Source organism: Ensifer sp. M14 (assembly GCF_003355565.1).
Lineage (GTDB): Bacteria > Pseudomonadota > Alphaproteobacteria > Rhizobiales > Rhizobiaceae > Ensifer.
Genome location: NZ_QJNR01000004.1, coordinates 2,609,705 through 2,835,360, shown reverse-complemented (window position 1 = coordinate 2,835,360; position 225,656 = coordinate 2,609,705). Strand labels below are relative to the sequence as shown.

Sequence of the window (225,656 nt, the reverse complement as noted above, 5' to 3'; positions counted from 1 at the left end):
CGGCGAGAAGGCAATAGACCCGCCAGAGGCGCTGAAGTGTGCTCTTCGCACGCCCAGAGAATTCGACGTCAAATCCGGTCCTGCGGCGCGCGCGCGGGGCCTTTTCTACAGTTGACGAGCAAATTGTATCAATTGCACTCATTGTACGTTCCAATGCATCGATTGACATCATTGCATTGGTGATAATTGACATAATTCGCGGTGTAATCTAGATAATTGTCACTATGACAAATTGGCTCCCGGACATTCAGCAGGGTCATGGTCCGCTTTATGCGCGGATTGCAGACCAGATCGAACAGGCAATTGGCGAAGGTGCCCTGCCCGTTGGCGCAAAATTGCCGCCGCAGCGCAACCTCGCCTATGACATTGGTGTCACCATTGGCACCATCGGACGCGCCTACAATATGGTGCGCGAACGTGGGCTCGTCAGCGGTGAGGTCGGGCGCGGAACCTATGTGCTCGATCACCAGGAGAGCCGCCCGCCGGAGCAAGCCGACCCACTGACCACGTCCTTGGCCGGTACCCGGCCGCTGATTGCGCCCGCCGGCAAGTTGCGCTTCGACAGCACCGCAGCGCCGGATATCGGCCAGGGCTTTGTCCTCAGCGAACTCCTGAGTGAAATCAGCCGCGATCATCACGCCGACATTGCCAGCTACGCCCGCAATTTCCCGGATCACTGGTTCGAGGCCGGATGCCAATGGTTGGCCCGCGGCGGCTTTCGCCCCTCGCCGGAAACGATTGTGCCGACATTGGGCGCGCATGCCGCGGTCATTGCCGTGATTGCGGCAGTCACGTCGCCCGGTGACCGCATTGCCTTCGAGACCTTGACTTACTCCCAGGTCAGCCGCAGCGCCGGTCTGATCGGGCGCCGCACGACGCTGATGGAATCGGACGAATTCGGCCTCATCCCCGAGGATTTCGAGCGGGTCTGCGCACAGCAGCACCCCAAGCTCGCCTTCCTGATGCCGAGCGCCCAGAACCCGACGGTGGCCGTCATGCCGCTTGCCCGGCGTCAGGCGATTGCCGATATTGCTCGAAAGTATGGCGTCTGGCTGGTCGAAGACGATCTTTACGGAGCCATGACCGGCGATCCGACGCCGCCTCTGGCAGAACTCGCGCCGGAGCGGACGTTCCTTGTCGGGGGTCTCTCAAAGTCGGTTGCGGCCGGCGTGCGCGGCGGCTGGGTTGCCTGCCCGCCGCATTTCAGCCAGCGCATCCGCATCGCCCACAAGATGGTCAGTGGCGGACTGCCGTTCATCCTGGCGGAGCTTTGCGCCCGTCTTGTCCTTTCCGGCTCGGCCAACATTCTGCGGGCCAAGGGCATCGAGGAGATACGCGCCCGCGAGGCGATCGCCCGCGAGGTTTTCGATGGTATCGACTTCAGCTCGCACCCAAGCGTCCCCTTCCTCTGGATGAAGCTGCCGGAACCGTGGCTCTCCGGCACGTTCAAGCAGGCGGCCCTGCAGGAAGGCGTGCTCGTTGACGACGAGGACGAGTTCAAGGCCGGTCGCGCCGACCGCGTCTTTCACCGCATCCGTATCGGCTTCTCCTCACCGGCCGATCGCGCCGAAGTTCGCCGCGGCTTCCAGACACTGAGGCGCCTGCTCGACAGCGGGCGGGCCGGATACGATAGTTTCGAGTGATGACCCGGATGTTCGGGGTGACATTTGCGCAAGGCTCAGGTCCGAAGCTCGGGTGTGCCGCCTGCTGTTTCGCGCATACGCAGCGGCCGGCGTCAGATTCGATGGGCATGAAGCCTGTCGGCGATGGTGGTGCATGCCTCCCTTGCCGACCTCGACGGTGGTCCAAACGAAGGCTTGACCCGCGTCGGCCTCGTGCTCGGCCACAAGTTCTGACAGCTGTGCCCAAGCAAGGTGCCAGCGCGCCGCGAAAAAGTGCCGCAACCGCTGTTGATCGCCCGTATTTTTCTGTCGCGCCGCGCCGCAGCATACGCTAAAGAAGCCGCAAAGCGCCCCCTGTGTCTGTTGCGGTTCGCACGCGCCATATCCCGTGGAAGGATTGCGCGCCGCCCGAAGGATTTGACGGTCGACGATGACGATTTCCAACACCCGCCCCATCACCCCGGAACTCATCGCCTCGCACGGGCTCAAGCCCGATGAATACGAGCGCATTCTCGGCCTGATCGGACGCGAGCCGACCTTTACCGAGCTCGGCATCTTCTCAGCGATGTGGAACGAGCATTGCTCCTACAAGTCTTCGAAGAAGTGGCTTCGCACGCTGCCGACCAAGGGGCCGCGCGTCATTCAGGGTCCGGGCGAAAATGCCGGCGTCGTCGACATCGATGACGGCGACTGCGTCGTCTTCAAGATGGAGAGCCACAACCACCCGTCCTACATCGAGCCCTACCAGGGCGCGGCGACCGGCGTCGGCGGCATCCTGCGCGACGTCTTCACCATGGGCGCCCGTCCGGTTGCGGCGATGAATGCGCTGCGCTTCGGCGCACCGGATCATCCGAAGACCCGCCACCTCGTTTCCGGTGTCGTCGCCGGCGTCGGCGGCTACGGCAATTCCTTCGGTGTGCCGACTGTTGGCGGCGAAGTCGAGTTCGATGCGCGCTACAACGGCAACATCCTCGTCAACGCCTTTGCGGCCGGCCTCGCCAAGAGCGATGCGATCTTCTACTCCAAGGCCGAAGGTGTCGGCCTGCCCGTCGTCTATCTCGGCGCCAAGACCGGCCGTGACGGTGTCGGCGGCGCGACCATGGCGTCTGCCGAATTCGACGAATCGATCGAGGAAAAGCGCCCGACCGTGCAGGTCGGCGACCCCTTCACCGAAAAGTGCCTGCTCGAAGCCTGCCTCGAGCTGATGCAGACCGGCGCCGTCATCGCCATCCAGGACATGGGTGCCGCCGGCCTCACCTGCTCGGCGGTCGAAATGGGCGCCAAGGGCGACCTCGGCATCGAGCTCAACCTCGATACCGTTCCGGTGCGCGAAGAGCACATGACGGCTTACGAAATGATGCTCTCGGAAAGCCAGGAGCGCATGCTCATGGTGCTGGAGCCCGCCAAGGAAGAAGTCGCCAAGGCGATCTTCGTCAAGTGGGGCCTCGATTTCGCCATCGTCGGCAAGACCACCGACGACCTGCGCTTCCGCATCCTGCACCAGGGCGAGGAAGTCGCGAACCTGCCGATCAAGGAACTGGGCGACGAAGCGCCGGAATATGACCGCCCCTGGACCCCGGCCAAGGTTCCGACAGCACTTGCGACCAACGACATCCCGCAGACGGATGTCGCCGATGCTCTGGTGCAACTGGTCGGTTCGGCCAACAACTCGTCGCGTCGCTGGGTCTACGAACAATACGACACGCTGATCCAGGGCAACTCGCTACAGCTGCCGGGTGGTGATGCTGGTGTGGTGCGCGTCGAGGGCCACCAGACGAAGGCACTGGCCTTCTCCTCCGACGTGACGCCGCGTTATGTCGAGGCGGACCCGTTCGAAGGCGGCAAGCAGGCGGTCGCCGAATGCTGGCGCAACCTGACGGCAACCGGCGCGTTGCCGCTGGCCGCGACCGACAACCTCAATTTCGGCAACCCGGAACGCCCTGAAATCATGAGCCAGCTGGTTCATGCCATCAAGGGCATCGGCGAAGCCTGCACGGCGCTCGATTTCCCGATCGTTTCCGGCAACGTGTCGCTCTACAACGAGACCAACGGCCAAGGCATCCTGCCGACCCCGACCATCGGTGGCGTCGGCCTGATCAAGGATTGGTCGAAGATGGCGCGCGTCCGTTTTGCCGCTGCCGGCGAAACGATCCTGCTCGCCGGTGCGCCTGAGGGCCTCGGTTCGCACATCGCCCAGTCGGTCTATATGCGCGATGTTCATGGCCGCACCGACGGTCCGGCACCCCATGTGGATCTCGCGCATGAGCGCAAGGTCGGCGACTTCGTCCGCAGCCTGATCGTCGACGGTCTGGTGACAGCGGTTCACGACTGCTCGTCCGGCGGCCTGGCGCTCGCCGTTGCCGAAATGGCGATGGCGTCTGATATCGGGGCGACGGTCGATGCGGTCGAAGGTCATGATCCGATTGCTGTTTTCTACGGCGAAGATCAGGGGCGCTACGTGCTGACGGTTACAGCCGGCAACGTCGCTGCCGTTCGGGCCCGTGCGGAAAAGCAGGGCGTTGCTCTGCCGGAAATCGGCAGGACTGGTGGCGATGCCGTCAAGCTCGGCGCTGCCCGTCCGGTCGCAATTCAGCAATTGCGCTCGGCCCATGAATCGTGGTTCCCTGACTTCATGGACGGCTCCAGCAACGCTGCTGCCGCCGCAGAATAAGAAAGGGAGTAGGCGTATCATGCCCATGGCACCAGGCGACATCGAAGACATGATCAAGGCAGGAATCCCCGGCGCCAAGGTCACGATCCGCGATCTGGCCGGTGACGGCGACCACTATGCCGCCGAAGTCGTGGCCGAAGCGTTTCGCGGCAAGACCCGCGTGCAGCAGCACCAGATGGTCTACAACGCACTGAAGGGCAACATGGGCGGCGTTCTGCACGCGCTTGCCCTTCAGACCAGCGCGCCGGAGTAAGCCTGCAGTGGCCGACCTGATCAAGGAACTGGTCAGCGGCGTTGTCGACAGCGCGCTGAAGGAAATCCTGAGGAAGACCGGCGTCAAGCGGACCGCGACGAAGCGGACCAAGCGTCGGACGCGCAAGGCAGCAACTGGCGGCATTCTGGGCGATATCCTGGAAGCCGCCATTGGCAAGCCGGCCAAGAAGCAGGTGAGCCGGCGGCGAACCGCCGGCGCCCGCAGCAAGGTGCGTCGCCGCTCGGCCTGATAAGTTGTATTAAAACCACATCTTGAGGCCCATCAATATTTGTTGCACTTGGGTGGTGAAAATCACCGATATGCATGCTATCTAAGGCACAATCGATATCCGGCCCTTGAAGCCGGCGCAGGAAGGATGAAAAGATGAGCGGAATTCACGAATTCATCGCGAACGAAGTCAAGACCAACGACGTGGTGCTCTTCATGAAGGGTACGCCGCAGTTCCCGCAATGTGGTTTTTCCGGCCAGGTGGTTCAGATTCTCGATTACATCGGCGTCGACTACAAGGGCGTCAACGTTCTTGCCGACGCGGACCTGCGCCAGGGCATCAAGGACTATTCGAACTGGCCGACCATTCCCCAGCTTTATGTGAAGGGCGAATTCGTCGGCGGTTGCGACATTGTCCGTGAAATGTTCCAGGCTGGCGAACTCCAGTCGCACCTGCAGGAACAGGGAATTTCGGTCAAGGGTGCCGCTGCCTAAGTCAGGCCGCCGACTCCGATCAGGTCGGAAAAGGCGGGTGACCGCCTTTTTTGATTCCGGAAATAAATCCGGATTATCTAATTTTCGTTGTTCTTTTATAGGCGGAACACACTCTCGTTCTGTCATGAAGCGGTCGCGATAAATCGGCATAAGCAGCCTGAATGGGCGTTCACCCGTCCCCACGCTCCGGCTTGGCCCGGCTGCCCATCGCCGAAAGTCCCTTTCGCTTCACATCGGATGCCGCTTGCACCGCATTGCCGGACCAAGCCCGTCCCCTCAAACGACACTCGACATGCCGACCGGCATTCTGCCAGCCGACGTCGCCTCTTTCCGGAACAAACTCCGGTCTTGACCTATTTCGGTTGCGCCCGGCGCGCCGCAAGGATTTTGCCCATGACGAGCACGACAGACGAAGCGGCCGCTCCCGGCCTCAGCAAATTTCAGTTCATCGCCCTGATGGCGATGCTGATGGCCGTCAATGCGATCTCGATCGATATCATGCTGCCGGGCCTGCAGGAGATCGGCGCGAGCCTCGGCGTGACCGACGAAAACCATCGGCAGTATGTCATCACCGCCTATCTCATCGGCATGGGCGTGGCGCAGCTGTTCTTCGGCCCGTTGTCGGATCGTTTCGGGCGCAAGGCACCGCTGCTTGCGGGCCTTGGCATCTATGGTCTCTGCGCCGTCGCCATCGCCATCGTGCCGACCTTCAGCGCCCTGCTTGCACTTCGCTTCGTCCAGGGCATCGGTGCAGCCGCCACCCGCGTGATCACCGTGTCGATCGTTCGCGACGTCTACGGTGGTCGTCGCATGGCCGAAGTGATGTCGCTGATCATGATGGTGTTCATGATCGTACCGGTCGTTGCGCCGAGCATCGGGCAGCTGATCATGATCTTTGCCGAGTGGCACATGATCTTCGTCGTCATCGCGGTCTTTGCCTTTACGATGGCAACGCTCGTCGTGTTCCGGCTTCAGGAAACGCTAAACCCGGATCATCGCCGCGCGTTCACACCGTCGGTCATCCTCAGCGGCTTCAAGATCGTTCTGACCAACCGGTTGTCGCTGTTCTATACGCTGGCGACATCGGTCATCCTCGGCGCGCTTTTCGGCTTCATCAATTCCGCCCAGCAGATCCTCGTCGGCGTCTACGGCCTGGGCCTTTGGTTCCCGGTAGTGTTTGCCGCATTTGCGGGGATGATGGCGGTGGCGTCCTTCACCAACTCGCAGCTCGTTCGCCGCTTCGGCATGCGGGCGCTGTCACACGCCGCATTGCTTGGCTTTGCCTTTGCGAGTTTCCTGTGGATGCTGGCATCGCTCTATGGACCGGTGCCCTTCCCGCTCTTCGTGGTGCTCTACGGCGCGGCGATGTTCCAGTTCGGGTTGATCGCGTCGAACTTCAACGCCATGGCGATGGAGCCGCTTGGCCACGTCGCCGGCACGGCCTCCTCGGTGCTCGGTTTTACCCAGACCATCGGCGGCGGCGTCATCGGTGCCTTCATCGGCCAGGCGTTCGACGGAACGGCGACGCCGCTTGCGATCGGCTATTTCACGGTTGCTGCGATCGGCATCGTCTTCGTTCTGATCGCCGAACGCGGAAAGCTGTTCAAGGCACACAATCCGGCGGGCTGATCACAGTCTGCCGAAACAGACTTCTCCTCTCAGATCTGCTCCTTACGGGTACGCACAATGACCACGATCACCACACAATCCGACCATGTCGACGGGGTTTCGGGCGCCGCCCGCCTGAACATGGGCCTCCTCGAATTCATCATCACCATCGCCGTCATGACAGCGAGCGTGGCGATCGCCATCGACAGCATGCTGCCGGCATTGCCGAGCATCGGCCAGTCGCTTGATGTCGCCAACTCCAACGACACCCAGCTCGTCATCGGTGTCTTCTTCCTCGGCTTCGGCCTTTCGCAGATTTTCTTCGGCAGCCTGTCCGACACGTTCGGACGGCGCGCCGTGCTGCTCGGCGGCCTTGCCTTCTTCACCGTGTCGATGTTTGCAGCCGCCCTCACCCAGAGCTTCGAAATGCTGCTCGTTCTGCGCTTCGTCCAGGGCATCGGCGCCGCCGCCGTGCGCATCACCACCATGGCGATCGTGCGCGACTGCTTCGGTGGCCGCGAGATGGCGCGGGTGATGTCCTACGTCATGATCGTTTTCATGGTCGTTCCGATCGTCGCACCGTCCATCGGCCAGCTGGTCATCCTCTATGCAAACTGGCACTGGATCTTCATCCTGATCGGTATCATCGGCGCCATCCTCTTCGTCTGGGCACTCGCCCGCATGAAGGAATCGCTGCCGAAGGAAGAGCGCCTGCCGCTGTCGGTCAAGTCGGTCGCATCCGGCTTCAAGACGGTGCTGACCAACCGCATCACCTGCGGTTACATGATCGGCATGACGATGTTCACCGCCGTGATCTGCGCCTACATCGTCACCGTTCAGCAGATCTTCGGTGAGGTCTATGGCCTCGGCGACTGGTTGCCGATTGCCTTTGCCGGTACCGCCGGCGGCATCGCCGTTGCCAATTTCGCCAACGGCTTTTTCGTACGCAGCTTCGGCATGCGCCGCATCTCGCACGTGTCGATGATCCTGTTCACGCTGATCTCGGTCATCGGCTTTGCCATGGCGCTGTCGGGTACGCCGGCTTTCGTCGTCAGCTACCTGATGTTCTCGGTGCTGCTGATGTTCTTCGCGGTCATCGCCACCAACTTCACCGCGATCAGCCTGGAGCCGATGGGACACCTCGCCGGCACCGCAACAGCAATCACCGGCTTCGTCTCGACGACGGGCGGCGCGCTCATCGGCGGCGTCGTCGGCCAGCTCTTCAACGGCACGCTGCAGCCGCTGCTCGGGGGCTTTGCGCTCTTCGGTATCGTGACGATCCTGGCGACGCTTTGGGCCGAGAAGGGCAAGCTCTTCACCCATCCCGGTGACAAGGACGTCTCGCTCGACCACGGCGGCGGCCATATGTGACGATCGATAAGATCAACAAAAAGCCCGCCTGGAGCGATCCAGGCGGGCTTTTCTGTTTCCAGGGCAATGGCCCTAAACGGTGAAGACTTCGCGGCGCAGCGTTTCCCAGCTGTCCTTGTCGGTGGCCAGCAGCAGGCCGCCATTGAGATGGGCCGGCAGATAGGGTGAACCGTCGAAGCGGGCGGCATAGGCGCCTGCCTCCTGCGCGATCAGCGTGCCGGCAAGATGATCCCAGGGCATCAGCTTCTGGTACATCAGGAAGTGAATGTAGCCGCCGGCAAGGATGCGGTATTCGTGTGCGGCACAACGGTAGCTGGTCGCAATCCGGACCTTGGCCATGTTGGCCATGACCTCGCGCCGCGCTTCCTGCTTATAGAAGCCCGTCGAGGCGCCGCCGACCATGGCTTCGAGCGGAACGCCTGCGGTCACCGCCATGCGCTCCTGCGACCCGTCAGGACGGCACATCCAGGCGCCCGAGCCCTTCTCTGCAATCACCCAGTCGTTGCCAAGGGGGTCGTAGATGATGCCGGCAACCGTCTCGCCCTTGGACACGACGCTCGCCATTACGCCGAACAGCGGCAGGCCGGCTGCGAAGTTGAAAGTGCCGTCGATCGGATCGACGACGACGGCGAGATCGGTGTCCGCCAGCTTGTCGAGCAAGGCTGGATCGGCCGCGACCGATTCTTCGCCGATGAACACCGCACCCGGCGCAATCTCGTCCATGCGCGCCTTGATCAGGCGTTCGGCCGCCTCGTCGCCTTCGGTGACGAGATCGATTGCTTCCGACTTCATCCGGACATCGCCCGCACCGAGATTGCGGAACCGCGGCAGGATTTCTTTGACCGCGGCCTCCTGCAGCAGGTTGGCAAGGGCGGCGATGTCGACGGAATGGCTCATTCTTTGGGCTCCGGTGTGAGGGACTGGAAGTCGAATAGCTTGGGGTCGAGCAGGTGCGACGGGTTCACATGGCCAAGCGCCCGCAACATCGTATCCTTGCGGCCCGGCATGCGCCGTTCGAGATCGGCGAGCATCGCCTTCATCGCGTTGCGCTCGAGGCCATCCTGCGAGCCGCAGAGGTCGCAGGGAATGATAGGGAACTCCATGGCGCTGGCGAATTTCGCCAGGTCGTCTTCGGCGGCATAGGCGAGCGGCCGCAACAGCATCAGATCGCCTTCGTCGTTCAAGAGCTTCGCCGGCATCGAGGCGAGCCTGCCGCCGTGGAAGAAGTTCATGAAGAAGGTTTCAAGAATGTCTTCCCGGTGGTGCCCGAGAACCAGCGCATCGCAGCCTTCTTCACGCGCAATGCGGTAGAGGTTGCCGCGGCGCAGCCGCGAACAGAGCGAGCAATAGGTAGCGCCCGTCGGCACCTTTTCCTTCACGATGGAATAGGTGTCGCGGTACTCGATGCGGTGCTTGACGCCGATCGAAGCCAGGTATTCCGGCAGGATATGTTTTGGAAAGTTCGGCTGCCCCTGATCGAGGTTGCAGGCGATCAGCTCGACCGGCAGAAGACCACGCCATTGTAGATCCATCAGCAGTGCCAGCAAGCTGTAGCTGTCCTTGCCGCCGGAGATCCCGACCAGCCAGCGCTTGGCGCCTTTCAGCATGCCGAAATCGTCGAGCGCCTGCCGCGTCTGCCGCAACAGCCGCTTGCGCAGCTTGTTGAAAGACACCGACGACGGCATGCGTTCGAAGATCGGGTGGAGGCCGGTCTCGATGTCACCGTCTTCAACGGCATTGTCGATTGCGTCAGGCGAAAGGGCTGGCGAATGATCCATGGCAACGATCCTGGAATGGCGGGCGCAGGGAAAGGAGCGCGCGGCGCGTCACGGCCAGCACTTGCCCCGTTCCATCTGCAAGATCAAGGGAAAACGGCCCTTCGGCGTAAATCAGGAGCCAAACACCGACCAGCCGGTGCGTGCGGCCAACATCTCGAGTGCCAGCGATCCGAGCAGCGAGTTGCCATTCTGGTTCAGGCCCGGCGACCAGACGGCGACTGAGGCCTTGCCGGGCGCGACCGCGAGGATGCCGCCGCCGACGCCGCTCTTGCCCGGCAGGCCGACACGATAGGCGAAATCGCCAGAGCCGTCATAGTGGCCGCAGGTCAGCATCAGCGCATTGATGCGCCGGGCGCGCTGGCGCGACACGACCGAGTGTCCGGTCAGCGGGTTGGTGCCGCCGGCCGCCAGAAACAGGCCGGCCTTGGCAAGCTGGCTGCAGGTCATCGCCAGCGCGCAGTGGTGGAAATAGACGCCGAGCACATGCTCGACCGGGTGATCGAGCCGCCCGAAGGAACGCATGAAGTTGGCAAGCGCGAAGTTGCGGAAGCCCGTTGCTGTTTCGGAGCGAGCGACCTCGGGGTCGATCACGATGGCATCGTCGTCTGCGAGATAGCGGACGAACTGGACGATCTCGCCGATCAGCTCGCGCGGCGTGTGGCCGGCAAGGATCAGATCGCTGACGGTGATGGCGCCGGCATTGATGAAGGGATTGCGCGGCTTGCCGCCTTCCTGCTCGAGCTGGACGATCGAGTTGAAGGCCGAGCCTGAGGGTTCGCGGCCGACGCGGTGCCAGATGTTCTCGCCGTGTTTGCCGAGCGCCAGCGTCAGCGTGAACACCTTGGAGACGCTCTGTATCGAGAACGGCACCTCGGCGTCGCCGACCCGGTGCACCTGACCGTCGGTGGTGACGATCGCCATGCCGAAGTGCTGGGGATTAACGCGCGCGAGCTGCGGGATGTAATCCGCGACCTTGCCCTCGCCGAGCCGTGGTGTCAGCTCGCGGTGGATATCCTCGATGATCGCCTGCAGATCCTGCGGCGTCTTCTGCTCCGGCATGCGATTTCCCCTTCCGCCGTGCAAGCCAGCGCTTTGTCCGTGACAAAGGCGGTGCGCGACGGATCAAAACGCCACGATATCTGAAGAGACAAAAAAACCGCCCGTTTCCGGGCGGTTTTCGAAACGTTCACAAGGCCAAGGCCCCGGATTAACGCGAGTAGAATTCGACGACGAGGTGCGGTTCCATGACGACGGCGTAAGGCACGTCGGAGAGAACCGGAACGCGGACGAAGGTTGCAACCATCTTGTTGTGGTCGACTTCGATGTAGTCGGGAACGTCACGCTCAGCGAGCTGAACCGCTTCGAGAACGGTCACGAGCTGCTTGGACTTTTCCTTGACTTCGATGACGTCGCCCGGCTTGCAACGGTAGGAACCGATGTTGACGCGAACGCCGTTAACCTTGACGTGGCCATGGTTGACGAACTGGCGTGCAGCGAAAACGGTCGGAACGAACTTTGCGCGGTAGACGATCGCGTCGAGGCGCGATTCGAGCAGGCCGATCAGGTTCTCCGGGGTGTCACCCTTGCGGCGATCAGCTTCGGCGAAGATCGCACGGAACTGCTTTTCGCGGATGTCGCCGTAGTAGCCCTTCAGCTTCTGCTTGGCGCGCAACTGCACACCGAAGTCCGAAAGCTTGGACTTGCGGCGCTGGCCGTGCTGGCCCGGGCCGTATTCGCGGCGGTTAACCGGCGACTTCGGGCGGCCCCAGATGTTTTCGCCCATACGGCGGTCAATTTTGTACTTGGACGATTCGCGCTTGCTCATCGCATTTCCTTTCAGTCGGTTACACCGGTCTGTTGCCAAACCGGATTAAGGAAACACGCCCTCCTCTGAACCCATTTTGAGAGTTCTGACAGGATTCTCACGATCACGCTGCCGGAGAAACCACGGGACATGTCAAATAAAACACCGGACATTTCTGCCCGGCGTTGGGGCGGCTTTAGTGCGTCCGGCCGGCATTGTCAAACAAAATCGCCGTATCAGGCACCATTTCAGGCGGGGTCGCAGGCCTGCTGGTTTTCCAGGGAGACAAGCAGCTTCTTCAGAAGCTCTGCCAGTGCGGCGCGTTCCTCTGGCCCCAGACCTTCGAGATAGCGCGCCTCGCTCGCCATGTCAGCCCGAAAAGCGGCTTCGGCGAGCGCTACGCCCTTCTCCGTCAACCCAACCACGCTGCTGCGCCCATCCGATGCCGAACGCTCGCGCAGGATCAGCCCCGCCTTCTGCAAGCGATCAAGCCGATGTGTCAGTCCGCCCGACGAAATCATCAGCAATGTATAAAGGTCGGTCGGCGTCAGGCGATACGGAGGGCCAGAGCGCCTGAGCGTCGAGATCACGTCGAATTCGCCGCGGTCGATGCCGAAGGAGGCAAAAGTCTCTTCGATCGACGGACGCACCAGATTCGAAAGCCGGTAGGCGCGCCCCAGGATGGTCATTGGTTCCGTATCGAGATCCGGCAATTCGAGATCCCATTGCGCCCGCAACCGGTCGACGTGGTCCCTCGCCTTTTGCTCATTCTGCATAGTCAACTCCGCGGCCTCCAGCAATATATCTTGACGAGAAGATATTTTGATATAATATCTTCTCGTCAAGATAACTCATTCGAACCAGCAAACCAACCCGATGGAGATCAACATGTTTCATGTCATTCCGCGCGCAGAGCAGAATCAGAGCCCCAACCGGACGATCCTCTTTGAAGGCGGGCAATACGGCACGCCGGTTTCACTCTTTCTGATGGATGCGGAGCCTGGCCAAGGTCCGGCCCTTCACATCCATCCCTATCCGGAGACCTGGCTCATTCATTCCGGCGAAGCGCAGTTCACGGTCGGCGAGAAAACGCTCATCGGCAAGGCCGGCGACATCATCGTCGTCGATCCCGGCACGCCGCACCGTTTCGTCAACAGCGGCAACGCCCGGCTGGAGATGACCTGCATCCATGCGTCCGACCACGTGATTCAGGAGTGGCTTTGATGCCCCGCACACGACAGACGGCGTCGCGCATCGTTGCCGTCTCGTCATTAAGAAATCGGAGCTGAAGCCTCGAACGGAGGCCGCGCCTATTCAGCCGCAGCGGCGGACGGATCCATTGCATCCGGCCCGTTGGCGTCGCCCGGAGCGGTTTCGCAGCCGAGGTCGGGAAAGGCCACGATTCGCTTGCCGGTGAAATCGGCATGAACGACGATCAGCCCATTCTCCTCGAAATAGCCGAGCAACCGCCGAGCGCGACGGGCGGAATGGGTGCCGTAGGCCCGTGCGATCATCGCGTCCGACGGGCATGCGAGGCCGCGCACGGCGGCCTGCGCCATCATCAGGAACACGCCCTGCAGATCCTCTGTAACGCGATCGGCTAGCCGGAGCGCCGACGCCCAGGCGTCTGTCGCAGCAGTCTCGGCATCGACGCCCGAGCGGGCAATTGCCATCTTGCGCCGGAATGCGCTCAGCGACAGGGCAGCACCCGGCACGCGGCGAATGCGGCAGCGCACGAGAAAGTCCTGGAACAGCTCGGCATCCGGGCGGAAGGCGGCATCGGGATTGGCGAGAATCTCGGCAAGCAGGCTGTCGAGCAGCGCGCCACGCTCTTCCGGCGACATTTCTGGCTGAGCAGGTTTTACCTCGATCGGCGCCATCGGCTCCGGTCGCGGGCGCGACAGCTCGGCGAGAATATCGGTGGCCGGGCGTGGCGGTGGCGCCGCGCGGCGCATGATCGGCCGTGTCAGTTCGTCGGCGTCGGGGGTGAAGATCAGGTCTTCTACATCCTGCGGCGCTTCGGGCAGCGGCATCAGTTTGGGGCTCGTCGAGCGCGCCGAGGTCTCGACCGCACCAATCGTCACCTTCAGCGGACGGCGTGACAGCGCCGGGCCAAGAGCAACGAAGGAGCCGCGCTTCAGATCGCGGAACATTTCAGCGGTACGGCGATCCATGCCGAGCAGGTCGGCAGCGCGCAGCATGTCGATATCGAGGAAGGTGCGGCCCATCAGGAAGTTGGAGGCTTCGGCCGCCACGTTCTTGGCAAGCTTTGCCAGGCGCTGCGTGGCGATGACGCCGGCAAGCCCGCGCTTACGCCCACGGCACATGAGGTTGGTCATGGCGCCGAGCGAGATCTTGCGGACTTCCTCGGTAACGTCACCGGCGACCGCGGGCGCAAACATCTGCGCTTCGTCGACCACCACGAGCACCGGGTACCAGTATTCGCGATCGGCATCGAACATGGCGTTGAGGAACACCCCGGCGCTACGCATCTGCTGGTCGATGTCGAGACCTTCTAGCGACAGGACGCAAGAAACCCGGTGCTGGCGGATGCGCGTGGCAATACCGATCAGTTCGGCGTCCGTGCGTTCGCCCTCGACGACCACATGGCCGAACTTGTCGGCCAGCGTGACGAAATCGCCCTCGGGGTCGATGATGCATTGCTGTACCCAGGGCGCAGACTGCTCGAGCAATCTTCTGAGAAGATGCGATTTGCCGGAGCCGGAATTGCCCTGTACCAGCAGGCGGGTCGCCAGAAGCTCCTCGATATCGAGAGAGGCCGAAGTCCCTTCGGACGTCGCTCCCATGTCGATGCCGACTTTCATCTGTACCTCATCCTGCCTTTACGGCGTTCGTCGTTTGGGCTGAGCAGCAGATGCGCTCTACCTCTGTTTTACGCATTTCCTGACGGAAAACCGCGTCGCATTTTCCTGGACATGCTCTGGCTGATGTCGGGCGCGCGCCCGCAAGCTCCGAGGTCTAGCACCCTTCCCCGCAGTTTTCCCGGTTCAAAGCGCGAAACCCACAGATAAGAAGACCTTGTTACCGCACAGTCAGTCCGAATCCCTGCATCAGGCGTCGCGTTGAAAAATCCGGCTTTCCCGAGGTGAAGATTGCCGGATCCTCGCCGTACAACGGCTCAAAGCCATTGGGCAGCGGCACCAGCGAACGGGCGCGCCGGGCAATAGCTTCGGCCGGATCCAGCCAGTCGACCGGCCATGGTGCCAGTTTGCGGAACAAATTGGCCATGAAAGGATAATGCGTGCAGGCGAGAACGACGATGTCGGTCTTGCGGCCGTCCATCTCGATGAAGCACGGCGCGATTTCGGCGAGTACCTCCACATCATCGAGCTTTTCGCCGCGGATATAGGCCTCGGCCATCTTGGCGAGGTTTTCGGAGCCGACCAGGCGAACATGACATTGGCTGGCGAAGGACTGGATGAGGTCGCGGGTATAGGCGCGCTTGACCGTGCCCGGTGTCGCCAGCACGGAAACGAGTCCGGAGCGCGTCCGCTCGGCCGCCGGCTTGATCGCCGGCACGGTGCCAACGAAGGTCATCTGAGGAAAGGCGGCGCGCAGATCGGCACCGACCAGCGTGAAGGCGGTGTTGCAGGCAATCACGCAGATTTCCGGATCGTGCTCGGCCAGCAGTCGGCCAAAGAGCGCGATGACATGCGCGCGCAGAGCCTCCTCTTCCCAGCCGCCATAGGGAAAGCCGGCATCGTCGGCGACATAGATGAAATGCCGCTCCGGCATCAGCACCCTCGCCTCGCGGAGCACCGTGAGCCCGCCGATGCCGCTGTCGAAGACGAGAATGGGTTTCAGGTCAGTCGCTGTCACCGCTGTCTGATACTTTCTTGTTGGGCTCGGCCCTTGTGCTATCGGCAGGAGCGCCGGAACCCCGGGGATGTTCGCGCGAAAACCGATCGAGCGACGAGATCACGCCGCGCAGCACCCGGATTTCCGTTTCGGTAAAGGATGGTCTGGTCAGAACGGTGCGCAGATTTTCGACCAATTTCGGCTTTTTGTCGGCAGAGCGGAAATAGTTGCGCGCTTCCAGCGCATCTTCGAGATGATCGAACAACCCCTGCAGGTCGTCCTTCTTCGCCGGGCGCTGTTCCAGCGCCTGGAAGGATGTCTGGTCTTCGCTTTCCATGCCGGTCTTCAGCCACTCATAGGACATGAGCAGCACGGCCTGAGCAAGGTTGAGCGAAGCGAAAGCCGGGTTGACCGGGAAGGTCACGATCTCGTCGGCAAGCGCCACTTCCTCGTTGGTGAGGCCGGTGCGCTCGCGGCCGAAGATGATGCCGGTTGCCTCGCCCGCGACGAAGCGCTGCCTCAGGGTGCGCGCCGCCACGATCGGCGAGCGCACCGGCTTGTAGCCGTAACGATCGCGCGCCGTCGTCGCGTAGACAAAATTGAGGTCGGCGATTGCCTCTTCCAGCGTGTCGTAGAGCTTGGCGCCCTCGATGACGTGGTCGGCACGGCTGGCGGCAGACTGCGCCTTTTCGTTCGGCCAGCCGTCGCGCGGGTTGACGAGGCGCAGTTCCGACAGGCCGAAATTGGCCATGGCGCGGGCGACCATGCCGATGTTCTCGCCGAGCTGCGGATAGGCGAGAATGATCGCCGGTCCTTCGGTCAGGAGTTCTCGTTCGCTGTTGGTGCCTGCCATGTCTTTCGCCTTCGTCTTCTGTTCGGCGCTTCCCTCGCACAAAAGCCCGGATAATTAAAGTCCGGCCGACATTGCAGCGATTGCGGGCTTCACGGTTTTTCTGGATGCAGGCGATTGAGGGAGATACCGATCATCTCCAGCCCCAGCTCCGCATCGTCCTTCGATATCGGCAGATGTCGGCGGACTGGCCCGGCGACACGGCCACCGTCATAGAAGTAACCGGCCCCCTTCTCCGCGATCGAGCGAACCAATGTCAGATTTTCGTCGACATCGCTGCGGAACGTCGTGCCGATGGCATCGGCTTCGTCGGCAACCCGACGGGCAAAGACGCGCGCCCAATAGGTGCATCCCATGAAGATCGCCAGAGTCTGCCTGATATGGCCGGGGCGTGTGACGAGCTGCCAGGAAACGCCAAGGGGCTTCGCCGCCGCGGCAAGTTCGCGGTAGGCGCGGTCGAGTGCCTGGGAGCGCGCAATCAGCGCCATGCCTGAGCTGCCGTCCTTAGCCGCTTGCAGCACCCCTTCCAGCTCGCCGCACCAGGCCTTGATCGCGAGATCGAGCGATGTCCGCGTTCGGGTCGGGAAGACCATGAAGGCAACGGCAGCACCGGCGATCGAGCCGATCAGCGTTTCCTCCAGCCGCAGTTGCAGCAGCTCCGGCGTCAGCACGCCCATGAGGCTGTAGAGCAGCGACAGCACGATCGAGACGAAGAAGGTCATCGACGCATAGGAAACCGCAAGGAAATAGAAGCCGAGAAAAACACAGAGCGCGCTGAGCGGCAGCACCAGGTAGATGTTGCCGGCAACCAGCGTGCCGGCGACGATGCCGACGACGATCCCGAACAGGGTACCGGCCGAGCGCTGCAGCGCCTTGATCGCAGTATCGCCGCGCGAGCGGGTGTTGGTGAAGACGAGAAAGGCTGCCAGCACCGCCCAGAACCAACGGTCGCGCGACAGCATCAGCCCGAACACCATGGCGATGCCGGAAGCGAGCGTGATCTGAATGGCCGCCTTGAGCGCCGGATTGGACACCGTCAGCTTTGGACGAGCGGGCGCCGGGCCAAGCGCCGGTTCGGCCGGATCATCGAGATCGCGCGGGTCGAGTTTTTCGAGGCTCTGGGCAAGCCGCTTGCGAACATTGCGCAGCCACGAGAGCGCCTTGACGGTCTCGTCAAGCCGCTCGTTCGTGCGGTCGATGCGTGCTGTCTCCGCTTCGATCTCGGCGGCGTTGCGCGTGAGCATAGCTTCGATCAATGCTACGGGTGGCATAGCCTGCAGGCTCAGAACGATGACGCTTTCCGCCGCCAGATGCAGGTCGAAGAGGTTGATCACCACATCCGAAGAGGCAAGGCCGGGCTCTGGTTCCGGGCGCCGGTTTTCTGTCGGAATGAAGCTTTCCGCCATCAGCACAGCCTCCTTGAGGCGCTCCTCCCTTCGGTGCAGCCGGGTACGATCCGTTTCCGACAGCATCGGCTTGCGGGCGACATCGACCAGTTCCTCCAGCATCTGGTCGACGCGCTGCTGGACACTGGCTGCGGCGCGCATGAGATCGCGGTAGCGGTTGTCGGGCAGAAGCACGGTACGGACCAGGTGAGCGACCGTCGCCGAAACCGCAGCGCCGAAGAACAGCGCGGGCAACTGGTCGATCGTCGGTCGAAGATAGGCGCCGATAAAATAGGACATGAAGGCGAACATGCCGACAGCAAACCATCGGGGCCCGAGCGGCCGGAAATAGACGGCCAGGAAAATGATCGTCAAAAAGACGCCATCGGAGACGTAGCGATGGCTTTCCAGCACCGATGCCAGAGCAACCATGGAGACGCCGACGACGACGGCAATCACACGGGTCACCAACTGATCGCCATGTGTGCGATCGCGCACCGCAAGGCCGCCTTCGATCGAGAGGGAAACCGCAAGGCCGTAAGCCGCCGGCGGCAGTGGCGCGACGAGATAATGGAAGGCCATCAGCAGGCACACCGACGAAACGATCGTTGCGGTGATGCGCGTCGCCTGGCGCAACCGGGAAAAGGCGGGGTCGTTGGCGAGAAGCCAGTCGCGCACGCGGGAACGAGTTTCCATCGGATGCCTTTGCCTGTTGCGGCGATCATCGGCGGGTGCTGCTTCACCGCTCCCTTTTGATTAACGCCGCCTCCAATCTTTTCAAGGCGCAGGCCGGATTAAAACCTGTCAAAAATGCCTTCCGGGCCCCTGCCCGTCGGTTGCTCGAGTCTCCACCCAAAGTTTCAGCCAAGCATGCTTTGCCTTGCCGTTTCATGATGCTATAGGGCTCTGGATTTTTCTAAAGAGGAAGGGACATCGCTCCCGTTGTCCCGCTAAGCTACGAGGCATTTTCATGGCAAAGATCAAGGTCGCCAATCCGGTCGTCGAACTCGACGGCGACGAGATGACCCGCATCATCTGGCAGTTCATCAAGGACAAGCTGATCCATCCCTACCTCGACATCGACCTCGAGTATTATGACCTCGGCATGGAAAACCGCGACGCCACCGACGACCAGGTGACGATCGATGCAGCCAACGCCATCAAGAAGCACGGCGTCGGCGTCAAGTGCGCCACGATCACCCCGGACGAAGCCCGCGTCGAAGAATTCAAGCTCAAGAAGATGTGGAAGTCGCCGAACGGCACCATCCGCAACATCCTCGGCGGCGTCATCTTCCGCGAGCCGATCATCTGCAAGAACGTTCCGCGCCTGGTTCCGGGCTGGACAAAGCCGATCATCGTCGGCCGTCACGCCTTCGGCGACCAGTACCGCGCCACCGACTTCAAGTTCCCCGGCAAGGGCAAGCTGACGATGAAGTTCGTCGGCGAAGACGGCAAGGAAATCGAATACGACGTCTTCGACGCCCCGTCGGCCGGCGTTGCCATGGGCATGTACAACCTCGACGATTCGATCACCGAATTCGCCCGCGCTTCGCTCAACTACGGCATTCAGCGCAAGGTTCCGGTTTACCTGTCGACCAAGAACACCATTCTCAAGGTCTATGACGGCCGCTTCAAGGATATCTTCCAGAAGGTGTTCGATGAAGAATTCGCCGACAAGTTCAAGGAACTGAAGATCTGGTACGAACACCGCCTGATCGACGACATGGTCGCTTCGGCGCTCAAGTGGTCCGGTGGCTACGTCTGGGCGTGCAAGAACTATGACGGCGACGTTCAGTCGGACATCGTTGCCCAGGGATTCGGCTCGCTCGGCCTGATGACCTCGGTTCTGATGACGCCGGATGGCAAGACGGTCGAAGCAGAAGCCGCCCACGGCACCGTGACCCGCCACTACCGCCAGCACCAGAAGGGCGAGGAAACCTCGACCAACTCGATCGCCTCGATCTTCGCCTGGACCCGTGGCCTTGCCCACCGCGCCAAGCTGGACGACAACGCCGAGCTCGCCCGCTTCTCCGAAACCCTGGAAAAGGTCTGCGTCGACACTGTCGAATCAGGCTTCATGACCAAGGACCTGGCGCTTCTGATTGGCCCCGACCAGCCGTGGCTCTCGACCACCGGCTTCCTCGACAAGATCGACGAGAACCTGAAGAAGGCGATGGCGGCCTGATCGGCACCTGTCATCAACTGAAATGCGAAACCCGGCCTTGTGCCGGGTTTCTTTTTTGCCCTTTTGCGCGCTTGGTGCCGCAGGCCTGTTACTTCAGCGGCAGATAAATCTCGCTCAGCAGTTCGGTCGGCGGCACGTCGCGCGGGTTGTTGAGATATTTCTCGAACATCAGGCTGTCACGAACCTCGCGGCCCGATTGCGGCAGCCAGGTGCCGTAGAGCCATTGGTAGGCGAGCGGCATGTCCGCATAAGGTCCCTTGTGCCGGAGCACGGCATAGCGACCGCCGTCAAGCGTCTGCGGCGTCAACGGCGCATCGGCAGGCAGGGCTTGCCTTGCCGTGACACAGGCAAAGGAGCGGAGCTTGTCTGTCGCAACCAGTTCCGGGTCATCCAGATAAATACCGACCATTTCCATGTCAGGGCGAAAAAGATTGCGCGAAAACAGCGTGCCGTACAGCGTCTCGAACGCCTTGCCAATGCCCATATAGGAGCCGGTGTGGGCGACGCCGACGAGGTCGAAGCTGTCTATTTCCTTGAGGGTGACTTCATACATGTCCGCAATTCCTTCCGATGAAGCGGTTTCGAAGGTTTTGTGGCTGCCCTCCTTGCGATACCGCGCCGGCGGCAGCCCATAGGCCGCTTTGAAGGTGCGATTGAAGGATTGGATGTTGGGGTAACCAGAGCGCTGCGCGATCGCTTCGACAGGAAGATCGGATTGTACGAGATCGGCAGCGGTCTTTTGCAGCCGCAGCCGCTTGACCGTTGCCGCCAGCGTTTCGCCATGAACGGCACGATAGATCCGGTGCCAGTGGTGCGGCGACAGGCAGGCGATTTCAGCGAGGCGATCGAGATCGAGCTCCTCGTTGAGATGGCCGTAAATATAATCGCTCACCCTGTGCAGACGTCTCTCATAGGTCGCCCAGCTTACCTGCTCGTCCATGCCGAACCTTTCGCGTTTTGCTCACGGATCGGTAGACCATAGACGAGTTTGACAAATCCTGCGGAGTTTTGCGGCGAACGAATGCGCAGGTGAACAGACGGCCGGCCGCTTGCCGCTACGAAAAAAGGCGCCCGAAACGGACGCCCTTTTCAATTTCATGTGTCTCTACCTGGGCTTAGCCGGGCCAACGCCACGGCAACAGCCTCGATCGCTTCAGCTGCCTTCTCGCCGTCGGGGCCGCCAGCCTGGGCCATGTCGGCGCGACCACCGCCCCCCTTGCCGCCGAGAGCGGCCGAGGCGATGCGCACCAGATCCACGGCGCTGACCTTGGAGGTCAGGTCGTCGGTCACGGCGACGACAGCACTTGCCTTGCCATCGCCGGAAACGCCGACGAAAGCGACGACGCCGGAGCCGAGGCTCTTCTTGCCGTCGTCGGCGAGACTCTTCAGATCCTTGGGCTCGACGCCGGAAACCACCTTGCCGAGGAAGCGCATGCCGGCGATGTCGCGGGCAGCATCGCTCGATCCGGCCTGACCGCCACCACCGAGCGCCAGCTTCTTCTTGGCTTCGGTCAGTTCGCGCTCCAGCTTGCGGCGCTCGTCGAGAAGCGCCTCGACACGGCCAAGCACGTCGCCCGGCTGAACCTTGAGTGTGTTGGCGAGCGTCTTTACCCGCTCGTCCTGCTCGTTGAGGTAGGCACGCGCTGCCTCGCCGGTCAGCGCCTCGACGCGGCGCACGCCGGCGCCAACTGCACTTTCGGAAACGACGCGCACGAGACCGATATCACCGGTCGCCGAAACGTGGGTGCCGCCGCAGAGTTCAACGGAATAGGGACGGTTGGCCTTGGAGCCGTGGATGCCCTGGCCCATGGACACGACACGCACTTCGTCGCCGTATTTTTCGCCGAACAACGCCATCGCACCTTCGGCAATGGCATCGTCGACGCTCATCAGGCGGGTGGTGACCGGCGTGTTCTGAACGATGATCTCGTTTGCCATCTCCTCGACGATCTTCAGCTCCTCGGCCGACATCGGCTTCGGGTGCGAAACGTCGAAGCGCAGGCGCTCAGGTGCCACCAGCGAACCCTTCTGTGCGACATGGGTGCCGAGGACTTCGCGAAGCGCTTCATGCAACAGATGGGTTGCCGAATGGTTGGCGCGAAGGCGCGAACGGCGGGCGTGATCGACTTCGAGCTGAGCCGCATCGCCGGTCTTGATCGTGCCTTCGGCAACGACGCCGAAATGAACGAACAGCCCCTCGCCGCGCTTCTGCGTGTCGGTTACCGTCACCTTGCCGCCGTCGGTGGTGATCGTTCCGGTATCGCCCATCTGGCCACCCGATTCGCCGTAGAACGGCGTCTGGTTGAGGACGATCTGGACGGTCTCACCTTTGGCAGCCGACGGAGCGACAGCGCCATCGCGCACGATTGCCTGGATCACGCCTTCAGCGACTTCCGTGTCGTAGCCGAGGAATTCGGTCGAACCATGCTTTTCGCGCAGCTCGAACCAGATGGTTTCGGTTGCCGCTTCGCCGGAACCGGACCAGCTTGCCCGTGCCTCGGCCTTCTGGCGCTGCATGGCCGTGGTGAAGGCGTCGGTGTCGACGGAGATGCCCTTGGCGCGAAGCGCATCCTGGGTCAGGTCGAGCGGGAAGCCGTAGGTGTCGTAGAGCTTGAAGGCGGTCTCGCCGTTGAACTGGTCGCCTTCGGAAAGGTCGGCAGAAGCTTCGGAGAGCAGGTTCAGGCCGCGCTCCAGCGTCTTGCGGAAACGGGTTTCTTCGAGCTTCAGCGTTTCGGAGATCAACGCTTCGGCGCGCATCAGTTCCGGATAGGCGCGACCCATCTGGCCGACGAGCGCCGGCAGCAGCTTCCACATCAGGGGATCGCGGGCGCCGAGCAACTGGGCGTGGCGCATGGCGCGGCGCATGATGCGGCGAAGCACATAGCCGCGGCCTTCGTTCGACGGCAGCACGCCGTCAGCAATGAGGAAGGCGGACGAACGCAGATGGTCGGCAATGACGCGATGGCTGGCGCGCTGGTCGCCCTCGGCCTTGACGCCGGTCGCTTCTTCGGACGCGGCGATCAAGGCACGGAAGAGATCTATGTCGTAGTTGTCATGCTGGCCCTGCAGCACGGCCGCCAGGCGCTCCAGGCCCATGCCGGTGTCGATCGACGGACGCGGAAGGTTGACGCGCTCTTCCTTGGTGATCTGCTCGTACTGCATGAAGACGAGGTTCCAGATCTCGATGAAGCGGTCGCCGTCTTCATCGGCGGAACCCGGAGGTCCACCCCAGATCTTGTCGCCGTGGTCGTAGAAGATTTCCGAGCACGGGCCGCAAGGGCCGGTATCGCCCATGGCCCAGAAATTGTCGCTGGTGGGAATGCGGATGATGCGGTCGTCGGAGAGGCCGGCAATCTTCTTCCACAGTCCGAATGCTTCGTCATCGGTGTGATAGACCGTCACCAGCATGCGCTTGGCGTCGAGGCCGTATTCCTTGGTGATCAGGTTCCAGGCAAGCTCGATGGCGTTCTCCTTGAAGTAATCGCCAAAGGAGAAGTTGCCGAGCATTTCGAAGAAGGTGTGGTGGCGTGCGGTGTAGCCGACATTGTCGAGGTCGTTGTGCTTGCCGCCGGCGCGCACGCATTTCTGCGCGGTCACAGCCGTCGAGTAGGGACGCTGCTCGAGCCCGGTGAAGACGTTCTTGAACTGCACCATGCCGGCATTGGTGAACATCAGTGTCGGGTCGTTGCGCGGCACCAACGGGCTCGACGACACCACTTCGTGACCATTCCTGCGGAAATAGTCGAGAAACGTCGACCGGATTTCATTCACGCCGCTCATCTTGCGTCCTATCTGTGCACCAATTCAGGCCCAAGCCCCGGCATTTGCCGCGCCCCTCGCCGTCGTCCTTCAACCCCGCAGCCATCCCTGACGGCTGCGCCCTCCAACGCCCTCGGTCGCCGGAACCACAGGCTTTTATCGTTCGCGTATCATGCTGTCCAGACGCCAGCAAAAAACCGGCCTCCAATGATGGCGACCGGTTTTGAAAGCTCAAAGGCTGGCTCGAAGCTTATGCTTCGGCAGCGTCGTCGCCGTCGTCCGGCTCCGGACCGCCATTCTCCAGGAAACGGTCGGCAATCAGGCCGGCGTTCTGCCGCAGAGCTGTCTCGATCTCGCGCGAAAGATCCGGATTGTCCCTGAGGAACGACTTGGCGTTCTCGCGGCCCTGTCCGAGACGCTGGCTGTTATAGGAGAACCAGGCGCCGGACTTCTCGACGATGCCGGCCTTGACGCCGAGGTCGACGAGTTCGCCGGTCTTGGACACGCCTTCGCCATACATGATGTCAAATTCGACCTGCTTGAAGGGAGGCGCCATCTTGTTCTTGACGACCTTGACGCGCGTCTGGTTGCCGACGACCTCTTCGCGCTCCTTGACGGAGCCGATGCGGCGAATGTCGAGGCGAACCGAGGCATAGAACTTCAGCGCGTTACCGCCCGTCGTCGTTTCCGGCGAACCGAACATGACGCCGATCTTCATGCGGATCTGGTTGATGAAGACCACCATGCAGTTCGACTTCGAGATCGAGGCGGTCAGCTTGCGCAGCGCCTGGCTCATCAGGCGGGCCTGCATGCCCGGCAGGCTGTCGCCCATTTCACCTTCGATTTCGGCGCGCGGCACGAGCGCTGCGACGGAGTCGATGACGAGAACGTCGATCGCCCCGGAGCGAACCAGCGTGTCGGTGATCTCAAGTGCCTGTTCGCCGGTATCGGGCTGCGAGATCAAGAGGTTTTCCAGATCGACGCCCAGCTTGCGCGCATAAACCGGGTCGAGTGCATGTTCGGCGTCGACGAAGGCGCAGATGCCGCCCTTCTTCTGTGCTTCAGCGATGGTCTGCAGCGCGAGCGTCGTCTTGCCCGAGCTTTCCGGGCCGTAAATTTCGATGATGCGGCCCTTCGGCAGGCCGCCGATGCCGAGTGCAATGTCCAGGCTGAGAGAGCCGGTCGAAACCGTCTCGATCTCGATGATGCTGTCCTTCCCACCGAGCTTCATGATCGATCCCTTGCCGAACGACCGTTCGATCTGGGAAAGTGCCGCTTCAAGTGCCTTGCTTTTATCCACCGATTTGTCCTCTACGAGCCGCAAAGAGTTTTGTGCCATTTGGTCCACCTTTAGGTTATTGAAGCTACCGAGGCAATGAAGCCGCCGCACGACTTTTTGTACATGTTTTGTTCCCGTTTTGCAAGAGAGGAGCAAGTCATTGAAAAATAGGAATTATTCGGATTGTGTTCGATTCATGTTCACGCTTAGCGGCGTAAGTTTTTCGGCAGCGCCCGGTGCGCGTCGAGACGATGAACGGCCACGATCCGATTCGGCTTCTGAGACAGCAGAGGAACATTCATGACGGAAGGCGAGATCGCCGTCTTTGGCGGCGCCCATATCGATCGGCGTGGCCGCATCACCGGCACGACCGCACCCGGTTCGAGCAACCCCGGCACCTGGTTCGAAGAGGCCGGTGGCGGTGGTTTCAACGCCGCGCGCAATCTGGCGCGGCTCGGTCATAGCGTTCGGATGATCAGCACGCGTGGCGGTGATGCGGCCGGGGAGATGGTGACTGCTGCCGCTGCGGCTGCCGGCGTCATCGACAATCCCCTCACCTTTCTCGACCGCCAGACGCCGAGCTACACCGCGATCATCGAAAATGACGGCAATCTGGTGATCGCGCTCGCCGATATGGATCTTTACCGACTGTTCTCGCCGCGCCAGTTGCAGCGACGCGCGTTGCGCGATGCCATCGCCGACAGCCGGCTGGTGCTGACCGATGCGAACCTGCCGGAAGAGACCATTGCCGCTCTCGTCGAGGCAGCTTCAACCGAGGGCCGTATCGTCGCCGGTATCGCGGTTTCGCCGGCAAAGGTGGTCAGGTTTCAGCCGAGCCTCGCCGGGCTCAGCTTCCTGTTCATGAATGAAGCCGAGGCGCGTGCGCTTACCGGCAAGGATTCCGACGATGCCGAGGGCTGGCCACCGTTGTTGCGCGCCGCCGGTCTCAATGGCGGCATTGTCACGCGTGGAGGCAGAGCTGTCGTCGCCTTCGATCGCGAAACTGTCTGCGTCGCAACGCCGCCGGCTCTGCCGGAACTCGCCGATGTTACCGGCGCCGGCGATGCCATGGCATCCGGGTTTCTGGCTGCCCGGCTTGCGGATCGTGATCTCGCCGAATGCCTCAGGCACGGAATTGCCGCTGCCGGCATAACGCTTCGCTCCCCCCTGGCCGCCTCGGAACAAATGTCGCAGGCCATTCTCGAACAGGCGCTCGCCCTTGTGCCGGCACCTCAAATGCTGGCATGAACACCGCCAGCCGAACTCCCAAGGAAAACCCATGACCAAACCTGCTTCCCCCTTCCTGCCGATGGAATATTCCGACGAGGTTGCAGCCGCCAAGGCGCGTGGCGCGCCGATCGTGGCGCTGGAATCGACCATCATCACCCATGGCATGCCCTATCCGGGCAATCTCAACATGGCCCGCAGCGTCGAAGCGATCATCCGCGATCAGGGTGCTGTCCCGGCGACGATCGCCGTCATCCATGGCGTTCTGCATATCGGCCTTGATGATGCCAAGCTTGAAGAACTGGCGAAGACGGAAGGCGCGATGAAGGTCTCGCGAGCCGATCTGGCCTTTGCGATCGCTGAGCGCCGCACCGGTGCAACGACCGTTGCCGCCACCATGATCGCCGCTGCCCGCGCCGGCATCCGTGTCTTTGCGACCGGCGGCATCGGCGGCGTGCACCGTGGCGCCGAGCTGACCTTCGACATTTCCGCCGACCTCGAAGAGCTGGCCCGCACGGCCGTCATCGTCGTTTGCGCCGGCGCCAAGGCCATTCTCGACATTCCGAAGACGCTCGAAGTGCTGGAAACCCGCGGTGTGCCCGTCGTCACCTACGACAGCGACGTATTCCCGGCCTTCTGGTCGCGCGATTCCGGCCTCAAGAGCCCGCTGATGCTCAACAGCCCCGCGGCGATCGCCAACTTCCAGAACATGCGCGAGCAGCTCGGCGTCGATGGCGGCATGCTGATTGCCAACCCGGTTCCGGCTGAAAGCGAGATCCCGCGCGAGGAAATGGAAATCTACATCGCCCGTGCGATCGACAACGCCGAGCGCGACGACGTCACCGGCAAGGCGGTCACGCCCTACCTGCTCGACAACCTTTTCCACCTGACCGAAGGCCGCAGCCTCGAAACCAACATTGCGCTGGTCGAGAACAATGCCCGCCTCGCCGGCGAAATCGCTGTGGCGCTCACCGCGAAGTAAACCGCTCACACTTTTCCCGGAAATGCTCCAGACGACAAAAGGAAAGCCCGACGCGCAAACGTCGGGCTTTTTGCTGGGATGTATAGGTCGGCAACTGCCTCAGGAATCGAGCATCTCGCGCACGGCTACCGCCAGTTGCTTCAGCGAAAAAGGCTTCGGCAGGAAGCCGAACTTCGCATCCGCCGGCAGATTGCGGGCGAAGGCGTCTTCCGCGTAGCCCGAAACGAAGATGAACTTCAGGTCCGGGTACTTCTTGCGCAGTTCCGTCAGGAGCGTCGGCCCGTCCATTTCAGGCATGACCACATCCGAAACGACGATATCGACCGCGCCATCGAGCTCGTCCATGATATCGAGCGCTTCGACGCCAGAGCCTGCCTCATGGACGGTATAGCCGCGTGTCTCGAGCATGCGCTTGCCGCCGCGGCGGACGGCCTCTTCATCCTCGACGAGCAGGACAACGGCCGAATCGCCGGTGAGATCGGTCGGTTCCTCGGTCTTGGCGATCGGCTTTACCACCGTTTCGACCGGCGGCGCGACCGTGCCGACGGAACCACCCTGAGCCTGCTCGCCCGCGACTTCGGGAATGTCGATGTGGCGCGGCAGCAGGATGCGGAAAGTGGTTCCCTTGCCGACTTCGGATTCCGGATAGATGTAGCCGCCCGATTGCTTGACGATGCCGTAGACCATCGAAAGGCCAAGGCCGGTACCCTTGCCGACTTCCTTGGTGGTGAAGAACGGCTCGAAGATCTTGTCGAGAATTTCTGGCGGAATGCCGGTTCCCTGGTCGGAAACCTCCACCATGACGAAATCCTCCTCCGGCAGCTCGCGCCGGCCGAGACCTGCAATCTCCGTCGACGGCAGATTGCGGGTGCGCAGCGTGATGATGCCGCCCGTGGGCATGGCGTCACGGGCGTTGACGGCAAGGTTGAGAAGCACCTGCTCGAACTGGCCGAGATCCGTGCGCACCGGCCAGAGATCGCGCGCATAATCGACTTCGACCTTGACGTTGGTTCCGGTCATGCGATCGACGAGCATGCGCAGATCGCCGATGACATCGGTCATGCTCAGCACCGTCGGCCGCATCGTCTGCTTGCGCGAGAACGCGAGCAACTGCCGGACGAGCACGGCCGCCCGGTTGGCGTTGCGCTTGATCTCCATCAGGTCGGCAAAACTTGCATCCGCCGGACGCGCCGACAACAACAGATGGTCGGAGGAAAGCAGGATTGCCGTCAGCACGTTGTTGAAGTCGTGCGCGATGCCGCCGGCAAGCGTGCCGACCGCATTCATCTTCTGCGTCTGCGCCATCTGGTTTTCGAGCGCCTTCTGCTCGGTGATCTCAAGCGCATAGATGATCGCCGCTTCTTCCGGAGCCTGATCGCTCTGGTCGATGACGGCATTGATATAGAAGCGGAAGTGGCGCTCGCCATCGGCCGGGTGCAAGGCGTCGATCGGTGCGATGTCACCCTGGCGGTCCTTGGCGGCCGCAAGCGCCTCGTGCAGGCGCCCTTTCTCCGTCGGGTGTACGACCGTTTCGATCAGCGCGCCGCGCTCGACGTCGTCCTGGGAGACGAGGCCCGAGAACAGCTTGAGGAACGGTGCATTGGTGCGCAGGATGCGACCGTTGCCGTCGACAGACGCGATGGCCATCGGCGTGTTGTTGAAGAAGCGGGTGAAGCGCATCGCAGCACTCGACGCCGACTGGTCCTCGTCCTCGCCGCCGTCGCGCGACATGACGATCGTCCGGCTTTCGCCCGGTGCGCCGTCGCGTGCCGAGGACACCCGGTGCACCATGCGCACCGGCAGGCTTTGGCCGTTGGACTTGCGCAGATCGAGGTCCAGCACCTTGGTCTTCTTCAGGCCAGGCTCGGCCTGCACCGACTGCACCAGCGTCAGCCCCTCGCCGGCAACGAGGTCGCCGATGCTCATCGAGCCCGGCTGGAATTTCGTCAGGTCGATGCCGAGCCAATCCGCAAGCGTGGCGTTGATGTAGAAAATCTCGCCCTTGCGGCCTGCGGAGAAGAAACCCGCCGGTGCATGGTCGAGATAGTCGATGGCGTTCTGCAATTCCTTGAAGAACCGCTCCTGATCGTCGCGTTCGGTGGTGATGTCGGCGATCTGCCAGAGATAGAGCGGGTTGCGGTCGCTGTCTTCGAGCGGTAGCACGCGGGCCTTCAGGCGGAACCAGTGGGCACCGGAGCCGCTGGTGGCGGCGCCCGTGGCCAGCGGCTTCAGCAAGCGAAATTCTTCGTGTCCCTGCTTGCCTTCGTGCAGGCCGTTGGTGAGGCGGTAGATCGCTTCGGTCGCCTCGCGGTTTCGCGACAGGATCGTTTCAAGCGACTGGATGCCGGCGGCGTTCTTCGCGCCGGTCAGTGCGCCGTAGGCGGCGTTGGCATAGATGATACGGCCCTTGCGGTCCGTGACGATCGTGCCGTCCTCATGGCCGTCGAGAAAGGCGCGCGCCAACTCATCCGGCCGCGATTGCGGCATCACCTCGATGAAGCCGATGACCGAGGAGACGAGGAAGAAGATCCCGACCATGGCGAGAACGCCGAGGATTCCCAGCACGATCTCGTTGTCGAGCTCGTTCTTGAAGATCACGAAGGCGATCGCAGAGACGGTCAGAACGATCGCAAGCAGGACGATCCGCATGACGGTTCCTGGCCTGACACCACGGTCAACAACCGGCATCTGGTAGTCACCTGACTGCCGCAATTTCGTCATCGGGTCCTCATCTGCCGCCAATACCGCCCGGCGCAAAGCCGGTCCGGTCCGGCGCTCCGGCCGGCATCCGCGCAATCCGCCAGGCAAAATCGGCCAGTGCCGACACGCCCTTGATCATTCGGATAGGAATCATCTTTAACGATCAGAGATAACAGCAAAAAGCACCTGTGCGGAAGCGCAGCGGTCAATTCACAGGGAATGTCGGCGAAGTGCTTGTCCAAGCCCGAAAAAAGCCGTCAAATACTGCCACTCGAAAGGCTAAAGGAGTTCAGCCTATGATGGAAACGATCGTCGGAGACAACGGTAGCCGATTTATTATCGCTGCTGGCGCCGTTGCGCTCGGGCTTTTGTGCCTTGTGGCGGTGCTCTGGATCATGCGCAACAGGCCGTCGTCGCCCTTCATTCGCGGCGGCAAGAACAGACAACCCCGCCTCGCCGTGCTCGATGCCGCGGCGGTCGACACGCGCCGTCGCCTGGTGCTCGTGCGTCGGGATGACGTCGAGCATCTGATCATGATCGGTGGGCCGACGGATATCGTCATCGAAAGCCGGATTGCCCCGATCGACGAGAGCGCTTCCGCGAATGACGGCCCGGCTGTCATCGAACGCAAGCCGATCGAACCGGTGCTTGCCAACGGCAACGGAACGGAGACGAAGGCCGCAGCGCCGGCGCAGTTGCGCCCTGCCGTCGCCCAGCCGGAAGCGGCCGTGGCAACGCCGGTCCGCCCGGTGGCTGTGCCTCAGGAACAGCCTGCTGCGCGCATTGAGCCTGCCCCGGCAGTTCGTGCTGTCGTCGAACAGCGCCCAGCTCCGGCGATGGCCGTCGAGCCACGTCCGATCGCAAGGGCCACGCCACCGGCGCCAGAAATCGTTCCCCAGTTGAACACGAATGGGATGCAGCCAAACACGGCCGATAAGGTCGAAGGCATCTACGACGCCGCGCGCAGCCGGGTGCTGCAGCCTCAACCGCCGGTCCAGGAACGGCGTCCCACACCGGTCGCGCAGCCACAGCCCGTTGCTCAAAGTGCGCTTTCAGACTTTGAACGCATCCTCGATGCGGAAATCAGCGGAGACCTGCAACGCCTGACGCCGTCTTCCGCGGCAGCGCGTCCGGAAAGCCGCGCCACGGTGGCCGCCACTGCCCGGCAGGAACCGCTGCTCGGCGCACCGCTCGACGACGCCCGCAAGGAGCCGACGATCGAGGAAGAGATGAACCGCATGCTGGCCGACATCTCTGCCGGGCGTAAGCCCTGACGCAGGTTGCGGCGTCGCTCGGTTCGAGCAGAAGCACAAAAGAAGAAGGCGCGGTCAAACCGCGCCTTCTTCTTTTTCTGATGACTGATCCAGAAACCGGACCTTATTCGTCCCTGTAGACCTTTTCCCGACGCTCGTGGCGCTCCTGCGCCTCGATCGAGAGAGTTGCAATCGGGCGGGCGTCTAGACGCTTCAAGCCGATCGGTTCTCCCGTTTCTTCGCAATAGCCGTAGGTCCCTTCATCTAGCCGCTGCAATGCCGCATCGATTTTCGAGATCAACTTCCGCTGACGGTCGCGGGCTCTCAGTTCAATTGCCCGGTCTGTTTCGGAAGAGGCTCTGTCGGCGAGATCGGGATGATTGGCGCTCTCCTCGGCCAAGTGATCCAGTGTCTCGCGTGCCTCGCGAAGGATGTCGTTTCTCCAAGCGTTTAGCTTGGCCCGGAAATAGGCCCGGTGGGTGGCATTCATGAATTCCTCGTCCTCGGAGAGAACAAAGGTACTAAGATCGATCTTCTCACTCAACGCGATTCTCCTGAAGAACATCTCATTGCGGCGGTGTATAGCCCCATGGAAGCCGCGATTCAAGCCTCGGATTAAACACTCAACCGTATTTTAACGATGCTTGCAATTCAGGCTAACTGGCGAATATTTCATCAAAATTGCAGATGAGATCTTAATCGGAGAGATAATCACCTACCCGCCCTCAAGAAGACCGGTTGTAACCTGGATGTCCCGCCGCCGTCGCGACGCCGTCCGCGATCCGGTTTTGCCGCTCCGTGCGGCAAGAGGGCAATCCCCTGAAAAAAGCGCCTCGCAGCTTGATCTTTGCATCATCGACGGGAAAAGGTGGTGATCCGCCGGCAGACGCGCAAGACCTGTTCCGGCAGTACACGATCCGGTCGCGCCCCGCGACCGGCAGCGACCGGAACTCATGTATGCAAGACAGTGCCGCCAGGCCCTTCCGTCTCTTCCTTCTGCGTCATGCCCGCTCGGGTTGGGCCCTGCCGGGACAACGCGATTTCGATCGCGCGCTGGACGACGTCGGATTTGCCGAGGCAGAGTTGATAGCGGAGATGGCCGCCGATCGCGGCATCCGGCCGGAGTTGATCCTGTGCTCGACGGCGGTGCGGTGTCGCCAGACCGCGGAACCCTTCTTCCGCGCCGTCAGCGAAGACATCGACATCCGATATGTGGATGAACTCTATAGCGGCCCGGCAAGTATCTACACCGACATCATCGACGCCAACAGGCATCTGAGTTCGCTGATGATCGTCGGACACAATCCGATGATCGACGAACTGTTCCACTGGTTTGCTGGAGACGAGGCTTCGACCGATGTGCTTCCGCATGGTTATCCGCCCGCAGCCCTTGCGATCCTGGACGTACAGGCAGGGTCTGGCAGCGCTGCTACCGCGACGCTGGTATCGCTGATGCTGCCGACCAGGGAAGCGAAATGACATGCCATTGTTGCGGTGCGGGAAATATTTCCTATATCGCCAAGGCAACAAGGGCCCGTCACACGTCTCGGCTCCAGACATTCGCATGAACGAAAGCGGCAAGGTCCGCGAGGGATAGCACGACTTGGCGCCAAATCTGACCAGCTTCAAAGACGACGCCCTGATTGCATTCGACAATCTCACCGATCGTGCATCGGGCCTCGTCAATCCCTCCATCCGGCTGGGCGTCACCGGCCTTTCGAGGGCCGGAAAGACCGTCTTCATCTCGTCGCTGGTGCATAATCTCCTGAACGGAGGACGGCTGCCGGTGTTCGAAGCCGTGCGCTCCGGCCGCGTTTCGAAGATCAGGCTTGAGCCACAGCCCGATGATGCCGTGCCACGCTTTCAATACGAGGATCACATCGCCGCCCTGGTGCGCGATCGTATCTGGCCGGATTCGACGCGTGCGATCTCCCAGCTTCGCATCACCCTCGACTTCGAGAGTGCCAGCGGTTGGAACAGGCTGTTTTCGGCTGGGCGTCTGTCGCTCGATATCGTCGACTACCCCGGCGAATGGTTGCTGGACCTGCCGCTGCTCGCACAGAATTTCAAGGAGTTCAGCGACAATTCGGTGGCCCGCGCCCGTACGCACGGGCGCGCCAAGTTGTCGGCGGATTGGCTGACGCTTGCCCAGTCGGCGGGACCGACGGCGATTGCGGATGAAAGCAGCGCGCGCCGGCTTGCCGAAAGTTTCACGGCCTACCTGAAGGCCTGCAAGGCGGATGCGAGTTCGCCTTCGACGCTGCCGCCCGGTCGTTTCCTGATGCCGGGCGATCTCGAGGGCTCGCCTGCCCTGACCTTCTCACCCTTGCCCGACCTGCCCGAAGGCCGCGCACCCAAAGGCTCTCTCTGGGCGATGATGGAGCGCCGCTACGAAGCCTACAAGAAACACGTCGTCAGCCCGTTCTTTCGCGAGCATTTTTCCCGACTCGACCGGCAGATCGTGCTTGTCGATGCATTGCAGGCGATCAACGGCGGACCGGAAGCGCTGCTCGATTTGGAGCAGGCGTTGGCCGATGTGCTCGCCTGCTTCCGCCCGGGCACCAACAGCTGGCTCTCGTCTTTCCTGACGCGAAAGATCGACAAGGTGCTGATCGCTGCGACGAAGGCGGATCACCTGCATCACGAAAGTCACGACCGTCTGGAGCGCATCACAGCGCGTCTGGTCAGCCGCGCTGCCGCCAGCATCGGCATGAGCGGCGCCGGGCTCGAGGTCATGGCGATAGCCTCGGTCCGGGCGACGCGCGAGGCAACCGTCGACCACGGCGGGCATACGCTTCCGGTGATCGTCGGTACACCGATCGCCGGCGAGAAGATCAACGGCGACACGTTTGACGGTGAACGGAAAACCGCCATATTTCCCGGTGACTTGCCGGATGATCCTGAAGTTCTTTTTAGGGCGGTTGATGCCGATGCATCGGCAACGACATTCGGCGATGCGCATCCGATGCCCGAGCTCAGTTTCGTCCGCTTCCGGCCGCCGCATCTGGAGGAGACCGGCGGTGGATTGAAACTGTCGGTACCCCATATACGGCTCGATCGGGCGATGCAGTTCCTGTTCGGAGATCGGCTGGCATGAGCGATGACTTCAACAGCCGAGGCCGAAAGCCCGGCGCCTTCTCGGTGAACCCGAATCCGGAGCCGAAGCCCCCGGAAAGCGCCCGGCCCCGTCGGGCGCCGGCGAGTTTCGACGACAAGGTGGTGATGACGCCGGACACTGAGGACCCCTTCCGGGAGACGACGCTTAGCGTCGAGAGCCTCGCTCTGCCCGAGGCAAGCCCGCGTAGGCGTCGCCTGTCCGTCGGCAAGATCGCCATGAGCGCCTTCGGCATCCTGTTGTCATTGGCGGCTGGCCTCTGGGTCGATCGCCTGATCCGCGACCTGTTCTCCCGCGCCGACTGGCTGGGCTATGCCGCGATGGGCGTGGTTGCCGTCGGGCTGCTGGCGCTGCTGGTGGTCGTTGCCCGCGAGCTTTCAGGCATGATGCAACTGACGGCCGTCCAGAACTTGAAGACGGAGACGGAAAGCGCGGCCACCTCCGGCAACACCAAGCTGGCACGATCGGCCGCTGAAAAACTCGTCCATCTTCTCGCCGCCAATCCGCGCACGGCTCGCGGCCGGACACGTCTTAAGGAAACCGAAGGCGAGATCATCGACGGCCCCCACCTGCTGGAGCTGACGGAGCGCGAATTGTTGACGCCGCTCGATCGCGAGGCGCGCCGCATCATCCTTTCCGCCTCCAAGCGGGTATCGATCGTCACCGCCGTCAGCCCGCGCGCCCTCGTCGATCTCGGCTATGTGCTCTTTGAATCCGCCCGGATGATCCGTGCCATGGCCGAACTCTATGGCGGCCGCCCCGGCACGCTCGGCATGATCAGGCTGATGCGCGACGTCGTCGCCCATCTCGCGGTGACCGGCTCGATCGCCGCCGGCGACAGCCTTATCCAGCAGGTGCTCGGCCACGGCCTTGCCTCAAAACTCTCGGCGCGGCTGGGCGAAGGCGTGATCAATGGGCTGATGACGGCGCGCATCGGTATCGCCGCCATGGATCTATGCCGCCCGATGCCGTTCAAAGCGCTGAAACGGCCCGGGATCGGTGACTTTCTCTCCGACCTTGCGCCCGGTGCCGGTCGCACAGCCAGCCAAAATGGCGACACCTAGAAGCGAGCACTAGATGCCCGCATACCAATCGTAACCGAGGTCTTCCCAGAAACCGCCGTTTCCACGACCGAATGTCGACAGATCCGAAACAACCTCGATGGCGCTGATATACTTCGCCATCTTGTAGCCGAGTTGCCGCTCGACACGCACGCGGAGTGGCGCGAGGGCTGCGCGTTGAAGATCTGCAGGCCGCTCAGCAGCAGAAAGAATAGGGCAAGTGCCCAGAGCCAATGGGTCAGCCGGGTAACAAGTCCGTGACGGCGGATGATCAGTGCCATCGGGACATCCGCTTCCGAGGTGCCGTTGTCCGCCGCCATCATGAAACCTCCGCGTTTCAAGTGGATACGTACGCCGATACAACAGAGTTTCATAAACACGTTTGCGCGCATCGATGCACATGACGGTGAGAACGCGGTGCACGCCTTGCGGCCATGCGATCTGCGACGTCGGAAGAGGCATCGCCGACACAAAGAAGCCTTGATACGCGCCCGAAAGAAACCGTCCATTAACCATTTGCGCGCAAATGTGGCTTCTAGTTTCGGACGTTGACCCATCAAGGATCGTTTATGTTCTCGCGCCCTTCTTTGATCGCTCGCGGCGCTGCCGCCTTCGCGCTTGCAGCAACCGTCGGCGTTGCGACGCCAGCCCTATCCGGCGGCAAGGACAAGGCTTTCTTCGAGAAAGTCTCCGGCCAATGGACCGGCCCCGGCGAGATCGTCGCCGGAAAATACAAGGGCACCAAGTTCACCTGCGACCTCGCCGGCGAAGCGGTTGCCGGCAATGATGCAGGCATCAAGCTCGATGGCTTCTGCCGTGTTGGCGTGTTCAAGCAGCCAATGTCGGCCCTGATCACCCAAAAGGGCAACAGCTACACAGGTAAATTCCTCGACGGCGCCGACGGCAAGGGCCTCGACGTTGTGTCCGGCAACGTCGCCAAGGACAAGGTCGTTGTCGGCATCAACCGCAAGAAGCTGAACGGCGCGATGATTGCCAGGCTTCAGAACGACACCACGATGAACATCACGATCTCGGTCAAGGTCGAGAACACGATGGTACCGGTGATCGGCGTGAGCCTCAACCGCCAGGTCGACGACATCGCCGTCGGCTCGATCAAGTAGCAGGCAGCCAAAAGATCAGACACAAAAGCCCTGGCCGAACGCTGGGGCTTTTCTCGTTTATCCTCCACGATCTCAGGCCTGTGCCCGCCACCAATGCCTGTCTTCGTCCGCCACCTGGATGCCAGCGACGTCGGCATCTGCCAGCCACTCTTCGACCCGCCGTCCGTTCACGCTCATGCCGGAAGCGAAGTCCGCAAGCGGCATCAGCACGAAGCCGCGCGCGGTCATGCGCGGATGCGGCAGTTCCAGCTTGGTCTCGGACAGCGACATGTCGCCGAAGGTCAGGACATCGATATCGATTGTCCGCGGCCCCCAGCGCTCGTCGCGTACCCGCTTCATCTGACGCTCGATGTCGAGGCAGGCGTCGAGCAATGCTTCGGGCCCAAGCGTCGTTTCGACTTCGGCGCAGGCGTTGAAGAACCAGGCCTGGTCGGTCTTGCCCCAGGGGGGTGTGCGAAACAGCCGCGAAACAGCCCGCACCGCGCAATCCGGTCGGGCGTCAAGCATCTGCAGGGCATCGGCCATCGCCCTTCGTGGCTCGCCCAGATTGCCGCCGAGCCCCAGTGTCGCGATCGATCCGCTCATGTCAGGCGACATGCTCGACGGTCACCTCGACATAGTCGAGCACGCCGGGCACAGGCGCGTTCGGCTTGCGAACGGAGACCTTCGCCCGCCGGATCTGCGGGAAGCGCACGCAGAGTGTCTTGGCGACCTCAAGCGCCAGCGCCTCGATCAGGTAGCGCCGACGCCCGGTGACGATGCGCTCGATCTCGGTAAACGCGATCCCGTAGTGCACGGTGTCGTCGATCGAATCGTCGACCAGCGCCGTGCCCTGCTCCACTTCGAGCTCCGCATCGACGAAGAACCGCTGTCCGAGGAACTCCTCCTCGTCGAGAACGCCATGGCGCGCGAAGAAGGCACAGTTTTTCAGGGTGATCGTGTAGGTCGCGCTCATCGTTTTTTGTCCCGTCAGCTCTTCTTTGCACGCAGCATAGCATCCGCCATCATCAGCGCATCCCTGCTGTTTGCGACATCGTGTACGCGGAAAATGGCGCCGCCCGCCAGCCGCAAGAGCGCCGTCGTTGCGGCGGTGGCGGCGTCGCGGTCAACCGGCTCTCGTCCGGTGACAGCGCCGAGGAAGCGCTTGCGGGACGTGCCGACCAGAAACGGCAATTCGAACCGGTGCAACTCGGCAAACCGCGTCATCAGTTCCAGGTTCTCTTCCGTATCCTTGGCAAAGCCGAAACCTGGATCGAGCACGATCCGTTCGCGCTCGATGCCGGCTTGCGTCGCGATTTGCAGCGAGCGTGCGAGAAAGTGGAACTGGTCCTCGATCACATCGACAAGCTTTTCGCGGTCCCGGCCGGTGTGCATGATGCACAGCCCGGCTCCGGTCTGCGCCGCGATTTGGGCGATGTCGGGCTCGCGCTGAAGGCCGTGCACGTCGTTGACGATATGGGCGCCGGCCTCGACGGCAAGGCGTGCGGTTTCCGCCCTGTAGGTATCCACCGATATGAGCGCATCGGTCTCGCGCGCAAGCGCCGCGATGACCGGGAGGATGCGGCTCTGTTCCTCCTCGGCACTCACCGGAGCGGCATCAGGTCTCGTCGATTCACCGCCGACATCGAGGATCGCGGCGCCATCCTCGAGACAGCGTTTGCCCTGCGCGACGGCAGCTGCCGTGTCGCTGAAACGACCGCCATCGGAGAAAGAATCCGGGGTAACATTGATGATCGCCATCAAAACGCCACGCGGCCCCAGTTCGAGGCTACGGCCATGTGCCAGCGTCCACTGAAAATTTTGAAACGGATTGTAAGTCATTTCCCCTCACGATGCCCAGCAGCCAACCGTTTCGATTTGCTGTTGCACCCGCGCTGGCTATGCCCCAAGCTTGATTGAAGTTCAACTAAAGAGAACTCCGCATTGATGTCTCGAGTACGCGTCCCGCTCAAAGCTGCCCTTCTTGCCCTTCTGGTTGCCATGCCCTTGGGCTCCGCGTCCGGCGAGACGGTGATGAGCAAGAGCTTCTCCTATTTCTCGATTGGCGGTCGTACGGCGGCGGATCTCGACAAGGCCCTCTCCAAAGCCGGGCCGATGATGAAGTCGACCGGCGCGCGCCATCCGGGCGCAACGCGCATCAAGTTTGGCGGAACCATCACCTACGTCAATCGCGGCGGACGCTGCGCGGTCGGCGTCGCCCGCGTCACGCTGAGCACACGCATCATTCTGCCCCGCTGGAAATACCGCAAGCAGGCAAGCCGCGACCTTGCTTTGGTCTGGGATACGTTGTCGAGCGACATCAAGCGCCACGAGGAACGCCACGCCGAGATCGCGCGCAACCATGCCCGCAAGATGGAGAAGATGTTCTTGGCGCTCAGGCCGCAGGCGGACTGCGAAAAAATGCAGGAAAGCGTCACCCGCGCCAGCGCCGACGCCATTGCCGCCCACGACAAGGACCAGGCCCGGTTCGACCGGACGGAGGCGGCCAATTTCGACAAGCGCATCATCCGGCTGCTGCAGTACCGGCTGCAAACACTGCAGAAAACACAGGAATAGACACGGCGCCGTTCAGCCGTCATGACCGGCATAAGCATAGCGGGAATATACTTGACCGCTGCCTGTCTAGCGCGTGCGCACCCACAGTATTTTATTGGTGAAATCTAGCGATAGCTGTAGCGGAACGACTCGCTTATATTCAAAACATGAAACGTGAGGGCGAGATGAAATCCAACTCCGCGTTGTCGGAAGCGATTTGGCGGGCCATGATGGCGTCGCAGGACGTATAAATATTGTCGTTACTTGAACTCAGCAGCGTCGTTTTGTTTCTTCAAGCGCAAAGCCCGACGACGCAGCAATACAGGTTCTCCTGGCGTGTCTTGATGCAGCAGATGTTCCCTCCCTCATCTGCGTGCGATGCGCCCTCCTAGCCTCGCTCGTCACACGACCAGCGAGGCGCTTTTTTGGCAAACATGGCATCGATAGGCCAAGCAGGGGCTACGGCGCCGATGGCTCGCGATCAGGCCTGGCGTTCGGGTACGTGCACGACGAGCCCGTCCAGCGCGTCGCTGACCTTGATCTGACAGGAAAGCCGCGAGGTTGGACGCACGTCATAGGCAAAGTCCAGCATGTCCTCTTCCATCGCTTCCGGAGCGCCGACGACCGCCGTCCAGGCATCGTCGACATAGACATGACAGGTGGCGCAGGCGCAGGCCCCGCCGCACTCGGCCTCAACACCCGGAACCGAGTTGCGAACGGCGTTCTCCATGACGGTCGAGCCGTTCTCGACATCGAGTTCGTGGCGCGTGCCATCAAAGGCGACGATCGTAAGTTTTGTCATGTCACTTTCCGGAATAAGCTGATGGGACTGGCCGATAGCGCAAAACCGCGCTGAGCGGCGGGCGCAAATTCAGGGAAGGTTCTTCCAACAATTCGGCCATTCAGTCAACAACAGCCGGTGAGCGCATCGCGGACGCAGCGTTTAAGCGTGCGCGATGCGCCTTTCCAGCCGGCTGCGATCAGCGGCAGAGCTTGAGAATGAACAGCTCGGCCTCAAGCACGCTCGTTGCAAGCACGTCGGGCAGAGCCGGATCGGTCGGACGCTGCTCGATTGCGCCAGCAGCGGCTGCAACGTCGACGGCGCCGACGGCAAGGGCTGCCCCTTTCAGTTGATGGGCGGCCTGCGCGCGTCCGTTCCCGTCGCCTTCGGTGATTTCCTTCATCACCTTGCGCGCCTGACGCGCGAACAATTGCAGCACTTCTATTTCAAGCGCCTTGTCGCCCATCGTCTGCGCGGTCAGATGGGCAAAGTCGATGGGCTTCCTGCCGGAGGAAGAAGAGCTACCCGGAGTATCGGGAGCTTCAAAGGCAATTCTGAGGGCCGCCATCAGCCAATTTCCCTATTGTTTGTATAGTGTTGTCCTTGTCCGCTGCCACCTTGCCGTCGCACATCTTTTGCGCATTGACTGCGAAGGGTGGCACGGGCGCCATGCCAGACCGCGCCTGTTCACCAGGCGTCGTCACAGGACGATCGCTGCAGTTTCTGCAGCTATCATCCTCCATGGGCGGGCGCTGCTATCGGCTTAAAACGGGGCGCAATATAGGCAGGAATCTGGGAAAATGGTTAATGACCGTTAAACCTGCTGTTTTCCTTGTCTTTTCCGCCCTAACCCCCTCTATCGCATTAAGAATTCATTAGGATTTTAATGAAGCCTGAGTGCTCTTAATTGTAAGAACCCGGCTAATGTGTCACTACGATACGGTTAGGAACGGGCCTGCGTACGAAAATGGCAACCGTTCCGGTGGATAAGCGTTGCGAGTGGTGCCCTCGGGGGACAATTCCGACTATCCATCGAGGAAATGATGTGGGTGATCAGTAGGGTATTGCGTAGATGTGATGCGCGTATCTTGCCGTCACCGCCCCGGTGAAGACAGTGCCCGGCCGCAGTCGCGGTTTGGATGGGCACGCTTCGGCGGAGGCAAAAGGTAATGAGGCGTATCCCTATGGCGACGAAGAAGAGCAACGAGTCGATTGACGAAAAGGCCTTCCAGGCTCTGGAAGCGGCCCTTAAGATCGATTTTGACGAGCTTAAGTCGAGCCCTAACGACAAGACTTCCTTGGATGATCCGGAGGAAAATGTGTCTGACTCCACCCATCAGGCTGCCCAGCCCGATCACAGTCGAAATGCCAAGCCTCAGCAGGAACCACCCCGCGCCGCGCGAGCAAATGACGCCGCACGCGGGCTCGCTCCCGAACCTGCGCCGAAGTCGCCTCCCCTTTCTCCGGCAAACGACGATGGTCGACGCTCTCCGGCTGCCATGTTGCGCGCCCTCGACGTCCGTTCGAACCGTGCCGCCATCCGGGTTGCAGCCCTCGTCTCCATCGTCTGGGCCGTAGCCGGCCTTGGTGTCGCAAACCTGCTCTATGGTCCGCAGATCTGGCAGATCCGCACGCTGGGCGATCTCGCCGCCACCCCGGGTGCAGTCGGTGTCGCTATCGGCATCCTACTGCCCGTCATGCTCTTCTTCTCCTTCGCCATCATGATCGCCCGTGCGCAGGAACTGCGCAACGCCGCGCGCTCCATGGCCGAAGTGGCGCTTCGCCTGGCAGAGCCGGAAACCGCTGCCGCCGACCGGGTCATGACCGTCGGTCAGGCCGTTCGCCGCGAAGTCTCCGCGATGAACGAAGGCATCGAGCGCACGATTGCCCGCGCCACCGAACTCGAAACGCTTGTTCACTCGGAGGTCAACGCACTCGAGCGCAGCTACAGTGAAAACGAACTGCGCGTGCGGACGCTGGTTCAGGAGCTGGGCCTCGAGCGCGAAGCCATCATCGGTCACTCCGAGCGCATCCGCTCGACCATCGCCGGCGCGCATGGCAAGCTTAAGGACGATCTCGACCAGGCGGGCGAAGATATCGCCTCGCGCATCGCGATCTCTGGCGAAGCCTTCGCCTCGCTGATCGATACGCGCGCCGCGGCTCTTAGCGAAAAGTCCGATGCAGCGCTGCAGAACATCGGCACCATGCTGACGAACCGCACGGACTCGCTCCTTTCCGGCCTGACCGCCGCCGGCCTCGGGCTCAGCAGCGAATTCGACACCCGCCTCGATCAGCTGAGCGACACGCTGACCAAGCGCGGCGAGCAATTGCTCGGCCAGTTCGAGACCCGCGCGTCGTCGCTCGACGCAAATACCGAAAAGCTGAATGCGGCTCTCAACGAGCGCGCCCGCCAGCTGAACGAAACGCTGATTGCCCGCACCCGTGACCTCAACGAAAGCCTGAGCGTCGGCCAGAGCGCGATCGCCGGCGGCCTTGAGGACGTGCTTGCAACGCTCAACGCCACGCTCGACGAAAAGGGTGCACATTTCCGCCAGAGCCTGCGCTCCAGCGCCGATGACGCGATCATGGATCTCGACCTGCGCGGCGGCTTCTTCGAAGAGAAGCTGCAGACGACGGTTGGTCAACTGGCGACCGCCTTCGACGAACGCTTCCACGAATTCGCCTCGGCCTTCGACAAGCGCGCCAGCATGCTCGACACCAAACTGATGGAAAGTCTGCACCGCATCAACGAAACGGTGACCGGCGGTTCGGATGCCATCGGCAGCGCGCTCGACGGCAGCATCGACAAGATCGGTTCTGCCCTTTCGGATCAGTCGTTGTCGCTTGCGACCGCGCTCGGCGCCACGCACGACTTCATCGAGGAGACGATCGGCAGCCGCACGTCCGACCTCAGCAACCTGATCGGCGGCGCTCACAGCCGCATCGACAGCGTGCTTTCCGAAAAGACCAGCAGCCTGATGGGGGCTCTTTCCGAGGCACAGGATCGCATCGAAAACGGCTTCGGCCAGCGCGCCGATGCGCTTGCCAACGCCCTGACATCCAGCGAACAACGCCTGACCGAAGGCCTCGACACCCGCACGGCGCAGTTCGTCGATGGCCTGCAGGCAGCCCACGCCCGCATCGAGCAGACGCTGACGGGTTCGACCGACGAGATCACCAGTGCCATCGCTGCAAGCCAGCACCGTCTGGACAACACCCTGTCCGAGCGCACCCTCGCCCTTTCGACCGTGCTTTCGACCGGGACGGACGCGATCGAAGGCGCTGTCGGCGAAACGGCCGACCGGCTGGAGCGTGTTCTGTCGGAACGCAGCCAGGCGATTGCAGAAACCTTGTCGAGCCAGACGTCGGCGCTCGATGGCGTTCTCGCCGATCGCTCTGCCCACATCACCTCGACGATGACGGCCCGTGCCAACGAAATGGCGGACTCCTTGAGCCGTCATGCCGAAGACGTCGCCGACAACCTGACGTTCCGCGCCACCGCCGTTGCAGAGACGATGACGGACCGGGTCGGCGAGATCGAACAGAAGCTGTCGGACAGCGTTTCTCTGGTTGCCGAAAACCTCGGCGGCCGCGTCAGCGAGATTTCCGATACCCTCACCAACACCAGCGCCCGGATCGCCGAAGACCTCAGCGGTCGCGTCGGCAAGATTTCGGATGCGCTGACCGCCACCAGCGCACAGATCGCCGAAGCGCTGACGGCGCGCACCACCGAGGCAACCGCCTCGCTTGCCGGCAAGGCAACGGAAATCGAACAGACGCTCACCGGCCGTGCCGAGCACCTGCGTGAAACCCTGTCTTCGACCCACGAGCAGATCCGCGCCACGCTCGACGACCGGATCAACGCGATCAACCTCGCCGTCGATCAGGGCCGCGATCAGCTGGAAGGCATGCTGTCCGACCAGTCCATGTCGATTGCCACCAGCCTTGCCACCAGCGCCAGCATGCTCGAAATGTCGCTCGAAGAGCGCCAGGCCGCGCTTGCCGGCATCATCGACCGCAGTGGCGAAACGCTGGAAGCCCGCATGCGCTCGACCACCGGCAATATTGCCGAGCGGCTGGCGGAGACCGCAGGCCAGATCAGCCTTGCCGCCGACACCCTGACCAACCGGGTCGACATGTCGATCAACGGCCTCAACGACCGGCTCGACGATACCGGCCTGCGCATCGAGACGAGCCTTGGCGCGCTTGAAGAACGCATGCGCGACAGCGCCGCAAATGTCGGTTCGATTGCTGATGCGGCCGGTGCTCGCGTCGAGACCCGTCTCGGCTCGCTCGAAGAGCGCATGCGTGGTGGCGTCGATAATGTCAGCGCGATCGTCGACGACACCGCCGCCCGCATCGAAACCCGCCTCGGCTCACTTGAGGGCCGGATGCACGGCAGCGTCGACAAGGTCGGCGCGATCGTCGACGAAACCGGCAATCGCATCGAATCCCGTCTCGGTGCGATGGAAGACCGCATCCGCGACAGCGTCGGCAATGTCAACGCCATCGTCGACGACACCGGCTTCCGCATCGAGGCCAGCATCGGCACGCTTGAGGATCGCATCCGCGATAGCGTCGGAAGCGTCAACGCCATTGTCGACGATACCGGTGCCAAGATCGAGACAAGCCTCGGTTCTCTGGAAGGCCGCATTCGCGGCAGCGTCGGCAGCGTCAACGCGCTTGTCGATGACACCGGCCTGCGCCTTGAGACGAGCCTCGGCTCATTGGAGGATCGCGTCCGCGAAAGCGTCGACGGCGTCAACGCGATCGTTGGCAACGCGGGACAGCGCATCGCCGATAGCCTTGGCGAACGCGCCGGCGAAATCGACCGCGCCAGCGAGGAAGCAGCAAGCCGGATCTCCAGCGCCATCAATGCCGGCACGGACCGTATCGAGGAACGCCTCGGCACCATGGACCGTGCCCTCAACATCGGTCTCGAAAACGTCAACCGCACCATCGAAGGCAAGGCCGCGGTGCTTGTCACCAGCCTGCGCGGCGCCGTCAGCGACGTCACGCACGAGATCGATGCCGAAGCCGGCCGCATCGAGGGCAAGACTGCGGACCTCGTCACCAGCTTGCGTGGCGCCGTCAGCGAAGTGACGCAGGAGATCGACGCCGAAACGGGTCGCATCGAGGGTAAGACTGCGGACCTCGTCACCAGCCTGCGCGGCGCCGTCAGCGAAGTGACGCAGAAGATCGACGCCGAAACGGGCCGCATCGAGGGCAAGACGGCCGACCTCGTCAGCAACCTGCGTAGCGCCGTGGGCGATGTCGCCCAGGAGCTCGACGCCGAGGCCGCCCGCATCGAAGGCAAGGCCGCAGGTGTGGTCAGCACCCTTCGTGGCGCTGTCAGCGATGCAGCTCAGGAACTCGACGCGGAAGCAGCGCGTTCCGCTGGCCTTCTTTCCAAGGCCGGTCAGGACTTCGCCAATGTGCTGGCGTCCCGCAACGCCGACTTCGCCAATGCGATCGAACAGACCGCAGCAGCAACGGCCGCACGCCATGCCGAACTCGCCCGCTCCGTCGCCGATGCCTCCGACAGTGCAACAGCACGCCTTGCTGCCACGCATGGACAAGTCGCCAGCCATGCCCAGAACATCCAGCAGGGCCTTGCCGATGCGGAGAAGGCTCTGGAAGCGCGCGGCGAAGCGATCCGCAGCACGCTCGACGATCGCACCCGCGAACTCAACTCGATGCTGTCAGGGCGCTCCATGGAGCTCACGCGCATCATCGACGAGCAGGCACGTCCTGTTATCGATCAGTATGCCGCAACCGGCCGCGAGGCTGCAGAGCGCATCGCCAGCGTCACCCAGGACAGCACCGAGCGCCTGCGTGCCGAGAATGCTGCATTGGTGAACGCCATTACCGAACGCACCGGCGAGACGCTCAACGCCATCTCGCTGCGCGCCGAGGAAACGGCAAAGGCGATGAAGATGGTCGAGAACCGTCTGCAGTCGACGGCCCTCGGCCTGATCGACCAGCTCGCCGCCAACAACACGGCGATCGCAACCGTCATCGATCAGGCAAGCAACAACCTCGGCGACATGGACCAGAGGCTCGAGGCAACCGCCAGCCGCTTCTCCGAAACCACGCGCCAGGCCTCCGACATGCTGTCGACCTCCACGCGCCTCATTGAAGGCAAGGTCGACAAGCTCTCGGACATCTCCGCCTCCACCCTGTCGCAGATCGGCGGCATCGTCGGGCGCTTCGAGGATCACTCCAAGGTGCTTGGCCAGGCTTCGGATCTCCTGGGTGCCGCCCAGTCGAACCTCGTCAGCACGCTCGAGGAGCGCCAGGATGCGCTGCGCACCCTGTCCGTCGGCCTCGTGCAGCGCTCGGAAGAAATCGAACGCACGATGCGTGCGCTCGAAGGTTTCGTCGACGGCGCCTTCCAGCGCGCCGAAGAGCGTTCGGGTCTGGTTGCCGGCAACCTGCGCAGCGGTATTCAGCAGTCCTTCTCGGACGTCGGTCGCCTGCTGTCGAGCACCGAACAGCGTGCAGCAGAAGCCGCAGAATCCATGCGCAATGCGCTGGCGCAGGCAGGCGATGAAGCCGGTGCTTCGGTCGAAGCGGTGTTCTCGCGCGCCGAAGAACGCTCGCGCCAGATTGCCGATACGCTGCGCTCCGGCGTCGAGACCTCGTTTGCTGACGTCAATAAGACGCTCTCGGCGGTCGAAGGCCGTGCGCTCGGCGCCTCCGAAGCGCTTCGTCAGGCGATTGCCAAGGTTGGCGAAGATGCCGGCTCCTCGATCGAAGGTGCCTTCGCAAACGCCGAGGAACGCTCCAAGGAAGTGGCGAACCGTCTGCGTGGCAGCGTCTCCGCCTCGGTCTCCGATGTCGAGCGCATGCTCAACGAGAGCGGCAAGAAGTCCGACGGCGTGGCAGCCCAGCTGCGCGACGCCGTTCGTGTCGCGATCGACGAAGCCATCGGCCGCTTCAGCGGTGCCACCGACGATATCCGTCGCTCGGCAGGCGAGATCCGCAAGGAACTCGACATGACCCGCGAAGAGCTGAAGCGCAGCGCCTTCGACCTGCCTGAAGAAGCCAAGGAAAACGCCGCCGTCATGCGTCGTGCCGTGGCCGAGCAGATCAAGGCATTGCAGGAACTGTCCGACATTATCGGCAAGTCATCGACGCAGCTCGAAGTCGCCCAGCCGCTGCGCCAGCAGCCGGTTGCCGCCGCCCCCGTGGCTGCTGCACCTGTTGCTGTCACCCGTCCGGTCGAGCAGCCGGTCGCAGAGCCGCGTCGCCAGGAGCCCGCGCCGACGCTGCGCGGCAGCCTCGGCATCGAGCAGGCAACCGTTCAACAGCCTGCCGCCGTTCAGCAGCCTGTCCCAGTCCAGCCTGTCCGCGCCCAGCCGGCAACACAGGCCGTCACCAGCGAGGTCGCAGAAGGCGGCGGCTGGATGCGCGACCTGTTGCGTGCGGCTTCCCGTGAGGAGACCCCGGCGGCTGCACCGCAGCGCCCGGCCGAAAGCCAGCCTACGACCCGCAGCGGCGACACCCGCAATCCGCGGCACGTGGTGGAATCGCTGAACTCGCTGTCGGTCGATATTGCCCGTGCCATCGATCACGATGCGTCGGTAGACCTGTGGCGCCGCTACCAGCGCGGCGAGCGCGACGTCTTCACCCGTAGGCTCTATACGCTGAAGGGCCAGCAGACGTTCGATGAGATCAAGCGCAAGTACGACCGCGAACCGGAGTTCCGCACCGCCGTCGACCGCTACATCGCCGACTTCGAAAAGCTGCTCGCCGACGTCGCGCGCAACGATCCGGACAAGCGTATCACCCAGACCTACCTCACCTCCGACACCGGCAAGGTCTACACGATGCTCGCCCACGCGGCCGGCCGCTTCAACTGAGGCAGCGTCAATTGAAAAGATCAGACGGCCCCATCGCAAGCTGGGGCCGTTTTCGTATCAACAGCCAGAACGGAAGCCAAAGCCTCGTTAGCACCCGTTTGGCTGTTGCGAGAACAGCATCGGCTATTGCCTTTCCGCTCCGGTCGCGAACGCGATATCTTACCATGGTACCACAGCATATCTGGATACCACATTGACTGCCGGCGCCCTTCCCACGTCCTCACTGCCAAGTAACTTTGGCCGACCGTAAGCCGGTCCTTGGGTTGCAGCACCTCCGACGGAATTCTGGCACTGGAGATGCGATCGCGGTTCACCTTGAAATTGCTATCGGTGCAGGATCCCTACCCACTGCGCTGAACATTTATAGAATGCGACGCGTTGATACGGACCTTCAATCGTGCGAGCGATGCCTCATGCCGATACCGGCGCCGCGACTCTGGCATTGCGCTTCACCTGCGCCGACGTGCTAGCTTCTGTCGCGCAATCTGTCAGGCCGCTTCGGCGGTGGTGCGATTCAGGGCGAGCCAGACGAAGCGTCCGCAGTGGATGGTGCCCATTCACGGCAAACAATTGGTGGCAAGCTCTGCCCGCCGCCAAACGCGCAGCATCCTTCAGGGGATCGGAATGCGACCTCTACCGCGAATTCCCACCGAAAGGACAGCGTTTGCAGTCGCGACTAGATCTTGAAATCTGGTGGCCGCACGACCGTCAGACGCACCACGGATGCTGATTGAACGACGGAAACAACCTTGGTCTCAACGACTGCAAGGGCTCCGCTCCTTGCGGCACTGTTGAACGCGTCATCTGCATCTGTCTGTTGCCCGATGCGGCTAACTTTACGCTCGCTCTGGCGCAGCTGCGAACGGCACGGTGGTCCACCAAACGCGTTGACCATATCTTCCCACTGAGCGCGTGTCCTTGCGCCCAGATCGGCGATTGAGGCGTGACATGTTGCTGACGCTGCTCTTGGAGACGCTGGCGTCAACGCGCCGCATGGGTCCGACCCAACCAGGCCGATTGCGGGACAACAAGCCGACTTTCAGGTCCGACAAGTAAACCACGCGTGCCGATGGCGCCGCGGAAAACAATTCCCAGCGCTGATAAAGCCAGCCCAAATGCCTTTCGCGGCAACGGGCGAAAGCCACATCGCACAAAAGAAAAAGGCCCCGGACAAACCCGGGGCCTTTCCTGGATTTCGATCACACGCCGGCCGAGCCGGCAGAGGATCAATGTTCCTTGTTGGCGTAAACCGACTTCTTGGTCAGGTAGACGAGACCGGTGAAGATCAGCAGGAACACCATGACCATGAAGCCGGTGCGCTTGCGATCCTCGAGGTGCGGTTCGGCTGCCCACATCAGGAAGGCCGAAACGTCCTTGGCGTACTGGTCCACCGTCTGTGGCGTACCATCGTCGTAGGTAACCTGATCGTTGGAGATCGGCTGAGCCATCGCCAGTGCCGAAGCGTTGGCGAAGTATGGGTTGTAGTGGGTGCCTTCAGCGACCTGAACACCTTCCGGTGGCTCATGGTAACCGGTCAGCAGCGCGTGGATATAGTCCGGGCCACCTTCCTGGTAGGGCCAGAACATATCGAAGACGAACTGCGGGAAGCCGCGCTCGATGCCGCGCGCCTTGGCGATCAGCGAGAAGTCCGGCGGTGCAGCCCCGTTGTTGGAAGCAGCAGCAGCTTCCTTGTTCGGGTACGGCGACGGGAAATGATCCGAAGGCACGGCCCTGCGGGTAAACATTTCGCCGTCTGCGTTAGGGCCGTCCTGAACTTCGTAGTTCGCGGCAAAGGCCTTCACCTGGGCGTCGGAATAGCCGAGGGCTCCAAGCGTACGGAATGCCACCAGTTCCATCGAGTGGCAGGCCGAACAGACCTCGGTATAGACCTTCAGGCCGCGCTGCAGCTGGCCCTTGTCGTAGTTGCCGAACGGGCCGGCAAACGACCAGTCCTGCTGCTCGGGCTTGTGGATCGGATAGTGGGGCGTGCCGCCGCCATGCTCCGCGCCACCTGCCGCCTCTTCAGCGACAGCAGCTCCGAGACCGAGGCCAGCGACGACAGCAAGTGACAGAATGCCTGTTACAAGCTTTTTCATTGTTGTGGATTCCTTATCAATCGCTGTTCTGATCAGGCGCGTGCGGTGGCCGGTTGAGCCTTCGCATTCTTCTTTTCCAGCACCGCTTCGGTGATGGAGTTCGGAATGCGCTTGGGCGTCTCGATCAGGCCGAGAACCGGCATGATGACGAGGAAGAAGCCGAAGTAGTACAGCGTGCCGATCTGCGACATGACAACATACAGGCCTTCTGCAGGGCGCGAACCCAGCCAGCCGAGCATGATGGCGTTGACCACGAAGATCCAGAAGAACAGCTTGTACCACGGACGGTAGACAGCCGAACGGACCTTCGACGTATCGAGCCAGGGCAGGAAGAACAGGATGATGATCGAGCCGAACATCACCAGAACGCCGCCGAGCTTGGAGTCGATCGGGCCGACATTGAAGGTGATGGCGCGCAGCATCGCGTAGAACGGCAGGTAGTACCATTCGGGAACGATGTGGGCAGGCGTCTTCAGCGCGTCAGCCGGAATGTAGTTGTCCGGATGGCCGAGGAAGTTCGGCTGGTAGAAGACGAACCATGCGTAGATCAGCAGGAAGATGGAAACGCCGAGTGCGTCCTTCAGCGTCGCGTACGGCGTGAACGGAACGGTATCGGTCTTCGACTTCACTTCGACGCCGGTCGGATTGGTCTGGCCGGTGACGTGCAGGGCCCAGACGTGAAGCACGACGACGCCGGCGATCATGAAGGGCAGCAGGTAATGCAGCGAGAAGAAGCGGTTCAGCGTCGGCTGGTCGACGGCAAAGCCGCCAAGCAGGAACTGCTGGATCCACTCGCCCACCAACGGAAAGGCCGAGAAGAAGCCGGTGATAACGGTCGCACCCCAGAAGGACATCTGACCCCAGGGCAGAACGTAGCCCATGAAGCCGGCAGCCATCATCAGGAGATAGATGACCACGCCGAGGATCCAGAGGATTTCGCGCGGTGCCTTGTACGAGCCGTAGTAGAGGCCGCGGGCAATGTGCAGGTAGACGGCGATGAAGAAGAACGACGCGCCGTTGGCGTGCATGTAGCGCAAGAGCCAACCGTGGTTGACGTCGCGCATGATCTTTTCGACCGAGTTGAACGCAACGGTCGTGTCGGCGGCATAGTGCATGGCCAGCACGATGCCGGTCAGGATCTGCACGACCAGCATCACGGAAAGCATGGCGCCAAAGGTGTATGCGTAGTTCAGGTTCCGGGGAACCGGATAGCTGATGAAGCTGTCGTGAATCATACGCGGCAGCGGAAGACGGGAATCAACCCATTTCTCAATGCCAGTCGTTGGCGTGTAGGTTGAATGTTCAGCACTCATTATCAGTAGTCCCCTCAACCGATCTTGATAACTGTGTCGGAAACGAACGAGAAGGTCGGCACGGGGAGGTTTTCCGGCGCCGGACCTTTACGGATTCGGCCAGCCGTATCGTAGTGCGAACCGTGGCAGGGACAGAACCAGCCACCGAAATCACCGGCCTGACCAAGCGGCACGCAGCCGAGATGGGTGCAGGAGCCGATCATCACGATCCAGTTTTCCTTGCCTTCGCCGGCGGAGCGATCGAGATCGTTCGCCTCGGCGTCGGTCGGAAGGTTGGCGTTGCGCGCAACCGGGTCCTTGAGGTCGGCAAGAGCGACCGCCTTGGCCTCTTCCACTTCCTTCTCGGTGCGGTTGCGGATGAAGATCGGCTTGCCGCGCCATTTGGCCGTCAGCGACATGCCGGCCTGAAGGCTCGACACATCGACCTCGATCGAGGCGAGCGCAAGCGTCGAGGCATCCGGACGCATCTGGTCGATGAATGGCCAAGCGACCGCGCCGGCGCCAACGACGCCCGCCATGCCGGTGGCCAGGTAAAGAAAATCGCGGCGAGTGGGCTCGCCCGAGGTCTCGCTTGAAATGTCGTGTTCGCTCACGGCTGAACCATCCTCTCACGCAATGTTGCGGAAACCGCATCCGCCCAGCGAGATCCCTGCCCTTGCGGTTTGACCTAGGTCAAGGAAACACGCCCAATCAAAGTGCTGGCACCTTGGCCGGCTTGCTGTCGCAAACACGTTTTCGGCGCCAGAATCCGTAAAGTTCTGCGCGCGCACGGCTCGCAGATTCCCCGTCAATCCGGCGCGTTCTATGCTTGATCGCAAATTATGTCCAGCCTTGACAAGGGTGGGTGGGCAGATTGTCGCGGGGAAAAGCGCGGCCAATTGGCACAAGGACTTGACGGTTTGCGTTGCCGCCGTCGGACCACCTTGAAAAGGCAGTTGAGCTGCCCTACTCCGCCGCCTCTTCGCGCGCCAGAAACCCGCCCGATTGCCGCGACCAGAGATCGGCGTAAAGACCGCCTCGGGAGATCAGTTCGGCGTGGGTTCCGTCCTCGACGATCCGACCCTTGTCCATGACGACGAGTCGGTCGAGCGCGGCGATCGTCGACAGCCGGTGCGCGATGGCCAGAACCGTCTTACCCTGCATCAGCCGGTCGAGATTGGACTGGATCGCCGCTTCCACTTCGGAATCGAGCGCCGAGGTTGCCTCGTCGAGAACGAGGATCGGCGCATCCTTGAGCATGACACGCGCAATGGCGATACGCTGCCTCTGTCCGCCCGAAAGCTTGACGCCGCGTTCGCCGACATAAGCATCGAAACTCTTGCGGCCGCGCTGGTCCTCGAGGTCCAGGATAAACTCGTACGCCTCGGCCTTCTCGGCCGCCATGATCAGTTGTTCATCTGTCGCATCCGGGTGCCCGAAGAGAATATTGTCGCGGATGGAGCGGTGCAGAAGCGATGTGTCCTGGCTGACCATGCCGACCTGCGCGCGCAACGATTCCTGCTTCACCGTCGAAATATCCTGGCCGTCGATCAGGATGCGCCCGCCCTCGAGATCGTAGAACCGCAGAAGCAGGTTGACGAGCGTCGACTTGCCAGCGCCAGAACGGCCGACGATGCCAACTTTCTCTCCTGGACGAATGACCAGGGAGAAGTCGTCGATGACGCCTGCACCCTTGCCATAGTGAAACTTCACATGCTCGAAGCGGATCTCCGGCTCGCTGACAGACAGCTCCTTCGCACCCGGTTGGTCGACAAGGCCGATCGGCTGGGAGACGAGCTCGGCCGAATTCTGGATCGTGCCGATGTTTCGCATGATCGAGTTGAACTGCGTCATCATCCGCCCGAGCAGCATGTTGAGCCTGAGCACCAGTGCCAACGTGAAGGCGACTGCGCCCGAACTGATAGAGCCGCCTAGCCAAAGGTGAATGGCGTAGATTGCGATCGCCGCGATCATCATGCCTGACAGAAGCGCCAGCGAGGCGCGCACCGCCGTCAACAGCCGCGTGAATGGAATGACCGCCCGCTGGAAGCGATCGAAGCCGGCGCGGATATAGCGATCGTTCTCGTCGTCGCGGCCGAACAGCTTCAAGGTCTGGATGTTCGAATAGGCATCCACCATGCGCCCGTTCAGCATCGAGGCCATTTCGGCGGTATCGCGCGCGTGCTTGCGGATGCGTGGAACGAAGTAGCGCGCCAGCGCCAGGAAGATGACGATCCAGAACGCGACCATCGCCGCCAGCCGCCAGTCGAGCTGGGCAACCAGCGCCATTGTCGAGGCGGTGTAAATGACGATGAACCAGACGACCTGCAGCAGCGACACGATCAGATCGCTGGTCGCCTGCGCGCCCGACCAGACCTTTGTCACGATCCGGCCTGAAAAATCGTTCTGGAAGAAGGACAGCGATTGCCGAGCGACGTGCGTGTAGGACTGCCAGCGCACCAGATTGAGGAAGCCGGTGATGATCGACTGCTCCTCGACGAGTGCTGCCAGCGACACCGCGACGAAGCGGAACACCAGCACTGTCAGCAACATGAACAGCAGTTCGGGGCCATTGGCGGAAATCAATCCACTCCATCCGGCCTCCGGCTTCACCGTGTCGAGCAGATCAACCAGTCGCCCGACGAAGTAAAAGAGCCCGGCTTCCAGCATGGCGACAAGACCGCCGAGGATGGCCATGGCCAGAAACGGCCCCTTGGCCTGGCGGGCATAGAACCAGGCGAAAGCCCATAACGATTTCGGCGGCTGCAATCGCTCCCGCGGCGCAAACGGCTTGATCCAGTTCTCGAAGATGCTGACGATGGCGCTGAGCATGGTTCCGATATAGGCGGTTCGGCGGCAACAGCAATCGGTTTCCACCATTGGGCGCATTACAAATGCGTAACGTCAAGTCTGCAGCCCCGCCGCCATCGGGCGACGGGGCGGCCGCGGATTACTCCGCCGCCTCTTCCTTCTCGGTATCGTCGGCAATGAAGCCGCCCGACTGCCGCGACCAAAGGTCGGCATAAAGGCCGCCCTTGGCTACGAGCTCGCCATGCGAACCGGTTTCGACGATCCGGCCGGCCTCGAGGATGACCAGTCGGTCCATTTCCGTCAGCGTCGATAGGCGATGAGCAATCGCGATCACCGTCTTGCCAGCCATCAGCGCGAACAGGTTCTCCTGGATCGCCTGCTCGACTTCGGAATCGAGCGCTGATGTCGCCTCGTCGAGGACCAGGATCGGTGCGTCCTTGAGGAAGACACGGGCAATAGCGATGCGCTGACGCTGGCCGCCGGAGAGCTTGACGCCCCTTTCGCCGACCTGGGCATCGAGCCCCTTGCGCCCCTGGTTGTCCTCAAGCGCCTGGATGAACTCCCAGGCGTTCGCTCGCTTCGCTGCCGCCGCGATCGCCTCGTCGTCCGCTTCCGGATGTCCATAGGCGATGTTGTCGCGGATGGAGCGATGCAGCAGCGAGGTGTCCTGCGTCACGACGCCGATCTGGGCACGCAGGCTATCCTGCGTGACTGTAGCGATATCCTTGCCGTCGATCCGGATTGCGCCCGATTCCACGTCATAGAACCGCAACAGCAGGTTCATCAGCGTCGTCTTGCCGGCGCCGGAACGACCGACCAGGCCGATCTTCTCGCCCGGCTTGATGTCGAGCGACAGGTGATCGATGACGCCTTTCGCCTTACCGTAATGGAAGCGAACGTTGTCGTAGGTGATCGCACCCTTGTCAGCCTTGAGCGCCTTGGCATCCGGCTCGTCGACGATGTCGTGTGCCTTCGTCATCATGCCAATGCCGTCATAGACCGTGCCGATGTTCTCGAACAGCGCCGAGACTTCCCACATGATCCATTGCGACATACCGTTGATGCGCATGGCGAGACCGACGGCGATCGCGATCGCGCCGACCGAGATGGCGCTTGTCAGCCACAGGTGAATGCCGAGCGCGCCGATGGCAAACAGCGCGATGCTGTTGTTGGCATAGACCAGCACATGGAACAGCGTCACCTTGCGCATCTGACGATGCACGGTTTTGAGGAAGCCATCCATGCCGGCGCGCGCGTAGGTTTCCTCGCGGCCCGCGTGCGAGAACAGCTTGACCGTGCCGATGTTGGTGTAGCTGTCGACGATACGGCCCGTCATCATCGACCGTGCGTCCGCCTGCTCCTTGGAGATCTTCTGCAGCCGCGGGACGAAGTAGCCGACGATGCAGATGTAGATCACCAGCCAGACAGCGAGCGGCGTCACCAGCCGCCAGTCGGCGGCGGCAACGACGATCAGCATCGTGACGAAGTAGCTGACGACATAGACGAAGACGTCGAGGATCTTCATCACCGTTTCGCGAACAGCAAGGGAGGTCTGCATGACCTTGGTCGCGACGCGGCCGGCAAACTCGTTGGCGAAGAACGTCATGCTCTGGCGCAGCAGATAGCGGTGCATCTGCCAGCGCGCGATCATCGGGTAATTGCCGAGCAGCACCTGGTGCATGATCAGTGAATCGATTGCCACCAGCAGCGGCAGGCCGATCAGGACCAGGCCGCCCATCCAGATGAGCCTGTGGCCCTCCGCTTCGAGGAAGGTGTCGCGATTGGCGCTCGACAGCCAGTCGACCATGTTTCCGAGAAACTGGAACAGCGCCACTTCGCCGATGGCGATCAGCATGGTGCAGACCGACATGATCAGCAACCACGGAACTGCGGGCTTGGAATAGTGCCAGCAGAAACCGAAAAGGCTTTTCGGCGGAAGAACGGGCTCTTCCGTCGGATAGGGATTGAGGCGGGATTCAAACCAGCCAAACATTGTCTTGCTCCTTCAGAGTATTTTGAAGGAAGGCGGGTATCTAACCCGCATTCTTTATCGTGAAAATTTCAGTCCGGAAATGCTGTCCCGCAAAAGCGGGTCTATCTTCCGGAGTTCCGGAAGCGCGCATAAATCTCTTGAAAGATAGGTCGCGGAACCGGTTAGGCCAAACGGTGGCCCGTCACTCCAGGAAGGCGTGTCAACATCAATATCGTCATCATTGCCTCCGTCGGTTCGCGTTGAAGAGAGGTTCTGTCTACCTCTATTCGCGCGGACATGCCAGATTGTCGCAGACACTTTCTTGCCTGTTTTTTCATCGCTTCGTCGAATGTTGCTAGTTCGGCACAGATTAGCGACCACAAAATCAGCGAGAACACGACCGACATCTGTAGGAAACGCCCATGAATGCATCGTCGACGCCACCTATTGAGTTGAACGGGCAGGATTTCCTGCTGAGGCGCGCGCAGGAAAGCGACGTCGAGGCGCGGCTGGCACTCGGGCGGGACCCGGAAATCTACCGCATGTTTGGCGGCGACGCATTCGTGACTCGCCCCTACACACAAGCGGATTCCGAAGCGTGGTTGCGGGCCAACAGCGAGCACCCGGCCGCCTGGATTATCGACCGCGACGGGCTGATCGGCGAAGTCAGGCTCGACAATATAGATCGACACGACCGGCGCGCCTCTTTCGCCATTGGCATCCTTGATCGGAAACTGCTCGGCCAAGGGATTGGCACTGCCGCCACTAAGCTTGTATTGGGCCACGCATTCGGTGAACTCGCCCTGCACCGCGTTTCGCTGCGCGTTCTTGCTTTCAACGAGCGTGCCATTGCCAGCTACCGCAAATGCGGTTTTTCGATCGAGGGGCGCGAGCGGGAGGCGGCGCTGGTCGATGGCGAATGGCACGATGACATCATGATGGGGATTCTCGCGCACGAGTTCTCCGCACCAAAAGACAAACCGCAAGGAAAGTAACCCGACGTGAGTGACCTTCGCATTGCCCTCTACCAGCCCGATATCCCGGGTAACACCGGCACGATCCTGCGTCTCGCCGCCTGCCTTGGCCTTGCCGTCGATGTCATCGAGCCTGCAGGGTTCGACCTTTCCGACCGCAACCTCAAGCGGGCCGGTATGGACTACATCGCCTCCGTCGCCCTCACCCGTCACGTCAACTGGGAGCGGTTTGAGGCGTGGCGGGCACCGACCGGGAAAAGGCTGGTGCTCGCCTCGACCAAGGCTGCCGAACCCTACACCCGTTTCGAATTCCGCCCGGACGATATCCTGCTCTTCGGGCGCGAAAGCGCCGGTGTACCAGACCACGTGCATGATCGCGCGGAAGGCCGCATCCTCATCCCGATGGCGGAGGGGCAACGTTCGTTGAACGTCGCCATTTCTGCCGCCATGATCGCCGGTGAGGCCATCCGGCAAGTGCAACTGCTCTGAAAAACCGGGCATGACGCAGCCTCGCTATTTCTGATGGATTGCTATGGGCGCCGCCGACGGCAGCACCCGCAAAATCAGGCGGCGACCTCGTTGTAGGGCGTCGCCTTGCGCGCCTGCTTCAAGGTTCGCGCCCACCAGATGAGCCGATCCATCATCAGGAACAGCGGTGCGCGCATCTCCTCGGGTTTATAGAGGTTGCCGGCCGCATCGAATTTCGACCAGGCCTTGGCAAACTGCACGCCGTCGCGCAGCGTCACCGCGTGCAACTCGCCGAAAACCTGGCGCAGCTGCTCGACGGCGCGGATGCCGCCGGATGCGCCGCCATAGGAGACGAAGGCAACGGGTTTGGCATGCCATGGCTCGTAGACCGAATCGATCAGCTCCTTCAGCGCGGCCGGATAGCCGTGATTGTATTCCGGAGTCACCACCAGGAAGGCGTCCGCTTCGGCCACCTTGCGCTCGAGCCATTCGCCGGGATTGACAGCCGCACCGACGCCGCGCGAGGCCCTCAGCCGTGCCGGATCGATCACCGTGAGATTGAAGACGGCTGAATCCGAAATCTCGCGGATCAGCCAGTTGGCGACCGTATCGCAGAAGCGTCCCTGCCGGGCGCTGCCGTAGATCACCGCTAGCGTCATTTTCTCTGTCATGGGGATTTGCTCCTTGTTGTGAATTCCATGGAGCTCATGCTATAAAACCTCAACATTAGTTGAGGTCAAGAGCGGTCATGACGATTGTAAGAAACAGCGAATTGCGACGTGAACTGACCGTCGGCGAAGTCGCGGAACGCAGCGGCGTCGCGGTTTCCACATTGCATTTCTATGAGGCCAAGGGGCTGATCCGCAGCAACCGCAGCCGCGGCAACCAGCGCCGCTATCCCCGTAGTGTTCTGAGGCGTGTGGCGGTGATCAAGGTTGCACAGCGAACGGGAATTCCGCTTGCTGAAATCCAGGCGGCGTTGACCGTGCTGCCGGACGACCGGCCCTTGACGGTCCAGGATTGGGCACGGCTGTCGGAGAGCTGGCACGAGCAGCTGAACGAGCGCATCGCCAGCCTGATGGCGCTGCGCGACCATCTGACAAGCTGTATCGGCTGCGGCTGCCTTTCGCTCAGGGAATGTCCGCTGCGCAATCCATACGACGTGCTCTCGATGGAAGGCGCCGGCCCGCGGCTGATGGATGCGACGGAAGAGGACGGCCAGCCCTAACAGACGCCACGGACCCGAAACGTCCTCGCAGGGGCGTCAATCCGCGGTCGGCAGGCGGCGCATGGTGAATTCGATTTCGTCACCATCGAGCTGGCGCCAGCTTTCCACCTCGGTCCAGTAGGCCGCTTTGGGCCAGGTATCGAACCATTCGCGCGCCTTCGCGCGCGCAGCACTTCGGTCGAGGCGAAAGGTTTCACGCACGAAAAGGCCATCGCCTCGTGCCGGATTTTCCCGGCGATGCCGGGCAATCTGACGCCGCAAACCATCAAGCGGCGGACCTGCGGGTATTCTCGCCATGGGCCATACCTCTGAGGGTAAAGATAGTGTGGGTATGGTTCTATTGCGAGTCCGTTTTACACCGTCCATCCGATGCGGCAGACTACAGCGCCGCGTGTCAAATAGGACGCGCAAAGGACGCTACAGCACATTAGACTTGCTGCCGATTTTCTCCTTAAATCGAAGCTGAATTAAGGAATTATGCATAGGCACGATACCCCGCCCGCCGTTGCCAATCCGGCGGAAATATGAACTGTGGCGCACATCAACGAATCGGCGGCTTTCCGGCGCGCAAAGCCGCGAACAGGACAAATTTTCATGGAACGACCGCAACTGCCCCAGGGGCTGCCTGCCGATATCGAAGACAAGAAGGCCGCAGCCAGGGCCTGGTTCGAAAGCCTGCGCGACACGATCTGCGCCGCCTTCGAAGCGGTCGAAGATGAGCTGACCGGGCCGTTGTCCGACCGGGAACCCGGCCGCTTCGTCGGCAAGGAGTGGAGCCGGGACGGCGGCGAAGGCGGCGGCGGTCGCATGTCGATGATGGAGGGGCGCGTCTTCGAGAAGGTCGGCGTGCACACCTCGACCGTCTTTGGCGAATTCTCGCCCGAGTTCCGCGAGCAGATCCCCGGCGCCAGTGAAGACCCACGCTTCTGGGCATCGGGCATTTCGCTGATCGCACACCCCGTGAACCCCAACGTGCCGGCCGTTCACATGAACACCCGCATGGTCGTTACCACCAGCAACTGGTTCGGCGGCGGTGCCGACCTGACGCCGGTGCTCGACCGCCGCCGCGTCATGACCGATCCGGACACCCAACTGTTCCACCGCGCCATGGAGATCACCTGCAATCGCCACGCGGTCGCCGACCACGCCAAGTTCAAGCAGTGGTGCGACGACTATTTCTTCCTGAAACACCGAAATGAGCCGCGAGGCACGGGCGGCATCTTCTACGATTGGCTGCGCTCCTCGGATGAGCAGGGCGGCTGGGAAGCCGACTTCGCCTTTACGCGCGACCTCGGCAAGGCTTTCGCTCTCGTCTATCCCAAGATCGTCCGCAGCAATTTCAACACGCCGTGGACCGAGGAGGATCGCGACGAACAACTCGTGCGCCGCGGCCGTTACGTCGAGTTCAATCTGCTTTACGATCGCGGCACCATCTTCGGGTTGAAGACCGGCGGCAACGTCGAGTCGATCCTCTCGTCCCTGCCCCCGGTCGTGCGCTGGCCCTGATGCGCTTCCTGAGCTGACGGAGTCCGCGGCTACTCCCGTCAGCTCAGTTTGAGATTCAAGATGCTGGCAAGCTGGCGGCCGGCATCTGATCATGCGTGTCCGCTCGAATGATCTTCGCCGCCGGGTTGATGCGCGACGCCAGGGTCGTGTCGACCCCAGACGACGGACCTTGATCGCCTCGACCCGGATCAAGACCATCATTGCCCTGCTCCGACACTGAGAGCTTAAACGCCCGCGCGCCTTCGCCCCGCGCGGCCACTGGCACACATCGACATTCCCCGGCGCGCTGCGTTGCGACCGGCTTGAAGCACCTCGCATCTCGAAATCCACCGCAAGCTCTTGTGCTTTGTCAGGTGCGTGAGCATCTACCAGAGGTGGTGTCGTGAACGCTTGCAGCTCGCCACGAAAACACGCCGATTTATCGAAATCCCTATCCGAATCTGCCAGGCCGCCGGATTCGGCTGCAATTTTTGGATCTCGAACATGATTCGGGTCGCAACACTGATTCTAAAATGGCAGCGATGGATGACGGGTCATCACCAAACGAGAAGGACGAATGTATGTCGAAGGGAAATACGGTACCAGCCAATGACCGACGCAAAAGGCGTTCTCGGCGGTGGCTCAAGTTTTCCGCAATCACGGTCGCGCTGCTGCTCATCCTCACGCTCGTACCGCTCGCCTTCATTCTTTACCCAACGCTGAAGTCTTACCCGAAGCCACCCGTCCAGACCGCTGCTTCGCAGCGGGAAGGAAACATGCAGGACCTTGCCCATCTGCGGCATCTGCCGGATGTCGAACGAAGCTTCACGCCCGAAACCAAAGCCGCATTCACGCAGGCTCTGAGCGCGATTGAACAACGTGCCGGAGACCTGGATCGGGCCGGACTGGCGATGGCCACGGCGAAGGCTGTGGCGCTGGCCGACAACGGTCACACCAATGTCGTCGGGCTTGCTGGTGATCGCAGCTTCAATGCCGTGCCAATTCGTCTCGGCTGGTTTGCCGATGGGTTGTTTGTGGTCGCTGCAGCTGAAGATCAAAGCCACCTCCTTGGGGGGCAAGTCCTCGGCGCAAATGGCAAAGCGACGGATGCCTTGGTCGAGGCGCTGAGGCCATATGTCGGTGGTCCCGCCAACCTTGCCAAGGAATTCGCACCAAACTTCCTGATCTCGCCGGAGCTTCTGCATGCAGCCGGCCTGGCTGAAACAGCGGGAAGCAGCACCTACGACTTGCGCCTTGCCGATGGGAGCATCGCACCGGTCGAACTCGTCGCGAAGCCCGGTTCCCAAGGGCCACAGAATACCAACTTCTGGCCCGCACGCGATTTGAGCCCCGTGGCTCAAGCCAACGCCACGTCCGGGTGGCGACACGTCCTCGATGGCGTCGCTTTGCCGGCCTATCTCTCTCGCCCCGACAGCAACTACTGGCACGTCTATCCTCTGGCAGACCTGCTCTACGTTCAGATCAACCGCGTCCGCGATCAGGCGCCGCTCGATCTGTCGCAATATCTTTCTGACATGCTTGATGAAGCGGCCAAGAAACCAATTCGCAACGCAATCGTCGATCTCCGGTTTAACAACGGCGGCAACTACACGCTTTCCGCTGACTTTGGCCGGCGTTTGCCGACGCTTCTGCCACCGACCGGTCGCCTCTTCATACTGACGTCAGGAAACACGTTCTCCGCAGCGATCAGCACCGCAGCGTGGCTGAAGTATTTTGGTGGTGCCCGTGTCACCATCATCGGTGAGACCGTGGGCGATCGGATGCAGTTCTGGGGTGAAGGTGGCCAAACCGTGCTGCCGAATTCGAAGCTGGCGGTCCGCTACACCACTGGCTTCCACGATTGGGAGAACGGATGCAGCCTGTCGCAGCTGACGTCGTGTTTTCTGTTGAACTACATTTACGACGTCCCGGCAGGCTCCCTTGAGCCGAGCGTTGCAGTGAAACCGACCTTTGCAGATTATGTCGCCGGCCAGGATCGCGCGCTATCCATTGTCATGGAGCTGCTCGCAGCCGACGGAAACGCCGGGTAAATCGACCAATCAAGCCAATCTTCGGAGCCGCCGACACCTGTTACGGCAAAGACAACATCTCTGTCCGGCTCCGGAATCTGGTCGATCGCAACATCATCGACCTTGCCGAACCGCGCGAAAGAGACCGAAGGTGCGCGGGCGTCACTTGCAGCTGCGCACCTTCTTCATCACCACCCGGCCATAGGCGCCATAGCTCTTTACCGTCTTGACGACACAGGTCTGTCGATAGCCGTAGCTGTAGTTGCCGGCCTTGGCAGGCATAGTGACGACAAAGACGGTCGTCATCGCAGCAGCGATGGCGATGAAAGAGTGGCGCATGGATGTTCCCCGTTCGAATTCAGCGGCCAGGAATGACGTGCGATCCGCATGTCGGAGCCATCGCATGAAAACCGGTTTCGCACTGTTTCGATTGGAACAGCTGAACAAATGACGGTCGCTGGCGTTGTCCTTGGACAAGGCACGGAGGGACCCGATCATGATCTTCAAGAAGCGCACATTCCACGGGATGGAGCCTGAGCGGACGGCGGGTGATCAGCCGGCGGAGCTCGAACGCCGCGTTGCTCACGGCCTGGCCGTGACACCGGGGCTCGATGCCGCCGATGTCATTGTCATTTGCACAGGAAATACGATCATGCTCTCCGGTCACGTCGCCACCCAAGCAGAGTGTGCACGCGCCGAAGAAGCCGCTAGGCTGACAGAAGGTGTCGCCGAGGTCGTCAACCGTATCGAGGCGGCAGAGGTCAGGCAGAGCTAGTTCAGATAGAGCCGAGCGTCCAACCGACGATCTCAGACGCGACGGTGGCGAATGCCTGGTCGAGCGCCCTGATGAAAGCCGGATTGCCGGTGCCCTTTACGCCGGCGGTGGCGCGGAACGCCTTCTGAGCCCGCACCGTGCCGTTCCTGTCGTTGACGATCTTTGCGAAGATTTCGACGACGGCTGTGTCGGCGCCTTCAGTCGATATTTCGAAAGAGCGGATTTCGCTGATCACCTGGTAGTCGATCGCCAGTCCCTCGCCCGGCTTGCCGACGCCGCCGACCTTGCCGGTATTCTCGAATGCCTGCACCAGTTTTGCCTGAACCATGCGTGGCAGGCGGTCGCTCCATTGTGCCTTGGAGAGGTACTGCAGCTCCGACCCGGAAAGGCGGATGACGATCTGATCGCTGTCGAGCGCCTTCAACGCCGTGGGTTCGGGCACGAGGATCTGCTTGCTGGTCGCCGCGCGGCCTTCGACAACGGGTGACGAGGAAAGGCTGAACGTGTCGTTGACGGCGGCACCGGCCCCGCAACCTGCCAGCAACGCAGCCAGCGTGAAGATCATGGCGGAGCGTTTCGCTCCCGTCTTACGCACACACACCCGCCCCGGAAAATTCATACTGCCCAAACCCTTGTCCAATACGCAGCACCTTAGAGCGCTCGCTATTGAAAGCAACCCGCCTAGCCCCGCACCGGATCTGTCTTACCTGATTCACCGTCGGGTGCGACCATCATATTGCTTGACCGTTTCGCCGCCGAAGAGAAGGCGCTGCGGATTCTTGTCGAATGTCGAAATCGTATTCTCGAGGCTCTGCACGGTGCGGCGCGTATCGCTCACCAGCGCCTCGACATCGCGAAGGCCTCCGCCGGAGAACCGCTTCAGATTGTCGGCGATCGGACCGATCTGGGCATTGAGGTTCTCGGCCACCTTGCGGAACGATTCGAGCGTCGTGCGCGCCTCGGCCGACAGCGACGGCGCGTCCGCATCGCCGAGGAAACCGTCCACCTTGACCAGAATGCTGTCGACCCGGTTCGAGGCTGCGTTGAGCTTGCTCGCCATCTGGGTCACGTCGGTGATAGTGCGATCGATGTCCTGCCGGCGCGCGGTGATCTTCTCGGCAAACTGCGTGATGTTGGCGACTGCCTTGCGGGCGTCGGCGCTTGCGGCCGAAATGTCGTTCACAACCAGCTCGACCTTCTGCTTGTCGACGGCGGCCACCAGCGTGTCAACGCGCTCGAGCGTCTTCTGCGCGTTCTTGCCGAACTGGTCATAGGTCTCGACCGTGCGCTTGAACGCCGCAATGGTCTCCGAAACGCCGCCCGAAGCTGCCTTCAGGTCGTTGCTCATCTGCTCGACATTGCTGACGATGCGATCGATCTTCTTCGGGTCCACCGACTTCACCAGCACATCGGCCGAAGCGAGCGTCGAATCGAGCTTCTTCGACGCGGCATTGATCGATGCCGAAAGCTCGGTCACACTCTTCAGGAAGTCATCGATCGCGCCGGAATTGTCGGCAAGCGCCTTGGAAAATTTCTCGGCATTGCTGATTGTCCCGGTCAAGGGACCGCGCACGTCCTTGACGAAACCCTGAATGTCGGTGATCGCGTCGTTGGCACGGTCCATGATCTTGTCGGCTGTCGCCAAAAGGCTGGTGACGCTCGACTGGTCGGCGAGAATGCGCGCCTGGGTGCCGTTCTCGATGGCATTTCTCAGAATATTCTCGTCGCCCTTGTTGCCGCCGCTGAGTTCGATGTAGGCGGCACCCGTCAGGCCCTGCACTTCCAGCGTCGCCTTGGTCGATTTCAGCACGGGCGCGTCGATGGAGACTTCCGTTACCGCGATCGAATAGCGCGGGTCGTTGGCGTCGATCGCCAGATTGCGGACCGAGCCGACGGGAATGCCGTTGAAGCGAACAGGCGAGCCGACGGAAAGCCCGTTGGCGGAGCCCGGAATGTTGACGACCAGCTCGACCATTTCGCCGCTGCGGCCATATTGCGACATCCAGTAGACGAAGCCGAAGGCTGCCGCGATCACGAACACCGTGAAGAAACCGACAATGGCGTAGTTCGCTTTAGTTTCCATTCGTTCCGACTACCTCAGTGGCCATCCTATCGGCCGTTCTTCTGCTCCAGACATCCGGGAAACATCCCAGGCTGCCCGCCGGTTCCTCGGCGCTATTCGTCGTGACGCACGATCGACCGCGCCCGTTTTCCCCGGAAATAGGACTGCACCCAGGGATCGTCACAGGCCAACATGTCCTCGACCGTCCCCTCGACCAGAACCTTCTTGTTTCCGAGCACCGCGATGCGATCACAGACCGAAAACAGGCTGTCGAGGTCGTGAGTCACCATATACACGGTCAATCCGAGCGTGTCGCGCAGCTTGGCGATCAACTCGTCGAACTCGGCCGCACCGATCGGATCCAGGCCCGATGTCGGCTCGTCGAGAAAGACGAGATCGGGGTCGAGCGCCAGCGCCCTGGCAAGGGCCGCGCGCTTGATCATGCCGCCCGAAAGCTCGGATGGGTACTTGTCGGCCGCCTCGGGCGCCAGGCCCACCAGTTCGATCTTCACGCGCGCCAGTTCGTCCATCAGGCTCTGCGACAGGTCGAGATATTCGCGCATCGGAACCTGGATGTTTTCGCGCACTGTCAGCGCCGAAAAGAGCGCGCCATGCTGGAAAAGCACGCCCAGACGCATGTCGAGCGCGATCCGGTCGGCCTCCGACATCTTGTCGTATTCCGCGCCGAGGATCTCGATCGTCCCGGAGCGCTTGGCAAGAAGCCTGAGGACCGTACGCATCAGTACCGACTTGCCGGTGCCAGACGCCCCCACGAAGCCGAGGATTTCTCCGCGATAGATCTCGAGGTTGAGCTTGTCGAGCACGATATGGGAGCCGAAGCCGACCGTCAGGTCGCGCACGGACAAGACCGATTCATGGCCGTTCGCGGCGTCTGGCTGTCTTTCTGTGGCTGTTGTGTCCATCGTCCCATCCGCCTCAAAATTCGATTGCTGCGTAGAACATGGCAAACAGGCCATCGATCAGGATCACCACGAAGATCGATTTGACCACCGAGGAGGTCACGTGCCGGCCGAGCGATTCGGCGCTGCCGCCCACCTTCAACCCTTCGACGGCCGCCACCACACCGATGATCAGCGCCATGAACGGCGCCTTGATCATGCCGGCCGCAACCGATGAAAAATCGACGGCCTCCTGCAGCCGTGCCAGAAAGGTCGCAACCGTGATGCCAGAATAGGTCCAGGCGACCAGCGCCGCACCGGTCAGGGCTGCGAAATTGGCGATGATGGTCAGGAGCGGCAAGGCGATCGTCAGCGCCACAAGGCGCGGAAACACCAGGACGCCGACGGGGCTGAGGCCCATGACCTTCAGCGCGTCGACCTCTTCGCGCATCTTCATTGAACCGATTTCGGCGGTAATCGCGCTGCCCGAACGCCCGGCGATCATGATCGCGGTCAAGAGCACCCCGATTTCGCGAAGTTGCAGGATACCGACGAGATCGACGACAAAGACTTCAGCGCCAAAGTAGCGCAGCTGAAATGCACCCTGCTGCGCAATGATCGCGCCGATCAAAAAAGACATCAGCATGATGATCGGCACGGCCTTGACACCCATGCGGTCGATCTGGTGGACAATTGCCGCCGGCGAAAGACCACTGTGCCGGCCGAGCTTGAGCTGCGCGCCGCGCACCGCCGAACCGAGAATGTACATCGCCGCGACGATATCGTTCCAGGTGGCGATCATCACCTCGCCGACCGGCGCGAACAACCGCTGAAACAGCGGAATGGTCTCGCTTTCGTCTTCCGGTGTGGGCAGTTCCGCAGGCAAGGCACCGATCAGTTCGACGTAGCGTTGGCCGCCGTCCACGAACTGGATCCCATCCTCCTTGGGCCCGGCGATCTTCGTCATGAAGCGCCGAATGATCCAGGCCCCCGCCGTATCCATGGAGGTGACACCCGACAGATCGAACTGCCTGACGCCGCCACCCTTGCGCGCAAGCTGGTCCAGCTTGGCAGCCATGGCTTCGGCGGTCTCGTGCCGCCAGACGCCTGAAAAGACGTACGTGCCATCAGAGCCTCCGGCCTCTCCGCCGAGCGCGACATCCGCAACGATCTTGGTCTGGGAACGCGTCACCTGGTCTCTGTCATCCCGATTTGCTAACCGCTCTTAAAAGCTTGCTCCGTCATAACGGCTCACATCCTTGATGTCATCCGGACGAAGCCGGTAACATCAAGACCTAAGCGCCAGATAAGCCCCGTCGGAGAAGATTTCATGTCAACTGTGCTCGAAGCGACAACCGAAGACTTCCCGATTGCGGGCACTTTCACGATTTCACGCGGCTCGAAGACCACCGCGAGCGTGGTGACCTGCCGAATCACCGCGGACGGCAGCAGCGGCTGGGGGGAATGCGTGCCCTACGGCCGTTACAACGAAACCATTGCCTCGGTCCTCGCGGAGATCGAAGCCATTCGCCCGCAGATCGAACAGGGTCTGACCCGCCCACAGCTGCAGTCGGCGATGAAGCCGGGCGCTGCCCGCAACGCCATCGATAGTGCGCTGTGGGATCTGGAGGCAAAGAAGAAGGGCAAATCCGTCCATGCGCTTGCTGGTCTTTCCTCACCTGGAACATTGACGACGGCCTATACGCTCTCGCTGGCCGAGCCGGAGGAAATGCGCAAACAGGCCGCACACTATGCCCACCGCGCCCTGCTCAAGATCAAGGTCGGGACGTCGGACGATGCCTCACGCATCCGCGCCGTGCGCGAAGGCGCCCCGGAGAGCCGCATCATTCTTGATGCCAATGAGGGCTGGACGGCTGAGACCCTCGCCTATCACTTCGCGATTTGCGCCGAGCAGCGCATTGACCTGATCGAGCAGCCGCTGCCGGCCGGCCGCGACCAGGCGCTCGCCACGATCGCTCGCCCCGTGCCCGTCTGCGCCGACGAGAGCGTACATGCGACCGGCGACCTCTCCGCTCTCGTCGACCGCTACGACGCGGTCAACATCAAGCTCGACAAGACAGGCGGCCTGACGGAAGCCCTTCGCATGCGCGATGCGGCAATGTCGCTCGGCCTCAAGGTGATGGTCGGCTGCATGGTCGGGACCTCGCTCGGCATGGCACCGGCAATCCTGGTGGCGCAGGGCGCGGATTTCGTCGACCTCGACGGCCCCCTGCTTCTGGCGCGCGACCGCACGCCGGGCCTGCGCTACGAGGCCTCGCTGGTCTTTCCGCCTGAGCCGCGCCTCTGGGGCTGAAGGTAACGGGCGGTCAGGGCAAAGCAACAGCCGGCAAAGGCGACCACCGACATCGAATAGAACCCGTTCACCCCGTACCAGGCATAGAGATAGCCGGACAGGAACGTGAAGATCGCCGTGAAGATGCCGGTGTAGAAGAAGTAGAGGCCCTGGGCAGAAGCCTCCTGCTCCTCGACCACGCGCTCCACCAGCTTGTTCTGCATGCCGGTGTGCATGATCGCATAGGTGAAGGCGTGAAAGCACTGCAGCACGAAGTATCCGGAAAAGCCAAGATCCATCGGGAAGATGATCCAGCGCAGCACGGCCAGGAAGCAGCCGGACAGGATCATGGTCCAGACGCTGAAACGCCGAATGATCGCCTTGGCGAAGATGAACATGGTCACTTCGGCGGCAACGCCCGCGCTCCAGAGAATGCCGATCTCGGTGCCGCTATAGCCGATATGCTGCCAGTAGATCGCCGAGAAGGCGAACAGCATGGCGTGGCTGGCGTTGACCAGCGTCACGCCGATCAACAGCAGTTGCAGATCGAGCTGGCGCAAGGATTTTGGCGGCGGTTCGGTCAAGGCCGTGATCGGTGACGGACGTCGCGGCCGGCCGACCTTCGGCGCCGCAAAGGCCATCACGATCGTCAGGCCAAATCCGATCGCCATCGCCGGCAGCACCATGTCGCCGCCGAAGATGCCGATCAACCAGCCACCGAGCATGGTTGCGCCGATGAAGGCAACGGAACCCCAGAGCCGCATCTGGGCATAGTCAAAGCCCCAACGCCGGACACCGGAAAGCGCGATCGCTTCGACGATCGGCACATAGGGCGAATAGACTGCCGACTGCAGCGTGTAGATGATCAGTATCGGCCAGAACTCTCGCGCGTAGAACAGCACGAATGCCGTCGCCAGCGACAGGAAGCCCGACCAGATCAGGACGATCGTGCGCTCTCCGAGCCGGTCGGCGATCACGCCTGCGATTGGCGCCGTGAAGACGCGCACGAACATCGGCAAGGCCAGCACAACGCCGATCTCGAAATCGCTCATGGAAAGCGTCGTCAGCCAGACCGGAAAATACGGCATGGCGAAACCGTTGACGATCAACGGAGCGCAGAAGAGCAAGGCGGTGCGAAGCGTAAAATAACGCGGCGGAGGGCCCACGGCAGCGGGCGCTTGGGAGGGAATCATGGCAGGACCTGATGGCTATGGGCCAGCAATAGCATAGCCCACCGCAGGATCGCTATAACCTAGATTTCGCTACACGCCACGCTTGCGCCTTCCCGGCTTGCGTGCATCACGCGGCCCGCTGCGTCAGCAACTGCGCCAGCAGCCGTTCGGCATCGGCCGTTCCCTCGGCTTCAGTGGCCCCGCCACGCATCTGATGCCAGGTGATCAGCTCCATGGTGCCGTCGTGGTGCTCGGCGATCGCCGTGCAGCTTTCGACCCAGTCGCCGGTATTGATGTAGCGGATATCGCCGATATCTTCGATGACGGCATGGTGGATATGGCCGCAGATCACCCCTTGCGCGTCGTGGCGTCGCGCCTCATCGGCAACCACCTTCTGGAACTCGCCGATGAAGTTGACCGCGTGTTTCACCTGCAGCTTTGCCCAGGATGAAAACGACCAGTAGGGCATGCCGAGCCGGCGGCGAACAGCCGCCAAGCCGATATTGATGGCGATTGCCGTGTCGTATGCCCAGTCACCGAGATAGGCGAGGATGCGGGCATTGCGCACGACCACGTCGAATTCGTCACCATGCAGTACCAGATAGGTGCGGCCGTCGGCACCCTTGTGCATGTGGCGCTGCGCGACTTCGATGCCGCCGAAGTGAACGCCCGGAAAATCGCGCATGAATTCATCGTGATTGCCGGGGATGTAGATGATGCGCGTACCCTTGCGCGCCTTGCGCAGCAGCTTCTGGACGGCGTCGTTGCAGTTCTGCGGCCAGTACCAGCTGCGCTTCAGCCGCCAGCCATCGACGATATCGCCGACGAGAATGATGGTTTCCGCCTCGTGATACCGCAGGAAATCAATGAGAAAGTCCGTCTTGGCTGCCTTGGAACCGAGGTGGACGTCGGAAATGAACAACGTCCTGAGATGTCTTACGGAGTTGTCTTGCGGCGCCGCCATCATACCAGCCTCGTCTTGATTGAGCCTTCTGGGGCCCGTCAAAACCAGACTCGTGTTTCAGGAAGATGACATGGATGCCGGCCGCTTCGTCGCACTGGCCGAAAAGAACGGCGCAAAAACTGTACGTGGTCCGCAATTCATGCCACAAGGCCACGTCCAAAAAAGAGGAATGCAGACTATGAGCACGGGCGACAAAACCAAATCCCACACCGGTCCGGCCAGCGGCGACATCGACCAGCAGGCCCTTTTCTTCCACCGTTACCCGCGCCCGGGGAAGCTCGAAATCCAGCCCACCAAGCCGCTCGGCAACCAGCGCGACCTCGCGCTCGCCTATTCGCCCGGCGTGGCCGCCCCCTGCATCGCCATCCGTGACAACCCGGAAACGGCCGCCGATTATACGGCGCGCGCCAATCTCGTCGCCGTCATCTCCAACGGCACGGCCGTTCTCGGCCTCGGCAATATCGGTCCGCTTGCCTCCAAGCCGGTGATGGAAGGCAAGGCAGTCCTGTTCAAGAAATTCGCCGGCATCGACGTCTTCGACATCGAGATCGACGCTTCGAGCATCGAACGCATGGTCGACGTGATCTCGGCGCTGGAGCCGACCTTCGGCGGCATCAACCTGGAAGACATCAAGGCGCCGGAATGCTTCGAGGTCGAGCGCCAGCTGCGCGAAAAGATGCAGATCCCCGTCTTCCATGACGACCAGCATGGCACCGCGATCATCGTCGCCGCCGCCATCCTCAACGGCCTGGAACTGGCCGGCAAGGACATCGCCAAGGCCAAGATCGTGACGTCTGGCGCCGGCGCAGCAGCGCTCGCCTGTCTCAATCTGCTGGTCACGCTCGGCGCCAAGATCGAAAACATCTGGGTGCACGACCTCGAAGGCCTCGTCTACAAGGGCCGCGAAGTGCTGATGGACGAATGGAAATCGGTCTACGCCCAGGACAGCGACAACCGCGTGCTTGCCGACAGCATCGGTGGCGCCGACGTCTTCCTCGGCCTTTCGGCTGCAGGCGTTCTGAAGCCGGAATTGCTGGTGCAGATGGCCGAAAAGCCGCTGATCATGGCGCTTGCTAACCCGACGCCCGAGATCATGCCGGAAGCTGCCCGTGCGGCGCGCCCGGACGCCATGATCTGCACCGGCCGTTCGGATTTTCCCAACCAGGTCAACAACGTGCTCTGCTTCCCGCACATCTTCCGCGGTGCGCTCGACTGCGGCGCAAGCACGATCAACGAAGAAATGAAAATGGCGGCTGTGCGCGCTATCGCAGGCCTTGCCCGCGAAGAGCCGTCCGACGTCGCTGCCCGTGCCTATTCCGGCGAGACACCGGTCTTCGGCCCCGATTACCTGATCCCCTCGCCCTTCGATCAGCGCCTGATCCTCAGGATCGCGCCTGCCGTGGCCAAGGCTGCCGAGGAAAGCGGCGTCGCCAAGCGTCCGATCCAGGACTACGACGCCTATCTCGACAAGCTTAACCGCTTTGTCTTCCGCTCGGGCTTCATCATGAAGCCGGTCTTTGCAGCTGCCAAGAATGCGCAGAAGAACCGCGTAATCTTTGCCGAAGGCGAAGACGAGCGCGTGCTGCGCGCAGCCCAGGTGCTGCTCGAAGAAGGCACGGCCCGCCCGATCCTGATCGGTCGTCCGCAGATCATCGAGACGCGTCTGCGTCGTTACGGCCTGCGCATTCGTCCTGATGTCGATTTCGAAGTGGTCAACCCAGAGGGCGATCCGCGCTACCGCGACTACGTCGAGGATTACTTCGCCCTCGTCGGCCGTCTCGGCGTCATTCCGGAAGCCGCACGTACGATCGTGCGCACCAACACCACGGTGATCGGGGCGCTTGCCGTCAAGCGCGGCGAAGCCGATGCACTGATCTGCGGCGTTGAAGGGCGCTACAGCAAGCACCTGCGCGACGTCTCGCAGATCATCGGCAAGCGTGAAGGCGTGCTCGACTTCTCGGCACTCAGCCTCTTGATTTCGCAGCGCGGCGCCACCTTCTTCACCGACACCTATGTCAGCTATTGCCCGAGCGCCGAGGAAATCGCCCAGACGACGGTGATGGCGGCGCAGGAAATCCGCCGCTTCGGCATCACGCCGCATGCGGCTCTGGTCTCGCATTCGAACTTCGGCTCACGCGATTCCGAAAGCGCCACCAAGATGCGTCACGCACTGCAACTCGTGCGCGAACTTGCGCCCGACCTGGAAGTCGATGGCGAAATGCATGGTGATTCGGCCATCTCCGAAGTACTGCGCCAGCGCGTCATGCCCAACAGCACGCTTTCGGGCGAAGCCAACCTGCTGGTCTTCCCGAATCTCGACGCCGCCAACATCACGCTCGGCGTCGTCAAGACGATGACGGACAGCCTGCATGTCGGACCGATCCTGCTCGGCTCGGCGCTGCCGGCGCACATCCTGTCGCCGTCCGTCACGTCGCGCGGCGTCGTCAACATGGCAGCACTCGCTGTCGTTGAAGCCAGCCATCCGGGCTGATGGCGTTTTGCAGGGCCGCCATACCCGGCGGCCCTGTGTTTCTCAGGCGATCCAGGCAACAACCATTGTTTGTAGGATCGACAATCCACAGCAAATACGGATGACGGTTCTGGACAAAAGGTGAACCCCCAACCATTGTGGGGTTCAGGGCAAGAATCGGTGTTGTGGCATGACTGAACAACAGGCTGTCCTCGACATGCTGGAAATCCTGGAATGCGGAGGCTGTGTCGAGCCGGCCCATTTCTTTACGTTGATGCGACGTACATTTCGCATCGCTCATCTCCTTTATCTTGAAGCCGAGCCCTATGCCGACGAGCTCAAGATCTGCCGCCTGCACCACACGTTCGGTGCCTATGCGGCGGAGCTCTACCTGACGCGGGAGCTCTATCGCATCGATCCTATCCTCAAGCTGGCGCTCGGCGGCGTTAGGCCGGTGGAATGGACAACCGCGCGGGATCGCTTTCCCGAGTGCGAGCCGTTGTTCAAGACCGCCGAAGAGATCGGACTTTCCAGCGAAGGCGTCGCCCTGCCGCTGCCCTCGCCGGCTGGACGGATGGCGTTGCTTGCCATCAACGTCAACATGTCCTCGGCCGAATGGTCGATCTATCGGCGCAATCATCTGCGCGACTTCCAGCTTGCCGCCAACCTGTTTCATGCCGGCATGCTCGAGAACGCGGCCATGACGAGTGGGGCGGCGGCGCGCGATATGCGCCTGACCGGCCGTGAAACCGAGGTTCTCACTTGGTCGGCAGCCGGCAAGAGCTATTGGGAGATCGCCACCATTCTCGGCATTTCCGAGCGCACCGTGCGTTTCTTCATGACCAATGCCCGCCGCAAGCTCAACGTCGTTTCCAACACGCAAGCGGTGGCGCAGGCCGTCCGCCACGCGCTGATCCCGACGGTTTGATCCGGGCAAGAGCCGCTCCCCCCTGCGCTCTTCCGGAAACCCATCGAAATTTAGAGTAAAAAATCCGTTACCGGTACTGTCACTAGTGCCAGTTTCTTCTCCGCCGCCGGACTGACAGCATCACGCCATCCCCCAAAGACAAGGATGGAGAGAACGATGATCAGGATCCTCAACGGCAGGACACGCGGACAGCACCCACAGGCCATCGACGAGATGTTCAAGTTGCGCAAGCGCGTCTTTCACGACTTCCTGAAATGGGACGTTCAGACCGATGGGGAATGGGAGATCGACAACTACGACAAGTCGAACCCGCTCTACATCCTGTCCTATTCGCCCGACACCGGAAAGCTGCGCGGATCGTTGAGGCTGCTGCCGACGCTTGGCCCCAACATGCTGGACGATACCTTCCCGATCCTGCTTGGCGACAACCCGGAGATCCGCAGCGCGTCGATCTGGGAGTCGAGCCGCTTCTGCATCGACCCTGAGATTTCGCAGGACCGCGCCTCAAACCAGGTCACGGTCGCTGCTGCCGAACTGATGTGCGGCGTCGGCGAACTCGGGCTTGCCTCCGGCATCAGCCACATCGTTACGGTCACAGACGTCTTCCTCGAGCGGATGTTCCGACGCATGGGTTGCCCCGGCGAGCGCATCGGCGAACCGCACCGGATCGGCTCGGTCTATGCCGTGGCCGTCGCCTGGGAAGTGACACCGTCGCTGCTGAGCGCCATGAAGGCAGTCGCCGCGATCGAAGGCACGGTTCTCGAACGACCGATGTCGCTGGAAACGGCGCGCGCCGCCTGACATCGGATCGGCACCGTCCATTCGACCGAGAGGACGCAGCTGTTAACGCAATGCGAGGCTTGTCGTTGCACACGCAGTGACAAGCCTTATGATAGGGCTGAAACAGGAAATGCCGACGGCGACCGATCCCGGACAACAAGGGTGGCGCCCGCCCGGTTGCAGGAATGGACGTTCGCCCTTGTTCCGGAACATGAAAACCCTTGCGGCGGCGACTTTGCCGCTGCTTCTGGTTCTTGCCGATCCGGCGCTGGCCTCCAGCGTGTGCGACCGCCTGAACACAAAGCTTGCCGAACTGCCCGCGTCGTTCGCCACCACTGCCGATACGCGCGATTACGCGAGCGCAATTTCGAGGCAGAACATCGAACTGCGGCGGGCGCGCAACGATCGCCGCCGTGCCGGCTGCGGCACCGGCAGCGTCGTCGTGTTCAACGGCGGCGACCCGGATATCTGCGCCGATATCAACAGCCTGATCGCCGAGATGGAAGACAATCTCGATATCCTCAAGTCGGAGCGCCAGCAGCTGATCTCCGGCAACGGCGACGACACGCGTCGGCGCATCCTGGCCGCTCTCGAAATCAACGGCTGCTACGGCGACCGCGAGGAGTTCGCCAGCGCCGACCCGGACGAACCCGAGACGCATCGCAACATCCTGCGAGATCTGCCGCCGGAGGAATCCTACGGTCCGTTGCTGCGCGATGATGGTATGAGCCCCTACCCGGCGGAAAGCGGCGTCTATTCCGGCACGCTTCGCACCATGTGCGTGCGCACCTGCGATGGTGCCTTCTTCCCGATCTCGTCCGAGGCCAGTCCTGCGGACTTTGCCCGCGATGAACAGGCCTGTCGTGCCCGCTGCCCGGGCGCCGAAACGGAACTCTTCTTCCACGAGCTTGCGACCGAGGAGAGCGACCAGATGGTCTCCGCCTCGACAGGACGCCCCTACACCGAACTGCCGAACGCTTTTGCCTACAGGACACGTGGCGTCGGCACGCCCGGTATTTGCGGTTGCCAGATCCCGAAGACGGCCGCGACCACACCCAATGCCGGCGACAACCAGTCGTCGATCATCGTCATCGAAGGCAAGAAGGAGGCGGCAGCCCCGGCCGCAAAGGCGGCCGCGGCCGCTGAAGAGCGCCCTTACGATCCCGCCAAGAGCAAGGTGCGCGTCATCGGCCCGACGTTCCTTCCCCAGGAGGAGACGTCGATCGATCTTCGTCATCCAAAGGGCCCAGGGTACCAGCCGGTTCAGAACAACTGATCACGGCGTCTGCCTTCCGGCCTGTTCCCCAGCCCTCCTCGAAGACAAGGTCCTCCAAAGGCAGCCGCTGGCGCCAGCCCTTCACCGCCAGCTCCGGCTCCTGATAGAGGCGGTCGACATAGCCCAGGCAAAGCCAGGCAACGATCACGACATGGTCGGGTATGCCGAGGATCGCCTTGATCTCGTGTTCATGAAAGATACTGACCCAGCCGACGCCAACGCCTTCGGCGCGCGCGGCAAGCCAGAGGTTCTGGACGGCGCAAACGGTGGAATAGACATCCATGTCGGGATTGTGGGTGCGCCCGAGAACGACTGAGCCGCCACGCGTGCGATCACAGGTGACGCAGATGCTCAAGGGTGCCTTGCGGATACCCTCCAGTTTCAGCGAACGGTATTTCGACCGCTGATCACCATCGAACATCAAGACGGCTTCGTCATTGGCCCGGGCAAAAGCCTGCCAAACCCTCTCGCGCGTTTCCGGTTGCCGGACCAGAACAAAATTCCATGGCTGCATGAACCCCACCGATGGCGCCCGGTGCGCGGCATTGAGCAGGCGCATCACCAGATCGTCCGGCAAGGGGTCGGGCAGGAACTGATCCCGCACGTCGCGACGGGTCTCGATGGCACGATAGACGGCTTCGCGCTCGTCAAATGAAAAGGCTTCTGCAGCCGCAAGGCCGCCCTTCGCGTCAGTCAGCATCGTTCGATCCCCAACAATGCACAACCTTCCGCCGTCCGCGCGGGGTTCGGTCTATCTTGCCAGGCCGGTCTTCTGACTTCGGATCAACCGGCCGCCTCACCTTCCCAGATCGAATGAAGATCCAGTGGCAAGATCTTGAGAGAATTCAAGATCCACAGACGAAACCGTCCCCGTCACAGCGTTGGGCACGTTCCGGAATGACACCGGATTCCCGATTCTCCCGCGTCGCGGGCACCTGACGGTCGCATAAGGACACAGCCCATGGGGAATGACAAGCAAGCGCGATGTCACTTGCTCGCCACTCCACAGCACCACACGACAGGCTCAGATTTCAGAGCGCCGCCACCGGATGCGGCGAGCCGTCATAGCCGCCCCAGACCGACTGGTCGAAGCAGATGACCGACCCCGTCATCAGGCCGGATTCGTTTGAGGAGAGATAAGCGCAGGCACGCGCGACTTCCTTAGGGTCGACAAGCCGGCCGAAGGGCTGGCTGGCGGCCGCCTTTTCCAGCCAGTCGGCTGCAGCACCATGAAACTCGCGCTGGATGCGGTCTTCGCCCTCGGAGGCCATCCAGCCGATATTGAGGCCGTTGACGCGAATGCGGTTGCGCAAAAGGGCATAGGCGGTATTCTTGGTCAGCGTCTCCAGCGCACCCTTGGACGAGCAGTAGGCCGCAATGAACGGCTGGCCCGCCATCGCCGACATCGAACCGATATTGACGATCGTGCCCTGTGTGCCCTCCCTTCGCATCACCTTGACCGCCTCCTGCATCAGGAAAAACGGTGCACGCACATTGATGGCGAACATCCTGTCGAAGAGTTCGGGGCTGGTGTCGAGAATGGTGCCGCGGTCGGTGATTGCGGCCGCATTGACCAGTGCATCGACGCGACCGAAGGTGGCATCGCAGGCGCTGACGACCTTGCGCGCATCCCCGACCTTTTCGAGATCCGCCTCGACATAAAGCACCTGCGCGCCGCTCGCCTTGCGGATCTCAGCGGCCTTCGCCTCGCCCTTGGCAACGTTGCGTCCGCAGATGACGATGCCTTCAGCTCCGCGCTCGGCAAACAGGCCGGCAATCGTCGCGCCGAGCCCCTGCGTGCCGCCGGTGACGACGGCGATCTTGCCGTCGAGACGGGCGTATTGTTCGGTCATGAAATTCCTCCCGGGAATGAAGTTGGCGTGAAGACAGGCAATGGTCCCCGCCGCAGGCGCCGGGGACCTGACATATCGATATCTGCCGTTCAGCTCAGCTTGCGCTGTGTCTGCGCGTCAAGCGCTTTGCTGAAATCCGCGGCGCTCCATCCGCCCGCAAGCGCCTCATGCATCAGCTGTGCCTGGGTCTTCGGCGCGAGGCCACCGATCGGGGGATCGCGATCGAGATTGGTCGGGAAAGAATACCCCTCGGCACAGGAGGCAATCGCATTGGCGGCTTCCCCAGCCGACAGCGTGCCGGATGCCGTAAGGGCAGTCAGTGCCGGATACAGTGCTGCGCTCATCTTTACGCGATCGACCGTCTCCATCGCCCGCCCGAAGGCCGAAGACACCTGCAACAGATTGGCGACGCGCTTGATATCGACCGAGCGGTTGCTGCCGGCGGCATGAAACAGCGCCGGATTGAAGAAAACGACATCGCCTTTTTCGAGCGGCAACTGCACATGACGCTCATCGAAATAGGCGCGGAATTCCGGGCGCTTCAGCGCGAGATAGCCGGGTACATAGGTCTGGCTATAGGGAAGGAAGAGTGTCGGGCCGCTTTCGAGCGGCATGTCGCAATGGGCAACTGCACCCTGCAACGTCAGCACCGGTGACAGTCGGTGCACGTGGGCCGGATACTGCTCGATGACATCAGATGTCTGAAAGCCAAGATGGTAGTCGCGGTGGGCAGCCTGCGACGCGCCGCCCGGATTGACCCGATTGACCTGCGCGGTCATCTGGTAATTCGGACCAAGCCAGGCTTCGCTGACGAGCGCGATGATGGCGTTCGCATAATAGGCCGCGAAATTCTCCGGGTTTTTCAGGCAGTGCTTTTCAAGCGAATTCCAGATGCGGTCGTTGGCGCCGGGCTTGGCGAAATGGTCGCCGCCACCGCTGTTGCTGCGGTGCTGGTCTTCGATGATGGCGTTGAAAATGCCGCTGGCGGCATCGATGACCGATGTATCGGCATAGGCGTGCTTGAACACGGCCACACCAGGCCCGGTCGCAAGCGCCTCGCAGATTTCGGCCAGGGCGGCGCGGCGCCCATCAGGGGTCGAGCAGGCGGAAACCAGGCTGGCGCTGTCATAGATCAGCACGTTCTTCTCACAGGCAAGCGCATGCGGATAGTCCGCAAGGTTCGTCTGGCGCTCCACTTCGGCCCTGAACACGTCGATGTCACAGGCATCTTCGCTCAGCCAGACGCGGTCGAGGCGCTGGCGCACAGTGTTGTCGGTCTTCATGTCGTTCCTCCTCAGAAACCTTCCATGTCCCGACTATAGGCGCCGTCAGAACGTGATATAGAGCAGGAATCCATCAAAAAACCATCAGGAAGGATCGCGCGTTGGCTCACCCGTTTCTGGTCAAGGACATCGCCTTTCAGGCCGGGCTCAGCACCGCGACGGTCGATCGCGTCCTGAACGGGCGTTCGGGCGTACGCCAGCAGACCGAAATGCGGGTGAAAGCCGCCATTCGTGAGCTGGAAAAGCAACAATCCGGATTGGAGCTTCAGGGCCAGAAACGGACGATCGACGTGGTGATGGAGGCGCCGCAGCGCTTCACCGAAGCGGTCAGGCAGGCTTTCGAGACCGAAGCGCCGACCTTCATGCCGACGACATTCCGTTGCCGTTTCCACTTCGCCGAGACCATGCGCCCGCACGACATCGCGCAATTGCTGGACCGCATTCGCTTGCGCGGTACCGACGGCGTCGTGTTGAAGGCGCCTGACGTTCCCGAAATCGTCGACGCGGTCGCGCGCCTCGAGCAGGCCGGAATTGCCGTGATCACACTCGTCACCGACCTGCCGAACTCGGCACGCACCGCCTACGCAGGCGCCGACAACCGCGCGGCCGGCGAGACTGCGGCCTATCTCGTCGGCGAACGTTTCTCCGGCACTTCCGCGACCGTGCTGGTGACGATTTCAAGCAGCCGTTTCCGTGGCGAGGAGGAACGCGAGATCGGCTTTCGCCGTGTGCTGCGTGAACATTACCCGGCGATCCGCATCATCGAGATCAGCGAAGGCCATGGCAAGGACACCGAGACGGGCGCCCTTGCAGCAAAAGCGCTTGCGGCGCACGCCGATATCAACGCCGCCTATTCCATCGGCGGCGGCAATCGGGCGGTCCTTGATGCCTTCGAGCGCGATGGCCGCGACTGCGCGCTGTTCATCGCCCATGACCTAGATCACGACAACCTGGTGCTGCTACGCGAACGGCGGATCCATTTCGTCCTGCACCATGACCTGCGCAGCGACGCCCGCATGACCTTCCGCGCCATTCTTGCCCGTCGAAGCGGCATCGATCAGAAGCTGGGCGGCTGCCGGCTTTCCGCCGTTGAGGTCATCACGCCCTACAACGTGCCCGTCGCTTGAGCCGAGTACAGAATCCGCGTCGACGTTCGCCAACATCTCCCTCATTCCTGTGCCTGTCACAGGAATCAATAGCAGTTCCGTAGGAACTGCGGTACCAGGCCAAGTCATTGGGCTGAAGAGCCTTTTGACCTGACGGGCGTCAGCTCGCTGAATTCCGGCACAAGGCAGGAATGAGGGAGAACTGAACGCGCCTCCCGTCAAACGGGCATTCTAAAGCTTTGCCCGCATGGCCAGACCCGCGCTACGCGCGGCATTTTCTCATTCTGGCAAAAGCACGATCTTTCCCGAGAACCTCCGGTCCTCGAGCCGTGCATGCGCCGCCGCTCCGTCCGATAGCGCGAAGGTTTCGATGCGTGGCCGCTCGATCACGCCATCCCGCAATGCCTGGAACAGCCGCCCGGCCCGGCTTAGCCGTTGCTGCCGATCGGTGAGGAAATCCCAGAGATCGCCACCGACGACGGTTTTCGAGTGTTCCATGAGATAGCGCGGATCGACCAGAGGCGCCGGCCCGCCTGCCATGCCGAACGTTACCAGCGTCCCGCGCGAGCGCACCGCTGCGAGACTGTCGAGCAAGGTTATGCCGACCGAATCATAGGCGACATTGACGCCGCCGTCGCTCAAGGCGCGCACTTTGTCCGGCCAGCCCTCGTCATAGCCGAGCGCATAGGCAGCGCCGGCAGCCTTGGCGAGCGCCTGCTTCTCGATCGTCGAGGCCATGGCAATGACGCTGGCACCCCGCGCGATGGCAAGCCGGATCAGCAATTGCCCGACGCCACCGCCTGCGGCCTGGACGAGAACGGTGTCGCCTGGTCGGACGCTGTAGCTATCCTCCACCAGATACTGCGCCGTCAGGCCTTGCAGCAGAAGGGCTGCGGCGGCCTCGAAGCCGACATCGTCAGGAAGCGGGATGGCCCGCTCCAGCGGCACTGTTACCCGCGTTGCATTGGCAAACGGCACGTCGGCAAACCCAATCCGGTCGCCGAGGGCGACGCCTTCGACGCCCTCGCCGATCGCGATCACCTCACCTGCCCCTTCGTAGCCGGCGACGTGCGGCGCCTTGCCGGCAAGTGTGTAATTGCCCTTGCGCCGGTAGATGTCGGCGAAGTTCAGCCCGATCGCCCGCATCGCCAGCTGGATATGGCCTGGTGGCACAGCCGGGTCGGCAACCTCGCGGTAGCTCAAGACCTCCGGGCCGCCGAACGTGTCGAATACCAATGCATGCATGGTTGCTTCCCCCTATCGGATCAAAGTGCGGACGAAATCTTCGCCGAGCCCGACCGACTTACAGTGTGCCGCATACCGGTCGAGCCTGACGAGCACGTCGTCATATCCTTCGGCATTGCCGTCGTCATCGAGATAGACCAGCGGTCCGAACACGTGGAACAGCGCCTTCATGTGGCCGGCCTCCGGATGCACGTAGAGCGTATGGATATCGCCCGCCGGCTCGAAGATGAAGGTGCCGGGGCGTGCGATCCAATCGCGCTCACGATATCCCCAGGTACCCTCCAGCGTCCAACCGGTGACCGGATTGGAATGGCGATGCCGCTCGATCGTGCCAACGCCCTTTGCCTTGAAGATGCTGACCCAGCTCCCGCCGCGCACGTCGAACAGCAACGGCAATGTGAAGGCGCTGTCGCCGAAGGGCAGCCAGCGCCGCTCATCGGCCTCCGCATCGGCAACCAACAGCTCGTCGACCCCATATCTGCTTTCCTGAATGTTGATCACAGTTCGTCCTCCCGTTAAGTTTCACAATTGGGATTTATCTACTATAGTGGATTTCGTCAACAGAATTGAGAATCGTCGATTTTGCTCGTATGTATTTGCCAAGGAGACGCCATGCCGAATCTAACCATTACCCGCCGCCCGGCCGAACAGCGATTGCGCTCGAGCGAGGAGCGTCCGACCGAACTCGGAGCGCGCGTGAAGGAGCTCAGGATCGCACGCGACTGGACGCTCGAAGAGGCGAGCCAACGCATCGGTCTGTCCCGTTCGGCCCTGTCAAAGATCGAGCGCAACGAGATGTCGCCGACCTTCCACGCCATGCAGAAGCTGGCGGCCGGTTTCTCGCTCGATCTCCTGAGCTTTCTCGCTTCCGGCGAATCGAGCCCGCCGGCAGGTCGGCGCAGCATCACCCGCAAGGACGATGGCACTCGCCATGAAACGCCGAATTATGGCCTGCGGCTGTTGATGGAAGAGGTGCGCAACACCGCCTTCATGGTGGTCGAAGTGCTGGTCAGGGCACGGGCGCTCGACCAGTTTCCCGATTGGGACCGGCACGACGACGAGGACTTCATGTATGTTCTCGACGGCGAAATCACCCTCTACACCGAGCACTACGCACCGGCGGTGCTGAAGAGCGGCGACGCCGTCTATTTCGATGCACGCCTCGGCCATGCCTGTATTTCGACCAGCGACAACGACGCCAGGCTTTTGTGGGTGACGGCTCCGCTCGGTGGACGCTTCAGCCGCTCGGACGAAGACCATGGCGAAGCAACAATGCCGGCTTGAAAACTCAGCCGGCGTGGCGCCTTGACACCTCTGCGTTCAGCGCAATCTTGTCTTCCGGGGAAAGGTCGTCGGCCGTCTGGACACGGTTGCGCCCGCGTCTCTTGGCGAGATAGAGCGCTTCGTCGGCAGCGGCGAGCAGCGCGCGGGCGGTGCTGCCGTGCATCGGCGCAAAAGCCAGGCCCACGCTGCTGCCGACGCGCAACATCTGCCCCTCGAATTCGATCGGCGTCTGCGCATCGATGACAAGGCCGGCGGCCACGGCCGATACATCTGCTGCCTTCCCTGACGAACGCTGGATGACCGCAAATTCGTCACCGCCCAGGCGGGCAACGGTCCCGCGCACACCGACCCGCCGGCGGTATCGTTCGGCAATCGCCATCAACACCGCGTCACCCGCCGCATGCCCATGCCGGTCGTTGACCGCCTTGAACTCGTCGAGATCGGCAAAGATCAGCGCGAACGGGCGGTCTTTGACGTCGAGGAGAGCAGCGGCGAGCGCATCGTCGAAGCCGCTGCGATTGAGAAGCCCGGTGAGGCGGTCATGTTTTGCCATGTAGAGGTTTCGCGCCTCGCTCTGCTGCAGGGCGGCAAAGACACTGGAAAACCTGAGAGCTACGAAGGCCATCAGCAACGTTGCCAGGATCGCGATGCCGATGACGCTCGGCAGGATTTCCGTCCGGACGAAGCCGCCGGGCGATTTGGGCGTCCAGGCCACGACCAGGCAGGAGTTGTCTGTGCACCGACCGACGGAGACGTGTACGCTGTCGGCCGGAAGCTGAGACAGCGGAACGAAGGCAAGGCCAGTCACCCCAAGCTTTGCTTCGATCTCCCGCAGCGACCGCGCCGTCAGCGGACGAACAGAAACCATGAACGCCGGTTTGCGGCGCGCGGCGGCAAGCTGCAGTGTTTCCGGGATCACCGCCTGGACGACGGCGATGCTCATCTGCCCTTGAATCTCTCGCATATCCACCGCGTGGATGCCGGGCACGATCGGCGTGACCGATTGGCGGTCGGGCTTGGGGATATCGAGCGTATAGGCGCCACCGTTGTTTCTCAGGGCATTGTCATAGCGGCGGCGTGCCTCGTCGAGCAGATCATCGACATCGCGAAGCGGGCTATCGGCCGCCTTTGCGGGGATGGCCAGACCGTCTTTCAATGCGGTCGAAACATGTCCATCTGCATCGCTGAAGATCAGCCAGGAGAAACCGTAATCCTCCCAGAGCCACCCGGCCAATTGTTCTGCCACGAAGGCGTCACTCAGGCGTCCAGTCGCAAGTTCGTCGTAGGTGTCGTCCCAGAAGGAGACCTGCGCCTGGAATTGCACGGCGGCTTCCATCTGGTGCCGCAATTCGTTGGTCACCAGCCTGCGCTCTGCCGAAAGGCCAAAGCGATCCGCCTCGACGACGGAGCGATTGAGAACGAAGAGGAGGCTGGCGATCGTCAGGATCGCGACCAAGATACAGGCGGCATGGATTGCCCAGACCGCCCTGTTTCGCTTCGGTTGCCGAAACTTTTGCTCGATCACGCCAACGCCCCCTCGCCGGACCAGCCGTCAACGGCGAAGGGTGGCACCGATCAGACGCCACCCTAAAGATCAAAGCAGAAATTTAGTTTAAGCAAGCTGGTATTGAAAGCCTTAAAGACTTCAACCGCCTAGTAAAAGCCGGCAATCTGCAGTCGTACGACTGTTAGTTGGACTTCGGCGCCGGACGCAACAAGGAGATGATTTCATCGTTACCTTCGTCGCGCGCCAGATCACGGATCGAGCGCGTGCCGGTACCATCGCGCAAGTTGGCATTCGCGCCTTTTTCGAGCAACAGCTTCACCACCGAGGGTCTGTTGTTGGCGACGGCAATGGCAAGCGGCGTCATCCAGTCGCTTTGCGGGTTTGGCCTCCCACGCCCGCGGAATTGGCCGAAGGGCATGTCGAGCAGTTCCGGCTTTTCATCGACGATCTCCATCACCCGCTCACCCTTGCCGAAGGCAGCGGCAGCAAACAGGTCGAGCGACTGGCTTTCGAGGAAACGAACCATGTCGCCCTTGCCGTTATACTCGGCCCAGCCGATCGGCGGTGCGTGATGATACGGGTCACGCGCCATTGCGTTGGCTCCATGCTCAAGCAGCAGCTTCGCCATGTCGATATGGCCATGCAATGCCGCCTCGTGCAGCGGCGTTCGCGACGTCATGCGGTTGACGTCGAAACCGAGAGACAGCATCAGCGCCGCCTGGACCTCATGGTTTTCACCCGCAGCCTCGTGCAGGATCGCTGGATGCGCGGCCTGCGTGCGTGAAACGAGCGTTCCATCCCCGGCGACCAGCGCCTTGGCGGCCGTCACATCTCCCTCGGCAATCGCCCTCGCCAGGCGATCGACATCGGTGAGTTCCGCAACCGTGGCGCCGTGAGCGACCAGATATTCGGCAAGGGACGCATGCCCGCCAAGCACCGCCCATTGGTAGGGTGTGCGTCCCTTCACGGTTCGGTTGACGTCCGCTCCGTGCTCGACCAGCAACCGCACGCGCTCGGCCATTCGCTTCTCCAGCGCCCAGGCGAGTTGATAGTCGAAAACCGTCTGACTGTTTTCGATCAGATCTCCATCCTCGCGCACCAGCCAATTGTTCCTGTCCTTGGCGCTCAACCCGTGGCGCAGCAACAGCTCAAGGCAGGTATTGTCGGGCTCGAACATGCGGTTGTAGAGCGCCTGACTGTCGTTGGCCCTGGCGCCGGCCTTGAGCAGCAATTCGGCGAAGGCACTGCAATCGGGATGTTCCGGTTGCCGCTCCTTGCCCGCTTCGCCCTGGCCGAAGACGCCCGTCAGCGCGGTAAAGCGAAACTGCCCGTCATCCATCCAGAACGGATTGGCATCGGCACCACGCGCGACAAGCCGCTCCGCCGCCGCCAGCGAAGACCGCCCGGGAACGCGAGCATAGGCTGCATACAGCAGAGGTTCCCAGTCGTAGGGGCCACCACGCTTGCCGGCGAGATTCGGATCCTGATCGAGCCAGCGGTCGATGGCGTCGCCATCTCCGAGCGCGGCGGCAACGTGAATACTTTCACCCGCAATTTCAGGATGCTCTTCGAGCAGAGCTTTCGCCTGGGCATACCGCTCAGGATCGGCGGCTATGTCGCCGAAGTAGGACACGGTCGCAAGCGCCAGGAAACGGTTCGCAAGCTGTTCGGTCGAAGGTTTGCCCGACTGGGCACGTTCGAGATGCGTTTTCAGCCGGGTCCAGCTGGAAAAGCCGAACTCCCGGGCGATGACCAGTTGGGCATCTTGCAAGCCGATCGCGGCCGGTTCGTTGAAATAGGGCAGCGTTCGCTGGCGTGCAGCGGCATCGCCGGCCTTCAGGGCTTTGTGAAAAGCCTTGGCCTGCTTGCGGATGGATTCGAGGGTAGCATTCGCGGGAAGATCGCGCGTGATCATGAAAGACCTCCTTTCATTCACGTCCGGTATCCGCGCCCACAGACTGAAAAGAGGTGTGGCAACCAAGTTCAGTGAAACAGGTGGGACTGGCCCTTCCCGCGGATCGGGTGCGCCCTGCGAACGACGAGATCGCTAGCACGCAGCGCGTATTCTTGTCCAGTCTTCTCAGCTTTTCGGTTCATAGCGAACGAAGGCGAAGCGATCTCCGCCCGGCGACCAGTTCGGAACGTTCATCGTGCCCTGTCCACCGAAGAGTTCGAACAGGTCGCGTGCATTGCCGCCATCCATATCCATCAGCCGAAGCCGTACGTTCAAGTCTCGCGGATGATCGAAGACATCGCCGTCGTAGGAGAGAACCAGCAGGTGTCTTCCATCCGGCGACGGATGCGGGAACCAGTCGCCATAAGGGCTGTCGCTGATTCGCTCGATGTCGGTGCCATCAGGCCGAACGCGCCAGATCTGCATGCGCCCCGTGCGGCTGGAATTGAAATAGATCCACGCTCCATCGGGTGACCAGTCTGGGCCGTCGTTGCGGCCCTCGCCCTGTGTCAGCCGCCGCTCCACGCCGCCCTCGACCGATATGGTATAGATATCGAACACCTGGTCGCGAATGCCGCAATAGGTGAGCGACCGGCCGTCGGGCGACCAGCCATGCCAGTAGGACGGAAGGTTCGGCGTCACCAGGCGCGGACTGCCGCCCGAAGCCGGCAACAGATAGATCGCCGACTTGCCGAACTCCGTCTTGTCGCTGATCGCGATGGTGCTGCCGTCAGGCGAAATGCCATGGTCGTTGTTGCAGAGATGGGCGAATCCGGTGTCGATCTCGACCGGCTCCGTGCCATCAAGCGCCAGCCGATAGAGCCGGCCGTCGCCGTTGATGATCAGAGACCGTGCGTCCGGCGACCAGTTCGGCGCTTCGACCAGCCTGTCGGTCTGCCAGACCACACGCGTCTGGCCGGTCAGGATGTCATAGGTCTCGACCGAACTGCGCATCGTTAACCCCGGTCGCGGAACCGGTTTGTGATCGGATAGCGCCGGTCACGGCCAAAATTCTTCTTGGTGATCTTGACGCCGGGCGCCGACTGCCGCCGCTTGTACTCGGCGATATAGAGCAGATGCTCTATGCGGTGCACCGTCGCCTCGTCATGGCCGCGCACCACGATCTCCTCCGTGCTCATCTCCTTTTCCACCAGGCATTCGAGAATGTCGTCGAGCACCGGATAGGGCGGCAGCGAATCCTGGTCCGTCTGGTTGGGACGAAGCTCGGCCGAGGGCGCCTTGTCGATGATGTTTTGCGGGATGACCACGCCGGAGGGCCCGAGTGCGCCGGGCGGCACCGTGGTGTTGCGCCAGCGCGAGATGCCGTAGACCTGCATCTTGTACAAATCTTTGATCGGATTGAAGCCGCCATTCATATCGCCGTAGAGCGTGGCATAACCGACCGACATTTCCGACTTGTTGCCGGTTGTGACCACCATCGAGCCGAACTTGTTGGAGACGGCCATCAGAATGGTGCCGCGTGTTCGGCTCTGCAGGTTCTCCTCGGTAATGCCCGATTCCGTGCCTTCGAACATATCGGCGAGCGCGCCGAGGAAGCCCTGCACCGGCTCCTCGATCGGCACGATATCGTAGCGGCAGCCGAGCGCTTCGGCGCAATCCTTGGCGTCCTTGAGCGAATCCTTCGAGGTATAGCGGTAAGGCAGCATGATCGTGCGCACCCGCTCCTCGCCGAGCGCGTCGACGGCAAGGGCCGCACAGATCGCCGAGTCGATGCCGCCGGACAGGCCGAGCACGACATTCTTGAAGCCGTTCTTGTTCACATAATCGCGGAAGCCGAGCATGCAGGCGCGATAGTCCGCCTCCTCCCGCTCCGGCAGACGCGACTGCAGGCCGCCGGCACAATGCCAGCCATCATCGCCCTTCTTCCATTCGACGATCGACAGCGCTTCCTCGAACTGGCTCATCTGGAAGGCCAGCGACTTGTCCGTGTTGAAGGCGAAGCTCGCGCCGTCGAACACCAGTTCATCCTGCCCGCCGAGCTGGTTGGCGTAGATCATCGGCAGACCGGTCTCGATCACCTGTTTCAGCACCACCTGATGGCGCACATCCACCTTTTCGCGATAATAGGGCGAACCGTTCGGTGACAGCAGGATTTCAGCGCCGCTTTCGGCCAGCGTCTCGCACACGCCGAGATCGCCCCAGATGTCCTCGCAGATCGGAATGCCGATGCGGATGCCGCGAAAGTTGACCGGCCCAGGCATTTCGCCCTGGTCGAACACCCGCTTTTCGTCGAACTCGCCATAGTTCGGCAGATCGACCTTGTCACGAACCGCAATGATCTTGCCGCCATCGAGAACGGCGACGGCATTGTGGCGCCCTGTTTTGGCGAGACGAGGGAAGCCGATAATGACGCCGGGGCCGCCATCGGCAGTTTCCTCAGCCAGCTTTTCCACCGCCTGCAGGCAGGCTTTGAGGAAGGCGGGCTTGAGCACCAGATCCTCCGGCGGATAGCCAGAAATGAAAAGCTCTGTGAGCAGCAGAAGATCAGCGCCCTGGCGCGCCGCATCGGCGCGGGCTTCTCGCGCTTTCGCCAGGTTCCCGGCGATATCGCCGACTGTCGGATTGAGCTGGGCGACGGCGATGCGAAGCAGGGTGGGGGCGGCTTTATGAGCGGTCATGAGCGGGCCTGTCGGTCTGTTCTCGAACGAATGCGTCTGACTTTCGCCCCGATCTTTAGCGCAATCCGCACCAAAATACCCACAGCCAATCGCGGCGAAGCGAAAAATTCCAAAAAATTCTGCTATTCCGGCTTGTTATCGGCGCGGGTTCGCACGCCCTCACGTCACGAAAACCTGTTTCCAAACACCCTGAACAAGCCATTCATCCCCTGTTCAAATTGACGGTCGTATGACAGTTACACGACACATTGATGAAATTGGAGAAGATGTTGGCTAGTATCGATTCAGCCGTAGCGAGGAGATCACGAGTCTACGCCGATAGACCCGGATTCGCCGCGCGGCACGCCAAGACGCTGACCTCCGCACGCAGTGCATTGTTCTCGCTGTCGATTGCGGCGGCGCTCGTTTTTGCAGTCGAGTTGATCGTGCGCCAGTCCATGGCCGACACGGTTGCCTATTTCCTCGATCCGACGCGCCCCGCCTGGACCACCATCGGCACATTCTTCCTTATTCTGCTCGCCATCGATGGCGTTTTCGGCCGTGAGCACAAGTCCGCCGTGGTGCTCGCACCGCTGGCGATCATACCGGCCATCATCTGCCAGCAGAAGCAGGTCTTCCTCTCCGACCCGCTCTACCCGACCGATTTCCTCTTTGGTCGCCAGATTCTCGAACTGATGCCGGTCCTGGTCAAGGACCGCCCCTGGACCGCCGTCGGCATCGTGGTCGGGCTTGTTGCTGCCGTTGCCGCCATCGGCCTGTTGCTGCGCTACGCCTGGCGCAATTTCCCCAAGCTGACGCGCCGCGAGCGCATCGCCCGTGCGGCCTTCGCGCTGCCACTGCTCTTCGCCTTCTGGAACATAATGGACTACAACCAGTTCTCCTGGATCCGTGATCGCCTGAAGGTCATCCCGATCATGTGGGATCAGACCGAAAACTATCGCCACAACGGCTTTGCGCTCGCCTTTGCCATCAACCTGCCGATGGCCAATGTCAGCGCGCCTGCCGGCTACATGGCCGATGCGATCGACCGCATCCCGGTCAAGCCGCTGCCGGCCGGCACCTCGCACCGCAGCAAGCCCGACGTCATCGTACTGATGAGCGAATCCTTCTGGGATCCGACCCGGTTGCCGAACGTCAAGCTGTCGCCCGACCCGATGCCGACGATCCGCGAGATGCAATCCGGCAACGTGTTCTCGCCCGAGTTCGGCGGCATGACGGCAAATGTCGAGTTCGAAGCGCTGACCGGCTTTTCCAACGCCTTCCTGCCCTATGGCAGCATCCCGTACCAGCAGTACATCCGCAATCCGATCCCGTCGCTTGCCACCTTCTTCCGTGGCGAAGGTTACGTTTCGCGGGCGATCCATCCGTTCCAGAGCTGGTTCTGGAACCGCACGGCGGTCTACAAGGCCTTCGGCTTCGATACCTTCAAGTCGGAGGAAAACATGCCGCCGATGCAGAAGCGCGGCATCTTCGCCTCGGACGAGTCCCTGACGAACGAGATCATCCGCCAGGCCGATGCCATGGACGACCCGTTCTTCTTCTTCGCCGTCACCTTGCAGGGCCATGGCCCGTATGAGGCCAACCGCTACGCCAAGAACACCATCAAGGTTGAAGGCAACCTGCCCGAAAGCGACCGCCAGGTGCTGGCGACATATGCTCAGGGCATCAAGGAAGCCGACGAGAGCCTGAAGAAGCTGATGGATTGGGCGAAGGAACGCGACCGGGAGACCATCATCGTGCTCTTCGGCGACCATCTGCCGCCGCTGAACACCGTCTATACCAACACCGGTTTCATGAAAGGCGTGACGGCCGAGCGTAAAGGTCCAAAGGACCAGATGAAAGCGCAGCACGAAACGCCACTCGTCGTCTGGTCGAACAAGACTGGTCCGAAGAAGAATGTCGGCACGATCAGCCCGGCCTTCCTCTCCTACCAGATCCTGAAGCAGTCCGGTTACGAGCATCCCTACTACACCGGCTTCCTCGGCAAGGTGCACGATCAGTACCGCGTCGTCGACCGCTACATGCTGATCCGCAAGAATGGCAAGGACGTCGCCGAATGGTCCCGTCAGCCGAAGGTGCCGGCGCTGCTGCGCGACTATCGCTTCCTTCAGCATGACATGATGTTCGGCAAGCGCTACTCGACGGACCGCTTCTTCAAGTCGCACGCGGATCTTTACGCCGCAGGTTTCTAGTTCGTATCGCCAGAAGGCGCGCCGCGTAAAACACCGCTCTTGTGCAGCGCAGGATGCCTGAGAGCCTGACATGACAACGCAGAGCCGGACGGGTGACCGTCCGGTTCTTTTCACGTGAGGTCTCCCGTTGATTTCCTCGCCGAAGTGGTGCGCTAGATATCGTCCGATCCATTTCCGGAGGTAACCATGCCGCATTTCAACGACCTATCTCAGCACTTGTTCGGCAAGCCGCTTGCCGAACTCGGCGAGATCGAGCGTCGCATCCTTACCCGCGCAAAGGAACGGCGTACAGTTGCGACGGACACCAACGCCGAGTTCAGCGCCGAGCTGTCCGTCGGAGATCGGCTTGCCGACTCCATCGCCAGGGTTGGCGGCTCCTGGGCTTTCATTCTCAGCTTTTGCGGCTTTCTCGTCGTCTGGGTGATCGTCAACACCGTCTTGCTCATGACCGGGGCGTTCGACCCCTACCCCTTCATCTTCCTGAACCTGCTGCTCTCGATGCTGGCGGCATTGCAGGCGCCGGTCATCATGATGTCCCAGAACCGGCAGGCCGAGCGCGACCGCTTCGCCGCGGCAAAGGACTACGAGGTCAATCTGAAATCGGAAGTCGAGTTGATCTCCCTGCATCACAAGGTGGATGACGTGCTGCTGCACGAAATTGCCGAGTTGCGGGCCGACCTCGCCACTCTCAATCGCCAGCTTGCCCAATATCGGCACATACCCAACACCGACTAGCCGGGTTGGGCGCGGCTAAAACCAAGCAGGATCTACGCAATCGCTAATTCAATCACAAATGTGCATTCTGCACCAATAGGCTATTTCTAGCCATTGAAACAACCTATTCGCGTATCAGAAAATTAACACTTGAAGCGCAGCCTGAAGGTGCAGGGACAGAGAAAAAGCAGTCACGGTTCGGTCGGAGTTGCTGAAATGTCCAGAATAACGCGCCTGTTTGGCAGCCGCGATGGCGCTGCCGCAATTGAATTTGCAATCGTCGCCCCCCTCTTCTTTCTATGCGTGCTGACGTTGATCGCTTACGGCATCTACCTCAGCGCCGCCCATTCCATTCAGCAGATCGCAGCCGACGCCGCCCGCACCGCCATTGCAGGGCTTTCGGAAGGCGAGCGGGAACGTCTGGCCACCGACTACATCCAGCGCACCACGATGGATCAATCCTTCATCAAGCCGTCCCGCATGACCGTGACAGTCAAGGCCGACGCGAGCAACGCCAACCAGTTCACGGTGAGGATCAAGTACGACGCCAGCGATCTGCCCATCTACAACATGTTCACCTTCGCGATGCCAAGCGAGCAGATCGAGCGCTTCGCCACCATCCGCTTGGGAGGCATCTGAAATGGTTCTGAAAACAACGGCATTGCGAGCGCTCGCCCAATCCAGGCATGGCAACATCGGCATGTCCGCCGCACTTGTCATGCCCCTCGTTATAGCGTCCATGGGGCTTGGCATCGACTACGGCTATCTCACCGTACAGAAGCGGGAGATGCAGCAAACGGTCGATCTCGCCGCCATCGCCGCCGCATCTAACGTCTCTTCCGCAGAGCAGGCCGTTCTCAAGTACTTTTCCAACAACAGCCTCAATTTCGCGGTCGCGACACCCACCGGGCTGTTGACCGTCGATGGCAAGATTGTGCTACCGAGCGATGTCGGCACGGCAAAGATCGACGGTGTGGCAACGGTCACGCGCGGGCGCTATGTCCCCGATCCGAACATCGCCGCCGGGCAGCGCTTCGTCAAGAACGCGGCCCCTTCGGATGCCGTCCAGGTGCACCTGCAAAAGAAGGGACAGATCTTCCTTGCCTCCGTCTTCAGCGAACCACCGGAACTCAATGCCGTCGGTACGGCCGCGAGCTCGAAGATTGCCGCATTCTCTGTCGGATCCCGCCTTGCCAGCCTGAACGATGGCCTCCTCAACGCCATACTCGGCCAGATGCTTGGCACCAATATCTCGCTGAAGGTGATGGACTACAACGCCCTGATCGACGCGGATATCGATGTCCAGCCGTTCCTGAAGATCATTGCGACCAAGCTCAGCCTCACGACCGCCTCCTATGAAGACGTGCTCGACGCCAAACTGACGATGCCACAGCTGCTGTCCTCCATGCGGCTGTTCCAGGGGCTGTCCGGCACCGTCAACTCCGCACTCAAGAGCATCGAGCTGGCGACGGCCAACAACAAGAAGACCTTCACTCTGGCGCAGATACTCAATCTAGATCCCAAGAAAGACCTGAGGATCGATGCCGGTTCAGACTGGGCGATGAAGGTCAGCGCCCTGCAGATTGTCTCCGCAGCGGCCGCCATTGCCAACGGCCAGAACCAGATCGCGCTGAATGCGGTCGCCGGGTTGCCGGGCATCGCGTCGGCGACCGTCAAGCTCGCGATCGGCGAACCGCCGGTCGAGACGCCAAGCCATCGCCTCGGCACGCCAGGTGCTGCGGTCCGCACGGCACAGACCCGCCTTGCTGTCGAAGTGGGCATCGACGGGCTGGCCGCCCTTGCCGGTATCCGTATTCGTTTGCCGATCTACGTCGAGCTTGCCCACGCCGAAGCCAAACTCTCCGATATCCGCTGCTACGGCGGCAGGCCGGAGAACGCGGCAGTCGTCGTCGATGCGGTTCCGGGCGTCGCCGAAATCGCGATCGGCGACGTCAATCCGAAAGTGCTTTCGAGCTTTTCGTCGGACGCCCGCGTCGAGCGCGCCCGCATCGTCGACGCGCTGGTGGTCAAGATCGACGCGATCGCTCACGTTGAGGCGCAAAACCTTCAGGCGTCCCGCCTCACCTTCAGCCCTGCCGAAGTGGCCGCGCGTTCGATCAAGAGCGTATCGACCAGGGACATCCTGTCATCGACGACGAAAACCCTGCTCAACAATCTGGATCTGAATATCCAAGTCTTGTTCCTGACGCTTGGCAGCCCGACGGTCCTGCAGCAGGCGCTCGCCCAAACCCTTGGTGCCGTCACAAAACCAGTGGACGATCTGCTCTACAACCTTTTGCTTCTGGTCGGGGTGCGGGTGGGCGAAGCCGATGTCCGCGTCACCGGGGTCAAGTGCCAGCCGCCAGTGCTCGTGCAGTAACCGCACCGTAGAAAGGCAATGGGGCCGGCCGCGGAAAAATCCGTTGCCGGCCCTTTCGAACAAAATGGCGGCTTCGCACGTTATGAGCAAGGTAAAGCTGCTACAAGCAGCAAAGTTGAGTAGTATCGCGGCAGGCGTGGCGAGGGATCAGCCTCCGAAGCGTATGCGAAAGATCGTCGGGAGACGTGCACGACAGATGCATTTGGTGGCGAAACAGGGGGATGCTGCACCGGAAAAACCGCCCGCCTTTACGGCGGACGGAATTCTGCGCAACCCGCTGCTGCGTGAGACGCTGCAGATCAGCGCCCGAGATTTGATGGCGGTCTACGACATCTTCCCGCGCGTGGCTCGGTTGGTCGCCTCCCATCAGAAGTGGATCTTGAGCCAGGCCGCCTACGCACTGCATCTCGAGCGCGATCCGACCCATCCCGATTCCGGGATCACAGCCGCGCGGCTGTTGAAGTTCATGCGTGATACCGGCGGTGCAAGTCGAAACACGGCAGCCGCATTCCTGGCCGAGCTACTGGCCTACAAGCTGCTGCGCGACGTCAGCGGCGAGCGGACGAACAAGAAGGTCCGCCCTCTCGAACCGACAGAAGTCAGCGAGAGCGCCATGATGCGGTGGTTCATGAGCCAGATGGGTACGCTCGATCGCCTCGATGGCGGCAATCGCCTGGAACACGTCGAGGCCGACACCTCCGTCCTTGTCCGCACGCAGCCGATTGCGGCAAGGATGCTCCTGTCCGACAAGAATTGGAGCGAGCCTCCCGAAGGTGTCGCCATCTTCGCCTGGACGGAATGCGGTGGCTTGCTGCTCGATGACCTCATGGCACGCCCGAAAAGCCTGACGCCCGTGGACGGCAAGGTTTGGCTCGACCTCAATCTGGCCGAGCTTGCCACCCATTATACGATCTCCAACACTCACGTCCGCAGGCTGTTTACCAAGGCGCAGGACTCCGGTTACATCGGCCGATCGAACGACGGTGCACGTGGTCGCTTCTGGATGAGCACCCGGTTGGTCGACGAGTACTGTCGCTGGCAGGCGGTAAAGCTTGCCGCGCTGGCCAACGCCTATGAGCGAGCCACGGACGGCGCGGTCCGGCTCGCAAAATAGTCCGCCGTCTTTCGTGCGGCGAAATTGACGTGCGCGTCGGAAGGTTCGGCGCGCCTCGGCCATTTCCTGCGCCTGCCTGAACCTGCCGGAGGTTTTCCCTTGGACCGATTGCGATCTAGGCTGCTGGCCCTGTGAACACGCCCGGCCTGGTCGGCTCGATTTCCACACCGTGGCGCGCCAGTTCGGGTCCGTGCTTCCGAAAGACCTTGATCCAGGTCGCCACCTCGGCAATTCCGACAAAATTCGTCGCGCGGTGCCCATCTTCGCGCACACGAACCTCGGCGATCAGCCGCCTCTTCCAGCTCTCACCGCTGGTCAGGCTACCGGTCAAGAACACGAATGCGAGCACGCGATCAGGGCGGTGGGCAGCAAGGTATGCCAGGAGCGTGTCGGACATTGCGCGATGTGGCGCATTGATGGTGGCGCAGACCATATTTTCCGCAAATTCATCATCCGACATGGTCGTCGCACTCCCTCTCTTCTGGCGAACACTGCGTCGCAGCGAACCTGCAACATATCGACCTTTCGCCAGAAAAACCTTCCAAGGCCGCTCTCGGTATAGGCAATCGGGGACCCGGTGAACGCACTTTAGCGGTGTGCACGTCGCCGGGCAAACGTTGCCAATGTTCAATCTGCCCTTCGCCGCTCACCACCGGCCAGTCAGCACGGCACCATCGCTCGTTGTTGACCTTGACGCATGCCTTCGCAGTGCCGGGAGTCATTGCCTCCCTTCGATTTTCAACCCACGACGCCCGGAGGCAGGGATGCACGCGCACAGGTGTCATCCCAGGCTGCTGCTGGTGGTCCGCCCTTGTCGCGTGCAAGGATGACCTCCTGGAGATTGAACCACGACATCTGCTCCATCAGGTTCAAGTTTGCCAGGCGCAGGTGACGCTATTCTTTGGCAGGCGGTTGACCCGTCCCCGGGGGCAGGACCGATAAAGATTGCGGTGAACAGGAAGAGGTGATTCGTGAGCGACTCCACGTGTTTCTTGACTGCAACCGAGGCCGCCAGGCGTCTTGGCGTCTCGGTCAAGGCTTTACGCCTCTATGAACAGCATGGGTTGATCACGCCGGTGCGAACGTCGGCGGGATGGCGAACCTATGGTCCGGTTCAAATGAAGCGTGCGGGCGAGATCGCCGCCCTGCGCTCGCTCGGCCTCACCCTGGCGCAGATCCGCCGCGTGCTCGATGGTGGCGCGCGGGAGCTGGGCCCCACCCTGGCGGCGCAGCAGGGATTACTGGAAGCGCGGGCTCAGGATTTTCAAGATACTGTCGCCAAGGTCCGCCGGCTCCGCCGTGACCTGGCCAACGGGGCCGACAACGCGCCCGGCTTGCAGCAACTGGTGCAAGGGCAGCCGTCATCCGACAATCCCGAGGTCGCGTTCGATCTGCCATGGCCATGGGGCGGCGAGGCGTTCAAGCTGCACACGATCCATCCGCTGACCTACATCATCGGACCGCTCGGCAGCGGCAAGACACGTTTGGCCAAGGCCATTGCCACGGCCCTGCCCGGCGCGGTCTTCGTGGGTATCGATCGGTTGGAGGAGGAAGCTAGCATGGCCGCTCGCCGCCGGCTCGAGATGGAACCTCAGCTGAAATCACGCATAGACACCATTCTTGTGCGACTGGTAGACGATGGCGCCGTGGCATCGCCACCATTGACTGCTCTGTTGGTGGCATTGGAAGCGGACGCCAAGGCATTCGTTGTCGATATGGTCGAACAGGACCTCGACGCCGCTTCGCAAACCGCTTTGCTAAAGTACCTGCGTCACCGCCGTACCGACAGGCGGCCGATCTTCATGTTGACCCGGTCCAACGCTGTCCTTGACCTTGCCGCCCTCGGACCAGGCGAAGCCATCATTTTGTGCCCCGCCAACCATAGCCCGCCGACCGAGGTCGCGCCCTATCCGGGTGCCCCGGGCTACGAGACCGTCGCCAACTGCCTGGCGTCGCCGGAAGTCCGGGCACGGACGCAAGGTGTCATCGCCTGGCGACCGGAAGTGGCTTGAAGGCTTTTACGGCCGCCCAGCGTCGAACTTCGGCAGGTCGTCGTCGATGCCATAGAAATCGCCCTTGTCGGCGCAGTAGATGTGGTAGCCGGGTTTAAGGTCCGTCGGCTTTTCAAAGGCGCCGGCCATGATCGACGTGTAGTCAAGCCCATCGGCTTTCCAGAACAGAGCCGACCCGCAATGACGGCAGAACCCCCGTTGTGCGTCTCCGCTCGTGCGATACCAGGTGATATCCTCGGCGCCTTCCAGCTCCAGGTCGCGGTCCAGAACATTGGTTGCGGCGTAGTAGAGCCCCGTTTGTTTGCGGCATTGCGTGCAATGGCAAAAGATCAGCTTGCGCAGCTCTCCCCGCGTCTTGAAGCGTACCGCCGCGCAAAGGCAGCTGCCGCTGTGAATATCGGACATGGTCCCCCGACCTCCCTCAATGAAAAATGCCGGGCCAGCTTCGCGAGTTGGCCCGGCATTGTCAATTTCATAGCAGTCGCCCGAGCGTCAGAAAAACTGAACCGCGCGGCGCGGCGTCTGGATCAGCCGTTGACGACCAACTTCTTCTCGTCGCGGCCGCCCTTCATGCGCTCGGCGAGCAGGAACGCCAGTTCCAGCGCCTGGTCCGCGTTGAGGCGCGGATCGCAATGGGTGTGGTAGCGATCGGCAAGATCGTCGCCCGAAAGCGCGCGCGCACCGCCGGTGCATTCGGTCACATCGTTGCCGGTCATCTCAATGTGGATACCGCCCGGATGCGAACCTTCCGCACGGTGGATTTGGAAGAAGCTTTCGACTTCCGACAGGATCCGCTCGAACGGACGGGTCTTGTAGTTGTTGAGCGTGATCGTGTTGCCGTGCATCGGATCGCAGGACCAGACGACCTTCTTGCCTTCGCGCTCGACCGCGCGGATGAGGCGCGGCAGGTGCTCGGCAACCTTGTCGTGGCCGAAGCGGCAGATCAGCGTCAGGCGGCCGGCCTCGTTGGCCGGGTTGAGCAGATCGATCAGTTCCAGCAGGCCGTCGGCCGTAAGCGACGGGCCGCACTTCAGGCCGAGCGGGTTCTTGATGCCGCGGCAGTATTCGATATGGGCGTGGTCGGGCTGGCGCGTCCGGTCACCGATCCAGATCATGTGACCCGAGGTCGCGTACCAGTCACCGGATGTGGAATCGACACGCGTCAGCGCCTGCTCGTAACCGAGCAGTAGCGCCTCGTGGCTGGTGAAGAAATCGGTCTCGCGCAAGCTCGGATGGTTTTCCGAGGTGATGCCGATCGCCTTCATGAAATCCATGGTCTCGGAGATCCGGTCGGCGAGCTTGCGGTAGCGCTCGGCCTGCGGGCTGTCCTTGACGAAGCCGAGCATCCACTGGTGCACGTTGTCGAGGTTGGCGTAGCCACCCATCGCAAAGGCGCGCAGGAGGTTGAGCGTCGCGGCGGACTGGCGGTAGGCCATGATCTGGCGTTCCGGATCCGGAACGCGTTCGGCTTCCGTGAACTCGATGCCGTTGATGATGTCGCCACGGTAGCTCGGCAGCTCGACGTCGCCCTGCTTCTCAATGTTGGACGAGCGCGGCTTGGCGAACTGGCCGGCGATACGGCCGACCTTGACCACCGGCTGCTGGGCACCGAACGTCAGGACGACGGCCATCTGCAGGAAAGCGCGGAAGAAGTCGCGGATCGTGTCGGCACCGTGCTCGGCGAAGCTTTCGGCGCAATCGCCGCCCTGCAGCAGGAAGCCGCGGCCCTCGGCAACATTGGCAAGCGCGCTCTTCAGACGCCGCGCTTCACCGGCAAACACCAGCGGCGGATACTTAGCGAGTTTCGCTTCCGTTGCCGTCAATGCAGCGAGGTCCGGATAATCCGGCACCTGCTGGATGGGTTTCTGCCGCCAGCTATTCGGAGTCCAAGTCTGTGCCATTTCGATCACCTGTTGTCTGCCGCGGACGTTTGCCCGCGCGGGTCGCGCCCTGACGGTTTCGATGCCGCCCGGTATTCGGAAATTTCACTGCGTCCGCGCCCAGCTCCAGCGCATGGGTCAAGCCATAGCGCCCGCCCGAAGCCGGTCACTTCGCGGATGCGGGCTTATAGACGTTAAGCGATGGCTTGGAAAGACATCCTACCAGAATTCATGGCTTTCAGCGTCAGGGAAAGCGAAGCGGCGGCGGGCTCAGCCGACCCGCTCGCCCTTGTGGACGCGATAGCTTGGCGCATACATCGTCACCAGTTCCTCCGAAGCGGTCGGATGAACGGCCATCGTCCGGTCGAAGTCGTCCTTGGTGCAACCGGCTTTCAGCGAAATGCCAAGCAACTGTGCCATCTCTCCGGCGTCATGGCCGAGGATATGGGCGCCCAGCACCTTGCGGTCGGCAGCGTTGACGATCAGCTTCATGATCGTCTTTTCCTTGCGACCGGAAAGCGTCGCCTTCATCGGCCGGAACTCGGCGCGATAGACTTCCAGGCCCTCGAACTGGCGTCCGGCCTGCTCTTCGCTGAGGCCGACCGTGCCGATTTCCGGCTGAGAGAAGACGGCCGTTGCGATCAGGTCGTGGTCGGGCGAGACAGGGTTGTTCTTGTACTCGGTCTGGATGAAGCACATCGCCTCGTGGATCGCCACCGGCGTCAGCTGAACGCGGTCGGTGACATCGCCGAGCGCATAGATGCCAGGCGCACTGGTGCGCGAGAAGGCATCGACGACGATCGCGCCACGCTCATCGGTCTTCACGCCGGCGCTCTCAAGCCCAAGCCCCCTGGTGTTCGGCACGCGGCCGAGCGCCAGCATCACCTGGTCAACAACGATTTCGCCGTGCTTCATCGTCTGCGCCACACGCCTGCCGTCGGTGTCGGTTGCGACCGATTGAATAATGTCTTCGCAAAGGATCCGGATGCCCTTTTCCTCCATCGCCGCATGCAGGCCACGGCGAAGATCCTGGTCGAAACGCGACAGAATTTCCTTGCCGCGATAGATCAGCGTCGTCTCGACGCCCAGACCGTGGAAGATGTTGGCGAACTCGACAGCGATATAGCCGCCGCCGGCGATCAGGATCGACTTCGGCAGTTCCGCGAGATCGAAGGCTTCGTTGGAAGAGATGCAGAGTTCATGCCCCGGCAGCGCGTCGTGCGGCGTCGGATGGCCACCGACGGCAATGACGATGCGCTCGGCGGTCACGGTCTTGCCGGTGTCGAGCAGACGAACGGTGTTCGGGCCGACGAGTTCCGCCCGGGTACGCAGGATCTCAGCGCCGGCATTGGCGAGCCCCTTCTGGTAGAGGCCTTCAAGCCGCGTGATTTCCTGCTCCTTGGCAGCGACGAGCTTCTGCCAATCGAAGCGGCTTTCACCGACCGACCAACCGAACCCGGCCGCATCCTCGAAGTGCTCGGCATATTGCGATGCGTACACGTAGAGCTTCTTCGGCACGCAGCCGCGGATGACGCAGGTGCCGCCATAGCGGAACTCTTCCGCGATCGCGACCTTCTTGCCCAGGCTCGCTGCCAGCCGACCGCTTCTGACGCCACCGGAGCCGCCACCGATTACGAAGAGGTCATAGTCGAAAGCGGGCATGGGCGAACTCCTGAAGGTCGTGCAGACTGCAATTGGGATGATGGGAGCACCGTCCGGTCGGCATTTCGCCGACGGCATGCCCCGCCCGGGGTGGGAGCCCCGTCGCAGGCACATATAGTGTTGCACTGCAGAAAAAGAAAAGCCCGGATTGCTCCGGGCTCCTGAAAACGTGATGACTTCGTCGGGCTGGCCCAAGGTCAGTTCAACTGGCCTCAGATTATTGAGCCGGCGCCGCCGGCGTGCCTTCAACAAGCGCCGGGGCCGACGTGCCGACCTTGGCGTCAAGCGACTTCGTCGCTTCCGTGTTAAGATCGCGCGAGACGCCAGCGGCCCAGATGTCGGCAGCCTTCAACAGTTCGCGCGAAGCGATCGGGCCATCGTTCAGAAGCTTCTTGCCAGCCGTCGAGTTGTAGAACTCGGAAATGGCGTTCAGCTCTTCGAGCGTGAAGGTCTTGGCGTAGATCGTCGCAGCTTCGTTTTCGAGGTCGGCGCGGCGTGCAGCCAGCGTCAAAGCCTTTTCGTCGACGGTCGCGGTGATCAGCTCCTGGAAGTTCGGCGAAGCCTGGATCAGGGTGTTTTTCAGACGCTCGGCGAGGTTCGGCAGGATGTTGTCAAAGCTGTTGGTGACGCCAAGTGCCGCGATGGTCGCGCGAGCGGCCTTGATCTGTTCTTCGGACACGTCCTGAGCCTGGACTGCCGGAATGGATGCAGAAAGGAGAACCGCGGTGGCTGCGAAAGTGCGGACAAGACCTGCGAGTTTGTTCATTTTTATCCATGCTCCTGTGTTTGTCGCATGCTGCCCGGGCGATTGCCGCCGCCAGGCCCGCATGTGTGGTAACCTGTTTTCTTCACCGTTCCCGGCTCCTCACGGAGCCACGGGAACCGGCTCAAGACGCGGTCAGAATGCGTGCCTCTTCCGGTCCGGCAATAATTGCCAGCGATGCGATGCCGATGAAAAGACCATGCTCGACGACGCCGGGAATGGCATTCAGCTCTCCCGCGAGCGCATCTGCATCAGGAATACGGCCAAAAGATGCGTCAAGAATGAGGTGTCCACCATCGGTCTTGAACGGGCCGTCGCCTGAGTTGCGCACGGAAATATCGCCAGAAAGGCCAAGCCGCGACGCCACTTTTTCGATGGCGATCCGCGTTGCCACCTGACCGAAGGGATTGACCTCGATCGGCAGCTTAAACGCACCGAGAACGTCGACGACTTTCGATTCGTCGGCAATGACGATCATGCGCCTGGAAGCAGCCGCGACGATCTTTTCACGCAGCAGCGCACCGCCGCCACCCTTGATCAACCGCAAGCGGCCGTCGACCTCGTCGGCGCCGTCGATCGTCAGATCGAGTTCGGGAAGTTCGTCCAGCGACTTCAGTTGTACGCCGAGTTCCAGGCAGAGCCGTGCCGTGCGCTCGGAGGTCGGAACGCCCTCGATTCGAAAGCCTCCGGCGACCTTTTCGGCCAGCAGCCGAACAAATTCCTCCGCCGTCGATCCGGTGCCGATGCCAAGTCGCATGCCGTCTTCGACATGTTCGAGCGCCGCTGCCGCGGCTTTGATTTTCATTTGGCGGGCGTCCATGCGCCAGTCGCTCCCTTTCGTTCACCGGATGTGGATGTGGTAACCCCACCTTTCCCATCCGTTTTCCGCTGAGACACTTACACGCCCCAAGCTGCAAACAAAAGCCAAATTCAAAGGCGCCGCCCGGATTCCCGCACCCTTCCCGCGCACACTTGCCATTGCATTCCGGCGCAACTTCGCCTACCCGGACGGCAACTCTTTTCCGCTGCGCGAGGTTCTTCCCTTGTCTTCCCCCATTGTCGTCTTTGATCTCGACGGAACTCTTGTCGATACGGCACCGGATCTGGTGGCGAGCCTCAACCATGCGGTGACCCAGGCGGGTGTCGAGCCCGTCACGTACCGCGATCTCACCCATCTCGTCGGCCATGGTGCCCGCGCGATGATCGAGCGCACTTTCGCAATGCGCAACAAGCCGCTCGATGAAGATGCACTCGCCTGGCAGATGAAGGAGTTCGTCGACTTCTATCATGGCTCGATGCCCGGTGATTCCCTTCCCTATCCCGGCATGCTCGACGCACTCGACCGGCTGACGGCAGCCGGGTTCAAGCTCGCCGTCTGCACCAACAAGCCGGAAATGTTGGCAAATCGCCTGCTTGAGCGCCTCGGCCTCCTCGACCGCTTCGCGGCGGTGTCGGGCGGCGACACGTTCGAAATCCGCAAGCCGAACGCCGACCATCTGCTGCGCACGATCGAAAACGCCGGCGGCAGCGCTCGGCACTCGGTGATGGTTGGCGACAGCCTCAACGATATCCTGGTCGCCCGCAACGCCGTGATCCCGTCGATCGCCGTCCCGTTCGGCTATTCGGACGTTCCGATTGAAAGCCTGGAGCCGACGCTGATCATCCGTCACTTCGACGAACTGACGCCGGAGCTGGTCACGGAACTTTTCAACGGCAGGTGAGTTGCGGCCCTGGAGCCGGCTTGGAGGATCCAAGTCGCTTCACAGCAACGATTGACTTCATCGCCAAGACGGATCGCAGTACTGCCGATGCCCGATGGGTCGGCGGATATACACCAATGCGACGCGACAGCTCGCTCTTTCGCGGACCGCCAGAATGAAACGACCCCATGGAGGTTCTCCATGGGGTCACAAATTCGGTGAACACGGATGGCATCAATGCCCGCCGAGCGCCTTTGGCGCAGATTTACCCCTCGGCCCGGCGGGCGTTGCGGGTCGCCTCGAAGGCGCGGTTCATGTACATGTCGCGCTCATACACGTCGTCGAAATACTCGACGACACCGTCCTTGTTCGGCCAGGCGGTGAAATAGGCGACGTAAACCGGAACCTTCTGCGGCACCTGCAGCGCCTTGTTGCGGCCGCCGCCGATTTCCTTGCCAACATCCTCCACGCTGGTGCCGAGCACGGCTGCAGCCATCCGGCGCGGATCGGCAAGCCGGATACAACCGTGGCTGAGCGCACGCTGATCACGCTTGAAGAAGCTCTTCGACGGCGTGTCGTGCATGTAGATGGCATGTGCGTTCGGGAACAGGATCTTCAGCTCGCCCAACGCGTTATCGCTGCTCGGCGGCTGGCGCACCGCAACCGACGCTGTCGATCCGTTCCAGTTGACCGAAGACGACGGCACCGAACGGCCACCGACTTCCACCTGATAGCCCATCCGATCGAGATAATTGGGATCGTTGCGCAGCTTCGGCAGCATCTCGTTGATGATGATCGACTGCGGAACGCCCCAGTACGGATTGACCTCGACGGTCTGGATCTCGTCCTGGAAGAAATAGGTCTGGTTCGCCTTGGAACCGACGACGACACGCATGGAAAACTGCTCGGTGCCATTGTCGGTATAGGAAGCGGTAAAGGCCGGCTGATTGATAAAGACGTAGCGGTTGCCAAGACCGTCGGGAAGCCAGCGCGCCTGTTCCATCGCGACTTCGAGCTTGCTGATCTTGGCTGCGGTGCTGTCGCCACCCGTCAGGATGCGCAGCGAGGCCTGCCCCACCACGCCATCGGCCTTCAGCCCATGTTCCTTCTGGAAGGCTTCAACCAGTGCGACCAGCTCAGGCGTGTAATCCGGCGTGCCCTGGTAGGCCGCCAGCACTGCGGCATGATCCGTCTTCAGCGTCTCGGAACCCTTGATGCGGATGCCGGCGACAATGTTGGCGAGTTCAGGATTGCTCTGACCAGGCTTCAACAGCGTGCCCGGTGCGATTTCGACGCGCTGCTCCACGCCCTTCTCGGCGCGAAGGCGCTCGAGTTCCACCGACAGGGCGGCGAACTGCTCGCTTTTCGGGTTCTGATCGTTGAGCAGCGTGGCGACATCGGCACTTGCCGACATCTTGTCGAGGAAGGCGCCGAGATCGACGGACTTGCGCTTGAAATCGTGGTAGCCGGAAATCTTGTTGGGATCGATGCGGCCACGCACGGTGTCCTGCACATAGGACAACGTTGCGATCGACAGCGACACTTCGAACTGAACCAGTTCCTTTTCGCGAGCGATCATATCGCCGCGATCGAAATCATCGGCCGGCACTTGGACGGCATAATCCTGCGGATCGAGGCCGACCTTTGCCGCATCGGCGAGAACGGCAATTGCCGCCTTAGCCCGCGCGCTTGCGCCATTTGCGTCGATCCAGACGAAATCCGAACGCGAACCATAATGCGCCTCGATGGCCTTGGCGACGTCCGAGGTCGCACGAGCCTCGACCTCAGGCATGAACTGGCGGGCATCGGTCAATGGGGCACGCAGCATCGGCGGCAGTGCGCCATTGCGCACGGATCCGGTAACGACCGGATCGAGCAGCTTGTCGGTGGCGATCCGGCGCAACGGCTCGGCCTTGTAGGTGTAATACTGCGGACCAGTGACCTTCGGCAGAGGCTTGGAAACCGCATTCTGCTGCGGCTCGACCATGGAGCCTACGCCCGGAAGCGACTGCGGCTGCGACGTCTGAGATTCCGGCTTCTTCCTGCCTGCCCGGATGAAATCACCGAGCGTGAAGGCCGATGCCGGCCGCGCATCCAAGGTCGCGATCGCACAGCCGCTCATGAGCGCTACGATCGCTGCCGTCTTAAATATTCTCATGTGAAACTGCGTCCCCGTATCGCGTTGTCGCCGAACTCGGCTTTAGCCAGATTCTCGCCACGCCTTCGTGCTCCAAAACTTATAGAAAAGGATGGTGAATGAAAAGGAAACGAGCCTCCCGCAGACCGCATGAAACCACCTCTGCGCGACAAAAAAACCGCTTCATTTCCAGGACGTTCGAGTGGCCGTAAAAATTTGATTTGCATCGACATTCATACCGTTGCCGCACGGCCCGTGTCGGAAAACCTGCCCTTTCGGCAAGCAAGGAAGGCAATGAATGTGACTGAAACGCCACAAGATATCGGTAGCCGGCACGCGGCGCGAATCACTGGTAGTACCGCAGCCAAAGCCGCCCTTTGTCGCAAGCCTGCCTTTCAAACGATTGTAGCATTGCCCCTACGGGGCCACCTCTTTACAAGCCTTGCCAGCCGGGGCAGAGAGAGGCCCGGCACCTTGGGGAAGGGACGGCCGGTTGCGACCGCGTCCCCTCGCCCAGACTTCATGAACCGCATGACGAAGGCAGGGATCACGATGACATCGACGCGCACGGAAACAGATACGTTCGGCCCCATCGAAGTGGCAAACGACCGCTATTGGGGCGCCCAGGCCCAGCGATCCCTAGGCAACTTCAAGATCGGTTGGGAAAAGCAGCCGGCGTCGATCGTCCGCGCTCTCGGCATCGTGAAGCAGGCAGCCGCGCGCACCAACATGGCGCTCGGTCGCCTCGATGCAACCATTGCCGATGCGATCGTCAAGGCATCTCAGGAAGTCATCGACGGCAAGCTGAACGAGCATTTCCCGCTCGTCGTCTGGCAGACCGGTTCGGGCACCCAGTCGAACATGAACGCCAACGAGGTCATTTCCAACCGCGCGATCGAGCTGATGGGCGGTGTCATGGGTTCGAAGAAGCCGGTTCACCCCAACGACCACGTCAATATGAGCCAGTCGTCGAACGACACCTACCCGACGGCCATGCACATCGCCTGTGCTGAACGGGTAACCCACGACCTGCTGCCGGCGCTGAAACACCTGCACAAGGCGCTTGAGGCCAAGGTCAAGGCGTTCGACCACATCATCAAGATCGGCCGCACCCACACCCAGGACGCAACCCCGTTGACGCTTGGCCAGGAGTTCTCCGGCTATGCGGCGCAGGTTGCCTCGTCGATCAAGCGCATCGAAATGACCCTGCCCGGCCTTTGCGAGCTGGCCCAGGGCGGCACCGCCGTCGGTACCGGCCTCAACGCACCCATCGGCTTTGCCGAACAGGTCGCGGATGAAATCGCCAAAATTACCGGTATCGCCTTCACCACCGCGCCGAACAAGTTCGAGGCGCTGGCCGCCCACGATTCCATGGTCTTCAGCCACGGTGCGATCAACGCCGCTGCCGCCGCCCTCTTCAAGATCGCCAACGACATCCGATTCCTCGGCTCCGGCCCGCGCTCGGGCCTCGGCGAACTGTCACTGCCTGAAAACGAACCGGGCTCGTCGATCATGCCGGGCAAGGTCAACCCGACCCAGTGCGAAGCCCTGACCCAGGTCTGCGTCCAGGTGTTCGGCAACAACGCGGCGCTGACCTTCGCCGGCAGCCAAGGCCATTTCGAGCTCAACGTCTTCAACCCGCTGATGGCCTACAACTTCCTGCAGTCGGTACAGTTGCTCGCCGATGCCGCGGTCTCCTTCACCGACAACTGCGTCGTCGGCATCGAAGCCCGCGAAGACAACATCAAGGCTGCGCTTGACCGCTCGTTGATGCTGGTAACGGCGCTGGCGCCGAAGATCGGCTACGACAACGCGGCAAAGATCGCCAAGACGGCTCACAAGAACGGCACGACGCTGCGCGAAGAAGCGGTCGGCGGAGGCTACGTCACCAACGAAGAGTTCGACGCGGTCGTCCGTCCGGAAACAATGATCAGCCCGGCATGATCTCCAGATCAGCCCGGCATGATCGACTTATCGCTGCCGCGGCGCCTTGATCGGCGTCGTGGCAGGCGACAACCCTACATAACCGCAACGCCGCATTGTCTGCTTTAAGTCGAATTGTCTTCTTTCAAGGAAGAAAACATTAAGACTTCGCAAATCATTTGCCCCTAAAAATCAGTACCCGTAAGCAATGAGTAATATTGAGGGTTTGCGGATGCAAACGGTCACATCTGGAAAAACGCAGGCTCCGGATATCGCAGCGCAGGTGACCCATGCGATGCGCATGATGGGCGTTTCGCCGATACCGCGCAATTACGAGCTATATTACGAAGCCTATCTCGGTTCGAACCCGCAACTGTCCAAGGAGCTCGCAGCCCTCGGCAGCCGGGCGACACAGGAAGAACTCGACGCGATCGGCGCGCAATATTTCAGCCATATCCACCGTTCGACCGGCATCGAGCGCGCCCATACCAGCCTCGCCGCCAAGCTGGCCGAGCTGGTCAACCTGTTGAAGGACGAGCAATATGCGCTCGAAAGCTACAACAAGGTTCTCGACGAAGCATACGTCAACATTACCAGCAAGAGCGCTTCCAGCGCCGACATCCTGCGCCACGCCATCGGCATCCTGACCGAAGCGACCGCCGACACGATGAGCCAGGGCAAGGAACGCGTCCAGACCGTTGTGCAGAAGTCCTTCGAGATGGAGGTCATTCGCCAGGAACTCGACGAGTACAAGCGGATCGCCAACACCGACTCGCTGACGCGGCTCGCCAACCGCCGCGCTTTCGACGACAATCTCGCAGCCGTCTACAACAACGACCACCAGAAGAATTTCACCGGCCTGCTGGTCGCCGATATCGACCACTTCAAGAAGGTGAACGACACGTTCGGCCACCCGGTCGGCGACAAGATCCTGGCGACGGTCGGCAGCGTCATTCGCGCCAATGTCCGGCGCGATGCTTTCGTGGCGCGGACTGGCGGCGAAGAATTCGCCATCATCCTCAACGATAGCAGCCAGGAAGAATGCCTGCAGATTGCAGATCGCATTCGCACGGTTCTGGCGGGCACGCCGTTTCGTAATTCCAAGACAGGCGTCAATTACGGCCCGATTACCCTGTCGGTCGGCGTCTGCATGGCGACTGCCGCCGAGGATGCGGTTGACCTCTACAACAAGGCGGATATCGCGCTCTACTCAGCCAAGAATGCCGGCCGCAACAAGACGATGCTGTTCGAAGACGGCATGCGCAAGGAGTCCGGCCGCAACTGGCTGATCTACAGGCGCTAGCGAGATATCGCCAATCCCCTCGTGAAATGGCGCCCGATCGGCGCCATTTTCGTTTCGCCTCCCGTTCCCTTGGAAACAGCCAGATCGGATTGCACCCGCTACAACCCTGACAACAGGGAACAACGGCTACGAAAAGCGCGATCGGTTCCCACAATCCGAGGGGGGAAACCGACATGAAGCGTATTTTTACCGCGATGATTGCAACCGCCCTGATGGCCGCAACAGCGGCAACTGCCCACGCGAAGGATGTCAGGCAGGATCCGATTACCGTTGCCTCGCTCGACAGCGCCGCCGCCAACACCGGCTGGCTTCAGGTGTTGTCGCAAGGCGGCACCCGAAAGAAGGCGAAGCGCGGCGACATCAGCCAGTCGCCGATCGCCCGCGAACTCGTGGCCTTCCCGGCCACCGCAGCGCCGGGCACCATCATCATCGACAACTCCGAGCGCCGGCTCTACCACGTCGTTGGCCGCGGTATCGCCGTCAAATACGCCGTCAGTGTTGGGCGTAATGGGTTTCTCTGGACCGGCACCAACACCGTCAGCCGCAAGGCCGAATGGCCGACCTGGGTGCCGCCGGAGGACATGCGCGCTCGTGAAGCCCAAAAGGGCAAGGTGCTGCCGGCCAGCATGGAAGGCGGCATCGACAATCCACTCGGTGCCCGCGCCATCTACCTCGGTTCGACGATCTACCGCATTCACGGAACGAACCAGCCCCTGTCGATCGGCAAGGCGATGTCATCGGGCTGCATCCGCATGGCCAACGAGGACGTCGAGCACCTCTATGCCAATGTCGAGATCGGCGCGACGGTGGTCGTTCGCGACTGAGCGATCGATCGCGGCAAGCTTGCGCCACGGACGGTTTGATCCTACCGACAGGCGGAGGCGCCCGCCTGTTTCGCAATGGCGATCAGTTCCGGCCGGTATTCAAAATGCATGGTGTCGAAATGATACCAGCGCCCGCCCCAGATGAAGCCGTGCTTCTCAAAAATCTCGACGATGTCGAGCGGATAGCGGTTTCGATAGGCCGCCGCCCCGCTCTTGCCGCCGCCGGACCAGCGCCAATAGTCGGCAAAGCCGGTGTTGAGGTCGATCGCAGCACCGAAGCTGTGCACCGAAAGCGTGCGCGTACCAGCGATGTTGCGCCAGTTGAAAGTCCCGGCGCTGGGGACAAGATAGCGCTTCAGTTTCGGTCGTGCGGCGAGTTCGCCCTCGACCGCCTGCAGCGCCTTGGCCACGCCATGCCTGCGCGTGACCTTCAGGCGCTCGCCGAACCAATCGACCGAGACGAGGTCGCGCCTGATGCTCGCAGCGCTTCCGCCATAGAGGCGTTTCATCAAGGCCTCGCTGCGGATGCGCCCAGGATCGAAATCGGCAGCCGGCGGCCTTGCGCAGGCGCCAAGCGGATAGATCTGCGAAAGACTGTCTTCGATGTCGCCGGAAGCGAGCTTTTCGGCGTGGCTCTTCTGCCTGCCGTCGTCGATAGGAAGCGCCGCGCCGCCGTCGCGCAGCGTCAGCTTATCCTTGCCGACCTCGGCGATCATCTCCGGATAGGCCCTGGCCAGCAATTCGAGTTTCTCGTGCAGCGTCGGATCGGCAGCAAGGGTTTCGCCGACGCACGCCGACAGAAACAGGAAGGCTGCCCTGAGACAGGTGCTCTTAGAACCACGTCGCATCGCGTCCCCATCTCCTGGCGCTCCCGATCCGGTCGAATACCGGACACTGGAAGGCACGGCCGAACGATCCAATCTACCACATGGTCTTGGCGGCGCGCTCCGGCCATTCGCGGTCATAGGTTTCCCGGTCGAAGTCCGCCTTGGCGGCCTTCACCAGCGCGCCGGGCGTCGGAAGTGTGGCGGGATCGATGAAACGTTCGGCGTTCCAGATCTGCGACCGCATCAACGCACGGGCGCATTGAAAATAGACTTCGCCGACGGTCACGACGATGACGCTGCGCGGGTTCTTGCCATCCACCTCGAAGGAACCGATCAGCGCCGGTTCGATGCTGACCACCGCGGTTCCATTGATGCGCATCGTTGTGTTCGATCCGGGCACCAGGAACATCAGCGCCACGCGTGGATCGCGCACGATATTGGCAAGCGAATCGACCCGGTTGTTGCCGCGCCAGTCGGGCATCAACACGGTCTTGTCGTCGGCAACCCTGACAACGCATTGGTCGTCGCCTCGAGGCGAACAGTCGAGCCCTTCTGGACCCACAGTTGCAAGTGCTGCAAAGGGAGAAGCCTCGATCATCTGCCTGTACTCGGCGGTCAGCGCTCTGGTTACCTTTGCCAACGATGATTCGCTGGCGCTGCCGTAAAGCGCGTTCAATTCCTCAACCGAACTAATGACCGTCATTCCGTCCTCCCGCTAATGCACGATATCCGCACGTCGACATCGATGCACGGAATCATGCCGCCAATCCAATAGCAGCAGAAAGCCTTGCGCCACTGAAAAGGCGCGCAACGCTGCAGATCGAAGTGATCCTTTCGACGGATAGCATGACGGGCATGTGACGGAATATGCGAAGTTGGTAGAAACAGCCTCGCGCGAGAGCGCGAGTGATGCGCATTCCCGCGTGAGTTGCAAGATGGCCTCAGGCCGCGGCCTTTCGATCCTCGCCATGGACGAAGGCATTGATCCTGTCGATGACGGGTGCTGCGGAGACGATGCGGCGATGGCCATAGCCGTTTGCCCAATGAAGTTCGACATTGGGTCCGGCAGCCGCATAGCGGCGCGCATGGTCGGCCGAAACCTCCTTGTCGTCTTCCGCATGGATGATCAATGTCGGCACGGCCCTGGCGGCAAGGATCCTGGCCGCATCGAAATCATCAAGCCGACGCCCAGCCAACCGCTCGACGACGCCTTCAAACGCTTGCTGCGTCTTCGGTGACAGGCGAAGAATTTTGCCAAACCCCTTGAACAGCCACGTCATCTCGCTCGGCGCACCGATGAGGACAAGCTTCTTTGCCACATGGCTGGGCACGTCGCAGACGACACCACCCGCCGCGCAAGCCAGGCTGCCGCCGCCGAAGGAATGGCCGACGCTCACATCGAAGCCGCCGAAATGCCGCCAGGCGGCGTCAATGGCGCGCACCGCTGCCACCATCGTCAGCGTACGGCCCGGCGAGGCGCCGTGCCCCGGCCAGTCGAGCGTCACCACTTCGGCACCGCCGGCAACCAGACCCTCGATCATGCTCGCGAGATAGTCGCTGCGCGATCCCCAACCGTGGACGAGCAGCACACGCTTGGTGTTGGCTGCATTGCGCGGACCTGCGAAATGCCGCGCCATGACCCACCCGCCGGCATAGGACAGCGTCACCGGCTTGCCCTTGGCAATCACGGGCGCCGCAGCGGCCAGTGCCGCGCGCTCCTTGGCGTTCTTCGGCTTGCGACGGGGCGTCACGGTGAACAGCTTGAAGGCCAGCCGACCGGCGACCTCCGGTGAAATGAGCGACACGCCGGCAAGCGCATGGCGGATGACCTTGATCGCAAAGGATGCCATAGTGAGAATCTCTTAATATGTTCAATGCTGAACATTATTGTACAACGATGAACAAAAATCAAGCGATGAACGAACAGCATCATTTCCCCTGGGACCATCCGCGTTTTCGCAGCTGGATTGCCGTTGCCCGCGCCTGTCAGTTGATGCAGCAGACGATGACGCGCTCGCTCGCGCATCTCGACATCAAGACGCCGCATCTCGACATCCTGATCAACCTCTATCGCTTCGACGGGATCTCGCAGCAGGAGCTTGCCCGCAAGCTGCTGGTCGGGCGGTCGAACATGAGCATGCTGCTGCCGCAGTTGGAAAAGCGCGGGCTGATCGAGCGCCGCGGCGACGACAAGGACAAGCGCGTCCTGCGACTGTCGCTGACGCCAACCGGTCGCACGCTGACCGAAGAGGCGATGGAGGTTCAGACCGGGCTCATCCAGAAACTGATGGAGGATGCGCCGCTCGAGGAGTGCATGGTGGTGGCGCAATCCATGGAGCGGCTGATCGCCGTTCTCCTGAAGGACGAAAACGAGCTTGCCTGACGGCGCGGCAGGCGCCAGCCTGTCACCAGCCAGTTAGCCTTCCTGTGCTTCACGCGCTTCCGCCTCGGCGCGCTCGCGCGCGGTTCTCGAGGCGATGAGGTCCGACGGCTGTGCGTTGCCGCGGATCAGCTGCCGCCCGGCATAGATGCCGCCAATCGTTTCAAGTGCGAAGCGCTCCTTGTCGAGGTCGCGGAACTCTTCGATCACCTCCGCCGCAGTTTCCGCATCTTCGCCGAGCACGTTCAGCACCTGCGTGCCGAAGACGAGCGCCGATTCGAAGGTTTCGCGGATCTCGAAGTCGACGCCGGCATGGAGGAGATCGATGGCATGGCCGCGATCGAAAGCGCGGGCAAGCACCGGCACCAGAGGAAACTCCTCCTTGGCGGTGTGGGCGATCTTGATCGCCGACGCCTTGTCGTCAACGCAGATCAGGATTGCCCTTGCCGTCGCCGCACCGGCCGCATGCAGGATATCGCTGCGCGAGCCGTCGCCGTAAAAGACGCGGAAGCCGAAGTTCGAGGCGTCGCGCACGAACTCCGCATCCTTGTCGATCAGCGACAGCTTGTAACCGCGCGCGAGCAGCGGCTGGCTGACGATCTGCCCGAAGCGGCCGAAGCCGATCATCAGCACCGTGCCCTCGACATTCTCGGGCACTTCCAGATCGTCGGTCTTCGGCGGTACCGGTTTGGCGAACCTGCCGTGGATAAAAATCGCAATTGGCGTCAGCATCATCGACAGGATGATCGTCGCCGTCAGCGTCGCATTGGCCTCGGCATCGATGATGCCGGCAGAGACCGCAGCCGCATAGAGCACGAAGGCGAACTCGCCGCCCTGCGCCATCAGGACGGCACGCTCAAGGCTCTCGCTGTGGCAGGCACGCAGCAGCCGGGCAACGGCGTAGATCAGCACGCCCTTCAGCGCCATGTAAGCGACCACGGAAATCACCACGATCTGCCAGTTGGCTGCAATCACCGAAAGGTCGATCGCCATCCCGGCGCCGAGAAAGAACAGGCCGAGCAGGATACCGCGAAACGGCTCGATATCGGCTTCGAGCTGGTGGCGGAAAGAAGACTCCGACAACAGCACACCGGCAAGAAACGCGCCCATCGCCATCGACAACCCGCTCTGTTGCATCGCGAGCGCCGAACCGAGGACAACGAGCAACGCCGCCGCCGTCATCACCTCGCGAGCGCCGGCTGCAGCCAGAAGCCGGAAGAGCGGGTTGAGCAGGTAGCGCCCGGCAATCACCAGCGCCACGAGTGCCGCAAAGGCAATGGCGACAGCCATCCAGCGTTCGGATGGATCAGCGGCAGTGCCACTGCTGCCCAGGAGCGTGACGATCACCAGCAGCGGCACGATCGCCAGGTCCTCGAACAAAAGGATCGCAATCATGCGCTGCCCCTTCAGCGTAGAGATCTCGTTTCGCTCCTGCAGCATCTGCATGACGATCGCGGTCGAGGTCAAAACGAAGCCGGTGCCCGCGATGAAGGAGGGAATGGGCTGAAAGCCTAGCGCCAGACCGACCGTGGTCAGGCCGGCGATGCAGGCAAGCACCTGTGCGGCGCCGAGGCCGAAGATGTCCTTGCGCATGCTCCAGAGCTTCGATGGCTGCATCTCAAGCCCGATGATAAACAGGAACATCACCACGCCGAGTTCGGCCACATGGAGGATCGCCTGCGGCTCGGTGAAGAAACGCAGACCGAACGGGCCGATCACCAATCCGGCGAAGAGATAGCCGAGCACCGACCCGAGGCCGATGCGCTTGAACAGCGGCACGGCGACGACACCGGCGGTCAGCAGCACGACCACCTGTGTCAGGTCATTCGCATTAGATGCATCGGCCAACAGACCGTCTCCTTCTTAAAAGGTTCAGTGGGCTCAAAAGGTTCAGCGCGGCTTTTCGGTCTTGTCGCGTGACATGCCCTTGTCGGCGAGTTCCTGTTCGTAAACTGCAAACAGCTCTTCGCCCTTCTCGCCCAGTTCGCGCAGATAGGTCCAGGTAAAGATGCCTGTGTCGTGAAAATCATCGAATCCGATGCGCACGGCATAGTTTCCGGTCGGCTGCACAGAGATGATCTGGACATTGCGCTTGCCGGGCACCGTCACCCGCTGGCCAGGCCCGTGGCCCTGCACCTCGGCAGACGGCGAAAGCACGCGCAGCATCTCCGCCGAGAGATCGAAGGATGCGCCGTCGTTGAAGGCGACGACGAGGCGATGGCGGTCTTTCGAGACGCGCAGTTCCGTCGGCCAGATTTCGCTCATGATGTCTGCTCCTGTTTTCAAGCTCACGCTTAACGGAAGAATCGCCCGCCGAGAATTACCCGGCTTTTCCAATCAACACTTTGCGACAGGATGCGCCTTGACGCGACCACGTTTGCTGACGACATTGGAGGTGCTGGGAGAATGACGTGTGAACACAGCAACGATAGTTAGAAACGGCGCTACGGCGCTCGTCGACAAGGCCGCCCCGATGATCGATCCGTTCGGCCGGGCGATCACCTATCTGCGCGTGTCCGTCACCGATCGCTGCGATTTCCGCTGCACCTACTGCATGGCGGAACACATGACCTTTCTGCCGAAGAAGGACCTGCTGACGCTGGAAGAACTCCACCGGCTCTGTTCCGCCTTCATCGCCAAGGGCGTCCGCAAGCTTCGGCTGACAGGTGGCGAGCCGCTGGTGCGCAAGAACATCATGTTTCTGGTGCGCGAACTGGGCCGCGAGGTCGAGGCGGGACGGCTGGATGAGCTGACGCTGACGACCAATGGGTCGCAGCTCGCCAAACACGCCGCGGAACTGGCCGAATGTGGCGTACGCCGCATCAACGTCTCGCTCGACACGCTCGATCCGGCAAAATTCCACCAGATCACCCGCTGGGGCGATCTCGGCAAGGTCATCGAAGGCATCGACGCCGCGCAAGCCGCCGGCATCAAGGTCAAGATCAACGCCGTCGCGCTCAAGGGCTTCAACGACGCCGAAATCCCCGACCTGATGCGCTGGGCGCATGGGCGCGGCATGGACCTGACCTTGATCGAGACCATGCCGATGGGCGAGATCGAGGAAGATCGCACCGACCACTACATGCCGTTGTCGGACATGCGCCGCCAGCTCGAAGAGCAGTTCACGCTGTCCGACATCGCCTACAAGACCGGCGGGCCTGCCCGCTATCTCGAAGTTACCGAGACCGGCGGTCGGCTCGGCCTGATCACGCCGATGACCCATAACTTCTGCGAGAGCTGCAACCGCGTGCGGCTGACCTGCACCGGCACGCTCTACATGTGCCTCGGCCAGAACGATGCCGCCGACCTGCGCACGGCGCTTAGGGCCTCTGAAGATGACGGCTATCTCGGCCAGGTGATCGACGAGGCTATCGGCCGCAAGCCCAAGGGCCACGATTTCATCATCGACCGCGAACACAACCGCCCCGCCGTCGCCCGCCACATGAGCGTCACCGGCGGCTGAGCCGACCAATATCTCTCAGTGTATTGACTGCCCCTCATCCGCCTGCCGGCACCTTCTCCCCGCAGGCGGGGAGAAGGGCGCGTGTGGGAGCGCCTTCGCTTCACCTTGAGCCTTGAGCCTTGAGCCTTGAGCCTTGAGCCTTGAGCCTTGAGCCTTGAATGTTCGGCGCGTTGGACTTGGGTCAAGTCTTTTCCGGAGAAACGGAGAATGGCTGGCGATCAACACGTCGGGAATGTCGCCGCGAAGGAGCCGATGCGAGCAAACCCCACTCGCATGGCACGTCCCCTCTCCCCGCCTGCGGGGAGAGGGTTAGGGTGAGGGGCAAGCCGGCGGGCACAAAGCTCGCCCGTGACAACTCAAGCGGCGTAGTTCGATCCGTAACCACGCCCATCGGCCTGGCCCGCCACCGTCGACGTACCGGTCTTGAAGCGCTCGATCTTCTCGTTGAGCGCCTCGACCTGGCGGCGCAGGCCGTGGATCTCGGCGGTGTTTTCCTCGACCATGGCCGCATTCTGCTGGGTGATCAGCTCGACCTCGTGGACGGCCGAGTTGACTTCGTTGAGGCCGGTATACTGGTCGGCGGCGGCGGCCTCGATATTGCTGACGAGCTGGTGGATGGTGTCGATGTGGTCGTTGATGACAGTCAGCGCATCGCCGGTTTCCTTTACCAGCGCCACGCCGCTTCTCACCTGCGCCGAGCTTTCGGAAATCAGGCCCTTGATCTCGCGCGCAGCACCGGCGCAACGCTGGGCGAGCTCGCGCACTTCCTGTGCGACGACGGCAAAGCCCCGGCCCGCATCGCCTGCGCGCGCCGCCTCAACGCCGGCGTTGAGCGCCAGCAGGTTGGTCTGGAAGGCGATCTCGTCGATGACGCTGATGATCGTGCTGATCTTCTCCGACGAACGGTTGATTTCCGCCATGGCGTCGATCGCCTTGGCGACCACCTGGCCGGAATGCTTGGCATAGGAATTGGTCTCGTCGACCGAAACCGTGGTCTTGCGGGCGCTGTCGGCCGTCGAGCGGACGATCTCGGTCAGCTGGCGTAGCGCACGCGAGCTTTCCTCGAGCGCCGCCGCCTGCTGTTCCGTCCGCCGCGCCAGGTCGTCGGCCGAAGCCGAGAGGTTGCTGGTGCCGCCGGTAATCTCGCCGGTGACCATCCTGACGTCGCTGAGCGTGGCGCGCAGCGCCTCGACGGCGTTGTTGTAGGTGCGCGCCATGATCACGTAATCGGCCGGCAGGTCCTCCGCCATGCCCTCTTCGAGGTTGCCAGCAGCAAGCTCCGCCAGCACGTCGGAAAGCGCATTCAGCGCCTGCATCTGTTCCGCCTCGATCCGCGCGCGCTCCTCTGCCCGGCGGGATTCTTCCTCTGCAGAAAGCGTGCGGGCGGCTTCCGCCTCGCGTCCCAACCGCACGTTTTCGACCGCGTTGTCGCGGAACACCGCCACCGAGCGCACCATGTCGCCGATCTCGTCGCCGCGATTGCGACCTTCGATCGCCACATCGAGATCGCCATTGGCAAGCCGTGTCATCGTCTCGGTCACCCGCTTCAGCGGACCGCGCAGGGTTTCGACGAGCATCAGACCGCCGATGATCGCAAGCAGCGTGCCCGCCACCATCGCCACGATCGACATGTCGGCCGAACGCTGGCTGTCTGCCTTGCCGGCCTCCTGGGCGCTGCTGACGAAGCTTTCGAGTGTCGCGCTCGCGCCGGCCACCAGGGTCGAGGCGGCAGCCTTGGCTTCCTGCCAGCGCCCGCCGACGTCGATCAGGGCCGCCGTGCCCTTGTCGATATTGTCGAGCGAGAGCTTGAGCTTGGCAGGCAGGTCGCGAAGCGCTGCATTCTTGCCGCCAAGCTCGGACAGTTTTCCCGCGCTGTCGCGAACGGCCTGAATGTCGGCCATCACCAGGTCACGGCTTTCCGCGTCGAGCTTTCGATGCAATTCGCTGATGTGCAGCCGGGTGCTGTCGAGACCCTTGAAGGTGTCGCCCATCAGCGCGATCAGCGTCTTCAGCTGGGAGATTTCGCTATCCATGCCGACGAAGCGCTTGGCGGCCGTGTCGGAATTCTTGGCGGCTTCCTTGCCGAAATCGGCTTCGTATTTCGAGAACTTGCTAAGGATCGGCACCAGCGCGTTCTTCTTGGTTTCGCTGTCCTCGGCGCCGGCAAGGATCGCCTGGACCTTGAGCGCCAGCTCCTTCAACTCGGCGATCGGCTTTTGAACTTTCTCGGAGGCGATCTTTTCCGCTTCTTCGATCTGCTTGATCAGATGCGGCACCAGCTTGCCTGCCTGATCGATCTTGGCGTCTGCACTGGCCGCCATCGTTACCGGCAGGCGGAATTTCTTGATCCGCTCGGCAACGCCCTGGTAAGCGGCGGCGTCAAAGAGCAGCGCCTTGGCGAAGGCTTCCTTCTCGCCCGATTCCTTGCGGATGATGTCGATCTGCTTGTAGGCGCTGTTGCCCTGCGCCGTCATTTCGGTGAGCGCCGCCTCGAGCGAAGCCGCCACCTGATCCTGCTCGACCTTGATCGACCACAGCTTGTCGGTCTGGGCGCGCATCGCATCACCGAGCGACAGCACCGAGGCGATCTCGGATTTGTCCGCCGCGCGCGTCAAAAGGCCGTCAAGCGCGCGAACCCCGCTCTCCTGCTCGTCGACCTGGGCACTGAGCGTCCCTCTCGTCTCCTCGCTCGGCGCGTCGGCAAAACCCTGGAGCGCGCTGCGCAGCGCCTGGAAATCCGAGAGATTGTTGATGGTTTCGCGCGTCACGGTCATATGACCGTTGAGCGTTCGCGCAGTGAAGAAGCCAACGAGACCGATACCGGCAATCAGCGCCACCAGCGGAACCACGAAGAGCAGTACCTTGGTGACGATGCGCAGGCGCTGTAGCAGACGATCGATGAAAGACATTGCGGACCCCAGATTATTCTTATGAGAGACATGTCCGCGCGGTGGCTTCTCTTGCTGGAAGCGTAGGTTGAGTATCGGCCGAAGCACCTCCCGTGCCCCGATCGACACCCCTGGAATGGCGCGCCGCCAAGGTTCTGGCACACGCCATCCACCGATCGCATCATGCGATTGGAAGCGGAGTCATCGGGACGATAGGCAGCGAAACTTAAGATTCCGCGAATAAAGATCGGGTCGAGCGACCATGCTTTCTGCCCGGCAAACAGTCTTGGCGCCGTTTGATCTCGTTACAGATGAGACGTTCTACTTGCGATGGAAGAAAAATCGTCTGTCGGCGGGTTGGTGTTTGCACAAAAGGACGGCCGATGCTTAAACGGTATGCGACATCCGGCAACGGATTCGCCTTTCCCATCCGCCGGAAGGCTCCCGCCCGATCCGGCGCCGCAGGACAGCCAGCATGCAATCCTCCAGCAATTTCCGTGGCATCGTCTTCATGTGTTTGGCGATGGTCGCCTTCTCCTGCAACGACGCGCTGGTGAAATCCGTGACCGGGGCGATGAATGTCGGCCAGATCATGTTCGTGCGCGGGCTCTTGACCACGCTTATGGTGATCGTCATCGCCCGGCATTTCCGCGCCTTTCGCCCACTCCGTACCATCATGAAGCCGGTGATCATCCTGCGCATCATCATGGAGGCTTTGGCGTCCATTACCTATATCTCCGCACTCGGCCAGATCCCGCTCGCCAATGCCTCGGCCATCATGCAGGCGCTGCCACTGGCCGTCACGCTCGGTGCCGCCGTTTTCCTCGGCGAACCGGTGGGCTGGCGGCGCTGGACCGCGATCTTCGTGGGCTTCATCGGCGTGCTGATCGTCCTTCGTCCCGGTCCGGAAGGCTTCACGCCGGCCGCACTCACGGTGGTCGCCTGCGTCTTCTGCACCGCGACACGCGACCTCTGTACCCGCCGCATCGACCATGACATCCCCTCGCTCTACATCACGGTGACGACGGCGCTGGTGACGACCCTGGTCGGGGCCGCATTGATCGTCCCGCTCGGCGGCTGGCAATCGATGTCGTCGACCACGATCACCCACGTTGCCGCCGCCAGCCTGCTGCTGATGGTCGGGTACCAAACGATCGTTCTCGCCATGCGTGGCGGCGACATCTCCGTCATCGCCCCCTTCCGCTACACCAGCCTTTTGTTTGCGATCACGATCGGCATTTTCTTCTTTTCGGAAAAGCCGGATGCATGGATGCTGGTCGGTGTCGCCGTCATCGTCGGCTCGGGCCTCTACACCTTCTACCGCGAGAGCCGGCGAGGAAAGACGCCTATCGCCCAAAGCGCGGTGACGGGGCCGCTCGAATAGGAGTGATCGGACCGTGATGCCACAAACCGAGACAGAAGGGCGGACACACCCGGCATGGCCGGCCGTCGTCCTTGCCGGCGGACTATCCCGCCGCATGGGTCAGCCGAAACCCGCGCTGCACCTCGGCGGACAAACGATGCTTGCGCGGATCATCGGGAGGCTTGAGCCTCAGGCCGGTCATATCGCAGTCAATCTCAACGGCGCAGGCGAGGCAACGATCGACGGCAATCCGGTGATCGGCGATACCGTCCCCGGCTTTCTCGGCCCGCTTGCCGGTGTCCTGGCGGCCATGCGTCACGCTGCGGCAACGACGCCCGCGGCAACCCATGTTCTCGTCGTGCCAACGGACACGCCGTTCTTTCCGCAAGACCTCAGCCAGCGACTGACCGAGGCGATGACCGAGCGCGAGCAGATTGCCGTGGCGTCATCCGGTGGCGCCCTGCATCCGCTCTTTGCGCTCTGGCCCGTCTCGCTCGCCGACGATCTCGAACACTGGGTCACGACGGATCCGAAACGCCGCGTGCGTGCCTTCATCGAACGTCACCCGAACGTCGAGGTCGACTTCCCGCTGACCGTGACGACCGCCGGTTTGTTCGACCCCTTCTTCAACGTCAACACACCGGATGACCTCCGCCGAGCGGAAGTCTGGCTTGGCATCCTTACGGAGAACGGTAGATGACCGCGACTAGAATCTTCGGCATCGCCGGCTGGAAGAATTCGGGCAAGACCGGCCTGATGGTCCGCCTCGTCACCGAACTGACGCGACGTGGCTTCGTCGTTTCGACCGTCAAGCACGCCCATCACGACTTCGACATCGACAAAGTGGGCGCCGACAGCTTCCGCCACCGGGAGGCCGGCGCCCACGAGGTCACCATCGTGTCAGGTACGCGCTTTGCCATCATGCATGAATTGCGCGGCGCGCCGGAACCGAGCTTCGAGGAAATCCTCGCCCGGCTCGCTCCGTGCGATCTGGTCCTGGTCGAAGGCTACAAGCGCGAGCCGATCCCGAAGATCGAGGCGCGCCGCCTGGAATCGGCGAACCGCGAGCCCTTGGCGCCAACCGATCCGCACATCTGCGCCATTGCCGCCGATCATCCGGTCGCAGACACGAAGCTTGCGGTCTTCGATCTCGATGATACCGATGCGATTGCCGATTTTGTAGAGCAGATCACGGGCCTGACGCGAAGGAGCGGCACGCCCTGACGCGTCGATCGCGTCACTTCTTCGGCAGCGCGTCGAGATACTGTTGCGCCTCCGGGATCCCTTGGGCTGCCGCCTTGCGATACCATTCGGTCGCCGCAACATCGTCCTTGGCAACGCCCTCGCCGCGCTCATACAGAAGCGCGAGATTGTACTGTGATCGCGCATGGCCCTGCTCCGCAGCCCGGCGGAACCACGAGACGGCCTTGGCGTCGTCCTTGCCGACACCCCGTCCGCTATAATAGGCAAAGCCGAGATTGTACTGTGCCGAGGCATTCGCCCCTTCGGCCGCTGACCGAAGCCAACGCATCGCCTCGACCTCGTCGCGTTGAACACCGAGGCCCCGACCGTAAATCTGCGACAGGTTGAATTGGGCGACAGCATCCCCCTTGTTGGCAGCGGCGCGAAGCCAATGCATGCCTTTTTCAATGTCGACGTGACCCGCTCGTCCATCCATATAGCGCAGGCCGACCACGACTTGAGCCTCGAGATTGCCCGCTTCCGCGGAACGCAAATACCAACGCAGGGCTTCCATCGGATCAGCAGCGGTTCCGGCCCCCCTGTCATACATCATGCCAAGATTGAACTGCGCGCCATAATGGCCGAGCTGGGCCGCCTTCAATGTCCAGCGGTACGCCTCAACCTCGTTCCTGGGCGCTCCGGTGAGACCAAGGTGAACAATGCCGAGATTGTACATTGCAGGCGCATAACCCTGCTCCGCTGCCTTCAATGACCAGCGAACCGATTCTGCATTGTCACGCTTCGTGCCCCGACCGTCCCGATAAAGAACCGCCAGATTGTACTGAGCCTGATCGTCGCCCTGTTTCGCCGCCAGCAGGTAATATTTGAGCGCCTGTGCCTCATCCTTGCTGACACCCCATCCCTGTTCGTAAAGGAGGCCAAGATTGAACTGGCCAAATGCCGAGCCGTGCTCGGCCGCCGTCAGGTACCATCGCTTTGCCTCGGCGTAGTTTCGTCTAACGCCGGCAGCGCCTTCCATGTAGATCCCGCCCAGATTGACCTGCGCCTTCGTGCTGCCATTTTCGGCCGCAAGTCGGTACCAGCCAATGGCTTTCATCACGTCAATCGGGACACCCTCTCCCTTCTCGTAACGCGAACCGAGACGAAACTCTGCCTCGGCGTCCCCCTTCTCGGCCAGCGCCTGATCCTGATTGAACGCGCCGACGGCGCTCGTCGTTTCCGCCGACGCCAATGGCGCAGCCACGCTGAATGCAAGAGCAGCCAACAGTCCGAAGACGGTGGGTTTCATTCGTTCCTGCCGTGACGGGTCAATCCGCTTCGGAACTTAAACAACGAAAAGTTGATTCGCCACGGGCTTCAATGCGGACGGGAGCGCACGGCGGGCGGGACCTGGCGACCGCTTGAATGAACGCCGGCAGTCGGGCAGCGTCAGTTGGTGGCACCAACCGTCATCTCGTCGGGAATGTCATTGAGGCGCACGAAATTGTAGCCCTTGGCCTTCAGGTCGAGAATGCCGCGCGCAACGCCGGCGCCGGCCGCATGTGTCGGCTGGTTGATATGGGCGATGATCACGTCGCCGTCCCGGGCGTTGCGGATCCGCTTCTCGGCCATGGCGGCTCCCAGCAACGAGCCGCCGTCGCCGTTCACGGAATAGCCGGCGATGCGATAGCCCATCTCGCGGATCTGGCTCATAGAGGTGTGGGTGTATTTCGCCGTCGCGCCGCGAAACCAGCGTGGTGCCGCAAGGCCATGCGCCTTGATCGCCGCCGCCCCGCCTTCGACCTCTGCAGCCACGGCCGCACTTGAGCCGGCGGCCGCCAGCCCGTAGACGGAAACCTTGATATCGATCGGCGGCACGTGCATCGCGCCGTGATCCTCGATCTCGAAGAGGTCCGGATGCGCCTTCATCACTTCGACCACCAGGCCGTTGCGTTTTAGCCAGCGCGCGGTCACGAAGATCGTCGCCGGAATGCGGTTCTCGATCAGCGCACCGAGGATGCGCATGTCGGTCGCACCGCTGCAGGCATCGAGCGTCAGCGCCACGCGTGGGGGCTGCCCCTTGCGGGCGGGGTTGCTCGGGAGCCGCAGGTCGGGCTCGACGAGCGCCGGTGCGGCATGGGCACCCGGGGCAAGCAGGACAAGTGAGGCGAGGAGTAGCGAGACGGTTTTCATGGCGATCCGGAATGAAGTCTAGGAATGAAACGACAGAAACCCGCCCTTTGAAAGGCGGGTTTCCGAAGCTTAGCGTGGGCAATTATGCCCGAGCCCGGATTAGCGCTGGGCGACCGGACGAACGAGCGGCGTCACGCGGCGAATGGTAACGCGGCGGTTCTGCTGCTCGGCAACCTCGGTGCGAACCTTGAGGAAGCGCTCGCCATAGCCCTGGGTCACCAGGTTTTCGGCAGGAATGCCGTAGACTTCGGTGAGCAACGAGGCAACCGATTCGGCGCGCTGGTCCGAAAGCACCAGGTTCGACCGGTCGGAGCCGACGGCATCCGTATGACCTTCGATGAAGAAGGTTTCGCCCGGATCCTTGGCCAGTACCTTTTCCATGGCAGCGGCAACGCCGCGCATGGTCTTTGCCTGCGACATCGAAACTTCGGCGCTGCCCGTCGGGAAGGTGATTGTGTCGAGGTCGATGCGGCGGACCTTGTCACGCAGACGCGCGGAGTGACGGACCTCGTCGATCGAATAGACGCGCTCTACGCGCTCCACCGGAGGCTCGGCCAGGAAGTCGTAGTAATCGCGGCCCGGATCGTCGGACACGTCGGCAATGTATTCGCGAACCGGGATGCGCAGGCGCATCGGCGGCAATTCGTAACCGACGTCGATGATCGCCGGACGCGGCCCCTCGTCACGCTCGGGCGCGTAGATCATCAGGTACTCGTTGCCGTCACGATCGACGCGCGAACGCTGCAGGATGTCGCCGTAGCGATTGTAGACCGTGACGATCCGGTAGCCACCGGGGCGAACGATGGTTTCGCGGGTGCGGCCACGCGGCAGTTGGTCGTAGAAGGTCTCTTCCGCATCGCGGCGAAGGCGCGGACGGTCATCGCCACGAACGAAGATCTGGTCGCCGACGCCAAGGATGATGCGGTTGTCGATCTCCTGCACCACTTCCACGTTGGTGATGTTGTTTGTGACGTTGTTGACCGTCGTGTTGTTATTGATCACCGTGTTGTTGATGATGGTGTTGTTGACGATGTTGGTCGTTTCGGGAACGGCAAACACCGGCACTTCCTCGACGCGCGTACCCTTCTCGGCCAGGTTCGCCTCGATCTTCTGCGGAAGATCGGCCTGGATTTCGGCCGGCATCTGCGCCTGGGAAGAGGCGTCGTCGGTCGGCGCCGGAGCGGCTTCCTCCTGCGCGCGCAGCTCTTCACGCTGCTTCTGGCGATCTTCGCGCGACTTGTTGCCGCCGGCATTGTCGGCGTCCTTGTCGCTGTCGAGAACGGCAGCACCGTTTTCAACCGGAAGGACGACGGTTTCGTCGCTTGCAGCCGGATCGTCGGCGATCTTCTGCTTTTCTTCCTCGGTCCGGGTCTCGACGATTTCCGGGACCGGCTGGACCTCAGGCTGCTGTTCAGCCGTGGCCGGCTGCTCGGTGCCTGGAACCGGCTGCCCCTCGCCCGTCTGCGGTTCGCCGGTCTGTGGTTCGACAGCGGGTGCCACGGCTTCGCCGGCATTCTGGCCGTCAACTGCCGGCGGCTGTTCGCCTGCCTTCTGTTCCTCGGTCACAGCAGGCTGTTCGCCCGCGTTCTGACCTTCGGTTGCCGGCTGCTGGCCGGTCGTTGCTTCGCCACCAGCCGGCGGGCAAGCGGTCGATGCGTCCTGGCCTTCCGGCACGACGCATTCGCCAGCCTGAGCCTTCTTGGCTTCCTCGGCCTGGCGTGCGGCCTCTGCTTCGGCAGCCTTCTGCTGTTCGGCTGCCTGGCGGGCGGCATCGTCTTCAGCAGCCTTCTGCTCTTCGGCGGCCTTCTGCTGGGCTTCACCCTCGGCGGCCTTCTGGGCTTCAGCAGCCTTCTCCTGTTCGGCGGCCTGGCGTGCGGCCTCGTCTTCAGCAGCCTTCTGCTGCTCGGCGGCCTGCTGTTCTGCAGCCTGGCGGGCGGCTTCTTCTTCGGCAGCCTTCTGGGCTTCTGCGGCCTTTTCCTGTTCAGCGGCCTGACGCGCAGCCTCTTCTTCAGCCGCCTTCTGCTGTTCTGCCGCCTGCTGTTCCTGCTGCTGGCGTGCGGCTTCCTCTTCCGCAGCCCGCTGGGCTTCTGCAGCCTTCTCCTGTTCGGCGGCCTGGCGCGCTGCCTCTTCCTCGGCAGCCCTTTGCTGTTCGGCCGCCTGCTGCTCCTGCTGCTGGCGCTGCGCTTCGGCTTCCGCCGCGCGCTGCTGCTCCTCTGCGGCACGCTGTTGTTCTTCGGCTGCGCGTTGCTGCTCTTCGGCCTGGCGTTGCTGCAGAAGCAGTTCTTCCTCGGACGGCTGCCCGCTCCCTTCCTGCGCCACCTCGAACGGCTTCATCAGGCTGTCGGCAAGGGCTGGTTGCACCGCAAGCGACACCGAGAGCACCGGCAGCGCCACGGTCGCGAATAGTCTGGATCGAATCGACATTGTCTTCCTTCCTCGTCCTGGGAGGTCCCTTACCCGCCCCTGTTACCCACCGGACAGCCGGTTCGGCAACAGAGACAGGCGTGAATTCTCAAGGGCTTTGTTCCAAGGTTCCGGCTTTTTTGTGTTGCCCACTTCACGAGCCGCCAACGCAACGCCCGAACCTGTGATCGGTTCCCGCAACAGGCCTAGCCAAAGCAAGATTAACCGCCGCTGAACGCGCCGTTCATGTTCATGGCGAGCATGACCGCTGCAATCTCCGGTCGAAATTCTTTTCCCGGTGAGCACCGTCGCTTTCCAGTTGATTTTTGCGGGAAAACAGTACGAATATCGCCCCAACCGGTGGCAAGCGCCCCGGTCAAGATAGGCATCCGTGAAGAACAAGAAACCGGATGTCGGCCAACAGAGAGGACTATCATGCGTATTTCCAGACGGCTGGCAGCCGCCGCATCGGCTGCCGTTTTCGTGCTCATGGCTGGCTCTGCCATGGCAGACGGCGAAAAGGTCGTTATCGGCACGGAAGGCGCCTACCCGCCCTTCAACAACCTTGCTGCCGACGGCACGCTGACCGGATTCGACGTCGACATTGCCAAAGCGCTTTGCGTCGAGATGAAGGTCGAGTGCACGTTCGTGACGCAGGACTGGGACGGCATCATTCCGGCACTGATCGCCAAGAAGTTCGACGCCATCATCGCCTCCATGTCGATCACCGCCGAGCGCAAGGAAAAGGTCGACTTCACCAACAAGTACTACAACACGCCGCCGGCGATCGTGGTGCCGAAGGATTCGCCGATCACCGAAGCAACCGAGGCAGCCCTTGCCGGAAAGACGCTGGGCGCCCAAGGCTCGACGACGCACTCCAATTATGCCGAAGCGCATATGAAGGAAGCGGAAGTCAAGCTGTATCCGACGGCTGAAGAGTACAAGCTCGACATCGTCAACGGCCGCGTCGACGCCGTGATCGACGACGTCGTCGTACTCTCCGAATGGCTGAAGTCGGAAGACGGCGCCTGCTGCAAACTGCTCGGCACGCTGCCGGTCGACCCGGTCATCAACGGCGATGGCGCCGGTATTGCCGTGCGCAAGGGCGACGACGCACTGCGCGAGAAGTTCAACAAGGCAATCGAAGCCATCCGTGCCAACGGCAAGTACAAGGAAATCAACGAAAAGTACTTCCCATTTGACGTTTATGGCAGCTGATCGGCGGCTTTCGGCCTGTTTCCCTAGTGAATCATGCCGGAAAAACGTTGGTTGATGAAAAAAATGCAACGGCGGACGGCTTGCCCTTCCGCCGTTTTTGTTTGACAAGAAACTAAAACATAAGCGCGATCCACATTCATAAGAACAGCGCAAAGGGGAATTCTCTGACATGAGCGGGTTATTTGCCGGCTTCTATTCGATCCTAGCCTGGATCGGCTCCATCGTAGATCCATTTTGCGGCCCGGTCGGCGTTTTTCGCTGGTTGGCATCGGGTACGCTTCTCGCCTGCGGCGACGCAGGCTGGGGCGACGAGATCGCCTATGGCTTCGTCGTCACCGCAAGCCTTGCCATAGCGACCTTGCCCGTCGGGCTTTTGATCGGCTTCTTCGTCGCGCTCGGCAAGCAGTCGGAAGAGCGCACCGTTCGTCTCGCATCGAACATCTACACCACCATATTCCGCGGCCTGCCCGAGCTCTTGACGCTGTTCATCGTCTATTACGGCCTGCAGATTCTGGTGCAGCAGCTCCTGGCATCGTTCGGTTATGATGGCCCCGTCGAGATCAATGCCTTTTTTGCCGGCATGATCGCGCTGGGCGTGGTCTTTTCCGCCTATTGCTCCGAGGTTCTGCTTTCGGCTTTCAAGGCAATCCCGCATGGTCAGTACGAGGCCGGTGCTGCACTCGGCCTCCATCGCGGCCGCACCATGCGGCTGATCATCCTGCCGCAACTCGTGCGCATCGCTTTGCCGGGCCTAGGCAATCTCTGGATGGCGCTGCTCAAGGATACGGCTCTGGTCTCGGTCGTCGGCCTGCCGGACATCCTTCGCCAGACCGGCATTGCCGCCCGCGTCACCAAGCAGGCCTTCGAGTTCTTCGGCATGGCCTGCATCCTCTTCCTTGTCTTGGCCATGGTCTCGTCGATCGTATTTTCGAACCTTGAACGCTGGACCAAGCGTGCGGAGATGGGCCGATGAGCTTCGTCGAGACGATGATCCCGCCGCAGGCACCGCCACCGGCGCCGCCCAAGCCCTACACCCTGGCGCGCTTTGTCGGCAGCGTCTCGCTCGGCATCTGGCTTGCGCTCGGCGTTGGCATATTCCTGACCGTCGTTAACGGCTGGGACCCGGCAAAGTTCGCCAAATACGGTCCGAGCTTCCTGTCGGGCCTCGGCGTCACCCTGATGCTGGTCGCCTGCTCGGTCGTGCTCGGCGCCATCCTTTCGCTGCCGATCGCACTCGGGCGCATGTCGAAGAACAAGATCTGGTCGTGGCTTGCCTATGCCTACGTCTACTTCTTCCGCGGCACACCGCTGATCGCCCAGCTGTTCCTGATCTATTACGGACTCGGCAGCTTCCGCCCGCAACTCGAATCGGTCGGCCTCTGGTGGTTCTTCCGCGAGGCGTGGAACTGCGCGCTTTTCACCTTCACGCTCAACACCGCGGCCTACCAGGCGGAAATTCTGCGCGGTGCAATCGAAAGCGTGCCGCGTGGGCAGCGCGAAGGGGCGGCCGCTCTCGGCCTGCCGGAGCGCATCGCCTTCTACAAGATCATTCTGCCGCAGGCGATGATCGTGGCGTTGCGCCCCTACGGCAACGAGATCATCCTGATGATCAAGGGCTCGGCCATTGTTGCGATCGTCACCGTGTTCGACCTGATGGGCGAAACCCGCCGCGCCTTCTCGCGCACCTTCGACTACCAGATGTATGTCTGGGCAGCGATCCTCTATCTCCTGATGGTGGAACTGCTGCGCAACATCTGGGCCTGGCTGGAAAACCGCCTCACCCGGCATCTGAAACGCTAGAATAGCGTTCCGACAAGACGAAGTTGAGACGAATGGCTTGGCAGCACTCTTCATCGAATGCTGCCAAGCCATTGTTATTACGCCGAAAGTTGCATGCCAAAGCCAATATTAGAACTTGATTAATAAATCAAGCGTTTCATCATAAGACCAACCTTTGCGAGAAGTGAGGTTCATATGACGAACGAAATGGAACTGCAGCTGAAGGGCTACGGCATGACCACAGCCCAGATCCTCTATCGAATGCCGGATCATCCGACATTCCTGCAGACCTTTATCTGGCAGCACTACGACATCGCTCCGGATTTCCCGGAGATGCGCGGCTTCCTGAAGTTCTGGCAGGAAAAGCTCGATGGCCCGCTGCATTCGGTCCGCTACGTGCATCGCAAGCTGATATCGGCGACCGAGTGGCGGGCGCTCAAGGGCGAGTTCATTCTCAACTGAGCCCGCCCCTGGCGCATCATGGCACGCCGTGCCGTAGAAAACGAAGCAATCAGTCCGAGCGGGGCATGCCGCCGTCGCTGCGGATGTCTAGGCCGAGCTCGCGATCGATCGCATAAGGCGCGATCAAGTCTGCCACCTCCTCCGGCGTACCGTGGCGCTTCGCCGGGATGCGATTGCGCCGCTCCTCCGTTTCGAGCCGCACTTGCCCGATGTCGGAACATGGGTTGGGGCTCGAAGCCGGTCAGACGTGGACTTCGCCATGGGCAAGCTCGCCTTCGCCCCGCTCCTTGTGCAGCGAACCGTAGAGCACCACGGCATAGAACAGCATCACCAACAGAATGACCGGCCATCCCGGCAGCGGGCCGAGCGCGGCATTCTGCGTCACATCGGCCCATGAGCGCACATGCCCGAAGGGCTCGCCGTTGCTTGACAGTTTCGGCGACGAAATTTTCAGCGCCCAGGCAAGCAACAGGATCAGATACATCCAGCAATAATTGCGCTGCAGCCGGCGACAGACCGCCTCGCGATAACTCATCAGGAACGCCGGCTTGCGCAGGCTCTTGGCGATCGACGCGGCCCAGTTGAGGTTCGGCGCGCCATCCGGCGCCAGGATCTGGGCGAAATAGCCGCGCTCCAGTTGGCGCACCCGGGCGCGGTAGACGTCGAAGAAGCGGTAGCGCCGCGCCTCAATCAGGAGAAGCAGCGTGATCAGCAGCATCGCAAACAAGAGCACGCCGTGATGTGAGGAAGGCGTCGACAACGATACCGAAAGCAGCGCCGCGACAACGGTGATCGCCCAGTTGGACGTACGGTCGATGCGATCGCGCCAACCGGCCATCCGCCCCATTTCGCCACGATAGTAGTGCACGACGGCGTTGATCTGCTCCTGCGAGGTCTGGGGTAGCGGCGGGCCTTTCGGCTCCTTGATTTCCGTGCCCACAAGCAGCGGACTGAGTTCGGCAGCCATCGGCATTTCCTCCGTCTTTTCTTGTTGTTGCGATCATGAACCCTTTCCGGGTCCGGATAAATCCCACGCTCGCCGCTTGGCGCTTTTTTTCGTTTTTCGTCGCTCTGACGACGCATTGATCTCGGTGGGCCGCAGCCGTGGCGCATTGCCAAAAGCAGCCTTCGGACGTAAGAAGCGCCCATGACCCAGAACACCACGAAAATCGACGAGGAAGCGCTGGCGGAAGCCTACAACCGCGCCCTCTCCCTGGAAAAATCCGGCAACTTCGATGCCGCAGCCGATGCCTATGCCGAAGTGCTGGCACTCGATCCCGAGGATCACGGCGGCGCATCGGTTCGCCTTGCATCGATGGGACGCGGCGAGACGCCGGTAAAGGCGCCGGACGCCTATGTCGCCACCCTCTTCGACCAGCATGCCGACGTCTTCGACAATGTGCTGGTCGAGCAACTCGGTTACTGCGTGCCGTTGCTGGTGCGCCAGCGCCTGCAGGCGCTCGAGCTCGGCCCGTTCAACCGCGTTCTCGACCTTGGCTGCGGCACGGGCCTGACCGGCGGCGCGCTGCGCGACATGGCTGAAGACATCACCGGCATCGACCTTTCGGAAAACATGGTCGAGATCGCCCATGAGAAGGATCTCTACGAGACCCTCTACGTGGCTGAGGCGGTGGACTTTCTCGACGACAATGACGACGAGCCCTTCGATCTGATCGTCGCGACCGACGTGCTGCCCTATATGGGCGCGCTCGAAGCGCTGTTCTTCGGCGCCGTCGACAATCTCCTGCCCGGCGGCCTGTTCGTCTTCTCGAGCGAAACGCTGTCGGCCGAAACCTTTGCCGGCCGCCCGTTCATGGTCGGCCCGCACCAGCGCTTTGCCCATGCGGAAACCTATCTGCGCGAACGGCTGACGGCGACCGGCTTCGAAGTGATCGAGGTCGGCGACATTACCGTACGCATGGAAGAAGGCGAGCCGATCGCCGGCCACCTCGTAATCGCGCGCTTCAAGCCGTAAGCAACACCACAAGATCCGCGACGGAACGGGAGCCACCCGCTCCGTCGCCCCTTTCCCGCACCGGCGCCATCGGCTACACCTCACCCAAAGCAATTGGGAGTGTTCTGGAAATGGCAAAGGTCGCATTCATCGGTCTCGGCGTCATGGGTTATCCCATGGCAGGCCACCTCAAGGTTCGTGGCGGACACGAGCTGACGGTCTATAACCGCACCTTCGCCAAGGCCGAAAAATGGGCTGCCGAGTTCGGTGGCCGTGCCGTCAGGACGCCGGCGGAAGCCGCCGATGGCGCCGACTTCGTCTTCGCCTGCGTCGGCAACGATGACGACCTGCGCTCGGTCACGACCGGCAAGGACGGCGCCTTCGAAACGCTGAAGGCCGACAGCATCTTCATCGACAATACCACCGCCTCGGCCGAGGTCGCCCGCGAACTTTACGAAGCAGCCAAGGCTCGCGGCGCCCATTTCGTCGATGCGCCCGTTTCCGGCGGCCAGGCCGGTGCCGAAAACGGTGTCTTGACGGTGATGTGTGGTGGCGATGAGCCCGCCTTCGAGCGCGCCAAGCCGGTGATTGAAGCCTTCGCCCGCATGGTCGGGCTGATGGGCCCGGCAGGCTCTGGCCAGATCACCAAGATGATCAATCAGATCTGCATTGCCGGCCTCGTCCAGGGCCTCGCCGAAGGCATTCATTTCGGCAAGAAGGCGGGTCTCGACGTCGAGAAGGTCGTCGACGTCATCTCCAAGGGGGCTGCCGGCTCCTGGCAGATGGAGAACCGCCACAAGACGATGAATGCGGGCAAGTACGATTTCGGCTTTGCCGTCGCCTGGATGCGCAAGGATCTCGACATCGTCTTGACGGAAGCCCGTCGCAACGGCGCCAAACTGCCGGTGACCGCCCTCGTCGATCAGTTCTATGGCGACGTCCAGGAAATGGGTGGAAACCGCTGGGATACGTCCTCCCTGCTCGCCCGACTGGAAAAATGAACCTCTCGCTGCCCTCAAGCGCCAGTGACATCATCGCTCACCTGCGCGCGCAGCGTTCGCCGGAAAACCTTGCCGGCATGGCGCGGTTCGGCATCGTCACCGAGACCGCGCTAGGGCTTTCGAATGTCGAACTCCACCGGATCGCACGGCTGGTGAAGGTCGATCATGCCCGCGCGCTCGAACTCTGGCAGTCCGGCATTCGCGAGGCGCGCATCCTCGCCGCCTTTACCGCCGACCCGAAGGCCTTGACGCTCGGTGAGGCAAGGCGCTGGGCGGAGGACTGCAATTCCTGGGAGGTCGTCGACACTGTCGCCGATCTCTTCGTGAGCGCGCGGTTCGAACAGGTGCTGATCCCGGAGTTTGCAGCCGACGACCGTGAATTCGTTCGGCGTATCGCCTTTGCGATGATCGCCACTGCCGCCGTGCATCTGAAGAAGGAACCGGACGAAAACCTTCTCGCCTGGCTGCCACTGATCGAGCGCCATGCGGGGGATGAGCGCAACTTCGTCAAGAAGGCGGTCAACTGGGCGCTGCGCCAGATCGGCAAGCGCAGTGCCGCGTGCCACGGCTGCCAAAACCGGCGAGTCCTACACATCGGCTCTAAGGCATATTCGACACACGACCCCTGACGATCCCGCGGCCAAATCCCTACGGTTGGCCGTCGCGCAAACGTCGCTTTTCAATGATCCACGCGATATTTCCGGGCTTCACGCCAGCGGAACGGAAATGCGCCGCTTGATGCATGAGGCCCACGGCGCCGGCGCCCGGCTTGTCCATTTCCCGGAGGGAGCAACGTGTTCACCGAACAAGCGCATCATGTCTGCAACCGGCCCCCGGGACATCGGGCTTTCCGATTGGACCCGGTTCGAATGGACGGTTCTGAGCGAAGAACTGGAAGCAATCAGCCGGCTTGCGCGAGAACTCAAGCTGTGGACGGTGTTCGGCTCGGTCCATCAACTGAGCGCGCCGCATCGCCCGCACAATTGCCTCTATGTCGTCTCCGATCGCGGGGAACTGGTGACGCGCTACGATGAGCGCATGCTGTCAAACACGAAAATCTCCTTCATGTACGCGCCGGGCAAGACCCCGGTGACATTTGAGGTTTGCGGCATCCGCTTCGGCTGCGCGCTCGGCATGGAAACGCACTATCCCGAAATATTCACCGAGTACGAAGCCCTGGATGTCGATTGCGTTCTGTTCTCGACAACCGGCGAGACACCCTCTGCCGCGCCCGCTTTCGCGGCCGAGGCCCTGGGACATGCCGCAAGCAACAAATACTGGGTCAGTTACTCCTCCCACGCGCCGCAAAGCGTCGTCATTCCCTCGGGAATAGCAGCGCCCGACGGTCACTGGGTGGCGCAATGCCGCTCTGACGGTATTGCCGCTATCGCTGTCGCCGACATCGAGATCAATCCGAAGCCTGCGGCGCGACAGTGGAGGCGAACAGCGCGCGCTGATCTTTACGCACCGCACCAGGTGCAAAACGACCCAAGAAGCGACGATCGCAATACATTCTGAGAAGGACCCGTACGGCAGGTGAATTTATGGCAGCGCACTCGGCGCGCTGCCGGAATCCGCCGGCCAGGCATATTCCAACTGAAGCGCCACAAAGGCTGCGGTCCGGTCGCCGTACCGTGCTGCGATTTCGGCGAGAGTGTCATCCAGGCGCTGCGCCGGACGCCCCGTCGCCGATGCGGGACGGATGAAATCGATGGAAGGATCGCCCGGCGCGACATCGACAAGCAGGCTCAGACCTTCGCGGGTCGTGACCACAGGAAAACTGACCGTCGTTACCGCCATCGACCGATATGTCCGGGACCAGGCGTCCGCGGCAAAGGCGAGTGCGATCTCGTCGACGCCTGACGTCACGGGCAGGCCGATCGTTTCGTGCGACCAGACGGCAAGGCTGTTGGACGCTGCCTGTGCGAGCCAATTGGCGGTAAGGCCGAAAGCTTCGCTCGAATGATCGACCTCGTAGCTGTCGACACCCAGCTCTGCTGCCAGCTGCTCTGCACGTCGTTTTCCACCGATCGCCTCGACAAGGGCAAGCGACACCGGAAGGGACGCGGTGACGCCCGTCGTCGTGACGACGCCGCGGTCAACCACATAGCGCCGGTCCCGAACCCAGCTCATCGTCGGATAAGCCCGGCGCAGCGCGTTGACGTCATACCAATGTGATGTCGCTTTCCGGCCGTCGAGAAGACCCGCCCGCCCTAAAACTTTGGCTCCCGCACAGATGCCGACGATGGTTGCTCCACCCGCCGCCTGCGATATGATCCAATCGAGGATCGGCCCTTCCTCTTCGTCATGATGGAACGCCGGCACGATGACGTAGTCGGCGCCATTGGGGTAGGCCTTCTCGAACTCTTCTATGGTCGCCTGCGGCTCGACCCGAAGTGCCGGCATCAACTGAATTGGCCCCGCCTCCGGTGCAACGAGCGTAACTTCCGCGAGCAGCGATCGTTTGAGCACGGCGTATAGGACCAGAAGGTCGGTCGTCTCGGAGCCCCTGTTATCACCGAGCACGGCGACCACGGGCCGCTGGCGTTTCGGTGAGCGCAAGGCGGCGATCGTCCGTTGCCGTTCGTCTGGCGACGCCTTTTTCGGCAGGTGCGTGCTGTCCGGGTTTCTGTTGGTGCAACCAGCGGCAAGCGCGCCTGAACCAAAGGTGACGGCGAGGATCAGAGTTCGGCGCTTCATGCATTCTTTCCAAGGTGATTTCGTCGGCTAGGGATAGCTGATACACCGTTGGCACAAATGACATTCAAGACGAAGATTCTGCCAAATGCTCAAATCGTCCCGCCGTATCGTCCTGGTCGCCTTTGATGGGGTCGAGGCGCTGGATATCACCGGCCCGGCCGGCGTTTTTGCCCGGGCGAATGAACGCGTAGCCGGCGCTTACGAAGTCGTCCTTGCCTCGCCGGATGGCGGCTTGCTGCGCACCCAGGCAGGCCTTCATCTGGGAAATGCCACCCCGCTCTCGCAGATCGAAGGCCGGCTCGATACCGTTCTTGTGGCTGGCGGCGACGAGGCCTCGCTGCGCCGCGCCATCTTTGATGACGGCGTTGCAGCCTGGCTGAGCGAGAAGGCGCCATCGACGCGACGCATCGGCAGCATCTGCACCGGAGCCTTCATCCTGGGGGCTGCCGGGCTTCTGAACGGTCGTCGGGCGACGACCCATTGGGCGTCTGCCGCACTGCTGCAAACATATTTCACGCAAACGCGGGTGGATGCCGACGCGATCTATGTGATTGACGGTGCCGTCTGCACCTCCGCGGGCGTCACCGCCGGCCTCGATCTCGCGCTTGCCCTCGTAGCCGATGATCTCGGCAAACCGATTGCAGCCAGCATCGCCAAGGATCTCGTGCTCTTCCTCCATAGACCTGGCGGTCAGGCACAATTCAGCGCGACACTCGCCGCTCAGGCGAGGACCAGCGACCGGCTTTCCGAATTGCTGGCCTGGATGACCGATCACCCCGATGGCGATCTGAGCGTGCCTGCGCTCGCGTCGCGCGCAGCCATGAGCGAACGCACGTTTGCGCGCCGCTTCACCCGCGAGGTTGGGCGCACGCCCCTGCAGTTTGTTTTGGAATTGCGCCTCGATCACGCCAAGCGCTTGCTCGAAACCACGGCCTGGTCGCTCGAACGGATTGCAGCCAGAAGCGGCTTGGGTTCAGTCGATACGCTGCACCGCCTCTTCCGGCGGCACCTCGGCGTGACACCGTCGGCGTTTCGCGACCGCTTTGCATCCGCAGCGTCGAAAACACCCGACTGATCGGTCCTCGCATCGAACCGGGAGCGGCTGGCCGATCGGTTATTCTACGGCAGCCAGCGCGGGCGGCGTTCTTCGCCGCCCGGATATCAAGCTCAATCCTCGCTGGATTTCGCCTGATCGATCATCATGTAGTCGAGCGGAAGCTCGGTCGTGTACTTGATCTGCTCCATGGCAAAAGCGGAGGAGACGTCGCGGATCTCGATCTTGGCGATCAGACGCTTGTAGAAGGCGTCATAGGCAGCGATATCGGGGACGACGACCCGCAGGAGGTAATCGACGTCACCGCTCATGCGGTAGAACTCGACGACTTCGGGGAATTCACCGACCACTTCCGAGAACCGGCGCAGCCATTCGATCGAGTGCGTATTGGTGCGGATGGAGACGAACACCGTCACCTTGGTGTTGATCTTGACCGGATCGAGCAGCGCTACGCGGCGGCGGATGACGCCGTCCTCTTCCATCTTCTGGATGCGCCGCCAGCAAGGCGTGGTCGACAGGCCGACCTTCTTTGCAAGGTCGGCAACAGCCAGCGTGGAATCCTCCTGCAACAGGCGCAGGATCTTGCGGTCTAGACGATCCATGAGTGTCCCTCTCGAATTATTTTTCTCTCTATAGCGCGAAATCGGCAAAGATAAAGAATAATTTTTCAGGAGATCAACAGGCTGATCCGCTCGCGCAAAAACGGCAGAACGTCCGCTTCGAACCAGGGATTTCGCTTCAGCCAGCCGGTATTGCGCCAGCTGGGATGCGGCAATGGCAGGATCGCAGGCACGGCATTTCGCAGGGCGTAACGGCGCCAGCCTGACACGGTCTCCGTCATCGATTTTGGGCAATCCGGCCCGATATGCCAGCGCTGCGCGTAGTGGCCGATTGCCAGAACCAGTTCCACCTGCGGCATGGCCTCCATCACCCGCGAGCGCCAGAGGGGTGCGCATTCGCGGCGCGGCGGCAGGTCGCTGCCATGGGCGTCGTATCCGGGAAAGCAGAAGCCCATGGGCGCGATTGCCAGCTTGTCTCTGTTGTAAAACGTCTCTCGGTCGACGGCGAGCCATTGCCGCAGCCGGTCGCCGGACGCGTCATTGAAGGGCAGTCCGCTTTCATGGACCCTGAGGCCCGGTGCCTGGCCGGCAAGCAGCACCCGCGCCGATCTGGAAATGACGGCCACCGGTCGCGGCTCATGCGGCAGGCGGTCTTCCGGCCCGCGCGCCGGCTGGTCGCGACAGACGCGACAGGCAGCGATCGCGGCGCGAAGCGGTCCGAGATCATCCGGCTCCTCATGCATCGCCGATGCTCGCAAACAGCGCCGTGAGCTGATCGAACAGCCAAAGCCGGATCGCGTCCAGCCAGCCATCGACCACATGCGGCGTCTCGTCCGCATGCCCGTTGGCCCGACGCCAGGCTTGCGGCCGGGTGAAATCGCCGGCCCAAAGCCCGACATTTTGCTTTTCCGCCGAAGCTTCCTCTTTCTGATAGCGGCCGTAGCTGACGGCATAGCCGGTCACCACCATCTGCCGCCCGATGTCTCTTCCATTTGTTTCGCATATACCGAGATCGCGGCCATATTTGTCGCGCCCATGCAGGCGGCAAACCGTCGTGCCCCCCGCCACCATGGCGCGCAACCGCTGGCGGGCGTCGGCGCCGCAATCCCATTCCGCGCCATCGCGGTTGCAGATCTGGCCAATCTCGGGAGCATCGATGCCTTCGAGGCGTATGCGCCGGCCTTCAAGACGCAGGCTATCGCCGTCGCTTGCGCTCGCCACTCCGGAGAGCTCGCCCGTCACGGTCCGCTCCGGCGGTGGCAGCTGCGACGCGAAATAGGCGCCGACACAGAGCAGCAGAAAGAAGATCCAGCCGCCAATGGTTCCCATGCGGCCGGCCGGAGCGCCACCTTCAGCGCCCCTCCTGCCGCCCGTGAACCGATATCTGGTTCTGCCCGATCTCAATTTGCGGCACCCCGTTGGTCTTGCAACGCCCCATTGATCGAGCAAATCACGATCGCGCCACAATGGTTGTCGAATCCTTCATGTCAGGCAGCAACTTCTTAAGGATTGCTCACTAGACTGCAACCATCTGTAACCCTTGCATATATGAGCATGAGTATCGCCGTCAGCACATCGACAGATAAGATTATTGTCGACAAGTCGCGAAGCCATCGAAACAAGGCTGTTTCGAAGACGGTACGCGCGACGCGCGAACGGCTGCAAACCGGTTCATCAGCGCCTTCCGGCTTCGAACGCGAGATGCTCAATCTCTATATCGGCTCCGCCTTGCACGGCGCCATCGCCATGCCGCTGCTGGTGGCGCTCATTACTGCCGTCGGCATTTACCTCTCCGGCAATCTGAGCATCGTCGTCTGGGCCGTCATGACGCTCTCGGCGCACGCCATCACCGTCTTTCTGGCGCGAAAGGCGCGCAAGGAGAACATCGCAGCCGACAAGGTGCCGGTGTGGCGTCGCCGCTTCCTGATCGGCCAGTTGCTGATGGGTCTGTGCTGGGCAACGTTCGTGACGCAGGACTGCGCGGCCTGCGGCGACGTTCGCTACGGCTTCTTCGAAGGTACGGGATTGCTGATTGCGCTTGCCGCCACCGCCATGGGCACCTTCCTGCTGCGCAACGCCCTGCTCTACACCTTCCTGCCTGTCGTGGCCGCCCTCGCCTTTTCGTCGCTGACCACCGGCGACCCGGTGCATGTTGGCCTGACCGGCGTGATTTCGCTCTCGCTGCTCTTCCTCGTGTTCATGACCGACCGCATGAACCGCGCCAATGTGCATATTCTTTCGATGCAATCGGAGAAGGACGATTTGATCGCCGAGCTGGAAGTGGCGAAATCCATGTCGGATGAAGCCCGCCGGCGCGCTGAAGAAGCCAACCTCGCCAAGTCGCGGTTCCTCGCCTCGATGTCGCACGAGCTGCGCACACCGCTCAACGCCATCCTCGGGTTCTCAGAGGTGATGTCGACCGAGGTTCTCGGTCCGCTCAACAACCCGACCTACAAGGAATACACCAGCGACATCCATCGCTCGGGCGAACACCTCTTGAACCTGATCAACGAGATCCTCGACCTCTCGCGCATCGAGGCCGGTCGCTATGACCTCAACGAAGAGGCCGTCAGCCTCGTCGATATCGCCGACGATTGCATCGGCATGGTCCAGCTTCGCGCCCGCGCCAAGACGATCGGCATCAACGCACAGTTCGAGCAGGGCATGCCCACCGTCTGGGTCGACGAAAAGGCCATGCGCCAGGTGATCCTCAACCTTCTGTCGAATGCAGTGAAGTTCACCAGCTCCGGCGGCGAGATCACCGTCAAAGTCGGCTGGACGGCCGGCGGCGGTCAATATCTCTCGATCAAGGACAACGGACCGGGCATTCCCGAAGAGGAGATCCCGATCGTGCTCTCCGCCTTCGGCCAGGGCTCCATTGCCATCAAGAGTGCCGAACAGGGCACCGGCCTCGGCCTGCCGATCGTTCAGGCGATCCTTGCCAAGCACAACGGCGAGTTCATCCTACGCTCGAAGCTGCGCGAAGGCACCGAAGCCATCGCCATCCTGCCGGCCCGCCGCGTCCTCGAAAGCCTCCCGGCGGTCGAAGACGTGCCCGCCCCTGCCCGCCGCCGCAAGAGCTTTGCCTGATCCATGCGGATCGAAACCGAGCGCCTGCGGCTGCGGCCCTGGGACGAGTGCGATATCGCACCCTTTGCCGTTATCAACGCCGATCCGGACGTCCGGCGCTACTACTATCCCAGCATCCTCACGCCGGCGGAGACGGCAGACGTTATCGCCGAATGCGATGCCCACCTGCGCAAACATGGCTTCGGCTTCGTCGCACTGGAACGCAAGGCGGATGCGACCCTCATCGGCGGCTTGGGTCTTTCCATCGCCGGAGACGAAATTCCCGGCGGTCCGCATGTCGAGATCGGCTGGATCCTCGGACGACACTACTGGCGCAACGGCTATGCTCTGGAAGCAGCCCGTGCCTGCCTTGAGCATGCCTGGACGAGGCTCGAACTGACGGAAATCATCGGCTACACGTCACGCATCAACAATCCCTCGCGGGCGCTGATGGAGAAGCTTGGAATGCGAAGCGATCCGACCGAGGATTTCGACGACACGACCGTGCCCGCAGGCAATCCGCTGCGGCCGCCCGTGCTCTACCGGGTCGGACCGAACGGCTGATACCGTTCAGCCGAAAAAGCCGACGAAGATCACCACGTAGCCCGCATAGACAGCGTTGGCCACGATGAGGCAGAGGCAGGCGAACGAGCCGAGATCCTTCGCATTCTTGCCCATCTCGGAAATTTCCGGCGAGACGCGGTCGACGATCTCTTCGATCGCGGTGTTAATCGCCTCGAAGGCCATCATCAGCAGGAACAGGATCGCCATGGCGATATACTGGAAGAAGGTGGCGCCGGCGATGGCGAACGCGACCATGGCCACCGCAAAGGCGATCAGCTCGTGCCGGAACGCTGCCTCGCCGATCAGCCGTTTGGCGCCGCCCAGCGAATAGCTTGCGGCTGCGAACAGATGGCGGATCCCTGTCTGCTTTTCGACCGGCCCGGTCTGGCCGCGGCGTGGCGTGGTGTTGTTGGCGTCCATTTCATCTCGACTGGCTATAAAACTGCGCTGCTTCGACATCGTTATTGAGGCGAATGCAAGGCGGTCTCGGTTGCAGTGGCCGCCGGCAGGCGGCTGCGGCGTGCATATGCGCCTCTGGATAGGCGAGAAGAATGCGGCCAGCAAGGCCCGTTACGGGCAAGTCAGAGGCCGACGACAGCCAATCGACAGCAAACGGCAGGCCTTCGCTCGAACGCCCGCCGTTCCCTGGTCAGTTCTTGTTGCTGACGCCCGCCTGCGCGAACGTCGCCATGCCGCCATGGCAGGCGGCAGCGGCCTTGACGATACCGGCGGCCAGCGCCGCACCCGTGCCTTCACCAAGCCGCATGCCGAGCGCCAGTAGCGGCGTCTTGCCCAGCTTCTCGATCGCCCGCATGTGCCCTGGTTCGCCCGAGACATGGCCGATCAGGCAATGGTCGAGCGCCGACGGGTTGGCGGCCTTGAGGATCGCGCCGGCAGCTGTCGCCACATAACCGTCGAGGATGACGGGAACCTGCTGCATGCGGGCCGCAAGGATGGCACCGGCCATGGCAGCAATTTCACGACCGCCGAGACGGCGCATCAGTTCGAGCGGGTCGGACAGATGGTTGCGATGAAGCGCCACTGCCTTTTCGACCGCAGCGACCTTGCGCTTGAGCACCTCGCCTTCAGAGCCCGTACCCGGACCGACCCAATCTTCGGCAGTGCCGCCGTAAAGGCCGAGATTGATCGCCGCGGCGATCGTCGTGTTGCCGATGCCCATCTCGCCGATGCACAGGAGATCGGTTCCGCCGGCGACCGCTTCCATACCGAAGGCCATGGTTGCCGCACAGTCACGCTCGGAAAGGGCGGCTTCCTCGGTGATATCACCGGTGGGATAGTCGAGAGCGAGGTCGAACACCTTCAGACCGAGATCGTGGCTGACGCAGATCTGGTTGATCGCAGCGCCGCCTGCGGCAAAGTTCTCGACCATCTGTGCCGTGACCGACGAAGGAAAGGGCGTCACGCCCTGGCGGGTGACGCCGTGATTGCCGGCGAAAATGGCAACGAGCGGCCGGTTGACCGCCGGCGGCTTGCCGGTCCAGGCGGCAAGCCAGAAGGCGATCTCCTCGAGGCGCCCGAGCGCACCCGGCGGCTTCGTCAGCTGCGCATCGCGATCGCGCGCGGCAACCAGCGCGGCCGAATTCGGGCCTGGCAGGTTGCGCAGCAATTCGCGGAAATCATCAAACGGCAGGCCGCTGGCGCTCATGGAGAAGAATCCTTGCATATCGTGAAGCTCAATCCACGCTCCTCATAGAGGGCGAGGAAATTTCGGGCAACGACATTTGCGCCAATCCACGTCGCCGGAGCATGATCCGCCGGAAGGGCGTCGATTCGGCGCAGCGGATCTGGAGGGGTGATGACCTATCTGCGCGATTTTTGTGACGATCTGGCGCGCTCGGTCGCTTTCCTCAGCCGCATCCACATGCCGCAACGGCATTTCATCGATTACGACGGCCGGCTGAACCGGGCCGTTCGCGCCTTCCCGTTGGCGGGCCTGCTGATCGCCCTGCCCGCAGCCGCTGTCGCTTCCTTGCTAATGGCCTTGCAGGTCAGTTCCCTCTTCACCGCCTTCGTCGTCGTTGCCGTGCAAGCGCTCATCACCGGCTGCCTGCACGAGGACGGCCTCGGCGACACCGCCGACGGCTTCGGCGGCGGACGCGACCGCGAGGCGGCGCTGGTGATCATGAAGGATAGCCGCATCGGCTCCTATGGTGCGGTGGCGTTGATCCTCTCATTCGGCCTGCGCGTGTCGGCGCTGGCCTCCTTCCTGCCGCTGTTCACGCCATCAGGCGCCGGGCTGATGATCCTGGGCGCCGCTGCGCTCAGCCGTGCCGCCATGGTCTGGCATTGGTCGCGCCTGCCGCCGGCCCGCCGCGACGGCGTCGCCGCCTCGGCCGGCGAACCGGATCCAGCGGCCACATCCTTCGCACTTGGCTCAGGCACCCTCTTCGCCATGCTGCTCTTCTATTTTGCCAAGGCACCGGCGCTCGCACTCATCCTGTCGCTTGTTGCCGTCATCGCAACCGTTACAGTCTTTGGCCGCCTCGCCGCCCGCAAGATCGGCGGCCACACCGGCGATACGATCGGCGCCACACAGCAATTGACCGAGATCGCGGTTCTCGGCGCCCTTGCGCTGACAGTTTGAAAAGCCGATATAATCAGTCGAAACAACGCCGGCCCGCGCCGCCGCAACCCGGGACCTTCAGTTCAGGACCATGGAAACTCCCTGCATTCTCGTCTGTTCCATCGATGACAAGACCGGCTACTGTTTCGGCTGCGGCCGCACGCGCAACGAGGTTGGCGCCTGGTCGCTCTATACCGACGCCGAGCGCCGGGAGATCATGCTGGCGTTGCCGGCAAGGCTCGAAACGATGGAGCGCAAGCCACGCCGCGAAACGCGCCGCACACGCATGGCCAGGGAACGCGGCGACGCATGACACGCCTTCTGATCCTGCTCGCTATCCTTGCGATCGGCCTCCTGTTGCTGATCGTCAACCACGACGCCGGCCGCACCTTCGGGCTGGCGAATGACGATTTCGGCCAACTCGTCTCGCTCGGCGCCATCGCCACACTGCTCAGCGCCGGCATCTGGCAGAGCCGTCGCCGCTTTGGCGAAGGCGCCCGGCAGGCGGCAATCTGGCTGCTGATCGTGCTCGCGCTCGTCTCGGCCTATGTCTACCGCTTCGAGCTGCAAGGCTACGGCAACCGGGTGCTCGCCGGTCTGATGCCCGGTCGTGCGACCGTCATCACCGACAGCGAGGGTCGCCAGGAGGTGGTGCTGCAGAAGATGATCAACGGCCATTTCGAGACCAATGCAACGGTCAACGGCCAGGAAATCAACATGCTGGTCGACACCGGCGCCAGCAGCATCGCGCTCACCTATGAGGATGCCGAGCGCATCGGTCTTGACCCGGCAAATCTGAGCTACACGGTGACCGTGATGACCGCCAACGGCCAGGCGATGGCCGCACCCGTGCTGCTTTCGCAGGTCGCGATCGGCCCGATCGTGCGCAATGACGTTCGCGCAACGGTCGCTGCCGAAGGCAAGCTCGACCAGAGCCTGCTCGGCATGAGCTTCCTGTCCACACTAGACTTCCTGCAGATGCGCACCGACGAACTTCGGCTGCGCGACTGAGCCGGGAGTTGCGGCAAACGCTTCTTCGTGCATGGTGGCGATATCGGCGTGCGGGAATGTCCGCAGCCTGTTGCTTAAAGCGCGCCGCGATCTTTCAGATTCGCTTGTTGCGCTTTAAGCTCTTGTTTCTGTGCACGTCGTTATCGCAAAACCACCGCACACTTTTGCGCGACACGCTTTTGGGGAGAAGCACTTCATGGATTTCATGCGACTGCTGAAGTCGATCGAAGAGCTTCTCTATGAACTCGTGTCGTGGCTGCTGTTCTATCCGCTTACGATGTGGCGCACGCTGCGCCAGCCCCAGGCGATGATGCGCTATGCCGACGTGGAACTGACGGACGACATCGCGGAGCAATATACCGAAACGCTGAGCCCGCCGCTGTTTCTGCTGATCACGCTGCTGCTGGCCCATGGCGTCGAACTCGGGCTCGTCAATCAGACGACACCCTGGTCGCCGCCGGCGCTGCTGGCAAACGATTCCAATCTCCTGATGTTTCGTGCCGTCGCCTTCAGCATTCTGCCGCTGCTGATGGCGGTCAAGTTGCTGCATCACAAGGGCGCACGATTGACGCGGGACACGCTGCGGGCGCCCTTCTACAGCCAATGCTACATCACGGCGCCGTTCGCGCTTGCGCTCAGCATCGGCATGCTGCTCTCCCGGACGGCAAGCCAGAAAGCGCTTGCCGCCGGCCTCGCCTTCATCCTTGTCGCGTTCGTCTGGTACGTGATCGTCGAGACACGCTGGTTCAAGTCCGACCTCGGCCTGTCGACGGCACAGGCGGCGCTGCGCGTCCTCTGGACCATGGTTCAGGCGCTGGTTGCCATTTTCATGGCAGGCGCCGCTATCGTCTTTGGCACTGGCGGCGCACCGGCCTGATTTTCGGTCGGGATTGGCTGGCCCGAACGCGCCTCGGTCAGTTCCGCAGCCGATAGCCGGTGCGGAAGATCCAGGCGAGCACCGAAAGGCAGACCGTCAGGAAGACCAGAATGATCGCGGCGCTGAATACCGGGTTGACGTCGGAGACTTCAAAGAAGCTCCAGCGGAAACCGCTGATGAGATAGAGAACCGGGTTGAAGTGGCTGACCGCCTGCCAGAACGGCGGCAGCATGTCGATCGAGTAGAAGCTGCCGCCGAGAAACACCAGCGGTGGGATGACCAGCATCGGAATCAGGTTCAGCTGCTCGAAGTCCTTGGCCCAGATGCCGATGATGAAGCCGAACAGGCTGAACGATACGGCGGTCAGCACGAAGAAGAAAATCATCGCCAGGGGATGCGCGATCGAAAGATCGACGAACAGCGAAGCTGTCAGAAGGATGATCGTGCCGATCATCAGGCCCTTGGTCGCCGCTGCTCCAACATAGCCAAGCACGATCTCGATCATCGACACCGGTGAGGACAGAACCTCGTAGATCGTTCCGGTGAATTTCGGGAAATAGATGCCGAAGGAACCGTTGCCGATGCATTGCGTCAGAAGCGTCAGCATGATCAGCCCGGGCGTGATGAAGGCGCCGTAGGAGACGCCGTTGATCTCCTGAATGCGCGCGCCAATCGCCGCGCCGAAGACGATGAAATAGAGCGAGGTGGAAATGACCGGTGAGACCACGCTCTGCAGCAGCGTGCGCCGCGTGCGGGCCATCTCGAAAAAGTAGATCGACTTGATCGCTTCGATGTTCATCGTCCGGCTCCCACGATCTCGACGAAAATGTCCTCCAGCGAACTCTGCCGCGTGGAAATGTCCTTGAGGCGTACACCGGCTTCGGCAAGTGCCGCCAGCAGCGAGGTTATGCCGGTGCGCTCGGCGCTGGTGTCATAGTCGTAGATCAGGCAATGGCCGTCGCCTTCGAGCGTGAGATTGTACGACGACAGCGTTTCGGGCACTGCGTCCAGCGGATGCGACAGGTCCACCCGCAGCTGCTTGCGCCCGAGCTTCGACATCAGCGCCGTCTTGTCCTCCACCAGAAGAATTTCGCCGCCATTGATGACGCCGATGCGGTCGGCGATCTCTTCCGCCTCTTCGATATAATGCGTCGTCAGGATGATCGTGACGCCCGAGGCGCGCAACCGCTCGACGACTTCCCACATGCTCTTGCGCAGGCTGACGTCGACGCCGGCCGTCGGCTCGTCGAGGAAGAGCACGCGCGGTTCGTGCGACAGCGCCTTGGCGATCAGCACGCGCCGCTTCATGCCGCCGGAAAGCTCGCGCAGCATGTTGTCCTTCTTGTCCCAGAGGGACAGATCCTTCAGCACCTTTTCGATATGGGCCGGGTTTGGTTTCTTGCCGTGCAGACCGCGCGAAAAGGTGACGGTGTTCCAGACCGTTTCGAATGCGTCCGTCGTCAGTTCCTGCGGCACCAGGCCGATCATCGCCCGGGTCTCGCGAAAATCGCGCACGACGTCATGGCCGTTGACCAGCACCGTGCCACCACTCGGATTGACGATACCGCAGATGATCGAGATCAGCGTGGTCTTGCCCGCCCCGTTCGGTCCCAGCAAAGCCAGGATCTCGCCCTGCTCGATATCGAGACTGACGCCTTTCAGCGCTTTGAAACCCGAGGCATAGGTCTTCGACAGATTGGAAACGGAAACGATAGGCGCCATGAAGCTGATCCGGATGCGGGGGGCGAAGTCGGCAGGTCCCGCCTATATGGGACGATTCACCGCAATTTGCAGCCTACCGGATGGAAAAAACAAGGTGACGGAGTGTCAACGTCAGGACAAACGGCCGCTTTCCATGCCTATCCGCCCCTCGCCCCCGCCTTGCCGCCCCGATCCAAGCTTCGGCAGGCGATCGTGCAGCACCATGCCGCCAAGCATGGCGATTGCGAAAAGCGCCGTCGCCGGCAGCCCGAGTGACAGCGATGCAAGTGCCGGACCGGGGCAGAGACCGACCAGACCCCAGCCGACGCCGAAAATCGCCGAGCCGATAATGAGGCGGCGGTCGATCACGCGGTTCTGTGGCAGATGAAAGGCATCATCCAGCAACGGCCGCTGCATGCGTCGCGTCACGAGGACCCCGAGCGCTGACACGGCGACTGCGCCGCCAAGCACGAAAGCAAGGCTCGGGTTCCAGTCGCGCGTGATGTCGAGAAAGCCGCGCACCCGAGCCGGATCCAGCATGCCGGAAAGCGACAGGCCAATGCCGAAGATGGCGCCGGACGCAAGGGTTGCGCCCAGCCGCAGGAAGGCGCTGCCGCTCATTGGAAGAAACCTTGGAGATAGACAGTGACGACGGCCGCAATCATGAAAGTCGCAACCGCTGCGACAGACCGGCGCGAAAGCCGGGCGAGACCCACGACACCGTGACCGCTGGTGCAGCCCGAGCCCATGCGCGAGCCAAAGCCGACAAGCAGCCCGGCAATCACCAACAGCGGCCAGGAGGACGTGACAGTGACCGTTGGCCAGGTGCCGGCGAAAAGACGGTAGATCACAGGCCCCGAGATCAGGCCAACTACGAAAACGAACCCGGTTGCGGCCTGCACACCCTGCAACAGCCTTCCAACAATCCCGCTGATGCCGGCCACGCGACCGTTGGCCACCATCAGCATCGCCGCCGAGAGCCCGATCAGCAGGCCTCCGGCAAGCGCACTCCAATATTCATTCATTTTTTCGCGCCTTCGCGACAGAAGATCTGACACAGCGTGCCCACGAGCCGCCCGACCTTATCATGGCTGAGGCGATAGAAAACCTGCTTGGCCTGCCGCCGCGTCGAAACGACGCCGGCATCGCGCAAGACGGTCAATTGCTGCGAAAGCGTCGGCTGGCGGATCCCGAGCAACTCTTCCAGTGCCGCCACGGAATGCTCTCCTTCGAGAAGCGTGGTGACGATCAGCAGCCTGTTGCGGTTGGCAAGCGTGCGCAGGATGAGTGAGACTTCGGTGGCGTGTGCCGTCATGTCGGCACGCACCCCTGGAAATCGCATAACAGTACCCATGCTTTCCTCCTGTCGTGCCTAGGAGTGAGTGGAGACCCAAAAGAAGCGCCCGGAACAAACCAGGACTCAATCCATGATTGTTATACGAATTAATATATTATCGTATTACTTATTCACATGTCAGACGAAACACAAACGCGTTACCACCGCGCGCCGGCGTACTTCAACGCGATCGCGAAAAATCATATAGAAAAAACAGTTCGCTACAACGGTGAGCCGTTCGAAAATACCCGCTTGAGTTTTCTTTTTAACGGAAAACAACCATAAGGTCAGGCTAAAATCCCTGACGCGAAAACGCTTTACCCGTAAAGGCTGTAGAGAAACCGCGCCGCAATCAAAATCATGAAGATGCCGAATCCGGTCTCGAGCTGACGCCGGTTCAAGGCGTGGGCGGCGCGCACACCGAGCGGCGCGACCAGCAATGTGATCGGGATGATCAATGCGACCGCGATCCAGTTGATGAAGCCGGTTGAAAGCGGCGGTAGACCCGGCATGCCCCATCCAGCCCAGACGTAGCCGAAAAGTCCCGGGATCGAGATCAGCACCCCGACGCCGGCCGAGGTCGCGACCGCCTGATGGATCGGGCGGCCGTAGAGCGTCATGAAGGTGTTGTTGAGCACACCGCCGCCGATGCCCATGAGCCCTGAGAGGATGCCGATCGCAACGCCGACCAGCCATTTTACCGGATTGCGCGGCAGGTCGGAGCCAAGTCGCCAGCTTGCACGGTTGAACAGCATGCGAAAGGCGACGGCAAGCGCAATCACCGCAAAGATCAGCCGAAGCGTTCCACTGCTGACAGACGCTGCGATGACCGACGCCAGGATCGCGCCGAGCGGCACGGCGACGGTCCAGTTTCGCAACAGCGCCATGTCGACGACGCCCCGTTTGTAGTGCGACAGGAAGGATCGCACGGAGGTCGGCACGATAATCGCGAGAGACGTTCCGACCGAGAGATGCATGCGAACGGCATCGTCGATACCGAGCAATCCAAACACCTGGTAGAAAACGGGGACAAGGATCGCCCCGCCACCAATGCCGAAAAGACCGGCAAGCAGGCCGGCAACCACGCCGGCAGCGGCCAGCGCGAGGGCAAACATCATCAGTTCCGAAACCGGCGGCACGGCTGCTCCAATCGAGACAGTGGGAATCCGGCGAAGAAGCACGATATTCCCGCCGGCACGCCAGTTCTGTCACGAAACGGTGATGCTTTTCAATCAGTTTGGCGTTGCACGCGGCCAGCCGCCTCGTGATTTGCACGCATCGCTTCAGTTCCGGAGACCCCCTCTCCGGACGTCGGCCGGCTCACCGCCGGCCTCTTTTTTTGCCGGCTTACGATTTGCGCTGCGCAAGTGTCCGTCAATCGCAGTGACGGTAGCCGGTCTTGCGGGTTCTCAGGTCGAAGTGGAAATGATCCTTGTGATAGGGATCGCTGCCGGGACCGAGCACCGTGTTGAAGTATTTGCAGCTGTCGGTGCGCACGGCCTTCAACAGACCCTTCTCGCGAAAGGCGAAGAAGCCCTTCTTACGCACGTCGATTTCCTTGCCGTTCTTCAGAACAAACTTGCCGACATCGATGGCGTTGCCATGCGCGTGCTCGGACATCGGGTTGCCCCGGCGCGAATTCATGGTCCGGCAGGAGTAACCGCCGAGCGGCTTGATCGTCTTGACGCCGGACCAGTAGCGGTAGCGTGACGATGGCGCCAGTTCGTACTTCACCCACTTGGCGAAGGCTTCCGTCACTTCGCAGTTGAGCTTGACCGCGGGCTTGACGTCGATGCCGCCGGACAGGCCCGCAAGCTCGATCGGATAGTCGATGCCGCAGGACGGACCGTTGTTGATCCGCGGGATATCGCGGAACTCGACCCCAAGCTTTCGCAACCGCTGGCGGCAGGCAATTTCCGAGCGCGGCATCTGGCCCGTGAACTGCTGTTCCGGCTCCGACAGAGGATTGCGTGCCCGTGGCAGCATCGCAACCTCCTGCGGTTTCTGGGCGCGCTGCATTGCCTTCTGTCGCTCGAAGGCGCGACGACGCTCAGCCTCTTCGGTGGAAATCTGCTCCGCCGTCAAAGGCGGCAGATCCGGGTCGCCGCCAAGGCTCGCCTGCGCCTCGTTCAGCGTCTGCGGCGGACTGCCGAGCTGACGGACATTGTCCTCGCCGATGCCGCCCACAACAGGCTGGCTGGCGTTGCCCTCGGCGATCTCGTTGTTCTGCTCCTCCGCCAGCCCGACCACGGGCTGAACGCCAAGCATTGCATCCATGTTGACGCCTTCGGAAGGAATGGCGGTCGAGCCGATATTGGCCGGCTGGGCGCCGGAAAGCGCCTCTTCGCTATCGATCATCGGCAATGCGCGGCGCGTCTGCTGATGCGTCACGGCCGGCATTGCCGTGCCGCCACCGGTGCTGAAAGTCGAAACCGGCTCACCGGAAGGATAGGCCGCAACCTCCTGCTCCGGCACTGCGTCGACCGGAACGGGCCTGATCGAGCCTACGCGTTCACCGCCTTCGATCCGCGCCGAGGGCGTCAGCACATCGGTCGTGCACGCGACAAGCGAGATCGACAGCAGGAACGCCGTCAACGGACGATGGAGAGAGGGAACATACACCATACCGATTTGCCGCCTTTATCCAGAACGTATCAACGACATCGCCGCACACAACCAACGTTAAAGCGGTGCAGGCCACCTGTGTCGCAAGCCGGGCACTCCACCGAAAAAGGCCGATTTGCGATGCATTTTATGCAAACACGGTAAATGAAGCCTTGCGAGCGGGCCCCAACATCCGGCAGGTCCGGAGGCGAAGCCTTTCCGGTCGCATGGCCATAAAGGCCCGTTTACCCACGGGCCGCGAACCTTAAATTGCAGCGTGAAATATGCTGCGCCTCGACGCAATTCACGCCACGGAGAAAACCAAAAGCGCACCGGCGCAAAAAGGCCCGCGCCGATTGCTCCGCGCGGGCCTTTGCAGTTCTTGCGGTTTACGTATGCCTAGCGGCACTCACCGGGGTGCACGACGCGGAAGCCGGCGCCACCAGCTTCACAGGAGTTCGGGAAGGTCTGAATCCGGTTGCCGCGCTGGCCGCAGACCGGCGCGTATTCGCGGGTGCAGAACTGGCCCTGCGGCGGACGGTCGTCGTCGCGGCGGCACTCGCCGGGTGCAACCACGCGGAAGCCGTCGGCGCGTGCCATGCAGGCATTCGAGAAGGTCTGCTGCTGGCGACCGCGCTGGCCGCACACAGGCGCATATTCCCGCGTGCAAGCCTGCGGCTCGCGCTCGGGCGGACGGTAGTCCGGGCGGCACTCGCCGCGATGGATCATATTGAAGCCATCGGCCCGCGCCTGGCACGAATTCGAGAAGGTGCGCATGCGATTGCCGCGCTCGCCGCAAACCGGCGCATATTCCATCGTGCACATCGGCGGACGGATCGGCCCCGGGCCGGGCCGCGGTTCATCGACCACGACGGTACAGGCGGACAGAAATCCGAATGCCAACAGAATAGCCGCCCCCGGCCGCGTGAAAAGAAGTTTGAGAAGCGCCAAGAATATCCCCTTCAGAGCACCGGCAGCCGCCGACCCGGCGCCATGCCGTATCATTCCGCCCCCGTCCAGCCGTATCTAACCCCGCACACGGATTGGTCAAGTCCGCTTCATCCCTGACGCACAGACGGTTGAAGAGGGGCTCAAGGGGGCAACATGCGCGCGCAGCTAGTGCCTTCAGCGCCGCATCCGCGCTTCCAATCCCATGGCACGCCTCGGCGAACGCCCGAGATGGCAAAGGGCCCGCGTGCTTTCGCACGCGGGCCCTTCATCGATCGTCGGCTGCCGTTTCAGGCAGCCCGGCCGTAGGCGGCCTGCCGAGACGTTTCCTGCAGGCGGAACTTGGTCAGGAGCATCTTCAATTCGCGGCTCTCGGCTGCAAGCGTCTGGCTTGCGGCCGTCGTCTCTTCCACCATGGCTGCGTTCTGCTGGGTCATCTGGTCCATGCTGTTGACGGCCGTATTGACCTCGGCGAGACCCGTCGCCTGTTCGCGAGCAGCCGTTGCAATCGAGGCAACCTGTTCGTTGACCCGGTTGACCAGCGCTTCGATCTCGGTCAGCGCATCGCCGGTCGAGCGTACCAGCTCGACCCCGGCGCCGACTTCGCGCACCGACGTGCCGATCAGTTCCTTGATCTCCTTGGCGGCGCCGGCAGAACGCTGTGCTAGCTCGCGCACTTCCTGCGCCACCACCGCGAAGCCACGGCCGGCTTCGCCCGCCCGTGCCGCTTCGACGCCGGCGTTCAGCGCCAGGAGATTGGTCTGGAAAGCGATCTCGTCAATCACGCCGATGATCTGGCTGATCCGGCTCGAAGAGGTCTCGATCCGCCCCATGGCGTCGATGGCGTTGCGCACGATGCCGCCGGATTTCGCCGCACTCGCCTTGGTCTCATCGACCATGTTGCGTGCTTCGTTGGCCCGGTCGGAGGAATGGCGGACCGTCGAGGTGATCTCGTCCAGCGCTGCTGCGGTTTCTTCCAGAGCCGCCGCCTGCTGCTCGGTGCGGCGCGACAGGTTGTTGGCAGCTTCCGAAATGTCGCCGGCGCTGGCGGTGACGATCTCGGTCGAATGCGAGATCGAGCCGATGACGTCGCGAAGGGCGGCAACCGCCGTGTTGAAGTCCTGCCTGAGCTTGCCGTATTCCGGGGCGATATGGCCGATCTCGGCCGTCAGGTCGCCGCTGGCCAGCAATTCGAGCGCGGCCCCCACGGTCTCCATGGCATCGGCCTGCGCATCGGCGGTCGCCCGCTGGCGCTGCTCATTGCCGCGCCGCTCCGACTCCAGCCTGTCCTGCTGTTCGGATTCGCGGGAACGCAACTCCAGCCGCTCGCGCACCGAATCGCGCAAGACCACGAGAACCTTGGCCATCTGGCCGATCTCGTCGCCGCGGTCGGTTTCCGGTACGTCAGACGAGAGATCCTCATCGGCAATCGACCGCATCGACGCCTTCAGATTCTCGACAGGCTTGACCACGCTGCGCACGATCGCCAGCGCCGCCATCAGGATCGCCAGTGCTGCGGCGAGAAGAATGCCGGCAACCTGCCAGGCGCGCTCGCGGAACATGGCCGTGAGATCGTCGGAGTAAACGCCGGTGCCGACCACCCAGCCCCAGGGTTTGAAGCCGGCGACGTGAGAGTATTTCAGCACCGGCTCGTCAGCGCCCGGCTTCGGCCAATAGTAATCGACGAAGCCCTGCCCGCTCTTTTCCACCGTCTTGACGAATTCGACGAAGAGGTGCTTGCCGTTCGGATCCTTGTTGGCGGAAAGGTCGCTGCCGTCCATTTCCGGCTTGATCGGATGCATGATCATCGTCGGATGCATGTCGTTGATCCAGAAATAGCCGCTACCCTGATAGCGCATCGCCTTGACCGCTTCGAGCGCACGCTTCTGTGCATCTTCGCGCGACAGCGTGCCGGCCACTTCCTGTTTGTGATAGGCGTCGAACACCGCAACGGCGTTCTCGTTCATGGCCGACAACATCGCCTTGCGTTCGCCGACGAGCTTGTCCTGTGCCTGAAACAGGCCGAATGTCAGCGCCGCAGCCATGGTCAACAGTGCGAATGCGACGAGCGCATAGAGCCGCACCGAAATCCTGAATCTCTTCATCCCCAGTCCCCTGCCTCCAGTAGAAGCGTGCAGGGTAAGGATGTCTGTTTGCAAAGCCCCTAACAAACGATCCCTAAATTTGACAAATCTCAATTAACACCTTCGCAACGAATGAAGTTCGTGATCGTCAACCAGACGCAATTTGTCTGCGCGCACACTTCCCTGACGAAGCAACCATGCGCTACATCTCCTGAGACACGAGGGAGACAACCATGACCGCAGACACCAGACCGACCGGCGAACTGACCTTGCGCACACTGGCCATGCCAGCCGACGCCAATGCCGCCGGCGACATCTTCGGCGGCTGGGTGATGGCGCAGATGGACCTTTCCTGCGGCATCCGTGCAGCCGAGCGGGCCCGCGGCCGCGTGGTGACGGCGGCAGTGAAGGAAATGGCCTTCGCGCTGCCGGTCAAGATCGGCGATACGCTCTGCATCTATACGGATGTCGTCAAGGTCGGGCGCACCTCGATGACCCTTAAGGTCGAGGCCTGGGCACAGCGTTACCTCTCGCATCTGATGGAGAAGGTGACCGACGCAATCTTCGTCATGGTCGCGCTCGACGAGAACGGAAAACCAAAGGTGGTACCGGCGGAATAGGAGGGGCGACCGTGGACCCGAGCCAGCCTGATCCCGCGATCTTCTCGCATATCCGCGTCGTCATGGGCATGGTCGTCAGCCTCAGCCTTGCGCGGCTCTTAAGCGGGCTTGCGCTCTTCGTGCAGCACCCGGGAAAGACCCGGGTCTACTGGATCCATCTCGGATGGGTACTGTTCATGTTCGTCTTCCTCGTGCATTTCTGGTGGTGGGAGTTCCACCTCCATGCCCTGCCCGTGCTCGACGTCACCGTCTATCTCTTCGTCATCCTCTATTGCTGCGTCTTCTTTTTTCTCTGCGTGCTGCTCTTTCCGACGACGCTCGAGGATTACAGCGACTACGAGCATTACTTCATGTCGCGGCGAAAGTGGTTCTTCGCCTTTCTGGCGCTCGCCTTTGCCGTCGATCTCGTCGATACCGCGCTCAAGGGCAAAGCCTATTTCGCGTCCTACGGGATCGAATATCCGGTGCGCAACGCGACCTATATTGCCCTATGCCTGATCGCCGCCTGGACGCCGAACCGGCGTTTCCATGCCGCATTCCTCATCTGTGCCGTCACCTATCAGCTTGTGTGGATGTACCGGGCCTTCGACCTTTTGGATTGAGGGCGGCGGCGAAGGTCGAGAGCATCGCCTACCAGCGCAGCCAACGCCGCCCGATGAGGTAGCCGACGGTGGTGATCACCAGAACGGCAATCGAGTACCAGACCGCCAGGAACAACGGACTGTCGTCCGGGCAATGGAAGGCATAGAGCGAAGCGGCAATGGCGCCCGCGGCAAGCCCGGCCGAAGCACCGGCAAGACCGGGATTTTCCGGCGCACCGTTCTTCAGCACGAACAGGAAGCCTGCAAGCGGCGCCAGCGACAGCACTGGGATGAAGAACAGGCAGAAGCCGGCGTTCTTGCCGAGCATGCTCGTCGTCCACGCCTCAGAAGGCAGCACGGAAAGCTCGGACAAAACGGCAATGGCAAGCAGCACAAGGGGAACGGCGAGCCGAAATCCACGCGCCTTGAGTGATCGCCCGGGCTGTCCGACAAGGAAGACGAGACGGCAAGCGGCTATGGCGAGAACCAGCGTGAAGCCGATCTTGAACAGGACCCGCGCCGTCTCGATGGCGGTTGCCAGGTTGGGGCGCACCCCCACCGTCAACAGCAGAACCAGGGCGGACGCGACGACCCCGGCGAAGACGGCAAGCGCCAGCATGCGGCCAAGCCGCATTCCGACCGCCGCATCCACGGCCAACAGGCTGATCAGGTCATTCGTCTTCACGTGTCTCACTCCGATAAAGGGCTGCCAACGACTTCAATGCCCTGTGCAGCGCCACGCGCACCGCCCCTTCGCTCATCTTCAGCCGTTCGGCCGTTTCGCGCACGCCCGCACCTTCCAGCGAGATCGAGCGGACGATATCACGCTGCGGGTCCTTCAGGCGTTCCAGCATGTTGACCGCGTCCATCCGGTCCAGCCCGTCACCCTGCTCTTCCGCCTCCAATGTCGCAATCACGTCTTCGATCGGCACATTCACGTGCCGACCCCGGCGACGCAGGCTGTCGATGAGCTTGTTGCGCACGATCGCCGATAGCCAAGGACCGATCGGCCGGTCCGGATCCCACGTTGCGCGCTTGAGGTGGACGGCCAGCAGCACTTCCTGCACCACATCCTCCGCTTCGCTCGCCGGCGCCCCGAACTGATTGCAGCGCCGGCGTGCCATGGCGCGCAGATGCGGGGTCACGGCGCCGAGGAAGCGATGGTAGGCCTGCGTGTCGCCCTTCATGGCGTTGCGCATCCATTCCGCCCATTCCTGCTCACGCATCGAAGAATTCACCCGACATCATCCTCTACGAACGGGCACACGTTTTTGTTACCGGTCTTGGAAGAAATATTTCTGAATCGCCGGAAAGCCTTGGTTCGCCTGCGTTTTCTCCTGCAATGGAAGAGACTGCAAGCGCACGGCGTGAAAAAAATCGAAAACCCCGATGTAACGATCGGCGATCAGCCTCCGTAACCCAAGTGTCAGCCGATCATGGCCGACCATCAACGGAGATAGTTCCATGAAAAACAGCATCGCTACTCTGGCGCTCGCAGGTTCGCTCGCTTCGGCGCTGGCAACTATAGCTGCCCCGGCTGCCTTCGCCGCCGAAAACAGCGAAAAGTGCTACGGCGTTGCCATGAAGGGCCAGAACGATTGCGCCGCAGGCAAACATGACTGCGCCGGCAAGTCGACGATGGATTTCGACAAGGCATCGTTCAAGCTCGTCCCGGCTGGCACCTGCACCTCGATGAAGACCCCTGACGGTCACGGCATGCTGATGCCGGCATGATCGTCTCTCTGCCCTCGACAGCAAGCCTTCCTCAACAGATTCAGGACTGAACCGCATCATGAACAAGATATCCGCAAGCGTCTTTGCCGCCTCCGTCGCAACCGCGCTGTCGCTCATCGCCAGCGTACCGGCCACGGCCGCCGACGCGTCAAAGGAGAAGTGCTACGGCGTCGCCCTCAAGGGGCAGAATGATTGCGCCGCAGGACCGGGCACCACCTGCGCCGGCACCTCCAAGGTTGATCATCAGCAAAATGCCTGGAAGCTCGTTCCCACTGGCACATGCGAGGCGATGAAGACGCCGAATGGCCATGGCTCGCTGACGCAGGGCCCGGCTCCGGTCTGACCGCTGGCTCGCTGCCATCCGGCAAGGCAGCGGCGCAAGGCCCTGCGCCGCTGCCCCGCAACCCAAGGAGCAATCCGAATGAAACTCTCCGGTCTTCCGCGCCGCGCCGGTGTCGGCTTCAAGCCCGAACATTTCCCCGCCATCCATGCGGCAGCCCAGCCGATCGGCTTTTTCGAGGTGCATGCCGAAAACTACATGGGCGCCGGCGGTCCGCCGCACGCACAACTCGGCAAGCTGCGTGAAGATTATGCCCTCTCCATTCACGGCGTCGGATTGTCGATCGGCTCGGTTCAGCCGCTCGACAAAGAACATCTCTCCCGACTGAAGATCGTCTGCGATCGCTACGAGCCGGAGAGCTTCTCGGAGCATCTCGCCTGGTCGACGCACGATAGTGTCTTCCTCAACGATCTGCTGCCACTGCCCTATACCAGCCATACCTTGACGGCGGTCGCCGACCACATCGACCAGGTTCAGGAAACGCTGAAGCGGCAGATGCTGCTAGAAAATCCGGCCACTTACCTGCTCTTTGCCGAAAGCACGATCGAGGAAACCGAGTTCCTTGCGGACGTTGTCAGGCGCACCGGCTGCGGGCTGCTGCTCGACGTCAACAATGTCTTCGTCGCTTCGACCAACCACCACATGGACCCCGGCGACTATCTCGCCCGTTTCCCGATAGAATCTGTCCGCGAAATCCATTTGAGCGGCCACTCAGAGACCGTGGACGATGCAGGCGCGCCGCTCCTGATCGATTCCCACGACACGCCGGTCAAGGATCCGGTGTGGGCGCTCTTCGAGGCGCTGATTGCGCGCACGGGTCCTGTTGCAACCCTGATCGAATGGGACAACGACGTGCCCGACTGGCCGGTGCTGTGCGCCGAAGCGCAGGCCGCCGACGACATTCTTCAGAATGCCTCAAACCGCCGTGCCGCCTGAAGGAGATCGCAATGTCCCTTGACACCCAGACGCGGTTTGCCGTCGCCTTGACCGATCCGGCTTCACCCGTTCCCAAAGGTCTGGCGTCCTGGACTGGGTCGCAGCCTGAGCGTCGCTTCGCCGTCTATCGCAACAATGTCATCGCGGCACTGACGGGTGCGCTCGCCGCGCGGTTCCCTGCCAGCCAGCAGATCGTCGGCGAGGCGTTCTTCGCGGCGATGGCCGCCGATTTCATCCGCGCTCACCCGCCCCGCTCGCCATTGCTGCTTTCCTACGGCGACGACTTTGCCGAGTTCGTCGAACGGTTCGAGCCGGCGAAAGCAATCGCCTACCTTCCCGACGTCATTCGGCTGGAGGCTGCACGCGGCAAGGCCTATCACGCAGCTGACGTCGCATCGCTCGACGCCGCAACCCTTGCAGCCCTGTCACCTGAACGGCTCGCCGACCTTGTATTCGTCCCGCATCCATCGCTTTGCGTACTGCGCTCGCCACACCCCGTCGTCACCATCTGGGCGATGAATGCCGGCGAAGCCGCGTTGCAGCCAATCGATGATTGGACAGCCGAGGACGCAGTGGTGATCCGTCCGCACATGATTGTCGAGGTGCGCCGCCTGCCGCCCGGCGGAGCGGCCTTCCTGCAGGCATTGGCGCAAGGAACCTGCCTTGCCGCCGCTGTCGATATCGCGACCGAGGATGCCGACGCATTCGACCTTTCGGCCAATCTCGCCGGCGCCTTGCAAAGCGGCGCCTTCATTGCTTTCCGCTGACAGGAGTGAGCCCGATGCAAAGCGAAATGACCATGACTTCGGATGACCACCAGGGCATCGTCCGCAAGTTCTACTCCGCGTTACAGCTGCTCGACCGCGTGCCGCACGATGTCGTCGCACTGATTGCACGCCTGTCGATCGCCGCCGTCTTCTGGCAATCGGGCCAGACCAAGGTCGATGGCTGGCAGGTGACGGACAATGCCATCTATCTCTTCGAAAACGAATACAGGCTGCCGCTGATCGATCCGTGGCTTGCCGCCCATGCGGCAGCGTTCGCCGAACACCTGTTCCCGTTGTTGCTGGTGATTGGTTTTGCCAGTCGACTTTCGGCGCTGGCGCTTCTCGGCATGACGGTGGTCATCGAAATCTTCGTCTACCCCGATGCATGGCCGACGCACGGCACCTGGGCCGTCTGTCTGCTGGCCATCATCGCCGGCGGGCCCGGGCGCGCTTCGATCGACTATCTCCTAGCTCGCAGTTTCGGGGTTTGTCGCACCTGACCGGCATCGCCAAAGGCGAAGTCGCCCGCGATCTGTCGTTGAAGATCCTTGAGAAAGTTGGGCTTGGCGACCGTGCAGAGGAGTGGCCGTCGGTGCTGTCCGGCGGGCAGAAACAGCGCGTGGCGCTCGCCCGGGCGCTCGTGGCACACCCCTTCATCCTGGCGCTCGACGAGCCGCTTGGCGCGCTCGACGCCCTGACGCGCATCGAGATGCAGCAGTTGCTGGAGCGCATCTGGCAACAACAGAACTTTACCGCCGTGCTCGTCACTCACGATGTCGCCGAAGCGGTGGCGCTAGCCGACCGTGTCGTCGTCATCGACGAAGGCCGCATCGCGCTCGATCTGCCGATCCCGCTTGCCCGCCCACGCCGTCACGGCAGCGCCGAAACCGCCAGGCTTGAAGGGCAGATTCTGGATCGCTTGTTTGGGCGGGGATAAGATGCCGCTTTCGATTGCAGTTTGGCGCGCGGTAGATCGTCTGGCTGCCATGTCTTCCGGCGAACCGTTCAAAGAACGACGGGCTCGCCGTCCTGACCGGCGGACGACGCCGCGACCCCTCAGCCCTTGAAGATGAACGAGGCACCGATCGCGATCAGGGAGAAGCCGACGAGGTGGTTCCAGCCGATCGATTCTTTCAGCCAGAACACCGAGAACGCCGCGAACACCAGGAGAGTGATCACCTCCTGCATCGTCTTCAACTGCGCTGCGGAATAGACTTCGTGGCCGATGCGGTTCGCCGGTACGGCCAGGCAATACTCGAAGAAAGCGATACCCCAGCTGGCGGCAATCGCCATGTAAAGCGGCGAAGAGGTGTATTTCAGGTGCCCGTACCAGGCAAACGTCATGAAGACGTTGGAAATCAGCAGCAGCAGGATCGGCCAGAGATAGGCCGGGTTGATGGCGAACGACATGGGGACCCTCGAAGGCGCGAATCGGTTCGGCAGAATGATCTTGCTAGCCTCCCTCTGACAAGCTCCAACATCGCGTTTGCAGCAGCCCACGCCGTATCAACCCGGCCAATGTGCTAAGAGCTTTTTTGATAGATCCGGTTTCGGGCGATGTTCGCACGCGACGGTAGCCACAGCAGGACGATTGTGGCCTCTCATTCCATTCTACCAGGCCCGCCCATCTTCCAGCCCGTGCGCCGCCCCGCGCAGACGGATCGTGTCAATTCCGACCCCTTGCATCGCATTTCCCGCTTCATCGCGGTGGTCCGCCGCCGAGGTTGCCGCCTCAATTAAGGCAGGAAGTGCCCCTCAACGGCGAGCCAACCGCGTGACGACCACAGCACAGACACAAAAACAACGCGTATCGGTCGTAAAAGTTGACGATATCTAACCCAAACGAGTTATATTACGCACGAAAGTTCTCTCTTTTCGCCCTTTGCCACAATTTTGCACCAGACGGTGAGCAAAGTCCGCGCACCGTCCGACGGGACAGGCAGGGGAATACCACACTCCGACGGCAATCGCCGTGAAGTTGGCACCGCGTTTCATCGCGGTTCGCCGGCGCGCTGATGCTGCGTTCAAGGTGCAACGCGCAGGCGCTTGCCGCCGATATCCCCCGAAACAGTGATCGATGCAGATGAAAACCGGGGGCAGTGTTCGGCGATCGCCAGGCACATCCGGGATGCACGCACCAAACAACCTGGCAAGGAGACCTGACCATGAAGGTCCTGGCGTTTCTCGCGGCTGCCTATGTCGCGCTTCTGACTCCGGATATGGCCACGGCGGGCATGTTGGCCCAGGCCCAGCAGTATAGTGGCCTGCACGAGGTCAAGAACAATAGGCGGCTACGCACCGCACTCGGCGTTAACCCCGCCCGCACCCCCTGGTGCGGCCACTTCATGGGCATGATTGCCCGAAAGTCGGGCCGAACGCCGCCACAAAGTTTCGGCATAGCCCGCTCATGGCTGCGCTTCGGCGCGCCGGTCAAGCTCTCCTATGCCCGCCCCGGCGACGTTATCGTCGTGCGCACCGGGCGCAGCTATCACGTCGGCATCCTCTCCGCCCTGTCCAAATCGACAGCGAAGGTGATGGGCGGCAATCAGTCCGGCCGCGTCAGGATTTCGCAATTCAACCGCGGCCAGGTCGTCGCCGTCAGGCGTTAGCCGGCGAAGAAAACAGCTTCGCGATCACCGAACGGGTTGTTCGTTGCCGCCGTCGGGCTGTGCGTCGTTAAGCGTCAGGCGCATTGCGCAGCGCCGCTCGGCCGGCAAGCCGCATGTCGCCTCCTTCGCAAGGGTCCGCAACAGCCTTGCATCGAGCGCATCGGCTGCCAGCGTCTCGAACCCGAGCTTTCGGTAGAAACGCTCGTTCCATGCGAGTTCGCGGAACGTGGTCAGCGTCACCTCGCCAAGCGATCGCTCGCGCGCATGGGCAACGGCGGCTGCGATCAAGGCCCGCCCGAGCCCAAGGCCCTGTCGATCGTGCAGCACCGCGAGTTGCCAGATGTGCAGAGCGCCGTCGATGATCTCGGCGCAGAGAAAGCCGAGCGGACGATCGCGATCATCGACAGCGACCCAGGAGAGACCGGCGCGAACGAAATCGAGATGCGCGTCAACCGATTGCACATCGTCATCGGCGATCCAGGCGAGTTCGGAAACACTGCGAAATGCCTCTCCCGACGATCTCTCGATATCGGGCAGTGCTGGCGCGTCGTCTTCGCGGGTCAGTCGAATCAGGGCGTTCATGACGGCATCCTATCGACGGCGTTCGCTGCGTCGATCCTGTCTTTGGCAAGAACAATCCGGTAAAGCAGGATGGCGTTGCGCGGATAGGGTTTTATGCATGAAGACAATCACTTATCCCCATCTCTTCGCCATCCACACACGATCCTCGCCCGGAGGCCGATCTCGCAGACGGCCAATCTCGGCATATCCGTGCCGCTCGTAGAAGCCGATTGCCTGAAAAGTGGATGTTGTGAGTTGAACGCCGATCGCGCCATGCGCACGCGCTTCCTCTTCAGCGCGCTGAAGAAGGCGGCTGCCATGTCCCTGCCCGCGAAGAGCGGCATCGACCCAGACGTGGTCGATCTGCAGCCAGCATAGAGCCACCATCGCCCGGATACCGCCGCAGACGCGACCACCTTCATCTCGAAGCAGCAATGTCAGTGGCACGCGTGGCCACGTCCCGACCATCTCGATCATGTGGGCCAGAAGCCCGGCGGTGACGTCTTCAGCGCCCGGAACGATCTCCGTATCGTGGACGTCAATGCGCATCGGCTACCCTTCCGACTGTTACCCTCGCGCCGCTAGAGGAGCGGCAGTGCCATCAGCACCTCATCGAAATACTGCCCATCGACGCAAAGGGCGCGTGTCTCCAACCCGTAGCTTGCAAAGCCGAGTTTGGAATAGAGCCGGATGGCTACGGCATTGGAGGAGACGACGGTCAACTGCAATTGCTCGACCTTGCCCCGGGCCTCGTCGATCACCGCCTCGACCAGTTGTTGCGACAAGCCGCTCCCGCGCGCCGCCTCGACCACGTACATGCCCCAGAGGATACCCTTGTGCCTTGTCTTGATGGCGCCTGGGATCGTCAGGCCCGCGACACCCACAAGCGCACCGGCGGCATCGAAAGCACCGATGATCGCGGCGGCCGCCAACCGATTTGCGAACCACTCGAGCGGCTGCCTTGCCTCATCTTCATAGGACGCACCGAAGGCCTCAGGATGGCGCTTGAGCCCATCGAGGCGCAAGGCGCGATAGGCGTCGATATCTCGGGGTTCAAGGCGGCGGAGTTGAAAGGAAGACATGCGGGGTTCCGAAATCCGGTTCTGGGCGGGCGATCCTCCCTGCATCGACCCGGCCCTGTCAACGTCAATCGGCGACTTTAGAGATGACCATCAAACTTTAGATCTTTCTTCTAAAAGACTGAATCAGCTATCAAACGCCCTGCTCACTCTTCAACCGGCGAGGCCCGTTGCGCGATCCGTTCCAGTGCCGCACGCAACCCCGCCTCCGGGCTCGTCAAAGGGCGCGGTCCTCGGTGCACAAGATCCGCCGCACCCGCCATGGAGGCTTGAGCAAGTGCGACGATCGCAGCGCCATCGTCATAGGAGGCGTCGGCAGCCTTGGCGATGGCAGCGAGATAGCCATCCCGATCACCCGCTCTAAACGAGCTCCAGGCGCCGGCAACGAGGCGTATCTCAAGCGCGACACCTGTGCGCTTCGCGGCCGCGGAAAACAATGCGGTGGTCGGAGCCACCGTCGTTTCCACGGCGCAGAGCGCCACGACCTTGCCACCGGCGGCGGCCGCCTTTTCGGCAAGCGCCGCATCGATCCGCAACACCGGCACCGGCGTCTGACCAACAATCGCCGTACTGGGCCCGAGCGTCGAGCAGGTAAGCAACACGGCATCGGCCCGCGCTGCCAGTGCGCTCAGCGCTGCGGCCGTCTGGCGGGCGATTTCGTCTGTGAGACCGCCGGCCCGTTCCGCAGCCTCGAGCAGGTCCGGCCGCACCGTGTGATGAAGCACGTCGCTTGGAAGGCCGAGTTTGCGCGCGGCGGCTTCGAAAACCGCACAGTTGCTGTCGGCCGTATGCAGGCATGCGATGATCAATATGCTTCCCTTCGTCCTGAGCTTCAGGCCAGGCGTGCGCTATCGCGCACGCGCCGCTGGCGTATCGGGACACCTTGCACGTTCCGCTGCCGGGCGAAACAGCGTTCGGTCGAGCCCACAACGCAAACTCTTTGTCGTCCCCAGCGCGCAATCCACGAGCGAAAGCCCGCGCGGCCCGCAAATGGCCTCAAAATCAGCGCAGCAGTCGTCGGTTAGATACGATCATGGCGTTTTCGTACTTCTAGATACACCTAATTTACGATACCCTTAATTTCCTCTAGCCATACGCCGCAGGAGGGGCTTGCCCCCTTGGAACGGAAACTCGCAGTTATCCTCGCTGCCGATGTCGCTGGCTATAGTCGCCTCGTCGCGACCGACGAGGAAGGTACGCTTGCGACGCTTGGCATCTATTGCGCCACGATCGGCGATCTCGTCGCCGAGCATGGCGGGCGAGTTTTCAGCACTGCCGGCGACAGCGTCGTTGCCGAATTCCACAGTGCCGTCCAGGCCGTGCGCGCCGCCGTTGCCATCCAGCGCGCCCTGCAACGCCGTAATGCCGATCTGGCGCCGGAGAAACGCATGGAGTTCCGCATAGGTATCAATCTCGGGGATGTCGTGGTGGAGGGGGCCAATCTGCTCGGTGACGGCGTCAATGTCGCAGCACGGCTGCAGCAGGTGGCTCGCCCCGCCGGCGTCTGTATCTCGGGCACACTGCATGACCAGATCGAGGGCAAGCTCGACTTCCCGATGGTCAAGCTCGGCGAGCAGACGCTGAAGAACATGCCGCGGCCGGTGCTCGTGCACAGTGTCGACTGGCGCGAGGACCCGACGGGCCCCGATTTGCCCGGCATGCCGCTCCGGTTGCCGGACAAGCCGTCGATCGCCGTGCTTCCCTTCGTCAACATGTCAGACGATCCCGGCCAGGACTATTTTGCCGATGGGCTCACCGAAGACATCATCACCGGGCTCTCGCTCTGCCGCTGGTTCTTCGTCATCGCCCGCAACTCCTCCTTTGCCTACAAGGGACGCGCGGTCGACGTGAAGCAGATCGGTCGTGATCTCGGCGTGCGCTACATCGTCGAGGGCAGCGTCCGCCGGTCGGGGAGCCGCGTGCGCGTCACCGGGCAGCTGATCGAGGCCGAGACCGGCGTGCATCTCTGGGCGCAGCGCTTCGATCGAGAGGTGGCCGACATCTTCGCCATCCAGGACGAACTCACCCAGCATGTCGTCGCCGCCATAGAACCGGAAATCCTGATCGGCGAAAACCGCCGGGCGCTCCTGCGCGGCACCGAAAATCTTGATGCCTACGAGTGCCATATGCGCGGCACCCTGCTGCACAATGCCCAGGACACGGCCGCACATTTTGCCGAGGCCATCGACTGGCACCGCCGCGCGATCGCGCTCGATCCGGACTTCGGCCGCGCCCATATGATGCTGGCGCGCTCGCTCTACGCCCGATGTTTCTTCGGATTCAGCGACGATATCGACCGCGACAGGGCCGAACTGCTTGCCGCAGCCGAGCGCGCCATCGCGCTCGAAGACAGGGATTCCTATTCGCACTACGTCATGTGCCTTGCCAATTTCGCAGCCCATCGCCCGCATGCGGCCGTTGCCGAGGCACAGCAGGCTATCGATCTCAACCCCAATCTCGCATTGGCCCATATGGCGCTCGGCTGGGCCCGCATTTTCGTCGGCCGTTTCGCCGACGCGCTCGATCCGCTGCACAAGGCCTTGCGGCTGAGCCCGCACGATCCGCTGACCTACCTCTTCCTCAATCGGATTGCGCTTGCCCATTACCATCTCGGCAATTACGAGGAGGCGCAGCACCATGCCGAACGCGGGCTCCTGTTGCGGCGCACCTATTTCAACCTGGTCGTGCTGCTCGCGTGCCTCGGCCAGCTCGGACGCACGGAGGATGCCTGCAAGCTCGTCGACGAGGCGGTCGCCAACGCTCCCCTCGATCTTCCGCGCTACTGGCAGATCTTTACCGCCTATGTCGACCCCGCCGATTACGCGCATTTCACCGACGGGCTGCGCAAGGCGGGCCTGCCTGCCGTTCCGTGAGGCGCCATGACCCGTGCGCAACAGCTCGGCGTCGTGATCGGTCTGGCCGTCGTTGCCGTCCTGACATTGCTGCGCGCCAGCGACCCGCAACTCTTGAAGCAAGGGCGCGACGTTACCTTCGATGAATATCAACGGCTGTCCCCGCGCGCCTACGAGACCATGCCAGTCAAGGTCGTCGATATCGACGAAGCGTCGCTGCGCGCCTTTGGGCAATGGCCCTGGCCGCGAGACCGGCTGGCGAAGCTGACCGACAGGCTGGTGGAGATGGGAGCGTCGGCGATTGCCTTCGACATCCTGTTTGCCGAACCGGACAGGCTGTCGCCGCGCAACGTGCTGCGCGACGTGCCCGAAATCGATCCGTCGCTGCTCAAGCGCCTGCCCGACAATGACGAGGTCTTTGCCAGGTCGATCACGGAAAGGCCCGTCGTCCTCGGCTTTGGCCTGACCAATGAAGGAAGCTACCTGCCGCCGGTCAAAGCGGGCTTCGCCTTCACCGGCGAAAGCCCCATTGGTGCGCCGCCGCGCATCCGCGCCGCCACGCCGATTCGACCGCAACTGGAGAGCAATGCCGCAGGGCTCGGCCATATCAGCCTCAACCCCGGTGGCTCCTCGGCCGTCGTGCGCGCGGTGCCGTTGTTCTTGAGCGACGGTCAGCAGCTCTACCCCAGTCTTGCGCTGGAGGCGCTGCGCGTGGCGCAAGGCGGCTCAACCTATGTGTTGGCCGGGGCGCCCGATGTGCCGGATACGCTGACGGCTGCAAAGATCGGGGATTTCGTCGTGCCGGTGACCGCTTCCGGCGAACTCTGGCTCTATGTCAGTCCGGATACGACCGAGCGCTATGTCTCCGCCCGGCGCGTTCTCGAGGATGCCGATGTATCCCCCGATATCGCTGCCGCGATCGAAGGCAGCATCGTGTTCATTGGCACGTCGGCCGCCGGTCTGCAGGACGTGCGCACGACGGCGCTCGGGCAGAACGTTCCCGGTGTCTCGCTACACGCCCAGATCGTCGAGCAGATCCTCTCCGGCCGCTATCTCTCGCGTCCGGACTGGGCCAATGGGCTGGAAATCCTGTCGATTGCGGTTGCCGGCTGCCTGCTCGTGCTGCTGACGACCTTCGTCAGTCCTATCGTGGCGCTTGCCTGCGGCCTGGCGATCACGGCGCTGGCGCTCGTCGCGTCCTGGGTTGCGTTCTCCTATGCCGGGCTGCTGTTCGATCCGCTGGCGCCCATCCTGGCGGCGTCCATCACCCACTTCTCGGCGACGGCCTTCCGTTTCCTCGTCACCGACCGCGAGCGCCGCGAGGTCCGCCAGGCCTTCGGCCGCTATCTTTCTCCCTCGCTGCTCTACCGGATAGAGCACAACCGCAACGCCCTTCGCCTCGGTGGCGACGATCGCGAGCTTACCGTGATGTTCGTCGATGTGCGCAGCTTCACCGAGATCAGCGAGCGCATGGCGCCGACCGATGTCGTTGCCTTTCTCAACACGCTGCTCGATGCGCTCAGCCGGCATGTGCTTGCAAACGAGGGCACGCTCGACAAATTCATCGGCGATTCGATCATGGCATTCTGGAACGCACCGGTCGATGTCGCCAACCACCCGAGAAAGGCGCTGCGCGCCGCACTTGGCATGCGCGAAACCCTGGCGCGGCTCAATGCCGACGACGCCTTCGGCTTCGGTGCGGCGCAGGATGTCGGTATCGGCATCGGCATCCATACGGGGATCGCCTGCGTCGGCAACATGGGCGCCGAGACGCGCTTCAACTATTCGGCTGTCGGCGACACCGTCAACATCGCCGCCCGCATCGAGGCAGCCTGCAAGGACGTAAGCTTCGACATCCTGGTATCCGAGGCGACGGCGCAGGCCTTGCCCGGCTGCGCATTGCTGGAAGCAGGCGCCCTGGGGCTGAAAGGAAAGACGACGCGGACCCGGCTGTTTGCCGTTGCGGGCGACGAAGACGTCGCCGCATCGCCCGATTTCGGCGAATTGCAACACCTTCATTCAAGACTGGTCGAAAACCTGCGTGTGCGCACGTCGGCCAGCCGCAGCCTTGCCAACGCCGCCAAGCTGAAGGGAGCGACCATCACGCCCGGCCTGGTGAAGTTCTACGGCAGGATCACCCGTCGCTCCGACCATTTCGCCGAAGTCCCCGCCGATCAGGCCAGCCGCATCGCCGAATAGCGATCAATCATCGTCGTTGTCGCGGTCGCTTCGATCGCGGTCACGGCCGCGGCCGCCGTGGCGATCATTGTTTCCATTGCCATGATCGCGATTGGCGCGCTCTCCGCCGCCGTCATTGTCATTGCCGCCACCGCGCCCGGCGCCGTCGGAACCAGCAGAGCCGTGGTCGTCGCTTTTATCGCCACGACCACCACCCTGCCCGCGATCCCCGGCGCGATCCTTGTCGTCATGTCCATGCCCCTTGTCCCGGTCCGGTTTATCGCGGTCCGGCTTGTCCCGACCGGGTTTGTCGCGATCCGGTTTCTCGTGATGGGGCTTTTCGTGATGCGGCTTTTCGGCGTGCGGTTTTTCCGATCTGGGTTTCTCCGGCTTGGGCTCCTCGCGCTCGATCGGCGCCTGCTGTGGCGCGACCCGCGCCGGCGGACGCTCGATATCCTCGCGAACCGCGGCCTGCAGCCCGCAGCCAGCACCGACTGCGCCGATCGTGCCGGAAAGCCTCTGACCGCCGGACAGGAAAGGCAGGGCCTGCGCATTGCCGAGGCTGCGCAATGTGCGCTGGCTTACGCGCGCCGCCCGGCTGACCCCACCGCCGGGTGTGGCAACGACACAATCGCAGCGCCGCGTCAGCTGCCGGCAACCACCGGCGCCGCAAAAGCTGGCTGCACCATTCAGCAGCACGACCGCCGTCGTGCCGTCGCGCCCCACATAGAAATCGAACGCCGTGCCACGCACGCCGATGGTGCCGGCCGGCGTGACGATTTCGTAGGCCGAATGTTTGGACTTGCCGCTCACCCAGCGAAAGGTGCCTTTGGCGGCCGTGATCGTCAGCTTCTTCACCGACTTGGTGCCGTCATAGACGAATTGGTCGATGACCACGGAAGAGCCCCAGCCGACGGCGAGCTTGGTCCCGTCCTGAAAGACGAACTGGCCAAGACCGGACTTTGACGTCCGGATCCGTTCGTCCCGGTAGACCGGGTCCCTGACCGCCAGCGGACCGCTCGCACCGGACACTTCGGTCCTGATCGAGACCGCCCGACCGACGGGTTCGGCCGCAAAGCTCGTGGCAGGAAAAAGAAGCATGGCACGAAAAGCGATAAGGGCGGCACCACGCAAACGCGACATGGCCCCCTCCAAACGTCAATTGATATCATGCGGCAGGCTGGGGTGTCTTCTCACCCATTCGGGGTAACCGGTCCGCAACCAGAACTCGCAGGAACTAATCCCTCCCGATTGCTCGCGCGAGCACCGAATCCCCGGGAATGCCCACAGCGCCGAGTTTTCCGGCTCGGAATCGCCATGCGCCAGATACAATGCCAACTTGAAAAATCAACGGACGGTCAGAAGAAGGATGAGACGTAAATGCTGACAGCGAGCCCCATCGCCATCAAAGGCAAGCCGACGCGCGCGCGGCTGACAGTGAGCGGGGTCAAGCCAGCCGCGATCAGGATCACGATCGAGGCCAGCCCCGTGCCGATATACGCAGCCTTGCTGTCGTACCTCCACCGTCCGGCCACCGGTCCCTCGCTACCCCAGGGATAGCAATCGCTCTGAGACCCGGGCAAGCTGCAAGGACTGCCTTGCATTGCATCGAGAACATCTGAGATGAGCAGAACCGTGAGCGCCGCGATCACGACCTGCGCCATTAACTCGAGTTTCGTGGGTCGTCGTATCATGTCGTTTGCCCAATCCGATGCTGGCGGCGCCATTTCCGTTCCTCCTTGGCCCAGTCGGCCGCCATTGTCGGCTGTTCAATAGAGCTGGAATCAATGACGGCAAAGATGCAGCAGCACCGGTGCGGCAGCAAGCTCCAGTTGTTCGTCCTCGAATTTCGATCGCACATGCGCCCGAAGACCGCCTCTCCCCATTGGCTGGCAAGATCGGCCAGCTACGTGCGCAAGCCGTCACGACAGGGCCGGTAAATCCCGGAAAATTCCGCAAGATTCGTTTCCCTTTTGTACTCATTCCCCCTTTATTTTCGTTAGGACTCTGTCCATATTCCCGCCATGGCCCAGGATCCGAAGAAGTCTGCAAAAAACTCCCCCAGGAAATCGACAGTGCCCGGCGGCTTCGAGGAAGCCCCGCAGGCGCCGCTGTCGGGAACGCCGCTGTCCGGCAACGTCTCCGATTGGGTGAAACAACTCGAGGCGGATGCCGAAGCCTCGGCCTTCGAGAGCCAGCGCGAAGTCGCCTCCAAGGCCGGCAAGCACCGCAAGAAGGTGGAAATCGCGGCGAAATCGGCCGCAGGCCGCAAGCCCGAAGGGGCGTCCGAGCCAATGCGAGGTCCCCGCGACGCCGGAGGCGCGCAGCCGAAGAAGGCTGGAGCGAAGGCGCAAAGCGCCGACAGCGTGAGCGGAAGAACGTCCCGCGGCACGTCGATGGGCGGCACGACCGACCCGAAGACGCGCGCGGCGGCCGGCCTCAACCCGGTCGCAGGCCTCGACGTTTCGCTAGAAGATGCCGATAAACTCTCCACCTCGGGCGTCACCGCCACCGTCGAAGCACTGTCGGCGCTGATCGAGAGCGGCAATCCGCTGTTCAAGGACGGCAAGCTCTGGACGCCGCATCGCCCTGCCCGGCCGCCGAAATCCGAAGGCGGCATCGAGATCCGCATGGTCTCCGACTATGAACCCGCCGGCGACCAGCCGACGGCGATCGCCGATCTGGTCGAGGGCCTTGCCTCCGGCGAGCGCAGCCAGGTGCTGCTCGGCGTCACCGGCTCGGGCAAGACCTTCACCATGGCCAAGGTGATCGAGGCGACACAGCGCCCCGCCGTCATCCTCGCGCCCAACAAGACGCTGGCCGCCCAGCTCTATTCCGAATTCAAGAACTTCTTCCCCGACAACGCGGTCGAGTATTTCGTCTCCTACTACGACTACTACCAGCCGGAAGCCTATGTGCCGCGCTCGGATACCTTCATCGAGAAGGAATCCTCGATCAACGAGCAGATCGACCGCATGCGCCACTCGGCCACCCGCTCGCTGCTCGAGCGCGACGACTGCATCATCGTCGCCTCGGTCTCCTGTATCTACGGTATCGGCTCGGTCGAGACCTATACCGCCATGACCTTCCAGATGAGCGTCGGCGACACGCTCGACCAGCGGCAATTGCTGGCCGACCTGGTGGCGCAGCAATACAAGCGCCGCGACATGGATTTCCAGCGCGGCTCGTTTCGCGTGCGCGGCGATACCATCGAAATCTTCCCGGCCCACTTGGAGGATGCCGCGTGGCGCATCTCCATGTTCGGCGACGAGATCGACGCCATCACCGAGTTCGATCCGCTGACCGGCCAGAAGACCGGCGACCTGAAGTCGGTCAAGATCTACGCCAACTCGCACTATGTCACCCCGCGCCCGACGCTGAATGGCGCCATCAAGGCGATCAAGGAAGAGCTGAAGCACCGGCTCGCCGAGCTGGAAAAAGGCGGCCGCCTGCTCGAAGCCCAGCGGCTGGAGCAGCGCACCCGCTACGATATCGAGATGCTGGAAGCAACCGGCGCCTGCGCCGGCATCGAGAACTATTCGCGCTACCTCACAGGCCGCAATCCCGGCGAACCGCCGCCGACGCTGTTCGAATATATCCCCGACAATGCGCTGCTGTTCATCGACGAGAGCCACGTTTCCGTCAGCCAGATCGGCGGCATGTATCGCGGCGACTTCCGCCGCAAGGCGACGCTGGCCGAATACGGCTTCCGCCTGCCCTCTTGCATGGACAACCGCCCGCTGCGCTTCGAGGAGTGGGACGCCATGCGCCCCGACACCGTCGCCGTTTCGGCCACCCCCGGCACCTGGGAAATGGAGCAGTCCGGCGGCGTTTTTGCCGAACAGGTCATCCGCCCGACCGGCTTGATCGACCCGCCGGTGGAAGTGCGCTCGGCGAAAACCCAGGTCGACGACGTGCTTGGCGAAATCCGCGAGACGGCGGCTGCCGGCTACCGCACGCTGGTGACGGTGCTGACCAAGCGCATGGCCGAGGACCTGACCGAATACCTGCACGAACAGGGCATTCGCGTCCGCTACATGCACTCCGACATCGACACGCTGGAGCGCATCGAGATTATCCGCGATCTGCGCCTGGGCGCCTTCGACGTGCTCGTCGGCATCAACCTCCTGCGCGAAGGCCTCGACATTCCCGAATGCGGCTTCGTCGCCATCCTCGACGCCGACAAGGAAGGTTTCTTGCGCTCGGAAACTTCGCTGGTGCAGACCATCGGCCGCGCCGCGCGCAACGTCGACGGCAAGGTCATCCTCTATGCCGACCAGATCACCGGCTCGATGCAGCGCGCCATGGACGAGACCAGCCGCCGCCGCGAAAAGCAGATGGCCTATAACGAGGCCAACGGCATCACCCCGGAATCGGTGAAGGCGAAGATCTCCGACATCCTCGATAGCGTCTACGAGAAGGACCACGTGCGCGCCGACATTTCGGGCATCGCCGGCAAAGGCTTTGCAGACGGCGGCCACCTCGTCGGCAACAACCTGCAGGCGCACCTCAACGCGCTGGAAAAACAGATGCGCGACGCCGCCGCCGACCTCGACTTCGAAAAGGCTGCCCGCCTGCGCGACGAGATCAAGCGCCTCAAGGCCGCCGAACTGGCTGCCATGGACGATCCGATGGCACGGGAAGAGGCGAAAGCTATCGAGGGCACGGACAGAGCGAAGCGCAGCGGACAAGCGTCCGCCGCCGGTCGTCCGGCGCCCCGTGCGGAGGCCAGCCCGAAGGGCGGAGCGGCCGCGAGCACAGGACAAGACGACAAATCCCTGTTCCAGAAACCGTCACTCGACGACATGGGCCCAGGCACCGACACCGAACGCCCGCTGTTCCGCAAGCCCGACCTCGACGAAATGGGCCGCGACGTGGCGACGCCCGCCAGCCGCAAGGATGCCGAGGGCCAGTCGCTCTTCCGCAAGAACAGCCTCGACGAAATGACCGTCGGCCGCACCGAAAAACCTGTCATCGGCAGGGTGCCGGACAAGCCGATCATCCGCGCCAAGCCGGGCGTCGGCTCCTACGAGGACCCGGTCGACGAGAAGCGGCAGAAGGGGCGAACCAAGGGCAAGACGGGGCGGCCGGGGCGTTGATCACTTTCCCAGCACCTTCGGTGATCGGCTAAGCGTTCCGGATCTCACGCAGTTCTGCTTCGTAACGCAGTCTCCCATCGGCGTCGACCCCGGGGTACTTCAGAAGATCTACTATTATGTCTTCACCTATTCTACGGTGAATTAATGTTTTCTTCTGCTTTATCTTACTCCAAAAGCTATAGGCATCCAAGGGATCCCCAGACATCAAGTAATAGCGCGCCCAAAGGCCATTTTGAATGTCAGATCGGATTCCTTTAAATCTCTGACTTAACCTTTCAAAGCCCTTTTTCGCCTCGTCCAGATTGCGTGTCCTAATAGCTGTCGTAATGAACTGGGTAATAACTTCAAACTGTGGATGCTTGTCGAGCTCCATCGCAGATTTCGCTGCGGAAAACGCCTCATCAAGCTTGCCTTGCCCCAAAAGAATGGTCGAACGCCGATGCTCAACTCTCGCCTCATCCTCGACTTTGCTTAACTTGCTTAACAGCAGTTCAGCATCCTCAAAACGCTCCTCGGCGACAGCTACCTTAACTTCGAAGTCAATTACATATTTGTTATCTGGATCTGCCTCACGCGCGCGTTGGAGGTGCACAGCGGCCCCCTTAAAATCATTCTCTTCATAAAGACATTGACCAAGCTCTCTATGAATTGCCGCCCCTCCCATGCCAAGAGCGATTGCCTCGCTGTACCGTTTCGCCGCATTCGCCGTATCTCCCTTCTTCCGCAATAAGAATCCCTCAAGGAATCGTGCCTCCTTCATACTTTTTTTCTTGACAGATTCTATGGCAAACTCAGCATCGGAGTACATCTCCCGCTGCGTGTAAGCGCGCGCAAGAAACTTGAGAATATCAAGATGCCCAGGCCTCATTTCCAGCGCCTGCAAACCTATCTCAATTGACCGTTCATAGTCTTGGCTGTGGTAGAGTTCTTGTTGAATATTTGTTAGATCACTGACCATATGGAACAGATCTCCACGACTCCGCCCCGAAAGTATGTATGATTTATACCGAGCACGAACGAGAGAAAGAGGTATATCTTCGGAAAACCCGCCGTTCTCAGATTTATCTTCTAGATAACTATCAATCTGCTTAGCTATCCTATCAAAAGGAATGCTTAATTTACCGAATACTTTATGAGTAACCTCCTGAATTGGGTCAGCCACTGAATAATATCCACTTGGCATAACCGAAACAATTGCCAAATCGACCAATTTCATCATCTCGATATCAACCTCATCTTGATTGATCGAAAGAGAACCCCCGATGACAGAGAGCGGCAACTCCTCAAACTGAGGCAATATCGATAATATAGACCTTTGAGTATCAGAGAACTTATTATCGTTCTCCAGCAATCTCAAGAACGACCCTTCGCGATAATCCAGGATGAACTTTCCGTTCCTGATCACCGCATCCTTTCCATACTCTTTGACAAGCTCAACCGCATAGTAGGCAGCCGGGGGATACCCCTTGACGCGCGACGAAAGCGTCTCGATCTCTGAGGACGACAAGGATAACTTTTCGCGCGCGGCGAGCTGCCGTATTAGCGTCCGCGTTCCCTCCTCACTCAACCTCTCTATTTTTACTGACGGCAGCATTAACCCCGGCTCAAGCGTTATTTGCTCTGGTTTTCTACGAGAAACGAGAACGACTCTCTGATCAATAGAATTAAATATAGATCTAATTATTTCTCGAATATCATCGTAGAATCTTCCCTCATCGTCGATCATTCCACCCTGATCATTAAGTATCAGCACCTCTCTATTGGCTTGCGCAATAGACATATAGTCAATTATAGCTTCTAGATTTTCAGATTCAGTCGACGAATCGGCGATAGAAAGTTCATTTATATAGAATTTCGGCTCCTTAACATCGCCATAGAGCGCCGATATTTTAACACGAATATCGGCGACACTGTCGCCCGGTTCAACATTCACGACAACAGCTCGCTGAAAGTCTAAGACATTCTGCACTACGCGCTTCGCCAAAGTCCGTCGACCAATCCCAGGCAGCCCCCACAGCGCAACAATACCCGGAGGCCTATGCTCAGATGGCGTCATCTTTTCCTCAACTTGCTCGAGGCTGCGGCCACGACCAATGAAAAGATCAGGAACCGATTCACTACGAACACGATTGATGTGATCTTTAATCATCCTAGCCGCTGCAGCAGGATGATCGAGCAAAGGGGTATTGATGGACTTCAGCCAAGTGGGAAGCTCATCAAAGGTTACCGACGAATCGAGGCGCACTCCCACTGCGCGTGCAAGCTTCTTCTCAAGGAGGCGCTCCGCGGCTTGGTCCAGCTCAAAATTGACCCAAAAACTATCTAATGACGCACGCGATATGAAAAAAACAAAGACGACGCTTTTATCGAGTCCCTTAAGAATCTCATTTTTGAAATCCTCTCCGTGATCAAATGAGAAATCTTGATAGGTGACAAATTCGCGGTGCAAAGACCTCGCCACTTCAGAAACGAAAGCACGATCGACGGTAGAGTGAGAGAGAAACGCCTTCATAAATCACCATGTGAACATACAACCAGTATTAGCTGTATTTTTAGTGTGCACCCCTAAACAAATGCTCAATGTAATCGAAAGTGACAAGGTGACAATCTAAGTGGTGCGACTGCCCCACCTATCTCACCAGCTATTTCAAATAGTTGCCCAGCTCCCTACTCCGCCGAGTACGCCTTAACCTCCAGCACCTCCGACGCGCGGGCGTAGGTTTCCATTTCATATATCTATTCGATCATCCTCACCTGCTCTTCGGTGGTCCTAGTCACCTCGGCGATCTTGCGGGGCACAAGCTGGGAATCGAGCCTAACACGCCCACCTTGGGCCGGTGGAAGAGACGCTCGGCTGCACTCCAATTCAAGGATGCGGGCCGACCTCGTCGAAGAGTTTGCAGCGGATAGCGGCACGGGGTCGAAGCAGACTTTGTACTCGCTGGGGGATGAAGACATTGACGAGCGCCCCATGCATCATCAGGCTTGGCTACCACGTGGCTTCGCCAGCGGCGGTCGTTGCCGCCGAAGTCATTGGCATTCCCTCGCATCGGATCGTTCAGCGGATCATTTACCGCCGACTGCCGGAAAATTGCTGGGCTTCGGAAGAGATTCGCCGGGTGCAGCCAGCGCTTACGCCCATCGCGCGCGCCACTACACCTTCATCTCCGCCAGCGCCCGGTGTAGCGGTGCATCGGAAATCTGGATTGCGCCCGTGAACGGGATGTCCATATCCAGCACGATAAAGACGGAGCCGGCGATGAAGAGCGCCGAAACCAGGAACATGGTGATGACGATGGCGTTGGGTGGGGCGCGGTAGCCGAAGCTGGCGAAGACCAGCGTCATCCAGGCGATCAGCATGCCGATGACGGGCATCGGGATCGCGCCTTCCGATTGCTCGACGATCGTCCAGCGTTGATCGACGATGCGGTTATACTGCTCGCGTGCTTCTGCCAGCATGGATTCATGCAGACTGTCGGCCGGCTGGATGGACGCAAGGCTGTTGCCGACAGTGTCCAGCCGCTGCTGGCCGGCATTGCGCGCTTCATGCAGCGCATCGTTGACGCGCTCGGGGTTGGCGATCGCCGCTTCCACATAGGCGATCAGGTATTGCCGGGCATCGTTGCCGGCGAGGCCATAGGTCCGGAGCGTGCGGTCGAGCAGGATCAGGTTGGTGGCAAAGGAATGCACATTGTCGTCGATACCCTCGAACGTGTTCTTGGCCGAATTGATCATCAGGCCGAAAACCAGAGACGCCATGACGACAAAAATGTTGGCGACGAGCCGGACGACGGTGTTGGTATCGTCGTCGCGATGGCGCGCCGGTAGCTTGGGGTAGACATGCATCATGCCGAGAGCTGCGACACTCAGGCAGAGAAAAGCGGCAACGGCAATCAAGATCGCACTCATTCCAGCCCCGCTCCTGCTGCGCCGCCGCCCTCTGGGTCGGGGCAAATCAATGTCCCCTGCCGCATGTTTCTATCCTCAAATCCTATTCGATTTGGGGATAGAAACATGCGGCAGTTCAAAGTGCTACAGCGCCCTTTGCGCGTCCAACAAGGCACGCGGCGCCGCAGGATAGGGCCTTTGGCGATGCGCGCAACGCCCTTACGCGCACCGAACCTTTGCAATGTCGGATCTGGCGGCCGCTCGACATTCAGGGCAAGATATTTTGGCCGGGGCCGGATCATCGCCTCGCGATTGCCGGCCTCACCTCAGTTGCCGTCGCTGGCCGTCGCCTGGCCCAACACCCCCACCAGCGCCTTGCCATCGGTGAAATAGGGATCGCCGCCGCCGTTGCGGCCAGTCGTGGTGGCACCGATGCCGGGGATCTCGTAGGTCGATGCGATCTGACCGGCCTTCTGCAGATCCGCCATCACCAGGTTTCGTTCGGCATCCAGATCCGGGCCGATATGATGGGTGATCTGGCCCGTATCGTGGCTGAAGCCGACGCCGCGGTCGAAGCTGGCCGAGCCGAGCCAGAGCGACCCGCCACCCTCGGCGGCCTCGTTGCTCAACCAGAAGCGCACATGGTTGCGCTCGTCGGCGCTTTTGCCGACCGGCTTTTCGAACGCCAGATCCTGTTTCCTGCCCTCGAAGAACAACGGGCTGACCGGCGCATCGAGGTCGGGCCGATCCAGCACCACGCTCAAGCCGATATCGACCGACGAGCGAAGCGTGATCTTGTCGGCCGGATCCCAGCCGGCCGCCGCGAAGGCGCGGATAACCTGCTCTTTCGAGCCGACAAGGCCGACATTGATGGGATCGCCGGGGATATCCTGTTCTGTGGTGGTCACCATGGAGCTGAGACCGTCAATCCGGCTGCGGTCGCGGAAAAGCCAGAGGTCCGGCAGCAGGAAGTAGCTGATCAGCAGATAGGCTATGAGCCCGGCGGAGAGGACGCTCAACACTGCACGAAGTTTGCTGTGGCGGGTCATCTGCGTTCCCCTCGATCCCGGTGCGGCGATATCAGCTAAACCCGATACGGCCCGGAAAGCAACGGGGCGGCAACCGTGCGATCCTGCCGCCCGCGCCACCGTTCCATCGTCGTCTCGGCAGACCCGCCGCCTGCTCTATCGGCCGAGGTGGCCACCTGCCCATCCACGTTCCGGATACCGGGACGGCGCCGACATCCGCAACCGGGCAGCGTGGATGAAGGAGCAGCGTCTCACGCCGATCATGGCCCGCATGCACATGAATTCATCCGGCCCGCACGAAGCAGGATCGACGCACTTTCAATCGCGGGGGCTATCGTCTGCAGCGCCGCACATCAAGTGTGACACGCAAAAGTCACAGTAACGCCTTCTATTTCATAAATAATTCATTCATGAAATCGATCCTGACCCAAGGAATTATGCAGGACCGGCGACGGGTGGCAGGTCCCGAACGGCCGACAGCTCGATCAGGATCGTGCAGCGCCTCTGCCGCAAGATGCTGCCGCGCCGCCGCCTTCAACAGGATGCGCACTGCCTCTACTCCGCCGCGTGCGCCTTAACCTCCAGCGCCTCCAGCTCGTAGGAGTAGCCTTCCAGCATTTCATAGGCCTGCTCGATGGTCTTGATCTGCTCCTCGGTGGTCTTGATCGCCTCGGCAATCGAGCGGGAGCGAGCGCGCAGCATCGAACCGAGCACGTCTGTCTCCGGCCGTCGACCGAGACGGTCGAGGTGCTTGCGCACGCGGGCGCGGTGGCGCTCCAGCTCGAGGATGTGGAAGCGGCTCTTGACGATATCGTCGGAGAGTTTGCGGCGCATGGCGGCAACGGGATCGAAGCTGCCGGGCTCGCGCTCGTCGAGGATGAAGTCGTTGACCAGCGTCTCCAGCATCATCAGACCCTTGAGATCGCGCGGTTCGGCAAGCTGCGGGTCGTATCCTGTGTCGTCGAAGACCTTCCGGCGCACCGGGTCCTTCAGGAGTTCATAGACCGCCTGCAGCCGAGCAAATTGCTCGGCATCGCCGCCAGAGTCGGGATGGGCCGCCTTGGCCGCCTTGCGATAGGCCGTGCGGATGGTCTGGTCGTTCGCGTCGCGGTCTACGCCAAGCATCTCGTAGGGATCGATCACGCTGCCCCCTGTTCGTCTCGCATTCCGATTTCTCCGCCTGACCTAACGCACGTACCGGAAGACCGGAACCAATCACCGGTAAAGCCTGCGCGTTATCCCAAACATGTTCAAGTGCTGATGCGATGTGAAAGGGATCAGCGTCGCACACCGCCGCCGCGCTCATCGGGGCAATGCCCGTCCGTGGCGGCGGCGCGCACGTTCGGTCGTGGTCGGGACGAAATTGTGGTGAGAAACGGGTCTTCCCCGATTTTTACGCGCCACGCGCGCGCCGAGCGGGAGCCGACCGAGCGCGCGGCGCCCGCAGGATCGGCTGGCCCCTACAGTCACATTCGGCATCGTCCTTCGATATTCCCGGACGTTGGGCAATGTTGCCGCCGGTCGAGAAGAAAAGATATTGCGTGACGGATACCGCAGCTCATCATGCCTGCGCGGGCCAGTGCTCGCGCCGCGTGCGGCCGCAGGTCCAAAACCCCTGAGAATGCTGTGGTTGACGGCTCATTTTCCCGAAATATGCCACGCGAATGGCTCTTGCCTTTTTTTGCAAATACTGTCACTGCTGCTACCGTTCGGGCGTTTTCAATCCCGGAGACTGGACTTTCTCTTTTGTGCCCGGCTTGCCGGGCCGGCCGGAAGCGGCAAATGGACGTTCTTTCCCCGTTATCGTGACTACTCGACGCCTATCCGCTTGCATGCGGAAGACGACACACCCACATCCTCACGGGGGCGCGGGTAAAGCTTTAAGACTGAAGGAAAAGGACTTCTTCCATGGCCACTAAGGGCACCGTAAAATTCTTCAACCAGGACAAGGGTTTTGGTTTCATCACGCCGGACGGCGGCGCTAAGGACGTATTCGTCCACATCTCCGCTGTACAGGCCGCTGGCCTTGCTACGCTGAAGGACGGCCAGGTTGTCACGTTCGACACCGAAGCTGACCGCATGGGCAAGGGCCCGAAGGCCGTCAACATCCAGGCTTCGTAAGCCGGATCGTCCGACTGGACTTTTGGAAGCGGCGCTCCTCTGGGGCGCCGTTTTCGTTTTGGGCTGATCGTTACTGCTGCAGTTGCGTAGCCATCACCGGTGACGTGGTCCCCGACGGCTTAACCGCTACGACGCGTACGCCCGCAGCCGATCAAGCGGCGAGCAGCCTCGATCAAAAGACCTACTCCGCCGCCTGCTTGGCTGCGGCCGCTTCGAACACGGCGTCGAATGCGGCGTGAATGACCTCCGGCCCTGCCCCCTGGCGGGTTGCGTCGGATGACAGGATCTGGCGGTAGCGCCGCGCCCCCGGCCAGCCCTGGAACAGCCCGACCATATGCCGCGTGACATGAGCGAGCCGCCCGCCATTGGCAATGTGTCTGCTCGCATAGTCGGCCATGACATCGCGTATCTCCGCCCAGAACGACAAGTCCAACCGATGGCCGCGCTCGGAGAAGTCCACGCCGTCATGGTCTGATATCGCAGCGCCGGTGAGCGGATGCGGGAAGAAACCATCGACCGCCGTCAGCATGGCGCTGTCGTGATAGGCGGCACGCCCAAGCATCACGCCATCAAGGCCCTTCATTTCCTCGAGCGACTGACTCAATGTCTGAAGTCCGCCATTGAGGCCGATGAAAAGATTGGGATTTTCCACCTTGAGCCGATGCACGAGAGCGTAGTCGAGCGGCGGGATATCGCGGTTCTCCTTCGGCGACAGGCCCTGCAGCCAGGCTTTGCGCGCATGCACCCAGACAGCGTCGGTTCCCGCGTCTGCGACGCGCGACACCAGATCGCGCAGTGCCACTTCCGGATCCTGCTCGTCGACGCCGATGCGGCACTTCACCGTCACCGGGATCTTCACCGCAGCCTTCATCGCCGCCACACATTCCGCCACCACGCCGGGCTCCTGCATCAGGCAGGCGCCAAACGTGCCGGATTGCACGCGGTCGGACGGGCAGCCGACATTCATGTTGATCTCGTCATAACCGAACTCCTCGGCAATGCGCGCAGCCTCCGCCATCTTGCGCGGATCGTTGCCGCCCAGTTGCAGCGCCAACGGGTGCTCCGAGACATCGTAGCCGAGCAGCTTGTCGCGATCCCCCCTAAGGATCGCATCGGCGACGATCATCTCGGTATAGAGCAGTGCATGCTGCGAAAGCCGGCGCGCGAAAAAGCGATAGTGCCGGTCGGTCCAATCCACCATAGGCGCTACGGCGAAGACCGGTGTGTTGAAATAGCGGCTGTTGCGCGACGTTTCGGCCATATCAGGCAAGTCTCTCAAAAACGATCGATGCGCGGCGAGCGCGCAATTTCGACCTTCGTGCGTCCGTCCCTGTCAGATGGGTGCAGGGTGGCCGATTTGTAACAATCCAGGAGGACGATATTGAAACGAATGCGCCAAACTGGCGTCGGATCCGGCATCGCCCGCAGCCCCATAGCACGAGATGGACGCACTGGCCACCCGCAGCAGGTGGCCGTCAGCATCCGCGACGCCCGCAACCGCAAACGTCCTTGCGCGGATTGGGCATCGCCTTTCGATCGCCGCCCGGAACCGGCCTGGGCGGATTGCAACGTCGCACTGATCAGCAGCACCTGCCCTCACGTCATCTTTCGATCACGGCAACACCAAAATTGGCGCAACCGCAAAGCGCAATTCCTTGATAAGAAAAACCCTTGGATTCGATGAAGGGCCATTTTCCATGCAAAGATTCACAGTCGTTGCGGCACTCAGCCTTGCGACCATGAGCGCCTCAACGGCTCTCGCACAGCCCTTCAAAACGCCATCGGCGCTGATCGAGGCGCTCTATGCGCCCTATCTTGGCAATGGCGACACATCCGAGCGCGACGCGTTCTTTTCCGACGGGCTTACCGGGCTTTATGCGACCGACGCGCAGAAGAGCCAGGGCGAGGTCGGTGCCATCGGCTTCGACCCCGTCATCAACGGCCAGGACTGGGACATTGCCGACCTGCGCGTGGGCAAGACAGAAATCAGCGGTCAAGCCGCTGTTGTCACCGTGCGCTTCGAAAATTTCTCCACCCCCGTCACCCTGCGATACAGCCTGATCGATGAAGACGGCAACTGGCAGGTCGACGACATCGAAAGCGTCGAGGGCGACACCCGATGGACGTTGAGCGAGATATTCGCCAACGCGCAGTACTGAAGCGACGCAGCACGGAGGAGAATTCGCGTTTGGCCAGGTCGCGCAAAAGGACGGACGCAAATATCATCGGCTTGACAGGCAGTGTCACAGGCGATTAGGGCAGCGTCCCTGTATCGATACAGTCGCTAGGAACAAGGGAAGACGGCATGAAACGTGCGATCGTGGCACTCCTCACTCTCCAGCTCGCAGCTTGCCAGTCGATGGCGCTTGAAGACCAGGAGATCGCAACGCCGAAGCCCCCGTCCGTGCCGACACTTTCCGGTGCCGATCTTCAGGCCCTCATCGTCGGCAAGTCGTTGCGCTACACGATCAACGGCGTCGTCTCTTCCTACTTTGCCGATGGCCGCTATGGCTACCGCGACTACGAAGTGCGCGACGGCGGAACCTACACCATCGCGGGCGACGAGGTCTGCATCACGTTCGAGGATGGCGGCCGACGCTGCGACCAGTTCGCCCGGATTGGTCCTGATTACGTCAGGATCGAGGAAGGCGGTCGCCAGACCAAAGTGGCAGGCGTCGGGCCGGCCTGAGGCGGCAACATCGTCCTGGGCGCAAGCAATCCGACAACAATTGCCGGAGGCCAGCCTTGACCGACCATGAAATCCGCCCGGCCCGGCCAGACGACGCCTGGCGCTGATCGCGCCTCCGCGACGTACCTCGCTCGCGCATGAGGCCTATCGTGCGCTTCTTCTTCAAAATCCCGATGCCATCGATCGTCCGATCGAACACATCACCCAGGGCGGAACGCTGGTCGCGACCATCGATGCAGTCCTTGCAGGCTTTGCGGTCGCCATCACCCACCCGGATGGCACCGTCGAACTCGACGGCCTGTTCGTCGAACCCCCGATGGGCACGCAAGGGATAGGCCGCCGCCGAGTTTGCGAAGCCTGCCGCAAGGCACGCCAATGGGGAGCGCTGGCACTGATCGTCGTTGCGGCGCCGGACGCCCGAGGCTTTTATGCCGGCTGCGGCTTTGTCGTCAGCGGCGAGCCCCCGACACGCTTCGGCACGGCCGTGACCATGCGCCGGCACCTCGCCGATAAATGAGGTTTCCGGTGCAGGCGCCGGTCGGATCGTCGGCCATCGCGATCCTCTGCCGACCGGTCGCTGCTGCCCGGCTCAACTTCCTAACAATTTGTTAAGCAGAATCGCTGATTGTCCCGAAATGGCATGATTGTCATCGGAGCGAAAACATGAGCTACGATTGGAGCGGCGCAAGACGGCGCCGAACATTAGCGGTCACGGTCAGTGCCGCTCTTATGCTGGCCGCACTGGCGGCAACCATAGCTGTATCTGTCGCTGGCAGGATCTTCTAGCCGCAAGACGCGATCCTGACGGCCGGGAGAAGGCCTCTGAAGCAACCGCTGGTCGGCAATGATCTGAGCGGCCGGCGGTCCGATCGACGCGAGCGGCACGACCCTGCCTTCCTCCGTCGTGTGCCGACGCGTGGCCAGTTGCGAATTCCCGCTGATCCACGTCGCGAACCCCTTATTCCCGAGGGGTTCAATTATCAGGGGTTGTGGCATAGTTCGCCGGGCACTGCGGCTTGGGTGCCGGGGGAGAAAGACGTGAACCCTTTGCGCTCGACACAATGTATCGCGCTGTCGCAGCCGGATATCGACACGCTGCAGCGCGTCTTCGACGACATCTGCGCCGAGCACCGCTGGCCGCGCGACAGCGTCCGCGCCCGCCGGCATGCACGCATGCTGATCGACGAATATCTGGCGGGCACGACAAACGAGCAATTGCTGCTGGTCGTTGGCCGCTGGTTCGCCTCCCGCCTGGCAGAGACATCGACCTCGGCTTAGAGGTTGCAAGGCGGCCAAACGCACCCGGAAAAGCTGCTTACAAAAGCGTTATCCTGCGCTACATTAGTGCAATTGACTGTTTGCCGCGCGGGAGGAGCCCTGCCGCAAGCCGTCCCAATGCCGACATTCATTGAGATGATCTCGAGGAGGAGACGCATGTATCAAATCATCTGGAACCAGCCGATCGAACTAGACCTCGTCACGGGCGATGTCCGCACCGTCAAGGGCCCATCAGACGCGCTTGCCTGCCTTGCCGACCATTGGCCGCGCCGCGGACCGAGCTACGTCGCCGCCCGCAGCGCCTGCCGCGCCGCCATCGACGGCCGTCGGACTGTCGAAGAAGCGCGATTGCTGTTCATCTCGGCCGCGAATGAAGCTGAATTGAAAGCGCATTAGGCAGCTTTTTGCGCCTGCCCTGAGTGCCCTGCACTCACCCTTCGTCGTTGGTATGCGAAGAGCATGCGGGATGACGATTTGATTGGCGTATGACGCCCTTTCAGAGAAATGACGCGTGGCGGCGCGGACGCGCCCCGGAACCGAGCCTGCGCATGGGATGAGATGATTGCGGCTGCGTGCCGATTTGGCGCAGCGTCTTCAAAACGCACACAAATTTCCCGGAAATGGCCCGATTTCTGTCGCGAAACGTTCATTTCTCTCCGGTATATCATGAGGTGCCTCACAAAAACCAATTTCGAAGCGCCTCTGTCCCATTCAAGGGAAAAGCATAATGTCCCGGCAAAGGGACAACGAAAACGGGAGAGATATCATGAGTGAACAGAATCTCTATCGCATCGTTGAAGTCACGGTTACGCGCGGTGGTGACCGTCGCGATGTCGGCATCATGACCGTGCGCCAGGCCCTGGAACTGCAAGTCCCGAGCCTGGAATACAGCCATCCGGAGCTGAACTCTCGCTCCGACGGCCGGTTCCTCACACGCGACCAGTTGCAGGCTTACGCGGGCTGCGCCTGAGATAAACCCTTGCGGCACCCGGGAAGGGTGCTAACGTCCGGCTGGGATTCTAAACAGCCGGACAATCATGCAAACAGTCATTCCACTTTCGCCACCCGTCCTGTTGCCGATCGCCGGCAGCCTCGTGGGTTTTCCGGTGCGCCGGGTCTATTGCGTCGGTCGCAACTATGCGGCCCACGCCATCGAGATGGGGCACGACCCGGATCGCGAGCCGCCGTTCTTCTTCCAGAAGAACCCGGACAATCTGCTGGTGGCAGACAAAGCCTTCCCCTATCCGCCGCGCACGAGCGATGTGCACCATGAGGTGGAACTCGTTGTCGCCCTGAAAAGCGGTGGCGCCGACATCCCGGTCGAACAGGCGCTCGACTGCGTCTACGGCTATGCCGTCGGCATCGATTTTACCCGCCGCGACCTGCAGGCTGAAGCCAAGAAGGCCGGCAAGCCCTGGGCGGCGGCGAAGGCGTTCGAGCATTCTGCGCCCGTTTCCGAAATCGTTCCGGTCGAGGCGATCGGCCACCCCGCCAACGGCAATATCTGGCTGAAGGTCAATGGCGAGCTGCGCCAGCAGGGCGATCTCGACCAGATGATCTGGAGGATTCCCGAGGTCATTTCGGAGCTTTCGCGGCTGTTCACGCTCGCCCCCGGCGACATCATCATGACCGGGACACCGTCGGGTGTCGGTCCTGTGGTGCGCGGCGACGCGGTAACCTGTGGCGTCGATGGCGTGGCCGCCCTCGCCGTCACCGTTCGCTAGGATCTGAGCGCTTCCGCAACCGTCTTGGTGGGCGTCACGGAAGCGCTCTTTCTTCCCGTCTTGATGCATTTGCTGCCGCGCACTGTGCGGAAGATGCGCTAACCGCAAGGATCGCCCGATGCCGCTCTATGCCCTTGGACCGCTGCGCCCGCAAACGCCTGCACAGGGCAGTTATTGGGTGGCGCCGGATGCCAATATCATCGGCCAGGTGGAAATCGGCGAGGATGTCGGCATCTGGTTCGGCGCGACCCTGCGCGGCGATAACGAGCCGATCCGGCTCGGCGCCGGCACCAACATCCAGGAAAACACCGTCATCCACGTCGATCCCGGCTTTCCCGTAACCATCGGCGAAGGCTGCACCATCGGCCACGGCGCGATCATCCACGGCTGCACCATTGGCGACAACTCGCTGATCGGCATGGGCGCAACGGTGCTGAATGGCGCCAAGATCGGCCGCAACTGCCTGGTCGGCGCCAATGCGCTGGTGACCGAGGGCAAGGAATTCCCCGACAATTCGCTGATCGTCGGATCGCCGGCCAAGGCGATCCGTGAGCTGGACGATGCCGCAATCGAAGGGTTGAAGCGCTCGGCCAGCCACTACGTCAAGAACTGGCAGCGTTACGCGATGCAATTGACGAAGCTCGACTGAACGCGACGCGCTCCAAGCAACGGTGGCCGCGCCTTTGTCAGGCGCAGCTCTGGCAGTGGCCGCGGATCTCGATGGTGGTCTTTTCGGTCTTGAAGTTCTGCGCCCGCGTCAGCGCCGACAACCGCTGCTCGATCGCGATGTCGTGGAACTCGGTGACCTGGCCGCACCCTTCGCAGATCGTGAATGCCGTGACCCCGTGGTCATGCTCGTGCTCGTGCGGGCATGTGCACGCAACGAAGGCATTGAGGCTTTCGAGCCGGTGCACCAGGCCATACTCGAGCAGTTTGTCGAGCGCGCGATAGACCTGCAGCGGGGCGCGAAACCCCTGGTCGCGCAGCTTGTCGAGAATGGTGTAGGCGCTCAAAGGGCCTTCGGAATGGCTGAGCGCATCCATCACCATCGTCTGGTTCTTGGTCAGTTGCGGGGTCGCCATCAATGATGCCCTCCAGGCGTGGAATGAGACGCTGTCTCCAACCGACGCCGCCCGATCGGCAGCAGACTCAGTACGAAAAGCGCAAGTGCTGCAACGACGATAGACGGTCCCGACGGCGTATCCCAGTGCAGCGAGCCGAAAAGTCCGCCGGTCACCGCAAGCGCACCGATCACCGAGGCGAGAACCGCCATGATTTCGGGTGAGGTCGAAAAACGCCGGGCTGTCGCCGCCGGAATGATCAGCAGCGAGGTGATCAGGAGGATGCCGACGATCTTCATTGCAATGGCGATCACCAGCGCCATCAGCAGCATGAAGAACAGCCGCGCCCGCTCCGGCTTCATGCCCTCCGCTTCGGCGAGTTCCGGATTGACAGTGGAGGCCAGCAGCGGCCGCCACAGATAGACGATGGCGAAGATCACCAGGATGCCGCCACCCCAGATGATGTCGATATCGGATTCCGATACCGCCAGGATATCGCCGAAGAGAAAGCCGACGAGATCGATGCGAACCCAGGTCATGAAGGCAACGATGACGAGGCCGATCGACAGCGCCGAATGCGAGAGGATGCCGAGCAGCGCATCGGTCGACAGCGCCCCGCGCCGCTGCAGGAAGAGCAACAAGACCGACACGGCAGCTGCAACGATGAACACCGCCACCATCAGGTTGAGGTCGAGAAGAAGCGACAGCGCCACGCCGAGCAGCGCCGAATGTGCCATGGTGTCGCCGAAGTAGGCCATGCGCCGCCAGATGACGAAGCAGCCGAGCGGGCCTGCCATGACGGCGATGCCGATGCCGGCGATCAATGCGCGGACGAAGAAATCGTCAAGCATCGCCCTTCTCCTTCAGCTCGAAACCATGCAGGCGGCTATGGTGGCCGCAGCCGCAGTCGTCGCCATGGTCGTGCACGTTGTCGTCCTCGTCGTGGTGATGGCCGTCGCCGGGGTAACAGTGCTCGGTGATCGAGCCATCCGCGTGCAGCACGCGCCCGTCTGGCAGATGGGTGTGATCGTGATTGTGGCTGTAGACCGCAAGCGTGCTGGCCGCGCGTCTGCCGAACAGCTTCTGGTACTCCGGGCTCTGGCTGACCGCCTGCGGCGTGCCGCGGCAGCAGACATGGCCATTGAGGCAGACCACCGTATCGGTCTCGGCCATGACGATATGCAGGTCATGCGAGATCAGCAGGATACCGCAGCCGGTGCGGTTGCGGATCTGCTTGATCAGTTCGTAAAGCGCGATCTCGCCACTGAAGTCCACGCCCTGCACCGGCTCGTCGAGCACGAGAAGATCCGGCTTGCGGGCGATCGCCCGCGCCAGCAGCGCCCGCTGGAATTCGCCGCCCGACAGATGCTGCACCTCGGCCTTCGCCAGATGCAGCACGCCTGTTGACGATAGCGCCTCCTCGATCTCGCGACCTTTCAAGGGTCCGGTCAAGGTCATCAGCCGCTCGACCGTCAAGGGCAGCGTCCAGTCGACCGCAAGCTTCTGCGGGACATAGCCGACCTTGAGCCCCGGCTTGCGCTCGACATAGCCCTCGTCGGCCTTCATCACGCCGATTGCGGTCTTTGCCGTCGTCGACTTGCCCGAACCGTTGGGGCCAATCAGCGTGACGATCTCGCCGGGACTGATCGAAAACTCGACGCCGCGCACCAGCCAGCGGCCGTTGCGGCTGACACCGGCATTGTTCAACCGGACCAGCGGTGTCGTTTCTGGGGATCGGAAATTCAGCATCAAAAAATTCCGGATTGGCGGTTGCCACTGGCTATCGCACACGTTATAGCATAACGCAATTGATGTAATAACATTACATTGAAACATCAACACGTTCAACCGGACGTGCGCGTGGTGTTTCAAGTGTCCGAACTGCGCCTGCCCCTGACCGAAAACTATAGACTGTTCAGGGGGCTGCGTGACATTCAAGCCCGGAGAAACCGATGAAATCGACTTCCGCCCTGCTCTTTGCCTCCACAATCCTGTTGTCGTCGCCTGTCGCTGCGGCCGGGCCTAATGTGGTGGCTTCGATCAAGCCTGTCCACTCGCTCGTCGCTTCGATCATGCAGGGCGTCGGTGAACCCGCGCTGATCGTCGAGGGCGCCGCTTCGCCCCATACCTACAACATGAAGCCGTCGAACGCTGCGGCGCTGCAGGCAGCCAAGGTAGTCTTCTGGGTCGGTCCGGGTCTCGAAGCCTTTCTCGACAAGCCGCTCGATGCGCTGAGCGGCGACGCCAAGGTGGTGGAGCTCAGCGAAGCACCGGGTCTTGAGAAGTTGAAGTTCCGTGAAGGCGGCGCATTCGAGGCGCATGATCATGGTCATGAGGGCCACGAAGGCGAAGCCGGCCATGGCGAGGAAGGTCACAAACACGCCGAGGGCGAGGCAGAACACGACCACGCAGCAGCCCCTGAGGCCGCCGCCGCCCATGATCACGACCATGCGCATGAGGGCCATGATCACGACCACGACGGCTTCGACATGCACCTGTGGCTCGACCCGCAGAATGCCAAGGCGATGGCAGCCGAGATCGAGAAGACGCTTGCAGAAGCCGACCCTGACAATGCGGCCGCCTATAAGGCGAACCTTGAGAAGCTCAACCAGCGTCTCGACGCGCTCGACAAGTCCCTGGTTGAAACCGTCGCATCGGTGAAGGACAAGCCCTTCATCGTCTTCCACGATGCCTACCAGTATTTCGAGCATCGCTATCAGGTGCGGGTGGCCGGCTCGATCACCGTCAGCCCCGAGGTTCTGCCGGGTGCCGAGCGGCTGTCGCAGATCCACGCCAAGATCAAGGAACTGGGCGCGACCTGCGTCTTCGCCGAACCGCAGTTCGAGCCGAAGCTGATCAACGTCGTGATCGAGGGAACGCCGGCAAAATCCGGCACGCTCGACCCGGAAGCCGCCACGATCGAGGCCGGGCCGGATCTCTATTTCCAGCTGATGGAAGGCATCGGCACGTCGCTCAAGACCTGCCTCACCTCGGCAAGCTGATCCGTCCTCCCAAAGTGGCGATGGCGGGCGCTCGCGCCCACCATTCAGACTGATGACAAACCACTGAGATGGCTTGTTTGACGAGACAGGCATACCATTCTCCTCATCCTCGCCCTTGTGGCGGGGATCCAGTGATCCGACGTCCGTCGGGCAGAGGACTTTTCAGCCCACAGACTTGGGCTGGTCCCGCCGTTCCTACGGAACTGCTAGAGATCCCTGTGACAAGCACAGGGATGAGGGCGCCTTACCGGCGCCAAGGCACTCGAATGCCGAACAGGTCACGTGGGTGGCTTTGTTATCAGTCTGGAAGCGGGCGCAAGCGTCCGCTTTTTATAAACACGTCTTGCGTAACGATATAACATATAGGAAACGACAATGGAAAAGCTCCCCGTAACCGTGCTCTCCGGCTTTCTCGGCGCCGGCAAGACGACGCTGCTCAACCATGTGCTCAGCAATCGCGACGGCCTGCGCGTTGCCGTTATCGTCAACGACATGAGCGAGATCAACATCGACGCCGCACTGATCCGCGACGGCGGCGCCAACCTGTCGCGCACCGAGGAGCAGCTGATCGAAATGACCAATGGCTGCATCTGTTGCACGCTGCGCGACGATCTTCTGCGCGAGGTCCGCAATCTCGCCGAACAGAACCGGTTCGACTACCTGCTGATCGAATCGAGCGGCATCTCCGAGCCCCTGCCCGTCGCAACCACCTTCGATTTTCGTGACGAGGACGGCGAGAGCCTTGCCGATGTCGCTCGTCTGGACACCATGGTGACGGTGGTCGATGCCGCCAATCTGCTTGCGGATTATGCTTCGCTCGATTTTCTCGCCGATCGCGGCGAGACGGCGGGTGAAGGCGACACCCGCACACTGGTCGACCTGCTGGTCGAGCAAATCGAATTTGCCGATGTCGTCGTGCTCAACAAGATCGGCACGGCGACACCGGAGCAGCACGATGCGGCGCGCAAGATCATCATCGGACTGAACCCGGATGCGCGACTGGTGGAAGTGGATTTCGGCAAGGTGGAGCTTCGCGACGTGCTCGGTACCGGCCGCTTCGACCTTGCCAAGGCCGAGCAGCACCCGCTCTGGTACAAGGAACTGCACGGCTTCAAGGATCATATCCCCGAAACTGAGGAATACGGCATCCGCTCCTTCGTCTACAAGGCGCGCCGCCCGTTCGATCCCACCCGGTTCCAGGCATTTCTCGATCGTTCCTGGCCAGGTGTAGTGCGCGCCAAGGGCTTCTTCTGGCTGGCGACGCGGCCCTACCATGTCGGTGAGTTGAGCCAGGCCGGCGCGCTGGTTAGGACCTCCAAGATGGGCCTGTGGTGGGCGGCGGTGCCGAGGGAGCAATGGCCGCGCGACCCGGGCTTCCTGAAGGCCGTCGGCCCCTATATCGATCCCGTCTGGGGTGACCGTCGCCAGGAGATCGTCTTCATCGGCGCCAACCCCATGGACCAGGCCACGCTGACCGCCGAACTCGACGCCTGCCTGGTCAATGACGCCAGCTTCCAACCGGACCGCTGGCGCGACCTGCCGGATCCCTTCGCAAGCTGGTCGCAACGGGCGGCGTGATGCAGCCGGCGGGACAGCGACAGCGGCGGCCGCGCTACACTTGCATGGGACTCAATGCAGCCGGCAGGCCGGTGCCGATGTTCGATCCGTTCTTCGACGGACGGGATGAGGTGGAAGAGGTTCTCTTCCCGCCCGGTCCGCTGGAGTGGCTGCTCTTTGGCGAGCGCGAGGGGACCGAGTGTGCGGACGCTCCGTCAATGCCTCGGAGTTGACGTTGAGGACCGGCCGACCATTACCAATCTCAGGGGTGACAGAAAATTTTCTTCATTCCTGTGCCTGTCACAGGAATCCAGTCAGACCAAGTCCTTGGGCTGAGGGTCTTTTGGCCCGATAGACATCGGGCCAATGGATCCCCGCCACAAAGGCGAGGATGAGGAGGTTGGGTTCTCGGTTTTCGTCAAACAACTGCTCTCAGGGTTTTCCAGTAGTTTGGCCTGCAACCCAAAGCGTCTTAACGGGCCGTTGCCAGACCGACGATGACGCCGGTCGCCAGGCTGATCAGCAGGAAGTCGTTGTCGACGCGCACCCACTGCTGGCCGCGCGGCGGCTGGCGCAGCTTGTAGCGGCGGTAGTCACGCACCTGCGCCATATGGCGGCGCTCGGCCGGGCTCAGGCGATGGCCACGCGACCAGCGTTCCCGCTTGTTGATGATAACGCGCTTCTCGATGGTCACATGCTTGTCGACATGCCGATTGACGTTCCGGTCCGTGTGGCGGTCTGCGGGCCGGCGCTGATAGCGGTCATGGTTCTGAGCGACTTCGAAGGAACCCGCCGGTTGCGCGAAGGCTGCGACCGGCGTGATCAGGAAGGAGCTGGCGACCAGGGCGGTCAGGAGACGTTTCATCGGGGTATCCTTTCGTTATTTACGCCCCGAAAATAGATCCGCCTTCCTGAACGGAATATGAAACACTACATTACAAATAGGTAATGATATTGAACACTTATAAGACTTTCCTTACAAACGAATCCCCCCTTCGGACAGGCTGACGTAACGGAACCCATCGAAATCCGCCGCCAGTCCCCCGCCCGATGTGTCGAAGGCAAACATGCCGGCAAAGGCGCCGGTAAACGACCCATGCTCACCACGGCCGCCCTCGTCCGAGACGACGCCGGCGTCGAGCACCGGGCCGAGTGCCTGCCAATCTGCCGCGGCATCCTGACGCCAGAAGAACTGCAGGTCGTTGTCGCGGATCTCCATCGCAAGCCCGATCGGCCCTTCGGGCACCGCGATGCCGCTGCCAACAGGAAACTGCAGCCGGCCATGCGGGAAGTCGCCCGGACAGGACAGGATTGTCAGCGCGCGCCCGAGCGTCTCATGCCAGGTCAGGCCGAGCGCATGGAACTTATGGCGGTTGTAGTAGTGTGTGAGCCCTGCCACCTGCTGATAGGTCCCGGGCGCGAATTCGACGGAGGTTTCAGCGCGGAAGGAATGATGCTCCTGCCGACGGGCGACGAGGGCCTGTTCAAACCAGCTGCCGATGCTTTCGCGGGCAAAAAGCCTCAGATGCCCTGCCCGCCTCTCCAGCGAGAAGATCCGCTCGGGCAGCGGCGTTCTCAGCCATTGGAATTCGGACGGTAGCGCCGTTTCATCGAAATCGGTCTCGACCACACGCGGCGACGTCAGGCTCCGGGCGGCACCCGGCGCTTCAACCGTGATCTCGGGAACCGGCCCACCGTTTTCGAGATAGAGCCAGCCGTCGTCGCGCCAGACGCACTTCTGCAGCGCCGTCTCGCGGCCAAGCGTGCAGCGGCGCTCGGGCGGCAGCGGCCGGCCGCAGAGATGCGTGTGGTAGGCCTGCCCATCCGGCGTCTCGACATATTGCCCGTGCCCGGCGCGCTGCAGCGGCGCGTCGGGATGGTCCTTCGCGGTAATCAGGTAGGTATCCGGATGCATCTCGTAAGGACCGTCGATCGTGCGCGACCGCGCCATGGTCACGGCATGATCGTATCCCGTGCCGCCTTCCGCCGTCGTCAGATAGTACCAGCCGTTGCGCTTGAAGAGATGCGGTCCCTCGACCAGACCGAGCGGCGAGCCGGCAAAGATGTTCTTCACCGGCCCGGTAAGCCTGCGCTTTCGCTCGTCCCATTGCTGCAGCAGGATGCCGTCGAAGGCCGGATGCTTCGGCGAGCCGCCAAAACTTGTCGTGCGATGGTTCCACTGCATGTTGAGAAACCACTTGCGGCCATCGTCGTCATGGAACAGCGAAGGGTCGAAGCCGGAGGAATTCACATAAACCGGGTCGGACCAGACCGATTCGATCGCCTCCGCCGTGACGATGTAGTTGTGCGCATCCTTGAAGTTGCCGTCGAAACGCTTCACGTCGGTGTAGACGAGAAAGAACAGCCCGTCGTCATAGGAGAGGCATGGCGCCCAGACCCCGCAGCTGTCGGGGTTGCCGCGCATGTCGAGCTGGCTTGCCCGCTCCAGCGGACGGCGCACCAACCGCCAGTTTACCAGATCGCGCGAATGGTGGATCTGCACGCCCGGATACCACTCGAAGGTGGACGTGGCGATGTAATAGTCATCGCCCACCCGGCAGATCGACGGGTCCGGGTTGAAGCCGGGCAGGATCGGATTGCGAATCAGGGCAGTCATACCAGGGCGTCCTCCAATTGTCGGCCGCATCCAGCCCCAAAACCTGCGATTTTTCAAGCCTGCAACGTTACAGTTGACGGCAGGACATATGCCGCCGCTGGCGTGCTTCCGGCAGTATCGGGGTCACCGACATTCACATCTGCAAGTGAAACCCACTGGCGATACTGGCCAGCAGCCTGTCGTGCACAAGGATTGGGCAATCGCCTTTCAGACCCATTCGACTTTAGTCTGGGGTGGCGGAACTAACCGGGAAAATCGAGCCGCGGACTTGAACGCGGGCTTGAAATCGGCACTCTGACTGTGCTTGGCACAAAAACCAAAACAGCCACTGCGGGGAGGAAATCGATGAAAGCGTTACTCGGCTTCAGCCGACTTATAGACACGACGACGGAGTTCATCGGCAAGTCGGTGTCCTGGCTCATCCTGATCGCTGTGCTCGTCAGCGCCGGCAACGCCATCATCCGGAAAATCTTCAACATGTCGTCGAACGCCTGGCTCGAGGCGCAGTGGTATCTGTTCGGCGCGGCATTCATGCTGGCTGCCGCCTACACGCTGAGCCAGAACGAACATATCCGCATCGATGTCGTCTACGGCAAGTTCTCGCGCCGCGTTCAGCACTGGATCGACCTGTTCGGCCACGTGTTCTTCCTGATGCCTTTCGTTCTCCTTATGCTCTACTACTTAGTGCCCTACGTGAAGATGTCCTACGTGTCGGGCGAAGGCTCATCGAGTGCCGGCGGCCTGATCATCTGGCCGGCCAAGGCGATCCTGCTTTTCGGCTTCCTGCTGCTCGCCTTCCAGGGCGTCTCCGAGATCATCAAGAAGATCGCGATCATGACCGGCAAGATGGACGACCCGACGCCATATGTGCCGACGCATGCGCCGCTTGACGACGTCGTCGCTCCGGAGGCCCGTCCATGATCGAATTCATTGCTGAAAACCTGGCACCGATCATGTTCGTTTCGTTGATCGTGTTCCTGCTTCTGGGCTATCCCGTCGCCTTCTCTCTTGCCGCCAACGGCCTCTTGTTCTTCATCATCGGCGTGGAGCTTGCTCCCATGTCGGATTCGATCAACCTCTCCTGGCCGTTGCTCAACGCGCTTCCCGACCGGTTCTGGGGGGTGATGTCGAACGACACATTGCTCGCCATCCCCTTCTTCACCTTCATGGGGATCGTGCTCGAGAAATCGGGCATGGCGGAGGACCTGCTCGACACCATAGGCCAGCTCTTCGGCCCGATCCGGGGCGGTCTCGCCTATGCCGTCATCTTCGTCGGCGCGCTGCTTGCAGCCACGACCGGCGTCGTTGCCGCCTCGGTCATCGCCATGGGCCTGATCTCGTTGCCGATCATGCTGCGCTACGGCTACGACCGGAAGGTCGCCTCGGGCGTTATTGCCGCCTCCGGCACGCTCGCCCAGATCATCCCGCCGTCGCTGGTGCTGATCGTCCTTGCCGACCAGCTCGGCCGTTCGGTCGGCGACATGTATGCCGGCGCGCTCATCCCGGGCCTGATCCTGACCAGCCTCTATATGGGCTATATCCTGATCATGACGTTCGTCCGGCGTGACTCCATGCCGGCGCTGCCGCTGGCCGCCCGCACACTCGGCTCCGGCGTCACCTCCTTGCTGGTCGCACTCGTCGTTGCCGCCGCATTCGCCTACGGCGCGCATATCTACCTCTACCCGACGAATGGAGCCAATGCCGACATCCTCGGCGCGACCGCGGGCGTTGCCTTCATCTACGTCGTGGCCCTTCTCGACCGTGGCCTGAAGATCAATGCGATGTCACGGCTTGCCCAGCAGGTCATCATCGTGCTGATCCCGCCGCTGGCGCTGATCTTCCTGGTGCTCGGCACAATCTTCCTCGGCATTGCCACGCCGACGGAAGGCGGCGCCATGGGTGCGGTCGGCGCGCTGATCATGGCAGCGGCAAAGAGCCGCCTCACCATGGAGGTCGTGCGTTCGGCGCTCGCGGCAACGACGAGGCTTTCGGCCTTCGTGCTGTTCATCCTCATCGGCGCCCGCGTGTTCTCGCTGACCTTCTACGGGGTCAACGGTCACCTCTGGGTCGAACATCTGCTGACGGCGATGCCGGGCGGCGAAACGGGCTTCCTGATCGCCGTCAACCTGCTCGTCTTCTTCCTGGCGTTCTTCCTCGACTTCTTCGAGCTTGCCTTCATCATCGTGCCGCTCTTGGCTCCTGCCGCAGACAAGCTCGGCATCGACCTGATCTGGTTCGGCGTGCTGCTCGGCATCAACATGCAGACGAGCTTCATGCATCCGCCCTTCGGCTTCGCGCTCTTCTATCTGCGCTCGGTCGCGGCCAAGGTGCCCTATCTCGACAAGGTCACCGGCAAGGTCACGCAGCCGGTGACGACGGGGCAGATCTATTGGGGGGCCGTGCCCTTCGTCGGCATCCAGATCATCATGGTGGCACTGACGATCATGTTCCCGCAGATGGTCATGCACTACAAGGGAAGCGGCGAAGTCATCGATCCGAACACCATCAAGATCGAGGTGCCCGGCTTCGGTGCCGGCGGCGGCGGGCTGACGCTCCCCGACAATGGCGGCGGCCTCGGCCTTCCTGGCGGCCTCCAGCTTCCCGGCGGCAGCCCGCTCGACCAGAAGCCGGCCGATCAGGGCGGCGGTGGGCAGCCGCAGACGGCACCGTCAAACGACCTCAGCCAGCCGCCTTCGTTCAAGTAACGGCAAATCGGGGCGGCCCCATTCAGGGCCGCTCCCAAGACTGCTGACAAAGTCATCCTTAGCTGTTAGCGGGCCATCGGGACGGCGCGGCGCTAACGACGCCCACCCTCATTCCTGTGCCTGTCACAGGAATCCAGCCAGCCCAAGTCCTTGGGCTGAAAGGCCTTCGATCTGACGGACGTCAGCTCGCTGGATTCCGGCACAAGGCCGGAATGAGGGAGAACTGAACGAGCCTCCCGTCCAACAGACATCCTCAAGCTTTGTCATCATGCTCGGGCCGGCCCTTGCCAAGCCCTCCCTCATTCCTGTGCCTGTCACAGGAATCTAGCCAACCCAAGTCCTTGGGGTGAAAGGTCTTTGATCTGACGGACGTCAGTTCGCTGGATTCCGGCACAAGGCCGGAATGAGGGAGAACTGAACGAGCCTCCCGTCCAACAGACATCCTCAAGCTTTGTCATCATGCTCGGGCCGGCCCTTGCCAAGCCCTCCCTCATTCCTGTGCCTGTCACAGGAATCTAGCCAACCCAAGTCCTTGGGGTGAAAGGTCTTTGATCTGACGGACGTCAGTTCGCTGGATTCCGGCACAAGGCCGGAATGAGGGAGACCTGAACGAGCCTCCCGTCAAACAAGCATTCTCAAGCTTGATTGTCATGCTCGGGCGGCCCTTGTCAGGGTCGCCCGTTTTCCTTTCGTCGCCGAGTTCATCAGCGCAGAAGCGCTTAAAGCAAACCCTCAGTCCAGCCGCTTGGCCGGATTGTCGCGATACCAGTCGACGATCATCGGCATCATCTCTTCGAACGGGCCACCGACGAAGACATTGAGCAGGCCCATGCGCGACGTGCTCTCGTTGCGAAAATCGTGCAGGGTTCCGCGCGGGATGACGCAGATCGACCCCTTCTCCATCCGGTGCCAGGTGTCGCCGACCAGAATGTTGGCGGTTCCTTCGATCACATAGAAGATCTCGTCTTGGTCGTCGTGCTTGTGCGCGCCCGGCCCCTCGTGACGCGCCTCCACCCACCATTCGGAGATTGAAAACCGGCCTTGGGTTTCCGGACCGTCGGCTTTGAACACGGCCTGTATCGCGCCCATGTCGTAACCTCGGCCGCCGCCGGGGCCGAGCACGATCGATTGGTTTTCGCTCGGCATGGCATCCTCCTCTTCGAGCGCTGAGGCGACAACCTTACCACGAAATCAGCAAACCACGCCCATAGGTAGCCGGAACGAAAAAACCGCCCGCAACCGAGGTTGCGAGCGGTTTTCGTCCGTTCGATGCCGCTTCCCATCAGCAATGGGAAGCTCCTTTGGCCGGGTGCAGGCTTAGAGCTTGCCGCCGCGCTGCTGGATCATCATGAAGGTGTCGTAGTTGTATTCGGCGATCTGGGCGTTGAGGTAGTACTCACCACGGAATGCTTTGATCGAATCCCAGATCTTCTTGAAGGTCGGGTTCGTGGCTTCCATTTCGGCGTAGACTTCGTTGGCCTTTTCGAAGCAGGCCGACAGGATTTCGGCGCTGAACGGGCTGAGCTTGGCGCCTGATGCCACCAGGCGCTTGATCGCCGAGGGGTTCAGGTAGTCGTACTTCTGCAGCATGTTCGCGTCGGTTGCCTGGCAGGCGGTGCGCAGCAGCGACTGGTAGTTTTTCGGCAGGCCGTCGAAGGCCGCCTTGTTGAACATGGCGTGGACCGTCGGGCCACCTTCCCACCAGCCGGGATAGTAGTAGTAGGGCGCGACCTTGTAGAAGCCGAGCTTCTCGTCGTCATAGGGGCCGACCCACTCAGCAGCGTCGATGGTGCCCTTTTCGAGCGCCGGATAGATGTCGCCGCCGGCGATCTGCTGCGGCACGACGCCGAGCTTTTCGACCACCTTGCCGGCGAAGCCGCCGATGCGCATCTTCAGGCCCTGCATATCGGCAACGGTCTTGATTTCCTTGCGGAACCAGCCGCCCATCTGCACGCCGGTGTTGCCGCCGGGGTAGCCGACGAGACCCTGGGTCGCCAGGAACTCGTTGAAGAGGTCGATACCGCCGCCATGGTAGTGCCAGGCGTTCATGCCGCGCGCGTTGAGCGCGAAGGGAACGGCCGCACCGAGCGCCCAGGTCGGGTCCTTGCCCCAGTAATAGTATGCGACCGTATGGCAGGCCTCGACCGTACCGGCAGCAGCAGCGTCAGCCGCCTGCAGGCCGGGCACGATTTCACCGGCTGCAAACACCTGGATCTGGAAAGCGCCGTCGGTCGCTTCGGAAACATATTTCGACAGGACTTCGCCGCCGCCATAGATCGTGTCCAGCGACTTGGGGAACGACGAGGCAAGGCGCCAGTTGATCTTCGGGTTTGCCTGCGCGATGGCCGGCGATGCGAGCGCAGACGCACCAGCAGCAGCCAAGCCGCCGAGGCTTGCGTTTTTAATGAATGAACGGCGATCCATGGTTCCTCCCTATTTCCGCCAAGGCAAAATCCGGCGCTACCGTGGTCGCACCTTCGCCCAATGGAACCTCACTGCCATTGTGGCATGTGCAAGGCCCCGCTCCTCCTCCTAAAGCGCATCGCGATCTCTCGCAGACGCTGCCTGCGCCTTATTCTTTCTTGCTGCGCATGTCGTCATCACAAAACCGCTTCGCAATTTTGTGCGACATGCCTCAGAGCCATCCGTGTCGCAACGCGAACCGGCGGCATCGACGCACCTTACACGCTCACTTATGCATGTCCAGCGGACGCTTTCCGGCGCATCTTCGACTTTTGTCTAATGCGCCGGAAGGCCGTGTTCATTGCCCAAAATCGAGGCAAATCAATATATTCGGCGGACTAAAGCTCGGCCGACGTGGCCCAGAGATTGACGTCTGCTTCGCGGGCGTAAAGATCGATCTCGGCCAGCTCTTCCGCCGTGAACGTGTCGTTTTCAAGCGCCTTGACGCAATCGACGATCTGCTCGGAACGGCTGGCGCCGATCAGCGCCGAGGTGATGCGGCCGTTGCGCAGCACCCAGGCAAGCGCCATCTGCGCCAGCGTCTGGCCGCGCTTTTCGGCAATGCCGTTGAGCTTGCGGATGTTGTCGATGATCTCCGGCCGGATGAAGTCCTTCTTGAGGAAGTGGTTCTGGGCAGCACGGCTGTCCTGCGGAATGCCGCCGAGATACTTCGTCGTCAGCATGCCCTGGGCGAGCGGCGAGAAGACGATCGAGCCGATGCCGAGATCTTCCAGCGTGTGCACGAGGCCGTCATCCTCGATCCAGCGGTTGAGCATGGAATAGCTCGGCTGGTGGATCAGGCACGGTGTGCCAAGGTCCTTCAGGATCGCGGCCGCCTCGCGGGTACGCTGCGAATTGTAGGAGGAGATGCCGACATAGAGCGCCCGGCCTGAACGCACGATATGGTCGAGCGCGCCACAGGTTTCTTCCAGCGGCGTGTCCGGATCGAAGCGGTGCGAATAGAAGATGTCGACATAGTCGAGACCCATGCGCTTCAGGCTCTGGTCGCAGGACGCGATCAGATACTTGCGGCTGCCCCACTCGCCATAGGGGCCCGGCCACATGTCGTAGCCGGCCTTGGACGAGATGATCAGTTCGTCGCGCAGATGCGCGAAGTCCGTGCGCATGATTTCGCCGAAGGCGGTCTCGGCCGAGCCCGGAGGCGGGCCGTAATTGTTGGCGAGATCGAAATGAGTGATGCCGAGATCGAATGCCGTCCGGCACATGTCGACCTTGCGGTCGTGCGGGGTATCGCCGCCGAAATTGTGCCAGAGCCCCAGCGAGATCGCCGGCAGCTTCAGGCCGGAGCGGCCGACGCGGTTGTACTTCATGGTGTCGTAGCGGTTTTCCGCCGGTAGCCAGGTCATTGTTACTTCTCCGCGATCGGGTGCAGGTGACGGTCAGCCGCCATCCAAAATACTGAAAGGTTCCGCAGCCTGCGTCGGAAACTCTGCAGGGCAAGCTCTAGCGCATATGCAGGACACCCGGAATCCTTATTCGAAGTGTTGCACACAGTTTCCAGCTTCAAGGACGAGACTTCGGCAGGAGGACGCAGCCATCGTGAACATTATAATCAGTCTTCGGCTTACGCCCCATCGGGGGATGCGGCTTTGACAAAAGCTTCACCGGCAATGGGAACGGCAACGTGCGCCCCTCACCTTCTATCCGCTGCTTTTCGTCAAGCATCATACCGAGCAGCGCTGCGTTACCTTCTTCTGAAGACGGCCGATCCGGCAGCAGTTCGTGGCGAACAAAGCTCTCTTCTTCCGACCGTTTGCCGATCATGGCAAGCAGCCCGACTTCACTTGAGACTATCTGATCTGCAATCCCGCCAGAAGGAAGCCATTGCGTACCGCCTGAAGCCAGCTCCATCGCCACATCTGGTGCCATCATTTGCAGAATGAGTATTGCTGTTGACGCATCGCATTCGGGCTGACTCACGACCCAGAGGAGAATGTCATAGATTTCAGAATAGTCCCAGTTCAGACCAACCAATTTGTGCCACATGTCAGGATCCCGCGGCGCTTCCGTCTTGAGCCATTCGGGGACATGGTAAATCTGCAATTGATCGAACCTCGACCAATACTCATCCTCTACGCGTTGGTGCTCGGCGGCGAGCTTGGTTTCGCGCCTCGACCGCCACTTGGCGGCCATACGATCGATCCGCGCTCGAGGGTATGATTTACCTAGTGCCGGCCCGCCGTAAAGGTCGCGCAATTCTTGGAATGTCTTCTGCTCTTGCTTAGAAAGCCGGGCAAGCGTGCGCTTGAATTCCCGATCGCTCATGCTCGTTGTAGCGTGCAACAATTCGAAAAAGCGCATCTCGCGTTTGGTGAGGTCGGCAAATTCCGGCGGCGGCCCGCCGCCCTTTGCCTCGGAGAACGCTTCCAGCGTGCCAAGCATGGCGTCCAGTGGCAAAATGCCGTGGCCCCGTGCGCGCGAACCGGATAGAAAGCTTGCGCGAGCCGCGTCATAGATTTCGGGCAATTTGCCCAGTGCCCTGTTCAGCCTGCGCCGGTTCACATGCCGGTAGAGAAGGAACAGACAACTCAGGACGACAACGACGATCCAAAACAGCGTCTCGACACGCACACCAACACCCCAGATTGCACTTCTAGTACATTATGCACCCTGCATTGCCGAGAGGTTAAGCGGTATCGGAAATGTACCGTCACTGGCCATCGCACTGGGGGCCTCCCCCTTTGGAAGCGCCCCAGTGCGAATTCGGGCAGCCGTTGAACTAGGAGGCTGCGGCGCTTCGCTCTAAGAGCACCTCTTCTTCCACCTGGCGCAGCAGCGCCCGTGCCTCCTCTATCCCGAGCGCTGCCGGCTGGGTGCAGGTGGTCGTGAGCTCGATGAAACGCCCCTCCTCGCCGGACTTCAGGATCGACACCATCACGTCGACGCCGTGCAGCGCGCGGTCGAGCGAGCAACGGGCATCGCGGCCTTCCAGAATGGCGATCGCCATATCGGCAAGACCAGCGGTGCGGTAGTTCGCCATCGGCCCCTGCGGGTGCTCCTGGTTTTCGACCGCAAAGGGGTGATCCCACATTTCGAGCGGCTGGATGTCCTTGTCGCGGCCGCTCGCCTCGACCTTGCCACCGAAGAAATTGGGATCGGGCACGAAGATCGAACCTTCGGTGCCGTAGAGTTCCATATTGGCGTGGCGGTGCGACCAGACATCCCAGCTTGCCGACAGCGTGATCGTCGCGCCGTTCGCGAACTCCAGCAGTGCATGAATGTTGGTCGGCGTCTTGACCGGGATTTCTTCACCGTTGCGCGGTTCGCTGGTGATCGTGCGCGTCGGATTGGCCATGGAAGAGAGCGCCGCGACACGCTTTACCGGGCCGATCAGGTTGATCAGGTTGGCGATATAGTAGGGTCCGAGATCGAGGATCGGCCCGCCCCCCGGCAGGAAGAAGAAGTCCGGGTTCGGATGCCACATCTCCATGCCTGGGCTCAGAACGTGGCAGGTGCCCGACGTGACGCGACCGATCTTGCCGGCATCGATCACGCTGCGGGCAAGCTGATGCGCGCCGCCGAGGAAGGTATCGGGGGCGCAGCCGACCGTCAGGCCCTTGGCCCTGGCAAGAGCGCGAAGTTCCTCGCCCTGCTCCAACGAAAGCACCAGCGGCTTTTCCGAGTAGACGTGTTTTCCCGCTTCGAGAATGCTCTTCGATACTGGGAAGTGGGCGTCCGGGATCGTCAGGTTGACGACGATATCGACATCCGGATTGGCGAGAAGCGCCTCGATGCTCTCCGCCTTGACGCCATACTCAGTCGCCCGCGCTTCGGCTGCCGCCGCATTGATATCGGCGCAGGCGACGATCCTGATGCCCCGGAAAAGCGGCGCAAGCTTGAAATAGGTGGTGGAGATGTTGCCGCATCCGATGATGCCGACGCCAAGTTCCTTGGTCATGGAGTGAACCTGTTTCTCAATAGGATTGGATGGAGGCGAGCGAGCGCTTGGCAAAGCGTTGGAAGTCACTCGGATTGTCGTGCTCGGCGATGAAATAGCGCGCCTTGGTGCCCGAAAGCGCCTGGAACAGGCCCTTCCAGTCGACCGTGCCCTCGCCGACATCGGCCCAGCCGTCCTCGTCCTTCTTCTCGCCTGATGGCGCGATGTCCTTCACGTGCACGGCGGTGATCCGGTCGGCATATTTCTTGATCCAGGCGATCGGGTCGGCGCCACCACGGATGATCCAGGCGATGTCAGCCTCCCAGGAGAGATCCGGCCCGCCCGCAAAAATCAGGTCCTGCGGAATGCTGCCGTCCGGCAAGGCAAAGAATTCGAAATCATGGTTGTGCCAGCCGAAGATGAGGCCGGCATCGCGGTAGGGCTTTCCGGCCTTCTGCAGGCGCACGCCAAAGGCGCGCCAGCCGGCGGCGTCCGTCGGGCGATGTTCCGGCAGCAGGTAAGGGCAATAGATCGCGCGGATGCCGAGCGCCTTGGCGATTTCGAGCACGCGTGCCGGATCGCTTTCGAGCATGTCGAGACCGAAATGCGCCGTCGGCATGGCCAGGCCATTCTCGTCGAGACCGCTCTTGAAGCTGGCGATCTCCGCGTCGCTGAGTGCTGCGTAGAGCGCGCCGTAGCCTTCGACCTGGCTGTAGCCGGCATCGCCGAGCGCCTTCAGCACATTGGCAAAGGGTGGGAAATTACGGGCGCTATAGAGCTGGAAACTGACATCTTTCATCAAAGATCCTCCTCGGGAAATCATTGTGATCGGTCTGATCGGTAGGAGCGGGACAGGGACATCCCGCCCGTGTTGTCATCCCGCCCTGAGCCAGGTGTCGTAGTCCGACACCAGCAGATGGACGGGGGATGCGTCTTCCTCGATCGCCGAGAAGCGACCGACGGGTTCGCGGAAGTAATTGTCCGTGAGGTCGTCGTTGACGGTCGAAACCTCGCCCATCAACACGTCTCCATCCTCCGCCCAGAAGGCGTGCCAGTTGCCGGGCAGAAGCGTCACGCTCTCGCCGGGAAGCAGCTTCAGGAGATCGCCGGCCTTCAGCCGCCGCAGCCGCGCATCGGTCGCCACCTCGACATCGCTCTCCTCGTCGACGCTGCCGTCGGGGCGCGAATTGTACATCTGCAGCACGAGCGTGCCGCCGCCGCGGTTGATGATGTCCTCGGTCTTGATCGCGTGGCGATGCAGCGGATTGACCTGACCGTTTCGGGTGATCATCAGCTTTTCGGCATAGACCATGCCCTGCCCTGTCGTGAGGTTCGAAACATCGCCGTTGCGGAGCGTGAAGAGCACGAGGCCGAATTCGTCGAAACGGCCCTTGCCATAATCGGTAATGTCCCAGCCAAGACGGGCATCGTAGATGGCAGGGCAATCGGAGGCGACGCGCGCCTTCATCTCCTCCGGCTTCCAGTAGGCAAAGGGTGGAAGCGTGAAGCCGAAGCTGCGCATGAAGGCATCGCTGCGGGCGATAATGTCGTTGACGTGGCTACGTTTCATGATGGGTCACCCCTTTCCCTGGCAGGATTCGAGATCGAAGACGGCAAAGCGTGGCAGCATACCTTCGGCGAGCGGCATCTTCGGCGTGAAGCGGATGACCTTCGTTTCCCCTTCGGTGAGGTCGAAGGCATTCTCGGAGTAGCGCCCGGAAACATCGGCCTCGATCATCACATGCAGGGCCAAGCCGTCGGCCGTGACTGAAACGTCGAAGGCACCGTCATCCACAGGCGCTACGGCAAGCGTCAGCTTGGAAGGCTGAAGATCGAGCGCCTTGTAGGTTCCGTTCACGTGATGCCCCTCGCCGCACATGCCGTTCGAAGCCTCGAAGGACCAGAACAACAGTGCGTTTGCGGGAATGTCGCGTGCAGCGATGCTGACCAAGGTCGTCGCCCGGTCCGGCGGGCATGTGCCGGCTGCCGCCATCAACGGCTCGCGCTTGCCGTCAAGCGTGACGACGAAGGCCTGCAGTTCCACCGTCACCGGCGCGGCTGTGTCGTTGACCATCGAGAAGCTGATCTCCCTGCCTTCGTTTGACGGAATGGCGGCAACGGCCACCGGCTGGAAGAAGCGCCGCACCATGTAATGCATTGCCTTCCAGCTGCCGCCGTAATCGAGGCTCGACCAGGAGGCGACCGGCCAGGTGTCGTTGAGCTGCCAGTAGAGCGTGCCCATGCAATGGGGCTTGAGCGAGCGCCAGTAATCGACGGCCGTGCGGATCGCCAGTCCCTGCTGGACCTGGCTGAGATAGACGAAGCTCGGGAAATCCTTGGGGAAGCGGAAGTAACGGAACATCGTGCCGGCAATGCGCTCGTTGCCGCCGACATTCTTCTGGTGGCTCTCGATCACCGGGGCGGCGATATTGAGGTCCTTTGTCCCCGCGAACTGCCGGATCACTGGCATCGACGTATAGGACTGGAAGCCGAACTCCGAGCAGAAGCGCGGTCGCACCGAGCGATAATTGTCGAAGGATTTGTTCTCGTGCCAGACCGACCAGTAGTGCATGTCACCGGAACCGTCGGAATGCCAGGCGTCGCCGAAATCGAGATAGCCGGATGCCGGGCTTGACGGCCACCAGATCGCCTCCGGCAAGGCACCCTTCAGCGCCACTTCAACCGTGCGGTTCAGACGGTCGTAGGAAACCAGATAGCGGTCGCGGTCCTTGCGCGGCTCGTCGAACCAGGTGAGCGCACCGACCAATTCGTTGTCGCCGCACCAGAGTGCAATTGACGGATGAGACGACAGACGCTTGACCTGGTAGTCGACCTCGGCTGCCACATTGTCGAGAAAATCCGGTGTCGAGGGATAGAGATTGCAGGCGAACATGAAGTCCTGCCAGACCATCAGGCCCAGCCGATCGCAGAGATCGTAGAACCAGTCCGGCTCATAGAAGCCGCCGCCCCAGATGCGGATCATGTTCATGTTGGCATCGACCGCCGAGGTCAGTAGATCCTCGACACCATCAGGCGTCACCCGCGACATCAGCGCGTCGGCCGGGATCCAGTTGGCGCCACGGCAGAAGATTTCGCGGCCGTTGACGCGGAAGGCAAAGCGACTGCCTGCCTCGTCCTTGTCGGTCAAAAGCTCGATGGTGCGGAAACCGATCTGTCGGCTCACCTGCTCCTGCGGCACCTCGACGGTCAGCAGCGAAAGGTTTTGCTCGCCGCTTCCGGCCGGCCACCAGCGTTTCGGATCCGTGACGGTAAAGACATGGGTGATGCGGGTCTCACCAGTGCCGACGGCGCAATCGAGCCGCTCCCTCTGGTCGTCGAGCGAGAAATGAACGGACAGGATGCCCGGTCCGTCGGCGAAAAGCGTGACGGTCACCAGCAGATCGACCGAGCCATCGTCGAGCCAGATCTGTTTTGTCGTCACATGCTCGATGCGGGCGATCTCCAGCCGGCGCAGCGCCAGCGTGCCGTAAACGCCGAGCGGTGCAATCGCGATATTCCAGTCCCAGCCGAAATGGCACTGGGGTTTCCTCAGCATGTTGCCGTTGGCGATCGGCGAATTGCCGGGATGGTAGGGCACATAAAAAGGTTGCGCCGCCTGTCGGCGCGTACCCTCTGTTATCGAGGACGGCAGCACGATGCGGATGCGGTTTTCGCCTGATACAAGCGCGCGCGACACGTCGGGACGGTGGCGACGGAAGCAATTGTCTGCCTCGAGCACCAGCCGGTCGTTGACGAAGACGGAGGCAACCGTGTCGATGCAGTCGAGGTCGAGATACCAGTAACCGCCGAGATCATCGGCATCGATCGAAACCGTGCGCTCGATCACCCAGTCCTTGTGCGCCACCCACTGCACGTCGTCCTCGTTGCGGCCGACATAGGGGTCGTCGATCACGCCGGCCCTTTGCAGCGCCGTGTGCACATCGCCCGGCAGGGCCATGGTGACGGCATGGCTTTGATCGCTTGCGGCAAGCTGCCAGTTGCCTGCCAGATCGAGATAACAAGCGGTTCGGTTCAGGTCCTCAGAGAGCATTTTCATATTCCGTTGATCACCGGCCACAGCGCCGGCATGCCAGTGTGTCGAAACGCGCCGCAGGATGGAAGCCGGCGCGTTTCCTCATCATCTAGAGGCGGTTTTCGCTTGCTGCGTCGAAGATCGAGGCGACCGCCATGTCGAAGGACAAAGTGACCGCCGTGCCCGGCTTGTAGCGACGCTGGCCGGCTATGCGCACCGACATCGACTGGCCGGCAAGCTTCAGCCAGAGCAGATTGTCGGCGCCCATCGGCTCCTCGATATCGACGACGGCCTGATGCGACGGCTGACCGTCCGATGCCTCGTCGACGCGCACATGCTCCGGCCTGACGCCGACGACAACCTTCTGCCCTGCCTTGAAGGCCCCACGCGATGGATAGGCCGACACATCGAAATCGACGCCATTGGCATGCACGAAGGCCCGCCCATCCTTCAACTGAAGTTCGCCGCGGAAGAAGTTCATCGACGGCGAGCCGATGAAGCCGGCGACGAACAGGTTCTCCGGCGCGTTGTAGATCGTCATCGGGTCGGCAAGCTGCTGGATGACACCGCTCTTCATGACGGCGATGCGATCGGCGAGCGTCAGCGCCTCGATCTGGTCGTGGGTGACGTAGATCATCGTGTTCTTCAGCGACTGATGCAGGCGCTTGATCTCCACGCGCAGCTCCGAGCGCAGCTTGGCGTCGAGGTTCGACAGTGGCTCGTCGAACAGGAACACGTCGACATCGCGCACCAGCGCCCGGCCGATCGCCACACGCTGGCGCTGGCCGCCGGACAATTCGGCGGGCTTGCGCTTCAGCAACGGCTGGATCTGCAGGATTTCGGCAGCACGGCTGATGCGCTTGTCGATCTCGGTCTTCTCGACCTTGGCCACCTGGAGCCCGAAGGAGAGGTTTTTCTCCACCGACATCTGCGGATAGAGCGCGTAGGACTGAAACACCATGCCGATGCCGCGGTCCTTCGGCTCCTCCCACGTGACGTTCTTGTTCTTGATGAAGATCTGGCCGTCGCTGACATCGAGCAGACCGGCGATGCAGTTGAGCAAGGTCGACTTGCCGCAGCCGGACGAGCCAAGCAGCACCAGGAACTCGCCATCCTTGATGTCGAGGTTGAGCGTGTCGAGCACTGTGACGGCACCGAAGCTCAACGACAGATCCTTGACCGATACGCTGACGTTTTCCATGCCCTTATCCTTTCACTGCGCCGGCGGCGATGCCGCGAACAAAAAGCCGCCCGGAGACGAAGTATACGAATAGCGGAACGGCACCGGTTAGGATGGTGGCCGCCATGTTGACGTTGTATTCCTTCACGCCCTGCACCGAATTGACGATGTTGTTGAGCTGGACGGTCATCGGGTAATATTCCGGCCGGGTGAACACCACGCCGAACAGGAAGTCGTTCCAGATGCCGGTGACCTGCAGGATCATCGCCACCACGAAGATCGGCATCGACATCGGCAGCATGATGCGGAAATAGATCGTCCAGAATCCGGCACCGTCGACGCGGGCCGCCTTGAACAGCTCTTCCGGCAGCCCGGCGAAATAGTTGCGGAACAGAAGCGTCAGGATCGGCATGCCGAAGATGGTGTGCACGATGATCAGGCCGGTCAGCGAACCATAGACGCCAAGCTCGCGCAGCACGATGACGATCGGATAGATCATCACCTGATAGGGGATGAAGGCACCGACGATCAGGATGGTGAAGAACAGGTCCGCACCCTTGAACCGCCAGTTGGCCAGCGCATAGCCGTTGATCGAGGCAATCGCGATCGACACGATGGTCGAGGGAACGGTGATGCGCACCGAATTCCAGAAGCCGCGCGAGAGCCCGTCGCAATTGAGCCCGGTGCAGGCGCTCGACCACGCCTTGACCCAGGGCTCGAAGGTGATTTCGAGCGGCGGCGCGAAGATGTTGCCGAGCCGGATTTCCGGCATGCCCTTCAGCGACGTCATGACCATGACGTAGAGCGGCAGCAGATAGTAGAGCGCCACGACGATCAGGGTGCCGTAGATCATGATGTTGCGGCCCGAGAGCGCCCGGCGCGGCTTGCGGCCGCGGGGACCTGCCTGGGTGGCCCGCGCCTGGACCTTTTCCACTTCGGGCTCGATGCCCGCGTCGATGGTGTTGAAAGCTGCGATCTCAGGCACGCTTGCGCCCTCCCCCAAATTCGAGATAGGCCCAGGGCACGATGATGATGGCGACCGTCACGAGCATCATGGTCGAGGCGGCAAATCCCTGACCTAGGTTCTGCGCCTGGAACATGTAATCGTAGACATATTTGGCCGGCACTTCCGAGGCGATGCCAGGGCCGCCGCTCGTCTGCGCCACCACCAGGTCATAGACCTTGACGATGCCGCTCGCGATGATGACGAGCGTGGTGATGAACACGCCACGCATCATCGGGATGATCACCAGCAGATAGGTCTTCCACATGGGTATCCCGTCGACGCGGGTCGCCTTCCATATGTCTTCGTCAATGCCACGCAGCCCGGCCAGCATCAGGCACATGACGAGTCCGGTCCCCTGCCAGAGGGCCGCGATCAGGATGCCGTAGATGACGATGTTGGAATTATAGAGCGGATCGAAGGCGAAGCTCGTCCAGCCGAGCGAACGCACCACCGACTGGATGCCGAATTCCGGATTAAGCAGCCACTGCCACACGAGGCCCGTCACGATGAAGGACAGCGCGAAGGGGTAGAGCATGATCGTGCGGAAGGTGTTTTCAAAACGGATCTTCTGATCCATCAGCGCCGCCAGCAGAAAGCCGATGACCAGGCTGAAAACCAGCGAGAAGAACCCGTAGATCACCAGGTTCTGGACCGACATGAGCCAGCGCGGTGCCGCCCACAGCCGCTCATACTGATCGAGGCCGACGAATGACAGCCGCGGCAACAGCTTGGAATTGGTGAAGGAATAGACGACCGTCCAGACCGTGCCGCCGAGGAAGATGACCACGGCCGTCAGGATCATGGGGACGGAGGCAAATTTCGCATTCAGGTTCCGCAGCCACTGGTTCGGCCGACCCGAACCGCGTGTGTAACCCGCCATGTTTCGTTCCTCCGGAACTGCATTGAATTTCAGATGGCAGGCAGCGTCGATAACAGCGAATGACCCGCCGCTCGAAAACCGCCTTGCCACGTTGAAGCCACTCCCCCTATGCCCTGTCGGGGCAAAGGCACGCTGGTCCGCCTGAACATTACGTGCCGCAAGGGAGCCTTGGCCGGCCCCGCACGAAGGCGAGGCCGACGGATCAAGGAAGGCTCAATCACTCCGCCGAGGCGATGATGTCGGCAAAGCGCTTCTGCGCATCTTCCGGTGTCATGGATGCGTTGGCGAAGAACTCGGAGAACAGATCTTCCTTCTGTTTCTGGCTGTCGGCAGACAGAAGCTGGTCCGTGCCCTGGATCACGTTGCCCTTGGCAAGAATGTCCAGGCCCTTCTTCATGCAGTCGTTGGCGGCAGCGAGGTCGACGTCGCCGCGCACCGGCAGCGAGCCCTTCTTCAGGTTGAACGCAACCTGCGTCGCCGGGTTCAGGAGCGTCGATGCCAGCACTTCCTGAGCCTTGGACTTTTCCTCGTCCTTGAGGAGCGGGAAGTAGAAGGCATCACCGCCGGTCGAGATGACTTCGTTGACGCCGAGACCCGGCAGGCAGGTGTAGTCCGTTCCGGCCTTCTGGCCGGCAAGCTGGAACTCGCCCTGCGCCCAGTCGCCCATGATCTGCCCGCCGGCCTTGCCGGTGATGACCATGTTCGTCGCCTGGTTCCAGTCCTGAACGTTGGTGCCCTTGGACATGCGGCGCGCATCGTCGGCAGCCTTGAAGACCTTGGCGATCTCAGGCCCCGCGGCCACTTCCTCATCCTTGTCGCCAAAGACCTTCTGGAACGTATCCTTGCCGGCGATTGCGACCATCAGCACGTCGAAGGCGCCAGCGGCCTGCCACGCCTGTCCGCCGACGGCGAGCGGCACGATGCCGGCCTTTTCGAGCGCCGGGGCGGCCGCGACGAACTCGTCCCAGTTCTTCGGCACCTCGACACCCGCCGTTTTGAAGGCGGCGTTCGACAACCAGAGCCACTGCCAGGAGTGGATGTTGACCGGCGCGCAATAGATCTTGCCATCGATGGTGCAGGAATCGAGCAGGCTTGCCGGCTTGATGATATCCTTCCACTTCTCCTTGGTGGCGATATCGGTCAGGTCGCGCATCAACCCGGCCTGCACAAGCTCCTCGGCCTGGCGACCATGGTTGAATTGCGTGGCTGCCATCGGGTCGCCACCGGTAATGCGGCTGACCATGATCGGCCGCGCCGTGCTGCCAGCGCCGGCGATTGCACCGTCAACCCAATGGTTGCCGGTCGCATCGAAAGCCTTGGCCAGTTCGGCGACTGCCGCCGCCTCACCGCCAGACGTCCACCAATGGGTTACCTCTAGATCGGCAGCACTTGCCGCACCGAGCGGCAGCGCCACCGTCACCGCCAAAGCGGCCGCGAAAGAACGTAAATTCATGAGTCTCCTCCCTCACTGTAACGTTACCGTAAAAAACTTAGAGGAAACATTCCCGGTCCGCAACTCCCACCCCAATGAATTTAAACAGATTCATCACTTACAATCTTAAGGCGTATTTCAAGGCATCAAAATGAGCCTACGATCATCCCGGACAGGTCGATGAAACAAGGCGCCCTGGCCCACTATCCCGCTGTTTTTGATAAATTTTGCGTCAAACGGCGGCGATTTTGCTGCATGTGCTCTCTCGCAAATGCACAATGCTCGATGCGACGAAGCGAACTCAACCAGAGTGTTCCATCTGCCGCAGCGCAGCAACAAAAATGCTCGACAGCGCTACTGTATCGTTACAGATTTATGGGAATGTCGCCGTCCAGAAGCAGGATAGCTCCTCGTCACATTTCGTATATAAGGCGATGAAGTGACGCGAAATGGGACGGCAGGCGACAACGGCAAGGGCGGGCGTGGGGACGGCGATGGACAGCAAGACGAAAAACAGACCGCTGACGCCGCCGCCGGATGGCGGCAGACCGACGCTGAAGACGATCGCCTTCATGACCGGGCTCGGCATCACCACCGTTTCGCGCGCGCTGAAAGATGCGCCCGATATCGGCGCGGAAACCAAGGAGCGCGTGCGCCTCGTCGCCAAGCAGATCGGCTACCAGCCGAACCGCGCCGGCGTGCGCCTGAGAACCGGCAAGACCAATGTCATCAGCCTGGTGCTGACGCTGGAAGAAGAGATCATGGGCATTACCAGCCCCATGGTCGTCGGCATCACCGAAGTGCTGGCCGGCACGCCCTATCATCTTGTCGTGACGCCCTATAGCGCCACCAAGGACGCGCTGGCGCCGATCCGCTATATCCTCGACACCGGTGCCGCCGATGGCGTGATCATCTCGCGCACCGAGCCGCACGATCCGCGCGTGGCGCTTCTGACGGAACGCGGCCTGCCCTTCGTCACCCATGGCCGTACCGAGATGGGCGTCGTCCACCCCTATCACGACTTCGACAACGAGCGTTTTGCCTATGAGGCCGTGCGCGAACTGGTGGAGCGCGGCCGCAAGCGCCTGGTGCTGCTGGAGCCGCCGCCGCACCTGACCTTCTATTCCCATATGCGCGCCGGCTTCGAGCACGGGCTTCGTGACTTCCAGGCGGATGCCGTCAGCTTCCACCACATCAACATCGACCACACGCTGGTCGAGATCCGCGACGCCTTCGAGACGCTGATGCGTTCCGACGATCCGCCCGACGGTATTGTGTCCGGCAGCGGTTCGGGCGCGATCGCGCTGATTGCCGGGCTGGAAGCCGCCAAAAAGACGCTCGGCAAGGATGCCGACATGGTGTCCAAGGTGCCGAGCGACTTTCTGCGCTGGCTGCGCCCCGAAGTGGTGACCATGTACGAGGACATCCGGGTTGCCGGCCGCGAACTTGCCAAGGCGGTGATCGGCCATATCGACGGCCAGCCGTCCGAGGCACTGCAAAGCCTCAGCCAGCCGGAGCTTCAATCCGCCGTGCCCGTGTCGATCAAGCGGTAGCGCCCCGGTCCAGCGCATGCTGTCCTGCGGTATTGCGGCACCATCAGCGATCAGCTTGTCGCGCCGTGCGGCAACCTGTGGACGCACTGACATCGGGGCGGTAGACGACACTCGTGCAGAAAGCAGAGGGTCCGAGATGAACATCGTCGTGAGAAGAGCCAGAGCCGAAGACGTCGAGGCGATCTTCGACATCCGCACCAGCGTCGTTCAGAACCACCTTTCGCGCGAACAGCTGTCGGAAATGGGCATCACGCCCTCGACACTGACCGAAATGCTGGCGGCCGACGCCGGCGTCTGGATCGCCGAGGTCGATGGCATCCTTGCCGCATTCTCGTCGATGGACGACGAGGACGGCTCCGTCTTTGCGCTGTTCGTCAACCCGGATTTCGAAGGGCTTGGACTTGGAAGGCTGCTGTTGCAGGAGGCGGAAACCGCCCTCTTCCACAGCCACGAAACGATCTGGCTCGAGACCGACGGGCGCGAGGGTATCCGCGCCAACGGCTTTTACCGCAAGCATGGCTGGATCCACGTGGACACGATGGCGAATGGCGATATCCGATATGAAAAACGTCGCCCGAAATAGCCGCATTTGCCCCCTCGACAGGAAGCGCACGATCGCATTGATGCGTGCGCTCTGGCCTGTCGGCATCCGCCGACAATGACGACACCTACAAAGCGCCCAGGAAACGCTCGACACGGCCCCAGGTGAGACGGGCTGCCTCCGCGTCGTAATCCGGCAGAGCGGCATCCGTATAGAGATGTCCGACGCCGGGATAGCTGAAGGCTTCGAGCGCAATCGGCGATCGCTCGGCAACCGCGCGCCAAGCGGCGACATCCTCCGCCGGCTCATAGATATCCGGATCGGCCAGATGCAGTTGCACGGGAACGTCGTCACGGGCATTCACCGGGATTTCGACGATGCTGTGGAGAAGCAGAACACCCGACGTTTCCGGCCGCTTCGCCCAGAGAAACGAGGCTATGGCAGCGCCGAAGGAAAAACCGCCAAGCACCGCGGATGCCGGCTGACCGACGACTGACGCTTCCGCCCGTTCGCTGAGCTTCCGCCACCCGATCCTGTCTCTGAGCGCGAAGCCCTCGTCGATCGAGGCCGCAGTCTGACCGTCGAAGAGATCGGGCGTGACGACATCGTGGCCCATGGCCCGTAGCCTGGCGGCAGCGTCACGCTCCAGCGCGCGCAGCCCGAGGATGGAATGAAACAGGATCACTGTGGCCATCGACTTGCTCCTCGCACCGGCTGCCATACAGAAACGTGACATAGGATAGCGTGCGGATCGAGACAATGCCGACCAGAACCCAACATCCAAGCCTCGCCACAGCCCTGAAGACAACATATGCGCAAAACGAAACGGGGCGACCTAAGCCGCCCCGTTCGAAACTCCAGTCTTCGCCTGATCAGGCGTTGAGGCCGCTGCCCCAGGGGCCGTGATGAGCGTCGGCGCCATCGACGCGGTCGAAGCCGTGGGCGCCGAAGAAGTCGCGCTGGGCCTGGATCACATTGGCCGTGCCGCGGCCGCGGCGGTAGCTGTCGAAGTAGCCGAGTGCCGAGGCCAGTGCCGGTGCAGGCAGGCCGTTAAGCGCTGCTGTCGATACGACTCGGCGCAGCGCCCCGTCAGTTTCCTTGACCATCGCGGCAAAGGCCGGGGTGACGATCAGGTTGGCGGCATCAGGCGCCTTGGTGAAGGCGGTGGTGATTTCGTCCAGGAACTGCGAGCGGATGATGCAGCCGGCGCGCCAGATCTTGGCGATCGTCGGCATTGGCAGCGACCAGTCGAATTCCTTCGAGGCGGCGGACATGACGGCAAAGCCCTGTGCATAGGCGCCGATCTTGGCGGCCAGCAGCGCGCTTTCCAGGTCCTTGATGAAGGCGGCCCTGTCAGCGACCTTGAACTCGCCGACATCGGGCAGGCCGAGAATCTTCTCGGCGGCTTCGCGCTCTGCCTTGGCAGACGAGATGCTGCGCGCGGCAACGGCCGCTTCGATCGCAGTCGCCGGTACGCCCATGTTCTGCGCTTCGATCACCGACCATTTGCCTGTGCCCTTCTGGCCGGCCTTGTCGAGGATCAGGTCGACGATCGGCTTGCCGGTCAAAGGATCTGCTGCCTTCAGCACCTTCTCGGTGATCTCGATCAGGTAGGAATTCAGGCGGCCCTTGTTCCAGGCGCCGAACACTTCGCCGATTTCGCCGGCCGTCATCTTCAGGCCGTCGCGCAGGATGCCGTAGATTTCGGCGATCATCTGCATGTCGGCATATTCGATGCCGTTGTGGATGGTCTTGACGAAGTGGCCGGCGCCGTTTTCGCCGAGCCAGGCAACGCACGGGTCGTTGTCATACTTGGCAGCAATCGAGGTCAGCACCGTCTCGACGCGCTTGTAGGAATCTTCCGTGCCGCCGACCATGATCGACGGGCCGTGGCGCGCGCCCTCTTCACCGCCGGAAACGCCCATGCCGATGAAGGTGAGGCCCGAATCCTTCAGCGCATCGAAGCGGCGCATCGTGTCGCGGAAGTTGGCGTTGCCCGCATCGATCATGATGTCGCCCTTGGCGAGATAGGGCTTCAGGATTTCCATCTGCTGGTCGACCGGTTCGCCGGCCTTGATCATGATGATGATCGGGCGCGGCGGGCGGATGGCGGCAACGAACTCCTCGATGGTGTCGCAGGGCACGATCTGGCCCTGAAGTTCGCCGGCTTCCGCGTAGAATTTATGCGTCGCCTCGACGGTGCGGTTGAAGACCGCGATCTTGTTGCCTTTTTCAGCGATGTTGAGCGCCAGGTTCGAGCCCATGACGCCGAGACCGATAAGGCCGATTTCCGCCTGTGACACGTGATTGCCTCCATTGGACAGGAGAGCCGGACGCGATCTGGATAACCGCGTGGGAGCCGGCCCCTCGAATTGAACTTCGCGCGCTCGCATTGCCCCTCGGGAAAGGGGCGGACGCAAGATGCGACGGCGGAGGCTGTTTTGGCATTCAAATCGATTAACGACAAGCGATTCTTGAGAAAATCACTCCTTTTCGGGCTTTCCGTCGCCATCGTCGAGCACGCGCCAGGAAGCCCCTTCGAGGTCTTCGTACTGGCCGCTCTTCAGCGCCCAGAGGAAGGCGACCAGGCCAAGCCCGCCTAAGAACAGCGCGATCGGAATGAGATAGATCAGCGTGTTCATGAGGCGGTTCCCATCGCGTCCATTGCTGCCGGCGCCTGCCGCTCGGCCGTCGCCGGACTCTTGGCGCTGGCCGCACGCAGGCGCAGCGCATTGGCAACGACGATCACCGACGAGGTCGACATGGCGACGGCGGCAATCAGCGGCGTGGCGTAGCCCATGATGGCGATCGGCACGGCAATGATGTTGTAGCCGATCGCCAGGGCAAAGTTCTGGCGGATCAATCGGCCAGCCCGGCGAGACGTGTCGATCGCCATGGGCACCGCATCGAGCCCTTGGTGCAGGAAGACGAAGTCGGCGGCCTGCCGGCCGACATCGGCTGCCGTTGCCGGCGCCATAGACACATGGGCCGCACGCAGCGCCGGCGCATCGTTGATGCCGTCGCCGACCATCAGCACCCGGTGGCCGCCTTCGGCTGCAGCCGCGCATTCGTCGACCTTGCCGCGCGGCGACAGTTCGGAGCGCCAGCGCTCGATACCGAGCCTGCGGGCAAGCGCTGCCACCACGGGCTCGCGGTCGCCAGAGAGAATGCCGGTTGCAAATCCCAGGCGGGTAAGCTTGTCGATGCTTTCGCGCGCCTGCGGCCGCAGCCGGTCTTCGAAGTGGAAGCAGGCAAGTTCGCGTCCGTCGAGCGACAGGATCACCTCCGACTGGCCGTTCGCCTCGCCGGCGTCGCCGCAGGCAAAGGCGCGGCTGCCGAGGCGATAGAGGCCTTCGGTCGTCTGCGCCTCGATGCCGGCACCGGGAATTTCGCGGATGTCGCCGGAGAGAACCGGTGCGATCGGAGCCGCATCGTGAATGGCCATCGCCAGCGGGTGGCGCGAATGCACGGCAAGTCCGGCGGCGGTCGCAAGCACCGTCGGCTTGATCCCGGCGCCATTGGTAAGACGCGGTTCGCCCGCCGTCAGCGTACCGGTCTTGTCGAACAGCACCGTGTCGATCTCGGCCAGCCGTTCCATGGCCGAGCCGTCCTTGACCATGATGCCGTTCTGGAAGAGCCGGCCTGCGGCGATCACCTGCACCACCGGCACCGCCAGTCCGAGGGCACAGGGGCATGTGATGATCAGGACCGCCACGGCCACCAGCATGGCGTGATGGAAATCGCCGTCGATGACCATCCAGCCGATGAAGCTCAGGAACGCCAGCAGATGCACCGCCGGCGAATAGTATTGGGCGGCGCGATCGGCGATGCGGCGATAGCGTGCCCTGCCCCCTTCGGCGGCTTCCATCAGCCCCATGATTTCTGCGAGCAGCGAGTCGCGCGCAGCGGCCGTCGCCTCGATCGTCAGCGGGCCGGTCAGGTTGAGCGTGCCGGCCTCCACCGTGTCGCCGACATGCACCGGGGCTGGTGCACTTTCGCCGTTGACGATCGACCGGTCGAGGTCGCTCGAGCCGAAGAGGATCTTCCCATCCACAGGAATGCGCTCGCCGGCCGCAATCGCCAGCTTTTCGCCCGGCTTGATCTCGTCCACCGGCCGGTATTCGCGGGCGCCATCGGCGTCGACAACCATTGCGCCGCGCGGCGACAGGCGCGCCAGGCTGCTGATGGCGGAGCGGGCGCGGCCGCGCATCATATGGTCGAGCGTGCGGCCGATCAGCAGGAAGAACAGCAGCATCACCGTGCCGTCGAACCAGGCATGGGTGCCATGGGTGATGGTCTCGTAGAGCGAGATGCCGTAGGAGAGCGTGATCGCCAGCGCGATCGGCACGTCCATGTTGGTGCGGCCATGCTTCAGCGCGTTCCAAGCGGATGAGTAGAAGAACCGGCCGGCATAGATCAGCGTCGGCGCGGCGATCAGCGCCGAAATCCAATGGAAGAGATCGCGTGTGGCGGCCTCGGCACCGGACCAGACCGAGACCGAAAGCAGCATGATGTTGGTCGAGGCAAAACCGGCGACGGCGACGGCCCGCACCAGTTGTTTCAAGTGCGTGTCGCCTTCCTCCTCGCCGGGAGCGAACAGATGTGTCTCATAGCCGCGCTCGCGGATCGCGCGCGCCAGCTCGCGCGGGTCGGTGCGTGCGCCGTCGACGTCTTCCTTCCAGACGACCGATACCCGGCGCGAAGAAAGGTTGACGCGGGCGCGCTCCACCTCCGGCCGCGTTTTCAGCGCAGCCTCGATCGTGGTGATGCAGGCGCCGCAGTGGATGCCGGGCACGCTGAGATCGGTCTGGCGAAGGCCGCCGCCGAGCGCCCGGCTGGTCAGCCACAGCTCTTCCGAACTCGGTAGGGCCTGCCCTGACCTGTCGATCTCCAGCGCGGTTTCGGCACCGGCAGCGCAGCAACTCATGGACGCTCTCCCGGCGCGATGAAGCGGATGGCCTGGCGGTAGACGACCTTGTCGCCCGCCGTCGCGGTGATATCGGCAATCCATTGGCCGCGTTTCAGGTCGGTAGCGGCGACAAAGACGCCCTCGCCCTGATGCGCCATTTCGACCTGCACGTCCTCGTGCTCCTCGACCGGGCGCTTGAACACGGCAACCACCTTGTCGGCCGAGGTTTCGGCCTTGCCTTGGCGCGTCAGCGTGTAGCGAACCGCGCCCGGCTCAAGGCTCAGCTTGCCGTCCAGGCCGCTTTCCGCAAAGGCGCGCGCCTCCTTGACCTTGCCGTTGAACTGCTGGCTGGCGACGTAGGTGTTCGGCACGACCAGCCCGCTCCAGCTATGGCTGGCATTCCACGCCATGATCAGGTTGACGGTGATGATGGTGCCGAAGAACAGCACCATCACGCCGAGCATATGCCATCCGGTGAAGACACGGGGTTGCCTGCCTTGTTCAGCGGTCATTTCGCGGCTCCCGGTGCGTTGAAGTTGGCCTTGTAGACGTCGCGTTCATGGCTCGACGGATCCTCCACGATCAGGCTGAAGCCGTCGTCCGCTTCGCCGAGTTTGTCTTTCGGCACGGTCACGAACACCTTCAGCGCCGTCACCTTGTCCGGATCGACGCCGACGGCAAAGCTGCGGCCGTCGCCCGGCGCATGGCCGGCAATGCGCATCATTGCCGACGGCATGCCGTCGATGGTGAGCGTGATCGTGCGCTGTTCAGGGATCATGTTCAAGAGCTTGACCATGTAGCCGTTGCGCACCGATCCATCGGATTCGACCACGAATTGCGGGTTGCGATCGTGCAGCACGTTCAGCTCCAGCCGGTCGCGCGCAAGCAGGGCATAGAGCAGGCCGATGCCAACAAGTGTCCAGACGCCGAGATAGACAAGCACGCGCGGCCGGAAGACGATCTTCCAGTTGAAATGCCTGACCTTGTCGACAAACGTCCCATCAGCATCGCGCACCCGGGCAGGCTCGATCGCCGTCGTGCCACCATTGGTGGCGAGCGCCATGTTGGAGGCGTAGTCGCTGAGCGTCGCATAGGCGATCAGCCCGCGCTCGCGGCCGAGTTTGTCCATGACGTTGTCGCAGGCGTCGATGCAAAGCGCGCAGGTGATGCATTCGAGCTGCTGGCCGTCGCGAATGTCGATGCCCATGGGACAGACGACGACGCAGGCATTGCAGTCGACGCAATCGCCGACGCTCTCGCCGGCGGCTGCCGCCTTCTTTTGGTGGCGCGAACGCGGTTCGCCGCGCCAGTCGTTATAGGTGACGACGAGAGAATTTTCGTCGAGCATCGCCGCCTGGATACGCGGCCACGGGCACATGTAGGTGCAGACCTGCTCGCGCATCAGCCCACCGAAGACATAGGTGGTGGCGGTCAGGATCGCGACGGTCATATAGGCAATCGTCGGCGCCTCGAGCGAAACGAAGCTCTTCAAAAGCGCCGGCGCGTCGGCGAAGTAGAAGATCCAGGCGCCACCGGTGGCAATGCCGATCAGGATCCAGGTCGAATGTTTGACGACCCTCTTTGTGATCTTGTCGAGTGTCCACGGTCCGGCATCGAGCTTCATGCGGGCGTTGCGGTCACCCTCGATGTAGCGCTCGACGACCAGGAACAGATCGACCCAGACCGTCTGCGGACAGGTGTAGCCGCACCAGGCGCGCCCGACGGCTGACGTGACGAGGAACAGTCCGAAACCGGCCATGACGAGAAGCCCGGCCACGAAGAAGAATTCCTGCGGCCAGATCTCGATGAAGAAGAAATAGAACCGGCGGGCGGCGATATCCACGAGCACCGCCTGGTCGGGCGCATGTTCGCCGCGGTCCCAGCGGATCCAGGGCGTCAGGTAATAAATGCCGAGCGTTACCAGCATCACCAGCCATTTGAACTGGCGGAATCGTCCCTCGGCGCGCTTCGGGAAGATCTTCTTGCGCTTCTCATAGAGCGGCTTGCGCACATGCGCCGCGTTGACCGCCTCGGCCTCGTGGCGTTCGACGATGGGGGCGTTTGTGGCGGATTGAGGCTGCATGTGTGGGAAATCCCCGAATATATCGCGTATTGAACGCTGTTTTGCCTGATTTGCCCGCGGCAAACGTTGATCTGTGTCAAGTTTGCGGGCTAAAGCGACTGCATGCGTCGAAACGTCCGGCCTTCGTGCCGCACGACCCTGATGGCACTTGCCACACCACGACATCTAGCCAAACCAACGAGGACCGCATGGACACGATCATCGGCTTTCTGAACACGATCTTTTGGGGCTATGTGCTGATCTATGGCCTTCTCGCCGTCGGCATCTTTTTCACCATCCGGCTCGGCTTTCCCCAGATCGTGCATTTCGGCGAGATGTTCCGCGTGCTCGCCAGCGGCGGCTCGAAGGATGCGGCAGGCATCAGCCCGTTCCAGGCGCTGACTGTCAGCCTCGCCTCGCGCGTCGGCACCGGCAACCTTGCCGGCGTCGCCGTCGCGCTTTACCTCGGCGGACCGGGCGCGACCTTCTGGATGTGGATGGTCGCACTCGTTGGCATGGCGACCGCCTATGCGGAAAGCGCCCTTGCCCAGCTCTACAAGGTCAAGAACGAAAACGGCCAGTATCGCGGCGGGCCGGCCTTCTACATTGCGCGCGGCCTCAACGCACCGTGGGCGGCGACGATCTTTTCCGTCTGCCTCATCCTGTCCTTCGGTCTCGTCTTCAATGCGGTCCAGGCCAATTCCATCGCCGATGCAGTCCAGGGCGCTTTCGGCGTTCCGAAGATCGCGGTCGGCATCGCCGTTGCCGCTCTCTCGGGCATCGTCATCTTCGGCGGCATCCGCCAGATCGCCCGCGTTGCCGAAATCGTCGTGCCCTTCATGGCCGTCGCCTATCTGCTGATGGCGATCTACGTCCTGATCGCCAACGCCTCGCTCGTCCCGAACGTGCTCTGGACGATCATTTCCAGCGCTTTCGGCCTGCAGGAAGCGGCAGGCGGCGTCGCCGGCGGCGTGACCGCCGCGATGATGAACGGCGTCAAGCGCGGCCTCTTCTCCAACGAAGCCGGCATGGGCTCGGCTCCCAACATCGCTGCCGTCGCCACCCCGGTTCCGCATCACCCGGCCTCGCAAGGCTTCGTGCAGTCGCTCGGCGTCTTCATCGACACGATCCTGATCTGCACCGCGACCTCGGTGATGATCCTCCTGTCCGGTACGCTCGAGCCCGGTTCGGGCGTCACCGGCACGCAACTGACCCAGGCGGCGATGAATGTCCATATCGGCTGGGCGGGCAGCTATTTCATCGCCATTGCGATCTTTTTCTTCGCCTTCACCTCGATCATCGGCAATTACTCCTATGCGGAAAACGCGTTGACCTATCTCGGCGGCGCAAACCGTCTCGGCGTCACCCTGATGCGCTGCGCGGTTCTCGCCATGGTCGTCTGGGGCGCCTCTGAGAGCATCGCCACCGTGTTCGATGCCGCCGATGCCTCCATGGGCCTGATGGCAACGATCAACCTGATTGCCATCCTGCTCCTGTCAGGTACCATTGCCAAGCTGACGAAGGACTATTTCGCCCAGCGCAAGCAGGGTGTCGAACCGGTGTTCCACGCCGCCGACTATCCGGAACTGCAGGGGCAGATCGACGGCGAGATCTGGTCGCGCGACTAAGGCGGCGCCGGGCCGCACCGGGACGCGGCCACCGATAGGAGCAAGGCATGCATGGTACGCTTCAGCCGATGACGCTTGCCAAACGCTGCGGCATCTACCGCGAGCGCACGGCGCCTGCCTCGCTTGTCGCCCATGTGGAATGCCTGTGGAGCCATGCCATATCGGATAGCCCGCCCTCGCCGATGGCAGTCGTGCCCGACGGTTGTGTCGATATCATCTGGTCGAGCCGGGGCATTGCGATCGCGGGGCCGGACAGGGTTGCAGCCTTTCCGGTAATCGGGCCCGGCGAGACCGTGGTGGGCTTGCGCTTTCGCACCGGCAGTGCAGCCTCCTGGCTGCGCACACCGCTCTGCGAGCTGACCGGCACGGTCGTGCCGCTCGAAGCGTTCTGGGGGGCTGCGGCTCGCGAACTCCATCTGCGGATGACCGAAGCCGAAAGCGTGGCAGCGCGGACCACCGTCCTTGCGCAAGCGGCAGAACAAAGACTGCCGGCGATTGCCGCCCCGCCTGCCGACATCGCCGCCTGCCTGGCACAGTTGCGACAGCGCCGCTCTGCGTCGTCGGACAACCCGATCCGGTTGCTGGCGCTGGCGACAGGAACCAGCGAGCGCACGCTGCGCCGCCGTTGCCACGAACACTTCGGCTTTGGCGCCAAGACGCTCGACCGCATCCTTCGCCTGCAACGCTTTCTTGCCGCCTACCGAAGCGATGCGCAGCCGAGCCTGTCAACGCTTGCCCTTGATGCCGGCTACGCCGACCAGGCCCACCTGTCGCGCGATACCCGCGAACTGACCTCGCTGTCGCCGCGCGAAATCCGGCGTCAGCTCGCGAGCTGACTGGCCGTTTCGTTCAAGACGGCAACACCGTGCGATGCTACCCCTTGATCGTAGCAGCAAACGCAAGGTGAGCGAACGCATGACGACACTGGCAGCGAACATCATCCACATCTCCATCGAGCGCGACTGGCACGAGGTCTACGCCTTCATGGCCACACCGGAAAACATGCCGCTCTGGGCATCGGGCCTGTCGTCCGGCCTGACGCGCGACGGTGACGAATGGATCGCCCCCGGACCGCTTGGCAATGCGCGCGTGCGCTTTGCGCCAGACAACGCCTTCGGCGTCGTGGACCATCTGGTGACGCTTGAAACCGGCCTGAAGGTGCAGAACGCCCTGCGCGTCGTGCCGAACGGCGATGGCGCCGAAGTGATGTTCACGCTTCTGCGGCAGGCCGATATGAGCGACGAACAATTCGCCAGCGACGCCGAATGGGTGGCGAAGGATCTGGCCGCCTTGAAGTCAATTCTGGAATCCGAAAACGACAGGACACATCATGGGTAACAAGGGCAACGACCGCCGCATCGACTATGTCGAGTTCAACGTCTCCGACATCGCTGCCAGCAAATCGTTCTACGGCGGCGCATTCGGCTGGACCTTCACCGATTACGGCCCGCAATATTGCGAGTTCCAGGACGGACGGCTGACCGGCGGCTTCACCACGACAGGCCCGGTCCGGGCCGGCGGACCGCTGATCATCATCTATGCGGACAAGCTGGAAGACGCCGTGACGAAGATCGAGGCCGCCGGCGGCAAGATCCTGCAGCCGATCTTTGCCTTCCCCGGCGGGCGTCGTTTCCACTTCGCCGATCCCGACGGCTACGAGCTGGCGGTGTGGTCGGCACAATAGCGGGCCAAGGCACCCGCTTCCTTCCACTGTGGACAGCCGGCGCTCACGTCTTGAGATTTTACGCCGGCTTAATCTTTGCAGCCCAAGATTGCGCGCGAAAATAAAAAGCGGCAAAGGGCGCTGGGCAATGTCAGACGAGCATGAGTTTCTGCGCAATTCCGTCATCATCGGCGCCCACCCCGACGACGAGCTTTTGTGGTTCACCTCGATCCTCAAAAAGGTCGACGAGGTCATCATCCTCTACCGCGACATTTGGTCGGAGCCGCAGATGGGCAACGCCCGCGTTGCCGCGATCAAGGCCTATCCGCGCGGCAGTATCCGTTTCCTCGAGATGGAAGAGACCGGCTCCTTCGACTGCGCCGACTGGACGAACCCGAAGCCCGGCCCCTATGGCATGGAATTCGGCACTGAGGGCACACGCCGTGAGGCCAAGCGCGTGGTGAAGAAGTCGCTGTCACAGTTCATGCCCGGCAGCTTCCGGCATTCGACGCGACCGATTGCCCAGGCCTATCGCGACAACTACGAAACGCTCTACCGCACGCTGCTGCCGCTGCTGAAGCCCGAGATGAACGTCTTCACCCACAACCCCTGGGGCGAGTATGGCCACGAGGACCATGTGCAGGTGTTTCGCGTGCTCGACCGGCTGCGCGACGAGATCGGCTTCAAGCTATGGATGTCCAACTATTGCACCGAACGTTCGATGCCATTGGCCATGCAGTATTTCAGTCGCAAGCCGGTCAACTATTTCAGGCTGCCGGCCGACAAGGCCTTTGCCGAGGAAGTCGCCGCCGTCTATCGCGACAACGGCTGCTGGACCTGGCGCGACGACTGGATCTGGTTCGATGACGAATGCTTCATGGAAGCGCCGCGCAGCAAGCCCGAGGGCGGCGGCTTTCACTTGCTGCCGATGAACCTGTTCAACTTCGGCACGGTCGTACGCCGGCCGGTCAACGCACCGCTGCTTTTGGGTGCAGCCCTTTCGAGCGTCGTGGTCGGCGCAACCATCGCCGCCGCGCTGGAATGATATGGCCGCGTCCTTCGACGCGGCCACCAACCATTTGGAATCGCTCCGTCTTTACGGTGGCAACATTCTTGAACGACGTTCCCTGCTGGCCCGAAGGAAACGTCTTCGGTGTTCTCGCACCAATAGATATTGGCTGCTTCGTTGCCAAGGATATCAACCGTCATGAAACTGGCTCACATCAACCTGGTAGCCCGAGATGCGAAAGCGCTCGCAGCGTTCTACACGACTGTCATGAAATGCGAATCCCTTCGTGAACCCAAGATGTTGTCCGGGGAAAAAGTGTCACGCGGCAATGGTATCTCGAACTCTGAGATATATACGATCTGGCTCACCTTCCCCGAACTCGAACGCCCTTTCTTGGAGATACATGAGCACGAGTTCACTCATGACCGGGACCAGCCAAAGGTGAACGAGCCCGGTTTTGGTCACTTATCATTCCAGATGGAAGATATTGGCGTCGTGCTCGAGGAGATCATCGAGGCTGGCGGGGCGCAGATCGGCGAAATCACGGACTTTGGGACGCCGGATAAGCCATTTCTTATTGCTTATGCACGCGATCCAGAGGGAAACGTCCTGGAGCTTGAGCAGGTATGTAATCGAACGAGATGCTGACGACCGCTCGTGGCACACAGTTGCCATCGGCGCTTCCTTGGACCTTTCGGCGTAGGAAATGTCCCGACATCGGGTGTTCGAGCGCTATCGCGACAGCTGGCTCTGCGATACCGCATTCAGGCCAAAGGCCGCGTCGTCTGACGCGGCCTCTTCTTGCAACTTCACGATTGGCCAACCGTGAGCCTTACTCGCCCCCACCCAGCGAATGCACGAACACCGCTAGCTGCTTGACCGTGGTGTCGCCGAGACGCGGCAACCAGGCGGGCATGACGCCGTGCTTGGGCGCCTTCATCTGGGCGATGATCGCCTGCTCGCTTGAGCCG

209 protein-coding genes, 4 pseudogenes and 1 riboswitch (2 of these 214 running past the window's edge) are annotated in these 225,656 nt (G+C 61.9%); of the genes and pseudogenes, 95 read left to right on the top strand and 118 right to left on the bottom strand.

The features are described from left to right. On the bottom strand, window positions 1-142 hold the 5' portion of the coding sequence (locus tag BLJAPNOD_RS13630) for a DUF1127 domain-containing protein (RefSeq protein ID WP_077503912.1). Its footprint begins 113 nt before the window's first position; 142 of the gene's 255 nt are visible here — the first part of the coding sequence; the start codon lies at window positions 140-142; the stop codon falls past the left edge of the window. 82 nt (window positions 143-224) lie between these two features. On the opposite strand from BLJAPNOD_RS13630, the gene BLJAPNOD_RS13625 reads away from it, so the two are divergent. From BLJAPNOD_RS13625 to BLJAPNOD_RS13590, 8 genes and pseudogenes are all read left to right on the top strand, one after another. Next, window positions 225-1,643 (top strand): PLP-dependent aminotransferase family protein, encoded by a 1,419-nt coding sequence (locus tag BLJAPNOD_RS13625; RefSeq protein ID WP_077503622.1) that lies wholly within the window; start codon window positions 225-227, stop codon window positions 1,641-1,643. A gap of 55 nt (window positions 1,644-1,698) precedes the next feature. Next, window positions 1,699-1,856 (top strand): annotated as a pseudogene (locus tag BLJAPNOD_RS35960) (acyloxyacyl hydrolase); the annotation flags it as partial. 196 nt (window positions 1,857-2,052) lie between these two features. Next, window positions 2,053-4,293, top strand: coding sequence for a phosphoribosylformylglycinamidine synthase subunit PurL (purL, locus tag BLJAPNOD_RS13615; RefSeq protein WP_115420194.1), 2,241 nt, complete (start codon window positions 2,053-2,055; stop codon window positions 4,291-4,293). Window positions 4,294-4,312: 19 nt separating this feature from the next. Further along, window positions 4,313-4,546, top strand: coding sequence for a BolA family transcriptional regulator (locus BLJAPNOD_RS13610; protein ID WP_053247510.1), 234 nt, complete (start codon window positions 4,313-4,315; stop codon window positions 4,544-4,546). Between the two features lie 7 nt (window positions 4,547-4,553). Beyond that, window positions 4,554-4,796 carry a hypothetical protein gene (locus BLJAPNOD_RS13605; RefSeq protein WP_115420193.1) on the top strand — a complete coding sequence of 81 codons (243 nt, stop codon included), beginning with the start codon at window positions 4,554-4,556 and terminating at the stop codon, window positions 4,794-4,796. A 134-nt stretch (window positions 4,797-4,930) separates the two neighbouring features. After that, on the top strand, window positions 4,931-5,269 hold the full coding sequence (gene grxD / locus BLJAPNOD_RS13600; protein WP_053247512.1) for a Grx4 family monothiol glutaredoxin: 339 nt from the start codon (window positions 4,931-4,933) through the stop codon (window positions 5,267-5,269). 393 nt (window positions 5,270-5,662) lie between these two features. Continuing rightward, window positions 5,663-6,898: a multidrug effflux MFS transporter gene (locus BLJAPNOD_RS13595; protein ID WP_077503913.1), complete on the top strand. Its 1,236-nt coding sequence runs from the start codon at window positions 5,663-5,665 to the stop codon at window positions 6,896-6,898. A gap of 33 nt (window positions 6,899-6,931) precedes the next feature. Beyond that, window positions 6,932-8,248 carry a multidrug effflux MFS transporter gene (locus tag BLJAPNOD_RS13590; RefSeq protein WP_256372330.1) on the top strand — a complete coding sequence of 439 codons (1,317 nt, stop codon included), beginning with the start codon at window positions 6,932-6,934 and terminating at the stop codon, window positions 8,246-8,248. Between the two features lie 72 nt (window positions 8,249-8,320). Here BLJAPNOD_RS13590 and BLJAPNOD_RS13585 read toward each other — a convergent pair whose 3' ends face one another. From BLJAPNOD_RS13585 to BLJAPNOD_RS13565, 5 genes are all read right to left on the bottom strand, one after another. Then, window positions 8,321-9,145 carry an inositol monophosphatase family protein gene (locus BLJAPNOD_RS13585; protein ID WP_115420191.1) on the bottom strand — a complete coding sequence of 275 codons (825 nt, stop codon included), beginning with the start codon at window positions 9,143-9,145 and terminating at the stop codon, window positions 8,321-8,323. Next, window positions 9,142-10,026 (bottom strand): tRNA 2-thiocytidine(32) synthetase TtcA, encoded by an 885-nt coding sequence (ttcA, locus tag BLJAPNOD_RS13580; RefSeq protein WP_115420190.1) that lies wholly within the window; start codon window positions 10,024-10,026, stop codon window positions 9,142-9,144. Before ttcA ends, BLJAPNOD_RS13585 begins: the two co-directional genes overlap by 4 nt. A 111-nt stretch (window positions 10,027-10,137) precedes the next feature. Then, on the bottom strand, window positions 10,138-11,085 hold the full coding sequence (locus BLJAPNOD_RS13575; protein ID WP_115420189.1) for a glutaminase: 948 nt from the start codon (window positions 11,083-11,085) through the stop codon (window positions 10,138-10,140). 148 nt (window positions 11,086-11,233) lie between these two features. Beyond that, window positions 11,234-11,851: a 30S ribosomal protein S4 gene (rpsD, locus tag BLJAPNOD_RS13570; RefSeq protein ID WP_025427166.1), complete on the bottom strand. Its 618-nt coding sequence runs from the start codon at window positions 11,849-11,851 to the stop codon at window positions 11,234-11,236. A 227-nt stretch (window positions 11,852-12,078) separates the two neighbouring features. Further along, window positions 12,079-12,606, bottom strand: coding sequence for a MarR family transcriptional regulator (locus tag BLJAPNOD_RS13565; RefSeq protein WP_077503630.1), 528 nt, complete (start codon window positions 12,604-12,606; stop codon window positions 12,079-12,081). A gap of 112 nt (window positions 12,607-12,718) precedes the next feature. Here BLJAPNOD_RS13565 and BLJAPNOD_RS13560 point away from each other — a divergent pair, with 112 nt between their 5' ends. After that, window positions 12,719-13,054 (top strand): cupin domain-containing protein, encoded by a 336-nt coding sequence (locus BLJAPNOD_RS13560; protein WP_199565937.1) that lies wholly within the window; start codon window positions 12,719-12,721, stop codon window positions 13,052-13,054. An 86-nt stretch (window positions 13,055-13,140) separates the two neighbouring features. Here BLJAPNOD_RS13560 and BLJAPNOD_RS13555 read toward each other — a convergent pair whose 3' ends face one another. The 4 genes from BLJAPNOD_RS13555 to BLJAPNOD_RS13540 form a co-directional block, all read right to left on the bottom strand. Further along, entirely contained in the window at window positions 13,141-14,655 is a 1,515-nt protein-coding gene (locus BLJAPNOD_RS13555) for an ATP-binding protein (RefSeq protein WP_077503631.1), read from the bottom strand. 217 nt (window positions 14,656-14,872) lie between these two features. Then, window positions 14,873-15,670: a glutamate racemase gene (gene murI, locus BLJAPNOD_RS13550; protein ID WP_115420187.1), complete on the bottom strand. Its 798-nt coding sequence runs from the start codon at window positions 15,668-15,670 to the stop codon at window positions 14,873-14,875. Then, a complete protein-coding gene (locus tag BLJAPNOD_RS13545) occupies window positions 15,657-16,502 on the bottom strand; it encodes an RNA methyltransferase (RefSeq protein ID WP_115420186.1) in 846 nt (281 codons plus the stop codon). The genes murI and BLJAPNOD_RS13545 overlap by 14 nt, the downstream gene beginning before the upstream one ends. 89 nt (window positions 16,503-16,591) lie before the next feature. Then, window positions 16,592-18,580, bottom strand: coding sequence for an FUSC family protein (locus tag BLJAPNOD_RS13540; RefSeq protein WP_115420185.1), 1,989 nt, complete (start codon window positions 18,578-18,580; stop codon window positions 16,592-16,594). Between the two features lie 274 nt (window positions 18,581-18,854). On the opposite strand from BLJAPNOD_RS13540, the gene BLJAPNOD_RS13535 reads away from it, so the two are divergent. After that, the gene (locus BLJAPNOD_RS13535; RefSeq protein WP_112804901.1) at window positions 18,855-20,069 is read left to right on the top strand and encodes an NADP-dependent isocitrate dehydrogenase; all 1,215 of its coding nucleotides are present in this window, start codon (window positions 18,855-18,857) and stop codon (window positions 20,067-20,069) included. Window positions 20,070-20,157: 88 nt separating this feature from the next. On the opposite strand, the gene BLJAPNOD_RS13530 is transcribed toward BLJAPNOD_RS13535, so the two are convergent. The 3 genes from BLJAPNOD_RS13530 to recA form a co-directional block, all read right to left on the bottom strand. Continuing rightward, a complete protein-coding gene (locus tag BLJAPNOD_RS13530) occupies window positions 20,158-21,009 on the bottom strand; it encodes an AraC family transcriptional regulator (RefSeq protein WP_115420184.1) in 852 nt (283 codons plus the stop codon). 155 nt (window positions 21,010-21,164) lie between these two features. Continuing rightward, window positions 21,165-23,849, bottom strand: coding sequence for an alanine--tRNA ligase (gene alaS / locus BLJAPNOD_RS13525; RefSeq protein ID WP_115420183.1), 2,685 nt, complete (start codon window positions 23,847-23,849; stop codon window positions 21,165-21,167). 229 nt (window positions 23,850-24,078) lie between these two features. Further along, a complete protein-coding gene (gene recA, locus BLJAPNOD_RS13520; RefSeq protein WP_077503639.1) occupies window positions 24,079-25,167 on the bottom strand; it encodes a recombinase RecA in 1,089 nt (362 codons plus the stop codon). A 240-nt stretch (window positions 25,168-25,407) separates the two neighbouring features. Here recA and BLJAPNOD_RS13515 point away from each other — a divergent pair, with 240 nt between their 5' ends. Beyond that, on the top strand, window positions 25,408-26,355 hold the full coding sequence (locus tag BLJAPNOD_RS13515; protein ID WP_115420182.1) for a carbohydrate kinase family protein: 948 nt from the start codon (window positions 25,408-25,410) through the stop codon (window positions 26,353-26,355). 31 nt (window positions 26,356-26,386) lie between these two features. Then, window positions 26,387-27,316 carry a pseudouridine-5'-phosphate glycosidase gene (locus BLJAPNOD_RS13510; RefSeq protein ID WP_077503641.1) on the top strand — a complete coding sequence of 310 codons (930 nt, stop codon included), beginning with the start codon at window positions 26,387-26,389 and terminating at the stop codon, window positions 27,314-27,316. 99 nt (window positions 27,317-27,415) lie between these two features. On the opposite strand, the gene BLJAPNOD_RS13505 is transcribed toward BLJAPNOD_RS13510, so the two are convergent. Further along, on the bottom strand, window positions 27,416-30,037 hold the full coding sequence (locus BLJAPNOD_RS13505; RefSeq protein WP_115420181.1) for a PAS domain-containing sensor histidine kinase: 2,622 nt from the start codon (window positions 30,035-30,037) through the stop codon (window positions 27,416-27,418). Window positions 30,038-30,312: 275 nt separating this feature from the next. Between BLJAPNOD_RS13505 and BLJAPNOD_RS13500 the strand changes: the two genes are divergently transcribed. After that, complete coding sequence (locus BLJAPNOD_RS13500; RefSeq protein WP_115420180.1) at window positions 30,313-31,290, top strand: flagellar biosynthetic protein FliO; 978 nt, start codon at window positions 30,313-30,315, stop codon at window positions 31,288-31,290. Window positions 31,291-31,393: 103 nt separating this feature from the next. On the opposite strand, the gene dksA is transcribed toward BLJAPNOD_RS13500, so the two are convergent. Further along, window positions 31,394-31,813: an RNA polymerase-binding protein DksA gene (gene dksA / locus BLJAPNOD_RS13495; protein ID WP_025427181.1), complete on the bottom strand. Its 420-nt coding sequence runs from the start codon at window positions 31,811-31,813 to the stop codon at window positions 31,394-31,396. Between the two features lie 413 nt (window positions 31,814-32,226). On the opposite strand from dksA, the gene BLJAPNOD_RS13490 reads away from it, so the two are divergent. From BLJAPNOD_RS13490 to BLJAPNOD_RS13480, 3 genes are all read left to right on the top strand, one after another. Beyond that, a complete protein-coding gene (locus BLJAPNOD_RS13490; protein WP_115420179.1) occupies window positions 32,227-32,748 on the top strand; it encodes a histidine phosphatase family protein in 522 nt (173 codons plus the stop codon). Between the two features lie 124 nt (window positions 32,749-32,872). After that, window positions 32,873-34,366, top strand: coding sequence for a YcjX family protein (locus BLJAPNOD_RS13485; RefSeq protein WP_115420178.1), 1,494 nt, complete (start codon window positions 32,873-32,875; stop codon window positions 34,364-34,366). Continuing rightward, window positions 34,363-35,448, top strand: a complete 1,086-nt coding sequence (locus tag BLJAPNOD_RS13480; RefSeq protein ID WP_115420177.1) for a TIGR01620 family protein — start codon at window positions 34,363-34,365, stop codon at window positions 35,446-35,448. The genes BLJAPNOD_RS13485 and BLJAPNOD_RS13480 overlap by 4 nt, the downstream gene beginning before the upstream one ends. Before the next feature lie 9 nt (window positions 35,449-35,457). Here BLJAPNOD_RS13480 and BLJAPNOD_RS35955 read toward each other — a convergent pair. Continuing rightward, window positions 35,458-35,631: pseudogene (locus tag BLJAPNOD_RS35955) on the bottom strand (molybdopterin-binding protein); the annotation flags it as partial. 383 nt (window positions 35,632-36,014) lie between these two features. Between BLJAPNOD_RS35955 and BLJAPNOD_RS13470 the strand changes: the two are divergent. Continuing rightward, a complete protein-coding gene (locus BLJAPNOD_RS13470; RefSeq protein ID WP_077503647.1) occupies window positions 36,015-36,566 on the top strand; it encodes a hypothetical protein in 552 nt (183 codons plus the stop codon). Window positions 36,567-36,638: 72 nt separating this feature from the next. Here BLJAPNOD_RS13470 and folK read toward each other — a convergent pair whose 3' ends face one another. The 3 genes from folK to folP are packed head-to-tail and all read right to left on the bottom strand — an operon-like array spanning window position 36,639 to window position 38,387. Continuing rightward, window positions 36,639-37,163 (bottom strand): 2-amino-4-hydroxy-6-hydroxymethyldihydropteridine diphosphokinase, encoded by a 525-nt coding sequence (gene folK / locus BLJAPNOD_RS13465; RefSeq protein WP_077503648.1) that lies wholly within the window; start codon window positions 37,161-37,163, stop codon window positions 36,639-36,641. After that, window positions 37,153-37,521, bottom strand: a complete 369-nt coding sequence (folB, locus tag BLJAPNOD_RS13460; protein WP_053247535.1) for a dihydroneopterin aldolase — start codon at window positions 37,519-37,521, stop codon at window positions 37,153-37,155. The genes folK and folB overlap by 11 nt, the downstream gene beginning before the upstream one ends. A gap of 14 nt (window positions 37,522-37,535) precedes the next feature. Beyond that, window positions 37,536-38,387, bottom strand: coding sequence for a dihydropteroate synthase (folP, locus tag BLJAPNOD_RS13455; RefSeq protein WP_115420175.1), 852 nt, complete (start codon window positions 38,385-38,387; stop codon window positions 37,536-37,538). Window positions 38,388-38,492: 105 nt separating this feature from the next. Between folP and BLJAPNOD_RS13450 the strand changes: the two genes are divergently transcribed. After that, window positions 38,493-39,122 (top strand): DUF922 domain-containing protein, encoded by a 630-nt coding sequence (locus BLJAPNOD_RS13450; protein ID WP_115420174.1) that lies wholly within the window; start codon window positions 38,493-38,495, stop codon window positions 39,120-39,122. A gap of 460 nt (window positions 39,123-39,582) precedes the next feature. Here BLJAPNOD_RS13450 and BLJAPNOD_RS13445 read toward each other — a convergent pair whose 3' ends face one another. Together BLJAPNOD_RS13445 and BLJAPNOD_RS13440 are read right to left on the bottom strand one after the other, a co-directional pair. Then, window positions 39,583-39,903 carry a 2Fe-2S iron-sulfur cluster-binding protein gene (locus BLJAPNOD_RS13445; protein WP_025427192.1) on the bottom strand — a complete coding sequence of 107 codons (321 nt, stop codon included), beginning with the start codon at window positions 39,901-39,903 and terminating at the stop codon, window positions 39,583-39,585. Between the two features lie 178 nt (window positions 39,904-40,081). After that, window positions 40,082-40,450, bottom strand: coding sequence for an Hpt domain-containing protein (locus BLJAPNOD_RS13440; protein WP_077503651.1), 369 nt, complete (start codon window positions 40,448-40,450; stop codon window positions 40,082-40,084). Between the two features lie 616 nt (window positions 40,451-41,066). Here BLJAPNOD_RS13440 and BLJAPNOD_RS13435 point away from each other — a divergent pair. After that, complete coding sequence (locus tag BLJAPNOD_RS13435) at window positions 41,067-47,747, top strand: kinesin (RefSeq protein ID WP_115420173.1); 6,681 nt, start codon at window positions 41,067-41,069, stop codon at window positions 47,745-47,747. A 1,226-nt stretch (window positions 47,748-48,973) separates the two neighbouring features. Here BLJAPNOD_RS13435 and BLJAPNOD_RS13430 read toward each other — a convergent pair. The 5 genes from BLJAPNOD_RS13430 to BLJAPNOD_RS13410 form a co-directional block, all read right to left on the bottom strand. Then, a complete protein-coding gene (locus BLJAPNOD_RS13430) occupies window positions 48,974-49,843 on the bottom strand; it encodes a cytochrome c1 (protein ID WP_077503653.1) in 870 nt (289 codons plus the stop codon). A gap of 32 nt (window positions 49,844-49,875) precedes the next feature. After that, window positions 49,876-51,156: a cytochrome b N-terminal domain-containing protein gene (locus BLJAPNOD_RS13425; RefSeq protein WP_077503654.1), complete on the bottom strand. Its 1,281-nt coding sequence runs from the start codon at window positions 51,154-51,156 to the stop codon at window positions 49,876-49,878. A gap of 14 nt (window positions 51,157-51,170) precedes the next feature. Continuing rightward, window positions 51,171-51,749 (bottom strand): ubiquinol-cytochrome c reductase iron-sulfur subunit, encoded by a 579-nt coding sequence (gene petA, locus BLJAPNOD_RS13420; protein ID WP_077503655.1) that lies wholly within the window; start codon window positions 51,747-51,749, stop codon window positions 51,171-51,173. A gap of 352 nt (window positions 51,750-52,101) precedes the next feature. Beyond that, window positions 52,102-53,967 carry an ABC transporter ATP-binding protein gene (locus tag BLJAPNOD_RS13415; protein ID WP_115421285.1) on the bottom strand — a complete coding sequence of 622 codons (1,866 nt, stop codon included), beginning with the start codon at window positions 53,965-53,967 and terminating at the stop codon, window positions 52,102-52,104. A gap of 118 nt (window positions 53,968-54,085) precedes the next feature. Then, window positions 54,086-55,939, bottom strand: coding sequence for an ABC transporter ATP-binding protein (locus tag BLJAPNOD_RS13410; protein ID WP_115420172.1), 1,854 nt, complete (start codon window positions 55,937-55,939; stop codon window positions 54,086-54,088). Between the two features lie 401 nt (window positions 55,940-56,340). On the opposite strand from BLJAPNOD_RS13410, the gene BLJAPNOD_RS13405 reads away from it, so the two are divergent. Then, complete coding sequence (locus BLJAPNOD_RS13405) at window positions 56,341-56,913, top strand: GNAT family protein (protein ID WP_115420171.1); 573 nt, start codon at window positions 56,341-56,343, stop codon at window positions 56,911-56,913. A gap of 6 nt (window positions 56,914-56,919) precedes the next feature. Beyond that, the gene (locus tag BLJAPNOD_RS13400; RefSeq protein WP_115420170.1) at window positions 56,920-57,381 is read left to right on the top strand and encodes a tRNA (cytidine(34)-2'-O)-methyltransferase; all 462 of its coding nucleotides are present in this window, start codon (window positions 56,920-56,922) and stop codon (window positions 57,379-57,381) included. 74 nt (window positions 57,382-57,455) lie between these two features. Here the strand turns inward: BLJAPNOD_RS13400 and BLJAPNOD_RS13395 are convergent, their stop codons facing one another. Beyond that, window positions 57,456-58,031 (bottom strand): NADPH-dependent FMN reductase, encoded by a 576-nt coding sequence (locus tag BLJAPNOD_RS13395; protein WP_115420169.1) that lies wholly within the window; start codon window positions 58,029-58,031, stop codon window positions 57,456-57,458. A 77-nt stretch (window positions 58,032-58,108) separates the two neighbouring features. Here BLJAPNOD_RS13395 and soxR point away from each other — a divergent pair, with 77 nt between their 5' ends. After that, window positions 58,109-58,588: a redox-sensitive transcriptional activator SoxR gene (gene soxR / locus BLJAPNOD_RS13390; protein ID WP_077503661.1), complete on the top strand. Its 480-nt coding sequence runs from the start codon at window positions 58,109-58,111 to the stop codon at window positions 58,586-58,588. A gap of 36 nt (window positions 58,589-58,624) precedes the next feature. On the opposite strand, the gene BLJAPNOD_RS13385 is transcribed toward soxR, so the two are convergent. After that, entirely contained in the window at window positions 58,625-58,885 is a 261-nt protein-coding gene (locus BLJAPNOD_RS13385) for a hypothetical protein (protein WP_077503662.1), read from the bottom strand. A 297-nt stretch (window positions 58,886-59,182) separates the two neighbouring features. Here BLJAPNOD_RS13385 and hemF point away from each other — a divergent pair, with 297 nt between their 5' ends. Beyond that, entirely contained in the window at window positions 59,183-60,094 is a 912-nt protein-coding gene (gene hemF / locus BLJAPNOD_RS13380) for an oxygen-dependent coproporphyrinogen oxidase (RefSeq protein WP_115421284.1), read from the top strand. 470 nt (window positions 60,095-60,564) lie between these two features. Then, on the top strand, window positions 60,565-62,124 hold the full coding sequence (locus BLJAPNOD_RS13375; RefSeq protein WP_147294546.1) for a hypothetical protein: 1,560 nt from the start codon (window positions 60,565-60,567) through the stop codon (window positions 62,122-62,124). Window positions 62,125-62,265: 141 nt separating this feature from the next. Here the strand turns inward: BLJAPNOD_RS13375 and BLJAPNOD_RS35390 are convergent, their stop codons facing one another. After that, window positions 62,266-62,442 carry a hypothetical protein gene (locus BLJAPNOD_RS35390; RefSeq protein WP_158556124.1) on the bottom strand — a complete coding sequence of 59 codons (177 nt, stop codon included), beginning with the start codon at window positions 62,440-62,442 and terminating at the stop codon, window positions 62,266-62,268. Between the two features lie 157 nt (window positions 62,443-62,599). On the opposite strand from BLJAPNOD_RS35390, the gene BLJAPNOD_RS13365 reads away from it, so the two are divergent. Continuing rightward, a complete protein-coding gene (locus BLJAPNOD_RS13365) occupies window positions 62,600-62,878 on the top strand; it encodes a BON domain-containing protein (RefSeq protein ID WP_077503665.1) in 279 nt (92 codons plus the stop codon). A gap of 1 nt (window position 62,879) precedes the next feature. Here the strand turns inward: BLJAPNOD_RS13365 and BLJAPNOD_RS13360 are convergent, their stop codons facing one another. The 4 genes from BLJAPNOD_RS13360 to BLJAPNOD_RS13345 all read right to left on the bottom strand — a co-directional run bounded on the left by BLJAPNOD_RS13360 (window position 62,880) and on the right by BLJAPNOD_RS13345 (window position 67,031). After that, a complete protein-coding gene (locus BLJAPNOD_RS13360) occupies window positions 62,880-63,497 on the bottom strand; it encodes an ABC-type transport auxiliary lipoprotein family protein (RefSeq protein WP_115420166.1) in 618 nt (205 codons plus the stop codon). 93 nt (window positions 63,498-63,590) lie between these two features. Next, window positions 63,591-64,961: an MlaD family protein gene (locus tag BLJAPNOD_RS13355; protein ID WP_115420165.1), complete on the bottom strand. Its 1,371-nt coding sequence runs from the start codon at window positions 64,959-64,961 to the stop codon at window positions 63,591-63,593. A 92-nt stretch (window positions 64,962-65,053) separates the two neighbouring features. Next, window positions 65,054-65,863, bottom strand: a complete 810-nt coding sequence (locus BLJAPNOD_RS13350; protein WP_077503668.1) for an ABC transporter ATP-binding protein — start codon at window positions 65,861-65,863, stop codon at window positions 65,054-65,056. 13 nt (window positions 65,864-65,876) lie between these two features. After that, a complete protein-coding gene (locus BLJAPNOD_RS13345; RefSeq protein WP_115420164.1) occupies window positions 65,877-67,031 on the bottom strand; it encodes an ABC transporter permease in 1,155 nt (384 codons plus the stop codon). A 138-nt stretch (window positions 67,032-67,169) separates the two neighbouring features. Here BLJAPNOD_RS13345 and dgcA point away from each other — a divergent pair, with 138 nt between their 5' ends. After that, on the top strand, window positions 67,170-68,153 hold the full coding sequence (dgcA, locus tag BLJAPNOD_RS13340; protein ID WP_115420163.1) for an N-acetyl-D-Glu racemase DgcA: 984 nt from the start codon (window positions 67,170-67,172) through the stop codon (window positions 68,151-68,153). Here dgcA and BLJAPNOD_RS13335 read toward each other — a convergent pair. Both BLJAPNOD_RS13335 and BLJAPNOD_RS13330 read right to left on the bottom strand, forming a co-directional pair. Further along, window positions 68,105-69,325, bottom strand: a complete 1,221-nt coding sequence (locus BLJAPNOD_RS13335) for an MFS transporter (protein ID WP_077503671.1) — start codon at window positions 69,323-69,325, stop codon at window positions 68,105-68,107. The genes dgcA and BLJAPNOD_RS13335 overlap by 49 nt on opposite strands. A 106-nt stretch (window positions 69,326-69,431) precedes the next feature. Continuing rightward, window positions 69,432-70,271 carry a UDP-2,3-diacylglucosamine diphosphatase gene (locus BLJAPNOD_RS13330; protein ID WP_077503672.1) on the bottom strand — a complete coding sequence of 280 codons (840 nt, stop codon included), beginning with the start codon at window positions 70,269-70,271 and terminating at the stop codon, window positions 69,432-69,434. A 175-nt stretch (window positions 70,272-70,446) separates the two neighbouring features. Between BLJAPNOD_RS13330 and BLJAPNOD_RS13325 the strand changes: the two genes are divergently transcribed. The 4 genes from BLJAPNOD_RS13325 to BLJAPNOD_RS13310 all read left to right on the top strand — a co-directional run bounded on the left by BLJAPNOD_RS13325 (window position 70,447) and on the right by BLJAPNOD_RS13310 (window position 75,722). Next, window positions 70,447-72,759 (top strand): NADP-dependent malic enzyme, encoded by a 2,313-nt coding sequence (locus tag BLJAPNOD_RS13325; protein ID WP_115421283.1) that lies wholly within the window; start codon window positions 70,447-70,449, stop codon window positions 72,757-72,759. A gap of 169 nt (window positions 72,760-72,928) precedes the next feature. Then, complete coding sequence (locus BLJAPNOD_RS13320) at window positions 72,929-73,666, top strand: LuxR family transcriptional regulator (protein ID WP_115420162.1); 738 nt, start codon at window positions 72,929-72,931, stop codon at window positions 73,664-73,666. A 156-nt stretch (window positions 73,667-73,822) separates the two neighbouring features. Then, window positions 73,823-74,467 (top strand): acyl-homoserine-lactone synthase, encoded by a 645-nt coding sequence (locus BLJAPNOD_RS13315; protein ID WP_077503674.1) that lies wholly within the window; start codon window positions 73,823-73,825, stop codon window positions 74,465-74,467. Window positions 74,468-74,657: 190 nt separating this feature from the next. After that, window positions 74,658-75,722, top strand: coding sequence for a DUF2865 domain-containing protein (locus BLJAPNOD_RS13310; RefSeq protein ID WP_115420161.1), 1,065 nt, complete (start codon window positions 74,658-74,660; stop codon window positions 75,720-75,722). Here the strand turns inward: BLJAPNOD_RS13310 and bluB are convergent. The 3 genes from bluB to BLJAPNOD_RS13295 form a co-directional block, all read right to left on the bottom strand. Beyond that, the gene (gene bluB, locus BLJAPNOD_RS13305; RefSeq protein ID WP_115420160.1) at window positions 75,631-76,422 is read right to left on the bottom strand and encodes a 5,6-dimethylbenzimidazole synthase; all 792 of its coding nucleotides are present in this window, start codon (window positions 76,420-76,422) and stop codon (window positions 75,631-75,633) included. The genes BLJAPNOD_RS13310 and bluB overlap by 92 nt on opposite strands. A gap of 44 nt (window positions 76,423-76,466) precedes the next feature. Continuing rightward, window positions 76,467-76,676: riboswitch (cobalamin riboswitch) on the bottom strand. 77 nt (window positions 76,677-76,753) lie between these two features. Continuing rightward, a complete protein-coding gene (locus tag BLJAPNOD_RS13300; RefSeq protein ID WP_115420159.1) occupies window positions 76,754-77,575 on the bottom strand; it encodes an SDR family oxidoreductase in 822 nt (273 codons plus the stop codon). 89 nt (window positions 77,576-77,664) lie between these two features. Further along, window positions 77,665-78,858 carry a phytanoyl-CoA dioxygenase family protein gene (locus tag BLJAPNOD_RS13295; protein WP_115420158.1) on the bottom strand — a complete coding sequence of 398 codons (1,194 nt, stop codon included), beginning with the start codon at window positions 78,856-78,858 and terminating at the stop codon, window positions 77,665-77,667. Between the two features lie 101 nt (window positions 78,859-78,959). Between BLJAPNOD_RS13295 and BLJAPNOD_RS13290 the strand changes: the two genes are divergently transcribed. Further along, window positions 78,960-79,985 (top strand): LacI family DNA-binding transcriptional regulator, encoded by a 1,026-nt coding sequence (locus BLJAPNOD_RS13290; protein WP_115420157.1) that lies wholly within the window; start codon window positions 78,960-78,962, stop codon window positions 79,983-79,985. A 258-nt stretch (window positions 79,986-80,243) separates the two neighbouring features. Here BLJAPNOD_RS13290 and BLJAPNOD_RS13285 read toward each other — a convergent pair whose 3' ends face one another. Further along, window positions 80,244-81,209 carry a quinone oxidoreductase gene (locus BLJAPNOD_RS13285; RefSeq protein WP_115420156.1) on the bottom strand — a complete coding sequence of 322 codons (966 nt, stop codon included), beginning with the start codon at window positions 81,207-81,209 and terminating at the stop codon, window positions 80,244-80,246. 12 nt (window positions 81,210-81,221) lie between these two features. Continuing rightward, window positions 81,222-81,710: a 2,4'-dihydroxyacetophenone dioxygenase family protein gene (locus BLJAPNOD_RS13280; RefSeq protein ID WP_115420155.1), complete on the bottom strand. Its 489-nt coding sequence runs from the start codon at window positions 81,708-81,710 to the stop codon at window positions 81,222-81,224. Window positions 81,711-81,821: 111 nt separating this feature from the next. On the opposite strand from BLJAPNOD_RS13280, the gene BLJAPNOD_RS13275 reads away from it, so the two are divergent. After that, window positions 81,822-82,493: an XRE family transcriptional regulator gene (locus BLJAPNOD_RS13275; protein WP_115420154.1), complete on the top strand. Its 672-nt coding sequence runs from the start codon at window positions 81,822-81,824 to the stop codon at window positions 82,491-82,493. Window positions 82,494-82,497: 4 nt separating this feature from the next. On the opposite strand, the gene BLJAPNOD_RS13270 is transcribed toward BLJAPNOD_RS13275, so the two are convergent. From BLJAPNOD_RS13270 to BLJAPNOD_RS13255, 4 genes are all read right to left on the bottom strand, one after another. Continuing rightward, the gene (locus BLJAPNOD_RS13270) at window positions 82,498-84,018 is read right to left on the bottom strand and encodes a diguanylate cyclase (RefSeq protein ID WP_115420153.1); all 1,521 of its coding nucleotides are present in this window, start codon (window positions 84,016-84,018) and stop codon (window positions 82,498-82,500) included. Between the two features lie 163 nt (window positions 84,019-84,181). Continuing rightward, a complete protein-coding gene (locus BLJAPNOD_RS13265; protein ID WP_115420152.1) occupies window positions 84,182-85,915 on the bottom strand; it encodes an ankyrin repeat domain-containing protein in 1,734 nt (577 codons plus the stop codon). A gap of 165 nt (window positions 85,916-86,080) precedes the next feature. Then, the gene (locus BLJAPNOD_RS13260) at window positions 86,081-86,908 is read right to left on the bottom strand and encodes a TolB family protein (RefSeq protein ID WP_115420151.1); all 828 of its coding nucleotides are present in this window, start codon (window positions 86,906-86,908) and stop codon (window positions 86,081-86,083) included. Between the two features lie 2 nt (window positions 86,909-86,910). Then, a complete protein-coding gene (locus BLJAPNOD_RS13255; RefSeq protein ID WP_115420150.1) occupies window positions 86,911-88,593 on the bottom strand; it encodes an NAD+ synthase in 1,683 nt (560 codons plus the stop codon). 269 nt (window positions 88,594-88,862) lie between these two features. Between BLJAPNOD_RS13255 and BLJAPNOD_RS13250 the strand changes: the two genes are divergently transcribed. The 5 genes from BLJAPNOD_RS13250 (at window position 88,863) to BLJAPNOD_RS13230 (ending at window position 94,993) form a co-directional block, all read left to right on the top strand. Next, window positions 88,863-90,785: an LTA synthase family protein gene (locus BLJAPNOD_RS13250; RefSeq protein WP_199565936.1), complete on the top strand. Its 1,923-nt coding sequence runs from the start codon at window positions 88,863-88,865 to the stop codon at window positions 90,783-90,785. Between the two features lie 186 nt (window positions 90,786-90,971). Further along, entirely contained in the window at window positions 90,972-91,520 is a 549-nt protein-coding gene (locus tag BLJAPNOD_RS13245; protein WP_115420148.1) for a DUF1003 domain-containing protein, read from the top strand. Between the two features lie 195 nt (window positions 91,521-91,715). Continuing rightward, window positions 91,716-92,138 carry a TadE/TadG family type IV pilus assembly protein gene (locus BLJAPNOD_RS13240; protein ID WP_077503688.1) on the top strand — a complete coding sequence of 141 codons (423 nt, stop codon included), beginning with the start codon at window positions 91,716-91,718 and terminating at the stop codon, window positions 92,136-92,138. 1 nt (window position 92,139) lies between these two features. Next, window positions 92,140-93,879, top strand: a complete 1,740-nt coding sequence (locus BLJAPNOD_RS13235) for a pilus assembly protein TadG-related protein (RefSeq protein WP_115420147.1) — start codon at window positions 92,140-92,142, stop codon at window positions 93,877-93,879. A gap of 163 nt (window positions 93,880-94,042) precedes the next feature. Continuing rightward, entirely contained in the window at window positions 94,043-94,993 is a 951-nt protein-coding gene (locus BLJAPNOD_RS13230; protein ID WP_343215804.1) for a hypothetical protein, read from the top strand. Window positions 94,994-95,108: 115 nt separating this feature from the next. Here the strand turns inward: BLJAPNOD_RS13230 and BLJAPNOD_RS13225 are convergent, their stop codons facing one another. Next, entirely contained in the window at window positions 95,109-95,453 is a 345-nt protein-coding gene (locus BLJAPNOD_RS13225; RefSeq protein ID WP_115420146.1) for a hypothetical protein, read from the bottom strand. 511 nt (window positions 95,454-95,964) lie between these two features. On the opposite strand from BLJAPNOD_RS13225, the gene BLJAPNOD_RS13220 reads away from it, so the two are divergent. After that, window positions 95,965-97,005 (top strand): MerR family transcriptional regulator, encoded by a 1,041-nt coding sequence (locus BLJAPNOD_RS13220; protein WP_115420145.1) that lies wholly within the window; start codon window positions 95,965-95,967, stop codon window positions 97,003-97,005. Between the two features lie 6 nt (window positions 97,006-97,011). On the opposite strand, the gene BLJAPNOD_RS13215 is transcribed toward BLJAPNOD_RS13220, so the two are convergent. From BLJAPNOD_RS13215 to rpiA, 5 genes are all read right to left on the bottom strand, one after another. Beyond that, on the bottom strand, window positions 97,012-97,410 hold the full coding sequence (locus BLJAPNOD_RS13215; protein ID WP_115420144.1) for a GFA family protein: 399 nt from the start codon (window positions 97,408-97,410) through the stop codon (window positions 97,012-97,014). 122 nt (window positions 97,411-97,532) lie between these two features. Next, a complete protein-coding gene (locus BLJAPNOD_RS13210; protein ID WP_077503918.1) occupies window positions 97,533-98,906 on the bottom strand; it encodes a 3-deoxy-7-phosphoheptulonate synthase class II in 1,374 nt (457 codons plus the stop codon). 249 nt (window positions 98,907-99,155) lie between these two features. Then, on the bottom strand, window positions 99,156-100,547 hold the full coding sequence (gene gor, locus BLJAPNOD_RS13205) for a glutathione-disulfide reductase (RefSeq protein ID WP_115420143.1): 1,392 nt from the start codon (window positions 100,545-100,547) through the stop codon (window positions 99,156-99,158). Between the two features lie 217 nt (window positions 100,548-100,764). Further along, entirely contained in the window at window positions 100,765-101,313 is a 549-nt protein-coding gene (locus BLJAPNOD_RS13200) for a DUF2059 domain-containing protein (protein WP_077503695.1), read from the bottom strand. Between the two features lie 121 nt (window positions 101,314-101,434). Beyond that, window positions 101,435-102,130 (bottom strand): ribose-5-phosphate isomerase RpiA, encoded by a 696-nt coding sequence (rpiA, locus tag BLJAPNOD_RS13195; RefSeq protein WP_077503696.1) that lies wholly within the window; start codon window positions 102,128-102,130, stop codon window positions 101,435-101,437. A gap of 223 nt (window positions 102,131-102,353) precedes the next feature. On the opposite strand from rpiA, the gene BLJAPNOD_RS13190 reads away from it, so the two are divergent. Continuing rightward, the gene (locus BLJAPNOD_RS13190) at window positions 102,354-103,031 is read left to right on the top strand and encodes an HAD family hydrolase (RefSeq protein WP_115420142.1); all 678 of its coding nucleotides are present in this window, start codon (window positions 102,354-102,356) and stop codon (window positions 103,029-103,031) included. 244 nt (window positions 103,032-103,275) lie between these two features. On the opposite strand, the gene BLJAPNOD_RS13185 is transcribed toward BLJAPNOD_RS13190, so the two are convergent. Next, window positions 103,276-105,168, bottom strand: a complete 1,893-nt coding sequence (locus BLJAPNOD_RS13185; protein WP_115420141.1) for a murein L,D-transpeptidase — start codon at window positions 105,166-105,168, stop codon at window positions 103,276-103,278. Between the two features lie 501 nt (window positions 105,169-105,669). Between BLJAPNOD_RS13185 and fumC the strand changes: the two genes are divergently transcribed. The 3 genes from fumC (at window position 105,670) to BLJAPNOD_RS13170 (ending at window position 109,197) form a co-directional block, all read left to right on the top strand. Continuing rightward, window positions 105,670-107,091, top strand: coding sequence for a class II fumarate hydratase (fumC, locus tag BLJAPNOD_RS13180; RefSeq protein WP_115420140.1), 1,422 nt, complete (start codon window positions 105,670-105,672; stop codon window positions 107,089-107,091). Between the two features lie 211 nt (window positions 107,092-107,302). Further along, window positions 107,303-108,373, top strand: coding sequence for a GGDEF domain-containing protein (locus tag BLJAPNOD_RS13175; RefSeq protein WP_115420139.1), 1,071 nt, complete (start codon window positions 107,303-107,305; stop codon window positions 108,371-108,373). A gap of 173 nt (window positions 108,374-108,546) precedes the next feature. Further along, window positions 108,547-109,197: a L,D-transpeptidase gene (locus tag BLJAPNOD_RS13170; RefSeq protein ID WP_115420138.1), complete on the top strand. Its 651-nt coding sequence runs from the start codon at window positions 108,547-108,549 to the stop codon at window positions 109,195-109,197. 41 nt (window positions 109,198-109,238) lie between these two features. On the opposite strand, the gene BLJAPNOD_RS13165 is transcribed toward BLJAPNOD_RS13170, so the two are convergent. The 3 genes from BLJAPNOD_RS13165 to BLJAPNOD_RS13155 form a co-directional block, all read right to left on the bottom strand. Continuing rightward, window positions 109,239-110,045, bottom strand: a complete 807-nt coding sequence (locus tag BLJAPNOD_RS13165) for a M15 family metallopeptidase (protein ID WP_115420137.1) — start codon at window positions 110,043-110,045, stop codon at window positions 109,239-109,241. A gap of 73 nt (window positions 110,046-110,118) precedes the next feature. Continuing rightward, window positions 110,119-110,727 (bottom strand): pyridoxamine 5'-phosphate oxidase family protein, encoded by a 609-nt coding sequence (locus BLJAPNOD_RS13160; RefSeq protein WP_115420136.1) that lies wholly within the window; start codon window positions 110,725-110,727, stop codon window positions 110,119-110,121. 238 nt (window positions 110,728-110,965) lie between these two features. Beyond that, on the bottom strand, window positions 110,966-111,874 hold the full coding sequence (locus tag BLJAPNOD_RS13155) for an alpha/beta fold hydrolase (protein WP_115420135.1): 909 nt from the start codon (window positions 111,872-111,874) through the stop codon (window positions 110,966-110,968). A gap of 47 nt (window positions 111,875-111,921) precedes the next feature. Here BLJAPNOD_RS13155 and BLJAPNOD_RS13150 point away from each other — a divergent pair, with 47 nt between their 5' ends. Continuing rightward, entirely contained in the window at window positions 111,922-112,407 is a 486-nt protein-coding gene (locus BLJAPNOD_RS13150; protein WP_199565935.1) for a MarR family transcriptional regulator, read from the top strand. A 33-nt stretch (window positions 112,408-112,440) separates the two neighbouring features. Here BLJAPNOD_RS13150 and BLJAPNOD_RS13145 read toward each other — a convergent pair whose 3' ends face one another. Together BLJAPNOD_RS13145 and BLJAPNOD_RS13140 are read right to left on the bottom strand one after the other, a co-directional pair. Then, window positions 112,441-114,252 (bottom strand): monovalent cation:proton antiporter-2 (CPA2) family protein, encoded by a 1,812-nt coding sequence (locus BLJAPNOD_RS13145; protein WP_115420133.1) that lies wholly within the window; start codon window positions 114,250-114,252, stop codon window positions 112,441-112,443. A 42-nt stretch (window positions 114,253-114,294) separates the two neighbouring features. Beyond that, a complete protein-coding gene (locus BLJAPNOD_RS13140; RefSeq protein ID WP_115420132.1) occupies window positions 114,295-114,669 on the bottom strand; it encodes a DUF971 domain-containing protein in 375 nt (124 codons plus the stop codon). 148 nt (window positions 114,670-114,817) lie between these two features. On the opposite strand from BLJAPNOD_RS13140, the gene moaA reads away from it, so the two are divergent. Continuing rightward, window positions 114,818-115,867 carry a GTP 3',8-cyclase MoaA gene (gene moaA, locus BLJAPNOD_RS13135; RefSeq protein ID WP_115420131.1) on the top strand — a complete coding sequence of 350 codons (1,050 nt, stop codon included), beginning with the start codon at window positions 114,818-114,820 and terminating at the stop codon, window positions 115,865-115,867. A 356-nt stretch (window positions 115,868-116,223) separates the two neighbouring features. Here the strand turns inward: moaA and BLJAPNOD_RS13125 are convergent, their stop codons facing one another. Next, window positions 116,224-118,776, bottom strand: coding sequence for a methyl-accepting chemotaxis protein (locus BLJAPNOD_RS13125; RefSeq protein ID WP_115420129.1), 2,553 nt, complete (start codon window positions 118,774-118,776; stop codon window positions 116,224-116,226). Between the two features lie 454 nt (window positions 118,777-119,230). On the opposite strand from BLJAPNOD_RS13125, the gene BLJAPNOD_RS13120 reads away from it, so the two are divergent. The 3 genes from BLJAPNOD_RS13120 to mobB are packed head-to-tail and all read left to right on the top strand — an operon-like array spanning window position 119,231 to window position 121,342. Beyond that, window positions 119,231-120,139: a DMT family transporter gene (locus tag BLJAPNOD_RS13120; RefSeq protein ID WP_115420128.1), complete on the top strand. Its 909-nt coding sequence runs from the start codon at window positions 119,231-119,233 to the stop codon at window positions 120,137-120,139. A gap of 16 nt (window positions 120,140-120,155) precedes the next feature. Further along, entirely contained in the window at window positions 120,156-120,818 is a 663-nt protein-coding gene (gene mobA, locus BLJAPNOD_RS13115) for a molybdenum cofactor guanylyltransferase MobA (protein WP_115420127.1), read from the top strand. Continuing rightward, window positions 120,815-121,342, top strand: coding sequence for a molybdopterin-guanine dinucleotide biosynthesis protein B (mobB, locus tag BLJAPNOD_RS13110; protein ID WP_115420126.1), 528 nt, complete (start codon window positions 120,815-120,817; stop codon window positions 121,340-121,342). Before mobA ends, mobB begins: the two co-directional genes overlap by 4 nt. A 13-nt stretch (window positions 121,343-121,355) precedes the next feature. Here the strand turns inward: mobB and BLJAPNOD_RS13105 are convergent, their stop codons facing one another. From BLJAPNOD_RS13105 to BLJAPNOD_RS35385, 4 genes are all read right to left on the bottom strand, one after another. Next, a complete protein-coding gene (locus BLJAPNOD_RS13105; protein WP_115420125.1) occupies window positions 121,356-122,609 on the bottom strand; it encodes a tetratricopeptide repeat protein in 1,254 nt (417 codons plus the stop codon). Window positions 122,610-122,749: 140 nt separating this feature from the next. Beyond that, entirely contained in the window at window positions 122,750-123,493 is a 744-nt protein-coding gene (locus BLJAPNOD_RS13100) for a polysaccharide deacetylase family protein (protein WP_077503714.1), read from the bottom strand. 99 nt (window positions 123,494-123,592) lie between these two features. Next, a complete protein-coding gene (locus BLJAPNOD_RS13095; protein WP_115420124.1) occupies window positions 123,593-125,917 on the bottom strand; it encodes an OmpA family protein in 2,325 nt (774 codons plus the stop codon). 200 nt (window positions 125,918-126,117) lie between these two features. Continuing rightward, entirely contained in the window at window positions 126,118-126,276 is a 159-nt protein-coding gene (locus BLJAPNOD_RS35385) for a hypothetical protein (protein WP_158556123.1), read from the bottom strand. 55 nt (window positions 126,277-126,331) lie between these two features. On the opposite strand from BLJAPNOD_RS35385, the gene BLJAPNOD_RS13090 reads away from it, so the two are divergent. From BLJAPNOD_RS13090 to BLJAPNOD_RS13075, 4 genes are all read left to right on the top strand, one after another. Next, on the top strand, window positions 126,332-127,114 hold the full coding sequence (locus BLJAPNOD_RS13090; RefSeq protein WP_115420123.1) for an ABC transporter substrate-binding protein: 783 nt from the start codon (window positions 126,332-126,334) through the stop codon (window positions 127,112-127,114). A 169-nt stretch (window positions 127,115-127,283) separates the two neighbouring features. After that, window positions 127,284-128,087, top strand: coding sequence for an ABC transporter permease (locus BLJAPNOD_RS13085; protein ID WP_115420122.1), 804 nt, complete (start codon window positions 127,284-127,286; stop codon window positions 128,085-128,087). Next, the gene (locus BLJAPNOD_RS13080) at window positions 128,084-128,914 is read left to right on the top strand and encodes an ABC transporter permease (RefSeq protein ID WP_077503718.1); all 831 of its coding nucleotides are present in this window, start codon (window positions 128,084-128,086) and stop codon (window positions 128,912-128,914) included. Before BLJAPNOD_RS13085 ends, BLJAPNOD_RS13080 begins: the two co-directional genes overlap by 4 nt. A 174-nt stretch (window positions 128,915-129,088) precedes the next feature. After that, window positions 129,089-129,355 (top strand): usg protein, encoded by a 267-nt coding sequence (locus tag BLJAPNOD_RS13075; protein ID WP_077503719.1) that lies wholly within the window; start codon window positions 129,089-129,091, stop codon window positions 129,353-129,355. Window positions 129,356-129,404: 49 nt separating this feature from the next. On the opposite strand, the gene BLJAPNOD_RS35380 is transcribed toward BLJAPNOD_RS13075, so the two are convergent. Together BLJAPNOD_RS35380 and BLJAPNOD_RS13070 are read right to left on the bottom strand one after the other, a co-directional pair. Next, window positions 129,405-129,557 carry a hypothetical protein gene (locus BLJAPNOD_RS35380; RefSeq protein WP_158556122.1) on the bottom strand — a complete coding sequence of 51 codons (153 nt, stop codon included), beginning with the start codon at window positions 129,555-129,557 and terminating at the stop codon, window positions 129,405-129,407. Window positions 129,558-129,596: 39 nt separating this feature from the next. Beyond that, a complete protein-coding gene (locus tag BLJAPNOD_RS13070) occupies window positions 129,597-130,322 on the bottom strand; it encodes a DUF2270 domain-containing protein (RefSeq protein WP_077503720.1) in 726 nt (241 codons plus the stop codon). 180 nt (window positions 130,323-130,502) lie between these two features. Here BLJAPNOD_RS13070 and BLJAPNOD_RS13065 point away from each other — a divergent pair, with 180 nt between their 5' ends. The 4 genes and pseudogenes from BLJAPNOD_RS13065 (at window position 130,503) to BLJAPNOD_RS13050 (ending at window position 133,828) form a co-directional block, all read left to right on the top strand. Further along, on the top strand, window positions 130,503-131,330 hold the full coding sequence (locus BLJAPNOD_RS13065; protein WP_115420121.1) for a class I SAM-dependent methyltransferase: 828 nt from the start codon (window positions 130,503-130,505) through the stop codon (window positions 131,328-131,330). Between the two features lie 110 nt (window positions 131,331-131,440). Further along, entirely contained in the window at window positions 131,441-132,310 is an 870-nt protein-coding gene (locus BLJAPNOD_RS13060; protein ID WP_115420120.1) for an NAD(P)-dependent oxidoreductase, read from the top strand. Continuing rightward, window positions 132,307-132,879 (top strand): annotated as a pseudogene (locus BLJAPNOD_RS13055) (DNA alkylation repair protein); the annotation flags it as partial. The gene BLJAPNOD_RS13060 and the pseudogene BLJAPNOD_RS13055, both read left to right, overlap by 4 nt. Further along, on the top strand, window positions 132,803-133,828 hold the full coding sequence (locus BLJAPNOD_RS13050; protein ID WP_343215802.1) for a carbon-nitrogen hydrolase family protein: 1,026 nt from the start codon (window positions 132,803-132,805) through the stop codon (window positions 133,826-133,828). The pseudogene BLJAPNOD_RS13055 and the gene BLJAPNOD_RS13050, both read left to right, overlap by 77 nt. A gap of 24 nt (window positions 133,829-133,852) precedes the next feature. Here the strand turns inward: BLJAPNOD_RS13050 and BLJAPNOD_RS13045 are convergent, their stop codons facing one another. Beyond that, the gene (locus BLJAPNOD_RS13045) at window positions 133,853-135,010 is read right to left on the bottom strand and encodes a DJ-1/PfpI family protein (RefSeq protein ID WP_115420117.1); all 1,158 of its coding nucleotides are present in this window, start codon (window positions 135,008-135,010) and stop codon (window positions 133,853-133,855) included. 85 nt (window positions 135,011-135,095) lie between these two features. Between BLJAPNOD_RS13045 and BLJAPNOD_RS13040 the strand changes: the two genes are divergently transcribed. Further along, on the top strand, window positions 135,096-136,085 hold the full coding sequence (locus BLJAPNOD_RS13040; protein ID WP_115420116.1) for a helix-turn-helix domain-containing protein: 990 nt from the start codon (window positions 135,096-135,098) through the stop codon (window positions 136,083-136,085). Window positions 136,086-136,177: 92 nt separating this feature from the next. Here BLJAPNOD_RS13040 and BLJAPNOD_RS13035 read toward each other — a convergent pair whose 3' ends face one another. The 3 genes from BLJAPNOD_RS13035 to BLJAPNOD_RS35950 all read right to left on the bottom strand — a co-directional run bounded on the left by BLJAPNOD_RS13035 (window position 136,178) and on the right by BLJAPNOD_RS35950 (window position 137,953). After that, on the bottom strand, window positions 136,178-136,666 hold the full coding sequence (locus BLJAPNOD_RS13035) for an Lrp/AsnC family transcriptional regulator (RefSeq protein ID WP_025427268.1): 489 nt from the start codon (window positions 136,664-136,666) through the stop codon (window positions 136,178-136,180). Window positions 136,667-136,731: 65 nt separating this feature from the next. Beyond that, on the bottom strand, window positions 136,732-137,367 hold the full coding sequence (locus BLJAPNOD_RS13030; protein ID WP_077503727.1) for a uracil-DNA glycosylase family protein: 636 nt from the start codon (window positions 137,365-137,367) through the stop codon (window positions 136,732-136,734). Beyond that, window positions 137,360-137,953 carry a thermonuclease family protein gene (locus BLJAPNOD_RS35950; protein ID WP_115420114.1) on the bottom strand — a complete coding sequence of 198 codons (594 nt, stop codon included), beginning with the start codon at window positions 137,951-137,953 and terminating at the stop codon, window positions 137,360-137,362. The genes BLJAPNOD_RS13030 and BLJAPNOD_RS35950 overlap by 8 nt, the downstream gene beginning before the upstream one ends. A gap of 225 nt (window positions 137,954-138,178) precedes the next feature. On the opposite strand from BLJAPNOD_RS35950, the gene BLJAPNOD_RS13020 reads away from it, so the two are divergent. Continuing rightward, on the top strand, window positions 138,179-139,714 hold the full coding sequence (locus BLJAPNOD_RS13020; RefSeq protein ID WP_115421282.1) for a HAMP domain-containing sensor histidine kinase: 1,536 nt from the start codon (window positions 138,179-138,181) through the stop codon (window positions 139,712-139,714). A 3-nt stretch (window positions 139,715-139,717) separates the two neighbouring features. Continuing rightward, window positions 139,718-140,257: a GNAT family N-acetyltransferase gene (locus BLJAPNOD_RS13015; protein ID WP_115420113.1), complete on the top strand. Its 540-nt coding sequence runs from the start codon at window positions 139,718-139,720 to the stop codon at window positions 140,255-140,257. Between the two features lie 6 nt (window positions 140,258-140,263). Here the strand turns inward: BLJAPNOD_RS13015 and BLJAPNOD_RS13010 are convergent, their stop codons facing one another. After that, the gene (locus tag BLJAPNOD_RS13010) at window positions 140,264-140,677 is read right to left on the bottom strand and encodes a diacylglycerol kinase (protein ID WP_077503731.1); all 414 of its coding nucleotides are present in this window, start codon (window positions 140,675-140,677) and stop codon (window positions 140,264-140,266) included. Between the two features lie 229 nt (window positions 140,678-140,906). Beyond that, window positions 140,907-141,923 (bottom strand): nicotinate-nucleotide--dimethylbenzimidazole phosphoribosyltransferase, encoded by a 1,017-nt coding sequence (gene cobT / locus BLJAPNOD_RS13005; protein WP_115421281.1) that lies wholly within the window; start codon window positions 141,921-141,923, stop codon window positions 140,907-140,909. Window positions 141,924-142,073: 150 nt separating this feature from the next. Here cobT and BLJAPNOD_RS13000 point away from each other — a divergent pair, with 150 nt between their 5' ends. The 4 genes from BLJAPNOD_RS13000 (at window position 142,074) to BLJAPNOD_RS12985 (ending at window position 144,729) form a co-directional block, all read left to right on the top strand. Next, window positions 142,074-142,862 carry an adenosylcobinamide-GDP ribazoletransferase gene (locus BLJAPNOD_RS13000; protein WP_115420112.1) on the top strand — a complete coding sequence of 263 codons (789 nt, stop codon included), beginning with the start codon at window positions 142,074-142,076 and terminating at the stop codon, window positions 142,860-142,862. A 70-nt stretch (window positions 142,863-142,932) separates the two neighbouring features. Continuing rightward, entirely contained in the window at window positions 142,933-143,154 is a 222-nt protein-coding gene (locus BLJAPNOD_RS12995) for a DUF1289 domain-containing protein (RefSeq protein WP_115420111.1), read from the top strand. Then, window positions 143,151-143,852: a TIGR02281 family clan AA aspartic protease gene (locus BLJAPNOD_RS12990; RefSeq protein ID WP_115420110.1), complete on the top strand. Its 702-nt coding sequence runs from the start codon at window positions 143,151-143,153 to the stop codon at window positions 143,850-143,852. The genes BLJAPNOD_RS12995 and BLJAPNOD_RS12990 overlap by 4 nt, the downstream gene beginning before the upstream one ends. 196 nt (window positions 143,853-144,048) lie before the next feature. Further along, window positions 144,049-144,729, top strand: a complete 681-nt coding sequence (locus BLJAPNOD_RS12985) for a permease (RefSeq protein ID WP_115420109.1) — start codon at window positions 144,049-144,051, stop codon at window positions 144,727-144,729. A 37-nt stretch (window positions 144,730-144,766) separates the two neighbouring features. Here BLJAPNOD_RS12985 and BLJAPNOD_RS12980 read toward each other — a convergent pair whose 3' ends face one another. The 9 genes from BLJAPNOD_RS12980 to BLJAPNOD_RS12940 all read right to left on the bottom strand — a co-directional run bounded on the left by BLJAPNOD_RS12980 (window position 144,767) and on the right by BLJAPNOD_RS12940 (window position 153,423). Then, window positions 144,767-145,528: an ABC transporter permease gene (locus BLJAPNOD_RS12980; RefSeq protein ID WP_077503736.1), complete on the bottom strand. Its 762-nt coding sequence runs from the start codon at window positions 145,526-145,528 to the stop codon at window positions 144,767-144,769. Beyond that, a complete protein-coding gene (locus BLJAPNOD_RS12975; protein WP_115420108.1) occupies window positions 145,525-146,451 on the bottom strand; it encodes an ABC transporter ATP-binding protein in 927 nt (308 codons plus the stop codon). The genes BLJAPNOD_RS12980 and BLJAPNOD_RS12975 overlap by 4 nt, the downstream gene beginning before the upstream one ends. 111 nt (window positions 146,452-146,562) lie before the next feature. Beyond that, a complete protein-coding gene (locus BLJAPNOD_RS12970; RefSeq protein ID WP_077503738.1) occupies window positions 146,563-147,051 on the bottom strand; it encodes a YeeE/YedE family protein in 489 nt (162 codons plus the stop codon). Beyond that, on the bottom strand, window positions 147,048-147,455 hold the full coding sequence (locus tag BLJAPNOD_RS12965) for a YeeE/YedE family protein (protein ID WP_077503739.1): 408 nt from the start codon (window positions 147,453-147,455) through the stop codon (window positions 147,048-147,050). The genes BLJAPNOD_RS12970 and BLJAPNOD_RS12965 overlap by 4 nt, the downstream gene beginning before the upstream one ends. Further along, window positions 147,452-147,784, bottom strand: a complete 333-nt coding sequence (locus BLJAPNOD_RS12960; protein WP_077503740.1) for a metalloregulator ArsR/SmtB family transcription factor — start codon at window positions 147,782-147,784, stop codon at window positions 147,452-147,454. The genes BLJAPNOD_RS12965 and BLJAPNOD_RS12960 overlap by 4 nt, the downstream gene beginning before the upstream one ends. 299 nt (window positions 147,785-148,083) lie before the next feature. Continuing rightward, complete coding sequence (locus BLJAPNOD_RS12955; RefSeq protein ID WP_115420107.1) at window positions 148,084-148,905, bottom strand: sulfite exporter TauE/SafE family protein; 822 nt, start codon at window positions 148,903-148,905, stop codon at window positions 148,084-148,086. Window positions 148,906-149,140: 235 nt separating this feature from the next. After that, on the bottom strand, window positions 149,141-150,391 hold the full coding sequence (locus tag BLJAPNOD_RS12950) for an extensin family protein (protein WP_115420106.1): 1,251 nt from the start codon (window positions 150,389-150,391) through the stop codon (window positions 149,141-149,143). Window positions 150,392-150,769: 378 nt separating this feature from the next. Then, window positions 150,770-151,321: a Kazal-type serine protease inhibitor domain-containing protein gene (locus BLJAPNOD_RS12945; protein ID WP_244610936.1), complete on the bottom strand. Its 552-nt coding sequence runs from the start codon at window positions 151,319-151,321 to the stop codon at window positions 150,770-150,772. 287 nt (window positions 151,322-151,608) lie between these two features. Continuing rightward, the gene (locus tag BLJAPNOD_RS12940; RefSeq protein ID WP_115420104.1) at window positions 151,609-153,423 is read right to left on the bottom strand and encodes a methyl-accepting chemotaxis protein; all 1,815 of its coding nucleotides are present in this window, start codon (window positions 153,421-153,423) and stop codon (window positions 151,609-151,611) included. A 212-nt stretch (window positions 153,424-153,635) separates the two neighbouring features. On the opposite strand from BLJAPNOD_RS12940, the gene BLJAPNOD_RS12935 reads away from it, so the two are divergent. Together BLJAPNOD_RS12935 and BLJAPNOD_RS12930 are read left to right on the top strand one after the other, a co-directional pair. Continuing rightward, window positions 153,636-154,022, top strand: a complete 387-nt coding sequence (locus tag BLJAPNOD_RS12935; protein WP_077503744.1) for an acyl-CoA thioesterase — start codon at window positions 153,636-153,638, stop codon at window positions 154,020-154,022. Between the two features lie 11 nt (window positions 154,023-154,033). Then, entirely contained in the window at window positions 154,034-154,624 is a 591-nt protein-coding gene (locus BLJAPNOD_RS12930; RefSeq protein WP_077503745.1) for a hypothetical protein, read from the top strand. 28 nt (window positions 154,625-154,652) lie between these two features. Here the strand turns inward: BLJAPNOD_RS12930 and BLJAPNOD_RS12925 are convergent, their stop codons facing one another. The 3 genes from BLJAPNOD_RS12925 to BLJAPNOD_RS12915 are packed head-to-tail and all read right to left on the bottom strand — an operon-like array spanning window position 154,653 to window position 156,081. Further along, window positions 154,653-155,288 carry a DUF1109 domain-containing protein gene (locus BLJAPNOD_RS12925; protein ID WP_115420103.1) on the bottom strand — a complete coding sequence of 212 codons (636 nt, stop codon included), beginning with the start codon at window positions 155,286-155,288 and terminating at the stop codon, window positions 154,653-154,655. Beyond that, the gene (locus BLJAPNOD_RS12920; RefSeq protein WP_115420102.1) at window positions 155,275-155,841 is read right to left on the bottom strand and encodes a sigma-70 family RNA polymerase sigma factor; all 567 of its coding nucleotides are present in this window, start codon (window positions 155,839-155,841) and stop codon (window positions 155,275-155,277) included. The genes BLJAPNOD_RS12925 and BLJAPNOD_RS12920 overlap by 14 nt, the downstream gene beginning before the upstream one ends. Before the next feature lie 36 nt (window positions 155,842-155,877). Continuing rightward, on the bottom strand, window positions 155,878-156,081 hold the full coding sequence (locus tag BLJAPNOD_RS12915; RefSeq protein ID WP_147294545.1) for a hypothetical protein: 204 nt from the start codon (window positions 156,079-156,081) through the stop codon (window positions 155,878-155,880). On the opposite strand from BLJAPNOD_RS12915, the gene BLJAPNOD_RS12910 reads away from it, so the two are divergent. The 6 genes and pseudogenes from BLJAPNOD_RS12910 to BLJAPNOD_RS12885 form a co-directional block, all read left to right on the top strand. Further along, window positions 156,068-156,337: a DUF2282 domain-containing protein gene (locus tag BLJAPNOD_RS12910; protein WP_115420100.1), complete on the top strand. Its 270-nt coding sequence runs from the start codon at window positions 156,068-156,070 to the stop codon at window positions 156,335-156,337. The two genes, BLJAPNOD_RS12915 and BLJAPNOD_RS12910, sit on opposite strands and share 14 nt — an antisense overlap. 58 nt (window positions 156,338-156,395) lie before the next feature. Continuing rightward, window positions 156,396-156,680: a DUF2282 domain-containing protein gene (locus BLJAPNOD_RS12905; protein WP_115420099.1), complete on the top strand. Its 285-nt coding sequence runs from the start codon at window positions 156,396-156,398 to the stop codon at window positions 156,678-156,680. A 78-nt stretch (window positions 156,681-156,758) separates the two neighbouring features. Beyond that, window positions 156,759-157,613 carry a DUF692 domain-containing protein gene (locus BLJAPNOD_RS12900; protein ID WP_115420098.1) on the top strand — a complete coding sequence of 285 codons (855 nt, stop codon included), beginning with the start codon at window positions 156,759-156,761 and terminating at the stop codon, window positions 157,611-157,613. Window positions 157,614-157,624: 11 nt separating this feature from the next. Further along, entirely contained in the window at window positions 157,625-158,380 is a 756-nt protein-coding gene (locus BLJAPNOD_RS12895; RefSeq protein ID WP_115420097.1) for a DNA-binding domain-containing protein, read from the top strand. A 14-nt stretch (window positions 158,381-158,394) separates the two neighbouring features. Beyond that, on the top strand, window positions 158,395-158,880 hold the full coding sequence (locus BLJAPNOD_RS12890; protein ID WP_115420096.1) for a DoxX family protein: 486 nt from the start codon (window positions 158,395-158,397) through the stop codon (window positions 158,878-158,880). After that, window positions 158,877-159,317, top strand: a pseudogene (locus BLJAPNOD_RS12885) (ATP-binding cassette domain-containing protein); the annotation flags it as partial. The gene BLJAPNOD_RS12890 and the pseudogene BLJAPNOD_RS12885, both read left to right, overlap by 4 nt. A gap of 119 nt (window positions 159,318-159,436) precedes the next feature. On the opposite strand, the gene BLJAPNOD_RS12880 reads toward BLJAPNOD_RS12885, so the two are convergent. After that, window positions 159,437-159,790, bottom strand: coding sequence for a DMT family protein (locus BLJAPNOD_RS12880; protein ID WP_077503757.1), 354 nt, complete (start codon window positions 159,788-159,790; stop codon window positions 159,437-159,439). Between the two features lie 755 nt (window positions 159,791-160,545). On the opposite strand from BLJAPNOD_RS12880, the gene BLJAPNOD_RS12875 reads away from it, so the two are divergent. After that, window positions 160,546-160,989 carry a TIGR02594 family protein gene (locus BLJAPNOD_RS12875; RefSeq protein WP_115420095.1) on the top strand — a complete coding sequence of 148 codons (444 nt, stop codon included), beginning with the start codon at window positions 160,546-160,548 and terminating at the stop codon, window positions 160,987-160,989. A gap of 24 nt (window positions 160,990-161,013) precedes the next feature. Here BLJAPNOD_RS12875 and BLJAPNOD_RS12870 read toward each other — a convergent pair whose 3' ends face one another. The 4 genes from BLJAPNOD_RS12870 to BLJAPNOD_RS12855 form a co-directional block, all read right to left on the bottom strand. Further along, window positions 161,014-161,571, bottom strand: coding sequence for a GNAT family N-acetyltransferase (locus BLJAPNOD_RS12870; RefSeq protein WP_115420094.1), 558 nt, complete (start codon window positions 161,569-161,571; stop codon window positions 161,014-161,016). A 111-nt stretch (window positions 161,572-161,682) separates the two neighbouring features. Continuing rightward, window positions 161,683-162,099 carry a GNAT family N-acetyltransferase gene (locus BLJAPNOD_RS12865; protein WP_115420093.1) on the bottom strand — a complete coding sequence of 139 codons (417 nt, stop codon included), beginning with the start codon at window positions 162,097-162,099 and terminating at the stop codon, window positions 161,683-161,685. Window positions 162,100-162,131: 32 nt separating this feature from the next. Continuing rightward, window positions 162,132-162,632 (bottom strand): GNAT family N-acetyltransferase, encoded by a 501-nt coding sequence (locus tag BLJAPNOD_RS12860; RefSeq protein ID WP_115420092.1) that lies wholly within the window; start codon window positions 162,630-162,632, stop codon window positions 162,132-162,134. A gap of 143 nt (window positions 162,633-162,775) precedes the next feature. After that, complete coding sequence (locus BLJAPNOD_RS12855) at window positions 162,776-163,438, bottom strand: aspartate/glutamate racemase family protein (RefSeq protein WP_115420091.1); 663 nt, start codon at window positions 163,436-163,438, stop codon at window positions 162,776-162,778. 309 nt (window positions 163,439-163,747) lie between these two features. On the opposite strand from BLJAPNOD_RS12855, the gene BLJAPNOD_RS12850 reads away from it, so the two are divergent. Both BLJAPNOD_RS12850 and BLJAPNOD_RS12845 read left to right on the top strand, forming a co-directional pair. Beyond that, a complete protein-coding gene (locus BLJAPNOD_RS12850) occupies window positions 163,748-165,502 on the top strand; it encodes an adenylate/guanylate cyclase domain-containing protein (protein WP_115420090.1) in 1,755 nt (584 codons plus the stop codon). A 6-nt stretch (window positions 165,503-165,508) separates the two neighbouring features. Then, window positions 165,509-167,680, top strand: a complete 2,172-nt coding sequence (locus tag BLJAPNOD_RS12845) for an adenylate/guanylate cyclase domain-containing protein (RefSeq protein ID WP_115420089.1) — start codon at window positions 165,509-165,511, stop codon at window positions 167,678-167,680. A gap of 3 nt (window positions 167,681-167,683) precedes the next feature. Here BLJAPNOD_RS12845 and BLJAPNOD_RS12840 read toward each other — a convergent pair whose 3' ends face one another. Together BLJAPNOD_RS12840 and BLJAPNOD_RS12835 are read right to left on the bottom strand one after the other, a co-directional pair. Further along, entirely contained in the window at window positions 167,684-168,760 is a 1,077-nt protein-coding gene (locus tag BLJAPNOD_RS12840; RefSeq protein ID WP_244611019.1) for a FecR domain-containing protein, read from the bottom strand. A 257-nt stretch (window positions 168,761-169,017) separates the two neighbouring features. After that, window positions 169,018-169,386 carry a hypothetical protein gene (locus BLJAPNOD_RS12835; protein WP_115420087.1) on the bottom strand — a complete coding sequence of 123 codons (369 nt, stop codon included), beginning with the start codon at window positions 169,384-169,386 and terminating at the stop codon, window positions 169,018-169,020. 297 nt (window positions 169,387-169,683) lie between these two features. On the opposite strand from BLJAPNOD_RS12835, the gene uvrB reads away from it, so the two are divergent. Further along, window positions 169,684-172,758: an excinuclease ABC subunit UvrB gene (gene uvrB / locus BLJAPNOD_RS12830; protein WP_115420086.1), complete on the top strand. Its 3,075-nt coding sequence runs from the start codon at window positions 169,684-169,686 to the stop codon at window positions 172,756-172,758. Between the two features lie 28 nt (window positions 172,759-172,786). On the opposite strand, the gene BLJAPNOD_RS12825 is transcribed toward uvrB, so the two are convergent. The 4 genes from BLJAPNOD_RS12825 to BLJAPNOD_RS12810 form a co-directional block, all read right to left on the bottom strand. Further along, a complete protein-coding gene (locus tag BLJAPNOD_RS12825) occupies window positions 172,787-175,270 on the bottom strand; it encodes a toll/interleukin-1 receptor domain-containing protein (RefSeq protein WP_115420085.1) in 2,484 nt (827 codons plus the stop codon). 641 nt (window positions 175,271-175,911) lie between these two features. Continuing rightward, window positions 175,912-176,667: a DUF4239 domain-containing protein gene (locus tag BLJAPNOD_RS12820; RefSeq protein WP_077503769.1), complete on the bottom strand. Its 756-nt coding sequence runs from the start codon at window positions 176,665-176,667 to the stop codon at window positions 175,912-175,914. 305 nt (window positions 176,668-176,972) lie between these two features. Continuing rightward, window positions 176,973-177,695 (bottom strand): LssY C-terminal domain-containing protein, encoded by a 723-nt coding sequence (locus BLJAPNOD_RS12815; RefSeq protein WP_115420084.1) that lies wholly within the window; start codon window positions 177,693-177,695, stop codon window positions 176,973-176,975. 534 nt (window positions 177,696-178,229) lie between these two features. After that, window positions 178,230-178,799, bottom strand: a complete 570-nt coding sequence (locus tag BLJAPNOD_RS12810; protein ID WP_115421280.1) for a J domain-containing protein — start codon at window positions 178,797-178,799, stop codon at window positions 178,230-178,232. Between the two features lie 783 nt (window positions 178,800-179,582). Here BLJAPNOD_RS12810 and BLJAPNOD_RS12805 point away from each other — a divergent pair. After that, a complete protein-coding gene (locus BLJAPNOD_RS12805) occupies window positions 179,583-179,795 on the top strand; it encodes a cold-shock protein (protein ID WP_025427309.1) in 213 nt (70 codons plus the stop codon). 181 nt (window positions 179,796-179,976) lie between these two features. Here BLJAPNOD_RS12805 and dusA read toward each other — a convergent pair whose 3' ends face one another. Beyond that, window positions 179,977-181,056 (bottom strand): tRNA dihydrouridine(20/20a) synthase DusA, encoded by a 1,080-nt coding sequence (dusA, locus tag BLJAPNOD_RS12800; RefSeq protein WP_115420083.1) that lies wholly within the window; start codon window positions 181,054-181,056, stop codon window positions 179,977-179,979. Between the two features lie 14 nt (window positions 181,057-181,070). Continuing rightward, entirely contained in the window at window positions 181,071-181,385 is a 315-nt protein-coding gene (locus BLJAPNOD_RS35375) for a hypothetical protein (protein ID WP_158556121.1), read from the bottom strand. A 107-nt stretch (window positions 181,386-181,492) separates the two neighbouring features. On the opposite strand from BLJAPNOD_RS35375, the gene BLJAPNOD_RS12795 reads away from it, so the two are divergent. The 8 genes from BLJAPNOD_RS12795 to BLJAPNOD_RS12755 all read left to right on the top strand — a co-directional run bounded on the left by BLJAPNOD_RS12795 (window position 181,493) and on the right by BLJAPNOD_RS12755 (window position 186,135). Continuing rightward, on the top strand, window positions 181,493-181,954 hold the full coding sequence (locus tag BLJAPNOD_RS12795) for a DUF3828 domain-containing protein (RefSeq protein WP_115420082.1): 462 nt from the start codon (window positions 181,493-181,495) through the stop codon (window positions 181,952-181,954). Window positions 181,955-182,100: 146 nt separating this feature from the next. Next, a complete protein-coding gene (locus BLJAPNOD_RS12790; protein ID WP_077503774.1) occupies window positions 182,101-182,484 on the top strand; it encodes a hypothetical protein in 384 nt (127 codons plus the stop codon). A 97-nt stretch (window positions 182,485-182,581) separates the two neighbouring features. Next, window positions 182,582-183,001 carry a GNAT family N-acetyltransferase gene (locus BLJAPNOD_RS12785; protein WP_115420081.1) on the top strand — a complete coding sequence of 140 codons (420 nt, stop codon included), beginning with the start codon at window positions 182,582-182,584 and terminating at the stop codon, window positions 182,999-183,001. Window positions 183,002-183,522: 521 nt separating this feature from the next. Further along, on the top strand, window positions 183,523-183,762 hold the full coding sequence (locus BLJAPNOD_RS12775) for a hypothetical protein (RefSeq protein ID WP_115420079.1): 240 nt from the start codon (window positions 183,523-183,525) through the stop codon (window positions 183,760-183,762). A 156-nt stretch (window positions 183,763-183,918) separates the two neighbouring features. Next, window positions 183,919-184,158, top strand: coding sequence for a DUF982 domain-containing protein (locus tag BLJAPNOD_RS12770; protein ID WP_077503778.1), 240 nt, complete (start codon window positions 183,919-183,921; stop codon window positions 184,156-184,158). Window positions 184,159-184,525: 367 nt separating this feature from the next. Next, complete coding sequence (locus BLJAPNOD_RS12765) at window positions 184,526-184,732, top strand: hypothetical protein (protein WP_077503924.1); 207 nt, start codon at window positions 184,526-184,528, stop codon at window positions 184,730-184,732. 67 nt (window positions 184,733-184,799) lie between these two features. Then, the gene (locus BLJAPNOD_RS12760) at window positions 184,800-185,486 is read left to right on the top strand and encodes a fumarylacetoacetate hydrolase family protein (protein WP_115420078.1); all 687 of its coding nucleotides are present in this window, start codon (window positions 184,800-184,802) and stop codon (window positions 185,484-185,486) included. Window positions 185,487-185,604: 118 nt separating this feature from the next. Further along, a complete protein-coding gene (locus tag BLJAPNOD_RS12755; protein WP_115420077.1) occupies window positions 185,605-186,135 on the top strand; it encodes a gamma carbonic anhydrase family protein in 531 nt (176 codons plus the stop codon). Between the two features lie 37 nt (window positions 186,136-186,172). Here BLJAPNOD_RS12755 and BLJAPNOD_RS12750 read toward each other — a convergent pair whose 3' ends face one another. The 3 genes from BLJAPNOD_RS12750 to BLJAPNOD_RS12740 are packed head-to-tail and all read right to left on the bottom strand — an operon-like array spanning window position 186,173 to window position 188,296. Beyond that, window positions 186,173-186,568 (bottom strand): Fur family transcriptional regulator, encoded by a 396-nt coding sequence (locus tag BLJAPNOD_RS12750; protein WP_077503781.1) that lies wholly within the window; start codon window positions 186,566-186,568, stop codon window positions 186,173-186,175. Beyond that, window positions 186,568-187,398 (bottom strand): zinc ABC transporter permease subunit ZnuB, encoded by an 831-nt coding sequence (gene znuB, locus BLJAPNOD_RS12745; protein WP_115420076.1) that lies wholly within the window; start codon window positions 187,396-187,398, stop codon window positions 186,568-186,570. Before znuB ends, BLJAPNOD_RS12750 begins: the two co-directional genes overlap by 1 nt. Next, window positions 187,391-188,296, bottom strand: a complete 906-nt coding sequence (locus BLJAPNOD_RS12740) for an ATP-binding cassette domain-containing protein (RefSeq protein ID WP_115420075.1) — start codon at window positions 188,294-188,296, stop codon at window positions 187,391-187,393. The genes znuB and BLJAPNOD_RS12740 overlap by 8 nt, the downstream gene beginning before the upstream one ends. Before the next feature lie 203 nt (window positions 188,297-188,499). On the opposite strand from BLJAPNOD_RS12740, the gene znuA reads away from it, so the two are divergent. Both znuA and zigA read left to right on the top strand, forming a co-directional pair. Then, window positions 188,500-189,549, top strand: coding sequence for a zinc ABC transporter substrate-binding protein ZnuA (gene znuA, locus BLJAPNOD_RS12735; protein WP_115420074.1), 1,050 nt, complete (start codon window positions 188,500-188,502; stop codon window positions 189,547-189,549). Between the two features lie 375 nt (window positions 189,550-189,924). Beyond that, window positions 189,925-191,127 carry a zinc metallochaperone GTPase ZigA gene (zigA, locus tag BLJAPNOD_RS12730; RefSeq protein WP_115420073.1) on the top strand — a complete coding sequence of 401 codons (1,203 nt, stop codon included), beginning with the start codon at window positions 189,925-189,927 and terminating at the stop codon, window positions 191,125-191,127. A 451-nt stretch (window positions 191,128-191,578) separates the two neighbouring features. Here the strand turns inward: zigA and BLJAPNOD_RS12720 are convergent, their stop codons facing one another. Both BLJAPNOD_RS12720 and BLJAPNOD_RS12715 read right to left on the bottom strand, forming a co-directional pair. Then, window positions 191,579-191,971, bottom strand: coding sequence for an RcnB family protein (locus BLJAPNOD_RS12720; RefSeq protein WP_115420071.1), 393 nt, complete (start codon window positions 191,969-191,971; stop codon window positions 191,579-191,581). 111 nt (window positions 191,972-192,082) lie between these two features. After that, window positions 192,083-193,723, bottom strand: coding sequence for a glycoside hydrolase family 43 protein (locus BLJAPNOD_RS12715; protein ID WP_115420070.1), 1,641 nt, complete (start codon window positions 193,721-193,723; stop codon window positions 192,083-192,085). A 345-nt stretch (window positions 193,724-194,068) separates the two neighbouring features. On the opposite strand from BLJAPNOD_RS12715, the gene BLJAPNOD_RS12710 reads away from it, so the two are divergent. Continuing rightward, complete coding sequence (locus BLJAPNOD_RS12710) at window positions 194,069-194,644, top strand: TRAP transporter small permease subunit (protein WP_115420069.1); 576 nt, start codon at window positions 194,069-194,071, stop codon at window positions 194,642-194,644. After that, window positions 194,641-196,428 carry a TRAP transporter large permease subunit gene (locus BLJAPNOD_RS12705; protein WP_115420068.1) on the top strand — a complete coding sequence of 596 codons (1,788 nt, stop codon included), beginning with the start codon at window positions 194,641-194,643 and terminating at the stop codon, window positions 196,426-196,428. Before BLJAPNOD_RS12710 ends, BLJAPNOD_RS12705 begins: the two co-directional genes overlap by 4 nt. 732 nt (window positions 196,429-197,160) lie before the next feature. Here BLJAPNOD_RS12705 and BLJAPNOD_RS12695 read toward each other — a convergent pair. From BLJAPNOD_RS12695 to BLJAPNOD_RS12640, 12 genes are all read right to left on the bottom strand, one after another. Then, entirely contained in the window at window positions 197,161-197,574 is a 414-nt protein-coding gene (locus BLJAPNOD_RS12695; protein ID WP_077503790.1) for a cupin domain-containing protein, read from the bottom strand. A 171-nt stretch (window positions 197,575-197,745) separates the two neighbouring features. Further along, the gene (locus tag BLJAPNOD_RS12690; protein ID WP_077503791.1) at window positions 197,746-198,852 is read right to left on the bottom strand and encodes a TRAP transporter substrate-binding protein; all 1,107 of its coding nucleotides are present in this window, start codon (window positions 198,850-198,852) and stop codon (window positions 197,746-197,748) included. Between the two features lie 377 nt (window positions 198,853-199,229). Further along, window positions 199,230-200,258: an L-glyceraldehyde 3-phosphate reductase gene (gene mgrA / locus BLJAPNOD_RS12685; protein ID WP_115420066.1), complete on the bottom strand. Its 1,029-nt coding sequence runs from the start codon at window positions 200,256-200,258 to the stop codon at window positions 199,230-199,232. 157 nt (window positions 200,259-200,415) lie between these two features. Next, window positions 200,416-201,483 (bottom strand): DUF4274 domain-containing protein, encoded by a 1,068-nt coding sequence (locus BLJAPNOD_RS12680; protein ID WP_115420065.1) that lies wholly within the window; start codon window positions 201,481-201,483, stop codon window positions 200,416-200,418. A gap of 148 nt (window positions 201,484-201,631) precedes the next feature. Continuing rightward, window positions 201,632-202,810 carry a Gfo/Idh/MocA family oxidoreductase gene (locus tag BLJAPNOD_RS12675; RefSeq protein WP_115420064.1) on the bottom strand — a complete coding sequence of 393 codons (1,179 nt, stop codon included), beginning with the start codon at window positions 202,808-202,810 and terminating at the stop codon, window positions 201,632-201,634. Window positions 202,811-202,826: 16 nt separating this feature from the next. Then, complete coding sequence (locus tag BLJAPNOD_RS12670) at window positions 202,827-203,588, bottom strand: sugar phosphate isomerase/epimerase (protein ID WP_115420063.1); 762 nt, start codon at window positions 203,586-203,588, stop codon at window positions 202,827-202,829. Between the two features lie 75 nt (window positions 203,589-203,663). Then, the gene (locus tag BLJAPNOD_RS12665; protein WP_115420062.1) at window positions 203,664-204,359 is read right to left on the bottom strand and encodes a D-lyxose/D-mannose family sugar isomerase; all 696 of its coding nucleotides are present in this window, start codon (window positions 204,357-204,359) and stop codon (window positions 203,664-203,666) included. Window positions 204,360-204,365: 6 nt separating this feature from the next. Further along, window positions 204,366-206,840, bottom strand: coding sequence for a glycoside hydrolase family 2 protein (locus BLJAPNOD_RS12660; protein ID WP_115420061.1), 2,475 nt, complete (start codon window positions 206,838-206,840; stop codon window positions 204,366-204,368). A gap of 91 nt (window positions 206,841-206,931) precedes the next feature. Continuing rightward, entirely contained in the window at window positions 206,932-208,023 is a 1,092-nt protein-coding gene (locus BLJAPNOD_RS12655) for an ABC transporter ATP-binding protein (protein WP_115420060.1), read from the bottom strand. Window positions 208,024-208,027: 4 nt separating this feature from the next. Next, window positions 208,028-208,960, bottom strand: a complete 933-nt coding sequence (locus BLJAPNOD_RS12650) for a carbohydrate ABC transporter permease (RefSeq protein WP_077503925.1) — start codon at window positions 208,958-208,960, stop codon at window positions 208,028-208,030. A gap of 19 nt (window positions 208,961-208,979) precedes the next feature. After that, a complete protein-coding gene (locus tag BLJAPNOD_RS12645; protein ID WP_077503798.1) occupies window positions 208,980-209,888 on the bottom strand; it encodes a sugar ABC transporter permease in 909 nt (302 codons plus the stop codon). Window positions 209,889-210,105: 217 nt separating this feature from the next. Next, window positions 210,106-211,341, bottom strand: a complete 1,236-nt coding sequence (locus BLJAPNOD_RS12640; protein WP_115420059.1) for an ABC transporter substrate-binding protein — start codon at window positions 211,339-211,341, stop codon at window positions 210,106-210,108. 473 nt (window positions 211,342-211,814) lie between these two features. Here BLJAPNOD_RS12640 and BLJAPNOD_RS12635 point away from each other — a divergent pair, with 473 nt between their 5' ends. Beyond that, complete coding sequence (locus BLJAPNOD_RS12635; RefSeq protein ID WP_115420058.1) at window positions 211,815-212,873, top strand: LacI family transcriptional regulator; 1,059 nt, start codon at window positions 211,815-211,817, stop codon at window positions 212,871-212,873. Between the two features lie 136 nt (window positions 212,874-213,009). Next, window positions 213,010-213,456, top strand: coding sequence for a GNAT family N-acetyltransferase (locus BLJAPNOD_RS12630; protein ID WP_115420057.1), 447 nt, complete (start codon window positions 213,010-213,012; stop codon window positions 213,454-213,456). 85 nt (window positions 213,457-213,541) lie between these two features. Here BLJAPNOD_RS12630 and BLJAPNOD_RS12625 read toward each other — a convergent pair whose 3' ends face one another. From BLJAPNOD_RS12625 to ccoG, 6 genes are all read right to left on the bottom strand, one after another. Beyond that, the gene (locus tag BLJAPNOD_RS12625) at window positions 213,542-214,108 is read right to left on the bottom strand and encodes a dienelactone hydrolase family protein (RefSeq protein WP_115420056.1); all 567 of its coding nucleotides are present in this window, start codon (window positions 214,106-214,108) and stop codon (window positions 213,542-213,544) included. Window positions 214,109-214,286: 178 nt separating this feature from the next. Further along, window positions 214,287-215,717, bottom strand: coding sequence for an NADP-dependent phosphogluconate dehydrogenase (gndA, locus tag BLJAPNOD_RS12620; protein ID WP_115420055.1), 1,431 nt, complete (start codon window positions 215,715-215,717; stop codon window positions 214,287-214,289). A gap of 180 nt (window positions 215,718-215,897) precedes the next feature. Beyond that, entirely contained in the window at window positions 215,898-216,056 is a 159-nt protein-coding gene (gene ccoS / locus BLJAPNOD_RS12615; protein ID WP_077503804.1) for a cbb3-type cytochrome oxidase assembly protein CcoS, read from the bottom strand. Beyond that, complete coding sequence (locus BLJAPNOD_RS12610) at window positions 216,053-218,341, bottom strand: cation-translocating P-type ATPase (protein WP_115420054.1); 2,289 nt, start codon at window positions 218,339-218,341, stop codon at window positions 216,053-216,055. Before BLJAPNOD_RS12610 ends, ccoS begins: the two co-directional genes overlap by 4 nt. Beyond that, entirely contained in the window at window positions 218,338-218,835 is a 498-nt protein-coding gene (locus BLJAPNOD_RS12605; RefSeq protein WP_115420053.1) for a FixH family protein, read from the bottom strand. The genes BLJAPNOD_RS12610 and BLJAPNOD_RS12605 overlap by 4 nt, the downstream gene beginning before the upstream one ends. Then, on the bottom strand, window positions 218,832-220,406 hold the full coding sequence (gene ccoG, locus BLJAPNOD_RS12600) for a cytochrome c oxidase accessory protein CcoG (protein WP_115420052.1): 1,575 nt from the start codon (window positions 220,404-220,406) through the stop codon (window positions 218,832-218,834). The genes BLJAPNOD_RS12605 and ccoG overlap by 4 nt, the downstream gene beginning before the upstream one ends. A 188-nt stretch (window positions 220,407-220,594) precedes the next feature. On the opposite strand from ccoG, the gene BLJAPNOD_RS12595 reads away from it, so the two are divergent. The 6 genes from BLJAPNOD_RS12595 to BLJAPNOD_RS12570 all read left to right on the top strand — a co-directional run bounded on the left by BLJAPNOD_RS12595 (window position 220,595) and on the right by BLJAPNOD_RS12570 (window position 225,333). After that, entirely contained in the window at window positions 220,595-222,013 is a 1,419-nt protein-coding gene (locus tag BLJAPNOD_RS12595; RefSeq protein ID WP_115420051.1) for a sodium:alanine symporter family protein, read from the top strand. A gap of 47 nt (window positions 222,014-222,060) precedes the next feature. After that, entirely contained in the window at window positions 222,061-222,849 is a 789-nt protein-coding gene (locus tag BLJAPNOD_RS12590; protein WP_115420050.1) for a helix-turn-helix domain-containing protein, read from the top strand. A 79-nt stretch (window positions 222,850-222,928) separates the two neighbouring features. Then, the gene (locus BLJAPNOD_RS12585) at window positions 222,929-223,351 is read left to right on the top strand and encodes an SRPBCC family protein (protein WP_115421278.1); all 423 of its coding nucleotides are present in this window, start codon (window positions 222,929-222,931) and stop codon (window positions 223,349-223,351) included. Further along, window positions 223,344-223,697 carry a VOC family protein gene (locus tag BLJAPNOD_RS12580; RefSeq protein WP_115420049.1) on the top strand — a complete coding sequence of 118 codons (354 nt, stop codon included), beginning with the start codon at window positions 223,344-223,346 and terminating at the stop codon, window positions 223,695-223,697. The genes BLJAPNOD_RS12585 and BLJAPNOD_RS12580 overlap by 8 nt, the downstream gene beginning before the upstream one ends. A 127-nt stretch (window positions 223,698-223,824) precedes the next feature. Next, window positions 223,825-224,721: a hypothetical protein gene (locus tag BLJAPNOD_RS12575; RefSeq protein ID WP_115420048.1), complete on the top strand. Its 897-nt coding sequence runs from the start codon at window positions 223,825-223,827 to the stop codon at window positions 224,719-224,721. A 162-nt stretch (window positions 224,722-224,883) separates the two neighbouring features. Next, window positions 224,884-225,333 (top strand): VOC family protein, encoded by a 450-nt coding sequence (locus BLJAPNOD_RS12570; RefSeq protein WP_115420047.1) that lies wholly within the window; start codon window positions 224,884-224,886, stop codon window positions 225,331-225,333. Window positions 225,334-225,517: 184 nt separating this feature from the next. Here BLJAPNOD_RS12570 and ccoP read toward each other — a convergent pair whose 3' ends face one another. Then, on the bottom strand, window positions 225,518-225,656 hold the final stretch of the coding sequence (gene ccoP / locus BLJAPNOD_RS12565) for a cytochrome-c oxidase, cbb3-type subunit III (protein ID WP_115420046.1). Its footprint extends 725 nt past the window's final position; only the last 139 of its 864 coding nucleotides appear in the window; its start codon lies off the right edge, out of view — the gene reads right to left on this strand; it ends in the stop codon at window positions 225,518-225,520.

What these genes read in the sequence shown, in the direction of transcription:
- BLJAPNOD_RS13050 (WP_343215802.1), top strand. Translation starts at nt 132,803, where the DNA reads ATGAGCGCAACTTCGTCAAGAAGGCGGTCAACTGGGCGCTGCGCCAGA.
- BLJAPNOD_RS13395 (WP_115420169.1), bottom strand. Translation starts at nt 58,031, where the DNA reads ATGACAGAGAAAATGACGCTAGCGGTGATCTACGGCAGCGCCCGGCAG.
- BLJAPNOD_RS12890 (WP_115420096.1), top strand. Translation starts at nt 158,395, where the DNA reads ATGCAAAGCGAAATGACCATGACTTCGGATGACCACCAGGGCATCGTC.
- BLJAPNOD_RS13080 (WP_077503718.1), top strand. Translation starts at nt 128,084, where the DNA reads ATGAGCTTCGTCGAGACGATGATCCCGCCGCAGGCACCGCCACCGGCG.
- BLJAPNOD_RS13185 (WP_115420141.1), bottom strand. Translation starts at nt 105,168, where the DNA reads ATGAGAATATTTAAGACGGCAGCGATCGTAGCGCTCATGAGCGGCTGT.
- soxR (WP_077503661.1), top strand. Translation starts at nt 58,109, where the DNA reads ATGACGATTGTAAGAAACAGCGAATTGCGACGTGAACTGACCGTCGGC.
- BLJAPNOD_RS12835 (WP_115420087.1), bottom strand. Translation starts at nt 169,386, where the DNA reads ATGGCGCCGCCAGCATCGGATTGGGCAAACGACATGATACGACGACCC.
- BLJAPNOD_RS12590 (WP_115420050.1), top strand. Translation starts at nt 222,061, where the DNA reads ATGCATGGTACGCTTCAGCCGATGACGCTTGCCAAACGCTGCGGCATC.
- BLJAPNOD_RS13415 (WP_115421285.1), bottom strand. Translation starts at nt 53,967, where the DNA reads ATGCTCAGCGCCATCGTCAGCATCTTCGAGAACTGGATCAAGCCGTTT.
- BLJAPNOD_RS12695 (WP_077503790.1), bottom strand. Translation starts at nt 197,574, where the DNA reads ATGCCGAGCGAAAACCAATCGATCGTGCTCGGCCCCGGCGGCGGCCGA.
- BLJAPNOD_RS13095 (WP_115420124.1), bottom strand. Translation starts at nt 125,917, where the DNA reads ATGTCGATTCGATCCAGACTATTCGCGACCGTGGCGCTGCCGGTGCTC.
- BLJAPNOD_RS13565 (WP_077503630.1), bottom strand. Translation starts at nt 12,606, where the DNA reads ATGCAGAATGAGCAAAAGGCGAGGGACCACGTCGACCGGTTGCGGGCG.
- BLJAPNOD_RS12915 (WP_147294545.1), bottom strand. Translation starts at nt 156,081, where the DNA reads ATGCTGTTTTTCATGGAACTATCTCCGTTGATGGTCGGCCATGATCGG.
- BLJAPNOD_RS13490 (WP_115420179.1), top strand. Translation starts at nt 32,227, where the DNA reads ATGCAAGACAGTGCCGCCAGGCCCTTCCGTCTCTTCCTTCTGCGTCAT.
- uvrB (WP_115420086.1), top strand. Translation starts at nt 169,684, where the DNA reads ATGGCCCAGGATCCGAAGAAGTCTGCAAAAAACTCCCCCAGGAAATCG.
- BLJAPNOD_RS13350 (WP_077503668.1), bottom strand. Translation starts at nt 65,863, where the DNA reads ATGGACACAACAGCCACAGAAAGACAGCCAGACGCCGCGAACGGCCAT.
- BLJAPNOD_RS12630 (WP_115420057.1), top strand. Translation starts at nt 213,010, where the DNA reads ATGAACATCGTCGTGAGAAGAGCCAGAGCCGAAGACGTCGAGGCGATC.
- BLJAPNOD_RS13070 (WP_077503720.1), bottom strand. Translation starts at nt 130,322, where the DNA reads ATGGCTGCCGAACTCAGTCCGCTGCTTGTGGGCACGGAAATCAAGGAG.
- BLJAPNOD_RS13165 (WP_115420137.1), bottom strand. Translation starts at nt 110,045, where the DNA reads ATGCGACGTGGTTCTAAGAGCACCTGTCTCAGGGCAGCCTTCCTGTTT.
- BLJAPNOD_RS12810 (WP_115421280.1), bottom strand. Translation starts at nt 178,799, where the DNA reads ATGCTTGGCGTAGACCGCGACGCGAACGACCAGACCATCCGCACGGCC.
- recA (WP_077503639.1), bottom strand. Translation starts at nt 25,167, where the DNA reads ATGGCACAAAACTCTTTGCGGCTCGTAGAGGACAAATCGGTGGATAAA.
- BLJAPNOD_RS12665 (WP_115420062.1), bottom strand. Translation starts at nt 204,359, where the DNA reads ATGAAACGTAGCCACGTCAACGACATTATCGCCCGCAGCGATGCCTTC.
- BLJAPNOD_RS13045 (WP_115420117.1), bottom strand. Translation starts at nt 135,010, where the DNA reads ATGAAGCGCCGAACTCTGATCCTCGCCGTCACCTTTGGTTCAGGCGCG.
- BLJAPNOD_RS13470 (WP_077503647.1), top strand. Translation starts at nt 36,015, where the DNA reads ATGTTCTCGCGCCCTTCTTTGATCGCTCGCGGCGCTGCCGCCTTCGCG.
- BLJAPNOD_RS13320 (WP_115420162.1), top strand. Translation starts at nt 72,929, where the DNA reads ATGACTGAACAACAGGCTGTCCTCGACATGCTGGAAATCCTGGAATGC.
- BLJAPNOD_RS13210 (WP_077503918.1), bottom strand. Translation starts at nt 98,906, where the DNA reads ATGGCACAGACTTGGACTCCGAATAGCTGGCGGCAGAAACCCATCCAG.
- znuB (WP_115420076.1), bottom strand. Translation starts at nt 187,398, where the DNA reads ATGCTTGACGATTTCTTCGTCCGCGCATTGATCGCCGGCATCGGCATC.
- BLJAPNOD_RS13575 (WP_115420189.1), bottom strand. Translation starts at nt 11,085, where the DNA reads ATGCCGGAGCAGAAGACGCCGCAGGATCTGCAGGCGATCATCGAGGAT.
- BLJAPNOD_RS13230 (WP_343215804.1), top strand. Translation starts at nt 94,043, where the DNA reads ATGCGAAAGATCGTCGGGAGACGTGCACGACAGATGCATTTGGTGGCG.
- BLJAPNOD_RS12605 (WP_115420053.1), bottom strand. Translation starts at nt 218,835, where the DNA reads ATGACCGCTGAACAAGGCAGGCAACCCCGTGTCTTCACCGGATGGCAT.
- BLJAPNOD_RS13030 (WP_077503727.1), bottom strand. Translation starts at nt 137,367, where the DNA reads ATGCATGAGGAGCCGGATGATCTCGGACCGCTTCGCGCCGCGATCGCT.
- BLJAPNOD_RS12805 (WP_025427309.1), top strand. Translation starts at nt 179,583, where the DNA reads ATGGCCACTAAGGGCACCGTAAAATTCTTCAACCAGGACAAGGGTTTT.
- BLJAPNOD_RS12795 (WP_115420082.1), top strand. Translation starts at nt 181,493, where the DNA reads ATGCAAAGATTCACAGTCGTTGCGGCACTCAGCCTTGCGACCATGAGC.
- BLJAPNOD_RS12635 (WP_115420058.1), top strand. Translation starts at nt 211,815, where the DNA reads ATGGACAGCAAGACGAAAAACAGACCGCTGACGCCGCCGCCGGATGGC.
- BLJAPNOD_RS13120 (WP_115420128.1), top strand. Translation starts at nt 119,231, where the DNA reads ATGCAATCCTCCAGCAATTTCCGTGGCATCGTCTTCATGTGTTTGGCG.
- BLJAPNOD_RS13385 (WP_077503662.1), bottom strand. Translation starts at nt 58,885, where the DNA reads ATGGCGAGAATACCCGCAGGTCCGCCGCTTGATGGTTTGCGGCGTCAG.
- znuA (WP_115420074.1), top strand. Translation starts at nt 188,500, where the DNA reads ATGAAATCGACTTCCGCCCTGCTCTTTGCCTCCACAATCCTGTTGTCG.
- ttcA (WP_115420190.1), bottom strand. Translation starts at nt 10,026, where the DNA reads ATGGATCATTCGCCAGCCCTTTCGCCTGACGCAATCGACAATGCCGTT.
- BLJAPNOD_RS12895 (WP_115420097.1), top strand. Translation starts at nt 157,625, where the DNA reads ATGTCCCTTGACACCCAGACGCGGTTTGCCGTCGCCTTGACCGATCCG.
- BLJAPNOD_RS13175 (WP_115420139.1), top strand. Translation starts at nt 107,303, where the DNA reads ATGCAAACGGTCACATCTGGAAAAACGCAGGCTCCGGATATCGCAGCG.
- BLJAPNOD_RS12660 (WP_115420061.1), bottom strand. Translation starts at nt 206,840, where the DNA reads ATGCTCTCTGAGGACCTGAACCGAACCGCTTGTTATCTCGATCTGGCA.
- rpsD (WP_025427166.1), bottom strand. Translation starts at nt 11,851, where the DNA reads ATGAGCAAGCGCGAATCGTCCAAGTACAAAATTGACCGCCGTATGGGC.
- BLJAPNOD_RS12900 (WP_115420098.1), top strand. Translation starts at nt 156,759, where the DNA reads ATGAAACTCTCCGGTCTTCCGCGCCGCGCCGGTGTCGGCTTCAAGCCC.
- BLJAPNOD_RS13255 (WP_115420150.1), bottom strand. Translation starts at nt 88,593, where the DNA reads ATGACCGCTCATAAAGCCGCCCCCACCCTGCTTCGCATCGCCGTCGCC.
- BLJAPNOD_RS13060 (WP_115420120.1), top strand. Translation starts at nt 131,441, where the DNA reads ATGGCAAAGGTCGCATTCATCGGTCTCGGCGTCATGGGTTATCCCATG.
- hemF (WP_115421284.1), top strand. Translation starts at nt 59,183, where the DNA reads ATGGAACGACCGCAACTGCCCCAGGGGCTGCCTGCCGATATCGAAGAC.
- BLJAPNOD_RS13225 (WP_115420146.1), bottom strand. Translation starts at nt 95,453, where the DNA reads ATGTCGGATGATGAATTTGCGGAAAATATGGTCTGCGCCACCATCAAT.
- BLJAPNOD_RS12935 (WP_077503744.1), top strand. Translation starts at nt 153,636, where the DNA reads ATGACCGCAGACACCAGACCGACCGGCGAACTGACCTTGCGCACACTG.
- bluB (WP_115420160.1), bottom strand. Translation starts at nt 76,422, where the DNA reads ATGCTGACTGACGCGAAGGGCGGCCTTGCGGCTGCAGAAGCCTTTTCA.
- BLJAPNOD_RS12645 (WP_077503798.1), bottom strand. Translation starts at nt 209,888, where the DNA reads ATGGCGGGTTACACACGCGGTTCGGGTCGGCCGAACCAGTGGCTGCGG.
- BLJAPNOD_RS12815 (WP_115420084.1), bottom strand. Translation starts at nt 177,695, where the DNA reads ATGACCCGCCACAGCAAACTTCGTGCAGTGTTGAGCGTCCTCTCCGCC.
- BLJAPNOD_RS13595 (WP_077503913.1), top strand. Translation starts at nt 5,663, where the DNA reads ATGACGAGCACGACAGACGAAGCGGCCGCTCCCGGCCTCAGCAAATTT.
- BLJAPNOD_RS12950 (WP_115420106.1), bottom strand. Translation starts at nt 150,391, where the DNA reads ATGGTGTATGTTCCCTCTCTCCATCGTCCGTTGACGGCGTTCCTGCTG.
- BLJAPNOD_RS12595 (WP_115420051.1), top strand. Translation starts at nt 220,595, where the DNA reads ATGGACACGATCATCGGCTTTCTGAACACGATCTTTTGGGGCTATGTG.
- BLJAPNOD_RS12580 (WP_115420049.1), top strand. Translation starts at nt 223,344, where the DNA reads ATGGGTAACAAGGGCAACGACCGCCGCATCGACTATGTCGAGTTCAAC.
- BLJAPNOD_RS12720 (WP_115420071.1), bottom strand. Translation starts at nt 191,971, where the DNA reads ATGAAACGTCTCCTGACCGCCCTGGTCGCCAGCTCCTTCCTGATCACG.
- BLJAPNOD_RS12570 (WP_115420047.1), top strand. Translation starts at nt 224,884, where the DNA reads ATGAAACTGGCTCACATCAACCTGGTAGCCCGAGATGCGAAAGCGCTC.
- BLJAPNOD_RS13015 (WP_115420113.1), top strand. Translation starts at nt 139,718, where the DNA reads ATGCGGATCGAAACCGAGCGCCTGCGGCTGCGGCCCTGGGACGAGTGC.
- ccoG (WP_115420052.1), bottom strand. Translation starts at nt 220,406, where the DNA reads ATGCAGCCTCAATCCGCCACAAACGCCCCCATCGTCGAACGCCACGAG.
- BLJAPNOD_RS13200 (WP_077503695.1), bottom strand. Translation starts at nt 101,313, where the DNA reads ATGAACAAACTCGCAGGTCTTGTCCGCACTTTCGCAGCCACCGCGGTT.
- BLJAPNOD_RS13515 (WP_115420182.1), top strand. Translation starts at nt 25,408, where the DNA reads ATGACGGAAGGCGAGATCGCCGTCTTTGGCGGCGCCCATATCGATCGG.
- BLJAPNOD_RS13625 (WP_077503622.1), top strand. Translation starts at nt 225, where the DNA reads ATGACAAATTGGCTCCCGGACATTCAGCAGGGTCATGGTCCGCTTTAT.
- BLJAPNOD_RS12845 (WP_115420089.1), top strand. Translation starts at nt 165,509, where the DNA reads ATGACCCGTGCGCAACAGCTCGGCGTCGTGATCGGTCTGGCCGTCGTT.
- BLJAPNOD_RS12640 (WP_115420059.1), bottom strand. Translation starts at nt 211,341, where the DNA reads ATGAATTTACGTTCTTTCGCGGCCGCTTTGGCGGTGACGGTGGCGCTG.
- zigA (WP_115420073.1), top strand. Translation starts at nt 189,925, where the DNA reads ATGGAAAAGCTCCCCGTAACCGTGCTCTCCGGCTTTCTCGGCGCCGGC.
- BLJAPNOD_RS13555 (WP_077503631.1), bottom strand. Translation starts at nt 14,655, where the DNA reads ATGAAAGTCGGCATCGACATGGGAGCGACGTCCGAAGGGACTTCGGCC.
- BLJAPNOD_RS12940 (WP_115420104.1), bottom strand. Translation starts at nt 153,423, where the DNA reads ATGAAGAGATTCAGGATTTCGGTGCGGCTCTATGCGCTCGTCGCATTC.
- BLJAPNOD_RS13355 (WP_115420165.1), bottom strand. Translation starts at nt 64,961, where the DNA reads ATGGAAACTAAAGCGAACTACGCCATTGTCGGTTTCTTCACGGTGTTC.
- rpiA (WP_077503696.1), bottom strand. Translation starts at nt 102,130, where the DNA reads ATGGACGCCCGCCAAATGAAAATCAAAGCCGCGGCAGCGGCGCTCGAA.
- BLJAPNOD_RS13560 (WP_199565937.1), top strand. Translation starts at nt 12,719, where the DNA reads ATGTTTCATGTCATTCCGCGCGCAGAGCAGAATCAGAGCCCCAACCGG.
- BLJAPNOD_RS13445 (WP_025427192.1), bottom strand. Translation starts at nt 39,903, where the DNA reads ATGACAAAACTTACGATCGTCGCCTTTGATGGCACGCGCCACGAACTC.
- BLJAPNOD_RS13500 (WP_115420180.1), top strand. Translation starts at nt 30,313, where the DNA reads ATGATGGAAACGATCGTCGGAGACAACGGTAGCCGATTTATTATCGCT.
- BLJAPNOD_RS13325 (WP_115421283.1), top strand. Translation starts at nt 70,447, where the DNA reads ATGAGCACGGGCGACAAAACCAAATCCCACACCGGTCCGGCCAGCGGC.
- BLJAPNOD_RS13410 (WP_115420172.1), bottom strand. Translation starts at nt 55,939, where the DNA reads ATGTTTGGCTGGTTTGAATCCCGCCTCAATCCCTATCCGACGGAAGAG.
- dusA (WP_115420083.1), bottom strand. Translation starts at nt 181,056, where the DNA reads ATGGCCGAAACGTCGCGCAACAGCCGCTATTTCAACACACCGGTCTTC.
- BLJAPNOD_RS12825 (WP_115420085.1), bottom strand. Translation starts at nt 175,270, where the DNA reads ATGAAGGCGTTTCTCTCTCACTCTACCGTCGATCGTGCTTTCGTTTCT.
- BLJAPNOD_RS12980 (WP_077503736.1), bottom strand. Translation starts at nt 145,528, where the DNA reads ATGAACATCGAAGCGATCAAGTCGATCTACTTTTTCGAGATGGCCCGC.
- BLJAPNOD_RS13430 (WP_077503653.1), bottom strand. Translation starts at nt 49,843, where the DNA reads ATGAAAAAGCTTGTAACAGGCATTCTGTCACTTGCTGTCGTCGCTGGC.
- BLJAPNOD_RS13585 (WP_115420191.1), bottom strand. Translation starts at nt 9,145, where the DNA reads ATGAGCCATTCCGTCGACATCGCCGCCCTTGCCAACCTGCTGCAGGAG.
- BLJAPNOD_RS13245 (WP_115420148.1), top strand. Translation starts at nt 90,972, where the DNA reads ATGCCGCATTTCAACGACCTATCTCAGCACTTGTTCGGCAAGCCGCTT.
- BLJAPNOD_RS12585 (WP_115421278.1), top strand. Translation starts at nt 222,929, where the DNA reads ATGACGACACTGGCAGCGAACATCATCCACATCTCCATCGAGCGCGAC.
- BLJAPNOD_RS13125 (WP_115420129.1), bottom strand. Translation starts at nt 118,776, where the DNA reads ATGTCTTTCATCGATCGTCTGCTACAGCGCCTGCGCATCGTCACCAAG.
- grxD (WP_053247512.1), top strand. Translation starts at nt 4,931, where the DNA reads ATGAGCGGAATTCACGAATTCATCGCGAACGAAGTCAAGACCAACGAC.
- BLJAPNOD_RS12995 (WP_115420111.1), top strand. Translation starts at nt 142,933, where the DNA reads ATGGAAACTCCCTGCATTCTCGTCTGTTCCATCGATGACAAGACCGGC.
- BLJAPNOD_RS12985 (WP_115420109.1), top strand. Translation starts at nt 144,049, where the DNA reads ATGGATTTCATGCGACTGCTGAAGTCGATCGAAGAGCTTCTCTATGAA.
- BLJAPNOD_RS13065 (WP_115420121.1), top strand. Translation starts at nt 130,503, where the DNA reads ATGACCCAGAACACCACGAAAATCGACGAGGAAGCGCTGGCGGAAGCC.
- BLJAPNOD_RS13310 (WP_115420161.1), top strand. Translation starts at nt 74,658, where the DNA reads ATGAAAACCCTTGCGGCGGCGACTTTGCCGCTGCTTCTGGTTCTTGCC.
- ccoS (WP_077503804.1), bottom strand. Translation starts at nt 216,056, where the DNA reads ATGAACACGCTGATCTATCTCATTCCGATCGCGCTGTTCTTAGGCGGG.
- alaS (WP_115420183.1), bottom strand. Translation starts at nt 23,849, where the DNA reads ATGAGCGGCGTGAATGAAATCCGGTCGACGTTTCTCGACTATTTCCGC.
- BLJAPNOD_RS13240 (WP_077503688.1), top strand. Translation starts at nt 91,716, where the DNA reads ATGTCCAGAATAACGCGCCTGTTTGGCAGCCGCGATGGCGCTGCCGCA.
- BLJAPNOD_RS13505 (WP_115420181.1), bottom strand. Translation starts at nt 30,037, where the DNA reads ATGACGAAATTGCGGCAGTCAGGTGACTACCAGATGCCGGTTGTTGAC.
- BLJAPNOD_RS13450 (WP_115420174.1), top strand. Translation starts at nt 38,493, where the DNA reads ATGTCTCGAGTACGCGTCCCGCTCAAAGCTGCCCTTCTTGCCCTTCTG.
- mobB (WP_115420126.1), top strand. Translation starts at nt 120,815, where the DNA reads ATGACCGCGACTAGAATCTTCGGCATCGCCGGCTGGAAGAATTCGGGC.
- BLJAPNOD_RS12965 (WP_077503739.1), bottom strand. Translation starts at nt 147,455, where the DNA reads ATGAATGAATATTGGAGTGCGCTTGCCGGAGGCCTGCTGATCGGGCTC.
- BLJAPNOD_RS12750 (WP_077503781.1), bottom strand. Translation starts at nt 186,568, where the DNA reads ATGGCGACCCCGCAACTGACCAAGAACCAGACGATGGTGATGGATGCG.
- BLJAPNOD_RS12960 (WP_077503740.1), bottom strand. Translation starts at nt 147,784, where the DNA reads ATGGGTACTGTTATGCGATTTCCAGGGGTGCGTGCCGACATGACGGCA.
- BLJAPNOD_RS12710 (WP_115420069.1), top strand. Translation starts at nt 194,069, where the DNA reads ATGAAAGCGTTACTCGGCTTCAGCCGACTTATAGACACGACGACGGAG.
- BLJAPNOD_RS12975 (WP_115420108.1), bottom strand. Translation starts at nt 146,451, where the DNA reads ATGGCGCCTATCGTTTCCGTTTCCAATCTGTCGAAGACCTATGCCTCG.
- BLJAPNOD_RS13610 (WP_053247510.1), top strand. Translation starts at nt 4,313, where the DNA reads ATGCCCATGGCACCAGGCGACATCGAAGACATGATCAAGGCAGGAATC.
- BLJAPNOD_RS13295 (WP_115420158.1), bottom strand. Translation starts at nt 78,858, where the DNA reads ATGAAGACCGACAACACTGTGCGCCAGCGCCTCGACCGCGTCTGGCTG.
- BLJAPNOD_RS13545 (WP_115420186.1), bottom strand. Translation starts at nt 16,502, where the DNA reads ATGGCAGGCACCAACAGCGAACGAGAACTCCTGACCGAAGGACCGGCG.
- BLJAPNOD_RS13010 (WP_077503731.1), bottom strand. Translation starts at nt 140,677, where the DNA reads ATGGACGCCAACAACACCACGCCACGCCGCGGCCAGACCGGGCCGGTC.
- folB (WP_053247535.1), bottom strand. Translation starts at nt 37,521, where the DNA reads ATGAGCGCGACCTACACGATCACCCTGAAAAACTGTGCCTTCTTCGCG.
- BLJAPNOD_RS12970 (WP_077503738.1), bottom strand. Translation starts at nt 147,051, where the DNA reads ATGAGCGGCAGCGCCTTCCTGCGGCTGGGCGCAACCCTTGCGTCCGGC.
- BLJAPNOD_RS12755 (WP_115420077.1), top strand. Translation starts at nt 185,605, where the DNA reads ATGCCGCTCTATGCCCTTGGACCGCTGCGCCCGCAAACGCCTGCACAG.
- cobT (WP_115421281.1), bottom strand. Translation starts at nt 141,923, where the DNA reads ATGAGCGCCAGCGGCCTGCCGTTTGATGATTTCCGCGAATTGCTGCGC.
- BLJAPNOD_RS12905 (WP_115420099.1), top strand. Translation starts at nt 156,396, where the DNA reads ATGAACAAGATATCCGCAAGCGTCTTTGCCGCCTCCGTCGCAACCGCG.
- BLJAPNOD_RS13000 (WP_115420112.1), top strand. Translation starts at nt 142,074, where the DNA reads ATGACCTATCTGCGCGATTTTTGTGACGATCTGGCGCGCTCGGTCGCT.
- mgrA (WP_115420066.1), bottom strand. Translation starts at nt 200,258, where the DNA reads ATGACCTGGCTACCGGCGGAAAACCGCTACGACACCATGAAGTACAAC.
- BLJAPNOD_RS13160 (WP_115420136.1), bottom strand. Translation starts at nt 110,727, where the DNA reads ATGACGGTCATTAGTTCGGTTGAGGAATTGAACGCGCTTTACGGCAGC.
- BLJAPNOD_RS12625 (WP_115420056.1), bottom strand. Translation starts at nt 214,108, where the DNA reads ATGGCCACAGTGATCCTGTTTCATTCCATCCTCGGGCTGCGCGCGCTG.
- BLJAPNOD_RS13405 (WP_115420171.1), top strand. Translation starts at nt 56,341, where the DNA reads ATGAATGCATCGTCGACGCCACCTATTGAGTTGAACGGGCAGGATTTC.
- BLJAPNOD_RS13090 (WP_115420123.1), top strand. Translation starts at nt 126,332, where the DNA reads ATGCGTATTTCCAGACGGCTGGCAGCCGCCGCATCGGCTGCCGTTTTC.
- BLJAPNOD_RS12715 (WP_115420070.1), bottom strand. Translation starts at nt 193,723, where the DNA reads ATGACTGCCCTGATTCGCAATCCGATCCTGCCCGGCTTCAACCCGGAC.
- BLJAPNOD_RS13365 (WP_077503665.1), top strand. Translation starts at nt 62,600, where the DNA reads ATGATCTTCAAGAAGCGCACATTCCACGGGATGGAGCCTGAGCGGACG.
- BLJAPNOD_RS13260 (WP_115420151.1), bottom strand. Translation starts at nt 86,908, where the DNA reads ATGCGCAGTTCGGTCGAGACCTATGACATCCTGACCGGCCAGACGCGT.
- dgcA (WP_115420163.1), top strand. Translation starts at nt 67,170, where the DNA reads ATGTCAACTGTGCTCGAAGCGACAACCGAAGACTTCCCGATTGCGGGC.
- BLJAPNOD_RS13285 (WP_115420156.1), bottom strand. Translation starts at nt 81,209, where the DNA reads ATGCATGCATTGGTATTCGACACGTTCGGCGGCCCGGAGGTCTTGAGC.
- BLJAPNOD_RS13100 (WP_077503714.1), bottom strand. Translation starts at nt 123,493, where the DNA reads ATGAAAACCGTCTCGCTACTCCTCGCCTCACTTGTCCTGCTTGCCCCG.
- BLJAPNOD_RS12610 (WP_115420054.1), bottom strand. Translation starts at nt 218,341, where the DNA reads ATGAGTTGCTGCGCTGCCGGTGCCGAAACCGCGCTGGAGATCGACAGG.
- BLJAPNOD_RS13035 (WP_025427268.1), bottom strand. Translation starts at nt 136,666, where the DNA reads ATGGATCGTCTAGACCGCAAGATCCTGCGCCTGTTGCAGGAGGATTCC.
- BLJAPNOD_RS12990 (WP_115420110.1), top strand. Translation starts at nt 143,151, where the DNA reads ATGACACGCCTTCTGATCCTGCTCGCTATCCTTGCGATCGGCCTCCTG.
- BLJAPNOD_RS13530 (WP_115420184.1), bottom strand. Translation starts at nt 21,009, where the DNA reads ATGGACGAGCAGGTAAGCTGGGCGACCTATGAGAGACGTCTGCACAGG.
- BLJAPNOD_RS12860 (WP_115420092.1), bottom strand. Translation starts at nt 162,632, where the DNA reads ATGTCTTCCTTTCAACTCCGCCGCCTTGAACCCCGAGATATCGACGCC.
- BLJAPNOD_RS13435 (WP_115420173.1), top strand. Translation starts at nt 41,067, where the DNA reads ATGGCGACGAAGAAGAGCAACGAGTCGATTGACGAAAAGGCCTTCCAG.
- BLJAPNOD_RS12875 (WP_115420095.1), top strand. Translation starts at nt 160,546, where the DNA reads ATGAAGGTCCTGGCGTTTCTCGCGGCTGCCTATGTCGCGCTTCTGACT.
- BLJAPNOD_RS12910 (WP_115420100.1), top strand. Translation starts at nt 156,068, where the DNA reads ATGAAAAACAGCATCGCTACTCTGGCGCTCGCAGGTTCGCTCGCTTCG.
- BLJAPNOD_RS13170 (WP_115420138.1), top strand. Translation starts at nt 108,547, where the DNA reads ATGAAGCGTATTTTTACCGCGATGATTGCAACCGCCCTGATGGCCGCA.
- BLJAPNOD_RS13360 (WP_115420166.1), bottom strand. Translation starts at nt 63,497, where the DNA reads ATGAATTTTCCGGGGCGGGTGTGTGTGCGTAAGACGGGAGCGAAACGC.
- folK (WP_077503648.1), bottom strand. Translation starts at nt 37,163, where the DNA reads ATGTCGCCTGACATGAGCGGATCGATCGCGACACTGGGGCTCGGCGGC.
- BLJAPNOD_RS12820 (WP_077503769.1), bottom strand. Translation starts at nt 176,667, where the DNA reads ATGAGTGCGATCTTGATTGCCGTTGCCGCTTTTCTCTGCCTGAGTGTC.
- BLJAPNOD_RS13425 (WP_077503654.1), bottom strand. Translation starts at nt 51,156, where the DNA reads ATGAGTGCTGAACATTCAACCTACACGCCAACGACTGGCATTGAGAAA.
- folP (WP_115420175.1), bottom strand. Translation starts at nt 38,387, where the DNA reads ATGACTTACAATCCGTTTCAAAATTTTCAGTGGACGCTGGCACATGGC.
- BLJAPNOD_RS13140 (WP_115420132.1), bottom strand. Translation starts at nt 114,669, where the DNA reads ATGAGCGAAATCTGGCCGACGGAACTGCGCGTCTCGAAAGACCGCCAT.
- BLJAPNOD_RS13510 (WP_077503641.1), top strand. Translation starts at nt 26,387, where the DNA reads ATGACCAAACCTGCTTCCCCCTTCCTGCCGATGGAATATTCCGACGAG.
- BLJAPNOD_RS12690 (WP_077503791.1), bottom strand. Translation starts at nt 198,852, where the DNA reads ATGGATCGCCGTTCATTCATTAAAAACGCAAGCCTCGGCGGCTTGGCT.
- BLJAPNOD_RS12880 (WP_077503757.1), bottom strand. Translation starts at nt 159,790, where the DNA reads ATGTCGTTCGCCATCAACCCGGCCTATCTCTGGCCGATCCTGCTGCTG.
- purL (WP_115420194.1), top strand. Translation starts at nt 2,053, where the DNA reads ATGACGATTTCCAACACCCGCCCCATCACCCCGGAACTCATCGCCTCG.
- BLJAPNOD_RS12740 (WP_115420075.1), bottom strand. Translation starts at nt 188,296, where the DNA reads ATGCTGAATTTCCGATCCCCAGAAACGACACCGCTGGTCCGGTTGAAC.
- BLJAPNOD_RS13265 (WP_115420152.1), bottom strand. Translation starts at nt 85,915, where the DNA reads ATGATCACGCGCGATCTTCCCGCGAATGCTACCCTCGAATCCATCCGC.
- BLJAPNOD_RS13540 (WP_115420185.1), bottom strand. Translation starts at nt 18,580, where the DNA reads ATGGAAACTCGTTCCCGCGTGCGCGACTGGCTTCTCGCCAACGACCCC.
- BLJAPNOD_RS12575 (WP_115420048.1), top strand. Translation starts at nt 223,825, where the DNA reads ATGTCAGACGAGCATGAGTTTCTGCGCAATTCCGTCATCATCGGCGCC.
- BLJAPNOD_RS12840 (WP_244611019.1), bottom strand. Translation starts at nt 168,760, where the DNA reads ATGCTTCTTTTTCCTGCCACGAGCTTTGCGGCCGAACCCGTCGGTCGG.
- BLJAPNOD_RS12705 (WP_115420068.1), top strand. Translation starts at nt 194,641, where the DNA reads ATGATCGAATTCATTGCTGAAAACCTGGCACCGATCATGTTCGTTTCG.
- BLJAPNOD_RS12655 (WP_115420060.1), bottom strand. Translation starts at nt 208,023, where the DNA reads ATGGAAAACGTCAGCGTATCGGTCAAGGATCTGTCGTTGAGCTTCGGT.
- BLJAPNOD_RS12865 (WP_115420093.1), bottom strand. Translation starts at nt 162,099, where the DNA reads ATGCGCATTGACGTCCACGATACGGAGATCGTTCCGGGCGCTGAAGAC.
- BLJAPNOD_RS13330 (WP_077503672.1), bottom strand. Translation starts at nt 70,271, where the DNA reads ATGATGGCGGCGCCGCAAGACAACTCCGTAAGACATCTCAGGACGTTG.
- gor (WP_115420143.1), bottom strand. Translation starts at nt 100,547, where the DNA reads ATGCCCGCTTTCGACTATGACCTCTTCGTAATCGGTGGCGGCTCCGGT.
- BLJAPNOD_RS13535 (WP_112804901.1), top strand. Translation starts at nt 18,855, where the DNA reads ATGGCAAAGATCAAGGTCGCCAATCCGGTCGTCGAACTCGACGGCGAC.
- BLJAPNOD_RS12670 (WP_115420063.1), bottom strand. Translation starts at nt 203,588, where the DNA reads ATGAAAGATGTCAGTTTCCAGCTCTATAGCGCCCGTAATTTCCCACCC.
- BLJAPNOD_RS13300 (WP_115420159.1), bottom strand. Translation starts at nt 77,575, where the DNA reads ATGACCGAACAATACGCCCGTCTCGACGGCAAGATCGCCGTCGTCACC.
- BLJAPNOD_RS12675 (WP_115420064.1), bottom strand. Translation starts at nt 202,810, where the DNA reads ATGACCAAGGAACTTGGCGTCGGCATCATCGGATGCGGCAACATCTCC.
- BLJAPNOD_RS12770 (WP_077503778.1), top strand. Translation starts at nt 183,919, where the DNA reads ATGTATCAAATCATCTGGAACCAGCCGATCGAACTAGACCTCGTCACG.
- BLJAPNOD_RS13020 (WP_115421282.1), top strand. Translation starts at nt 138,179, where the DNA reads ATGAGTATCGCCGTCAGCACATCGACAGATAAGATTATTGTCGACAAG.
- BLJAPNOD_RS13040 (WP_115420116.1), top strand. Translation starts at nt 135,096, where the DNA reads ATGCTCAAATCGTCCCGCCGTATCGTCCTGGTCGCCTTTGATGGGGTC.
- BLJAPNOD_RS35390 (WP_158556124.1), bottom strand. Translation starts at nt 62,442, where the DNA reads ATGCGCCACTCTTTCATCGCCATCGCTGCTGCGATGACGACCGTCTTT.
- BLJAPNOD_RS13155 (WP_115420135.1), bottom strand. Translation starts at nt 111,874, where the DNA reads ATGGCATCCTTTGCGATCAAGGTCATCCGCCATGCGCTTGCCGGCGTG.
- mobA (WP_115420127.1), top strand. Translation starts at nt 120,156, where the DNA reads ATGCCACAAACCGAGACAGAAGGGCGGACACACCCGGCATGGCCGGCC.
- BLJAPNOD_RS12790 (WP_077503774.1), top strand. Translation starts at nt 182,101, where the DNA reads ATGAAACGTGCGATCGTGGCACTCCTCACTCTCCAGCTCGCAGCTTGC.
- fumC (WP_115420140.1), top strand. Translation starts at nt 105,670, where the DNA reads ATGAACCGCATGACGAAGGCAGGGATCACGATGACATCGACGCGCACG.
- BLJAPNOD_RS13150 (WP_199565935.1), top strand. Translation starts at nt 111,922, where the DNA reads ATGAACAAAAATCAAGCGATGAACGAACAGCATCATTTCCCCTGGGAC.
- BLJAPNOD_RS13440 (WP_077503651.1), bottom strand. Translation starts at nt 40,450, where the DNA reads ATGGCGGCCCTCAGAATTGCCTTTGAAGCTCCCGATACTCCGGGTAGC.
- BLJAPNOD_RS12760 (WP_115420078.1), top strand. Translation starts at nt 184,800, where the DNA reads ATGCAAACAGTCATTCCACTTTCGCCACCCGTCCTGTTGCCGATCGCC.
- BLJAPNOD_RS13315 (WP_077503674.1), top strand. Translation starts at nt 73,823, where the DNA reads ATGATCAGGATCCTCAACGGCAGGACACGCGGACAGCACCCACAGGCC.
- BLJAPNOD_RS13075 (WP_077503719.1), top strand. Translation starts at nt 129,089, where the DNA reads ATGACGAACGAAATGGAACTGCAGCTGAAGGGCTACGGCATGACCACA.
- BLJAPNOD_RS35950 (WP_115420114.1), bottom strand. Translation starts at nt 137,953, where the DNA reads ATGGGAACCATTGGCGGCTGGATCTTCTTTCTGCTGCTCTGTGTCGGC.
- BLJAPNOD_RS13335 (WP_077503671.1), bottom strand. Translation starts at nt 69,325, where the DNA reads ATGATTCCCTCCCAAGCGCCCGCTGCCGTGGGCCCTCCGCCGCGTTAT.
- BLJAPNOD_RS13215 (WP_115420144.1), bottom strand. Translation starts at nt 97,410, where the DNA reads ATGTCCGATATTCACAGCGGCAGCTGCCTTTGCGCGGCGGTACGCTTC.
- BLJAPNOD_RS13275 (WP_115420154.1), top strand. Translation starts at nt 81,822, where the DNA reads ATGCCGAATCTAACCATTACCCGCCGCCCGGCCGAACAGCGATTGCGC.
- BLJAPNOD_RS12870 (WP_115420094.1), bottom strand. Translation starts at nt 161,571, where the DNA reads ATGAACGCCCTGATTCGACTGACCCGCGAAGACGACGCGCCAGCACTG.
- BLJAPNOD_RS13480 (WP_115420177.1), top strand. Translation starts at nt 34,363, where the DNA reads ATGAGCGATGACTTCAACAGCCGAGGCCGAAAGCCCGGCGCCTTCTCG.
- BLJAPNOD_RS13235 (WP_115420147.1), top strand. Translation starts at nt 92,140, where the DNA reads ATGGTTCTGAAAACAACGGCATTGCGAGCGCTCGCCCAATCCAGGCAT.
- BLJAPNOD_RS13085 (WP_115420122.1), top strand. Translation starts at nt 127,284, where the DNA reads ATGAGCGGGTTATTTGCCGGCTTCTATTCGATCCTAGCCTGGATCGGC.
- BLJAPNOD_RS13105 (WP_115420125.1), bottom strand. Translation starts at nt 122,609, where the DNA reads ATGAAACCCACCGTCTTCGGACTGTTGGCTGCTCTTGCATTCAGCGTG.